The organism is Rhizobium sp. PL01 (assembly GCF_033447125.1).
Lineage (GTDB): Bacteria > Pseudomonadota > Alphaproteobacteria > Rhizobiales > Rhizobiaceae > Pararhizobium.
In genome coordinates, this window is the sequence record NZ_JAWQUM010000006.1 from 1 (window position 1) to 228,191 (window position 228,191).

The 228,191-nt window shown below is 59.5% G+C and carries 219 protein-coding genes, 2 tRNA genes, 3 pseudogenes and 1 riboswitch (1 of these 225 running past the window's edge); of the genes and pseudogenes, 114 read left to right on the forward strand and 110 right to left on the reverse strand.

The window, feature by feature from the left end; all coding sequences use genetic code 11:
- Positions 1–171 precede the first annotated feature (171 nt).
- The 12 genes and pseudogenes from R6X40_RS15330 to R6X40_RS15380 all read left to right on the forward strand — a co-directional run bounded on the left by R6X40_RS15330 (position 172) and on the right by R6X40_RS15380 (position 9,329).
- Positions 172–1,494: an alpha/beta hydrolase gene (locus R6X40_RS15330; RefSeq protein WP_318414666.1), complete on the forward strand. Its 1,323-nt coding sequence runs from the start codon at positions 172–174 to the stop codon at positions 1,492–1,494.
- Positions 1,495–1,621: 127 nt separating this feature from the next.
- Positions 1,622–2,056, forward strand: coding sequence for a DUF2721 domain-containing protein (locus R6X40_RS15335; protein ID WP_318414667.1), 435 nt, complete (start codon positions 1,622–1,624; stop codon positions 2,054–2,056).
- Between the two features lie 216 nt (positions 2,057–2,272).
- Positions 2,273–3,514, forward strand: coding sequence for a tyrosine-type recombinase/integrase (locus tag R6X40_RS15340; protein WP_318414668.1), 1,242 nt, complete (start codon positions 2,273–2,275; stop codon positions 3,512–3,514).
- Positions 3,511–3,990 (forward strand): hypothetical protein, encoded by a 480-nt coding sequence (locus R6X40_RS15345; RefSeq protein WP_318414669.1) that lies wholly within the window; start codon positions 3,511–3,513, stop codon positions 3,988–3,990. The genes R6X40_RS15340 and R6X40_RS15345 overlap by 4 nt, the downstream gene beginning before the upstream one ends.
- Positions 3,991–4,158: 168 nt before the next feature.
- Positions 4,159–4,392 carry a hypothetical protein gene (locus R6X40_RS15350; RefSeq protein WP_318414670.1) on the forward strand — a complete coding sequence of 78 codons (234 nt, stop codon included), beginning with the start codon at positions 4,159–4,161 and terminating at the stop codon, positions 4,390–4,392.
- Positions 4,389–5,006 carry a hypothetical protein gene (locus R6X40_RS15355; protein WP_318414671.1) on the forward strand — a complete coding sequence of 206 codons (618 nt, stop codon included), beginning with the start codon at positions 4,389–4,391 and terminating at the stop codon, positions 5,004–5,006. The genes R6X40_RS15350 and R6X40_RS15355 overlap by 4 nt, the downstream gene beginning before the upstream one ends.
- Positions 5,007–5,028: 22 nt before the next feature.
- A complete protein-coding gene (locus R6X40_RS15360; protein ID WP_318414672.1) occupies positions 5,029–5,307 on the forward strand; it encodes a hypothetical protein in 279 nt (92 codons plus the stop codon).
- Positions 5,308–5,347: 40 nt separating this feature from the next.
- On the forward strand, positions 5,348–7,723 hold the full coding sequence (locus R6X40_RS15365) for an AAA family ATPase (protein WP_318414673.1): 2,376 nt from the start codon (positions 5,348–5,350) through the stop codon (positions 7,721–7,723).
- Between the two features lie 471 nt (positions 7,724–8,194).
- Positions 8,195–8,299 (forward strand): annotated as a pseudogene (locus R6X40_RS31605) (hypothetical protein); the annotation flags it as partial.
- A gap of 69 nt (positions 8,300–8,368) precedes the next feature.
- Positions 8,369–8,674: a hypothetical protein gene (locus tag R6X40_RS15370; protein WP_318414674.1), complete on the forward strand. Its 306-nt coding sequence runs from the start codon at positions 8,369–8,371 to the stop codon at positions 8,672–8,674.
- Complete coding sequence (locus tag R6X40_RS15375; RefSeq protein ID WP_318414675.1) at positions 8,674–9,036, forward strand: hypothetical protein; 363 nt, start codon at positions 8,674–8,676, stop codon at positions 9,034–9,036. Before R6X40_RS15370 ends, R6X40_RS15375 begins: the two co-directional genes overlap by 1 nt.
- Before the next feature lie 41 nt (positions 9,037–9,077).
- A complete protein-coding gene (locus R6X40_RS15380) occupies positions 9,078–9,329 on the forward strand; it encodes a hypothetical protein (protein WP_318414676.1) in 252 nt (83 codons plus the stop codon).
- Positions 9,330–9,344: 15 nt separating this feature from the next.
- Here the strand turns inward: R6X40_RS15380 and R6X40_RS15385 are convergent, their stop codons facing one another.
- Both R6X40_RS15385 and R6X40_RS15390 read right to left on the reverse strand, forming a co-directional pair.
- Positions 9,345–9,653 (reverse strand): hypothetical protein, encoded by a 309-nt coding sequence (locus R6X40_RS15385; RefSeq protein WP_318414677.1) that lies wholly within the window; start codon positions 9,651–9,653, stop codon positions 9,345–9,347.
- Positions 9,650–9,943 (reverse strand): helix-turn-helix domain-containing protein, encoded by a 294-nt coding sequence (locus R6X40_RS15390; protein ID WP_318414678.1) that lies wholly within the window; start codon positions 9,941–9,943, stop codon positions 9,650–9,652. Before R6X40_RS15390 ends, R6X40_RS15385 begins: the two co-directional genes overlap by 4 nt.
- A gap of 382 nt (positions 9,944–10,325) precedes the next feature.
- On the opposite strand from R6X40_RS15390, the gene R6X40_RS15395 reads away from it, so the two are divergent.
- A complete protein-coding gene (locus tag R6X40_RS15395; protein ID WP_318414679.1) occupies positions 10,326–10,655 on the forward strand; it encodes a hypothetical protein in 330 nt (109 codons plus the stop codon).
- A 47-nt stretch (positions 10,656–10,702) separates the two neighbouring features.
- On the opposite strand, the gene R6X40_RS15400 is transcribed toward R6X40_RS15395, so the two are convergent.
- Positions 10,703–11,317: a recombinase family protein gene (locus R6X40_RS15400; RefSeq protein WP_318414680.1), complete on the reverse strand. Its 615-nt coding sequence runs from the start codon at positions 11,315–11,317 to the stop codon at positions 10,703–10,705.
- 187 nt (positions 11,318–11,504) lie between these two features.
- Between R6X40_RS15400 and R6X40_RS15405 the strand changes: the two genes are divergently transcribed.
- The 3 genes from R6X40_RS15405 (at position 11,505) to R6X40_RS15415 (ending at position 15,299) form a co-directional block, all read left to right on the forward strand.
- Positions 11,505–11,756, forward strand: a complete 252-nt coding sequence (locus R6X40_RS15405) for a hypothetical protein (RefSeq protein ID WP_318414681.1) — start codon at positions 11,505–11,507, stop codon at positions 11,754–11,756.
- Between the two features lie 415 nt (positions 11,757–12,171).
- A complete protein-coding gene (locus R6X40_RS15410; protein ID WP_318414682.1) occupies positions 12,172–14,292 on the forward strand; it encodes a tail fiber domain-containing protein in 2,121 nt (706 codons plus the stop codon).
- 674 nt (positions 14,293–14,966) lie between these two features.
- Entirely contained in the window at positions 14,967–15,299 is a 333-nt protein-coding gene (locus tag R6X40_RS15415; protein WP_318414683.1) for a hypothetical protein, read from the forward strand.
- Between the two features lie 59 nt (positions 15,300–15,358).
- On the opposite strand, the gene R6X40_RS15420 is transcribed toward R6X40_RS15415, so the two are convergent.
- The 6 genes from R6X40_RS15420 to R6X40_RS15445 all read right to left on the reverse strand — a co-directional run bounded on the left by R6X40_RS15420 (position 15,359) and on the right by R6X40_RS15445 (position 20,201).
- Complete coding sequence (locus R6X40_RS15420) at positions 15,359–15,862, reverse strand: hypothetical protein (protein ID WP_318414684.1); 504 nt, start codon at positions 15,860–15,862, stop codon at positions 15,359–15,361.
- Between the two features lie 71 nt (positions 15,863–15,933).
- Entirely contained in the window at positions 15,934–17,076 is a 1,143-nt protein-coding gene (locus tag R6X40_RS15425; protein ID WP_318414685.1) for a hypothetical protein, read from the reverse strand.
- Positions 17,077–17,212: 136 nt separating this feature from the next.
- Positions 17,213–18,046, reverse strand: a complete 834-nt coding sequence (locus R6X40_RS15430) for a DUF2971 domain-containing protein (RefSeq protein WP_318414686.1) — start codon at positions 18,044–18,046, stop codon at positions 17,213–17,215.
- Positions 18,047–18,174: 128 nt separating this feature from the next.
- Positions 18,175–18,675 (reverse strand): type II toxin-antitoxin system VapC family toxin, encoded by a 501-nt coding sequence (locus R6X40_RS15435; RefSeq protein ID WP_318414687.1) that lies wholly within the window; start codon positions 18,673–18,675, stop codon positions 18,175–18,177.
- Entirely contained in the window at positions 18,672–19,394 is a 723-nt protein-coding gene (locus R6X40_RS15440; protein WP_318414688.1) for a hypothetical protein, read from the reverse strand. The genes R6X40_RS15435 and R6X40_RS15440 overlap by 4 nt, the downstream gene beginning before the upstream one ends.
- Before the next feature lie 462 nt (positions 19,395–19,856).
- Entirely contained in the window at positions 19,857–20,201 is a 345-nt protein-coding gene (locus R6X40_RS15445) for a hypothetical protein (RefSeq protein ID WP_318414689.1), read from the reverse strand.
- 144 nt (positions 20,202–20,345) lie between these two features.
- Between R6X40_RS15445 and R6X40_RS15450 the strand changes: the two genes are divergently transcribed.
- Complete coding sequence (locus tag R6X40_RS15450) at positions 20,346–22,667, forward strand: hypothetical protein (RefSeq protein ID WP_318414690.1); 2,322 nt, start codon at positions 20,346–20,348, stop codon at positions 22,665–22,667.
- A 29-nt stretch (positions 22,668–22,696) separates the two neighbouring features.
- Positions 22,697–23,053, forward strand: coding sequence for a hypothetical protein (locus R6X40_RS15455; protein WP_318414691.1), 357 nt, complete (start codon positions 22,697–22,699; stop codon positions 23,051–23,053).
- Between the two features lie 132 nt (positions 23,054–23,185).
- Here R6X40_RS15455 and R6X40_RS15460 read toward each other — a convergent pair.
- Positions 23,186–23,260, reverse strand: a tRNA-Gly gene (locus R6X40_RS15460).
- Positions 23,261–23,514: 254 nt separating this feature from the next.
- On the opposite strand from R6X40_RS15460, the gene R6X40_RS15465 reads away from it, so the two are divergent.
- The 4 genes from R6X40_RS15465 to R6X40_RS15480 all read left to right on the forward strand — a co-directional run bounded on the left by R6X40_RS15465 (position 23,515) and on the right by R6X40_RS15480 (position 26,087).
- Complete coding sequence (locus R6X40_RS15465) at positions 23,515–24,024, forward strand: prolyl-tRNA synthetase associated domain-containing protein (protein WP_318414692.1); 510 nt, start codon at positions 23,515–23,517, stop codon at positions 24,022–24,024.
- A gap of 58 nt (positions 24,025–24,082) precedes the next feature.
- Positions 24,083–25,072 (forward strand): thioredoxin, encoded by a 990-nt coding sequence (gene trxA, locus R6X40_RS15470; protein WP_318414693.1) that lies wholly within the window; start codon positions 24,083–24,085, stop codon positions 25,070–25,072.
- A gap of 133 nt (positions 25,073–25,205) precedes the next feature.
- Entirely contained in the window at positions 25,206–25,889 is a 684-nt protein-coding gene (locus R6X40_RS15475) for an LON peptidase substrate-binding domain-containing protein (RefSeq protein WP_318414694.1), read from the forward strand.
- Between the two features lie 9 nt (positions 25,890–25,898).
- Positions 25,899–26,087, forward strand: coding sequence for a Trm112 family protein (locus R6X40_RS15480; protein WP_318414971.1), 189 nt, complete (start codon positions 25,899–25,901; stop codon positions 26,085–26,087).
- A 209-nt stretch (positions 26,088–26,296) separates the two neighbouring features.
- Here the strand turns inward: R6X40_RS15480 and R6X40_RS15485 are convergent, their stop codons facing one another.
- Positions 26,297–27,511 (reverse strand): ubiquinone biosynthesis hydroxylase, encoded by a 1,215-nt coding sequence (locus R6X40_RS15485; RefSeq protein WP_318414695.1) that lies wholly within the window; start codon positions 27,509–27,511, stop codon positions 26,297–26,299.
- 102 nt (positions 27,512–27,613) lie between these two features.
- Here R6X40_RS15485 and tesB point away from each other — a divergent pair, with 102 nt between their 5' ends.
- The 5 genes from tesB (at position 27,614) to R6X40_RS15510 (ending at position 34,240) form a co-directional block, all read left to right on the forward strand.
- Positions 27,614–28,498, forward strand: a complete 885-nt coding sequence (gene tesB, locus R6X40_RS15490; protein ID WP_318414696.1) for an acyl-CoA thioesterase II — start codon at positions 27,614–27,616, stop codon at positions 28,496–28,498.
- 223 nt (positions 28,499–28,721) lie between these two features.
- Complete coding sequence (locus tag R6X40_RS15495; RefSeq protein ID WP_318414697.1) at positions 28,722–29,072, forward strand: P-II family nitrogen regulator; 351 nt, start codon at positions 28,722–28,724, stop codon at positions 29,070–29,072.
- A gap of 29 nt (positions 29,073–29,101) precedes the next feature.
- Positions 29,102–30,466: an ammonium transporter gene (locus R6X40_RS15500; RefSeq protein WP_318414698.1), complete on the forward strand. Its 1,365-nt coding sequence runs from the start codon at positions 29,102–29,104 to the stop codon at positions 30,464–30,466.
- A gap of 274 nt (positions 30,467–30,740) precedes the next feature.
- Positions 30,741–33,422, forward strand: coding sequence for a DNA translocase FtsK (locus R6X40_RS15505; RefSeq protein WP_318414699.1), 2,682 nt, complete (start codon positions 30,741–30,743; stop codon positions 33,420–33,422).
- 149 nt (positions 33,423–33,571) lie between these two features.
- Complete coding sequence (locus R6X40_RS15510) at positions 33,572–34,240, forward strand: outer membrane lipoprotein carrier protein LolA (RefSeq protein WP_318414700.1); 669 nt, start codon at positions 33,572–33,574, stop codon at positions 34,238–34,240.
- A 12-nt stretch (positions 34,241–34,252) separates the two neighbouring features.
- Here R6X40_RS15510 and R6X40_RS15515 read toward each other — a convergent pair whose 3' ends face one another.
- Complete coding sequence (locus R6X40_RS15515; protein WP_318414701.1) at positions 34,253–34,759, reverse strand: GNAT family N-acetyltransferase; 507 nt, start codon at positions 34,757–34,759, stop codon at positions 34,253–34,255.
- A gap of 181 nt (positions 34,760–34,940) precedes the next feature.
- Here R6X40_RS15515 and R6X40_RS15520 point away from each other — a divergent pair, with 181 nt between their 5' ends.
- On the forward strand, positions 34,941–35,747 hold the full coding sequence (locus R6X40_RS15520; RefSeq protein WP_318414702.1) for an exodeoxyribonuclease III: 807 nt from the start codon (positions 34,941–34,943) through the stop codon (positions 35,745–35,747).
- A 15-nt stretch (positions 35,748–35,762) separates the two neighbouring features.
- Here the strand turns inward: R6X40_RS15520 and R6X40_RS15525 are convergent, their stop codons facing one another.
- The 4 genes from R6X40_RS15525 to R6X40_RS15540 form a co-directional block, all read right to left on the reverse strand.
- Positions 35,763–36,785 (reverse strand): LLM class flavin-dependent oxidoreductase, encoded by a 1,023-nt coding sequence (locus R6X40_RS15525; RefSeq protein ID WP_318414703.1) that lies wholly within the window; start codon positions 36,783–36,785, stop codon positions 35,763–35,765.
- A 169-nt stretch (positions 36,786–36,954) separates the two neighbouring features.
- Positions 36,955–37,524 (reverse strand): histidine phosphatase family protein, encoded by a 570-nt coding sequence (locus R6X40_RS15530; RefSeq protein ID WP_318414704.1) that lies wholly within the window; start codon positions 37,522–37,524, stop codon positions 36,955–36,957.
- A gap of 38 nt (positions 37,525–37,562) precedes the next feature.
- On the reverse strand, positions 37,563–38,018 hold the full coding sequence (locus R6X40_RS15535; protein WP_318414705.1) for a cyclic nucleotide-binding domain-containing protein: 456 nt from the start codon (positions 38,016–38,018) through the stop codon (positions 37,563–37,565).
- A gap of 51 nt (positions 38,019–38,069) precedes the next feature.
- On the reverse strand, positions 38,070–38,753 hold the full coding sequence (locus R6X40_RS15540; protein ID WP_318414706.1) for a response regulator transcription factor: 684 nt from the start codon (positions 38,751–38,753) through the stop codon (positions 38,070–38,072).
- Positions 38,754–38,896: 143 nt separating this feature from the next.
- Between R6X40_RS15540 and R6X40_RS15545 the strand changes: the two genes are divergently transcribed.
- On the forward strand, positions 38,897–39,445 hold the full coding sequence (locus tag R6X40_RS15545) for a L,D-transpeptidase family protein (RefSeq protein WP_318414707.1): 549 nt from the start codon (positions 38,897–38,899) through the stop codon (positions 39,443–39,445).
- A gap of 16 nt (positions 39,446–39,461) precedes the next feature.
- Here the strand turns inward: R6X40_RS15545 and R6X40_RS15550 are convergent, their stop codons facing one another.
- The 7 genes from R6X40_RS15550 to rplS all read right to left on the reverse strand — a co-directional run bounded on the left by R6X40_RS15550 (position 39,462) and on the right by rplS (position 46,035).
- A complete protein-coding gene (locus tag R6X40_RS15550; RefSeq protein WP_318414708.1) occupies positions 39,462–39,998 on the reverse strand; it encodes a histidine phosphatase family protein in 537 nt (178 codons plus the stop codon).
- 95 nt (positions 39,999–40,093) lie between these two features.
- Positions 40,094–40,906, reverse strand: coding sequence for a class I SAM-dependent methyltransferase (locus R6X40_RS15555; RefSeq protein ID WP_318414709.1), 813 nt, complete (start codon positions 40,904–40,906; stop codon positions 40,094–40,096).
- 142 nt (positions 40,907–41,048) lie between these two features.
- Positions 41,049–42,458, reverse strand: a complete 1,410-nt coding sequence (gene leuC / locus R6X40_RS15560) for a 3-isopropylmalate dehydratase large subunit (protein WP_318414710.1) — start codon at positions 42,456–42,458, stop codon at positions 41,049–41,051.
- Positions 42,459–42,777: 319 nt separating this feature from the next.
- A complete protein-coding gene (locus R6X40_RS15565) occupies positions 42,778–43,593 on the reverse strand; it encodes an amino acid ABC transporter permease (RefSeq protein ID WP_318414711.1) in 816 nt (271 codons plus the stop codon).
- Between the two features lie 10 nt (positions 43,594–43,603).
- Positions 43,604–44,401 (reverse strand): transporter substrate-binding domain-containing protein, encoded by a 798-nt coding sequence (locus tag R6X40_RS15570; RefSeq protein WP_318414712.1) that lies wholly within the window; start codon positions 44,399–44,401, stop codon positions 43,604–43,606.
- Between the two features lie 155 nt (positions 44,402–44,556).
- Complete coding sequence (locus tag R6X40_RS15575) at positions 44,557–45,384, reverse strand: class I SAM-dependent methyltransferase (protein WP_318414713.1); 828 nt, start codon at positions 45,382–45,384, stop codon at positions 44,557–44,559.
- Positions 45,385–45,471: 87 nt separating this feature from the next.
- On the reverse strand, positions 45,472–46,035 hold the full coding sequence (gene rplS, locus R6X40_RS15580) for a 50S ribosomal protein L19 (protein WP_318414714.1): 564 nt from the start codon (positions 46,033–46,035) through the stop codon (positions 45,472–45,474).
- 305 nt (positions 46,036–46,340) lie between these two features.
- On the opposite strand from rplS, the gene R6X40_RS15585 reads away from it, so the two are divergent.
- The gene (locus tag R6X40_RS15585) at positions 46,341–47,087 is read left to right on the forward strand and encodes a sulfite exporter TauE/SafE family protein (protein ID WP_318414715.1); all 747 of its coding nucleotides are present in this window, start codon (positions 46,341–46,343) and stop codon (positions 47,085–47,087) included.
- A 17-nt stretch (positions 47,088–47,104) separates the two neighbouring features.
- Here the strand turns inward: R6X40_RS15585 and R6X40_RS15590 are convergent, their stop codons facing one another.
- Positions 47,105–47,692, reverse strand: a complete 588-nt coding sequence (locus R6X40_RS15590) for a TetR/AcrR family transcriptional regulator (RefSeq protein WP_318414972.1) — start codon at positions 47,690–47,692, stop codon at positions 47,105–47,107.
- 150 nt (positions 47,693–47,842) lie between these two features.
- On the opposite strand from R6X40_RS15590, the gene R6X40_RS15595 reads away from it, so the two are divergent.
- Positions 47,843–49,066 carry an MFS transporter gene (locus tag R6X40_RS15595; protein WP_318414716.1) on the forward strand — a complete coding sequence of 408 codons (1,224 nt, stop codon included), beginning with the start codon at positions 47,843–47,845 and terminating at the stop codon, positions 49,064–49,066.
- Positions 49,067–49,166: 100 nt separating this feature from the next.
- Here the strand turns inward: R6X40_RS15595 and R6X40_RS15600 are convergent, their stop codons facing one another.
- From R6X40_RS15600 to ffh, 6 genes are all read right to left on the reverse strand, one after another.
- Positions 49,167–51,068 (reverse strand): diguanylate cyclase, encoded by a 1,902-nt coding sequence (locus R6X40_RS15600; protein WP_318414717.1) that lies wholly within the window; start codon positions 51,066–51,068, stop codon positions 49,167–49,169.
- A gap of 140 nt (positions 51,069–51,208) precedes the next feature.
- The gene (gene trmD / locus R6X40_RS15605) at positions 51,209–51,889 is read right to left on the reverse strand and encodes a tRNA (guanosine(37)-N1)-methyltransferase TrmD (RefSeq protein WP_318414718.1); all 681 of its coding nucleotides are present in this window, start codon (positions 51,887–51,889) and stop codon (positions 51,209–51,211) included.
- 4 nt (positions 51,890–51,893) lie between these two features.
- Entirely contained in the window at positions 51,894–52,457 is a 564-nt protein-coding gene (gene rimM, locus R6X40_RS15610; protein WP_318414719.1) for a ribosome maturation factor RimM, read from the reverse strand.
- A gap of 92 nt (positions 52,458–52,549) precedes the next feature.
- Positions 52,550–52,912 carry a 30S ribosomal protein S16 gene (gene rpsP / locus R6X40_RS15615; protein WP_113315988.1) on the reverse strand — a complete coding sequence of 121 codons (363 nt, stop codon included), beginning with the start codon at positions 52,910–52,912 and terminating at the stop codon, positions 52,550–52,552.
- A gap of 63 nt (positions 52,913–52,975) precedes the next feature.
- A complete protein-coding gene (locus R6X40_RS15620) occupies positions 52,976–53,278 on the reverse strand; it encodes a chorismate mutase (protein ID WP_318414720.1) in 303 nt (100 codons plus the stop codon).
- A 13-nt stretch (positions 53,279–53,291) separates the two neighbouring features.
- A complete protein-coding gene (gene ffh / locus R6X40_RS15625; RefSeq protein ID WP_318414721.1) occupies positions 53,292–54,851 on the reverse strand; it encodes a signal recognition particle protein in 1,560 nt (519 codons plus the stop codon).
- Positions 54,852–55,166: 315 nt separating this feature from the next.
- Here ffh and R6X40_RS15630 point away from each other — a divergent pair.
- Both R6X40_RS15630 and R6X40_RS15635 read left to right on the forward strand, forming a co-directional pair.
- Positions 55,167–56,185 (forward strand): annotated as a pseudogene (locus R6X40_RS15630) (MBL fold metallo-hydrolase).
- Between the two features lie 24 nt (positions 56,186–56,209).
- On the forward strand, positions 56,210–56,746 hold the full coding sequence (locus R6X40_RS15635) for a hypothetical protein (RefSeq protein ID WP_318414722.1): 537 nt from the start codon (positions 56,210–56,212) through the stop codon (positions 56,744–56,746).
- Here R6X40_RS15635 and R6X40_RS15640 read toward each other — a convergent pair.
- Positions 56,703–57,119: a GFA family protein gene (locus tag R6X40_RS15640; protein ID WP_318414723.1), complete on the reverse strand. Its 417-nt coding sequence runs from the start codon at positions 57,117–57,119 to the stop codon at positions 56,703–56,705. The two genes, R6X40_RS15635 and R6X40_RS15640, sit on opposite strands and share 44 nt — an antisense overlap.
- A gap of 666 nt (positions 57,120–57,785) precedes the next feature.
- Here R6X40_RS15640 and dapF point away from each other — a divergent pair.
- The 5 genes from dapF to R6X40_RS15665 all read left to right on the forward strand — a co-directional run bounded on the left by dapF (position 57,786) and on the right by R6X40_RS15665 (position 63,133).
- Positions 57,786–58,691 carry a diaminopimelate epimerase gene (gene dapF / locus R6X40_RS15645; protein ID WP_318414724.1) on the forward strand — a complete coding sequence of 302 codons (906 nt, stop codon included), beginning with the start codon at positions 57,786–57,788 and terminating at the stop codon, positions 58,689–58,691.
- Positions 58,688–59,962 carry a tRNA (N(6)-L-threonylcarbamoyladenosine(37)-C(2))-methylthiotransferase MtaB gene (gene mtaB, locus R6X40_RS15650; RefSeq protein ID WP_318414725.1) on the forward strand — a complete coding sequence of 425 codons (1,275 nt, stop codon included), beginning with the start codon at positions 58,688–58,690 and terminating at the stop codon, positions 59,960–59,962. The genes dapF and mtaB overlap by 4 nt, the downstream gene beginning before the upstream one ends.
- A 15-nt stretch (positions 59,963–59,977) precedes the next feature.
- Positions 59,978–61,657, forward strand: coding sequence for a signal recognition particle-docking protein FtsY (gene ftsY / locus R6X40_RS15655; RefSeq protein ID WP_318414726.1), 1,680 nt, complete (start codon positions 59,978–59,980; stop codon positions 61,655–61,657).
- Positions 61,658–61,910: 253 nt separating this feature from the next.
- On the forward strand, positions 61,911–62,543 hold the full coding sequence (locus R6X40_RS15660) for a septation protein A (RefSeq protein ID WP_318414727.1): 633 nt from the start codon (positions 61,911–61,913) through the stop codon (positions 62,541–62,543).
- Complete coding sequence (locus R6X40_RS15665; RefSeq protein WP_412178391.1) at positions 62,540–63,133, forward strand: DUF2585 domain-containing protein; 594 nt, start codon at positions 62,540–62,542, stop codon at positions 63,131–63,133. The genes R6X40_RS15660 and R6X40_RS15665 overlap by 4 nt, the downstream gene beginning before the upstream one ends.
- A 205-nt stretch (positions 63,134–63,338) precedes the next feature.
- On the opposite strand, the gene R6X40_RS15670 is transcribed toward R6X40_RS15665, so the two are convergent.
- From R6X40_RS15670 to ccmA, 5 genes are all read right to left on the reverse strand, one after another.
- Positions 63,339–63,947: a DsbE family thiol:disulfide interchange protein gene (locus R6X40_RS15670; RefSeq protein WP_318414728.1), complete on the reverse strand. Its 609-nt coding sequence runs from the start codon at positions 63,945–63,947 to the stop codon at positions 63,339–63,341.
- On the reverse strand, positions 63,944–64,114 hold the full coding sequence (gene ccmD, locus R6X40_RS15675) for a heme exporter protein CcmD (RefSeq protein ID WP_318414729.1): 171 nt from the start codon (positions 64,112–64,114) through the stop codon (positions 63,944–63,946). The genes R6X40_RS15670 and ccmD overlap by 4 nt, the downstream gene beginning before the upstream one ends.
- 4 nt (positions 64,115–64,118) lie before the next feature.
- A complete protein-coding gene (locus R6X40_RS15680; protein WP_318414730.1) occupies positions 64,119–64,880 on the reverse strand; it encodes a heme ABC transporter permease in 762 nt (253 codons plus the stop codon).
- 161 nt (positions 64,881–65,041) lie between these two features.
- Positions 65,042–65,701, reverse strand: coding sequence for a heme exporter protein CcmB (gene ccmB / locus R6X40_RS15685; protein WP_318414731.1), 660 nt, complete (start codon positions 65,699–65,701; stop codon positions 65,042–65,044).
- Between the two features lie 202 nt (positions 65,702–65,903).
- Positions 65,904–66,533 (reverse strand): heme ABC exporter ATP-binding protein CcmA, encoded by a 630-nt coding sequence (gene ccmA, locus R6X40_RS15690; RefSeq protein WP_318414974.1) that lies wholly within the window; start codon positions 66,531–66,533, stop codon positions 65,904–65,906.
- Positions 66,534–66,801: 268 nt separating this feature from the next.
- On the opposite strand from ccmA, the gene acnA reads away from it, so the two are divergent.
- The 3 genes from acnA (at position 66,802) to R6X40_RS15705 (ending at position 71,242) form a co-directional block, all read left to right on the forward strand.
- Positions 66,802–69,492 (forward strand): aconitate hydratase AcnA, encoded by a 2,691-nt coding sequence (gene acnA, locus R6X40_RS15695; RefSeq protein ID WP_318414975.1) that lies wholly within the window; start codon positions 66,802–66,804, stop codon positions 69,490–69,492.
- 192 nt (positions 69,493–69,684) lie between these two features.
- Positions 69,685–70,443, forward strand: coding sequence for a DUF1223 domain-containing protein (locus tag R6X40_RS15700; protein WP_412178392.1), 759 nt, complete (start codon positions 69,685–69,687; stop codon positions 70,441–70,443).
- Between the two features lie 391 nt (positions 70,444–70,834).
- Positions 70,835–71,242 carry a DUF2794 domain-containing protein gene (locus R6X40_RS15705; RefSeq protein WP_318414732.1) on the forward strand — a complete coding sequence of 136 codons (408 nt, stop codon included), beginning with the start codon at positions 70,835–70,837 and terminating at the stop codon, positions 71,240–71,242.
- 1 nt (position 71,243) lies between these two features.
- Here R6X40_RS15705 and R6X40_RS15710 read toward each other — a convergent pair whose 3' ends face one another.
- From R6X40_RS15710 to R6X40_RS15725, 4 genes are all read right to left on the reverse strand, one after another.
- Complete coding sequence (locus R6X40_RS15710) at positions 71,244–71,801, reverse strand: GNAT family N-acetyltransferase (RefSeq protein ID WP_318414977.1); 558 nt, start codon at positions 71,799–71,801, stop codon at positions 71,244–71,246.
- 134 nt (positions 71,802–71,935) lie between these two features.
- Positions 71,936–72,679 (reverse strand): Bax inhibitor-1/YccA family protein, encoded by a 744-nt coding sequence (locus R6X40_RS15715; RefSeq protein WP_113316009.1) that lies wholly within the window; start codon positions 72,677–72,679, stop codon positions 71,936–71,938.
- Between the two features lie 224 nt (positions 72,680–72,903).
- Positions 72,904–75,456: an ABC transporter permease gene (locus R6X40_RS15720; protein WP_318414733.1), complete on the reverse strand. Its 2,553-nt coding sequence runs from the start codon at positions 75,454–75,456 to the stop codon at positions 72,904–72,906.
- Complete coding sequence (locus tag R6X40_RS15725) at positions 75,453–76,178, reverse strand: ABC transporter ATP-binding protein (protein WP_318414734.1); 726 nt, start codon at positions 76,176–76,178, stop codon at positions 75,453–75,455. Before R6X40_RS15725 ends, R6X40_RS15720 begins: the two co-directional genes overlap by 4 nt.
- 72 nt (positions 76,179–76,250) lie before the next feature.
- On the opposite strand from R6X40_RS15725, the gene R6X40_RS15730 reads away from it, so the two are divergent.
- Both R6X40_RS15730 and thpR read left to right on the forward strand, forming a co-directional pair.
- Positions 76,251–76,892 (forward strand): arylesterase, encoded by a 642-nt coding sequence (locus R6X40_RS15730; protein ID WP_412178397.1) that lies wholly within the window; start codon positions 76,251–76,253, stop codon positions 76,890–76,892.
- A 140-nt stretch (positions 76,893–77,032) separates the two neighbouring features.
- The gene (gene thpR / locus R6X40_RS15735; RefSeq protein ID WP_318414736.1) at positions 77,033–77,620 is read left to right on the forward strand and encodes an RNA 2',3'-cyclic phosphodiesterase; all 588 of its coding nucleotides are present in this window, start codon (positions 77,033–77,035) and stop codon (positions 77,618–77,620) included.
- On the opposite strand, the gene R6X40_RS15740 is transcribed toward thpR, so the two are convergent.
- On the reverse strand, positions 77,560–78,021 hold the full coding sequence (locus R6X40_RS15740) for a low molecular weight protein-tyrosine-phosphatase (protein WP_318414737.1): 462 nt from the start codon (positions 78,019–78,021) through the stop codon (positions 77,560–77,562). The two genes, thpR and R6X40_RS15740, sit on opposite strands and share 61 nt — an antisense overlap.
- Before the next feature lie 103 nt (positions 78,022–78,124).
- Here R6X40_RS15740 and R6X40_RS15745 point away from each other — a divergent pair, with 103 nt between their 5' ends.
- Positions 78,125–78,442 carry a 4a-hydroxytetrahydrobiopterin dehydratase gene (locus R6X40_RS15745; RefSeq protein WP_318414738.1) on the forward strand — a complete coding sequence of 106 codons (318 nt, stop codon included), beginning with the start codon at positions 78,125–78,127 and terminating at the stop codon, positions 78,440–78,442.
- Positions 78,443–78,504: 62 nt separating this feature from the next.
- Positions 78,505–78,882: a YkvA family protein gene (locus R6X40_RS15750; RefSeq protein ID WP_318414739.1), complete on the forward strand. Its 378-nt coding sequence runs from the start codon at positions 78,505–78,507 to the stop codon at positions 78,880–78,882.
- A 14-nt stretch (positions 78,883–78,896) separates the two neighbouring features.
- Here the strand turns inward: R6X40_RS15750 and R6X40_RS15755 are convergent, their stop codons facing one another.
- Entirely contained in the window at positions 78,897–79,469 is a 573-nt protein-coding gene (locus R6X40_RS15755; RefSeq protein WP_318414978.1) for a sigma-70 family RNA polymerase sigma factor, read from the reverse strand.
- Between the two features lie 434 nt (positions 79,470–79,903).
- Between R6X40_RS15755 and R6X40_RS15760 the strand changes: the two genes are divergently transcribed.
- The 5 genes from R6X40_RS15760 to R6X40_RS15780 all read left to right on the forward strand — a co-directional run bounded on the left by R6X40_RS15760 (position 79,904) and on the right by R6X40_RS15780 (position 84,775).
- Positions 79,904–80,407 carry an invasion associated locus B family protein gene (locus R6X40_RS15760; RefSeq protein ID WP_113316042.1) on the forward strand — a complete coding sequence of 168 codons (504 nt, stop codon included), beginning with the start codon at positions 79,904–79,906 and terminating at the stop codon, positions 80,405–80,407.
- A 329-nt stretch (positions 80,408–80,736) separates the two neighbouring features.
- On the forward strand, positions 80,737–81,909 hold the full coding sequence (gene rlmN, locus R6X40_RS15765) for a 23S rRNA (adenine(2503)-C(2))-methyltransferase RlmN (protein WP_318414979.1): 1,173 nt from the start codon (positions 80,737–80,739) through the stop codon (positions 81,907–81,909).
- A 93-nt stretch (positions 81,910–82,002) separates the two neighbouring features.
- Positions 82,003–82,956 (forward strand): ABC transporter substrate-binding protein, encoded by a 954-nt coding sequence (locus tag R6X40_RS15770; RefSeq protein ID WP_318414740.1) that lies wholly within the window; start codon positions 82,003–82,005, stop codon positions 82,954–82,956.
- Positions 82,957–83,105: 149 nt separating this feature from the next.
- Positions 83,106–83,984, forward strand: a complete 879-nt coding sequence (locus tag R6X40_RS15775) for an ABC transporter permease (protein WP_318414741.1) — start codon at positions 83,106–83,108, stop codon at positions 83,982–83,984.
- Entirely contained in the window at positions 83,981–84,775 is a 795-nt protein-coding gene (locus tag R6X40_RS15780; protein ID WP_318414742.1) for an ABC transporter ATP-binding protein, read from the forward strand. The genes R6X40_RS15775 and R6X40_RS15780 overlap by 4 nt, the downstream gene beginning before the upstream one ends.
- Positions 84,776–84,782: 7 nt before the next feature.
- On the opposite strand, the gene R6X40_RS15785 is transcribed toward R6X40_RS15780, so the two are convergent.
- Positions 84,783–85,424 carry a LysE family translocator gene (locus tag R6X40_RS15785; RefSeq protein ID WP_318414743.1) on the reverse strand — a complete coding sequence of 214 codons (642 nt, stop codon included), beginning with the start codon at positions 85,422–85,424 and terminating at the stop codon, positions 84,783–84,785.
- A gap of 209 nt (positions 85,425–85,633) precedes the next feature.
- On the opposite strand from R6X40_RS15785, the gene R6X40_RS15790 reads away from it, so the two are divergent.
- Positions 85,634–86,083 carry a BA14K family protein gene (locus tag R6X40_RS15790; protein WP_318414744.1) on the forward strand — a complete coding sequence of 150 codons (450 nt, stop codon included), beginning with the start codon at positions 85,634–85,636 and terminating at the stop codon, positions 86,081–86,083.
- Positions 86,084–86,352: 269 nt separating this feature from the next.
- A complete protein-coding gene (locus tag R6X40_RS15795) occupies positions 86,353–87,570 on the forward strand; it encodes an argininosuccinate synthase (protein ID WP_318414745.1) in 1,218 nt (405 codons plus the stop codon).
- 259 nt (positions 87,571–87,829) lie between these two features.
- Here the strand turns inward: R6X40_RS15795 and R6X40_RS15800 are convergent, their stop codons facing one another.
- A complete protein-coding gene (locus tag R6X40_RS15800; RefSeq protein WP_318414746.1) occupies positions 87,830–89,026 on the reverse strand; it encodes a multidrug effflux MFS transporter in 1,197 nt (398 codons plus the stop codon).
- An 8-nt stretch (positions 89,027–89,034) separates the two neighbouring features.
- Entirely contained in the window at positions 89,035–89,514 is a 480-nt protein-coding gene (locus tag R6X40_RS15805) for a MarR family winged helix-turn-helix transcriptional regulator (protein WP_318414747.1), read from the reverse strand.
- A 243-nt stretch (positions 89,515–89,757) separates the two neighbouring features.
- On the opposite strand from R6X40_RS15805, the gene R6X40_RS15810 reads away from it, so the two are divergent.
- The 5 genes from R6X40_RS15810 to typA all read left to right on the forward strand — a co-directional run bounded on the left by R6X40_RS15810 (position 89,758) and on the right by typA (position 96,645).
- Positions 89,758–90,021: a hypothetical protein gene (locus R6X40_RS15810; protein ID WP_318414748.1), complete on the forward strand. Its 264-nt coding sequence runs from the start codon at positions 89,758–89,760 to the stop codon at positions 90,019–90,021.
- 118 nt (positions 90,022–90,139) lie between these two features.
- On the forward strand, positions 90,140–90,781 hold the full coding sequence (locus R6X40_RS15815) for a LysE family translocator (protein WP_318414749.1): 642 nt from the start codon (positions 90,140–90,142) through the stop codon (positions 90,779–90,781).
- Between the two features lie 114 nt (positions 90,782–90,895).
- Complete coding sequence (locus tag R6X40_RS15820) at positions 90,896–92,983, forward strand: M3 family metallopeptidase (RefSeq protein ID WP_318414750.1); 2,088 nt, start codon at positions 90,896–90,898, stop codon at positions 92,981–92,983.
- 132 nt (positions 92,984–93,115) lie between these two features.
- Positions 93,116–94,678, forward strand: coding sequence for an alkaline phosphatase D family protein (locus R6X40_RS15825; protein ID WP_318414751.1), 1,563 nt, complete (start codon positions 93,116–93,118; stop codon positions 94,676–94,678).
- 137 nt (positions 94,679–94,815) lie between these two features.
- Complete coding sequence (typA, locus tag R6X40_RS15830; RefSeq protein ID WP_318414752.1) at positions 94,816–96,645, forward strand: translational GTPase TypA; 1,830 nt, start codon at positions 94,816–94,818, stop codon at positions 96,643–96,645.
- Positions 96,646–96,728: 83 nt separating this feature from the next.
- Here typA and gfa read toward each other — a convergent pair whose 3' ends face one another.
- From gfa to R6X40_RS15865, 7 genes are all read right to left on the reverse strand, one after another.
- Entirely contained in the window at positions 96,729–97,304 is a 576-nt protein-coding gene (gene gfa, locus R6X40_RS15835; protein ID WP_318414753.1) for an S-(hydroxymethyl)glutathione synthase, read from the reverse strand.
- Positions 97,305–97,526: 222 nt separating this feature from the next.
- Positions 97,527–98,096 carry a CarD family transcriptional regulator gene (locus R6X40_RS15840; RefSeq protein WP_318414754.1) on the reverse strand — a complete coding sequence of 190 codons (570 nt, stop codon included), beginning with the start codon at positions 98,094–98,096 and terminating at the stop codon, positions 97,527–97,529.
- Between the two features lie 408 nt (positions 98,097–98,504).
- On the reverse strand, positions 98,505–98,843 hold the full coding sequence (fdxA, locus tag R6X40_RS15845; RefSeq protein WP_113241731.1) for a ferredoxin FdxA: 339 nt from the start codon (positions 98,841–98,843) through the stop codon (positions 98,505–98,507).
- 217 nt (positions 98,844–99,060) lie between these two features.
- A complete protein-coding gene (locus R6X40_RS15850) occupies positions 99,061–99,474 on the reverse strand; it encodes an RNA-binding S4 domain-containing protein (protein ID WP_318414755.1) in 414 nt (137 codons plus the stop codon).
- Between the two features lie 19 nt (positions 99,475–99,493).
- Positions 99,494–102,601: a helicase-related protein gene (locus R6X40_RS15855; RefSeq protein WP_318414980.1), complete on the reverse strand. Its 3,108-nt coding sequence runs from the start codon at positions 102,599–102,601 to the stop codon at positions 99,494–99,496.
- A 918-nt stretch (positions 102,602–103,519) separates the two neighbouring features.
- Complete coding sequence (gene phbB, locus R6X40_RS15860; protein WP_318414756.1) at positions 103,520–104,245, reverse strand: acetoacetyl-CoA reductase; 726 nt, start codon at positions 104,243–104,245, stop codon at positions 103,520–103,522.
- Positions 104,246–104,379: 134 nt separating this feature from the next.
- Positions 104,380–105,561, reverse strand: a complete 1,182-nt coding sequence (locus tag R6X40_RS15865; protein WP_318414757.1) for an acetyl-CoA C-acetyltransferase — start codon at positions 105,559–105,561, stop codon at positions 104,380–104,382.
- A 223-nt stretch (positions 105,562–105,784) separates the two neighbouring features.
- On the opposite strand from R6X40_RS15865, the gene phaR reads away from it, so the two are divergent.
- The gene (gene phaR / locus R6X40_RS15870; protein ID WP_318414758.1) at positions 105,785–106,366 is read left to right on the forward strand and encodes a polyhydroxyalkanoate synthesis repressor PhaR; all 582 of its coding nucleotides are present in this window, start codon (positions 105,785–105,787) and stop codon (positions 106,364–106,366) included.
- Between the two features lie 47 nt (positions 106,367–106,413).
- Here phaR and R6X40_RS15875 read toward each other — a convergent pair whose 3' ends face one another.
- From R6X40_RS15875 to mtgA, 5 genes are all read right to left on the reverse strand, one after another.
- A complete protein-coding gene (locus tag R6X40_RS15875) occupies positions 106,414–106,821 on the reverse strand; it encodes a hypothetical protein (protein WP_318414759.1) in 408 nt (135 codons plus the stop codon).
- A 233-nt stretch (positions 106,822–107,054) separates the two neighbouring features.
- A complete protein-coding gene (gene rpmF / locus R6X40_RS15880) occupies positions 107,055–107,240 on the reverse strand; it encodes a 50S ribosomal protein L32 (protein WP_037097119.1) in 186 nt (61 codons plus the stop codon).
- A gap of 159 nt (positions 107,241–107,399) precedes the next feature.
- The gene (locus R6X40_RS15885; protein ID WP_318414760.1) at positions 107,400–108,047 is read right to left on the reverse strand and encodes a glutathione S-transferase family protein; all 648 of its coding nucleotides are present in this window, start codon (positions 108,045–108,047) and stop codon (positions 107,400–107,402) included.
- The gene (locus R6X40_RS15890; RefSeq protein ID WP_318414761.1) at positions 108,044–108,781 is read right to left on the reverse strand and encodes a DUF1868 domain-containing protein; all 738 of its coding nucleotides are present in this window, start codon (positions 108,779–108,781) and stop codon (positions 108,044–108,046) included. Before R6X40_RS15890 ends, R6X40_RS15885 begins: the two co-directional genes overlap by 4 nt.
- 106 nt (positions 108,782–108,887) lie before the next feature.
- Positions 108,888–109,664, reverse strand: a complete 777-nt coding sequence (mtgA, locus tag R6X40_RS15895; RefSeq protein ID WP_318414762.1) for a monofunctional biosynthetic peptidoglycan transglycosylase — start codon at positions 109,662–109,664, stop codon at positions 108,888–108,890.
- A gap of 132 nt (positions 109,665–109,796) precedes the next feature.
- Here mtgA and R6X40_RS15900 point away from each other — a divergent pair, with 132 nt between their 5' ends.
- The 3 genes from R6X40_RS15900 (at position 109,797) to R6X40_RS15910 (ending at position 112,398) form a co-directional block, all read left to right on the forward strand.
- Complete coding sequence (locus tag R6X40_RS15900; protein ID WP_318414763.1) at positions 109,797–110,705, forward strand: farnesyl diphosphate synthase; 909 nt, start codon at positions 109,797–109,799, stop codon at positions 110,703–110,705.
- A 209-nt stretch (positions 110,706–110,914) separates the two neighbouring features.
- Positions 110,915–111,012, forward strand: a riboswitch (yybP-ykoY riboswitch).
- 79 nt (positions 111,013–111,091) lie between these two features.
- Positions 111,092–111,649, forward strand: a complete 558-nt coding sequence (locus tag R6X40_RS15905) for a manganese efflux pump MntP family protein (RefSeq protein WP_318414764.1) — start codon at positions 111,092–111,094, stop codon at positions 111,647–111,649.
- Between the two features lie 110 nt (positions 111,650–111,759).
- Entirely contained in the window at positions 111,760–112,398 is a 639-nt protein-coding gene (locus tag R6X40_RS15910) for a LysE family translocator (protein ID WP_318414765.1), read from the forward strand.
- Position 112,399: 1 nt separating this feature from the next.
- Here R6X40_RS15910 and ispG read toward each other — a convergent pair whose 3' ends face one another.
- From ispG to R6X40_RS15930, 4 genes are all read right to left on the reverse strand, one after another.
- A complete protein-coding gene (gene ispG / locus R6X40_RS15915) occupies positions 112,400–113,653 on the reverse strand; it encodes a flavodoxin-dependent (E)-4-hydroxy-3-methylbut-2-enyl-diphosphate synthase (protein ID WP_318414766.1) in 1,254 nt (417 codons plus the stop codon).
- A gap of 120 nt (positions 113,654–113,773) precedes the next feature.
- A complete protein-coding gene (locus R6X40_RS15920) occupies positions 113,774–114,967 on the reverse strand; it encodes an MFS transporter (protein WP_318414767.1) in 1,194 nt (397 codons plus the stop codon).
- A 30-nt stretch (positions 114,968–114,997) separates the two neighbouring features.
- On the reverse strand, positions 114,998–115,381 hold the full coding sequence (locus R6X40_RS15925) for a VOC family protein (protein ID WP_318414768.1): 384 nt from the start codon (positions 115,379–115,381) through the stop codon (positions 114,998–115,000).
- Complete coding sequence (locus R6X40_RS15930; protein WP_318414769.1) at positions 115,378–116,175, reverse strand: DeoR/GlpR family DNA-binding transcription regulator; 798 nt, start codon at positions 116,173–116,175, stop codon at positions 115,378–115,380. The genes R6X40_RS15925 and R6X40_RS15930 overlap by 4 nt, the downstream gene beginning before the upstream one ends.
- A 294-nt stretch (positions 116,176–116,469) precedes the next feature.
- On the opposite strand from R6X40_RS15930, the gene R6X40_RS15935 reads away from it, so the two are divergent.
- The 3 genes from R6X40_RS15935 to R6X40_RS15945 all read left to right on the forward strand — a co-directional run bounded on the left by R6X40_RS15935 (position 116,470) and on the right by R6X40_RS15945 (position 118,793).
- Positions 116,470–117,246, forward strand: a complete 777-nt coding sequence (locus R6X40_RS15935; RefSeq protein ID WP_318414770.1) for an amino acid ABC transporter substrate-binding protein — start codon at positions 116,470–116,472, stop codon at positions 117,244–117,246.
- Positions 117,247–117,354: 108 nt separating this feature from the next.
- Positions 117,355–118,035, forward strand: coding sequence for an amino acid ABC transporter permease (locus R6X40_RS15940; RefSeq protein ID WP_318414771.1), 681 nt, complete (start codon positions 117,355–117,357; stop codon positions 118,033–118,035).
- Positions 118,032–118,793 carry an amino acid ABC transporter ATP-binding protein gene (locus R6X40_RS15945; RefSeq protein ID WP_318414772.1) on the forward strand — a complete coding sequence of 254 codons (762 nt, stop codon included), beginning with the start codon at positions 118,032–118,034 and terminating at the stop codon, positions 118,791–118,793. Before R6X40_RS15940 ends, R6X40_RS15945 begins: the two co-directional genes overlap by 4 nt.
- A 145-nt stretch (positions 118,794–118,938) precedes the next feature.
- Here the strand turns inward: R6X40_RS15945 and pyc are convergent, their stop codons facing one another.
- Positions 118,939–122,397, reverse strand: coding sequence for a pyruvate carboxylase (gene pyc / locus R6X40_RS15950; protein WP_318414773.1), 3,459 nt, complete (start codon positions 122,395–122,397; stop codon positions 118,939–118,941).
- A gap of 114 nt (positions 122,398–122,511) precedes the next feature.
- The gene (locus R6X40_RS15955) at positions 122,512–123,252 is read right to left on the reverse strand and encodes a LuxR family transcriptional regulator (protein ID WP_318414774.1); all 741 of its coding nucleotides are present in this window, start codon (positions 123,250–123,252) and stop codon (positions 122,512–122,514) included.
- A 461-nt stretch (positions 123,253–123,713) separates the two neighbouring features.
- Here R6X40_RS15955 and R6X40_RS15960 point away from each other — a divergent pair, with 461 nt between their 5' ends.
- Positions 123,714–125,471 carry a glucan ABC transporter ATP-binding protein/ permease gene (locus R6X40_RS15960; protein ID WP_318414775.1) on the forward strand — a complete coding sequence of 586 codons (1,758 nt, stop codon included), beginning with the start codon at positions 123,714–123,716 and terminating at the stop codon, positions 125,469–125,471.
- Between the two features lie 49 nt (positions 125,472–125,520).
- On the opposite strand, the gene R6X40_RS15965 is transcribed toward R6X40_RS15960, so the two are convergent.
- The 3 genes from R6X40_RS15965 to R6X40_RS15975 form a co-directional block, all read right to left on the reverse strand.
- The gene (locus R6X40_RS15965) at positions 125,521–126,684 is read right to left on the reverse strand and encodes an OpgC family protein (protein WP_318414776.1); all 1,164 of its coding nucleotides are present in this window, start codon (positions 126,682–126,684) and stop codon (positions 125,521–125,523) included.
- Positions 126,685–126,814: 130 nt separating this feature from the next.
- Positions 126,815–135,304 (reverse strand): GH36-type glycosyl hydrolase domain-containing protein, encoded by an 8,490-nt coding sequence (locus R6X40_RS15970; protein WP_318414777.1) that lies wholly within the window; start codon positions 135,302–135,304, stop codon positions 126,815–126,817.
- A 476-nt stretch (positions 135,305–135,780) separates the two neighbouring features.
- Positions 135,781–136,671: a LysR family transcriptional regulator gene (locus R6X40_RS15975; RefSeq protein ID WP_318414778.1), complete on the reverse strand. Its 891-nt coding sequence runs from the start codon at positions 136,669–136,671 to the stop codon at positions 135,781–135,783.
- Between the two features lie 115 nt (positions 136,672–136,786).
- On the opposite strand from R6X40_RS15975, the gene R6X40_RS15980 reads away from it, so the two are divergent.
- The 7 genes from R6X40_RS15980 (at position 136,787) to R6X40_RS16010 (ending at position 145,704) form a co-directional block, all read left to right on the forward strand.
- On the forward strand, positions 136,787–138,187 hold the full coding sequence (locus tag R6X40_RS15980; protein WP_318414779.1) for a VOC family protein: 1,401 nt from the start codon (positions 136,787–136,789) through the stop codon (positions 138,185–138,187).
- Positions 138,188–138,197: 10 nt separating this feature from the next.
- A complete protein-coding gene (locus tag R6X40_RS15985; protein ID WP_318414780.1) occupies positions 138,198–139,619 on the forward strand; it encodes an FAD-binding oxidoreductase in 1,422 nt (473 codons plus the stop codon).
- 33 nt (positions 139,620–139,652) lie between these two features.
- Positions 139,653–141,185, forward strand: coding sequence for an aldehyde dehydrogenase family protein (locus R6X40_RS15990; protein WP_318414781.1), 1,533 nt, complete (start codon positions 139,653–139,655; stop codon positions 141,183–141,185).
- Between the two features lie 9 nt (positions 141,186–141,194).
- The gene (locus R6X40_RS15995; protein ID WP_318414782.1) at positions 141,195–142,427 is read left to right on the forward strand and encodes a pyridoxal phosphate-dependent aminotransferase; all 1,233 of its coding nucleotides are present in this window, start codon (positions 141,195–141,197) and stop codon (positions 142,425–142,427) included.
- A 147-nt stretch (positions 142,428–142,574) separates the two neighbouring features.
- Positions 142,575–143,126 (forward strand): fasciclin domain-containing protein, encoded by a 552-nt coding sequence (locus tag R6X40_RS16000; RefSeq protein ID WP_318414783.1) that lies wholly within the window; start codon positions 142,575–142,577, stop codon positions 143,124–143,126.
- 164 nt (positions 143,127–143,290) lie between these two features.
- Positions 143,291–144,709, forward strand: coding sequence for a cytochrome P450 (locus R6X40_RS16005; protein WP_318414784.1), 1,419 nt, complete (start codon positions 143,291–143,293; stop codon positions 144,707–144,709).
- A 5-nt stretch (positions 144,710–144,714) separates the two neighbouring features.
- On the forward strand, positions 144,715–145,704 hold the full coding sequence (locus R6X40_RS16010; RefSeq protein ID WP_318414785.1) for a lipid A biosynthesis lauroyl acyltransferase: 990 nt from the start codon (positions 144,715–144,717) through the stop codon (positions 145,702–145,704).
- Positions 145,705–145,721: 17 nt separating this feature from the next.
- On the opposite strand, the gene phnN is transcribed toward R6X40_RS16010, so the two are convergent.
- The 15 genes from phnN to phnG form a co-directional block, all read right to left on the reverse strand.
- On the reverse strand, positions 145,722–146,282 hold the full coding sequence (phnN, locus tag R6X40_RS16015; protein WP_318414981.1) for a phosphonate metabolism protein/1,5-bisphosphokinase (PRPP-forming) PhnN: 561 nt from the start codon (positions 146,280–146,282) through the stop codon (positions 145,722–145,724).
- Complete coding sequence (locus R6X40_RS16020) at positions 146,282–147,421, reverse strand: alpha-D-ribose 1-methylphosphonate 5-triphosphate diphosphatase (RefSeq protein ID WP_318414786.1); 1,140 nt, start codon at positions 147,419–147,421, stop codon at positions 146,282–146,284. Before R6X40_RS16020 ends, phnN begins: the two co-directional genes overlap by 1 nt.
- Position 147,422: 1 nt before the next feature.
- Positions 147,423–148,130: a DUF1045 domain-containing protein gene (locus tag R6X40_RS16025; RefSeq protein ID WP_318414787.1), complete on the reverse strand. Its 708-nt coding sequence runs from the start codon at positions 148,128–148,130 to the stop codon at positions 147,423–147,425.
- Between the two features lie 113 nt (positions 148,131–148,243).
- On the reverse strand, positions 148,244–149,755 hold the full coding sequence (gene phnE, locus R6X40_RS16030; protein ID WP_318414788.1) for a phosphonate ABC transporter, permease protein PhnE: 1,512 nt from the start codon (positions 149,753–149,755) through the stop codon (positions 148,244–148,246).
- A 9-nt stretch (positions 149,756–149,764) separates the two neighbouring features.
- Positions 149,765–150,727, reverse strand: a complete 963-nt coding sequence (gene phnE / locus R6X40_RS16035) for a phosphonate ABC transporter, permease protein PhnE (RefSeq protein WP_318414789.1) — start codon at positions 150,725–150,727, stop codon at positions 149,765–149,767.
- Between the two features lie 106 nt (positions 150,728–150,833).
- Positions 150,834–151,739 carry a phosphonate ABC transporter substrate-binding protein gene (gene phnD, locus R6X40_RS16040; RefSeq protein ID WP_318414790.1) on the reverse strand — a complete coding sequence of 302 codons (906 nt, stop codon included), beginning with the start codon at positions 151,737–151,739 and terminating at the stop codon, positions 150,834–150,836.
- A 92-nt stretch (positions 151,740–151,831) separates the two neighbouring features.
- The gene (phnC, locus tag R6X40_RS16045) at positions 151,832–152,668 is read right to left on the reverse strand and encodes a phosphonate ABC transporter ATP-binding protein (RefSeq protein WP_318414791.1); all 837 of its coding nucleotides are present in this window, start codon (positions 152,666–152,668) and stop codon (positions 151,832–151,834) included.
- Positions 152,669–152,810: 142 nt separating this feature from the next.
- Positions 152,811–153,428, reverse strand: coding sequence for a DapH/DapD/GlmU-related protein (locus R6X40_RS16050; RefSeq protein WP_318414792.1), 618 nt, complete (start codon positions 153,426–153,428; stop codon positions 152,811–152,813).
- Positions 153,425–154,132 (reverse strand): phosphonate C-P lyase system protein PhnL, encoded by a 708-nt coding sequence (gene phnL / locus R6X40_RS16055; RefSeq protein ID WP_318414793.1) that lies wholly within the window; start codon positions 154,130–154,132, stop codon positions 153,425–153,427. Before phnL ends, R6X40_RS16050 begins: the two co-directional genes overlap by 4 nt.
- A 64-nt stretch (positions 154,133–154,196) precedes the next feature.
- Positions 154,197–154,973, reverse strand: a complete 777-nt coding sequence (gene phnK, locus R6X40_RS16060) for a phosphonate C-P lyase system protein PhnK (RefSeq protein ID WP_113247060.1) — start codon at positions 154,971–154,973, stop codon at positions 154,197–154,199.
- Complete coding sequence (locus R6X40_RS16065) at positions 154,970–155,848, reverse strand: alpha-D-ribose 1-methylphosphonate 5-phosphate C-P-lyase PhnJ (RefSeq protein ID WP_318414794.1); 879 nt, start codon at positions 155,846–155,848, stop codon at positions 154,970–154,972. Before R6X40_RS16065 ends, phnK begins: the two co-directional genes overlap by 4 nt.
- A complete protein-coding gene (gene fosX, locus R6X40_RS16070) occupies positions 155,845–156,264 on the reverse strand; it encodes a FosX/FosE/FosI family fosfomycin resistance hydrolase (RefSeq protein ID WP_318414795.1) in 420 nt (139 codons plus the stop codon). Before fosX ends, R6X40_RS16065 begins: the two co-directional genes overlap by 4 nt.
- A complete protein-coding gene (locus tag R6X40_RS16075) occupies positions 156,261–157,373 on the reverse strand; it encodes a carbon-phosphorus lyase complex subunit PhnI (RefSeq protein ID WP_318414796.1) in 1,113 nt (370 codons plus the stop codon). The genes fosX and R6X40_RS16075 overlap by 4 nt, the downstream gene beginning before the upstream one ends.
- Before the next feature lie 3 nt (positions 157,374–157,376).
- The gene (phnH, locus tag R6X40_RS16080; RefSeq protein WP_318414797.1) at positions 157,377–157,997 is read right to left on the reverse strand and encodes a phosphonate C-P lyase system protein PhnH; all 621 of its coding nucleotides are present in this window, start codon (positions 157,995–157,997) and stop codon (positions 157,377–157,379) included.
- Positions 157,997–158,464 carry a phosphonate C-P lyase system protein PhnG gene (gene phnG, locus R6X40_RS16085; RefSeq protein WP_318414798.1) on the reverse strand — a complete coding sequence of 156 codons (468 nt, stop codon included), beginning with the start codon at positions 158,462–158,464 and terminating at the stop codon, positions 157,997–157,999. Before phnG ends, phnH begins: the two co-directional genes overlap by 1 nt.
- An 85-nt stretch (positions 158,465–158,549) precedes the next feature.
- Here phnG and phnF point away from each other — a divergent pair, with 85 nt between their 5' ends.
- Positions 158,550–159,287 (forward strand): phosphonate metabolism transcriptional regulator PhnF, encoded by a 738-nt coding sequence (phnF, locus tag R6X40_RS16090; protein WP_318414799.1) that lies wholly within the window; start codon positions 158,550–158,552, stop codon positions 159,285–159,287.
- Between the two features lie 64 nt (positions 159,288–159,351).
- Here phnF and R6X40_RS16095 read toward each other — a convergent pair whose 3' ends face one another.
- From R6X40_RS16095 to R6X40_RS16120, 6 genes are all read right to left on the reverse strand, one after another.
- A complete protein-coding gene (locus R6X40_RS16095; protein ID WP_318414800.1) occupies positions 159,352–159,513 on the reverse strand; it encodes a hypothetical protein in 162 nt (53 codons plus the stop codon).
- Between the two features lie 46 nt (positions 159,514–159,559).
- On the reverse strand, positions 159,560–160,399 hold the full coding sequence (locus R6X40_RS16100; protein ID WP_318414801.1) for a fumarylacetoacetate hydrolase family protein: 840 nt from the start codon (positions 160,397–160,399) through the stop codon (positions 159,560–159,562).
- A gap of 88 nt (positions 160,400–160,487) precedes the next feature.
- Positions 160,488–161,039 carry a gluconokinase gene (locus R6X40_RS16105; RefSeq protein WP_318414802.1) on the reverse strand — a complete coding sequence of 184 codons (552 nt, stop codon included), beginning with the start codon at positions 161,037–161,039 and terminating at the stop codon, positions 160,488–160,490.
- Positions 161,008–161,775: an SDR family oxidoreductase gene (locus R6X40_RS16110; RefSeq protein ID WP_318414803.1), complete on the reverse strand. Its 768-nt coding sequence runs from the start codon at positions 161,773–161,775 to the stop codon at positions 161,008–161,010. Before R6X40_RS16110 ends, R6X40_RS16105 begins: the two co-directional genes overlap by 32 nt.
- Positions 161,776–161,829: 54 nt before the next feature.
- Positions 161,830–162,876, reverse strand: a complete 1,047-nt coding sequence (fba, locus tag R6X40_RS16115) for a class II fructose-bisphosphate aldolase (protein ID WP_318414804.1) — start codon at positions 162,874–162,876, stop codon at positions 161,830–161,832.
- A 39-nt stretch (positions 162,877–162,915) separates the two neighbouring features.
- Positions 162,916–163,128 carry a hypothetical protein gene (locus R6X40_RS16120; RefSeq protein ID WP_318414805.1) on the reverse strand — a complete coding sequence of 71 codons (213 nt, stop codon included), beginning with the start codon at positions 163,126–163,128 and terminating at the stop codon, positions 162,916–162,918.
- Positions 163,129–163,521: 393 nt separating this feature from the next.
- On the opposite strand from R6X40_RS16120, the gene R6X40_RS16125 reads away from it, so the two are divergent.
- From R6X40_RS16125 to R6X40_RS16145, 5 genes are all read left to right on the forward strand, one after another.
- Positions 163,522–165,120: a peptide ABC transporter substrate-binding protein gene (locus R6X40_RS16125; protein WP_318414806.1), complete on the forward strand. Its 1,599-nt coding sequence runs from the start codon at positions 163,522–163,524 to the stop codon at positions 165,118–165,120.
- A gap of 57 nt (positions 165,121–165,177) precedes the next feature.
- On the forward strand, positions 165,178–166,101 hold the full coding sequence (gene oppB, locus R6X40_RS16130) for an oligopeptide ABC transporter permease OppB (RefSeq protein ID WP_318414807.1): 924 nt from the start codon (positions 165,178–165,180) through the stop codon (positions 166,099–166,101).
- The gene (locus R6X40_RS16135; protein ID WP_318414808.1) at positions 166,094–167,221 is read left to right on the forward strand and encodes an ABC transporter permease; all 1,128 of its coding nucleotides are present in this window, start codon (positions 166,094–166,096) and stop codon (positions 167,219–167,221) included. The genes oppB and R6X40_RS16135 overlap by 8 nt, the downstream gene beginning before the upstream one ends.
- Position 167,222: 1 nt before the next feature.
- Positions 167,223–168,824 (forward strand): ABC transporter ATP-binding protein, encoded by a 1,602-nt coding sequence (locus R6X40_RS16140; RefSeq protein ID WP_318414809.1) that lies wholly within the window; start codon positions 167,223–167,225, stop codon positions 168,822–168,824.
- Between the two features lie 170 nt (positions 168,825–168,994).
- Entirely contained in the window at positions 168,995–169,906 is a 912-nt protein-coding gene (locus R6X40_RS16145; protein ID WP_318414810.1) for an SMP-30/gluconolactonase/LRE family protein, read from the forward strand.
- On the opposite strand, the gene R6X40_RS16150 is transcribed toward R6X40_RS16145, so the two are convergent.
- Positions 169,903–170,820, reverse strand: a complete 918-nt coding sequence (locus tag R6X40_RS16150) for a DMT family transporter (RefSeq protein WP_318414811.1) — start codon at positions 170,818–170,820, stop codon at positions 169,903–169,905. The two genes, R6X40_RS16145 and R6X40_RS16150, sit on opposite strands and share 4 nt — an antisense overlap.
- A 269-nt stretch (positions 170,821–171,089) precedes the next feature.
- Here R6X40_RS16150 and R6X40_RS16155 point away from each other — a divergent pair, with 269 nt between their 5' ends.
- The 3 genes from R6X40_RS16155 (at position 171,090) to R6X40_RS16165 (ending at position 175,020) form a co-directional block, all read left to right on the forward strand.
- Positions 171,090–173,399: an FdhF/YdeP family oxidoreductase gene (locus R6X40_RS16155; protein ID WP_318414812.1), complete on the forward strand. Its 2,310-nt coding sequence runs from the start codon at positions 171,090–171,092 to the stop codon at positions 173,397–173,399.
- A complete protein-coding gene (locus R6X40_RS16160; protein WP_318414813.1) occupies positions 173,399–173,698 on the forward strand; it encodes a hypothetical protein in 300 nt (99 codons plus the stop codon). Before R6X40_RS16155 ends, R6X40_RS16160 begins: the two co-directional genes overlap by 1 nt.
- Before the next feature lie 257 nt (positions 173,699–173,955).
- Positions 173,956–175,020 carry a DUF475 domain-containing protein gene (locus tag R6X40_RS16165; protein WP_318414814.1) on the forward strand — a complete coding sequence of 355 codons (1,065 nt, stop codon included), beginning with the start codon at positions 173,956–173,958 and terminating at the stop codon, positions 175,018–175,020.
- Positions 175,021–175,345: 325 nt separating this feature from the next.
- On the opposite strand, the gene R6X40_RS16170 is transcribed toward R6X40_RS16165, so the two are convergent.
- From R6X40_RS16170 to R6X40_RS16190, 5 genes are all read right to left on the reverse strand, one after another.
- Positions 175,346–175,513 (reverse strand): hypothetical protein, encoded by a 168-nt coding sequence (locus R6X40_RS16170; RefSeq protein ID WP_318414815.1) that lies wholly within the window; start codon positions 175,511–175,513, stop codon positions 175,346–175,348.
- Positions 175,514–175,733: 220 nt separating this feature from the next.
- On the reverse strand, positions 175,734–177,251 hold the full coding sequence (locus R6X40_RS16175) for a tripartite tricarboxylate transporter permease (protein ID WP_318414816.1): 1,518 nt from the start codon (positions 177,249–177,251) through the stop codon (positions 175,734–175,736).
- Between the two features lie 9 nt (positions 177,252–177,260).
- Complete coding sequence (locus R6X40_RS16180; RefSeq protein WP_318414817.1) at positions 177,261–177,752, reverse strand: tripartite tricarboxylate transporter TctB family protein; 492 nt, start codon at positions 177,750–177,752, stop codon at positions 177,261–177,263.
- Positions 177,749–178,693 (reverse strand): tripartite tricarboxylate transporter substrate binding protein, encoded by a 945-nt coding sequence (locus R6X40_RS16185; protein ID WP_318414818.1) that lies wholly within the window; start codon positions 178,691–178,693, stop codon positions 177,749–177,751. The genes R6X40_RS16180 and R6X40_RS16185 overlap by 4 nt, the downstream gene beginning before the upstream one ends.
- Positions 178,694–178,955: 262 nt before the next feature.
- Complete coding sequence (locus tag R6X40_RS16190; protein WP_318414819.1) at positions 178,956–180,023, reverse strand: ABC transporter substrate-binding protein; 1,068 nt, start codon at positions 180,021–180,023, stop codon at positions 178,956–178,958.
- Positions 180,024–180,101: 78 nt separating this feature from the next.
- Between R6X40_RS16190 and R6X40_RS16195 the strand changes: the two genes are divergently transcribed.
- Together R6X40_RS16195 and R6X40_RS16200 are read left to right on the forward strand one after the other, a co-directional pair.
- Positions 180,102–180,776 (forward strand): response regulator transcription factor, encoded by a 675-nt coding sequence (locus tag R6X40_RS16195; protein ID WP_318414820.1) that lies wholly within the window; start codon positions 180,102–180,104, stop codon positions 180,774–180,776.
- Entirely contained in the window at positions 180,776–182,167 is a 1,392-nt protein-coding gene (locus R6X40_RS16200) for a sensor histidine kinase (RefSeq protein WP_318414821.1), read from the forward strand. The genes R6X40_RS16195 and R6X40_RS16200 overlap by 1 nt, the downstream gene beginning before the upstream one ends.
- On the opposite strand, the gene R6X40_RS16205 is transcribed toward R6X40_RS16200, so the two are convergent.
- Positions 182,164–182,286 carry a hypothetical protein gene (locus R6X40_RS16205; protein WP_318414822.1) on the reverse strand — a complete coding sequence of 41 codons (123 nt, stop codon included), beginning with the start codon at positions 182,284–182,286 and terminating at the stop codon, positions 182,164–182,166. The genes R6X40_RS16200 and R6X40_RS16205 overlap by 4 nt on opposite strands.
- A gap of 165 nt (positions 182,287–182,451) precedes the next feature.
- On the opposite strand from R6X40_RS16205, the gene R6X40_RS16210 reads away from it, so the two are divergent.
- Genes R6X40_RS16210 through R6X40_RS16220 form a run of 3 tightly spaced genes read left to right on the forward strand, consistent with a single transcriptional unit; the run spans position 182,452 to position 184,143 of the window.
- Positions 182,452–182,622, forward strand: coding sequence for a hypothetical protein (locus R6X40_RS16210; RefSeq protein WP_318414823.1), 171 nt, complete (start codon positions 182,452–182,454; stop codon positions 182,620–182,622).
- Between the two features lie 44 nt (positions 182,623–182,666).
- Positions 182,667–183,662, forward strand: a complete 996-nt coding sequence (locus tag R6X40_RS16215) for an MDR family oxidoreductase (protein ID WP_318414824.1) — start codon at positions 182,667–182,669, stop codon at positions 183,660–183,662.
- A 46-nt stretch (positions 183,663–183,708) separates the two neighbouring features.
- The gene (locus R6X40_RS16220; RefSeq protein ID WP_318414825.1) at positions 183,709–184,143 is read left to right on the forward strand and encodes a DUF1801 domain-containing protein; all 435 of its coding nucleotides are present in this window, start codon (positions 183,709–183,711) and stop codon (positions 184,141–184,143) included.
- 69 nt (positions 184,144–184,212) lie between these two features.
- Here the strand turns inward: R6X40_RS16220 and R6X40_RS16225 are convergent, their stop codons facing one another.
- Entirely contained in the window at positions 184,213–184,992 is a 780-nt protein-coding gene (locus tag R6X40_RS16225; protein ID WP_318414826.1) for an ABC transporter substrate-binding protein, read from the reverse strand.
- Positions 184,993–185,124: 132 nt separating this feature from the next.
- A complete protein-coding gene (locus R6X40_RS16230; RefSeq protein WP_318414827.1) occupies positions 185,125–185,952 on the reverse strand; it encodes a cupin domain-containing protein in 828 nt (275 codons plus the stop codon).
- 243 nt (positions 185,953–186,195) lie between these two features.
- Here R6X40_RS16230 and R6X40_RS16235 point away from each other — a divergent pair, with 243 nt between their 5' ends.
- Together R6X40_RS16235 and R6X40_RS16240 are read left to right on the forward strand one after the other, a co-directional pair.
- Positions 186,196–187,464, forward strand: coding sequence for a 4-aminobutyrate--2-oxoglutarate transaminase (locus tag R6X40_RS16235; protein WP_318414828.1), 1,269 nt, complete (start codon positions 186,196–186,198; stop codon positions 187,462–187,464).
- Between the two features lie 151 nt (positions 187,465–187,615).
- Positions 187,616–189,073, forward strand: a complete 1,458-nt coding sequence (locus R6X40_RS16240) for an NAD-dependent succinate-semialdehyde dehydrogenase (RefSeq protein WP_318414829.1) — start codon at positions 187,616–187,618, stop codon at positions 189,071–189,073.
- A gap of 9 nt (positions 189,074–189,082) precedes the next feature.
- Here the strand turns inward: R6X40_RS16240 and R6X40_RS16245 are convergent, their stop codons facing one another.
- Genes R6X40_RS16245 through R6X40_RS16260 form a run of 4 tightly spaced genes read right to left on the reverse strand, consistent with a single transcriptional unit; the run spans position 189,083 to position 192,087 of the window.
- Positions 189,083–189,457 carry a type II toxin-antitoxin system VapC family toxin gene (locus R6X40_RS16245; RefSeq protein ID WP_318414830.1) on the reverse strand — a complete coding sequence of 125 codons (375 nt, stop codon included), beginning with the start codon at positions 189,455–189,457 and terminating at the stop codon, positions 189,083–189,085.
- 6 nt (positions 189,458–189,463) lie between these two features.
- The gene (locus R6X40_RS16250; RefSeq protein ID WP_318414831.1) at positions 189,464–189,661 is read right to left on the reverse strand and encodes a type II toxin-antitoxin system VapB family antitoxin; all 198 of its coding nucleotides are present in this window, start codon (positions 189,659–189,661) and stop codon (positions 189,464–189,466) included.
- A 57-nt stretch (positions 189,662–189,718) separates the two neighbouring features.
- Entirely contained in the window at positions 189,719–190,891 is a 1,173-nt protein-coding gene (locus R6X40_RS16255; RefSeq protein WP_318414832.1) for a CaiB/BaiF CoA-transferase family protein, read from the reverse strand.
- Between the two features lie 8 nt (positions 190,892–190,899).
- On the reverse strand, positions 190,900–192,087 hold the full coding sequence (locus tag R6X40_RS16260) for an acyl-CoA dehydrogenase (RefSeq protein ID WP_318414833.1): 1,188 nt from the start codon (positions 192,085–192,087) through the stop codon (positions 190,900–190,902).
- A gap of 139 nt (positions 192,088–192,226) precedes the next feature.
- On the opposite strand from R6X40_RS16260, the gene R6X40_RS16265 reads away from it, so the two are divergent.
- The 3 genes from R6X40_RS16265 to R6X40_RS16275 all read left to right on the forward strand — a co-directional run bounded on the left by R6X40_RS16265 (position 192,227) and on the right by R6X40_RS16275 (position 195,664).
- Entirely contained in the window at positions 192,227–193,468 is a 1,242-nt protein-coding gene (locus R6X40_RS16265) for a Xaa-Pro peptidase family protein (protein ID WP_318414834.1), read from the forward strand.
- A 12-nt stretch (positions 193,469–193,480) separates the two neighbouring features.
- On the forward strand, positions 193,481–194,437 hold the full coding sequence (locus R6X40_RS16270) for a LysR family transcriptional regulator (protein ID WP_318414835.1): 957 nt from the start codon (positions 193,481–193,483) through the stop codon (positions 194,435–194,437).
- Between the two features lie 99 nt (positions 194,438–194,536).
- Complete coding sequence (locus R6X40_RS16275) at positions 194,537–195,664, forward strand: FAD-binding oxidoreductase (protein ID WP_318414836.1); 1,128 nt, start codon at positions 194,537–194,539, stop codon at positions 195,662–195,664.
- A 2-nt stretch (positions 195,665–195,666) separates the two neighbouring features.
- On the opposite strand, the gene R6X40_RS16280 is transcribed toward R6X40_RS16275, so the two are convergent.
- Both R6X40_RS16280 and R6X40_RS16285 read right to left on the reverse strand, forming a co-directional pair.
- Positions 195,667–197,175, reverse strand: a complete 1,509-nt coding sequence (locus R6X40_RS16280; protein WP_318414837.1) for a UdgX family uracil-DNA binding protein — start codon at positions 197,173–197,175, stop codon at positions 195,667–195,669.
- On the reverse strand, positions 197,175–198,407 hold the full coding sequence (locus R6X40_RS16285) for a putative DNA modification/repair radical SAM protein (protein WP_318414838.1): 1,233 nt from the start codon (positions 198,405–198,407) through the stop codon (positions 197,175–197,177). The genes R6X40_RS16280 and R6X40_RS16285 overlap by 1 nt, the downstream gene beginning before the upstream one ends.
- 126 nt (positions 198,408–198,533) lie before the next feature.
- Here R6X40_RS16285 and R6X40_RS16290 point away from each other — a divergent pair, with 126 nt between their 5' ends.
- Both R6X40_RS16290 and R6X40_RS16295 read left to right on the forward strand, forming a co-directional pair.
- The gene (locus tag R6X40_RS16290) at positions 198,534–199,094 is read left to right on the forward strand and encodes a type 1 glutamine amidotransferase domain-containing protein (protein ID WP_318414839.1); all 561 of its coding nucleotides are present in this window, start codon (positions 198,534–198,536) and stop codon (positions 199,092–199,094) included.
- A gap of 37 nt (positions 199,095–199,131) precedes the next feature.
- Positions 199,132–199,635, forward strand: coding sequence for a pyridoxamine 5'-phosphate oxidase family protein (locus R6X40_RS16295; RefSeq protein ID WP_318414840.1), 504 nt, complete (start codon positions 199,132–199,134; stop codon positions 199,633–199,635).
- Positions 199,636–199,711: 76 nt separating this feature from the next.
- Here the strand turns inward: R6X40_RS16295 and R6X40_RS16300 are convergent, their stop codons facing one another.
- Positions 199,712–200,308 (reverse strand): flavin reductase family protein, encoded by a 597-nt coding sequence (locus R6X40_RS16300; protein ID WP_318414841.1) that lies wholly within the window; start codon positions 200,306–200,308, stop codon positions 199,712–199,714.
- 251 nt (positions 200,309–200,559) lie between these two features.
- On the opposite strand from R6X40_RS16300, the gene R6X40_RS16305 reads away from it, so the two are divergent.
- Entirely contained in the window at positions 200,560–200,736 is a 177-nt protein-coding gene (locus R6X40_RS16305) for a hypothetical protein (RefSeq protein WP_318414842.1), read from the forward strand.
- A gap of 17 nt (positions 200,737–200,753) precedes the next feature.
- On the opposite strand, the gene R6X40_RS16310 is transcribed toward R6X40_RS16305, so the two are convergent.
- Positions 200,754–201,668, reverse strand: coding sequence for an AraC family transcriptional regulator (locus R6X40_RS16310; protein ID WP_318414843.1), 915 nt, complete (start codon positions 201,666–201,668; stop codon positions 200,754–200,756).
- A 191-nt stretch (positions 201,669–201,859) separates the two neighbouring features.
- Here R6X40_RS16310 and R6X40_RS16315 point away from each other — a divergent pair, with 191 nt between their 5' ends.
- The 7 genes from R6X40_RS16315 to R6X40_RS16345 all read left to right on the forward strand — a co-directional run bounded on the left by R6X40_RS16315 (position 201,860) and on the right by R6X40_RS16345 (position 211,735).
- Positions 201,860–203,332 (forward strand): alpha-glucosidase/alpha-galactosidase, encoded by a 1,473-nt coding sequence (locus R6X40_RS16315; RefSeq protein ID WP_318414844.1) that lies wholly within the window; start codon positions 201,860–201,862, stop codon positions 203,330–203,332.
- A gap of 175 nt (positions 203,333–203,507) precedes the next feature.
- Positions 203,508–205,595, forward strand: coding sequence for an ABC transporter substrate-binding protein (locus R6X40_RS16320; RefSeq protein WP_318414845.1), 2,088 nt, complete (start codon positions 203,508–203,510; stop codon positions 205,593–205,595).
- Between the two features lie 78 nt (positions 205,596–205,673).
- Positions 205,674–206,687 carry an ABC transporter permease gene (locus R6X40_RS16325; protein ID WP_318414982.1) on the forward strand — a complete coding sequence of 338 codons (1,014 nt, stop codon included), beginning with the start codon at positions 205,674–205,676 and terminating at the stop codon, positions 206,685–206,687.
- Complete coding sequence (locus R6X40_RS16330) at positions 206,684–207,805, forward strand: ABC transporter permease (protein ID WP_318414846.1); 1,122 nt, start codon at positions 206,684–206,686, stop codon at positions 207,803–207,805. The genes R6X40_RS16325 and R6X40_RS16330 overlap by 4 nt, the downstream gene beginning before the upstream one ends.
- Positions 207,806–207,815: 10 nt before the next feature.
- On the forward strand, positions 207,816–209,486 hold the full coding sequence (locus tag R6X40_RS16335) for an ABC transporter ATP-binding protein (RefSeq protein ID WP_318414847.1): 1,671 nt from the start codon (positions 207,816–207,818) through the stop codon (positions 209,484–209,486).
- Positions 209,487–209,502: 16 nt separating this feature from the next.
- A complete protein-coding gene (locus tag R6X40_RS16340) occupies positions 209,503–210,873 on the forward strand; it encodes an alpha-glucosidase/alpha-galactosidase (RefSeq protein ID WP_318414848.1) in 1,371 nt (456 codons plus the stop codon).
- 115 nt (positions 210,874–210,988) lie between these two features.
- On the forward strand, positions 210,989–211,735 hold the full coding sequence (locus R6X40_RS16345) for a hypothetical protein (RefSeq protein ID WP_318414849.1): 747 nt from the start codon (positions 210,989–210,991) through the stop codon (positions 211,733–211,735).
- Positions 211,736–211,818: 83 nt separating this feature from the next.
- Here R6X40_RS16345 and R6X40_RS16350 read toward each other — a convergent pair whose 3' ends face one another.
- The 5 genes from R6X40_RS16350 to R6X40_RS16370 all read right to left on the reverse strand — a co-directional run bounded on the left by R6X40_RS16350 (position 211,819) and on the right by R6X40_RS16370 (position 215,971).
- Positions 211,819–212,571, reverse strand: coding sequence for an ABC transporter permease (locus R6X40_RS16350; RefSeq protein ID WP_318414850.1), 753 nt, complete (start codon positions 212,569–212,571; stop codon positions 211,819–211,821).
- Complete coding sequence (locus R6X40_RS16355) at positions 212,568–213,506, reverse strand: ABC transporter ATP-binding protein (RefSeq protein WP_318414851.1); 939 nt, start codon at positions 213,504–213,506, stop codon at positions 212,568–212,570. Before R6X40_RS16355 ends, R6X40_RS16350 begins: the two co-directional genes overlap by 4 nt.
- Positions 213,503–214,720, reverse strand: coding sequence for an ABC transporter permease (locus R6X40_RS16360; RefSeq protein WP_318414852.1), 1,218 nt, complete (start codon positions 214,718–214,720; stop codon positions 213,503–213,505). Before R6X40_RS16360 ends, R6X40_RS16355 begins: the two co-directional genes overlap by 4 nt.
- Before the next feature lie 25 nt (positions 214,721–214,745).
- Entirely contained in the window at positions 214,746–215,657 is a 912-nt protein-coding gene (locus R6X40_RS16365) for an ABC transporter substrate-binding protein (RefSeq protein WP_318414853.1), read from the reverse strand.
- A gap of 224 nt (positions 215,658–215,881) precedes the next feature.
- Positions 215,882–215,971, reverse strand: a tRNA-Ser gene (locus R6X40_RS16370).
- Positions 215,972–216,259: 288 nt separating this feature from the next.
- Here R6X40_RS16370 and rplU point away from each other — a divergent pair.
- The 4 genes and pseudogenes from rplU to R6X40_RS16390 form a co-directional block, all read left to right on the forward strand.
- A pseudogene (gene rplU, locus R6X40_RS16375) lies at positions 216,260–216,568 on the forward strand (50S ribosomal protein L21); the annotation flags it as partial.
- Between the two features lie 102 nt (positions 216,569–216,670).
- A complete protein-coding gene (rpmA, locus tag R6X40_RS16380) occupies positions 216,671–216,940 on the forward strand; it encodes a 50S ribosomal protein L27 (protein WP_037096930.1) in 270 nt (89 codons plus the stop codon).
- A 128-nt stretch (positions 216,941–217,068) separates the two neighbouring features.
- Complete coding sequence (locus R6X40_RS16385) at positions 217,069–217,725, forward strand: GNAT family N-acetyltransferase (RefSeq protein ID WP_060502558.1); 657 nt, start codon at positions 217,069–217,071, stop codon at positions 217,723–217,725.
- On the forward strand, positions 217,722–218,303 hold the full coding sequence (locus R6X40_RS16390) for a GNAT family N-acetyltransferase (protein WP_318414854.1): 582 nt from the start codon (positions 217,722–217,724) through the stop codon (positions 218,301–218,303). The genes R6X40_RS16385 and R6X40_RS16390 overlap by 4 nt, the downstream gene beginning before the upstream one ends.
- 48 nt (positions 218,304–218,351) lie before the next feature.
- On the opposite strand, the gene R6X40_RS16395 is transcribed toward R6X40_RS16390, so the two are convergent.
- Entirely contained in the window at positions 218,352–219,212 is an 861-nt protein-coding gene (locus R6X40_RS16395; RefSeq protein ID WP_412178393.1) for an endonuclease/exonuclease/phosphatase family protein, read from the reverse strand.
- Between the two features lie 82 nt (positions 219,213–219,294).
- Here R6X40_RS16395 and obgE point away from each other — a divergent pair, with 82 nt between their 5' ends.
- The 9 genes from obgE to R6X40_RS16440 form a co-directional block, all read left to right on the forward strand.
- Entirely contained in the window at positions 219,295–220,305 is a 1,011-nt protein-coding gene (gene obgE / locus R6X40_RS16400; RefSeq protein ID WP_318414855.1) for a GTPase ObgE, read from the forward strand.
- A gap of 1 nt (position 220,306) precedes the next feature.
- Positions 220,307–221,476, forward strand: a complete 1,170-nt coding sequence (proB, locus tag R6X40_RS16405) for a glutamate 5-kinase (protein ID WP_318414856.1) — start codon at positions 220,307–220,309, stop codon at positions 221,474–221,476.
- Positions 221,469–222,749, forward strand: a complete 1,281-nt coding sequence (locus R6X40_RS16410; RefSeq protein ID WP_318414857.1) for a glutamate-5-semialdehyde dehydrogenase — start codon at positions 221,469–221,471, stop codon at positions 222,747–222,749. Before proB ends, R6X40_RS16410 begins: the two co-directional genes overlap by 8 nt.
- 37 nt (positions 222,750–222,786) lie before the next feature.
- Positions 222,787–223,368: a nicotinate-nucleotide adenylyltransferase gene (locus tag R6X40_RS16415; protein WP_318414984.1), complete on the forward strand. Its 582-nt coding sequence runs from the start codon at positions 222,787–222,789 to the stop codon at positions 223,366–223,368.
- Between the two features lie 106 nt (positions 223,369–223,474).
- Positions 223,475–223,921 carry a ribosome silencing factor gene (gene rsfS, locus R6X40_RS16420; RefSeq protein ID WP_318414858.1) on the forward strand — a complete coding sequence of 149 codons (447 nt, stop codon included), beginning with the start codon at positions 223,475–223,477 and terminating at the stop codon, positions 223,919–223,921.
- Positions 223,922–224,123: 202 nt separating this feature from the next.
- Positions 224,124–224,606: a 23S rRNA (pseudouridine(1915)-N(3))-methyltransferase RlmH gene (gene rlmH / locus R6X40_RS16425; protein WP_318414859.1), complete on the forward strand. Its 483-nt coding sequence runs from the start codon at positions 224,124–224,126 to the stop codon at positions 224,604–224,606.
- A 118-nt stretch (positions 224,607–224,724) separates the two neighbouring features.
- A complete protein-coding gene (locus R6X40_RS16430) occupies positions 224,725–226,164 on the forward strand; it encodes a murein hydrolase activator EnvC (RefSeq protein WP_318414860.1) in 1,440 nt (479 codons plus the stop codon).
- Positions 226,154–227,476: a S41 family peptidase gene (locus R6X40_RS16435; RefSeq protein ID WP_318414861.1), complete on the forward strand. Its 1,323-nt coding sequence runs from the start codon at positions 226,154–226,156 to the stop codon at positions 227,474–227,476. The genes R6X40_RS16430 and R6X40_RS16435 overlap by 11 nt, the downstream gene beginning before the upstream one ends.
- Positions 227,477–227,607: 131 nt before the next feature.
- Positions 227,608–228,191 carry the beginning of a divergent polysaccharide deacetylase family protein gene (locus R6X40_RS16440; RefSeq protein WP_318414862.1) on the forward strand. The gene runs 616 nt beyond the window's last position, so the window shows 584 of its 1,200 coding nt (coding positions 1–584); its start codon is at positions 227,608–227,610; the stop codon falls past the right edge of the window.

The window sequence follows — 228,191 nt, forward strand, 5'->3', positions numbered from 1 at the left end:
GCAAGCGCGCTTGATGCTGCATCCGACTGCCTTCAATTGCCGCAACACAACAAACCTTTTCGCCAATGCTCATGCCGACAAAGGATCCGCGGACACAAAATCAATTCGTGGACGCCCTCCTAGGTTGATTTAGGCACCGCAAATACATCCTGCGGGAATTTCGGGGAGTTGATGCGCTTGCAGTTCACAAAGCTCATGACAGCCTGCCTGATCGTACCATGCCTTCTGTTGCTTTCGGCCTGCACGACGGAGAGCATGCTGGGCGATGACATCGCGCGGCAAGCAAAGGCAGGGAACGCGGATCACGAAGCTGCGCTGCCGGAAGCGACCCGCAACCTGCTCTACGTCACCGACCGCGCACCAGTGGAAGCTGCCGATGGAACTGTATCATACGGCGCCCAACGGGCCCGCTCCGTCAGTTTCGGTACGGTGTTGCTTGCCGCCGAGAAGCAGTCGGGCCAAAAGGCCATCGCCGGTAATGATGTCCCTTTGCACGTGGTTTCGACCCGGCAAATCGGCAAGTTCCCGCCGTCTCCCTACTCGGTTGAGATCACGGCAAAAGGGCCACGGCGGACACCGGCCGTCGTGACAGCCCATGAACAGGCCGCCGCATCGCTCCAGGCCGAAATCTCGCGCCGCCTTGCCGTTGCCAAGCGCAAGGAAGTGGTCGTCTTCATTCACGGCTACAACAACACCTTCGATGACGCCGCCACTTCCACCGGCGATATCTGCCGGACGCTTTCATCGGAATTCGTCTGCATCGTTCTGACCTGGCCAGCGGGCGGATCCGGTGTTTTCGCCGGCTACAACATCGATCGCGAGTCCGGCGAGTTCGCGGTCGCCGACCTGAAGAGGGTCATCCGGATCATTTCGCAAACAAAGGGGCTGGAGCGCCTCCACCTCATTGCCCATAGCCGCGGCACCGATGTCCTCTTGTCTGCCGTCCAACAACTCGGCATCGAGGCCTATGCTAGCCGGTCGTCTCCGTCGCTCAGCTACAAGATCGCCAACGTCATCCTGTTTGCGCCGGATATCGATCTGGATGTTGCGGAGACGAAGCTTTTCGGCGTCGTTTCGGACCCCGATATGTCGTTTGGCGGAAAATCGGCCCCAGCCGCCGCCTTCCCTCCGCTCGGGGCGCTGCACCTGACGGTCTATTCCTCACCAAACGACAAGGCGATTGCCCTATCAAGCTGGCTGTTCGGCAGCGTCGTTCGCCTTGGCCGCCTGAGCAGCGACAGTCTCAAGGAAAAGAACGTCGGCGCAAATTCGCTTTGGGAAAATTCCGAGCTCTCCGGCATCGCTGACTTTATCGAATATGACGGAGGCGCCGGCTTTATCGGGCACAGCTACTTCCTCTCGGACCGGCTTGTTAATCGCGACATGGTCGCCTTGATCAGAGACCGTCTCAAAGCCGGAGATCCGGGCCGTCCGCTTGTGGAAGTCAAACGGCCGTTCTGGCGCGTTGCCGAGGCCGGGAAATTGACAAACTGACGGGGCGCGGAACCTTGCAAATCATCAAGCTCAATGACGCAGTCGCCTTTGGCGGCAGTTCCGAGGCATTCGGTGTTCGGGCCAGCGACCGCTCATCACGATCTCAGCTCTCCAGGAAATGCTTCCGTTGCTAGATTTCGTTCCAGATCTTCAGACCCTCACGTCAACCTTTTCTCAGGCGGCGGCCCCGACATTTTTTCTCGGCGCTGTTGCGGCGTTTGTCTCGCTTATGTCGACCCGCTTGTCTACCGTCGTCGAACGTATCAAGACCCTCAACTCTATCGCCGAGGATGATCCGGCCCGCGTCCATCTCAAGACGGATGTCGAACGGTTACGCCGGCGAGCGCGATATCTAAATAGCGGCATCTCTGCTGCTTTGCGGGCCGGCATGTGCGCAACCGCGCTTATTGCAATCCTGTTTGTCAGTCAGCTTGCAGGGCTAAAATACGCGTATGGCGCCGGCATGATCTTCATTGTGGCAACCGCGCTTCTCGGCTTCGCATTGTTCCGCTTCAGTCAGGAAGCCCGACTGGGCCTCGATGAGGCTGATGAATATCACTGATCACAATCTGGAAGAAAATGGAGCGGGTGAAGCGATTCGAACGCTCGACCCCAACCTTGGCAAGGTTGTGCCCACCACTTTACCGGACTATACGCACATATACAAGACTACGTTAATTTCCTGAAATCGTTTGATTTTATCTAAACTCAGGTATATGGAGCTATCTAGCCCATTACGAAAACCGTGCTACCCCCGGTGCTACCCGAGAGAAATCAAATGGTGTCTGCGAATAAGGTCAAGATCACTGACGCGGTCGTGAAACGCGCAACCCTTCCGCCAGATCAAGGTGAGATGATTTTGTGGGACACCGAAGTAACGGGCTTTGGGTTGCGGCTTCGCGGTTCGGCCAAGACCTATATAGTCTGCTATCGCCCCGCCGGCGCAGGCCGCTCCGCTAATACAAAGAAGCACACGCTCGGCGGCCATGACGTAATCAAGCCATCGTCTGAAGCCCGTAAACTCGCCCTCGCGGTTTTGGGAAAGGTCGCGGCGGGCGGCGATCCCGTCGCCGAGCGGGCCGAAAAGAAACGGGCACAAAAAGCCCGCGTCTCCGATCTTTTGAATGACTACGAAGACGACCTGAAGCGCCGGAAATACGTCGCCACCGACATTGTAATGAGCGTCTTGCGCCGCCGGCTGAAGACGCACGCGAGCAAAGATATACGCGAGCTCAAGGGGGCCGACTATGTCGCAATCATCAGTAAAATCGAGAAGGACGGGAAAGCTGGCGGCGCTGATGCGTTTCGCACGCGCTGCAGGACATTCCTCGGCTGGTGCAAATTCACCAAAAAGGTTTTGGACGCCAACCCGCTGGAGGGCTACCGCAAAGGGCGAAGCACCCGAGAAGAAAAGGTCGCCAAGGAACAGCATGGCCGGGCATTAAGCGATAAAGAGCTGGTCGCGGTATGGAATGCCGCCGACCCGGATACTGTTTTCGGGAGGTTGGTGCGGTTCCTTATCCTGACGGGTTGCCGCCGAAACGAAGGCGCAGGCCTGACCCGCGCCATGTTGAAACGGTATTCCTCGCGCGTCGATTTGCCAGCGAGCTTCACTAAGCAGGCCCGCGGCCACACGGTATTTATTTGGTCCGCATTAGAGGAAATTCTCGAGAAATGCGCGATCGACGCCCGATCCGATCTAGTTTTCCCATCGTCCCGTACCGGGAAGAAGATGAGCGGATGGTCGAAGATGCTCGCGGCCCTGGCAAAAAAGTGCGGCGTCAAATTCACGTTCCACGATCTTCGCCGGACGTTCAGGACAGGCCTTTCTCGCCTGGACGTCAATAAAGACCTGGCCGAATTGGCGCTCGGCCACGCCCGCGAAGAACTGGAGGCCACTTATAATCGCGACGACGCAGAAGAAAAACTGCGCCAGGTGTTCAAGCTGTGGGCGGATCACGTCAACGGCTTGGTCGCAAAGGCCGAGCTTGAAGCGAAGCTTCAGGGGGCGTTCGCATGACACCAAAATTGGAAGTTTCCGAATGGAGCGAAGATGCCAGTCTGGAAGGTGCTGCGTCGAAACGGCAACGAGACAGAGAAGCGTTTGCCGCAGTATTAAGCCCCATTTTGAAGAGACACCCGCAAAAACTGGCAATAATCGACGATATAGAAAACGGAAACTCTTCGGCTGCGATCTTCCTTCGGCAGCTACTGGACGGGCTGAAAATTCGACCAGCGCGCGGCCGGCCGGAAGACAAAATCCGCAATCGCCAGTTCTTCCTTTTCGTCGAGGCTCACCGGGTCCGGTCGAAGCAGCAACCCGGCGCAAAAAGAGGCCGCCCGAAAAAAGGTCAGTCGGAGAGTACGAAAAATTTGCAATCGATGATTGGATACGACGCGAGTTTGAAACGCGCGGCGAAGACATTAACGCGGCTCACGAAGCCGTTATTGATGCCGAACGCAAGAAATACGACAAGCTTTACCACAGGCTACTGAGACAAAAGTTTCCGCCCCTGGAAACAACGCCTACCCTTGAGGAAATATATAATATCGACCATTATCCGCCGACAAAAAAGACATAAATAATCGCCTTTTTGGGAGGCTTTTATGCCGATTTGGCTTCTGTATTGTGCACCATCAATGCCAGTATAGAAGGAGATCGACATGCGTGCACACGCCACCGCAGCGGCGGAAATTCCAGACCTCGATAAATTGCCGGCGGATGCTCTGCTGACGATAAAGCAGGTTTCGGCGCTTTCCAGCTTCACCGAACAAGCACTTTTAAAGTGGGCGAAAAACGGCAAAGGCCCGACTGTGACGCGCCTTGAAGGAAGACCCCGTTACCGGGCCGCCGATATCCGGTCTTGGTTCTCGGGGTCTATGGCGGGTGCGCAATGAGGGCCGAGAAGCGGTTGCCCGGCTTTGAGGATTTCTATCCGACGTCTGACGACATCGTCGAAGAAATGGGACGCGCAGGCTTCGAAACTTTCGCGCGATCAAAGGGCGATGATCCCAAAGCCATCGCGCAAGGGTTTCATTATCTGCAGGCCACGAACGCGAGACGGACCCGCGCGGAACAAATCGCCTATTCCGAGACCCTGACGGTCTTCCCTGAATTGGCGCGAGAACTGGCGGACTTTCTGCCAGAGAAGCACAGCAAGCGCTACAGCACGGCCGGACGGCCGAGCGAATTTTACAAGACCTTCCTTTACACCGCCGCCTACTATCACGCCTTGAACTCGGAAAAGCGCAAGGGCAAGGCCAGAAGCAAAGCGGCGAAAATGTTCGGTCTACGGCAGCCGGACGCGATCGAAAAGGCAGTGCAGCGATTTCTCAGAGACTTGGTGCAGATAAGGTATCGCGACCCGAAAACGGCGGATGCCATGCTTAACTTTTTTGCGGAGACTATCAGGCGGTTTGAAGCGCGAGAGCAAAAAAGCCGCCAAGAGAGCGAAGCCCGCAAAATTGCGCATCTTCAGGCTATTTCGGCGGCGAAATTTCCCAGACGGTAGTTTCTCAATTCGGAGAACGCCAATGAAACCGCAACGCAGAGAAGCTTACGTACCGTGGCGCGACCGCGCCTTTGTTTCGCTTGAAGAAGCGGCCGAGATTGTCGCCCGCTCGCCTGGCTGGGTACGCCGCCGCATTATAGACGGGCACCTGTCGGGGTTTCGACTATTTGGGGGCGGCGCGCTGCTGGTCTCGGTGCCGAGTTTGTGCGGCTACATTAAAGCCGCGAGCCCTGTCGCTCCCGCCGACGTGAAGGCCCCGCCGACGCGCCTGGCCCTGGTCGCTTCCAATCCCCTCAAGTGAATAAGGCGGCCCGCTGTAACGGTCCGCCTTGGAGATCAGTATGCACAACGCTTTTATACAGCATGACGGCCCATCGGCACAAGGCGATGCTTGCTTTGGTGACCTCGTGGCCCACGTTCCAGAGCGGTCGCCGGCAGCTCGCGAAGCAATCGCGGCCCTTCAGGCTGTAGACCCCGACGGCTGGCACAATCTTGTCGCAATCCGCGATGGCCGCGCACCGACAGGCCGCACATTCCCGCCTGATAGTTGGGATGAAATTGCCGAGTGGGTTGATGCGTACAACGGCAATGCAAATTGCTATTTTACCCTGAACGAGCCACGACCAGACGCTGCAGATAAGAAGCTTGAAAAAGCTTACATTGTGCGTATTCGAGGCGTGGGGGTCGATCTTGATCCGATAAAACGTGAAGACCGCCCGTTGACCGCTGCCGAGTTCGCGGATGCACGTGCAGAACTTCAGTCACGCCAGCTCAGCGACGACGGGCAATTCTCCCCATCGTTCACGATCGACACGGGTAATGGCCTGCAGCGTATCTGGCTGACTGCGGAATACCTTGACGCGAGCGTTGAACGCCAATGGGCGGAAGAGTGCGGCCAGGCGCTGGCGCATGCTTTGGGAGGCGATCCGATCCAGAACATCGACCGCCTCTTTCGTTTGCCCGGCACGGGGAACGTTTTGACTGCAAAAAAACTGTCGAAATATCCGCCAGGTTTTCGAACCGCCTCGATTGCGACGATCGACGCGTCGCGGCGTTATAGCCGTGAACAGATCACCCGTTTCGCGCCGTCATTCGAACACGTACCGCGCAATCTTGACCGACAATCCGATATCCAAGGCATTGAACATGATGACGCCTACATTGCACGGGCGTTGAACGAGATCGGTACTGCCCCCGGTGTCTGTGGAAGCTTTCGCGACCTGGACGCCGAACTGCAGGAAAAGCTGGCTCAAGTACGGCAGACGAAATCGCAGCTTCACCGACTGATCAACGGCGAGGTGGAAGGCTTGCTGCCGGTCGCTGAAGGCAAGGCACAAAGTACCAGTCGCTCAGAGTTTCTGTTTTCGGCAGGGGTCTATTTGTACGAAGCCGGATTTACGGCCGAAGAGTTCGCCAACGTTGTCTGTGCATGGGATCACGTTCAACCACACCTTGACGAGGCGGGCGACGTAGAGCGCGCCCTCTCACGAGTATGGGGCAAGGTGGTCCGCCGGCGCGATATCGAAATCAGCAAATTAGTCAAAAAGTGGTTCGATCCCAATCCCCCACCTGTCGATCGCCAGTCTTTCGACCGAGCGCCCACGGCCGCGGGCAAACACTTCCGGCTCCTGTCGATGCAGGACATTCTGGATATGCCAGCGCCGAAATTTATCATCGACGGGCATATTCCCGAAAATGGCCTCGGCTTTTTGTATGGCAAGCCGGGCACGAAAAAGTCCTTCATAGCTCTGGATTGGGCCTTGCACATCGCTTTCCAAAAGGCCGACTGGCACGGCTATGCAATTGATCCCAAAGCCAACGGCACCGTCGTCTACATCGCTGGTGAAGGTGCGAGCGGCATGCAGGCGCGTTGCCGGGCTTGGATGCAGCACCATTCCATTGCCAGCGAGGATCGGGCCACCAGCATGTTCCGTCTTATCGACAGGTCCGTGAATTTTGTAATCGGAGAAGACCAGAAAAATCTGATCGAAGATATCAAGTCCCAAATCGCCGGCCCCGTTAGCGCTGTCTTCATTGATACCGTGTCGCGCTCGGTCGCGGGCGCTGACGAAAATTCGCAAAAGGATATGTCGAAGTTCGTTGATGCCTGCGCAGCGGTCCAGCGTGAGTTCTCATGTTTCGTTGTGGGCGTCCACCACGCCACTAAGCAAACCGGCGAAATGCGCGGCTCCACGGTCTTGCTTGGTGCGGGCGATTTCGTCTTTCACGTCGAAGCCGGCAAAGCTTCATCCGCATCCGGCATCACGCCCGTGAAGCTGAAGTGCGAAAAGCAAAAGGACGCACCGGACGGTCGGTATGATGAATTTGCATTCGCTCATATCCAGGTCGATGCCGAGACATCGTCGCTGGTACCAGTCCGAATAACGACGCGAGAACGCCCGCGTATTGAGGCATCCAGCGATCTGAAGACCGAAATACTGCTGGCGATCCAGGCGGCTTGCGACGCAAAGGAACCGTGGGCGAAAGCGCCAAAGGTCAAATACGCCGAGCGCGGGGCTCGTCGGCGGCTTGCCCTGGATTTCCACATGGACGCCGATGCGGCTGGCGACCTATTGGCCGAGTTGGAACGGGACGGCTTCATTCAGCACGGGACGACAGACAGCCATTCTAAAGCGCAGGGCTACAAGGTTATCCGGTTTCCAGACGCCGAAGCAGCGGAAATAGAAGTCCACGACGGTGAAGGTGCCTTCGATTGATGCGGAAATGGTTGCGGAAATGAAAATGCGGAAACCGATGCGGAAATGTGCGGAAATGCGGAAACGCCGCTGTAAGTCATTGAAATAATATGCGGAAATACAAGATGTCTAGTTGCGGAAATGGTTGCGGAAGCGTGCGGAAACGCGGCCGTAACCCATTGATTTCATTGGATGCGGAAATGGGCTTTCCCTTATACTACGTATGGCGGCTATCGGCCCGCTCCGCTTGCCTGCGCTCGGCCTCGCCGCCAGCTGGTTCGTATCGAGGTTTGATATTTCCCATTCTACAAATTGTAGTTTTCAGAAGAGCGGCCCTCTCAGAAATACGGAGTTGGGAAATGCGTTTCGGCAATACCCTACACAACCCTGTTTTGGAGACCTCCCGTGAGTGGGCCTAAGGGCGCGCCGCAGCTAGACCGCTGGCGACGGTCGCCCGAGTTCCGCGAGATCGCCCGGCGGCAGTGCCAGGCAATGAACCGAAAGCACTGGGAAGGCCCACGGTGCGAGGCGGCCAAGAGGTCCGACGGACAGCCTTGTCAGAAACCGGCGATGACCAACGGTAGGTGCCATCTGCATGGCGGCCGTACACCTTCCGGCGATGGTTGGCATAAACCGCAATGGCCGAACCGAGGGGCCGTCGATGGAATGGGCAAGCTAGACCGGAAACTGAAAGACCAAGCGCGCGCTGCTCGTAAGCGAGCCCGTCGCATCGAAGCGATGACGCCGGAGGAACGCGAGCGCTTTGATGCCTGGCACAAAGCCCGCACGCCGGGTGCCGCTGCCGTCCGACAACGGTCTCGCGACGAACGCCGCCAAAACGCAGAATTCCGCAAACGATCAGCCACCGCACCGCGCGCGTCGTCACCTGAGCTTCAGGCGATCGACGACGAGCTTACGAACTTGCGGCAGCGTCTCGCCCAATTCCAAACCGACAAAGGAGTATTTTCGTGATGACAGCCGAGACGGAACAATACGATGACGACGAACACGATCAGCTGGCACGGGCGCGCTTGGTGCGCCGAATGCGGTCCGAAGGCGGCACAGTAGCCTATGAAACGTGCTTGGCGGCCTGCCGGGATGAGAAAGCCCCCTGGAACGCACGGACACAAGCGGCTCGCAGTATCTTGGACGCGGGTGGTTTTTTCAAAACAACCGCTCACGACGAACTGGAGGAAAAAAATCCCGCAGAGATGACCGCGGCCGAATTGGATCAAGCGGTGGCCCGCGCAAAGGCCAGCCTACAGGCCCCTAAGAAGCGTAGCGCCTCGACCCCGCCCCGGAACACGTTGAAAAGCGGCAACGCTTTCGATTAAGACACTTCCCGAAACGTCGGCGACAATCGAGAGGATTTGAGATGCTACCAGGACCGAAAGAAACCGGACCCTATCGCGATCGGGATATCGATTGCCAGGAGGCTCTACAGAGCGGGTTTCGCGCGGTGACGCGGCTTACTGCGCAAAACCTCGTCGAAGCAGCTGGCGGCAAGCTGTCGCCCGCTCTGATCAATCTGGCCAAGGATGCGGCCCGGGTCGGTTGGGGGTTGGAAGAAGCTGAGACCGCAATCAGTGAATTGGCGCAGAATTACCTGGATGATCTCGGGGAGTGATCCTCGCCACTGTCATCATTTTCCGCCGCGTTTTCGGGCCATTTCGCGGTGGATCATCATCACCCTTATGCGCATGCGATGCCTAACTTCCACGTCATGCCGCTTCTTTTCCAGATATTCCGGACTTCCAGGAACCTTTAACGCAGCCTTGGCCCTTTTTGCCTCGTCTCGCGCCGCTGCGAAATTCTCGACGTCATCGAATTCAAATAATAGTGGGCGACCTGGAATGTAGGAAATCCTGCGGGTTAGCCGCAGCCGTTTCAACTGCTCCCCGGAAATCCGCAATCGTTTCGCCGTTTCCGCTTCGGTCAGAAACTTGATCATCTTTTGCGCCCCGCCTTCAGGGCGGCCCGCGCCTTGTATTTTTCGAAAGCCGCTTTAGCGTTCTCTGCCGCTTCCGCCGATGCCGCGGCGCTAACTGCCGGATCGGCACCGTCAGCAGGCAGGGCGTGAACCTTTATGCCGTCGAGGTACGTTTTCAGGTCTGCCGATGAAATCAGCACCGGCCGGCCGCCGGCGTATGACAACTTTCCCGCAAGTCGTAGGCGCTTCACCTTGGACGTGGAACACCTAAGCAACTTTGCGACTTCGGGTTCTGTTAGGAATTCGGTCATAGACATATCTCACTGAAAACCAGACCGTAATTATGGTTTTAAGCATATGTCAACATAAAACATGTCTATCGTATGTCTGTTGTCTGTCTAAAAATACTATTTAGTAACAAATATTCTGATATTACTCATTTATTTTGTCTATTATGTAGGTTTTTCAAGTCAAAAATATATAGATTGACTCCGAATTGGCCAGATGTTTACGTTTATAGCGGAATTGTTAACTGATTTGCTTTATTTTCCATATCGCCGGGTTGATCTCCGGCAGGTCTGGAATCCCTGCGTCATGTCCAAGGCGAAAGCCTAAAAGCGCAGGGCCGCGGTCTCCCGGTTGTCAATTCCAGACCTCAATTGCCGTCGACAACGGCTAAACGGAGAACAAAAAATGACCAACCCAAATAACGAGAAATGCCCGCTGTACGAAATCGACGGGGAGCCCCTTGCCCGCGTCTGGCAGATCGTGGACTTCGATCAATCATACAGACTGGCGTGCATAGCGATGGAAATTGGCGCGCATGCGACTTGCGACAAAGGCGACGACGAGGACTACATCGTAAAGCGCTTCAACAAACGGTCCAAGCTTCACGCCCGGTTGCCCGGCGCCGCGCACGCAACGAAAGACGATTATGTCTTCTTGTCCGCCATGCCTTTAGATAACCTGGTTCGGTTCATCGAGATCCTGCAGGGGCCGTTCGATCACAGCATGGCCGCCTGATCAAGCAAGGCCCTCGCGCGCTGCGCGAGGGCCTTCGACAGCATAGGCTATGAGGCCTGACGCTTCGCCAATCGGCTCAATGTTGAACGCGAACACCCTGTCGCGTTCACAATGCTGCTCCAGCTTTGCTTGTTTGCCAGCATCTGAACGAGTGCAGCATTGCGCTGCGCGTCTTCCGGCCGCCCCTTGTAAACACCAGTTGCCTTGGCCTTCTCAATGCCCTGCGCTTGCCGGCGCCTGCGGTCCTCGTAGTCCTTGCGGGCAATCGCGGCGAGCATATCCAGCATCATTCCATTGATTGCGTCCAGCATGCGGCCGTGAATGTCGTCGCGGTCAGAAGTGGCCATCATCCATGACGTCGGGAGATCCAACGCGACGACACGGACCTGTCGGTCTTTGATCTCACGCTTCAGGCGCTCCCAATCGCCAGCATCAAGGCGGCTCAAACGGTCAACCTGCTCGACCAGAAAGATATCGCCCGGATGGCAGTCAGACAGCAACCGGAATAGCTCGGGCCGCTGCAGGGACGCACCGCTTTCATTCTCCGTATAGGTCGACGCGATCTTCAGGCCCCGGTCCGCCGCGAAGCGAAAGAGATCCTCCCGCGCCCGGCTCGCATCCTGGTCTTTTGTGCTTGCTCTGAGATAGGCGCGTACGTACATCGAAGTCACCGTCGGTTCGCTTAGGGTGGTTCGATTATGAACGGTTCGTTTAGAGTGTCAACATCGATTTATCGAACCGGCAAGATAAAGGTTCTCTTGAGGTATACCCAAATGAACACGTCTCGATGCCGGTTCACAAAGTCTGAACTCGGTGTTACTGCGCGCTGATCGTAATGGGGAGGGAAGAATGCGCGTCTATCGCCTTGAGCCAAAGAGCGGTCTTAAAAGGTATGCTGTCCAGGAAAACGGTTTCTACGTCCTTGGCAACTATGCGAAGTTCGGCAGCGAGCAGCATGAAGTTGCCAACCGCGTGCTGGTTCGCTCCGAGCAAGAGATGATAGATCTCATAATGCAGGGACATTACATCCGTGTTGAAGCTGAAGATCGTCCAACTCTCGTTCGCAAGAACCTGTTCATCGACGGCAAGAAGGTGACCTGAAGCACTGGAGAGCAACCAGAGAACGACGCGCCCCTTGATCGGCGCCACCTCGCTTCATACCCTGCCCTACCCCCTACCCGCCCCCTGGGCACTCCAAACCGCCGCAGCCGGCGCTCACCAGATGCCCCTACAAATTTTCTGCGATTTTGAAACTTTTCGACATTTTGTAGTCCATTGAAATGCTCATTGAATCTCGCCTATCCGCTTGCATTTGAGCATCTTTTTCGGTAGCCTTCCGGTGTCGGTAAACAGCAGAAGTCGGGCAACTGCATCCCTCGCGAAAGGCTCGCTCCAAATAGGAACGGTCGAACCCCAAGCGAACGTTGAAACGGTTCTTCATTCGATATTCTGGCGCCCACCGGGCGGCACGCGGTTTGACCCCGCGCGAATGATTTGTCCTGGGATGCTTCCGCATATGGCCAATCCTTCAAAGCCTGACATCGATTACAGCTATGCCGGCTTCCAGCAAGAAACTCAGGATTTCCCCTTTCCTGGTACGCAGCTCGACAACGATCTGGCCGAACTATCCACGTCAATTGATCAGACGATCGACGGATTGGCCGACATCCGGCGATCAGACGGAAAACTGCAGAACTCCATCGTTACCGCCGACAGTCTCGACGAAAGTCTGCTGATCGGGTTGAAAACCCCGACGGTGTGGGAGACGTCTACCCGATATATCGTGCTTGATTGCGTCTCGATTGCGGAAACTGGGTTGCAGGGCATTTACCGGTGTCTGGTTTCGCATGAAAGCGCCGATTTTTCGGATGATCTCGGTGCCGGGTATTGGGAGATGATTTTCTCAATGTCGCCAGCGGGCTTGGGATTGGCCGACGTCGCGGTTACGGGCGATTACGACGATTTGCTTAATTTACCCGCGTTGGGCGCGGCCGCATTTCTGAACGTTGGAACGACCGCCGGCACTGTCGCAGCGGGCAACGACACGCGCATCACCAACGCCGTGCAAACGTCGCGTACGCTGACTGCTGGCGCCGGCATGGCCGCGATCGGCAACCTATCTGCTGACCGGACGATCGCACTCAATTCCGCGTCGCTGGCATCGCTGGCATTGGCTGACAGTGCCGTGCAACGTATCGGTAACGAAACGAAAATCGGCGATTTGCGCGTGACCGACGGTTTGCTTAAAGTCTTCAAAGACCTGCAGACAATCCCGACTACTGCCGACAGCGCCGGGATGATCGTTTCCTGCAATCGTTCTAATGCAGACCGTGAAACGAACATTCGTAATATGTACGTGAACGGCACGGGTATGACCAAGGCTTTCGTCTGGTCTCAGATTACGACAGCGGGCAGCGCTGAAACTGACCTCCTGACGCTCTACCGCAACGGCCGTGCTGCGGTCGGTTCGATCGGCTGGTTGGAAGCAATTGCAGGCCAAGCTGAAACCGTCAGCATGTTCACCTCGCTTAGCAAGCCAGGCACCGCTCTCGCGTTAACAGGCGCATCCCGCACCTCAGACGCACTTGCCCCGGCTTACTTCAGTGGCATTGGCGTCTGGGGCTTTAGCCACAACAACCGGGCACGGACGGGCGACTTCAACACCACCTTCATGGGTTGGGGTGGCTATTTCGAAAACCGTCGTGATAACGGCTCCGGCCGCTCCCATGGCGTGGAAATCGGCTCGGTTAATCTCGGGGCTGCAGGGGTAGACCCCGAAGCCACGCTGATGACACCTTACGACTATGCACAGGCCAATTCGATAAATGGGCTGCTGCTAAGCGCTGGCCGTCCCGATGTAGGCGCAGGTCAGCACGACATCTCCAACGCGATAAACGTCATCGCCAATGGGGCCAAATACCGTACCGGCATCGTCTTCGGGAACGGCTCTGTGGCGGCTGACGGCCCTACAGTGCCGGCAATCCTTATGCCAACGCTTTACGGCTTCCGATGGCACACAGCTGAAGGGTTACGCGCATATTTTCACGCGGACCAGTCCGCAGGCTCGCAGACAATCGGGATGGTCGTACGCAATGACAGCGTTGATGTGGAATTCCAAGGCTCGACCACGATCCGTTTGAAAACCAATGAGATCCGCGCGCTTAACACAAATGGCGGCTTCGACGGGGGTGCCACATATATCGGCAACACCACCGCATCCCGTCAATTTCGGCTCGCCACGTTCGATGCGTCTTTTCCACACCTCTACCTTGAGATCAACACAAACACGACAGCATCCCCGACCTGGACAAACCGTGGTCAGTTCAACGCCGCGACCGGGGTATATTCGTCCGTCTCTGATGAGCGGCTCAAGAAAAACTTCCGCCCATTTGGCCGCAGCGCTCTCGACACAGTCTCCGGATTGGCGAGCGCATCAAGCCATTACAGCATGATTGGAGATGACCGCGAACACTTCGGCTACCTGGCCGGAAGGGTTTTGTCGGTGTTCCCAGAGGGCGTCGATGCCAAAGGGAAAAATCTGATGGTCAGCGATCGGCCAATTTCAGCCCTCCATAGTCTGGCTATAGACGAACTAAAACAAAGGGTTGAAATGCTAGAAAATACAAACCTTCTGTGATTTTGAAACTTTTTTAACATTTGTCGGCCGTGCTATTCACGAACCCCATGGCGTCGACAGAGAAATCTCGGCGTGGCACCTATTTCGGCGGAAGCCTCGGCAACGGCCGCCGCTGCGTCTGCTGATGATGCCGCAGGTCGATATCAAACAAATATGAGAATTGGAAAGCCGAGAATTGCCAGCGTGAGCGCAACACCCATAAAAATGCGTGCCATTCTAAAACGCCGGGTTCGCCGGCCGTCCCAATCGTAAGTCATTTAATCCCTCATAGGATTCCGAGAACCGGACGCGCCCGCATCCGGTTCTCGCAGGCCGTGCCATGGGCCGGCCTGTTGTATCGCTCATCGTAAGCGACGACCGGCAGATAGAGCCGACACAGATAGAATCAACCGTGACGCGTGAAAAAAGACGAGGCCTGATCCCGCCCAAGCAGACGTTGGCAGGCCTCTGACCGGCGTTTCGGGAGAGTGGTTCCGAAGACCGGCTGTGCAAGCAATCCGCACGGCTAATGCTTGTTCCCAGATCAAAGGACATCATCACGCCGATCCATTCAGCGGGGACCTGTGGCGCCACACTGCCGGCATGACCAATAGGGCCACAGAAGGCCACCTGCCCGACAGATCGACTTTACGTTGTGGATCTGTTCAATTGGTTGTCTTTGGGGAGGGCTGTAAGTGCTGAAGATCAAAATAGTGACCGTAAGCTTGTGCGGGTTCATCCTGACGTCATGCAGCCCGGCCAAAACAATCGCCAATTTGTTCTACGAAAACGATGCCGCACCCTGGGAAACCGTCGACGCCTTTTATTATCCGGACCGCGCGGATCTGACGATCAGCCAAAGTATGCCTGACGTCGACGGCGTCGCCGGCTGCAGAGAAATCGTGCGCTATATGTCGTCGGTGAACAACGATCCGCAGCTATTGCGGGGCGATTATGAATGCGGCGTCGGGCGCATCGATAAGGCGGAATATGCGGGTGTGAACGTCTACCGGCTCACGGTGCGTTGATCGTTCGTTCGAATATCCAGAACGAGGGTAGATAGAGACGTCCGCTGTTAATAGTGACCTTACGAAGCTAAAGGGGTTTTTCCAACAGCAGCTTCGATAATAGGCTGAGCGAGTTTCAGATTTCGGAACATATCAACCAATGCCACGCTAAGTGTATCAAGGTCTTGTTTTTTATGCATTAATTGGATATGTTTTTTCACCTCATTTATAGAGGACTGAAGGTTTCTAACAGGCATTTCCTTCTCCACCGGAAGGTTCACCGTAAACGCACCCACATTCGTATAGAGCCGAGCCAAACTCGAAGAAATATCCTTTTTCTTCTGGGGATCTATCACTCCACTGACAGAAATTTCCTCAGTGAACGAGTTGAGCATTTCGAGAAACTTCTTGTTTTCGGTCATCAGCTCATTGAATTCCGCAACCTTCATTTCTTCGACACGGTTGATCTGCGCTTCGTAAATTGACCAAAACACGCCAGCGCCGCCGGTGGCGCCAATGCTCACCGCAGCTAAAATCGCACCGAAAATGTGTTGCCGCAGGTAGTCGGCAATTGCTTGAATCATGAACCTCAACCTTCAGTCGGGCGTCCTGCAATCACTATATCACATAGTGTACGTCAAGCTGGATTTGAACTTCAGGGCTGGTGTATTTCTTTTTTTACGGTTACGTCGGTCTTAAGGCCAACCGTTTCCTTGGTTGCCTCTCGCCTCGGGCAGATATCTTTTTCCCACAAATGAATATTGGCGTACATTTCCATCGTTTCTCTAATATCTTTTTCCAACTCCATATCGCAGATGGAAACCTGGGCGTTTGCGGAGTTGACCACCTTGGTATCGATTGCCTCTAGCGCGGAGACGTTCGCGCCCGAGAGGGCGAGCATCGCAGATACGTATCCCGCGAGCATTGCGTCTTTCATCTTGCGGGAGAAAAAGCCGGGAGAGTGAACCTCAACACTGACGCCGCCAAAATAGGACTTATCGTAGTATCTATCGATCGCCTCGTTAAATTCCAGGGCCAAGAACTGCTCCAGTTCACCCTTTTTCAAAGCAAGATATTGCGACGCAAAGTAATTCGTTAAATCAACGGCTTTGTTTAGGTCGTTTAAGTCGATCTCATCTTTAGTAACCCGAATAAGGTTTCCTGATGATTCTTTCCAGACGTAGTCTCCGTATGCGATGCTATATATCTCTCGCCGATCTTCTTCCGCGCCAACTTGGATTATTGCCTGACGGTTTTGCATCAGACGGATAAGTCGTCGATTGAATTGGTTTTTTGCCAATGCTACCGGCAGCCACGTTACGCGGCGCGCAGGAACCTTCTCCTTCGGGTACCGCAGTGGTTCCACGGTGAACCCCGGATCGAATTCGCCGTTGAACTCGCCTACATAGACGGTAGAATTGTAACCCGCGCCGGGGACGAGAATGAGATCGCCTGGCTTCGCTTCGCCATAGACGTCGATAACTGTATGCACGAGTTTCGGCGGGGCGTTTGAAGCGTTTTTGACTGCATAGTCGGAAACCGCGCGGCTCGGTTTGTCATCATCTTTGGATCCGCTATTTCGCCAAGTCGATATGCGCCGAGCCATGCGCAACGATGCGCGTAGCTCCGGACTATCCGCGCGTGGTGGTTTATCGAAGCTTATTCCCGGAAGGTCCAAGAATACTGAATTTGTTTGCTGAAAATCATTATAGAAACGCTTGCTGCTACCAGGATGCAGTATGAAAATCTTATGATCGTCCGGCAAAATCCGAATTTCCGGATCGACAATTATCGTCATAACACCCTCAAAGAATCACATTTTTGCAACAATGCCGAGCCTGAACAGAATTCGCCGGTTTTGTCAGCACGAATAAATCGAGAACTCACAAGAAACTCGCGCAAAAGTTGGTTTGTTTATCATGTGAGTTCCCCGCTCACTGCCGGTAGGGAATTTTCGAGGGTTTTACTTCAATCCCTCCATACCCATCTTTTTCTAAAAAGAGTTCCACCCCTTTAATTGCCAAATCTTGGTTTTTGCCTGGTCCTACCGTGACATGCCTGACGGGAAGAAGGAGGCCACCCGTGTGAGCAATCAGGTATGGGATCAGAATGCCGTCCCCGGTTCTAAATTGCAGGTCTTTTGGATCGCCCTGGATAACCAATCTCCATTCATTCTCTTCAGCGAAGCCATCGTCCTTGAACCGCGGCACCAGTTGCGAGACCGCTTGAAACATTTTTTCCTTTTGCGCAGATGGGTCTTCAATGCCAAGCAAGTCTTCAAATTGCTGATACCCTTCCGTCTCTTTTACGTGCTGCTCGAACAACCTCTGGAAGCGGTTTGCCGCTCTGTCACGATCGTAAACCACGCTGACCAGCGTGCCGGAATTACTCGCTGCAAATACTCTGAGAGCATGCCCTCCAAACGTGATGCTTATTCCTTGTTGCCCCCCGCTATAACCCCGCCACTGGCTTAGAAGATCATCGTTTTTACAAAAGCAAGCAGCGTAGGTATTTGGAACCGCTCTAGTCTTTAGCTCTGAAATAACTTCTTTCAGCAAACGCCGCTTATCTTGTTCGAAAGCCGACGACTTTATCATTTTGCTAATGACCGTGCTCGCCACCCGAAGCCCGTGTATGAGTTCCAACTTGTCATTCATAAAAGACACATTGGAGAGCCATAACTCGCGCTTTGTTAGAATGCTCTGAAATCCGGCTATTGTCGTATAGTGGCTCAACTCGTTCGGAACGACCTCTGGGATCGGGGCCATGCTAATTTCATCTCCGATATGTGTGTGTGTGTGTGTTTTGGGTGAACCGGATAGCCCGACTTCCCGCCCCACTGAGCTAACCAACGATGAGCGGTTTGCAAATTTGTGGCCCGAGAACGAAGCGACCCCTATTCCCAGGGAAACTGTTGCTGCGGGTCTTCAGGCGGAAGTGGTAGCTCATCGATAAGTTTCGCGACGACTGAACTTCCCTCAAGGTATTGACCGAGGCCGGTATCGGTGGTGTAAACTTCGCTCGCCCCGCGAACGATCGCCGTGGACGCGATCATGGCATCATATTTCATGGCGACCTTCCAACCCGGCGCGCGATCGGCCGGCGGAATGCTGTCTTGCCAATGAGCAATACGCTCGCCAGTTTCGATCGCGATCACCTCGTCAAACGGCTGCACAGTGAAACCCTTCAGCCGTCTTACCGTTTCAACGATTTCCTCTATGCGCTCGGCACGACCTGCCACCAATTCAGCTATCGATGGCGCGGGTATCATTATGACGGTGTTTGTTTTGGCCAGCGCCCCGACGAAGTGCCGCACCCTGTCGGCGCGTCTATTGGTGTTTTGCGTACTGTCAGGGTCGATCATTAAGATCAGGAAATTAGTGTCTACGACGATCATGCGCTGCGCAACTCATCCACGGCTCGAATAATCTTTTCGCCCGCCCCCGACGGCAAAATCTCTTTTAGCCTGTTGAGGGTCTGCGTGAGTGGGACGTCATCGAGAGGTTCAAACGCCGTCGCTTTTAAGTTTTCGAGGAACCAACGGCCGTCGGTATCGCGGGTCCATTTACCTTCACCGCTCAAACGAACATGCTGATGGAAGCACTGGGCCAGTTCTCGCGCATAGCTAGCGTTGATGGAAATACGGGCTGTAAGATCACCGTCAATGTCGAGGCCGACCTTTACCTGATCGCCGACGCCCTCAATGCGCACCAACCTTCCTTGTACGGACGTATGCTGGTTCACTGTCCGTATCGCTTTCGACGTCTTCAGCCTGCCAGGAAACGATATGACTTCCCCGCCCTTCGGCAAAGGTAGTTCGGCCGTCCAGCCGTCTTCGGCGAGAAATTCGTTTAGCTTCCGCCACGGGCTGGATGCGTCGGCATCGTTATCATTTTGCGCCGCTTCGCGAATTCGCGGCGAGATAAGGGACACCTGTTCCGCATCGGCGACGGCAACAATACTGACGCTCTTGTCAAGAATTTCTTTGAAGTGGACGGCCTCTGGCGATCCCATAAGTTTCGCCAGTTCGGCCATGTAACAGGCCAGGCGGGCCATTGGGATGGTGTCAGGTTTCGGCCCTACGATACGGAAAGAATATTCAAGGAAATCGCTCATCCTATTCCTCCGTGGGTTCGCGCTTCAAATCTTATCGGTTCAACACATAACACATCATTAAGCTAGATTGATCCCAGGGCGGCCCGAATTTGTATCCCGGCGGCCGGAACGGTGGGCCGCCAACATAATGACGTTCCCGGCCGGCCGGCGGGCGCATTGGACATAGTCCGTTGGGCCTACGTCAACCTGATCGGATTCTGTCGCTTCCATCAGTTGAACGTTATCCCGCACGATCGATAACAGCGCCGCCACCTGTTCGGCGTCCCGGCCGTCATCGATCGCCCGAGCCAAGACCCGAGCGGAAGCGCTCCCCGTCACGCGAATGATATCGATGGGAAGCACGAAGCCACCTCCTAGTTTGCAGATAATGCAGAAATCGCGATGCCGCGTCTATTTCGGCGAAAAACGGCAGACTACCTTTCGCCATGTCAATTGCAACAGGATCGTTGAATGCCCTGCAAGCTAAACACCGACCAGATCACGGACGAGGCTGAACGTCTGATTTTTCAGTTTTGCAAGATAGCAAATGTCTTCGAAATCAGCCTCGCGTTCGAAATGAGCCTTGCACTGAATACGTTCCGGCGGGTGGTGTTGACGCATCAAATCGACGGGTACGTGGGCCGTCGGATGCTGGACGCGGTTATCCTCGCCCACGCAACCGCTGCCGCCCGGCTGCCGATCACCTTCGATCGTGAAATCTTGAATACCGGAATGCGAGCCGTTGCGGGTCTGGTTGTCGTTTGGACGGAAACCGAGACGCAACGCTCCGTGCGTTCGCCCGATGTGTGCCACGACATGCGCGACCATTTGCGAATTCTCTGCAACTGCATCGACAACGCCGATCTACAAGACCGTATCACTGAGCGAAAGAACGCCAGAATTCGACAGGCAGTCAATCAGCTCCAGCGCATCGCAGGCTGATGAAACCCGTGAGACAGAAGGATTGAGCCGATGGCGTGGACCCCGGAACAGCAGAAAGCGTTGGCTCTAGCCCAGGCGCGCAGACGGCGAAGCGATGCGGAAACGGCAATTGGTGGACAGGCGACCGGTGTCGCGCAGCCTGACGGCAAGCTACGGGCGCGGCTCTTTGACGGAACCATTTTGACGTTTCCCGCCGGCACCGCCCCCGAGGTCATTTCACGCGTTGCCAAGGAGCAGACCTTGGCCAAGCGTGATGCGATGAACGGCACCGCCCCGAATTCCGACCAGCCATCAGCAGCAAAGGATATGCTTTACAGTGGCGCATCGGGCGTAGTGCGCGGGGCCGCCGAACTGGCCATGCTGCCGGTTACGGGAAAGCGGTTGATCGAAGGCGGCATGGACTATCTCGTCGACAAGGGCGAGGCCGGCATTCGCTCGGCGTTCGGCATGGAACAGCGCCCGATCGGACGCGCCGCCGAGGCACGCGCCAATATGGCCAAGCTCGATCCGTTCGGGACAGCGGTCAACGCCGGTCAAGACGCGGCGCGCAACGTCATGGACGAAAACCTGTATGCGCCGAAGACGACGGCTGGCGAATACGCCGAGACTGTCGGTGAATTCGTCGCGCCTGGCGGTTTTCCGACCCGCGCGGCCCGCGCCATGCCGACGATCGGCCGAAAGATCGGCGAGAGCCTTTTCGACGTCACGCGCAACGCGGCCGTTCCGGGTATTGCGTCCGAAGCCGCAGGCCAGATAAGCGAAGGCACGGCTTTCGAGCCGGCGGCCCGTATTGCTGGCGCAGTGATGGGAAATGCAGGAGTAGCCGCCGCGCGGTCTGCCAGCATGCCGGAAAGCGTTGTCCGCCGTGCCGTCGGCGATCCCGACGCGATAGATTGGGAACGCGCGGTTCAGCTTCAGAACAACAGCCGAGGCGTGCGGCTGACCGGGCCAGAGGCAATCACGCAGGCGCAGAACGGTGCGACAGCACTTCCCAACCTTCAGCGCGTTGTTGAAGGCTCTGCGGACGGCCGTGCGAGAACCGCACCATTCTTCAGCGCGCGGCCTGGACAGGTCCACAATGCGGTTGACGAGGTCTTGAACCTGATCACGCGACAAAGCGATAATCCGTCATTGCTCGGGCCGCGCGCTTCGCAGGCCGCGACCGATGCGATCGGCGACGTCGAGCAAGCCCGAACGGCAGCGGTCGCCCCAACCTACCGTGCCGCCGATCTCGACACCGTACCCGTCGAAGGCGCGCAAGGCATTCTGGACGACATCGCGGCGATGACGGCCGCCGACACGACGGGCGTGCTGTCGGGTCCGCTGAACGATCTCCGGAACCGGCTGATCGCGGAACCTGCCCGCGCCGGGCAACCGGCCACACGCACGCCCGTCATGCGGCCGAACGGTCAGGTCACACGCTACACGCAAACGCCAGCGATTGATCCGGTCCCTGCCCGGCCGGCGAACGACATCGAGAACCTGGACCGCACGCGCAAGTATTTCCGCGACCGCATGGACTTGCCGCAGATCGGTGCGGATGCGATCACGAAAGAACAGAATGCCGCTGTTAGCGGGCTGCTGACGCGCCTCGACGATTTGATGACGCGCAGCAGCCCCAATTTCGCAGCGGGCAAGCAGCAATACGTCGACATCACGCGGAATACTGTTGACCCGGTGACGCTCGGGCCGCTCGGCCGGGTCGCCGCGGCAAACGATACCGCAAGCGCCGGCCATGCCGTTTTACCGGCCAACCCGCTGACGGGCTCCCGTGATGAGACAATCGATGCCATCACTCGGCTTATGGATCAAGACCCCGCCACGACAACCGGATTGATCCGGCAGAACCTCGCCGATCGTTTCCACCGCGCCGCAACAGATACGCAGGAAGGTGCCAATGAATTCGTTGGCGCTAAGTATCACAAGGACATTGCGGGCAACGAACCCCGTCGCCAGACCCTGGACGCGGCGCTATCTGCGCTGCCCGATCAGCGCGCGGCCACGACGATGCCCGAGCTGCTGGACGTCCTCCAGGCCACAGGCCGGCGCAAGCCGATCGGCAGCGCCACCGCGTTCAACAGCGCGTTGCAAAGTGAGTTGGGAACCGGTTCGCTGTTGGCAACGCCTTTCCGGACAGGGGCAAAGACGATTGCCAGTCTTGGCACAAACATCGGCAACGCCATGACGCAAGCAACACAGCGCAACAACATGGCCCAATTGGCCGATTTATTTACAGACCCCAATTCCGTAGAAATGATACGCTCCGCTATGACCCGGCGGCCCGGCCTGGCAATTGGCGAAACCCTGCGACGCAGCGGTGCGCAGACCGGCGCAGCGAGTTCCGATCGATAGCGCGAAAATGCGCGCTGAAGGAGAAGTCTATGGTGCGGATGGGAATAGCATTGGTCAGCGTCTTGGCGCTGTTCGGTAATGCAAAGGCTCAAGAGGCCGACACCCTTGGCTGGTTCATGAAGGGCGCGTATGCGGGCGAGTATCAAGCTTCAATGGTTTTCGCCAGCGGTGAAACCCTCGCTTCGCTCAACTCACTCCTGAAGGATCGTGGCGAAGCGCCGTTGTATTGCCCGCCGCCGGCCCTTCAACTGACTAGCGGCCAGTACGTCAGTATCCTCGCGAACTATCTGAAGTCTTCAAAGACAGCGTCAGCGACAGACGACTACAGGGCATTTCCGATCTACGTCAGGGAAGCATTGAGCGTGACTTTTCCCTGTAAGGTTTGATCCAAACGGCTAATTCGGGATGCACGAAGCTCTGGAAAACCGTGCTACCCGCGTGCAACCCAATGGCTTTGAACCCGCCGCCGCTCTGTGAGCTATACGTCTATTATCTGCTTGATTTTATTGAGAGAAAAATGGAGCGGGTGAAGCGATTCGAACGCTCGACCCCAACCTTGGCAAGGTTGTGCTCTACCCCTGAGCTACACCCGCTCATCAGCCTCGGTCCGGGGGTAGTCGGTGGACCGTGGCGCCGCTGCGTTTGTTGTTTGCTGCGACGACGGCTATATGGCCCAGACGATTTTTAAATGCAACAGGGAAATGACGGTTGAACCAATAATTTTTCGAAGAAATGTCGCAAGCCCCTGAAAACAAGGCGTTTTGCAGCATGCATTCTGTGGAAGATTGCGATTTTTTGCCTTTGGCCGTATGGGAAGGCCGTGATTTTCTAGCCAAGGGAAGCCGTCATGAGTGAAGTTTCGCCGAAAACGCAGGATGAATTGTTCCTGTTTCTCGATAGCCTCGGCATCAAGCACAAGACGAAGCGGCACGAGCCGGTTTTCACCGTCGCCGAATCGGTATCGCTGCGCGACGAAATCCCCGGTGGCCACACCAAGAACCTGTTCGTGAAGGACAAGAAGGACAATTTTTTCCTTCTGACCGTCGAGGAAAACGCCAGCGTCGATTTGAAGACCGTGCACACGATCATCGGCGGCGCCTCCAAAGTCTCCTTTGGCAAGCCGGAAAAGCTGATGGAATATCTCGGCGTCATTCCGGGTGCCGTCACGGCTTTCGGCGTGATCAACGACACCGGCCACAATGTGAAGATCATCATCGACGAGGACCTGATGAAGGACGAGATCATCAACTGCCATCCGCTGTCCAACGATGCGACGACATCGATCGCATCCAAGGACCTGCTGCGCTTTATCGAGGCGACGGGACACGAAGCCCTTGTCTTGAAAGTGACGTCCTGACATACGATCTTTGACGGGAAGACAGTCAGACGGACGAGGATGTCCGCGAGGAGACACGATGAGCGGCAACGACAATCCCTATGCAGCATCCTATGGCAACCAGATGACAGCGACGGCCAGCTATGGCGCTGCGCCAGCACAGGCTCCGGCGACCGCAGCCGTGCCAGCCGGCGAGTTGATCAAGGAAACCACGACCGCCAATTTTACCCGCGACGTTCTCGAAGCCTCGCGGCAGCAGCCGGTTCTCGTCGATTTCTGGGCACCCTGGTGCGGCCCCTGCAAGCAACTGACCCCGGTGATCGAAAAGGTCGTGACCGAGGCACAGGGCCGCGTCAGGCTGGTCAAGATGAATATCGACGATCATCCCTCGATCGCCGGACAGCTCGGCATCCAGTCCATTCCTGCCGTGATCGCCTTTATAGACGGCCGGCCGGCCGATGGTTTCATGGGTGCCGTGCCGGAGAGCCAGATCCGTGAATTCATCGACAAGATCGCTGGTCCGATGGTCGACGACCAGCAGGCCGGGATCGACGCCGCCCTCGCCGAGGCAAAAGCCTTCGTCGAGCAAGGCGATATCGAGAACGCGGCCGGTCTTTTCGGTGCCGTGCTGCAGGCTGATCCTGAAAATGCCACGGCCCTTGCTGGCCTTGCCAATTGCCTGATCACCGCCGGCGAGCTGGAGCAGGCGCGCGAAGTGCTGACCGATCTCCCCGAAGAGCTTGCCAAGGATGCCGGCATCGCCGCCGTTATCAAAAAGCTCGACCAGATCGAGGAAGCCCGCAAGCTCGGCGACCCCAATGCGCTCGAGCAAATTCTCGCTGCCGATCCGGACGATCACGGCGCCCGCATCAAGCTTGCCAAGATCCGCAATGTCGAGGGCGACCGGGAGGCTGCGGCCGATCACCTGCTCAAGGTGATGAAGCGCGACCGGACGTTCGACGACGACGGCGCGCGGCGCGAGCTTTTGCAGTTCTTCGAAGTCTGGGGCCCGATGGACCCGGCAACATTGTCGGCGCGGCGCAAACTGTCCTCAATCCTGTTTTCGTGATACCCTCTCGGAGGCGCCTTTGTGACAATCTCCCTTGAGATTTGACGCTGGCGCCCCATTTCTTGTCGATAAGCGGCGCGGCACCATTGAGGTCGCCACAAGAACGCCTGACAGCGACGGGGTGAAGTAAGACATGCAAGTTGGTAATGCACGTTATCTGAGGCCTCAGGACCTACCGGAGACGCTTCCGGTGTTCCCGCTGACGGGTGTGCTCCTGCTTCCGGGCGCGCAATTGCCGCTCAATATCTTCGAGCCGCGCTACCTTTCCATGTTCGATGATGCGCTGGCCGGAAAGCGCTTGATCGGCATGATCCAGCCCTCTTTTGGCGAGATTCGCGAAGAGGCGGGCCAGGCGCATGTGCAGGCGCTTTGCCAGGTCGGCTGTGTCGGCCGGATCACCTCGTTCGCCGAGATGGAGGATGGCCGTTATATTGTCTCTTTGACCGGCATCTGCCGGTTCCGGCTGTTCGATGAAGTTCCCTTGGCAAAAAAGGGTTACCGCTCCTTCAAGATCGCCCCTTTCGCCACAGACCTCACCGGGCCGGATGATGAAGCGCAGGTCGATCGCAAAGCCCTGCTGGCCGCCTTCAAGGCCTATCTCGACGCCAACAAACTGGAAGCCGATTGGGAAAGCGTCGAACGCGCCAGCAATGTCACGCTGGTCAATTCCATGGCGATGATGTCGCCTTACGGCCCGGCGGAAAAGCAGGCTCTGCTCGAGGCGCCGGATCTGAAGACCCGCGCCGAAACGCTGATTGCCATCACCGAGATCGTGCTTGCCCGTACATTCGGTGATATCGAAACCATGCTGCAATAGGCGGAAATGATGGAAGACAGAACCAGCCGTGTCGATCCCAAAATGCTAGAACTGCTGGTCTGTCCGCTCACTAAAGGCCGCCTCAGCTACCACGCCGCCGAGAACGAACTGATCTCCGAAAAGGCCCGCCTCGCCTACCCGATCCGCGACGGAATCCCGATCATGCTGATTTCCGAGGCGCGCAAGATCGAGGATTGAGGCTACGACGCCTTGGCCGATTGACCAACTTTCTCCATCATTCCTGTGCTCGTCACAGGAATCCAGTCACGCGACGTCCGTCGCGTGGAGTACCCTTCATCGAAGTTTATGGCCGGTTCTCCCACCGCGCAGACGCGCGGCAGCTTGATCGCTATGACACGCACAGGGATGACGGAGGTTATAGCTCGCCTGAGCGCGATAGCCCCCAATCAGATCGCCTGCCCCTCCAGCATTTTCGGCTCGTTCTGTCCGCCAAGCCCGGAAGCCTGCCGGATGAAGAACGATTTGACCGATGGCAGGCGATCGACAATGCCAAGGCCCAAATCGCGCAAAGCCCTGACCGGCGTGATATCATTGGAAAACAGCCGATTGAGCACATCGGTGGTCACGCCCATGCGGAACGTGTCGAAACGCCGCCAACTCTGATAGCGCTCGAGCACGGCAAGCGAGCCGATATCGAGACCCAGACGATCGGCATCGACGATGGTTTCGGCGAGCGCTGCCACGTCCTTGAAGCCGAGATTGAGCCCCTGTCCGGAAATCGGGTGAATACCGTGGGCGGCATCGCCGGCAAGCGCAAACCGTGGCGCGATGAAATCACGCGCCAGCGTCAACCCCAGCGGAAAGGCGCGGCGTCCGCCGACAACCTTCAGCGTACCGAGCTTGTGGCCGAAACGGCGCTCCAACTCTTCCTCGAACACCAGATCGTCGCTGGCAATCAGCCGGTCGGCATCACGCGTCCGCTCCGTCCAGACCAGCGAGGACCGGTTGTTCTTCAGTGGCAGCGTCGCGAACGGACCAGCGGGCAGGAAATGCTCTTCCGCCGTGCCGTCATGCGGCCGCTCGTGCTCGACTGTGGTCACGATGCCGGACTGGCCATAATCGAAATCGACGGTCTTGATGCCGGCGGCATCGCGCAGTTTCGAGCGCACGCCATCGCAGGCGACCAGCAATCGCGCCTCGATTGCCTCACCATTGGCCAAAGCGACGGAAACCGAATGATCGCCACTCTTGAAATCGGCTGCCGCCGTCGATTGCCGGATCTCGACACCCAGTTCGCCGGCCGCGTTGCGAAGCGCACCGACCAACGCAACATTCGGCACCATATGGGCAAACGGCCGGCCCTCGACCTTTTCATCCTCGAAGGTCAGGAACACCGGACGCACCGGATCGGAGGTCTTGGAATCGGTGATCACCATGCGCTTGATCGGTTCGGCTTCCGGCTCGATCTCGCTCCAGACGCCGAGCACGTCGAGCATCTGCGAGGCCGCAGCGATGATTGCCGAGGCGCGCTCGTCTTTTTTCCAGGCAGTCTCGGGAGCGCCATCAATCAGGCTCACCGACAGGTGCGGCGCGGCCTTCTTGATGGACACGGCCAGCGACAGCCCGACATAACCGCCGCCCGCAATCAGCACATCGATCATCTCTCATTCTCCCGTCGCTCTTGAGCATTGCTTGAGGCCTATATAGATCATTGATGCGCTCGTTCCTACCGCTTGAGCGTTCGACCTCTGGAGATTGCCGAAATGTCGCGCCCCGCTGAAAACCCCGCACCGATGGATGTCCTGTTGCAGACGCTGGATCTGGAGAAGCTGGAGGAGAACCTGTTTCGCGGCCGCTCGCCGCAGGTTGGCTGGCAACGCGTCTTCGGCGGACAGGTTATCGGACAGGCGCTGGTAGCAGCCCAGCGCACGGTCAGCGAAGGCCGCTACGTGCATTCATTGCACGCCTATTTCATGCGGCCGGGCGATCCGTCCGTGCCGATCATCTACGATGTTGACCGCATCCGGGACGGTGCAAGCTTTGCCACCCGCCGGGTCGTCGCCATCCAGCACGGCAAGGCAATCTTTTCGCTGTCTGCCTCCTTCCAGTTCGACGAGGAAGGGTTTGACCACCAGATCGCCATGCCGGATGTCGCAGCCCCCGAAACGCTGATGGGCGAGCAGGACATCAAGGAAAAATTCCTGGTCAATGCGCCCGAGGCGATCCGCCGCTACTGGGAGCGCCCCCGGCCGATTGAAATCCGCCCGGTTTCGCTCAAGCATTATTTTTCGCGCGACAAGCTGGAACCGTCGCAGGATGTCTGGGTCAAGGCCGTTGGCACAGTTCCCGATGAGCGCCACATCCAGGCAGCGGTGCTTGCCTATATCTCCGACATGACCCTGCTCGATACGGCGCTTTATGCGCATGGCACCTCCGTATTCGACCGCGACCTGCAGGTGGCAAGCCTCGATCATGCCATGTGGTTCCACCGCCCCTGCCGCATGGACGACTGGCTGCTCTACACCCAGGATAGCCCCAGCGCTTTCGGTGCACGCGGCATGACGCGTGGCAGCCTTTTTGATCGCTCCGGTACCCTCATCGCCTCCGTTGCCCAGGAAGGCTTGATCCGGAAAAAGGCATCTGAATAAAAAAGCGCCGCTTTTTTGATTATGCTTATTTTTTAATCGTTTAATTTAGCATTTTTTTGACATTCCGCCGAATGCCTTCGGAGGAATGTGGCATTTCCGTGTCTTTTCATAGACTTAACCATCCGCTCCCAAACTGGCACGCCCCTTGAATAGCTAAGGGCAGTCGTTGGGGGTTTGTGCTCGGCGGCAAGGCGATACGGCCCCGAGCCGAAGATGAACAAGGATGGGAAACCAGATGAAAATTGTAATGGCCATTATCAAGCCGTTCAAGCTCGATGAGGTTCGCGAAGCGCTCACTGCCGTTGGCATCCAAGGCCTGACCGTGACCGAAGTGAAGGGTTACGGACGTCAGAAGGGACATACGGAAATCTATCGCGGCACCGAATATGCCGTGAGCTTCCTGCCGAAACTGAAGATCGAAATCGCCGTTGCCACGGAGATCGTCGACAAGACCGTCGAAGCGATCGCCTCTGCCGCCAAGACCGGCCAGATCGGCGACGGCAAGATCTTCGTCTACTCGATTGACCATGCCGTGCGCATTCGTACCGGCGAAACCGACACAGAAGCGCTGTAAGTCACGGCCGTTCAGGGAGCTATATGTCAATGTCTACAATGAAACTTTCCACCTCTCTCGGACGCGTGAGTGCTGCAGCCGCAGCCGTCCTCGCCCCGGCCATCGCCTTTGCGCAGGAAACAGCGCCGGCCGCCGCCGAAGCGGCTGCCGCCGTCCCCGTGCCGGACAAGGGCGACACCGCCTTCATGTTCATCTGCACCATTCTCGTCCTGTTCATGCTGGTTCCGGGGCTAGCCTTGTTCTACGGCGGCCTCGTCCGTGCCAAGAACATGCTCTCCGTCCTGATGCAGTGCACAGTCATCGGCGCCGTCGTCATGCTGATCTGGGTCGTCTACGGCTATTCCTTCGCCTTCGGCGGCTCGGATAGCGCCTATTGGGGCGGCACTGCCAAGCTCTTCCTGTCCGGAGTGAGCAAGGATACGACCGCAACGACCTTCTCGGCCGGCGTCGTCATTCCGGAATACATCTTCGTGATGTTCCAGATGACATTCGCTGCCATCACTCCTGCCCTGATCGTCGGCGCCTTTGCCGAACGCATCAAGTTCTCGGCCGCCGTCCTGTTCTGCGCGCTCTGGGTTACCTTCGTTTACTTCCCGGTCGCACATATGGTCTGGGATGCAAACGGCCTGCTCTTCAAGATGGGCGCGCTTGACTTTGCCGGTGGCACCGTCGTGCACATCAATGCCGGTATCGCCGGTATCGTTGGCGCAATCATGGTCGGCAAGCGTACCGGCTTCGGCAAGGACATGATGGCTCCGCACTCCATGACACTGACCATGGTCGGCGCTTCGATGCTCTGGGTCGGATGGTTCGGCTTCAACGCCGGCTCCAACCTGGAAGCTTCGGGCGGCGCGATGCTCGCAACCGTCAACACCTTCATCGCAACGGCTGCTGCCATCGTTTCCTGGTCGCTGGTTGAAACCTTCACCCGCGGCAAGGCTTCCATGCTCGGCGGCGCATCCGGCATGGTCGCCGGCCTCGTTGCCGTCACGCCTGCAGCCGGCATCGTCGGCCCGATGGGCGCCATCGTTCTCGGCCTCATCGTCTCGCCGCTATGCTACTTCTTCGTCTCCGTGGTGAAGAACAAGTTCGGCTACGACGACACGGCTGACGTCTTCGGCGTCCACTGCGTCGGTGGTATCTTCGGCGCTCTGGCAACCGGCATCTTCGCCAGCGCCTCGCTCGGCGGTATCGGCTATGCCGAAGGCGTCACCATGGGCGGCCAACTCGCCACCCAGGCAACCGCTGTCATCATCACCATCCTGTGGTGCGGTATCGGCTCGGCGATCCTCTACAAGGTCGTCGACGTCATCGTCGGTCTGCGCGTGCCGGTCGAAGCAGAACGCGAAGGTCTCGATCTCTCCTCGCACGGCGAAGCCGCATACCACTCGTAAGGCATTTGCGGAGCCGGGAAACCGGCTTCGTATCCAGTCCCGTCGCGGTTTCGCCTTGTGCGCAACCGCATTTGACCCGGATCCGTCCGGGTCTTTTTTTGCCCTCTCACACCTCTTCGAGGGCCGTAAACACGGTTTCGGTGGGGAAAACTGCCTGCGCAGAGCCGTTTCGCGTAAACGAAGCGTCAAGGTTAATAGGGCTTTAACTCTCCTCTGTTTACCTTCGAAGCATGCGCGCATGGCGTTTTTCCGGAATAACAGGCAGCAGGTCATCATGAGCAGAAGCAATCAGGCGGTATACGACAACCGTTCCAACCGGTTTGTGCTTTCCACATTCGTCTGGAAGCAGATCGCCGCTTTGGCGGGCTTTGCGGTGTTCGTCGCTCTCGGTTTCGCGATAGCCGCATTGTCGAGCTGGAACGTCGCCGATCCAAGCTTTTCCTACGCGACCGCTGATGCCCCGACCAACCTGCTCGGCTACACGGGCGCCGCCTTCGCCGATATCTTCATGCAATTCTTCGGCATCGCCAGTGTCGTAGCCCTTCTTCCCGTGGTTGCCTGGGGCCTGGTGCTGATCATCGGCAAACCCTTCGATCATATCGTCAAACGCGCCGGCGCCTGGTTCTTGGGTTCGGTGCTGGCCTCGGCGGCGCTGAGCTGCATCCCCGCCCCCGTCACATGGCCGCTGCCCAACGGCCTTGGCGGCGTCTTCGGCGACATGATCCTGCGCTTTCCCGCTCTGTTCACCGGCACCTATCCGAGCGGCACATTCGGCACCGTGCTCGCCGTTTTGTTTTCGCTTCCCGCTGCCTATTTCCTGATCTACAGCGCTGGCCTCATCGGCGTATCGGATCCGGAGGACGATATCGACGAGCCGGCACCGGCGCCGAGCAAGGCACGCACTGTCAGCGACGAATCGGAAGACGACGAATCCGGAGGCATCGTCATGGTGATGGCTGGCGCGCTCACCCACATGCGCTTTACCGCGCAGGCCCGTATCCGCCGCCTGTTTGGCCTGAGCGGCCGCCGCAAGCCGGCATCGCGCGATTATGACGAACCCTACGATTTCAACGCCGATGAATTCGGCACCCTGAATGAACCGTCGCGTCCAAAGGCCGTTGCCCGCTCCGAGCGGGTCGAGCCATCGCTGGACCGCAGCGAACGTCGCACCGTGGCAGCACCACCAATGTCCATGGACGACGAGGACGACGACTTCCCCACCCTCGACAACCACCGTGCATCCACCGACATTCTGCCGGGTGACGACGAAGACGACGATATCGACCCTGCCGCCGACTGGGCACCGGTTCCAGCACCGCGCAAGCAGGCGATGCCATCGGCGACAGCACGTGTTGTCCCAGCAGCGCCACGTCCAAAGACCGGCCAGCGCATCGACCGCGAAGCGCAGTCATCGCTGGTTTCCGACGACGACGGTTTCACCCTGCCGCCGCTGCATTTTCTCGCCGAGCCGAAAAACGTCGCCCGCGACGCGACATTGTCAGCCGATGCACTCGAACAGAATGCCCGCATGCTGGAAGGCGTGCTGGAGGATTTTGGCGTCAAGGGCGAGATCATCCATGTCCGCCCCGGCCCGGTTGTCACCATGTACGAGCTTGAGCCGGCACCCGGCATCAAGTCGTCCCGCGTCATCGGCCTTGCCGACGATATTGCCCGCTCGATGTCGGCGATTGCCGCCCGTGTTGCCGTCGTTCCCGGCCGTAACGCCATCGGTATCGAACTGCCGAACCAGCGCCGCGAGACCGTCTATCTGCGCGAGCTGATCGGCTCGCGGGATTTCGAGACCAGCAAGACCCGTCTTGCCATGGCGCTCGGCAAGACGATCGGCGGCGAGCCCGTCATCGTCGATATCGCCAAGATGCCGCATCTGCTCGTCGCCGGCACCACCGGCTCGGGTAAATCGGTCGCCATCAACACCATGATCCTGTCGATCCTCTACCGGTTGAAGCCGGAGCAATGCCGCCTGATCATGATCGACCCGAAAATGCTCGAACTCTCTGTCTATGACGGCATTCCGCATCTGCTCTCACCGGTCGTCACCGATCCGAAAAAGGCCGTTGTCGCGCTGAAATGGACCGTGCGCGAGATGGAAGAGCGCTACAAGAAGATGTCGAAGATCGGCGTACGCAACATCGACGGCTTCAATTCGCGCGTCGAACAGGCGATGGCCAAGGGCGAACAGATCACCCGCACCGTCCAGACCGGTTTTGACCGCCAGACCGGCGAGGCCGTCTACGAGACGGAAGAGTTCGCCTTGCAGCCACTGCCTTATATCGTCGTCATCATCGACGAAATGGCCGACCTGATGATGGTTGCCGGCAAGGATATCGAAGGCGCCGTCCAGCGTCTGGCCCAGATGGCCCGTGCCGCCGGCATCCATGTGATCATGGCAACGCAGCGCCCGTCCGTCGATGTCATCACCGGCACGATCAAGGCCAACTTCCCCACTCGTATCTCCTTCCAGGTCACCTCGAAGATCGACAGCCGCACCATCCTGGGCGAACAGGGTGCCGAACAGCTGCTCGGCATGGGCGACATGCTCTACATGGCCGGTGGTGGCCGCATCCAGCGTGTGCACGGCCCGTTCGTCTCCGACACCGAGGTCGAAGATGTTGTCAAATATCTCAAGACCCAGGGCTCCCCGCAATATCTCGATGCCATCACCGAGGATGACGACGAGGACGACGAAGGCGGCAGCGGCCCAGCCGGCACCTCCAACCTTGCCGAATCCGACGATCCCTACGACCAGGCTGTCGCCATCGTGCTGCGTGACGGCAAGGCATCGACATCCTACGTCCAGCGCCGCCTCGGCATCGGTTACAACCGTGCCGCTTCACTGATCGAGCGGATGGAGCAGGAAGGTATTATCGGTGCCGCCAACCATGCCGGCAAGCGCGAGATTCTGGTGCCGACCGAAAGCGACATCACCGGCAGGTAACCCATTGAGAAAGCCGTTCGCGCACGCTCGGAAATCCTGGGCGAGAATATAGCCCGGACATCCTCACGGGGAATTGAAGACGAGCGAAAGACAGGCCTTGAAGGCGCCGCACTTGCGCTCCACATGAGACTGAAATGAAGGAGATAACGATGACAGACACCGCAACCGGCCATTTTGAACAGGATACGAAACTTCCGTCCCTGTCGCGCCGCGCCTTCGTCGGCGGTCTTGCTGTTTTCGCTGCCCTGACCTTTATCGGCCTGCCCTTGGAGCCCGCTCAGGCGCAGACAGCCGTCGCCCAGAAAATCGCCGACCATTTCGCGTCGGTCAAGACCATGAGCGGCGAGTTCGTGCAGTTCGGCCCACGCGGCGAGCAGACGGGTGGCAAATTCTTTATCAGCCGCCCCGGCAAGATCCGCTTCAACTATGAAGCCCCCTCGCCGATGCGGGTGATTTCCGACGGCAAGTCCGTCGTCATCGGCAACCAGAAAATGAAGACCTGGGATATCTACCCTCTGTCGAAAACGCCGCTCAAGCTGCTCCTGTCCGACAATATCGACCTGACCGGCAAGCTGGTTCGCAGCGTCAAGGAAGAGGCCGATCTGACCACCATCGTGCTCGGCGACCGCACCGTCTTCGGCGATGCCACGATCACCCTGATGTTCGACCCGAAGACCTACGATCTGCGCCAGTGGACGATTACCGACGCCCAGAAGAAAGACACGTCGGTGATGATCTTCAACGTCAAGAACGGCGGGCCGATGGACGACAAGGTCTTCTCGATTCCCTACGACGACATCAACAATCGCGGCAAATAAGACAGACCTGCATCAGCCGGCGGATGCGTCGTGATCGATACGGCGCATCATCAGGACGTCGTCGATCTCGCGGCCCTCGTGGATGATCCCGCCATCAACGCGGCCGACCTCCCGGAAGCCTTCCCGCAGGTAAAACCGCAGAGCAGCCGGGTTCTCTGCGCTCAGCGCCAGCTCCAGCAGCCGGACACCGGCCGAGCGGGCATGAGCGACAACAGCATCGAGAAGCGCCTTCGCATGACCCCCGCCGCGCCGGTCCTTGCGCACATAGACCATGATGACCGTGGCGCGGTGTGCCATCTTGCTGGCGCCTTGCCGCATCAGTCCCATCATCGCGACCGGTTTGCCCTCGTAAAAATCGACGAAAACCGCGTTTGCCGTCAATCGCCTTGTCCATTCGGCATCCGGTAAGGCCTCCCAGTCCGCAGCGCTGCTGGCGAACGCCGCAGGCTCGCTGCGCAGGGCCTCAAGCCGGATCTGGCGGAAAACCTGGATGTCCTCCGGGCCAAGCTGGCGGATCATGTGGCACTCCCTCAAAGCAAAGCAGATCGTGGCGATTGAAAACCTGAGCGGCAATAGATATCACCGTCTGCGGCTGTCAACATCGGCCTCTGGTCCAAATGTGAAGCCCGCACAAAGCCCCTATGACGAACGCGCAGGCAGCGTCCGTTTCCACGCAGCATTTTCACGAAAGAACCCTTGCATGGCATTGTCGATCGCGACCTGGAACATCAACTCGGTGCGCCTGCGCATGCCGCTGGTCGAACATCTGCTAAAGACCTGGGCGCCGGACGTCCTCTGCCTGCAGGAAACCAAGGTTGCCAACGACCTCTTCCCCTTTTCGCCGCTGAAGGCGCTGGGTTACGAGCACATCGCCATTCATGGCCAGAAGGGCTATCACGGCGTCGCCACCATTTCCCGCCTGCCGCTGCATGAACTGACAGACCGGCGCGACTATTGCGGCGTCGGCGATGCCCGCCATCTTTCCGTGATGTTTGAAAAATCCGGCAAGAAAATCCGCCTGCACAATTTCTACGTACCCGCCGGTGGTGATGAACCAGACAGGACGATCAACCAGAAATTCGGCCACAAGCTCGATTTCATCGACGAGATGAAAATGCTGCACGCCGAAAGCGACGCCGGAATTTCATCCGTCCTCGTCGGTGATCTCAACATCGCGCCACTGGAGCACGACGTCTGGTCGCACAAGCAGCTCCTGAAGATCGTCAGCCACACGCCGATCGAAACCGAGGGCCTGAACGCGGTGATGAGCGGCGGCGCCTGGGTCGATCTGATGCGCCAGCACACGCCATCGCCGGAAAAGCTCTACACCTGGTGGAGCTACCGCGCCAAGGATTGGGAAGGTGCCAACAAGGGCCGCCGTCTCGACCATGTCTGGTCATCCGCCGACCTCTCGCCGCACCTCACCCATGTCGAGATCCTCAAGGAAGCCCGTGGCTGGGAACGCCCATCCGACCACGTCCCCGTCATCGCCCATTTCGACCTTTAAGGGCGAAAGCCGCTCCTACCGCCAGCCGAGTGCCGGCGCGACATGCTTCAGGACCGCTTCGATCACATGGGCGTTGTATTCGACGCCCAGCTGGTTCGGGACGGTCAGCAGCAGGGTATCCGCCTCGGCAATCGCCTCATCGGCTGCAAGCTGCTTCACCAGAGCATCCGGCTCAGCGGCATAGGACCGGCCAAAGATCGCCCGTGTCTGGTCGTCGATATAGCCGATCGAGTCGCTTTCCTTGCTGCCACCGCCGAAATAGGCGCGATCACGATCATCGAGCAGCGCGAAGATGCTGCGGCTGACCGACACGCGCGGCGTGCGCGTATGGCCGGCCTCCTTCCAGGCCTCCCGGTAGGCGCGGATCTGTGCTGCCTGCTGGACATGGAATGGCTCGCCGGTTTCGTCGTTCTTCAGGGTTGAACTTTGCAGGTTCATGCCCAGCTTTGCCGCCCAGATGGCCGTGGCGTTCGAGCTGGCACCCCACCAGATGCGCTCGCGCAAGCCTTCGGAATGCGGCTCGAGCCGCAGCAGGCCCGGCGGATTGGGAAACATCGGACGCGGGTTCGGCTCGGCAAAGCCATTGCCCTTCAGCACCTCAAGCAGCACTTCCGTATGCTTGCGCGCCATATCCGCGTCCGTCGCGCCTTCCTGTGGTTCAAGTCCAAAATAGCGCCAGCCATCGATCACCTGTTCCGGCGAGCCACGGCTGATGCCGAGCTGCAGGCGCCCGTTCGAGATCAGATCGGCGCTACCGGCATCCTCGGCCATGTAGAGCGGATTCTCGTAACGCATATCGATCACAGCCGTGCCGATCTCGATCTTCTTCGTCCTGGCGCCAACGGCGGCAAGAAGCGGAAAAGGCGATGCGAGCTGGCGGGCAAAATGGTGGACGCGGAAATAGGCACCGTCGGCACCGAGCTCTTCGGCAGCAACCGCCAGATCGATCGATTGCAGAAGCGCATCTCCGGCAGAGCGGGTGCCCGATTGCGGCGAAGGTGTCCAATGTCCGAATGAAAGGAAGCCGATTTTCTTCATTGTTTTCTATCCCGATGATGGCGATGTGTTGCAGCATAGATGGGGAAGAAGCGCACCGCGCGAAAGAGCAAAGGTCAGTCGCAGACCCCCTGTGGGGGAAACACAGTGTCTCCTCTGGGGAAACATCGATCCGGCCCCCGCTGAGGCCTAGGGCTGTCTCCGGGCCAGCCTATTCGATCAGCGTCACCTGTCCATGCGCGAGGCGGTAGAATCCGTCCTGCGGCACCGGCAGTTCCAGCATCTCCTTTCGCGGCATGCCAAGATAGATACCCCGGATCAATCGCCCGGTCAGGCCATGTGAAACCGCGATCACCGGTGTCGATACTTCGGAGATCCAGCTCTCAACACGAGCGCACGCGCTGTCGAACGTCTCGCCATCCGGAGAGCGGAAATACCAGTCGAATGCATCTGCCCCTTCAAGCGCGCCAGGATATTCGGTATCGATCTCGTATAGCGTCATCCCATCCCACGAACCGGTGGTCACTTCCATCAGGCGGGCGTCCTCCCGCGTGGGGAAGGGAATGGTAAGCGCGACACGCGCCGCTGTCTCCAATGCCCGGCCGAGCGGGCTGACGTGAATGTCAAATGGAGTACTGCATCCGCTGATTTCCTGCGCAAGCAGCGCCGCCACCTGATCCGCCTGCAGAACGCCACGCGGCGTCAACGGCGAATCCTTCTGCCCCTGGAAACGGCCGAGCGTATTCCAGATGGTTTCCCCATGGCGGAGAAGGTAGATCATGTCGGCTTTCTTTCGCGATCCACGATCAAGCCCGAGGCCTATCCGAACTTCGGCGCCAGCTTCTGCATCGCGCTGATCATCGCCTGCAGGTTCGCCTTGATCCGGCCTTCGACCACGACGGCCACTTCCGGATATTCCTCCAGCATGCGGCGGAACAGCGGCCGGTTGATGCGGATGACTTCGCTGTCTTCTTCTGCGGTCGCGGTAAACTTGCGTTCGACGAAGGAGATCATCGCCAGTTCGGAGAGCAACGTGCCCGGCCCGACAGTATCCACCACCTCGACACGGCCATCGACGAGATTGCGCGTCAGCGTGACGGAACCGCTGGCAATGGCAAAGGCACAATCAGCGGGAGCACCTTCGCGAAACAGCTGTTGTCCCCTGTTGAGGCGGCGGCGCTCGGCACCAAACGCGATCAGCCGCAGTTTGTCGTCATCGATATCCGCAAACAGCGGCACGAGGGACAGAAGAGCGATATCGTCGTTCAGCGCCAAAGGGATACCTCTGAGCGGGCATGACACCGGATGGGATCATGCCCCATGTCGTTAGGGAACTATCTTGTAGCCGCCATTCTCTGTCACCAAAATCTCCGCATTGGAAGGGTCGCGTTCGATTTTCTGACGCAGGCGATAAACGTGGGTCTCGAGCGTATGGGTGGTGACGCCCGAATTATAGCCCCAGACCTCTTCCAGCAGCACGTCGCGGGTCACGACCTTCTGGTCGGCACGGTAGAGATAGCGGATGATCGCCGCTTCCTTTTCGGTCAGCCGGATCTTCTGGCCGTTTTCCAGCGTCAGCAGCTTCTGGCCCGGCTTGAACGTGTAGGGACCAACGGTGAAGGTGGCATCCTCGCTCTGCTCGTGCTGGCGCAACTGCGCCCGGATACGGGCGAGCAGCACCGCAAAACGGAACGGCTTGGTCACATAGTCGTTGGCGCCGGCCTCAAGGCCGAGGATCGTATCGCTGTCGGTGTCGTGGCCGGTCAGCATGATAATCGGCGGCTTGAAGCCGCCCTTGCGCAGAAGCTTGACCGCCTCGCGTCCGTCCATGTCCGGCAGGCCGACATCCATCACCAGAAGAGCGATCTGCTGGTTGCGGGCGGTGTTGATACCCTTGGCCGCCGTTGATTCCTGAAGGATGGTGAATTCCTCATAGAGGGCAAGTTGCTCCACCAGTGTTTCACGCAGGTCGTTGTCGTCATCGACGAGAAGAATGGTGCGGGCCGACATGGTATTCTCTCCTTGCTTGCGGTCTTAAACTAGCGCAATCGCTGCCTTAAACAAGCTACGCAGCCTTTCACCCGGTTGTTACATATTGTGTAGTGCTATTGTTATGTTTCAGATCACGCGCAACGCAAAAAACTGTGAGCAAAATGCGATTGAAACCCCGAAAGGTTGCCACTCCAGCCCGTACCATCACCGTCCGGGCAAAGCCCGGCAGCCGCACCCGCGCTCTGGTGAGCTTTGCCGGGCGCACCGAGGAAGCAGCCATCGGACGCAGCGGCATCACATCCCGTAAGCGCGAAGGCGATGGCGCCACCCCGATTGCCGCTATGCGCCTGATCGGCGGCTATGTCCGTCAGGACCGCATCACCCGGCCACCAACAGCTCTTCCGTTGCGCTTCACGCCGAAAGACCTGCTCTGGTGCGATGACCCCCGCCACGCACTTTACAACCGCCCCGTGGACGCGCCGTTCAAACCCAGCCATGAAAAAATGCGCCGTGACGACGATCTCTACGATGTCTGCCTGGTGATGGACTGGAACTTACGCTGCCGGAAACGATATGGCGGCTCCGCCATCTTCTTCCACCTCGCCAAGCCGGGCTACCCGCCAACGGAAGGCTGCGTGGCGGTCAGCCTGCCCGCGATGAAGCGGCTGCTCAGGTTCATGCGGCGCGGGACGGTGGTGCGGGTTCTTTAGGTGGCGGGATATCAAGTCAGCTAAGAAAGCGCGGCGTGACGAAGCGTTCGAGATAACCGGTTCTTGCTGCGACAGCGCCCCAGTCTTCCAGATCGAAATCGATCACGGCCAGACCAGCCGCGGGGAATTTGTCCTTCATGCGGTCGAGGGCCTCGACGTCACCTTTTCCGGTGAGCAGCGAGGCTAGATCCTCCATGCCGGGATTATGCCCGACCATCAGCAAGGTCTGGATACCGGGTGTAACCGCCTGGATCACAGAGAGAATATTTTCCGCTGGAACTTCGTAAATGCCCGGAGCTTCGCGCTCGAGGATCCCGCTCGGCAGGACATCCCGGACAATTGCCCATGTCTCCTGCGCCCGCTGGGCCGGAGACACCAGAGCAAGATCGGGTACAAGTTTTTCCCGCGCCATATAAGCACCAATCACCGGAGCGGTCTTACGTCCGCGATCGGAAAGAGGGCGCTCATGATCCGCAACACCTTCGGGCCAGGCTGATTTTGCATGGCGAAGGAGGAGCAGGCGGCGAGCCGAGTGGGAAGCCTTCTTGATCATTCCGTCCTCATGTCGATACTGCAGCGATTGGTGCTGCGCCCGTTCTGCAGATCTGGATTACCCCCCTTGCCTCACTCCAAAGGTTTCGCGACAGATCAGGGCGATGCCGTAATGATATGCGCCCGGATAGAACCTTCGATGGCGCCGTCGCCGAATTGCCGCCGCAGAGCGGCCGCAACAGTTTCGGTCACGTCCTGCAGTTTTCCCGGCGCACGCGCCTCGATCTCGGCTGCGAGCGGGTTGCCCTGACAATAGGCCGTCGCCGCCTCGAGGGCGGACTTGGCACGGCTGACTTCCACGATCGTCTCGGTTTGCACGGAGGAGAACCCAGCCGCTCGTGCATCTGCCGTGATCGCTGAAAGGTCATGGTATCCGTGCGGCGTCCGCTCCATGAAGCGCGGCGGATCGGCTGGAAACATCTCCGTCAGCGCCCGTGCGGCGGTCAGGACGAAGGCGTTGTTCTCGAGGCGATCCCAGACGTTGAAGAGATAGCGGCCGGTGGGCCTGAGAACGCGCCGGGCTTCGCGATAGCCGGCGATCTTGTCGGGGAAGAACATCACGCCGAACTGACAGGTGACGATATCGAAGACTTGGTCGCCGAACGGCAGTGCCAGGCCGTCGGCCTGCTTGAATGTGACGCGGGCATCCGCGCCCTGGCTGGCGATCGCTCTGTCGAGCATCGGCTGGTTGAGGTCCGTGGCAACAATCCGCGTTTCAGGACCGAGCCGCGATGCCATGGCGCGGGTCAGCACGCCGGTGCCAGCAGCAATCTCCAGCACGTCACGCGGCGCCGCCTTCGCGATACGCTCCGCCATTTCGCGGGCGTAAGGCTCAAAGATCATCGGCACGAAAAGTTTCTCGTAGATCGCCGGCATGCCACCGACAAAGGCTTTGTCCGCACCGGTCATGATGGATCTCCCACGCCGTAAGGCCGTCCACACACCATACACGTTCAAACAAAAAGGCGGAAGCACCGCTTCCGCCTTAGCTTGTTCTCAGATCAGCCCGCGGGGACACCGGGAGCCTCAACCACAAGGCGCCCGCTAGCGCTTACTTCCAGTCGCGGATATCGACAAAGTGACCGGAAACGGCGGCGGCCGCTGCCATGGCAGGCGACACCAGATGGGTGCGGCCCTTGAAGCCCTGACGGCCTTCGAAGTTGCGATTGGAGGTCGAGGCGCAGCGTTCGCCCGGCTTCAGCCGGTCATCGTTCATCGCCAGGCACATCGAGCAGCCCGGCTCGCGCCAGTCGAAACCGGCCGCCTTGAAGATCACATCAAGACCTTCGGCTTCCGCCTGTTCCTTGACGAGGCCGGAGCCCGGTACGATCATTGCCGACACGGTCGAGGCGACGGTACGGCCTTCGACGACCTTGGCAACCTCGCGCAAGTCCTCGATGCGGCCGTTGGTGCAGGAGCCGATGAAGACGCGATCGATATTGATATCGGTGATCTTCGTGCCCGGCTTCAGGCCCATATAGTCGAGCGCGCGCCACTTGGAGGTGCGCTTGTTCTCGTCGGTGATTTCATCCGGGTTCGGCACGATGCCCTGAACCGAGATGACGTCTTCCGGCGAGGAACCCCAGGAAACGATCGGCGGCAGCGACGCAGCATCGAGAACGACGACGCGGTCGTAATGTGCGCCTTCTTCGGTATTGAGCGTCTTCCAGTAGGCAATCGCCTGCTCCAGCTCTTCCCCCTTCGGAGCGCGCGGCTTGCCCTTGATATATTCGAAGGTCTTTTCGTCCGGCGCGATCAGGCCGGCGCGGGCGCCGCCTTCGATCGTCATGTTGCAGACGGTCATGCGGCCTTCCATCGACAACGCGCGGATGGCTTCGCCGGCGAACTCGATGACGTGGCCCGTGCCGCCGGCAGTGCCGATTTCACCGATGATCGCCAGGATGATGTCCTTGGCGGTGACGTGCTCCGGCAGAACGCCATCGACACGCACCAGCATGTTCTTGGCCTTCTTCTGGATCAGCGTCTGTGTGGCGAGCACGTGCTCGACCTCGGACGTGCCGATACCATGCGCCAGCGCACCAAAGGCGCCATGCGTCGAGGTGTGGCTGTCGCCGCAGACGATGGTCATGCCCGGCAGGGTAAAACCCTGTTCCGGCCCGACGATATGGACGATGCCCTGGCGGATATCGCTGGCCGAATAATATTCGACGCCGAAATCAGCCGCGTTCTGGGCAAGCGCCTCCACCTGGATGCGGCTTTCCTCGTTCTTGATGCCGAGATGGCGATCCGGCGAGGTCGGCACGTTGTGGTCGACGACAGCAAGGGTCTTTTGTGGAGCCCGCACCTGACGATTCGTCAAGCGAAGGCCTTCGAACGCCTGCGGGCTCGTCACTTCGTGAACGAGATGGCGATCGATATAGAGAAGACAGGTTCCGTCATCCTGTTGATCGACCAGATGGTCGTCCCAGATCTTGTCGTAGAGGGTACGCGGTGCGCTCATGGCTGTGCATCCATTGGTGAAGAAGAAGGTCAGGAAAAGTTCCGGCAAAAGGCGCCGGCAGCCGGCCGGGGATCAAACCCCGGCGGTCAGATAAGTCGGCCGCTGAGGGCACCGGAAATGCACGCAAAAAAACGCGCCGGCAGACGCTTGTGGTCCTGCAGCACAACAATTTTCTGCTCGTGACATCCGAATTTGGATTCCATGAGCGCGGATATAGCAGTTTTGTGAATAGGCAGCAATATCGCAGCGAGGTGAACAGGCAGAGATGACGAGTGGAGTTACCGCCTCGGAGATAGACAAAGCGGGCGCACCGAATCGATCACCCCTTCTGCCCCCGCCGCAGCCTTTGCTCGAGCCGCCGCAGCCCCAATGACAACCCGACAGTCAAAATCAGATAGATGTAAGCCACGATCGAGTAGGTCTCGAAGAACCGGAACGAGCCGGAGGCATAGATCTTGCCCGCCTGGGTGATATCGGCGACACCAAGCACGGAGACCAGGGACGAGTCCTTGACCATCGCCACGAAGTCATTGCCGAGCGGCGGCAGGATAACGCGGATCGCCTGCGGGAAAACCACCAGCCGGAAGCGCTGATAACGCGAGAGGCCGAGCGCCTTGGCCGCCTCGATTTGCCCCTTGTCGACCGAGAGGATGCCGGCCCGGAACACTTCGGCGATGAAGGCAGAATAGCCGATCGACAGCGCAATGATAGACCGCCATATCAGCGACAGGTCGCGCACCACCATCGGCTCCATGGCGCCCGCTGAAATCAACGGCGACAGGATAAAATTGATCATCACCACCAGCGCCGGAGCGCCGGCAAAGGCGATGTAGAACAACAGAACCAGGATCGGGATGCCGCGGATCACCTCGGTATAGAACCGGGCGATCTGGCGCAGCGCTGCCCGATCCGACAGCGCCATCAGCGCTATGCCGAGCCCCAGCGCCGTCGCCAAGAAAAAGCCGACCAGCGTGACGAAAATGGTGATGCCGATACCGGCCGAAACGATGCTGAAGACCTGGCGGTAGACACCGTTGGAGATGATGACCGCGGCCAGCCCCACGGCGATCACGGCAAGGGCGACCAGCCACCAGGGATAGTCGCCCTTCTGAGAATTGTCCTGCGCAGGCGTCATCGGGTGGCGATCATTCGCCCATCTTGTAATCGACGAACCATTTCTGATTCAGCTTGTCGAGCGTGCCGTCCGCCTTCAGCGCCGCGATGGCGGCGTTGACCGGGGCAACCAGATCCGAGCCCTTCTTGAAGATGAAGCCGAAATCTTCGGTGCCGAGCGGCCCGCCGACCACCTTCAGGCCGCCGTCCGAGGAATCGACATAGCCCTTGGCGGCGACACTGTCGGTCAGCACCGTATCGACATCGCCCGCCTTCAGCGCCTGCACTGTGGCGCCGAATGTTTCGAACAGTTTGACACGCGGGTTCTGTTCGTTGCCATCCAGCATTTCGTAGACCGCCGTGTAGAACGGCGAGGTTCCGGGCTGCGCGCCGACCAGACCGTCCGCAAACGCGCCAAACGTCTTGGCGTCGGTGAAGCGGGCCTCGTCACCACGCACCAGCATGAACTGCTGCGAACGCATATAGGGATCGGAGAAATCCACCTTGGCCTTGCGCTCGTCCTTGATGGTGATGCCGGTCATGCCGATATCGTACTGGCCGTCGGACACCGACTGGATCATCGCGTCCCAGGATGTGGTCTGGTTTTCAATCTTGAAGTTCAGCCGCTTGGCGATCTCTTCCATCGCATCATATTCCCAGCCGATCGCCTTGCCGCTCTTCGGATCGACGAACTGCAGCGGCGGATAGGCATTCTCGGTGGCCACGATGACGGAACGCCCACCCAGATCCGGCAGATCGGCGGCGGTTACGCTCAAAGGCGCAAGAACAACGGCGGTCAGGCCGGCGAGAATGGTGCGGCGGGAAAACATGGGTGGCTCCTGAATTGTGGCGACCGGAACCTGTCACAGAAGCCAACACGCTGGCAAGGGCCGCAGCTCGGCCCTTGATGGCAAAAATTGAAAAGGCTCAGCTCATCCGGCTGAATCCGCGAAAAATCCTACCCGATCCCTGGCGCGCCGCCGTTTTATCGAACCTTCGTCGCTCCAATCGAAAACGACAGCGGAAAACGCGGCAGGCCCGGCGCCTGTTCGAACTGGTCATCGCCGGTCTCGATCATGCCCGGATAGTGCCGCCAGACCAGGATTTCATGCTCATTGAGGAAATCGAGCGCCAAGCCGGCTTTCAGCAGCGCATTGACCGTATCGCTGACCGGATGCAGCCATTCGTACATGCGCTGATGGGTCAGCGGCCGTTCGTCGCCGGTATAAGTGTGAGTTTCCTCAAACATAAGCGGCGCATCAGCAGGCGTGCGCCAACCATAGGCGAGCGACAAACGGCCATGCTCTGCACCTTCGTACTGGTACATCTGCGGGTGACCGTCGAGCAGGTAGACCCGGCCGCCCGGACGCAACAGCCCGGCAACGATTTCGGCCCATTTAAAGATATCCGGCAGCCAGTGGATGGCTCCCCATGTGACGAAAACCATATCGTAGGTCTGGTTTTCAAGCACTGCTGGCGCATCATAGACCGAAGCTTCGACGAAGGTCGCCTCGGTCCCGGACTTCGCGGCAAAGTCCTGCGCGGCTGCGATTGCGACCGGCGAAAAATCGAGCCCGGTAACAGAGCGCGCACCCAGATGCTTGAGGCTCAGCGTATCCAAACCGATATGGCATTGCAGATGGATGATATCCTTACCCGTGATATCGCCAATCTCGCTGGCCTCCAGCGCGTGCAGCGACGAACCGCCTGCAAGAACCCGGTCGATCCGGTAGCTGCCTGTCGTATCCGTTGCATGCAAGCCCGCCCGGTCATCCCAGTTCAAGCGGTTGGTCTCGATATACGCGTTCATCATTTTCTCCCCCCATAAAAATTCTATGCCCCAAAAACCAAAAAAGGCGGCCCGAAGACCGCCTTTTCCAACAATCCGAAGGACTGAAACTTATTCTGCTGCCGGTTCAGCGGCTGCTGCTGCTGCGGCGGCGGCGTCTTCAGCGGCCTTGGCTGCTGCTGCTTCCGCTGCTGCGGCTTCTGCTGCTGCCTTTTCGGCGGCCAGTGCCTGTGCTGCTGCGACCTTTTCAGCTTCCAGACGTGCCTTTTCTTCAGCAACGGCGGCGCGCTCGGCGTCGTTCAGCTTGCGGGCGCGCGTACCGGTATCTTCAACGATACGAGCCGACTTACCGCGACGATCGCGCAGGTAGTAGAGCTTGGCGCGACGGACCTTACCGCGGCGAACGATTTCGACGCCTTCGACGAGCGGGGAGTAAACGGGGAATACGCGCTCGACGCCTTCGCCGTAGGAAATCTTGCGGACCGTGAAGCTTTCGTTGATGCCACCGCCGGAACGGGCAATGCAAACGCCTTCATAGGCCTGAATACGGGTACGGGTACCTTCCGTAACGCGAACGTTGACGCGGAGGGTGTCGCCTGCCGAAAATTCCGGAAGCGTGCGCTTGGCGGCAATCTTGGCGGCCTGTTCGGCTTCCAGCTGCTGGATGATGTTCATGGGTCTAACCTTCTCAAGTTCTTCTACAACAGCCAGAGCGCTCGATTGAACCTCTTGGACCGACCTCAGATGAGGCGCCTCAAGGTTTTGCTTCTCGTGAAGAGAAACAGGAGCGAATTCACCATTCTTTGTTTTCGGCTGCCGGGATTTTTCCCGAACCGGTCGGGCGAATACACCAAAGCACAGGGTTTGTCATCCCCGGACGGCAAAAATTCTCCTTGCCGCAAGCCTGCGGACGACGATTTCCGCGTCTTGCCGCCGGTGAACCTGCAGGCTATGTGGGATTCTACCGCTGGAGGAGCGTCATGTCCATATCAACTGCCATCCTGCTGTTTGTCGCAGGTTTCCTGTCGAGCGCCGTCAATGCGGTGGCCGGCGGCGGCACCTTTCTGACCTTCGGCGCCATGACGCTGGCGGGCCTGCCGCCGATCGTCGCCAATGCCACGTCCTCCATCGTCCAGTTCCCGGGTTATGTCACCTCGGCGCTCGCCTATCGCAAAGAGATCTGGGCTGATCGTCGCGAGGCCGTCATCCTCGGTGTACTTTCGCTGATTGGCGGATTGGCGGGTGCGCTGATTCTGTTGTCCCTCTCCAATCCATCTTTCCGGGCCATGGTCCCCTGGCTGCTGATCGCAGCGACGGCGATCTTTGCCGCAGGGCCGCTTCTGCGGCCAAAGTCGGCGGCGGACGATGCGCCCATTGGCCCGCTCGGCCTGCTCGGCCAGTTTGCTACCGCGATCTACGGCGGCTTCTTCGGCGCCGGCATGGGCATCATGATGCTGGCTGTGCTTGGCATTGCCAAGGGCGGTGATTACCACCGGCTGAACGCGTTGAAGAATTTCCTCGCCATGGTCATTGCCGCCGTCGCCATCGTCGTCTTTGCCGGCGGCAATGTTGTCGGCTGGCTGCAGGCCGCCGTGATGATCCCGGGCGGTGCGCTCGGCGGCTATGCCGGCGTCTGGCTCGCCCGCCGCGTGCCACAGGCGCTGATCCGCGGCCTGGTGGTCGCGGTCGGACTGCTTTTGGCTGTCTACTATTTCGTCACGGGGTAAAGCGCCCGCAGTCGCGTCTATTTCAGCCTCAGACCTTCGAGCAGGGTGCGAAAACCCTGCACTGCCCGTTTAGAGGTCTGCTGCGGGTTCTCGGAATTGGCGATCCACAGGGCGGCATTGCTGCTGGCGCCATTGATCAGGCGCGCCGTCACTTCCTCGTCGATGTCGATGATAACGCCGTCCTGCTTGAGCTCGCTGAGGCTCTGCTTGAGGGCTGCGACGCAGCCGTTGGTGGTCGGCCACTGCGAGATGTCACCCAGAACGGCTGGACCGTCGCGGAACATGATCCGCTGGATTTCCGGTTCCAGTGCCATCTCGATATAGGTCGCGCATTCATCGACGAACCCCTGCCAGCGTGTCGGGGCGCCGTCTGATACCTTGTGCAATCGCTCCGTCATCTCGGCATCGATTTCCCGGATGACCGCCTGCAGCAATCCTTTCTTGTCGCCGAAATGGTGATACAGCGCGCCACGCGTCAGGCCCGCCGCCGCTGTGAAATCGTCCATCGATGATTCTGCATATCCAACGGTGCCAAAGGCATGGCGTCCCGCAGCCAGCAGCTTGGCACGCGTTTCGGCGATCATTTCCGGGCGAGGCTTGATCATCCTGTTCATGAGAACTCCTGCTTCACATACGCGGCGTATTTATTTTAACATACGCATCGTATTTTAATTGACATACGAGGCGTACGCAACCACGTTAAGACATACGCCACGTATGTAGGCGCTTTATCCTGACGATTTTAGGAGCATTCCATGTCCAACCCTTACAAGGAAATATTCAGCGTGCCGGGGGCCGTGGGCTTTTCTGCCGCCGGTTTCTTTGCCCGCCTGCCCATTGCCATGGCGCCGATCGGTATTGTCGCCATGCTGTCGCAAACGCGCGGCGAGTACTGGATCGCCGGAGCAGTTTCGGCCACCTTTGCCCTTACCAACGCGCTGATAGCGCCACAGGTCTCGCGCCTTGTAGACCGGTTCGGGCAAAGTGCCGTCATTGTTCCAAGCACCATTGTCTCGGTGATTGCGTTTGCCTTCCTCATCCTCTCGGCCAACCGGGACTGGCCCGTATGGACATTGTTTGCCTCGGCTCTTTTTGCCGCCGCCATGCCCAGCATGCCGGCCATGCTGCGGGCGCGCTGGACGGAAATCTTTCGCGGCCGCCCAGAACTGAACACCGCCTTCGCCTTTGAATCCGCGGCCGACGAGCTGGTTTACATTGCAGGTGCCTCGCTCTCGGTCGGATTGGCAGTGTCGCTGTTTCCCGAAGCGGGCATGCTGATCTCAACGATTTTCCTGGCTGTTGGAACCGCCGCCTTTGCCCTGCAACGATCAACCGAACCGACGATACGTCCGAGTATAGCTGGGATGGTACGGACATCGGCCATTCGCCTGCGGTCCGTGCAGATCATCACGCTGGCGCTGATCTTCGTTGGCTCGATGTTTGCGACGGCCGAAGTCACCACCGTTGCCATGACCAAGGAACTCGGCCAACCGGGCGCCGCCAGCTTCGTCATCGGCGTCTATGCGATCGGTTCGTTCGTGCTTGGCCTCGTCCTCGGCGCTTTGAACCTGCGCACACCCTTGCAGAAGCAATTGCTGATCGCGGTCAGCGTCCTTGCCGTCACCGCCGTGCCTCTGCTGGTCGCCGATACCGTGCCGCTTCTGGCTCTTGCGGTCTTCGTCAGCGGCATCGCCATCTCGCCCACCTTCATCACCGCCTTTGGCCTGATCGAGCGGCGGGTGCCGGAATCGATGCTGACCGAAGGCATCACCTGGGTGACGACCGGCATCGGTATCGGCATGGCTCTGGGCGCGTTTCTGGCCGGATGGGTCGTCGACAATTTCGGTGCGCAGAACGGCTTCTGGCTCTCGGTCGCTGCCGGCGTCGCAGTGGTGATCACCATCGCACTGGGCCAGAAGACCCTTGCCGGCGGCAAGTCTGACGCAGCCAGCGATGCGTTGTTCCAGGCAGCCGAATAACCTCGGAGACAGGATGGCGCGCCTCACCGGCGCGCCATGCTGTTTACGAGCGCTGCGAGCCATAGCCCGAACAGACAATTACCCCAATCACAGGTGAACTTTAAGTCCGCTTCAGGCGTTCGGGACGGGCCTCGAAGGCAAGCGCCTCTACCCGATTTCGCCCCATTTTTTTAGCCTGATACAGCGCTTCATCGGCGCTCTCGATCAGCTCTTCGACCGTTAGGAGAGGGGTGTCTGCGTTAAAGGTCGAAACGCCGATGCTTGCAGTGACGACATCGAATTCACTACCGGCATGGGCAAGAGCCCGCCGCTGCAAAGAAGCGCGAAACGTCTCGGCAAGACTGAGCGCTGCCGCTCTGCCGGTTGCCGGCAAGACGATTGCAAACTCTTCCCCACCATAACGCGCAACGAGATCTCCGGGACGCTTGGCAATCGCCATCAGGCACTCGCTCACATCCTTCAGACAGGCGTCACCGGCCGGATGGCCATAGGTGTCGTTGTAGGATTTGAAGCGATCGACATCGATCATCAGGAGGCTGAGAGGTGCTGCCGTACGCAGCGCATTCGCGCATTCCGACGCCAGTGTTTCATCGAAAACGCGGCGATTGGCGAGCCCGGTCAGCCCGTCGGTCTCCGCCAGATCCCGCATCTGCTCGGCAAGCTGCCTCAGAGACAGTTCGGCATGTTTCATCGCCGTGATGTCCGACACGACCACCAATGCCGAGCCGTCCTGCGTAAGACGGGTCCGCAGACTGAGCCAACGATTGTCGGAGAGCGGGATTTCCGTATCGCGCGTCACGTGCAGATCCTTGGCCGCGTTCTGAATCCAGGCTTCGGTGACACCCATCGCGATATCCTTGCGCTCGCCGTTTCGGGCGGATGCGCGCACGATGTCGGCAATATGAGCCCCGGGCTGCCGTGCGTAAGCTGAGAGAGGGAACGCGGTCCGGTATCTCTCGTTGCAGAACAACAGGATGCCATGGCGGTCAAACATCGCCAGCCCATCCGACATCTCGGTCATCGCTTGGGACAGAAGGTTCCGGCTGTCCAGCAATTCGCTCTCAAGCCGTTTGCGCCGGGTGATGTCCCGTGTGACGCCAGCCAGCCCCACCGTATCGCCATGCCGGTTTCTCAAGACCACTTTCGTTGTCGAAAACCACCGGCGCTCGGCGGTCTCGTTGGCGAACGCATCTTCGAAATCGATCAGCGGCTCCCCTGATCGCATGATCTGCTGCTCGACATCGAACAATTCCTGAGCGCGAGCAGGAGGCCACAGATCAAAATCCGTCAGGCCGACCATATCCGACGGTTTCTGCCGGCCGCTGTAGCGGGCAACATTCAGGTTGGTAATGACGAACTGGCTATCGAGATTCTTGACATAGTGAAAATCCGGCGCCTGGGTCAGCGCAGCCCGCAAGATATCGCGTTCGAGCATTGACCTGTGAAAATACGCCATGACCGAACCGGCAATAGCCGCGGCCATCATGTTCAAGAAGGCAGTAATCAGGCTCATCTGATACATGACAGTGGGTGTATCAGGCTTTGAAAATGCGAAGATCAAGGCAATCGACGTCACCGGCAGAACCAGAACGGCCGCTGTAACCCCCCGTGGACCCGATGCGTATTTTCCCATGGCGAAATGCGCAATCAGGCAAACGACCGACACGACGGCGATCCCGATGACGCCGATGACTGCGCCGGCACCACCCATGACCAATCGAAATGCTACCGCCATCGGGGCAGTGATTGCGATCGCAAGGGGGCCGCCGAACATCGCAGAGATCGCCAGGAGCGAGTTTCTCAGGTCGAAATGGATGCCTTGTTCGAGCTCCACTGACAAAAGCATCGAGATGACGACGCCAAGGCCCATCATCGCCCCGAAGCCCAGCTTCAGCTGCGTCCTGGAGAGACGGTAGAATCGGGAATACAAGTGCATCCAGAGCGAAATCAGCAGTGCTACTGAAGCCAGATTGCCAACCAATACCTGCCAGGCTGATGTCATTTCATTCGGTGCCGTCTTAATTGAATGGACGACACCTATCATCAAGACGTTACACAAAGCTTATGCTGGGCAATTACCCAGATGCCGGGCAGACATCCAGCAATTCACGCGCAGATCAAGAATCATAACGCCACCGGCGGTTATTTCCGCAACAGATCCGGCCTGCGTTCCGCCGTCAGCCGCTTCGCTTCGGCCTCGCGCCACTTGCCGATATCGCCGTGATGGCCAGAGGTCAGAACTGCAGGAATTTCTTGACCCTCGAAGACCGGTGGGCGCGTATAATGCGGATGCTCAAGAAGCCCGCCTTCGAAACTTTCATGCACACCGGAGAGGTCGTTGCCCATCACGCCGGGTAGGATACGGACGATGGCATCCAGCAGGATCAGCGCCGCAGGTTCACCGCCTGACAAGATATAGTCGCCGATCGAGACCTCTTCGAGCTGGCGTCCATCGATCACCCTCTGGTCGACGCCTTCGAACCGTCCACAGACGATGATGGCGCCGGGGCCTGCGGCCAGTTCGCGCACCCGTTCCTGCGTCAACGGTTTGCCCCGGGGGCTCATCAGAAGCCGGGGGCGGTTGTTTCCATCCGAGGCATGATCGATGGCCTTGGCCAGAATATCGGCCCGCAGCACCATGCCAGCGCCGCCGCCCGCCGGCGTATCATCGACGGTGCGGTGCTTGTCCTCGGTAAAATCGCGGATCTGCAGCGTATCGATCGCCCATTGGCCGCGCTCCAGCGCCCTGCCGGACAGGGACTGGCCAAGATGGCCCGGAAACATGTCCGGATAGAGCGTCAAAATGGTGGCGCGGAAGGACAAGGGGTTACTTCGCCTTCGGCTTGAACTGGCTGGTCGGATCCTCATCCTTGTCGTCGGTGAGACCGGCGGCAAGCGGATCGACCAGCATCGTGCCGGCTTCCAGATCGATTTCAAGCACCGACCATTCGGTAAAGGGGATCAGCACCGGCCGCTTGCCCGCGCCTTTCAGCTCCAGCAGATCGCCCGCGCCAAAATCGAAAACGCCGGTGACCGTGCCATAGCTCTTGCCGTCGGCATCGAGCGCTTCGAGGCCCTCGAGATCGGCATAGAAGAATTCGTCCTCGTCGAGATCGTCATCCGGCAGGTTGTCGCGCTCGACATAGAGTTCCAGCCCGTTCAGCGCTTCGGCGGCATTGCGATCGTTGACGCCGCGAAACCGCACGACGACGACGTTCTTCATCTCGCGCACTTCCAGAACCTCGAACGTGCGTCCGTCCTCGGCATGCAGATGGCCATAATCACCGATCGCGGTCGGTTCTTCTGCAAAGGATTTGACGCGCACTTCGCCGCGCAGGCCCTGAGCGCCGCCGATCGTTCCCATATGGACAGGGTTTTTGAGTTTGCTCATTGCCGGGTCACTCTCCAGATCATGCCATTCGCATAAACGAAAACGGGCGGCATGAAAACGCCGCCCGCTTCAGAAATTGGCTATCGCCAGGCTTATTCGGCAGCAGCGGCGGCTGCGTCTTCAGCCTTCTGCTTGGCTTCAGCGATACGCTCGACAGCCTTCTTGCCCGGCAGACCCTTGGTCGGGTTGACGCGTGCTTCGCGGGTTGCGACGCCAGCTTCGTTGAGGAAGCGCAGGACGCGGTCGGTCGGCAGCGCGCCGTTCGACATCCAATACTGGATACGCTCGACGTTCAGTTCAACGCGCTTTGCGTCTTCCTTCTTCAGCATCGGGTTCCACGAACCGACCTTTTCCAGGAAACGGCCGTCGCGCGGCGAACGCACGTCAGCAATAACGATCTGGTAGAACGGGCGCTTCTTGGAACCACCGCGGGCGAGACGAATTTTCAGTGCCATGTTGTATACTCCTTGAGATATCGAACCGCCTGGGGCGGCCTTTTTGTGTCTTGTTAAAGCTGATCAATCCTTGAGATCGGCAGCGATGGCTTCATGATGCCGGATGACTTCGTGAATGATGAAGTTCAAGAACTTCTCCGCGAAATCCGGATCCAGATTGGCATCCTTCGCCAGATGGCGAAGGCGTTCGATCTGGTATTCCTCGCGCGCCGGGTCCGCCGGCGGCAAATTGTATTTGGCCTTCAAAACGCCCACTGCCTTGGTGCAGCGGAAACGTTCGGCCAGCATGTGCACGAGTGCCGCGTCGATATTGTCGATCGACTGACGATAGCCCGAGAGTTCCTGTTTGACTGCTGGATCAATCATACCGGTCCAGTCCTCACTTCTTCTTCGGCAGGCCGGGAAGCCCCGGGAACCCGCCACCAAGACCGGGCAGCTTCATACCGCCACCCAAACCGGGCAAACCACCGCCCATACCCTTGCCGAGGCCAGCGGCCTCCGCCTGCTTCTGCAATGCTTCGAGCTGCTTGGGGTCCATCTTCGACAGATCGGGCATTCCGCCCATTCCGCCGCCCATGCCACCAAGGCCCATCTTGCCGGCAAGACCGCCCATCATCTGCTTCATCATGCCGCCCTTGCCCTTGCCGCCCATCATTTTCATCATGTCGGCCATGGAACGGTGCATTTTCAGAAGCTTGTTGATTTCGGCCGCATCCGAGCCGGAACCGGCCGCGATGCGCTTCTTGCGGGAATGCTTGAGAATATCCGGGTTGGCGCGCTCGGCCTTGGTCATCGAGGAGATGATCGCCATCTGGCGGCCAAACATCTTGTCATCGAGACCAGCCGAAGCCATCTTGTCCTTCATGCCGGCCATGCCGGGCATCATGCCCATGATGCCGCCCATGCCGCCCATCTTCTGCATCTGGCCGAGCTGATCGGCGAGATCGTTCAGATCGAACTTGCCGGTCTTCATCTTGGCGGCCATGGCCGCCGCCTTCTCGGCATCGATGTTTTCAGCGGCCTTCTCGACCAGCGAGACAATGTCGCCCATGCCAAGAATACGGTCGGCGACGCGGCGCGGGTGGAATTCTTCCAGCTCCGACATCTTTTCGCCGACGCCGATCAGCTTGATCGGCTTGCCCGTGACGGCGCGCATCGAAAGGGCTGCACCACCGCGTCCATCGCCGTCCATACGGGTCAGAACGAGGCCGGTAATGCCGACGCGTTCATCGAAATTGCGCGCCAGATTGACGGCGTCCTGACCGGTCAGCGCATCGGCGACCAGAAGGATTTCATGCGGGTTCGAGCGGCGCTTGATCTCGGCCATCTCGAGCATCAGCGGCTCGTCGATATGGGTGCGGCCGGCGGTGTCGAGGATGACGATGTCATGACCGCCGAGCTTGGCAGCCTGCACGGCGCGTGCGGCAATATCGGTCGGCGACTGGCCGGCAATGATCGCCAGCGTATCGACGCCGGTCTGCACACCGAGCTGGCGCAACTGCTCTTGCGCTGCCGGACGGCGCGTGTCGAGCGACGCCATCAGGACCTTTTTCTTGTCCCGCGTCTTCAAACGAAGAGCGATCTTGCCCGTCGTCGTGGTTTTACCTGAACCCTGCAGACCGACCATCATGATGACGACTGGGGCAGCGGCATTCAGATCGATCGGCACGCCTTCGGAGCCGAGCATGTTGATCAGCTCGTCATGGACGAGCTTGACGACCATCTGGCCAGGCTTGATCGATTTCAGGATTTCAGCGCCAACAGCCTTTTCGCGCACCTTGTCAGTGAACGAGCGAACGACCTCGAGCGCGACGTCGGCTTCCAGAAGCGCACGGCGAACCTCGCGCAGGGCAGCCGAAACATCGGCTTCCGACAGCGCGCCACGGCCGGTCAATCCATTCAGAATGGATCCAAGGCGGTCCTGGAGACTTTCAAACATCGCTTCATCCTTGTCGTTTCATGGCTTTTGCTTCGCCCGAAACGTTGTGCTTTTCCGTGACGAAAACAAGACGCAAAGCCAAAAAGCACCCGAGGGCGCAGCGCGCTGTCGGGTGTTGACCTCCAGGATCTCCGCAATGGGTCCGGGTCGGTGGCTACAAGTCTTGTTCTTGTCGCAGATTGCGGGCGGTAAACACGATATGGGCAGGAAAGTCAAGGATAACGCCCGATTTTGCCGGATTGGCAGCCGGCGGCCCTTCCAAAACGCGCCGGATGATCCCAGATCACATGGACACATCCCACCGATCGGTTCCCCATGCCCCAGACGCCGCCTCCCCGGAAGCCACGGAATCCCTACTATACCGGCCCCGTCTCCGATCATTTCGACGGCACCTATTTCTTCAATCCCGGCGGCGAAGCGCCGCTCGGGTTTCGGGAACTGATGCGCTGGCAGTTCGGCGGCGGCCGGTCAGTCTGGCCAAAGATCGCGCCGAGCCCCTTCCCACCGGCAAAACCCGACGATCGCATCGATGGCGGCGGTCTGCGCGTCACCATGGTCGGCCATGCTACACTGCTTATTCAGGTCGCCGGGCTCAACATCCTCACCGATCCCGTCTGGTCGCCGCGCACCAGCCCGTTTTCCTTTGCGGGACCGAAGCGTGTGGTTGGGCCTGGTATCCGCTTCGAAGACCTGCCGCCGATCGATCTCGTCATTGTTACCCACAATCACTACGACCATCTCGATCTCGCGACACTGAAGCGGCTGCACACCGAGCGCCGTTCTCCCATCATTACCCCGCTGGGCAACGATACGATCATCCGACGGGCCATCCCTGATGCCCAAATTAACGTGATGGATTGGGGCGAGCAGATTTCCTTCTGGGACGGCATTAGCATTGATAGCGAACCCTGCCACCACTGGTCGGCACGCACCGCCCGCGACCGCCGTATGGCCCTCTGGGCCGCCTTCGTGATCTCGACACCATCGGGAAAAATCTACCATATCGGCATACCGGTTTTCACGATGGCATCAACTACGAAGCCGCAGCAGAAAAACACGGTGGCTTCCGGCTCGCCAACCTGCCGATCGGCGCCTACGAGCCACGCTGGTTCATGAAAGCCCAGCACCAGAACCCGCAAGAGGCCGTCGAGGGAATGCTGCTCTGCAGAACCACCTACGCGGCCGGGCACCATTTCGGGACGGTGCAATTGACCAACGAGGCTATCGAAGCGCCAGTGCGAGCGCTGGAAATTGCGCTGCAGGAACAGGGCGTCGCACCGGAGCGTTTTCGCGCGCTGAGGGCCGGTGAGGTTTTCGATGTACCGGAGGCTTAGCTGCTCCCTCAGGCGGAAGCCGAGTTGAAACGCATGGCCTTCAAGATGCGCCGCTTCCTGGAGCCGGTCTGGGTTCGCGGGCACGAGGCCTCTGCAAGGACCGACGGAGAAGCCATTGCGGACATCCCTTCACAGTTTACCTGCGGCAGAACGAGCCTGTTTGTTTGCCGGGTACTGCAACGCAAGGGCTATGACGCAGCATGGATCAACGGCGTCCCGCGCCGGGCCGTCGACGGCCCGGAGGAAGGCCTCTATGGTTTCCTGAACGCAGAGCAATGGGAAAGCCATGCGTGGGTGGAATGCGCCGGATGGATCATCGATATCACGGCGGATCAATTCGCAGCCCCCGCCGTCATCGTCGCCCCAGCGGATGATCCCCGCTATGGAAAGCAGCTTCGCGATACGGCGCTGCCCCGTTTCGTTGCAGCCAGGGAGCAGGCTGTCTCGGACATTTGGCCCGAATGGCTGTTATTCGAACGCACAGCAACATGCACATCCGGCACCGGCACCTCGCCCGCTACTCCCCCGGAAATTCGTAATATTGCGGCAGATCATCGGTGATCTCATACCACGGCGCCTTCGAGCCGGTGAAAATATGCGCTGCCGGCCGGATCGACGGGGCATCCACCAGCGTGCCCATCGGCACATGGGCATAGGCGCCGTCGCGCACCACGGAATAAACGAGCGACCCGCAAATGCCGCAATGGACATCATGAGCCTCGTCAAGACTGCCATAGATCAGCCTGTCATTTTCGCCCCGCACGAGCCGCAGCCGCTCGCTTTTGATCCCTGCAATCGGCTTGAAAGCCGACCCGGTGGTGCGCCGGCAATTGGAACAATGGCAGTTCATCGCATAGTCGAAGCTATCCTCGACTGCATACTCGATGGCACCGCACAGGCATTTTCCGGTGAGGGCGGTGGGTGTTCCGGGCATATTCTGTCTCCGCGATATCACGACCGTATGTTCATGACGAACCGTCAGGATGACGGGCGCCTGGCCGTTCACAATGCTGCGAAACACGGCATCATCCCAATCTTTCAAAAAAAAATCATCCCCGCAAATCCCCGCTCCCAAAACCTGTGCCATCATGTGAGCGTTCCGTCATCGGATACGCTGCCAGGCGTGGCAGTGAGGCGGAGCCGGTGCCGGGTGGTGGAGAGACGTAAGCCTTCATCCGGTGGGCGGTCAGAAAGTGGTTTCCCTCTCGTCTGCAAAATGGCGGGGCGTGCCTGTGAGGCACCCATGAGGACCGGCGACTGGCGTGTCGAAAGACAGGCCTTTCGTGGCGCGGCGGCGAAAGCCGTCAGTACCACCCCGCATCAAAAGGGCGCCGCCATCCCCGCAGAGAAACCGGAGTTGCCCGCCGACCCACACTGAACGGGGCGCCGGAAGGCGTCATATAAAATAACTTAGTCATCGGCACCTTCCGGCGCCCCGGCCAAGTGAACTGAAGCGAAGTGAACTGAACCAGCCAAAACCACGGCGGATTTTCCGGGCGTGGCTATCGGCCGTAGTTCACCTCCACCTTGAGGGGGAGGTACTGGTAATTTGCCGAGGTTTCCGCCATATACACCTCAACAAACGATGGAAGCAGACGGCATGGAAAACACGGTCGAATTCGCGAAGATGAACGGGCTTGGCAACAAGATCCTGGTCGTCGATATGCGTGGCCGCAAGGACAAGGTGACGCCGGAAGCGGCGATTGCGCTCAACGCCCATCCGCAGACCCAGTTCGACCAGATCATGGCCATCCACGATCCGAAGGCCGAGGGTACCGACGCCTTTATCGATATTCTCAATTCCGATGGTTCGAAGGCGCAGGCCTGCGGCAACGGCACGCGCTGTGTCGTGCAAGCGCTGGCAGCCGAAACCGGCAAGAAGGTCTTCACCTTCCAGACCGTCGCCGGAATTCTGAATGCGCAGGAACATGCCGACGGGACGATTTCCGTCGATATGGGCACGCCAGTGTTTGCGTGGGACAAGATCCCGTTGTCGGAGGAATTCTACGACACCAGCCGCATCGAGCTGCAGATCGGCCCGATCGACGATCCGATCCTGCATTCGCCGTCCGTCACGTCGATGGGCAATCCACATGCGATCTTCTGGGTCGACCGCGACGTGATGTCTTTCGATCTCGAACGCTTCGGCCCACTGCTCGAAAACCACCCGATGTTTCCCGAGCGTGCTAATATCACCCTTGCCCAGGTCACCTCACCATCTTCCGTCACCACCCGCACCTGGGAACGCGGCGCCGGGCTGACGCTGGCCTGCGGTTCCGCCGCCTGTGCCGCCGCCGTCTCGGCCGCCCGCACCGGCCGCACTGGCCGCAATGTCGCGATCAAGGTCGCCAGCGCCACCCCGCCTGGCATCCTCACCATCGAATGGCGCGAGCGCGACGATCATGTCGTCATGACCGGTCCTGCCGAATGGGAATGGTCCGGCACCGTCGATCCCGTCACCGGCCTGTGGTCGCGTGAGGAAGAGCCGGGAAGCGTCGCGCTTTGAGTGGCGTCGATGTCATAACCTTCGGCTGCCGTCTCAACACCTATGAATCCGAAGTGATGCGGGCGCAGGCCGAGAAGGCGGGACTGAACAACGCCATTCTCGTCAATACCTGCGCCGTCACCGGCGAGGCCGTGCGCCAGGCCCGCCAGGCGATTCGCCGGGCGCGGCGCGAAAACCCGCATGCCCGCATCATCGTTACCGGCTGCGCCGCCCAGACGGAAAAGCAGACCTTTGCCGAGATGCCCGAGGTCGATGCCGTTCTTGGCAACGAGGAAAAGCTGAAAAGCGCCTCATACCGGTCATTGCCGGATTTCGGTGTCTCGGCGGAAGAAAAGCTGCGCGTCAACGACATCATGAGCGTCCGCGAAACCGCGCCGCAGATGGTCAAGCTGATCGAAGGCCATGTGCGCGCCTTCATCCAGGTGCAGAACGGCTGCGACCACCGCTGCACTTTTTGCATCATTCCCTACGGCCGCGGCAATTCCCGCTCGGTGCCGATGGGCGCCGTCGTCGATCAGGCGCGAAAGCTGGCAGAGAGTGGCTATCGCGAAATCGTGCTCACCGGCGTCGATGCCACCAGCTACGGCGGCGATCTGCCGGGAATGCCGACGCTCGGCCTACTCGCTAAGACTTTGCTGAAACAGGTGCCGGAAATCCTGCGCCTGCGCCTCTCCTCCATCGACAGCATCGAGGCGGACAGCCACCTGATGGACCTCATTGCCGACGAGCCGCGCTTCATGCCGCACTTGCACCTGTCGCTGCAGCATGGCGACGACATGATCCTGAAACGGATGAAGCGGCGGCATAGCCGCGCGGATGCGCTGGCGTTCATTCAGGACGTGCGGCGGCTGCGCCCCGAAACAAGCTTCGGCGCCGACATGATCGCCGGCTTTCCGACTGAAACCGAGGAGATGTTCGGGAACGCGATGGGGCTCGCCGAAGAGGCTGGCATCGCCCATCTGCACGTCTTTCCTTATTCGCCGCGCGAGGGTACGCCCGCCGCCCGGATGCCGCAGCTCGACCGCGCTCTGGTGAAGGAACGCGCCGCCCGGCTGCGCGCCACTGGACTTCGGCTGCATCAGGCCCATCTTGACAGCATGGTCGGAACGCAGCAAAGCCTGCTCGTCGAGAACAATGGCTTGGCACACACGGAAAATTTCACGCTTGTCGCCGTCCCCGGGCTTCAGCCGCGCGCTATAGTCACGGCGATGATTACCGGCCAAAACGGCAAGCATCTCGACATGCAATTGATGGCCGTCAACGCGGCCTGAGTTTACGGAATTCACATGGCGCTCAGCTTTCTGAAAAAGGTCTTCACATTCGGCAAGGACAAGCCGACCGAAGGCGAGCCCGCCGCAGCGCCAGCAGCCGATGCGGTCATGGACCAGGCGGAATCGACGTTCAGCCCCGAGGAAACCCGGGCGATCAAAGCCGAACTCGAGCCGCATTCCCGAACCGAAGATCTGCCGGTCGCAGCCGATCCGGTTTTGCCGGAAGAAATGGACACCGCCGGCGGCCCGTCTGCCGATACCGTTGATGCGCCGGAGTTCGCGGCTGAAGAAGAAGAACACGCCCTTCTTCCACCGGCCGAACAGATCGGCGATATCGGCGTAATCCCGCTATCGCTGCTGGAAGCGGAAGCCGAGGCATCCGAGGTTGCGGAAACTGAAGTGCCCCCCTCTGTCCCTTCGGGACATCTCCCCCACGAGGGGGGAGATCAGACAGAGGCTGACGCACCATCCGCGCGACATGCTCCGTCAGATGATGCGCCGGAGGCAACCACGAGGCCAATCTCCCCCCTTGTGGGGGAGATGTCGGTGCAACCGACAGAGGGGGGTAAACCTTCCCTAACCTCCGAAGACGGCGGTATCAACGAAAGCGCTCCCCCTTCGATCTCCCCCCTTGAGGGGGAGATGCCCGACAGGGCAGAGGGGGGTGACGAACTCTCCGCGCGCTCGGAACCCGCAGAAGCCACAGTTCCTATCCTCCCCAAAGGCTTCGCCACCGGCCGTGCCTTCGAACCGGAGCCTGAAGCGCCGAAGCAGAAGCTCACATGGTTCCAGCGCCTGCGCCAGGGCATGGCCCGCACCTCGTCGCAGCTCACCGGCCAGATCACCGCGCTCTTCACCAAGCGTAAGCTGGACGACGAGACGCTGCAGGATCTGGAAGATCTGTTGATCCAGGCCGATCTCGGCGTCGAAACGGCGTTGCGCATCACCGATACGCTCGCCTCGGAACGTTATGGCAAGGACGTGACCGGAGAAGACGTTTCCCGCATCATGGCCACGGAGATCACCAAGGTGCTCGCCCCGGTCGCCAAGCCGCTACAGCTTGACCTCTCCCACAAGCCGCACGTTATCCTCGTCGTCGGCGTCAACGGCACCGGCAAGACCACCACCATCGGCAAGCTCGCCGCCAAGCTTTCGGGCGCTGGCCTCAAGGTCATGCTCGCCGCCGGCGATACGTTCCGCGCGGCCGCTATCGAACAGCTGAAGATCTGGGCCGAGCGCACCAACTCCGACATCGTCTCCTCGAAACTCGGCGCCGATGCCGCGGGCCTTGCTTACGAAGCTTTCGAGCAGGCGCGGTTGAAAAAGAGCGACGTCTTGATCATCGACACCGCCGGCCGCCTGCAGAACCGCACTGAACTGATGGCGGAACTGGAAAAGATCGTCCGGGTGCTCGGCAAGCTCGATCCCGATGCACCACATACGGTGTTGCAGACGCTCGACGCCACGACCGGCCAGAATGCGCTCAACCAGGTGGAGATTTTCCGCAATATCGCAGGCGTCAACGGCCTGATCATGACCAAGCTTGACGGCACCGCACGCGGCGGCATCCTCGTCGCCATCTCGGCCAAACACAAGCTGCCGGTCTATTTCATCGGTGTCGGCGAAGGTGTGGACGATCTGGAACCGTTCGAAGCGAAAGACTTTGCCGAGGCAATCGCCGGGATTCCCCATTGACCCGGATATCATTTTGCCTTTTTGCTGATGTTATAGGGTCGATAATGCACAATTTAGACGCGGGCTTTCACCTTCTCCGTCATGTTCGCCCTTGTGGCGGGCATCCAGCAGCGGCGCGTCGGCGCCGCTAGAGGCTCTTCACGCGATGGCATTGCGTGACTGGATTCCTGTGACGAGCACAGGAATGACGGTGTAGTTGAACCGCATTTGTATTTTTACCGCTCCATCGAGCAGGCACTTTAGGAAAGACACGATGTCATCGATCGAGACGGCCAAGCCGCGCAAGGAAATCAGCCCGCTCCTGAAAATGGTGCTGGAGCTTGGCCCGCTGGTGGTTTTCTTCTTCGCCAATTCGCGCGGCGAATGGCTGGCGCGGGAGTTTCCGGCGCTGACGGAGCTCGGCGGCCCGATCTTCATCGCCACCGGCCTGTTCATGGCCGCGACAGCGATCGCGCTGACCGCATCCTGGCTGCTCACCCGCACTTTGCCGATGATGCCGCTGATTTCCGGCGGCGTCGTCTTCATCTTCGGCGCACTGACGCTCTATTTGCAGAACGATACCTTCATCAAGATGAAGCCGACCATCGTCAACACGCTGTTTGGCGTCATCCTGCTCGGCGGGCTGCTGTTTGGAAAATCCCTGCTCGGCTATGTCTTCCATGCCGCCTTCAAGCTTGATGAAGCCGGCTGGCGCAAGCTGACCATCCGCTGGGGCGTGTTCTTCCTGTTCCTCGCCGTGCTGAACGAAGTTGTCTGGCGCAATTTCTCGACCGACTTCTGGGTCGCCTTCAAGGTCTGGGGCACGATGCCGATCACGGTGCTGTTCACCCTGTCGCAGATGCCGATCATCATGAAACATTCGCTGGATCAGGATACGCCGAAGTGACAACACTGGTACCGGCCGAAAGCCGTTCGCCGCGTGCCGCCACACTCTGGCTCGCCGCCTGCGCCGCAGTTCTCATCCTGCAGATCGTCATCGAATACTGGATGGGCCGCACGCCGATCTGCGAATGCGGCTACATCAAGCTGTTCGAGGCCACTGCCAAAGGCCCAGGCAATTCACAGCATCTGGCCGACTGGTACACCCCGTCGCACATCATCCACGGCTTCCTGTTCTACGGGCTTGCCCATCTGACATTGCGCGGCAAGCCGTTGGCAGCAAAGCTGCTTTTGGCGCTCGTCATCGAATCCGGCTGGGAAATCCTCGAGAACTCACCGATCATTATCGACCGCTACCGTACCGCCACCATCTCGCTCGACTATTACGGCGACAGCATCCTCAACTCGGCGATGGACACTGTGTTCATGGCGCTCGGCTTCTTCTTCGCCCGGCGCGCACCGGTGGCCGTCACGGTCGCGATTGCCATCGTCTTCGAGCTTTTCACCGGCTGGCTGATCCGCGATAACTTGACGCTCAATGTTCTGATGCTGGTCTATCCGCTGGATGCAGTGAAAGCGTGGCAGAGCGCGCTTTGACGCCCTCTGTGAGGCATGCTGCGGACGTCCTATTTCCCTCTCCGTCATCCCGGCTTTGTCCGGGATCCAGTGGCGCCCGCGTCTGCGGTGCTGCAAGAATGCCTCTCACGCGGTAGACGTCGCGGGGCTGAATCCCCGCCACATAGGCGATAAAGAGGGAGGAAAGTGATGACTCATAAAAACAGACGGGCCGGCCGGAAATAACCTACTTCCCCGCCGCAGCCTTTTCGATCGCCGGATAGAGCCCGTCCTTCAAGCTGCGCTCATCGAACGGCCCCACCCGCTTGTAGACGATCGTGCCCGACGCATCGACAAGGTAGGATTCCGGGATGCCGTAGACGCCCCAGTCGATTGCAGCCTTGCCGCGCGGATCGACACCGACGGCGGCGAAGGGGTTACCGAGTTCGCCGAGAAACCGCAGCGCATTGTCGGTCTGGTCCTTGTAGTTGATCCCGACCACCGTCAGGCGCGGGTCCTTGGCGAGTTCCAGAATGATCGGGTTTTCCTCACGGCAGGGAACGCACCACGACGCCCAGACATTGACGAGCGTCAGCTTGCCCTTGATCGCCGCATCGGTGAGCGGTGGCATCGCAGCACCCTTGAAGGTGGCGCCTTCCAGCGGCGGCATATCGAGCATCGGCGCCTTGGTGCCGAGCAGCGCAGACGGGATCTCGCTGATATCCCGGCCGGAATCGAGCTGGCTCCAGAAAATCGCGGCGAGCCCGGCAAAAACCAGAAGCGGCAGGAGCGCGAAGACAATGCGCATCTTACCGGGCCGGTTGGTTGCCGGCGTGGCGGGGGTCTCAATGCTCATTGTATGTCTCCAGCCTGCGCCGAACGGCGGCGGATGCCGGCGGCTTCCAGTGCCTGCAATTCGCGGCGCCGTGCCCGCCCGTCGGTCCAGACCCAGACAACGAGGGAGAGCACGGTGACAGCGGCGATACCGTAGCTGGCAAAAACATAGGCGGTGTGGGTCATCATCGGCTCAGACCTCCCGGCCAGTGCTGCGGGCGGCCTGACGGCGCATCGAGGTCACGCGGCGGCGCCAGATCTCGTTGCGCATGGCGGCGATATGCAGGGTGAAGAACAGCAGGGTGAAGGCAACCGCCATCACCAAAAGCGGCCGCAGAAACTCCGGATCGATCGCCGAACCGCCAAGCCTCAACACACTTGCCGGCTGGTGCAGCGTGTTCCACCATTCGACCGAGAACTTGATGATCGGGATATTGACGAAGCCGACGAGGATCAGAACAGCCGAAACCTTGGCCGCTTTGCCCGGCTCGTCCATGGCGCGATTGAGCGCAATCAGCCCGAGATACATCAGGAACAGCACGAAGACCGAGGTCAGCCGCGCATCCCAGACCCACCAAGTGCCCCACATCGGCTTACCCCAGAGCGAACCGGTGACCAGTGCCAGAAAGGTAAAACTCGCCCCGATCGGAGCGGCGGCGCGAGCCGCAACATCGGCCAGCGGATGGCGCCAGACCAGCGTGCCCAGCGCCGACAGTGCCATCACGCTGTAACACATCATCGACAGCCAAGCCGCAGGCACATGCACATACATGATACGGACCGTCTCGCCCTGCTGGTAATCGCCTTCGGTGGTGAAAGACAGATAGAGCCCGGCGGCAAACAGCAGCACCGTCAATCCGGCAAACCAAGGCAGGACGCGTGCCGCCAAAGCCAGAAACCGGGTGGGATTGGCAAGGTCGCTGAATTTTCGAATGGCCAGACTGTTTTCGCTCATGATGGTTCTTTAACGTGCAACGCGTTTCTCTTCAATAAAGCCGCTGCAATCACATTTGCGTCAGAGCGTCACGCGCTCAAAGAGCGCACAACGGTGATTTTAGCGTTCCGTTTGCGAGCGTCCATTCGCTTTCGGGTGGTTCAGCTTCAACACAGAAGGCCCTAATCCGACGCGGACCGCAGCGCCAAAGCCGCAGCCAGCGGGCCGATAACTGCAAAGAACAGCGTGATGGCAAGCAGAATCAGCAAGGGCGGCAGGAACGGCGCGGGGTCTTGAACGGCGGCATAAGCCGCACTGACGCCGAAGATCAGCACCGGGATCGCAAGCGGCAGAACAAGGATCGACACCAGCAATCCACCCCGCGGCAGGGTCACCGCGACGGCAGCGCCAGTCGCGCCGATAAAGGTAATGGCCGGTGTCCCGACCAGAAGCGTCAGCATCGTTGCGCCGATAGCAATCTCGCTCATGTTCATGAACAGCCCGAGCAACGGCGCGGCGATCACCAATGGCAGGCCGGTTGCCGTCCAGTGTGCCAGGCATTTGACCAGCACCGTCAGCACCAGCGGCACCTCCTGCATCAGCATCAGATCAAGCGACCCATCTTCCCGCTCCGCCTGAAACAGCCGGTCGAGACCAAGCAGCGAAGCGAGCAACGCTCCGATCCACAGGATTGCCGGGCCGATGCGGGACAACAGATTGAGATCGGGACCGACGGCAAACGGCACCACGGCAACGACGGTCATGAAGAACAGCACGCCGATCAGGGCGCCACCACCGGCGCGCATGGAGAGTTTGAGGTCCCGGAGGAAGAGGGAGATCATGCCGGCACCACCATATCGGGGGCAGTTTTACCCCCCTCTGTCGGCGACGCCGACATCTCCCCCACAAGGGGAGAGATTAACCACCAAACTTCTGCCTCCCAAAACAAAAACAATCGGTGGACAGGGGAAAAGGCTAATCTTCCTCCTTGTGGGGGAGATGTCACAAAGTGACAGAGGGGGGTGGGGGCGGCATGCACGGACATCAAGCGCCTACCCCCGCAAACCCTGTCATCCGCAATTCCTTCGCGGCCACCCCAAGCGGCTGATGCGTCGCCGCAACCACGATGCCTCCACCCGCAAGATGCCGCTCGACCAGTCCCGCAAACATCCGGTCCGCCGACGCGTCGAGTGCCGCCGTCGGCTCGTCGAGGATCCAGACCGGACGGTAGGCCACGAGCAGCTTAGCCATGGCCATCCTCCGCTGCTGCCCGGCCGAGAGATAGCCGAAGGGAAGATGCGAAATGCCGCCGAGCCCAAGCGCTTCCGTAGCCTCTTCGATGCCGATTCCGGAACCGCCAGCCGAATCACCCATGAAGGATTTCCAGAAGGAGAGATTTTCCGCGACGGTCAGTTCCTGCTTCATCGCATTGCGGTGGCCGAGATAGTGGCAGAGCTCGCGCGGATGGCCGATATCTGCAGTTGTATCGTCCAGCCGGACAGTACCGGATTCGGCGCTCAGAAGTCCCGCCAGAACGCGCAGCAATGTCGACTTGCCGGAGCCGTTCGGACCGGTGATGATCAAGGCCTCCCCGGCCGCAACAACGAACGAAATATCGTGGAAAATCAGGTCCTCACCGCGTTTCGCACTGAGACCCTCGACATGCAGGCGGATAGGCATTCACATTCCCTTTACGACGTTGGTCACCGCGCAAAAAATTGTCTCAAATTGAGGACGGATGGTCTGGCACGTTCCGGAGAAATTATCTATAACCGCCCTACCACGCCAGCGGTCGGCGTGAATTTCATCCTGGCGCCGAACTTGGAAAGATTTCCACGTACGGACAGCGGAAATGGCCGTACCCGCATCCCATATCGCGCTTAAAAAGCGTTCGGGCGTTCGTGCGTCACGTTTTGGCGATCTAACGGAACGGGGTATTCCAGTGTCCAAATCCCTAGACAGTTTCCAGTGTCGGTCGACGCTCTCGGTCAATGGCGTAGACTATGTCTATTACAGCCTGCCGAAAGCGGAAGAAAACGGCCTCGCCGGCGTTTCCAAGCTCCCCTATTCGATGAAGGTTCTGCTTGAAAACCTGCTGCGCTTCGAAGACGGCCGCTCGGTCACCAAGGAGAACATCCTTGCTGTTGCCGCATGGCTTGATAACAAAGGCCGCGAAGAAAACGAGATTGCCTACCGTCCGGCCCGCGTGCTGATGCAGGACTTCACCGGTGTTCCCGCCGTGGTCGATCTGGCTGCGATGCGCGACGCGATGGTGGCGCTCGGTGGCGACCCGGAAAAGATCAACCCGCTGGTTCCCGTCGACCTCGTCATCGACCACTCGGTCATCGTCGACGAATTCGGCACACCGACAGCTTTTGCCCGCAACGTCGAGCTCGAATACGAACGTAACGGCGAGCGCTACCGCTTCCTGAAGTGGGGCCAGCAGGCCTTCAAGAACTTTCGCGTTGTCCCGCCCGGTACCGGCATCTGTCACCAGGTCAACCTTGAATATCTTGGCCAGACGGTCTGGACCAAAGAAGAAGACGGCGAAATCATTGCCTATCCGGACACTTGCGTCGGCACCGACAGCCACACGACCATGATCAATGGCCTGGGCGTTCTCGGCTGGGGCGTCGGTGGTATCGAGGCGGAAGCTGCCATGCTTGGCCAGCCGGTCTCCATGCTCCTGCCTGAAGTCATCGGCTTCAAGCTGACCGGCAAGCTCAAGGAAGGCGTCACCGCGACTGACCTCGTCCTGATGGTCGTGCAGATGCTGCGCAAGAAGGGCGTCGTCTCGAAATTCGTCGAATTCTTCGGCTCCGGCCTCGACAACATGACGCTCGCCGACCGCGCGACGATCGGCAACATGGGCCCGGAATACGGCGCGACCTGCGGCTTCTTCCCGGTCGATTCGGAAACCATCAACTACCTCACCATGTCCGGCCGCGAAGAGCAGCGCATCGCGCTGGTTGAAGCCTATTCCAAGGCTCAAGGCATGTGGCGCGACAATGACGGCTCCGATCTGGTCTTCACCGACACGCTGGAGCTGGACCTCGGCCAGGTCGTTCCCGCCATGGCCGGCCCGAAGCGTCCGGAAGGCCGCATCCCGCTCGAAAACATCGCATCCGGTTTTGCTGGCTCGCTCGAGGGCGAATACAAGAAGCCGGGCCAGCTCGACATGCGATATGCCGTCGAAGGCGCGGATTACGATATAGGCCACGGCGATGTGGCGATTGCCGCCATCACCTCCTGCACCAACACGTCCAACCCTTCGGTTCTCATCGCTGCCGGCCTTCTCGCCCGCAATGCTGTCGCCAAGGGCCTGAAGTCAGCACCGTGGGTGAAGACCTCGCTGGCACCGGGAAGCCAGGTCGTCGCCGAGTATCTCGCCAAGTCCGGCCTGCAGACCTCGCTTGATGCGCTCGGCTTCAACCTCGTCGGCTTCGGCTGCACGACCTGCATCGGCAATTCCGGCCCACTGCCGGCGCCGATCTCGAAGACGATCAACGAGAAGGGCCTGATCATGTCCGGCGTTCTCTCGGGCAACCGTAACTTCGAAGGCCGTATCTCGCCGGACGTTCAGGCGAACTACCTCGCTTCGCCGCCGCTGGTCGTCGCCTATGCGCTGGCCGGTACGGTCCAGAAGGATCTGACCACCGAGCCACTCGGCATCGGCAGCGACGGAAAGCCGGTCTTCCTCAAGGACGTCTGGCCGACGTCGCAGGAAATCCAGGAATTCATCCTGAAATACGTCACCCGCGCACTCTACGCGTCGAAATATGCCGACGTGTTCAAGGGCGACGCCAACTGGCAGGCGGTTCAGGTTCCGGCTGGCCAGACCTATGCCTGGGACGACAACTCGACCTATGTCCAGAACCCGCCGTACTTCGTCGGCATGGGCAAGACCGGTTCGGGCATTTCCGACATCAAGGGCGCCCGCGTCCTTGGCCTGTTTGGCGACAAGATCACCACCGACCACATCTCCCCGGCCGGTTCGATCAAGGCTGCGTCTCCTGCCGGTGCCTACCTGATCAACCATGGCGTCGGCATTGCCGACTTCAACCAGTACGGCACGCGCCGCGGCAACCATGAAGTGATGATGCGCGGCACCTTTGCCAATATCCGCATCCGCAACCACATGATGGGACCGAACGGCAAGGAAGGCGGCTACACGATCCACTATCCTTCGAAGGAAGAGATGTCGATCTACGACGCCGCCATGCAATACAAAACAGAAGGCGTTCCGCTGGTCATCTTCGCGGGTGTCGAATACGGCAACGGCTCGTCGCGTGACTGGGCCGCCAAGGGCACCAACCTGCTCGGCGTCAAGGCCGTGATCGCTCAGTCCTTCGAGCGTATCCACCGCTCTAACCTCGTTGGCATGGGCATCGTGCCCTTCGTCTTCGAGGAAGGCACGACCTGGGAATCGCTCGGCCTGAAGGGCGACGAAAGCGTCACGATCGACGGCCTCGGCAATGTCCAGCCGCGTGAAAAGCGCATCGCCAAGATCACCTATGCCGATGGGACGGTGAAGGACGTTCCGCTGATCTGCCGCATCGATACGCTGGATGAGGTTACTTACATGAACAATGGCGGCATCCTGCAGACGGTGTTACGCGACCTCGCTGCCTGATGCATCCTTGATGCTGACATGAACGAAGCCGGGGCTTTCATGAGCCCCGGCTTTTTCGTGATCGGTGAAGCCGCGAACCTCACTCCAACGTGATTTTCTGTTGAAAGAGCAGCGGCGTATGAAGGATGCGGATAAACACTGTACACCCGTACAACACTGCTGAAATGCCGACCCCTTGAAATGGAAGTCACAATGTCTGGATCAAGCTCCGTTCGCCGCATCATGCTCGCCTGTGGCCTTGGCCTTGCGGCGATGCCGGCTATCGCCGGGGACGTGGCAAAACCGGCGGGCGTTGTTGAACTGTTCACCAGTCAGGGCTGCTCTTCCTGCCCGCCGGCAGACGCGGCATTGAAGACACTGATCGACGACGGCAAGGTTGTGGCGCTGTCCTATCACGTCGATTACTGGAACTATCTCGGCTGGACCGATACGTTGGCCTCGAAGGACAATACCGCCCGGCAATATGCCTACGCGAAAATGTTCGGCCGCAGCGGCGTCTATACGCCGCAGGCGGTGCTCAATGGCCGCGACCATATCAATGGTGCCGATATCGACGGGATCAACAATCGGCTTTCGGCGATGAAATCGTCAGGAAAGGGCCTCGCTGTTCCGGTCGATGCCAGCGTCCGCAAGGATGAGATCGATATCAAGATCGGCGCTGGCATGGGGAAAGCCAATGTCGTTGTCGTCTATTTCAATCGCCAGCAGCTTGTCGACGTCAAGAAAGGCGAAAACAGCGGCAGGAAGATTTCCTATTGGCATTCCGTCCGCGACATCCAGACGATCGGAATGTGGGACGGCAAGCCTGCCTCTTTCGTATTGCCCGCTTCCATCCTCAACGAGGGAGAGAACGGCGGCTGTGCCGTGTTGTTGCAGACCATGAAGGACAGTGAAACGCCGGGCGCTATCCTGGGCGCAACGACAGTCATGGCGGACAATACCGCCAACTGACGCATAATATGGTTCGGCCCGGCAGCATCGAGGGGCTGGGGCTGAGGGTTCGAAGATGCCGGACCGAACCGGCCACGTTTCGCAGCTGCAGAAAGCAACCACTCGACATGGCGTCTGGAGCAACCGCGCCCGAAGGGCGCTTTGGCTAGCCGCTCCATTGCTGCACCCGTTCAAGGCAGAAAAACCCCAAACAAACATGCAGGCCGGACACTCGGAAGGACTCCCTTGTGCCAGCGAGGGGGAGTTTCCTTGCGAATTGGGGCGTCTATTTGTTTGAAATGCGGCACAATGAAAAAAGTCTTCCACCGCAGCGACCCGCCTTGCGGCTTGCATTTCAGCCAAGGTCAGGCAAACTGTAACCGTCCTGTCACAATATAAGGCCGGAGTACCGATGACTGATCAGCCGGATTTGCCGCAAGGCGAGACCCGTTCCGAAAGGCAGAAATCGTCCGATGTGGTTGTTAATCTGCACGAATATCGCAGCGGCAATCAGGACCAGCTCCCCATCACCTTCCACCGCCGCGAACTGGATCTGATCCTTCGGGTCTATGGCCGCATGGTGGGCGACGGCGAGTGGCGCGACTATGCGATGGATCACTTGCGCGACAAGGCTATCTTCTCTGTTTTTAAGCGTTCCGGTGAAATGCCGCTGTTTCGGATTGAAAAGAACCCGAAACTTTCGGCCAAGCAGGGCGCCTTCAGCGTCGTCAATACACACGGCATGATCCTGAAACGCGGCCACGACCTGCAGCAGGTGCTGAAAGTCTTCGACAAGATGCTGAAGGTCATCAAGACCTGATTCAGCTGCGGTAGAGCGTATCGGGATAGAGGCCCGGTTCGGGATCGCTCGTCAGGCCCTCGCCAAGCGCCAGTTGCATGATGATGGTATCGAGCCAGCGGCCGTGCTTGAAACCCGTGCCCTTCATCAACCCGCCATGCTCGAAACCGGCCGCGCGATGCACTGCGACGGATGCAGGATGTGCGCCGCCGATGACAGCCACCATCTGGCGGAAGCCGAGGTCCGTGCAGCGCAGGATCAGCTCGGAGAGCAGGGCTTTGCCCACGCCGCGCCCGCGCGCTTCCGGCGCCAGATAGATCGAATCCTCGACCATGAATCGATAGGCCGTGCGGGTCCGGAATGCCGAGGCATAGGCGTAACCAAGCAGCACGCCATCGGTATCGATTGCGGCAATATAGGGATAGCCTTTGCCGGTGATGACAGAAAAGCGCGAGGCCATTTCAGCTTCGCCCGGCGGCGTCATTTCATAGGACGCGACACCGTTCAACACGGATTCCCGATAAATCCCGGTGATAACAGGAATGTCAGATAGGGTCGCATCGCGCAGGATAAAGGACATGGGCAGACCTGTCTGGAAGACTACTCCCTCGTCTGCCATATCGCGTTCACCCATTCAACCGAGCGGCGTTGCCAAAATGCGGCCAACAAAAAAGGCGGCCGAAGCCGCCTTTTTCAGAAGTATCCGGTTCCGGATTAGTTGCGGTTTCCGAGGAAGCGCAGCATGAACAGGAACAGGTTGATAAAGTCGAGGTACAGCGTCAGGGCGCCCATGATAGCCTTGCGGCCAGCGGCATCTTCACTGTCTGCTTCGAAGTACATTTCCTTGATCTTCTGGGTATCGTAGGCGGTGAGGCCTGCGAAGATCAGAACACCGATAGCCGAGATCGCAAAATTAAGCGCCGACGAGGCGAGGAAAATATTGACGATCGAGGCGATGATCAGGCCGAACAGGCCCATCATCAGGAACGAACCCATGCCCGACAGGCTACGCTTGGTGGTGTAGCCGTAGAGCGACAGAGCGCCGAACGAAGCGGCCGTGATGAAGAACGTCTGGGTAATGCTCTGGCCGGTATAGATCAGGAAGATCGACGACAGCGAGAGACCCATCAGACCGGCATAGACCCAGAAGGTCGCCCGCGCGGCGGATACGCTCATCGAATTGATGCGGAAGCTCATGTAGAACACCAGAGCCAGCGGTGCGAGCATGACAACCCACTTCAGCGGGCTCACATAGATCGCCTGCCCGAACGCTGTCAGTTGTCCGTCCGCAAAAGCGAACTGAAACGCAGCGTAGGCAGCGATACCGGTGATCGCCAGACCGAGGGCCATCAGGTTGTACACCTTGAGCATATAGGTGCGCAGACCTTCGTCGATTACGGCCCCCGCCTGTGCGCCGGCAGGCGACATTCGGGTTTGGTAGTTTCTAAGATCAGCCATTGTTTCCTCTTTAAAAGCCCCGGTTAAGTTTACGGTGTCGGGCGGTAAGGGCGCATCCTCAAGGGTGCAAGCCGCTTGACCCAGGCGCCGCTGCGGGGCTCCAGCATGCCTTTGGTGAATATGATGTCGAAATACGACTTACACAAGACCGGCAGCCCTGAGAATCAGACGAAAAGCGGATTCTCAGGGCTTTCAGAGGTTAGCGTTAACGGTTAACTGGCCGATCAGAGCTCGCGCAGGACGGGTGCAGCCTTCTGTCCGAGCACGCGCCATGTACCCGCCAAGCCGAAACCAACCGTGACGATCAGGGCGACAGCCATGGTGATCAGCGCCACATCCGGCAGGAAGGACGACGGCAAGCTCATGATTTTGCTGACCACGAACCACGCTGCAACGCCGCCGGCAAACAGCGCGAAGATCGCCGTTGACAGCCCAAGCATGGCATATTCGTAGCAGAACGCGCGGATCAACGTCGAACGTGTGGCCCCCAATGTCTTCAGCACGACGGCATCATGAGTGCGTGCCCGGTTGCCGGCAGCAAGCGCGCCGGCAAGCACCAGAATCGACGCCACCAGGGCTACGGCCGCAGCAGCACGGATGGCAGTCGCCAGTTGGCCGACCAGCACGTTGATGATGTCGAGCGCATCCTTGACCCGGACACTGGTGATCGTCGGGTAGGCGTTGGTGACGGCCTTGAGGGTGGCCGCCTCTTCCTCAGCCGTCGCCCCCGGATCAATCACGGTGGCAAGCCAGGCATGCGGTGCACCGGCAAAGGTGTTGGGTGAGAACACCATGACGAAATTGATCGACAGGGACTCCCACTCGACCTTACGGAAATTGGCGATCCGGGCCGTCAGGCTGCGGCCGAGTACGTTGACGGTAACGGTATCACCGATCTTCAGACCGAGTTCACCCGCCTCTTCAGACGAGAACGACACCAGCGGCTCGCCGGTATAGTCCGGTGCCCACCAGTCCCCCTCCGTCAGTGTCGAATTTTCGGGCTTGTTCTTGGCATAGGTGATGCCCCGATCGCCACGCAGGACCCATTGCCCGGCAGCCGGCACGTTCATCTTCGTCACGTCTTGCCCGTTGAAGGCAAGGATACGGCCGCGCAGCATCGGCACTTCGATGACCTTGCCTTCCGGCAGGCTCGTTTGCAACAAAGAGCGAAAACCCTCGACCTCGGCGCTCTGGATATCAACGAAGAAGAAATTCGGCGCCCGTTCCGGCAGATTGCCGGTCAGTTCGCGGCGCAGATTGCCGTCGATCAGCGCCAGCGTCACCAGAAGCGCCAGGCCAAGGCCGAGCGACAGGACAACCGAGGGCGTCAGCGCGCCCGGCCGATGGATATTGCCGATGGCAAGCCTGAGTGCCGGCGAGCTGACCCGTGGCGCCCGACGCGCAAGCGCCGCCACCAAAACGGCAACACCACGCAGAACGACGAACGAAAAGGCGATGGCGCCGAGGAAGGTCAGCGAGATCTTGCGGTCATAGGCCGTGAAGATCGCAAGGCCTGCAAGAGCCCCAAGGCAAAGGGCAGCGGCCAAAAGATACGGCCATGACGGCAGACGCGCCCGCTCGAAGCCCTGTTCGCGAAACAGCGCAGTTGCCGGCACTTCGCGGGCATGACCAAGCGGCAGAATGGCGAAGGCAAGCGACGTCAACAGACCGAACACGGCGGCCAAGCCAAGTGCGCCGGGATAAAGCTGGAACGCCGTCGAAACCGGCAGCACTCCCGCAAGGAATTGCGCCGCGATGAACGGAATGAGCGCGCCGAGTACGAGCCCGATAGCGATGCCGATAAAGGCAATCAGCAGGATCTGGATGAGATAGATGGTCGTGACCATCGAGGCCGGGGCACCGACGCATTTGAACGTGGCGATGACGCCGCGCTTGGAATCAAGATAGGAGCGCACCGCATTTGCGACGCCGACACCGCCGACGATCAGCGCCGTCAGCCCGACCAAGGTCAGGAACTGCGAAAAGCGGGTGATGTTGGCCGTCAGCGCCGGGGCGGCATTCTGGCTGGTGCGGACCGACCATCCTGCTTGCGGAAACTTTTCCTCTGCCTGCTTGCGCAAGGCCGGCACGCTGGTGCTATCTGCAACCTTCACCTTGTAGCTGTGCTCAACGAGGCTTCCCGTCTGCACAAGACCGGAAGCATCAAGCGCCTGCTTCGAGATCAGCAGTCGCGGCGCAAAACCAAAACCGTCCGACAGAGCATCCGGTTCACGCACGATGGTGCCGGCCACACGAATGCGGGCGGTCCCAAGCAGGATTTCATCACCTGTCTTGATCCCGAGACGCTCCAGCAGAAGCGGTGCGGCGAGTGCTTCGTAAACGCCATTGTTCTCTGAGATCAAGTCGGCAAGCGGCGCTGCCGGTTCGCTTTCGAACGTGCCGTAGAGCGGGTAGGCGCCATCGACGGCTTTCAGTTCAACCAGCGCCTGATTGGAGCCATCCGGTAGACGGGCCATCGAGCGCAGGCCGGACGAGACCGCGACCGTGCCGAGGCTGTCGATGAACGCCTTTTCCTCATCCGTCGCAACGCGGTTGTTGAGCTCGAAACGGATATCGCCCGCCAAAAGTTCGCGGCCCTGGCTGGCGATGGAGCCGGTGATCGACTGCGATAGGGAATTGACCCCGGCGATCGCTGCCGTTCCAAGCGCGACGCAGGCAAGGAAGATATAGAACCCCCTCAAACCGCCGCGCATTTCGCGCAGGGCAAGGCGGAAAGCCAGTCCAAGGCGGAAACCGCCGAAAGCAGCGGCCCTCATGCGGACGCGGCCTTCGACAGCGAAGCCGAAACCGGCTGTTCATGACCGGAGCCGGACACAATCTCACCGGAGCGGACGCGGACCTGGCGTGAGCAGCGCGCGGCAAGCGATGTGTCATGGGTGACCAGCACCAGCGTCATGTCACGCTCAGCCTGCTTGGAGAAGATCAGGTCGGCGACCTGACGGCCGGTTTCGGCATCGAGATTTCCAGTCGGCTCGTCGGCGATCAGAAGCTTCGGCGATGGCGCAAGCGCCCGGGCAATGGCGACGCGCTGCTGCTCACCGCCGGACAATTGCCCCGGATAATGCGACAGCCGCTCGCCAAGGCCGACCGAAATCAGCTCCTGCCGGGCGATCTCAAAGGCGTCGCGGACATTGGCCAGCTCAAGCGGCACGGCCACGTTTTCCAGCGCGGTCATGTTCGGGATCAGATGAAAGGACTGGAAGACGATGCCGATATTGCGGCCGCGAAACTCTGCCACCCGGTCTTCGCTCAAGCCATGCAAAGGCGTGCCGTCGATGGAGATTTCACCGCTATCGAGGCGCTCCAACCCGGCCAGAACCATCAAAAGCGTCGACTTGCCAGATCCGGACGGGCCGACGATCCCAACGGATTCGCCAGCATCGATCACGAGATCCATACCTTTGAGCACATGAACGGACGCAGCGGCCTGGCCGAGGGTCAGATCCGCATTTTTCAGTTCGATCATGGTTTTTGCCAAAGGAAACTGTCCTATATGTATAATATGAAGGTTGCCGGAACGGCTGACTTTTACCGATTTAAGGGCACGTTCATGCGATTAAAAGGTTTCTGTACATTTTTGTTGGCGATCACGGCGATTGTGATCATGCCGGCGGTGAGCCGCGCCGAGCCGGTCAGTCTCGTCGGCTTTGGCGATAGCCTGATGGCCGGCTACCAGTTGCCGGCCGAAGACGCCTTCCCGGCCCGGCTCGAAAAAGCCCTGCGTGCAAAGGGCCATGACGTGACAATCAGCAATGCCGGCGTCTCCGGTGACACGACTTCCGGCGGCCTGGCGCGGATCGACTGGTCGGTTCCAGATGGTACCAAGGGCGTCATTCTCGAACTCGGCGCCAACGATGCCTTGCGCGGCATCGCGCCTGAGGAAAGCCGCAAGAACCTTGTCGCCATGATCGAGAAACTGAAGTCGCGCGGCATTGCGGTGCTTCTGGTCGGGATGATGGCACCGCCAAACATGGGCGCCGACTATGCGGCCCGGTTCAATCCGATCTATCCGGAGCTTGCCAAGACCTACGGCCTTGAACTTTATCCTTTCTTCCTCGACGGCGTTGTTGAGGATGCCAAGCTGAAGATCGAGGACGGCATGCATCCGAACGGCGATGGCGTTGGCGTTATGGTCGAACGTCTCTTGCCATCGGCCGAACGTTTCCTTCAAACACTCTCGACGGGGGGCTGACGCTAACCAAACAACAACTATTTGCTTGTTCAGCTCCTGTTAATCGCGTTGGATAAATATTGCAGGTGCGAAATTATAATTGCTTCTAAGTGGCAAGCATGATTCGCTGGGTTATCTTCAAGAGATTCGGGGAGCTCGTTATGCCGAGACTTTTCACCGCCCTCGAGATACCGCGTAACGCCGCAATGAGCCTTTCATTGTTGCGTGGTGGTCTTCCCGGCGCCCGTTGGATCGATGTGGAGAACTACCACATCACTCTTCGCTTCATCGGTGACGTCGAAAACCGCACTGCCGACGAAATCGTCGACCGGCTGGATCGGGTCGAACGTCCGGAATTCCAGCTGCAACTGACCGGCACCGGTGCATTCGGATCCAAAAAACCGCATTCCGTCTGGGCGGGCGTCAGCAACCCGCCGGAACTTTATGCGCTTCAGGCCGAAATCGAACGCATCTGCCAGAGGCTCGGCCTGCCCGCCGATCCGCGCAAATTCACCCCGCATGTAACGCTTGGCCGGTTGCGGTCATCGCGGGTCGAGGATGTGGTCAGCTACCTCTCGGGCCGCGGCGGCTTCTACACCAACCCCTTCACGGTCTCACGCTTCGTGCTTCTCTCGTCGCGCGATTCAGTCGGTGGTGGCCCTTATGTCACCGAAGAAGTCTTCCCGCTCTACGAGCGCTCTTCGAGCCTGCCGGCCAGCGACGTGCATCCCTCCAAAAGCATGCTGTAGACAGTCTCGAAACCTTCCGGCCCCTCATAATAGGGGTCGGGCACATCACGGGTAGTCCCCAGCGTATAGTCGAGAAACAGATGCAGCTTGTGCTGCGCCTCCGGCGGCGCCAGCGCGCGCAGATGGGCAAGATTGCTGCTGTCCATCGCGAAAATCAGATCAAAGGCTTCAAAGTCACCGGAATGAACCTTCCGGCAGCGCTGATCCGCAATATCGATCCCATGGCGGCGCGCAACCGCGATCGAACGGCGATCCGGCGGATCGCCAATATGCCAGCCGCCCGTTCCGGCCGAATCGGCATCCACCAAACCATCATCTGCGACATGCTGCAAAATGCCCTCGGCCAAGGGTGAGCGGCAGATGTTGCCGAGACAGACGAAGAGAATTCTGACAGGTTTCATGCTATCCAACAGGCTGAGGAAAAGGTTGAACCTATCTCTGGCTGCCGCGTTGTGGAACCGGAATGTCAGTTGCCAATGTCAAAAAATGGGAGGGGAATGGACCATGAAACAGGAAAAGCTCGCCAAGGAGACTGTCACCGAAAATCTTTCGAAGATGGAGGGCTGGGTGCTTGCGGAGGACGGCCTTTCGATCTGGAAAGCCTTCCGTTTCAAGAGCTTCGTCGAAGCCTTCGGCTTCATGACCGAAAGTGCAATCTCGGCGGAAAAGCTCAATCACCACCCTGAATGGTTCAATGTCTACAACAAGGTCGACGTGACGCTGACCACACATGATTCGCAAGGGCTGACCGAACTGGACTTCAAGCTTGCCGCACGGATGGACCGGGCAGCTGCGGGCCGGATGCCGGATCATTTGAAATAACGCCATTTGAAATCCCGGCCCTGCTCACCATATGATTTTCCATGACGGATGGGACACACAAGATGGACGACATCAAGATCGGTGAGATTTTGTTGCCTGGCGAGGAAAGCGAGCAGGAAGCGAAAGCCCGCAAGGTGCAGCGACGCTTCTGGCCGACCCTGAAACGGGCGATGCGGCAGATCCCGTTCAGCCGTGACGTTGTTGCGGCCTATTACTGCGCCATGGATCCGACGACGCCGTTGCGTACACGCGGCATCCTGCTCGGCGCTCTCGCCTATTTCGTCATGCCGTTCGATCTGATCCCTGACGTTTTGGCCATGGTCGGTTTTTCCGACGATATCGCCGTGCTGACCGCCGCCTTTGCAGCCATCAGCGGCCAGATCAAAGAAAAGCACTATATCAAGGCGGACGAGACCTTGCAGGACAAGCTGCCCGACTGATCTGCGACATTGTCCTAATAGGCGCTGTCTACACCGCCCGCCTCAAGCAGGGTCCGCAACTTCCCGAATGCGAGCCGGATGCGAGACTTGACGGTTCCAAGCGGCAGTCCGGTGGCTGCAGAAATCTCCGAGTGCGACTGACCGAAGAAAAATGCCATCTGGATCAGGGTGACCTGCTCGACAGGCAACTGCGTCAGCGCGCTCCGCACGATCTGTTCGCGATCCTCGTTTTCAATCACATCATCCGGCGCCAGCGGTGCGACCGGCAAGAGCAGCGGCTCATATGCGTCGAGCGTTCCGTTACGCTGTCTGCGAGCTGCATCGATCCGGCGATTGCGGGCGATGCGAAACAACCAGGTCGATAACGAGGATTTTTGAGGGTCGTAGAGATGGGCCTTCTGCCACAGGATGACCATGACCTCCTGCACGACCTCTTCCGCTTCGGCGACGCCTGAATTCTGCCGCATCAGGAAAGATTTAAGCCGCGGCGCGAAAAAGTCGAAGAGTTCCGAGAAAGCGGCCTGGTCACGATTGCGTGCGACGGCCACGGCAAGGGCGGCGAAATGCTGTCTGACTTCAACATTCATTCCGCTTTTGATGGCCTCCCGCCCTAATTTTCTCAGTATTTCACAAGAGGTACAGCGCTTTTGCCAAAGGTCAAACTCTTGCCTGATTCTTTGTGACATAAAACGGCGTCGGGCACGTTCCGGCTGATCGGGCGGTGGCCCGGCAAGCCAAACGTGCAAGGCGGACGGAAATCGGCAGAATCTGCCGGCACCGCTCTCTGGTTCTCGCACGCGATGGACGGACAAGGCTTGTTTCGTAGGTGGCTTCACTGCCACCCTGAAACTTGAGCGATGTTTGCCTCGTACTCTGTTCCGTATTAAAGCGGAAAGGCGGTGAATTCGGGGAATGTTGACGGTTTGGTAACCTGAATTAAGTCAAAATCAATTAAATCATGACCATGCGTTGCCCGGCTGATGCTGATCGGGCTTTGGCAGCAAGAAACCGGCAGGACAAGATGTTTGTAAGAAAGCTTAACCTCGCAATCGCACTCGTGCTGGCATTCGCCGGCGTTGCTTCGGCCCAGTCGCCGACCCGCATTCAGCAGTTCAATGCCTGGGGCGCCTATTCCTATCAGGCTGGCGCCGGCAAGGTCTGCTATGTGCTCTCCGTCCCGAAGGACAAGAGCCCGGCCAATGTCGATCACGGCGATATCTTCTTCCTTGTGTCGCAGCGTCCCGGCCAGAACATCTCCTATGAACCGCAGGCGATGATGGGCTATCCGCTCCAGGAAAACTCCAAGGTCACCGTCACCATCGACGCCAAAAACTTCACGATGTTCACCAAGGGCAATTCTGCCTGGGTGGAGAACGCCGCTGAAGAGCCGGCACTCGTGGCCGCGATGAAGACCGGCAAGGCAATGTCCGTTGCCGCCAAGTCGCGCAAGGGAACACCGACGGCCTACTCCTATTCGTTGTCGGGCATTTCAGCCGCGCTGAAGCAGATCGAAAACTGCAAGTAAGCAGGGTTCATCGACTGCGATGCTTTGAAAGGCCGGTTCATCCGGCCTTTTGGCGTTATGGCCGTCGCGGTTTTGCAAATCTGCCCTGAAGCGCCAGAGGGTGACGCCGGGCGAAAACCGTGCTAAAGGCCCGTTCAACGATAGCTGCGTGGATCTTCGAGGATCCCGATGCGCGGCAAACGAACTCTGATCTCAGCATTTACGCGACCGGCTGCAGGCAAAAGCGCTTGAACGGACCTTGCGTATCGCAAACATGGGAAATGGCGAGAATGGCCGCGACTGAAGCACTCGATCTGGACCGTCCCGTCAAGGCAGCCGTCCGCCCAGCCATGATGATAGAAAAGCCGACATTGATCGGCCTTTCGCGCGAAGACATGGGCAAGGCGCTGGCCGAAGTCGGCGTTCCGGCAAAACAAGTCAAGATGCGGTCCAGCCAGCTCTGGAATTGGCTCTATGTGCGCGGCGTCTCCGATTTCGATCATATGACCAATGTGTCTAAGGACATGCGCGAGCTGCTGAAGAAGCATTTCACCATTGCCCGCCCCGAGATTGTCGAAGAACAGATCTCCACCGATGGCACGCGCAAATGGCTCCTGCGCTTTCCGCCGCGCGGCGCCGGCCGTCCCGTCGAGATCGAAACCGTCTACATTCCCGAAGAAGGCCGCGGCACGCTCTGCGTTTCCAGCCAGGTCGGCTGCACGCTCACCTGCTCCTTCTGTCATACCGGTACCCAGAAGCTGGTGCGCAACCTGACGGCCGAGGAAATCCTCTCGCAGCTGCTCTTGGCCCGCGACCGTCTCGGCGATTTTCCGGATCGCGAGACACCGGTCGGCACCGCCATGCCCAACGAAGGCCGCAAGGTCACCAATATGGTGATGATGGGCATGGGCGAGCCGCTCTACAATTTCGAGAACGTGAAGACAGCACTGCTGATCGCAACCGACGGTGACGGCCTGTCGCTGTCCAAGCGCCGCGTCACGCTGTCGACCTCCGGCATCGTTCCGGAAATCTTCCGCACCGGCGAGGAAATCGGCGTCATGCTGGCGATCTCGCTGCATGCTGTGAAGGACGACCTGCGCGACATGCTGGTGCCGATCAACAAAAAGTATCCGCTGAAGGACCTGCTCGACGCCTGCCGCAACTATCCCGGCGTATCAAATGCGCGCCGCATCACCTTCGAATACGTGATGCTGGAAGGCGTCAACGACACACTGGAAGATGCCAAGGAACTGGTGCGCCTGTTGAAGGGCATTCCGGCCAAGATCAACCTGATCCCGTTCAACCCCTGGCCGGGCACGAACTACCAGTGTTCGAAATGGGAACAGATCGAGAAATTCGCCGATTTCATCAATGCGGCCGGCTATGCATCGCCGATCCGCACACCGCGTGGCCGTGACATCCTCGCCGCCTGCGGCCAGTTGAAATCGGACTCCGAGCGCATGCGCAAGGTCGATCGCATGGCGTTTGAGGCGATGATGATTGCCAACCACGGCGAGGACTGATCAGTAAATTTGATGGATACTGGTCTGCAATTCGATTGATTTAAGTGTCGAGCCTTCCTAAGACTGCCCAAAAATCAGTCTTGGAGGACACCTATGCGCTCACTTCTCATTGCCTTGGCGGCAACCGTCGCCCTCACCCTGCCCGCCCGGGCGGAAGATGTCACGGTGGCGGTCACCGCGATCGTCGAACATCCGGCCCTTGATGCCGTGCGTGATGGCGTCAAGGAAGCCCTGGCCGCAGCCGGTTACAAGGAAGGCGAGAACCTCAAGTTCCTCTACGAATCCGCCCAGGGCAACCCGGCAACGGCAGCCCAGATTGCCCGTCAGTTCGCCGGCGAAGCACCGAACGTCATCGTCCCGATCTCAACACCATCTGCCCAGGCTGTCGTTTCCTCGACTCGCGATATTCCGGTGGTCTTCACTGCCGTTTCCGATCCGCTCGGCGCGCAGCTGATCAAGGACATGGACAAGCCGGGCGGCAACGTCACCGGTCTTTCCGACTTGTCGCCGGTTGCCGAACATGTGGCGCTGATCAAGGAAATCCTGCCGAACGTCAAATCGATCGGCTACCTCTACAATTCCGGTGAAGCAAACTCTGTATCCCTGCTTGCCGTTTTGAAGACGGAAGCCGAAAAGGCTGGACTGACGGTTGTTGAATCCGCCGCCACCAAGTCTGCTGAAGTGCAGGGTGCTGCCCGCGCGCTGATCGGCCGTGCCGACGTTATCTACGTGCCCACCGACAACACCATCATCTCGGCACTCGAAGGCGCTGTTGCCGTCGCTGTCGAAGCCAAGCTGCCGCTGTTCACCGCCGACACGGACTCCGTATCGCGTGGCGCCGTTGCCGCTCTCGGCTTCAACTATCACGACGTCGGCAAGCAGACCGGCGATATCGTCGTGCGCATCCTGAAGGGTGAAAACCCCGGCGATATCGCCGTCAAGGTTGCCGCCGGCACCGATCTGGTCATCAACAAGTCCGCCGCCACCAAGATGGGCGTGACCTTCCCGGAAAGCGTTACGAGCCGCGCCACCCGCGTCATCGAATAACGCCAAACCGCCTTACGTTCGCATAATCCGATTGATTTTGAGCCGCCCTCCTTCCATACGGGGGCGGTTCATTTGTAAAACAGGCTTCGTTTCGGCCGCTCTTGTGGCCATGGAAGCTTGGTGCCCTGAAAAGAAGAGGACCGATCGCGGTGAGCCAAATTGCCTTCTGGGGAGCAGTCGAGCTTGGGCTCGTCTATTCCTTTGTCGCCCTCGGCGTGTTCCTTGCCTTCCGCGTCCTCGATTTTCCGGACTTGACCGTCGACGGCTCGTTTCCGCTGGGTGCCGCCGTTGCCGCCGTATTGATCATTGCCGGCGTCAATCCCTGGATCGCGTCCGGCGTCGCCATGATCGCAGGCGCGGCTGCTGGTATCGTCACCGCCATTCTCAACGTCCGCTTCCGCATTCTCAATCTTCTGGCGTCGATCCTCACGATGATCGCGCTGTTCTCGGTCAATCTGCGCGTCATGGGCAAGCCCAACGTCGCGCTGATCAATGCCGATACGATGCTGTCACCGTTCTTCGGCCTCGGTCTCCGCGACTTTTACGTTCGTCCGCTCTTCATTGGGCTTCTGGTCGTCGTCGCCGTCATCGCCGTCTGGCGCTTCCTTGAAAGCGACGCCGGTCTTGCGATGCGGGCAACCGGCGCCAATGCGCGTATGGCCCGGGCGCAAGGGGTTGATACCAGCCGCCAGATCTATCTCGGCATGGCCTTGTCCAACGCGCTGGTGGCGCTGGGTGGCGCGCTGTTTGCCCAGACCAACGGCTTTGCCGACGTGACCTCAGGCGTCGGGACCATTGTCGTCGGCCTCGCTGCCGTCATCATCGGTGAAACTCTGCTCGGTGCGCGCGGCATCCTGATTGCGCTGATCGGCTGCGTGCTCGGCTCGATCCTCTACCGCATCGCCATCCAGCTGGCACTCTCGACCGACATGCTCGGCCTGCAGGCCTCCGACCTCAATCTGGTGACCGCAGCCCTCGTCACCTTCGCTCTCGTTCTTCCCCGCCTGCGCCGCGGAGGTGCCGCATGATCAAGCTCGACAATATCCAGGTGATCTTCGGCAAGGGAACGCCGCTGCAGAAGCAGGCGCTGAACGGCGTCAACCTGACCATCGAGGAAGGCACGTTCGTCACCGTCATCGGCTCAAACGGCGCTGGTAAATCAACCGTGCTCAGCGTGCTGGCAGGCGACGTCCTGCCAAGCGCGGGCAAGGTCACGATCGGCAATCAGGACGTCACCCGCAAGGGCACAGCTGCCCGCGCCGGCCTCGTTGCCCGCGTGTTTCAGGATCCGCTGGCCGGAAGCTGCGGCGCGCTGTCGATCGAAGAAAACCTAGCACTTGCCGCTCGGCGCGGTGAAACTCGCGGCCTGACGCCGGCGCTCGGCACCAAACGCCGCGAACATTTTCGCGAACGCATCGCCGAGCTGAACCTTGGCCTGGAAAACCGTATGAAGGACCGCATGGACCTGCTTTCGGGCGGTCAGCGGCAGGCGGTTTCGCTGGTCATGGCAACGCTGGCAGGTTCCGAAGTGCTGCTGCTCGACGAGCATACCGCAGCGCTCGATCCCGGCATGGCCGAGTTCATCATGAACCTCACCCAGAAGATCGTTTCCGAGCGCAAGCTGACGGCGCTGATGGTGACGCATTCGATGCGCCAGGCACTCGATTTCGGTCACCGCACCATCATGCTGCATGCAGGCGAAGTGGTGCTCGACGTTTCCGGCGACAGCCGCAAGACGCTGCAGGTGGAGGATCTCATCGCCATGTTCCGCAAAATTCGCGGCCAGACGCTGGATGACGATGCGCTGCTGATCGGTTAAACGCCGATCAGCGTGTCTGCGTGAACAAGATCTTCACCGCGAAGATCGAGAAGACGCCTGCAAACGTGTAGTCGATGCCGCGCATCACGCTTTTACGGCGCTGCAACCAACCGGACAGACCATCGGCGGTGAGAATGACCAGCACGCTGACCGGTATGGATGCGACGATAAAGAAAAAGCCGAGGAACAGAAGTTTCTGGGTCACGGCCGGATCATTGGCGGTGACGAACTGCGGCAGGAAGGTCATGAAGAAGATGATGACCTTCGGATTGAGCAGGTTGACTCCTAGTCCGGTGGAAATATTGGCCAGCGGCGAAGCGCCGGTATCGTCGACCTTCTTGACCGTCAGCGTCGATCCATAGCGGATCGCCTGTACCGCCAGCCAGAACAGATAGGCGGCACCGCCGGTCTTGAGGATCATGAAGGCTGTCGGAGAAGCGGTGATCAGCGCCGAGATGCCGAACGCGACCAGAAGCGTGTGTACGACGCAGCCAAGGCTTGTTCCGACAACGACGAAGAAGGCAGCGGCCTTACCCTGAGACAGCGCCCGGCTGATCGATAACGTCATATCAGGACCCGGCGTCGCCGCCAGCAGCAGCGTCGCTGCGGTAAAGGCCAGAAGTGTCGGCAGGCTTGGCAGGAAATCCATCTTTCAATCCTATGGGACGTGTGGAGCCGCGCATTCGGTCGATGCGCGCTTATTGAATGTCCCAAATGGCGGCTGAAAGCAATTCGGCATTTCTCCCGCCGCCGGGATGCGGAAACACACTGAATACACCCATCACCAAAGGGTGAAGGCACACAACCGGAACGAATGTTCGGTTGAGCCGTTTCCGTCATGACACAAGGAAAGAATTTATGAAAAAAATCGCCGTACTCTTCATTTCAGCCGTAACTGCACTGACCAGCTTTGCTCCCGCCCAGGCCTTTCCAGCGGCCACCCTGAAAACCCAGACAACACAATCGGATATTGTCCAAGTTGGCGACCATGCCGGGCGCACGATCATCCGCAGGAACCATAGGGGCAACGGTTGGGACCGTAACCGGAATGACAGATGGGATCGCAACCGCCACAACGATCGCCATGGCTATTACCGGAACGATTATCGCCGCGACAGGAACAACAATGCCGGCGCGATCATCGGTGGCCTGGCTGCCGGCGCCATCATCGGCGGCGCCCTCGCATCGCAACCCCGCTATGCCAATGGCAACTCTCACACTCAGTCCTGCTATGCGCGCTATCGCTCGTACCGGGCTTACGACAACACTTACCAGCCGAATTACGGACCGCGCCGCCAGTGCAACTAGGCGATAACGGTTCATCGACCCCGTGATGACAATTGCGCTGAAGCCCGCCGCCCGTAAAGGACGGCGGGCTTTCCGTTTTGTACTCGGACGAGGAGCGCACATTGCCTCAGCGTTAAACCTCATTGAGGGTGCCAGGCGCGCTATTCTCTGGCCCGAAGGGTTGCGCGACCCGGCAATCTCGCTAAAAGTGCCGCAGAATTTTTCTTGGGCGCGCTCCTGCGTTTTCTCGGACAAGCCCGCGTTTTCTCTGACAAGACGGACAGACAAACATGGCAAAGCAAGTGAAAAAGGTCGTTCTCGCCTATTCCGGCGGTCTCGATACGTCGATCATCCTGAAATGGCTGCAGACCGAACTCGGCGCTGAAGTCGTTACCTTCACCGCCGACCTCGGCCAGGGCGAAGAACTCGAGCCGGCCCGCAAGAAGGCCGAGATGATGGGCATCAAGGATATCTACATCCGCGATGTGCGCGAAGAGTTCGTCAAGGATTTCGTTTTCCCGATGTTCCGCGCCAATGCCGTCTATGAAGGCGTGTACCTGCTCGGCACGTCGATCGCCCGTCCGCTGATTTCCAAGCACCTGATCGACATCGCCCGCGAAACCGGCGCTGATGCCATCGCCCATGGCGCCACCGGCAAGGGCAACGACCAGGTTCGCTTCGAGCTTTCGGCCTATGCACTGAACCCCGACATCAAGATTATCGCGCCTTGGCGCGACTGGTCGTTCAAGAGCCGCACCGATCTGCTTGCCTTTGCCGAAGAGCACCAGATCCCGGTCGCCAAGGACAAGATGGGCGAAGCGCCGTTCTCGGTCGACGCCAACCTGCTGCACTCGTCCTCCGAGGGCAAGGTTCTCGAAGATCCGGCCATCGAAGCCCCGAACTACGTCTACATGCGGACCATCTCGCCGGAGGAAGCGCCAGATGTGGCAACCACCATCAAGGTCGGCTTCCGCAAGGGTGACGCCGTGTCGATCGACGGCAAGGAAATGAGCCCGGCCTCGATCCTGACCGCGCTCAACGCGCTTGGCCGCGACAACGGTATCGGCCGCCTCGATCTCGTCGAAAACCGCTTCGTCGGCATGAAGTCGCGCGGCGTCTATGAGACCCCCGGTGGCACGATCCTGCTTGCCGCCCACCGCGCCATCGAATCGATCACGCTCGACCGGGGTGCAGCGCACCTCAAGGACGACATCATGCCGCGCTACGCCGAGCTGATCTATTACGGCTTCTGGTTCTCGCCAGAGCGCGACATGCTGCAGGCGCTGATCGACAAGAGCCAGGAGCATGTCGAAGGTGAAGTGACGCTGAAGCTCTACAAGGGCAATGTCATGGTCACCGGCCGCGAGAGCAACAAGTCGCTCTATTCCGACAAGCTGGTCACCTTCGAAGACGACCAGGGCGCCTACGACCAGAAGGACGCTGCAGGCTTCATCAAGCTCAATGCGCTACGCCTGCGCACGCTGGCCGCCCGCAACCGCGACAAGTAAGAAACATCGATAGCGACAGGACGAGCCCGCTTCCGGATGGAGGCGGGCTTTTTCATTTCGTGCTTTCAAAAATCGTTTGGGAAATTGAGCGGCAACCCAAATCTCCGTCTTTCCTGTGCTCGTCACAGGAAACCAGCCAGCTCAAGTCTTTGAGCTGAAAGAGCCTTTTGACCCGACGGACGTCGGGTCACTGGATGCCCGCCACAAGGGCGAGCATGACGGAGGATGGGATACGCTCCATCGTTCGAACAGGCTTTCCCTATTCCCCGGCTGCGTTCATGACCATGCGGCGGGTCATGTAGCTGAACCAGACATAGCTGGCCACTGAGGCAAACAGCATCACCGGGATGATCATCCCGAAGGCGGTGAAGGGCGTGCCGAGAAGGGCCGCGGCAAGACCGCCGAGAAAGCCGCCAGCCATCTGGATGAACCCCATCATCGCCGAAGCCGAGCCAGCGATATGCGGGAAGGAATGCAGGGCCGCCGTCGTCATATGCGGTGTCAGGAAGGCCGTACCGAAGGCGGAAAAGGCAATCGGAAGCATGATCGACAGATAGTTCGGCTCGATGAAATGAACGGAGAGGGCGATCATCAACCCGCCAATGGCACAAAGGCCAAGCCCGACGCGAACCGATCCTTCGCCACCGAGTTTCGCTGCCGTCAGCTTGAGAAAGACCGAGCCTGCAAAATAACAACCGCTCTGCATCAGCATACCGATCCCGAAGGCCGTTGGGGTCATTCCAACCTTGTCGATCAGGATGAAGGACAGCATGGTCGACTGTGCATAAAGCGCGCCAACGGAGCCTCCAAGCACGATGGCTGCAGCGACGAAACGGGAATCGCGGATAAGTTCGCCATAGGCCGAGAGCAACGGGCCTGGCAGGGCACGGCGTGGGTCCGGTATGGTCGTTTCCCGCATGAAGACCACCACTGCGACAATGGCAATCAAGCCGAAACCCACCAGCAGGAAGAAGATCGCCTGCCAGCCGAAGGCAGCCAGCGCCAGACCACCGAGCGTCGGGGCCATGGCGGGGCCGATCGCCAGCATGATGCCGATCAGGTTCATGATGCGGGACGCTTCGCCGCCGGTAAACTGATCGCGCACGATGGCCCGAGCCACGGTGATGCCGACAGAGGCGCCGATGCCCTGGATCAGCCGGCCGGCAAGCAGCCACTCGACCGTAGGCGCAAAGGCGCAGATCAGGCTGCCAAGAAGATTGATGCCGACGAAGGCAAGCGTTGCCTTCTTGCGGCCAAAGGCGTCGGACATCGGACCGGCGATCAGCTGCGCCACCGAGAAGCCGCCGAAATAGACCGACAGAGTCAGCTTGATCATCGATTCTGTCGTCGCGAAGGCCTGAACCAGGTCGGGCATGGCCGGCGTGTAGATCGACATCGAGATCGGCCCGAGGGTCGCCAGCAATGCGCCGAGCATGCTGGTGCGCCGTTCGCTCATCCGGAGGCTCATTCGGCTATACTCTTCTTTTCGGGGGAGCCGCTGCGATCCAGCAGCTGCAGATTTTCGCGCAGACCCTTGAGGCTTTCCCGCAGTGCTTCGCGGCCCTCGGCATCGAGCCCTGCCGTCACCTGATCCATCAGGTCGCGGACTTCCTTGCGAATGTTCGTAAGCAGCGGATCTGCCTTCTCGGTCACCACCACGTTTTTTGCCCGACCGTCGCAGGGATCGGGTACGCGCTCGACAAGGCCAAGCCCCTGTAGACGGTCGAGATAGGTCGACAGCGTCATCGGCTCAATGCCCATTTTCACCGCGATATCCGCCTGCTTGATGCCTTCGGTTGCAGCCACCTGGATGAGTGCCCGCGCCTCCCCCGGCGTCACGCCCAGGCCCGATGCGCTGATGCAGCGGTCGAAGGCCCCGCGCAGCAATCGCGACACGTCTGTCAGCAGCATGCCGATCGTATCGGTTTCAAGTCTGACCGGCATAAGAACTCGCCCTTCGAGGATCGTAAGCTTTACTTACCAAGCCAGCAACGAACCGGCAAGTTCCGGGAAAAGTTTCGCTAAAACATGCGAAACCGGTAATATATCGATCACGAAAACATCAACTAAATGCACGCATTATGACGATGACGTGCATCGCGAATGCGTGAATTGAACGTGTTGACACCCCAGGTGCAGAGTTCGCTGCGGGGGCAATGACGCTCCCGGTTCACTGGGAGAGAGAATATGTTCAAGACAATTTTCACCGCCACAATCCTCGTTGCCAGCCTTTCGGCTCCGGCTTTTGCCGCTGGCATGATGGCTTGCGACGACGCGTCCATCATGAAGACGGAAGAAATGGCCAAGGGAATGACGGATCCGATGAAGAAAGATTCGATGATGATGGCCATGAAGGAAGTCGACAGCGCCAAGATGGCGATGAAAGATGGCAAGAAAGACGATTGCGCCATGCATCTCGACAACGCCATGAAGGCAACCGAAGCCAAGTAAGCTTCACCGCCTTTCGCGCGGCAGGGTCTCGCCTGATCCTGCCCGCATACCGCCCAACCGCATCTTGACGGAATCATCTGCGCAAGATCGAATGGATCTTCACGCGCGAGGAGATTCCATGACGCAGACCCTGCTTTTCGGCGCCTTTCTGGCTGCCCTGCTTTACGTCCTCATCCCTGGCCCCGCCTTTCTGGCACTTCTCGGTATTGGCGCCGGGCAGGGCCGCAAGGCTGGCGCGATGTTCATGGGCGGGCATCTGGCCGGTGACCTGCTCTGGTCGACATTGGCCCTTGTGGCGATTGTAGGCGCAAAGACGATCGGCAGCACTGTGTTCGACGTTCTCGGCCTTCTCTGCGGCTTCTATCTCGCCTGGATCGGCTGGAACGCGCTCAGAGCCAAACCACGCGGCGAAAACCAGCCGCTGATGTCAGTCGAGCGGCCCTATCGCCGTGGTCTGATCTTCGGCCTCACCAACCCCAAGGGCTATCCGGTGGCCCTCGCGACCTTCACGGCGCTGCTCGCTGGATCCTCGAATGCGCTGGACTTCCATGCGCTGCCAGCACTCCTTGCCGTGTCGTTCCTCGGCTTCCTCGTTGCCGACATCATCCTGATCGGCATCATCGGTGCCTCCGTAGTGCGGCGCTTCTACCGCCGCCATGAACTGGCGATCGTGCGCCTGTCCGGCGTGTTGTTCATGGGCTTTGCCGTGCAGGCCGTCTGGCATGCGGCGCCCGGACTTTTGGGAATGCGCAAGCCTTGACCCGCGAGCGCCAAACACCCACGTGACCATCTTGATACGTCCACAATTGCTGCCGACAACAGGACGCAGCACCCGCACTCTGCGGGACATACCGGAATGCGAAAGGACTGCCTTATGACGTCGAGCCCCGCGCTGAACCCCGCCATCACCGATTGGAACGGCCCGGACGGGCTGCCACGCTTCGAGGCGGTCAGCGACAGCGATTTTGCGGCGTCCTTCGAGGCGGCCCTTGCCGAACACGAAACCGAAATCGACGCCATCGCCGCCAATCCGGACGCACCGACCTTCGAAAATACGATCGTCGCCCTTGAGACCGCCGGTGACGCACTGTCGCGCGTCTCGTCGCTGTTCTGGAACCGTGCCGGGGCGCATACCAACGATACGATCCAGGCGTTGGAACGCGATATCTCGCCAAAGATGTCACGGCACTATTCGAAGATCGGCATGAACGCCGCACTCTTTGCGCGGATCGATCAACTCTGGGAAAAGCACGAAAGCCTTGGCCTGACACTTGAGCAGACGCGCGTGCTGGAGCGGCACTGGAAGGGTTTTGTGAAATCCGGTGCCAAGCTGCCGAAACCAGAGCAGGAGAAACTCGCCGGGATCAACGAGAAGCTCGCAGGGCTTAGCACCCAGTTCGGCCAGAACGTGCTGGCGGACGAGAAGGAATGGTCGCTCATTCTGTCCGAAGGGCCGGAACTTGAAGGCCTTCCCGATTTCCTGAAGGACGCGATGGCGTCGGCCGCCCGCGAACGGGGCGAGGACGGCAAATTTGCCGTTACCCTGTCACGCTCGATCATCGAGCCATTTCTGACCTTCTCCGAGCGCCGCGATCTGCGCGAACAGGCTTTTAAGGCCTGGGTCGCCCGAGGCGAAAACGCAGGAGCAACCGACAATCGCGGCGTCATCCGCGAAACGCTGGCGCTGCGCAGCGAAGTGGCCGGACTGCTCGGCTTCGGCAATTTTGCGGAGATGAAGCTCGACAACACCATGGCAAAGACACCAGCCGCGGTGGACGAATTGCTGCGCGCCGTCTGGGCGAAAGCCGTCAAGCGGGCGCATGAGGAAGAAGCCGATATCGCCGGGATGATTGCCGGCGATGGCAAGAACCATGACGTGATGCCGTGGGACTGGCGCTTCTATTCGGAACGCATCCGCGCCCAGAAATTCAATTTTTCCGAAGCCGAGCTGAAACCCTATCTGCAGCTCGAAAAGATCATCGAAGCCTGCTTCGATGTCGCCAACCGGCTGTTCGGCCTTCGCGCCATCGAGAAGAAAGGCGTCGCTGGCTATCATCCGGACGTGCGCGTCTTCGAAATCCGCGATGCCGAAAACAAGCTCGTCGCTCTTTTCCTCGGCGACTATTTTGCCCGGAGCTCGAAACGCTCCGGCGCCTGGATGAGCGCGTTCCAGTCGCAGCACAAGCTGCCACTGAAGAACGGCAAGACAGGCGAATTGCCGATCATCTACAATGTCTGCAACTTTGCAAAGCCCGCTGCCGGCAAGCCCGCGCTGCTGTCGCTCGACGATGCCCGCACGCTGTTCCACGAATTCGGCCACGCGCTGCACGGCATGCTCTCGGACGTCACCTACCCGTCCATATCGGGCACGGCGGTCTCGCGCGACTTCGTCGAACTGCCATCGCAGCTTTACGAACACTGGCTGACCGTTCCAGCGATCCTCAAGCAATATGCCGTGCATGTCGAAACCGGCGAGCCAATGCCACAAGCCCTGCTCGACAAGGTTCTGGCCGCCCGTACCTTCAATGCCGGTTTCAACACCGTCGAATTCACATCATCGGCGATCGTCGATATGGAGTTCCACACGCGCGGCCCGATCGACGATCCGATGGCCGTTCAGGCGGAAATTCTGGCCGAGCTTGGCATCCCGAAATCGCTGGTCATGCGTCACGCCTCGCCGCATTTCCAGCACATCTTCGCTGGCGGTTATTCGGCCGGATACTATTCCTACATGTGGTCGGAAGTGCTCGACGCCGACGCCTTTTCCGCGTTTGAGGAAACCGGAGATGCGTTCGATACTGAGATGGCCATAAAGCTGAAGGAACACATCTATTCCGTCGGTGGATCGGTCGACCCGGAAGACGCCTACAAGGCCTTCCGCGGCAAATTGCCAAGCCCTGATGCAATGCTGGCCAAGAAGGGACTGGCGGTCACGGAGGAGCTTGCGGGTTCGGACGCGTAGGCGGCTAACAGTCATCGAACTGTCGCCAAACCGTTGGAATAGATTCATCCAACTGTAAACGAACTGACATGGCTTTCGCCAAAGGTCCGGCTCGGGTTTCACGTGATTCCCGAGACGGTACCGGAGGCCCCTTTGGTCGATATTCAGGATACGCTGACCCGCCGTTCCTTTCTGCTGTCGGCAGGCGCTGCCGGGTTTGCGGCGACATCCGTTCTGGCCACCCCATTTTATTCCCGAAGCTACGGCAGGCCGGCCTTCACGCATGGCGTCCAGTCCGGCGATGTCGACACCAAATCCGGAATGATCTGGACACGGGCGGACCGGCCGTCGCGCATCGCAGTGGAATACTCGACGACCGAGAGCTTTTCCGCGGCCGTACGATTGCCGTCGATCGATGCGCTGCCCGGAACCGACTTCGCGGTGAAATGCGCGCTCGACCATCTGTTGCCGGACCAGGACATCTTCTACCGCTTCACCGCAACCGATCTCTATGACAGCAACAGCGTTTCCGAACCGATCACCGGCCGGTTTCGCACGGCCCCCCTGCGCCGCCGTTCGGTCCGCTTCGTCTGGTCTGGCGATACCGCTGGCCAAGGCTGGGGCATCGACGATATCGGCATGAAGACCTATTCGACCATGCAATTGCACGAGCCGGATTTCTTCATCCATTCCGGCGACACAATCTATGCCGACAATCCGATCCCTGACGAAATTCCTTTGAGAGATGGCACCATCTGGAAGAACCGCATCGTCACACCGGAAAAGCGCGACGTGGCACGCACGCTCGACGAATATCGCGGCCAGTGGAAATACAACCTTCTCGACGAACACGTCCGCGCCCTGAATGCCATATGCCCGACCTTCTACCAGTGGGACGATCATGAGGTTTTGAACAACTGGTCGCCATCGACCGATCTTCGCGACGATGCGCGCTACCCGGACAAGGACGTTTCCGTTTATGCTGCCCGTGCCATGCAGGCTTTCCAGGAAATGACGCCGATCCGTGCCATTCCCGCCCAGCCCGGCCGTATCTTCCGCAAGATACCCTATGGCCGGCTGCTCGACGTATTCTTCGTCGATCTGCGCTCCTATCGTGAAGCCAACCAGGGCGGCGGCAACGAACTGTTCGGCTGGCGGCAGGCGGACTGGCTGAAACGGGAGTTGGCAGCCTCAAAGGCCACCTGGAAGGTCATTGCCTGCGACATGCCGATCGGCCTTGTCGTCTGGGATGATTTTGCCAACCGGCGCGGCTCCGACGGGATCGCAAATGGCGACAATGGCCAACCCAGCGGCCGTGAAACGGAATTCGCCGAAATACTGACCTTCATCCGAGACAATGCCATCCAGAACACCGTCTGGTTGACGGCCGACGTGCACTATACCGCCGCCCACCACTACGACCCGGCCCGTGCCGCCTTCAAGGACTTCCTGCCGTTCTGGGAATTCGTCTCCGGGCCGCTGCATTCGGGCACCTATGGACCGAAGGAACTGGACATGACGTTCGGCCCCGATGTTCGCTTCATCAAGGCTTCGGGCACCGGGATCGACCAGAACCTGCCACCCTCCGCCGGCCTTCAGTTTTTCGGCCTCGTCGATATCAACGGCCAGACAGAGCAGATGACGGTCCGGCTGATGGACCGCGACGATCAAGAGTTGTGGCAGATCACGCTCGATCCCGCCGGAAATTCGGTATGAAATGGCAACTGGATTCACCGTCTGTCGAGACTTTGCGGCCGTCCCCCCTTTCGCAAATGCAAAAAAACCTGTAATAGCCGCGCAATTGAAGATGCGGCGTTCCTCACATACGCCCCGAAACCTCCGAGTATTCACACATGAAAATGCGCAACATCGCGATCATCGCACACGTTGACCATGGGAAAACCACTCTTGTCGACGAACTTCTGAAGCAGTCGGGTTCTTTCCGCGACAACCAGCGCACGACCGAGCGCATGATGGACTCGAACGACCTCGAAAAAGAGCGCGGCATCACCATTCTGGCGAAGGCTACCTCGATCGAGTGGAAGGGCGTCCGCATCAACATCGTCGACACCCCCGGCCACGCCGACTTCGGTGGCGAAGTCGAGCGTATCCTGTCGATGGTGGATGGCGCGATCGTTCTGGTCGACTCGTCTGAAGGCCCGATGCCGCAGACCAAGTTCGTGGTTTCGAAGGCCCTGAAGGTCGGCCTTCGCCCGATCGTCGCGATCAACAAGATCGACCGCCCGGACGGCCGCCACGAAGAAGTCATCAACGAAGTCTTCGACCTCTTCGCCAACCTTGACGCGACCGACGAGCAGCTTGACTTCCCGATCCTCTACGGTTCGGGCCGCAACGGCTGGATGAACCTCAACCCGGAAGGTCCGAAGGAAGATGGCCTCGGGCCGCTTCTCGACCTCGTTCTCAAGCACGTTCCAGAGCCAAGCGTCGGCGAAGAAGACGGCGCGTTCCGCATGATCGGCACGATCCTGGAAGCCAACCCCTTCCTCGGCCGCATCATCACCGGCCGCATCCATTCCGGCTCGATCAAGCCGAACCAGGCCGTCAAGGTTATCGGCCAGGACGGCAAGCTCATCGAGAACGGCCGTATCTCCAAGATCCTCGCCTTCCGTGGCATCGAGCGTACGCCGATCGACGAAGCCCATGCAGGCGACATCGTCGCGATTGCCGGCCTTTCCAAGGGCACAGTTGCCGACACATTCTGCGATCCGTCGGTCACCGAGGCGCTGCATGCACAGCCGATCGATCCGCCGACCGTCACCATGTCCTTCATCGTCAACGATAGCCCGCTTGCCGGCACCGAAGGCGACAAGGTCACGAGCCGCGTTATCCGTGACCGCCTCCTCAAGGAAGCGGAAGGCAACGTCGCGCTGAAGATTGAAGAAGCCGAAGGCAAGGATTCGTTCTACGTTTCCGGCCGTGGCGAATTGCAGCTCGCCGTTCTGATCGAAACCATGCGCCGCGAAGGCTTCGAGCTGGCCGTATCGCGTCCACGCGTCGTCATGCACAAGGACGAAGCAACCGGCGATATGCTCGAGCCTGTCGAAGAAGTCGTCATCGACGTCGATGAGGAATATTCCGGCGTTGTTGTTCAGAAGATGTCCGAGCGTAAAGCCGAAATGGCCGAGCTTCGTCCGTCCGGCGGCAACCGCGTTCGCCTGAAGTTCTTCGCACCGACCCGCGGCCTGATCGGCTACCAGTCGGAACTGATGACCGACACGCGCGGCACGGCGATCATGAACCGTCTGTTCCACGAATATCAGCCTTACAAGGGCGATATCGGTGGCCGCGTTCAGGGCGTTCTGCTCTCCAACGATGCGGGCGAATCGGTTGCCTACGCCATGTTCAACCTGGAAGACCGCGGCCCGATGATCATCGATGTCGGCGAGAAGGTCTATGCCGGTATGATCATCGGCATTCACACACGTGACAACGATCTCGAAGTCAACGTGTTGAAGGGCAAGAAGCTCACCAACATGCGCGCCTCCGGCAAGGACGAAGCTGTCAAGCTCACCCCGCCGATCCGCATGACGCTTGACCGCGCTCTCTCCTGGATCCAGGACGACGAACTGGTCGAAGTGACGCCGAAGAACATCCGCCTGCGCAAGATGTATCTCGACTCGAACGACCGCAAGCGTTTCGAAAAGTCGCGCGGCGCTGCATAAGCAGTCTTTGTCCGCAGAATAAAAAAGGGCGCGGCGATTTTAATCGCCGCGCCCTTTCTCGTTTTAAGATTATTGATATCGCTTCAGGACTTCAGCGCGCCGCTCTTCTTGGCCATCCAAGTGGCCATGTAGTCCATCAGAGCGTTGTTCAGGCAATCGGATGGGGTCAGGCCCAGTTCCGTCAATCGCGCACGGACAGCCGGCATATCGTCAGGCTCCGTGCCGGATTCGATGATCGAAGAGACAAAGGCGGCAAAGCCAGGTGGCGACCAGCCGGTCTCCTGAAACCGTTCCGGATGAATGAAATCCAGTCCCTGGAAGGGATGCACCCGCTCCACGGGGCCGTACATATGAACCCCGCAGCCCTTGCAGGCGTGACGCTGGATCAAGGCAGACTTATCGACGACCTCAAGCTTTTCGCCATTCTCAAGCACAGTGATCTTGTCGTGTGGAACGACCGCGACAATCGAAAACACCGCCCCGGCCGGTTTCCAGCATTTGGTGCAGCCACAGGCGTGGTTGTGAGCGACATCACCCTCGACTTTGACCCGTACGGGCTTGGTGGTACATTCACACACCAGAACACCGCCAGTGAAGCCGGACGCCCCTTTGGGCACGCCCTTGTCGAGCAATGGATGTAGAGAAACGGTAGCAGGCATTTCATCCTCCCGTGCCGGTTCGTATATTCCGCCTCCCGTGCCGGCAGATCGCGACAAGGCGCCTCGAGCGGCAGCATATCACGATGCCGAAAAGAGTCTCCTCGCAGTCGCCGGGCAGCACCGAGAGCTTATCCGATCGCCTGCCAACATCAGCATGAGGCACAAAAAAGCCCCGTCATTGCTGACAGGGCTTTTGAGATGGAAGCACTGCTGGAAGAATGCTTACGCAGCTTCTTCCTGCGCTTCGTCTTCTTCGATGGCCTTACCGCGCTTCGGACCCTTGTTGAGGTTCGTTTCGACAAGACGGACAGCTTCCGTTTCCGACATCTTGTTCACGGCTGCGATTTCGCGCGCCATGCGGTCAAGCGCAGCTTCATAAAGCTGACGTTCGGAATAGGACTGCTCTGGCTGGTTTTCAGCACGATACAGGTCACGCACGACTTCGGCGATCGAGATCAGGTCACCGGAATTGATCTTTGCATCATATTCCTGCGCACGGCGGGACCACATGGTCCGCTTGACGCGTGCCCTGCCCTGGACGACCTTCAATGCACGTTCGACGAAATCGGTCTCGGAGAGCTTGCGCATGCCAATGGTGACAGCCTTTGCTACCGGCACCTTGAGACGCATCTTGTCCTTTTCAAAATCGATCACAAACAGTTCGAGCGTCATGCCCGCAACCACCTGATCTTCAATTGAAACGATTTGTCCAACGCCATGGGCTGGATAAACGATCGATTCACCGGTCTTGAATCCATGGCGTGTTGAAGATTTTTTCTGCTGGGTCGTCATTCGTTTCAAAAACTCCCTGTTACGCTCCCGGCAACAAGCCGGGGGCCGGGTCAGTCAGGCCCGGGATGGACGGGGGCACCGTCGGGTGACTCCATACTGATCCGTTCCAACGGTCATCAAATCGATCTTCTGCAGGGCGATCACACACAAGCAACTGCTGTTGCGTATTTGGGGTCAGCCGCGCAATGGGATTGTTTTGCTTTCGTGATGGTTTTTCGGGCACACGCAAGTGCCACGATGTGGATCAGTTTTTAGACCCTATCATAAAAAACTGCAGAAATCAATAATTTGCTTTACAACGGCCATCAAGGCCAACCAGCCCGTCACGGACATGGTTAAGCCATGATTCCCCAAATTTCGCCATCTTTTGCAGCCGTGAATCAACCGGCCGCCGGAGGCTTGCCTGCGTCAGTCGCCTTGACCGGGCTTCGGCGAAAAGTATTTTTCGTACTTGCCTTCTTCGCCGTCCATTTCCTTGGCTTCGGGCATCTCATCACGCTTGACGGTGAGATTGGGCCATTGTGTGGCGAAGTCCGCATTGACCTTCAGCCACATATCGAGACCCGGTTCGGTATCCGGCTTGATGGCGCCGGCCGGACATTCCGGCTCGCAGACGCCACAGTCGATGCACTCATCCGGATGGATGACCAGAAAATTCTCGCCTTCATAGAAGCAGTCCACCGGGCACACTTCAACGCAATCGGTATATTTGCAGCGTATGCAATTGTCGGTCACGACATACGTCATGAGGTACTCCAGCGATTTCTCACGTTTGACGCCAGACAGGAACCAGAAGAAAGGTCTGCTTGTCCGCATCCGTTCGGGGATACCAGCCCGCCAACGTCTCTCGTGACGCAACAGGGCTGCTCATTTACCCCGTGAGGTAAAGGCTTTGCGGGGGCTTTGCAAGAATAATCCATGCGCCAAACGGGCGCCCGGCGGGACAGTTTTCTAATCCTGTTTTCTATTCCTCATGCCAGCCTGTTCGCAGCCTATCGCCGTCGCGGCGCTCCTTCTTGGTCGGCCGGCCGCTGCCACGCTCGCGCGTCGCCTGCTCGAAGGCATTCGGTTTTTCACCGGGAACAACTGCCGGCGTCAGATCCTCATACAGAAGGCGGGCCTCCTCATAGGGTCCACGCCGGGTACCGGGAAGCAGAACACGCACGGTGGTGTCACGCCGGTCGAGTGAAACAACGACCACATCGCCGGCTTTCAGCGCGTACGATGGCTGGGTAATCCGGGCGTCGTTGACCCGGATGTCGCCGGACTCGATCGCCTTCTGAGCGATCGAGCGGGACTTTTGCAGGCGCGTGAAAAACAGCCACTTGTCGAGACGCTGGCGGAGAACCGGCAGAGACTGAGGCTGCTTTTCACCCATATTGTTACCTTTTAGGGCCTTACTTCTTCATCTGCTCCTTGAGGGCAGCCAACTTGGCGAAAGGCGAATCCGGATCCATCGGCTTCTCCTTGCGCGGTGGACGCGCCTCGGACTTGGCTGCCTGCGGCTTTCCGCCGCGGTCGTTGCGATCCGGGCGATCCTGACGTTCGCCCTTCTCATGCCGCTGGCCACCCTGAGGCTTGCCACCATCCCTGCCGCGATTGCGGTCAGGTCTGCCGCCACCACCGGGCTTGCGATTGTCATCGCGACCTTCGCGACGGCCTTCACCCTCACGGCGCGGCTCGCCACCTTCGCGGCGGGCTTCACCCTGCGGTGCACGGTTGTTTGCGCCGCGGCGATCGCCCTGCGGGCGTCCACCCGAGCGCTGATTGTCATTGCGGCTACCCGGGCGCCACAGAAGAACCGGCTTAGCCTCGACCGGCTCAACAAGTTCGCCAACCTGCTCGGCGATCGCGGCCTGCTCAGCACCGTCAGCCTCGGCGGCAACCGGAACAGTCTCAGCAACCGGAACAGTCGCGGCGGCCTGTTCAGGCGCAGGTTCGGAAGCATGAACCTCTTCGCCTGATGCATCCGCGTCATCGTGGTCGGCCGTCTCAGCCGGTGCGTCGGAAACTGCAGCGTCCGTTACCGGTGCGGCAGATCCGGATTGTGAAGCGAGGAATGCCGCAGCATCCTCGACCTTAACAGCATCAGCCCGGTAACCGAGACCCTTGAGGATCTCTTCCATATCATCGGGCGTTGCCCCCAGGATCGAAAGCATGGCTGTCGTCGCGGTAAAGCGGCGACCATCATAGGCACCATCCGGACGCGCCGTCGTGCCCGGCTTCCACTGCAGCAGCGGGCGGATCAGATCAGCCAGGCGCTCGAGGATATCGATGCGGACGGCCCGCTTTCCGAGGAAACGGAAACCGGCCAGCTTGTAGAACGTGCGCTCGAACGTCGGATCGGTGACGACCGAGGTACGGCCAGCGGCCAGAACCGGGATCAGATCGCCGTAGCCCGGCTTGTCGAGACCGTCGTTCTTCAACGCCCAGAGCAGCGTGATCAGCTCCGCGGGAGCCGGCTTCAGCAATGCAGGCATGAAAATGTGGTAGGCGCCAAAACGGATGCCATGACGACGGATGGAAGCGCGTGCCTCCTGATCCAGCGACTTGACGTCATCGGCAACATCGCGGCGGAACATCACGCCAAGGTTTTCGACCAGCTGGAAAGCCAGACCCTTGGCGAGACCTTCGAGGTCTTCGGCGCGCGACAGATCGTCGAGCGGCTTCAATACCGTCGAGATGTGATGATTGACGAAGCGCTCGATGCGGGCGAGCACATGCTCGCGGGCATTGCCCTGCAGCTGCTCGTCGGCCAGCAACAGCACGCGCGGACGCATGATGTGATCGCTGGCTGTCAGCTTGGCCACGGGATCGCCGAGCCAGCGTACGAGACCATCAGACGACAAGGCCAGATCGGCATTGCCCGCCGCATGCAATCGTGCGGCCCGCGCTTCGAACTCGAGAGCCAACGCCTTTTGCGCTGCCCCTTGAGCGGCGCGCGCGTCAAGACTATCTGCCACTGTCGCCAGCGTGAAACGGAACCCGGCCAATTGTCCCACATGATGACCTTCAACGAAGACATCGCCATTTACACTGATTTCAGCTTCCAACATCGCATTCTCTCTCAGGCGCTTCATGAGCACAGATGTCCTGCGATCAACAAAGCGTTTCGTCAACCTTTCATGTAACGCGTCAGACAATCGATCCTCGATTTCCCGCGTCTTTTCTTGCCAGTGTGTCGGATCGGCAAGCCATCCCGGACGGTTGGACACATAGGTCCATGTCCTAATTTGTGCAATTCTCGCGGACAATGTGTCGATTTCACCATCCGTATGGTCCGCCCGGCGGACCTGTTCGGCCATGAAATCTTCATTCACTGTGCCACGCCGAACGAGATCGGCATAGATTGTCGAAATCAGATCGGCATGTTGCGCCGGCGTTATACGCCGGTAGTCGGGAAGCGCACAGGCCTCCCAGAGTTTTTCTACACGCTCCGGTGTCGTTGCGACACTGGTAACCTCCGGATAGCGCGAAAGATAGTCCAAAGCCTGCTGATCGACGGCAGGCAAGGCCCGTGTCAGCCCATGAACCGCCGGTGCGGCGTCCAAACTCTTCTTCAGAGCCTGTATCGACGCATAGTTCAGTGACTTCGATCGCCACTGCAGCACCTTTACCGGATCGAACTGATGTGATTCGATGCGGTGGACCAACTCATTATCGAACGGCTCGACCCGCGAGGTCACACCAAAAGTGCCGTCGCGCAGATGACGTCCGGCACGTCCGGCAATCTGCGCCAGTTCACCCGGGTTGAGATCGCGGAACTGGTAGCCATCATATTTCCGGTCCTGCGCAAAGGCGACGTGATCGACATCGAGATTGAGCCCCATGCCGATCGCATCGGTTGCAACCAGATATTCGACATCGCCGGCCTGATACAGCGCCACCTGCGCATTGCGCGTGCGGGGCGACAGGGCGCCGAGCACGACAGCTGCACCACCGCGTTGACGGCGGATCAGCTCGGCGATCGCATAAACCTCTTCAGCCGAGAACGCGACGATCGCAGTGCGCTGCGGCAGACGGGTAATTTTCTTCGAGCCGGCATAGAGAAGCTGAGACAACCGCGGACGCTCGACAACAGTGATGCCCGGCAGCAAATGTTCGAGGATCGGCCGCATGGTCGATGCGCCGAGAAACAGTGTCTCGACACGGCCGCGCAGATGCATCAGCCGGTCGGTGAAGATATGGCCGCGCTCAAGATCGCCGGCCAGCTGGACTTCATCGATGGCGACGAAGGCAGCCTTGGTCTCGCGCGGCATGGCTTCAACGGTGCAGACCGAGAAACGCGCCATATGCGGAGTGATCTTTTCTTCGCCGGTGATCAGCGCAACATTGTGGGCGCCGACCTTTTCAACGACGCGCGTATAGACCTCGCGCGCCAAAAGGCGCAGCGGCAGCCCGATGACGCCACTCTCGTGCGCAACCATGCGCTCGATCGCGTAATGCGTCTTGCCGGTATTGGTGGGGCCGAGCACCGCGATCACGCCGCGGCCACTCAAGATCATCGGTTGGTCAGGCACTTTATCGATCCAGAACACTTTCAGTCTGCGAAGGCCATTCTCGGCATTTTAAAGCCGTTTCAACCGGCGCAGAACACATGCCCACGCAAAGGCACAAACGCAAGGGGCGCGGGGTCATGAAACGTGCAAATGGGGTATTTGGCCGATATTTCCACCCTCGTTCCCCGTATTCTGGAACAGCGCCGGAACGAATCAACAACGAAATGCAGACTCCGCCAGATTCAGGGTTTGTTCACCGCTAAATGTTGGGTTATTAAGCCGGATTCGCACCAGATGCTGAATCCGTCCTTTCCATGCAAAATGTCTAGAAAAATGAACATTGCAAACGATGCCGCACGCGCGAAGAATCTGAGATTCAGAATCCAAATAGCTGAATTTTCGGGAAAAATTAACCATGCAGTCGTGCGGGGGAAAAACCCCTCAAATATTAGTAATTTTTAAAATAGAACCCAGAACAAAACAAATACGAGATACAATTTGGACGTTTCCGCCGCCTCTCTCACGCAAGATATGGTGGAAAAAGAAGCTTTTATCCGGGAGCACAAATTGTCCTTCGCTGGATTCCGATCAGGCTCAAAATCGAATGTCGACCGCCCGTGCTATCCCCCTTTCGGAGCCCCCCCCCCGGCGACTGAGAGGCGGCGCAAATCCGCCCCTCCAAGCAACATCACGCGCCGTCATTAACAACTCAACCAAAGCAAGAACGAACCGGAGACGAATCGCGGACGCAATCCATTTCCCGGTTTGTTCACCGCGATATATTGTGTAATATCAACTTGTGAACCATATGAAACGGTGGATAACCCGGCTTCAGAACCTCAACGGCACCCGGCGTGTTAACCTTTGCCGCCACGCAGAGCGGCGCCAGCGAAGGCGCCGCCAGCAATAAAACAAATGGCTTGGTCAGACGAAGAATTGGCCACCATTGGCCGAAATCGTCGATCCGGTGATGAAACCCGCATCATCCGAGGCCAGAAAAACAACACAGCGCGCAATTTCCTCGGGCTCGCCGAGGCGGCCGACCGGGATTTGCGGAATGATTCGCTCAGTCAGCACCTTCTCCGGAATGGCCCGCACCATCTCCGTGCCGATGTAGCCAGGGCAAATCGCGTTGACGGTAATGCCCTTGGCGGCACCCTCCTGCGCCAAGGCCTTGGTGAAACCGAGATCACCAGACTTGGCCGCCGAGTAATTGACCTGCCCCATCTGGCCCTTCTGGCCGTTGATCGAGGAAATATTGATCACCCGGCCGAAATTGCGGTCACGCATGCCGGTCCAGATCGGATGGGTCATGTTGAAGAGGCCGGTGAGGTTGGTGTCAATGACCGCCCCCCAACTCTCCGGCGTCATCTTGTGGAACATGGCGTCGCGGGTGATGCCGGCGTTGTTGATCAGCACCTCCACAGGCCCGAGTTCATCCACCACCCGCGCAATACCCTTGGTGCACTCAGAGTAGTCGGATACATCCCATTTGTAGGTCGGGATGCCCGTGACTTCGGTGAAAGCCTGTGCCTTCTCGTCATTGCCGGCATAATTTGCCGCAACTTTGTATCCAGCCGCCTTCAAAGCGATGGATATCGCGGCGCCAATACCGCGTGAACCACCGGTGACCAATGCTACTCTGCTCATCCGACTCACTCCCCTGTTATACGATTCTTGTCTCGATGCCGGCGCCCGCCGGGGGCGCGGAACAGCTCTTCCGGCTCTTGCCGTGAAGTTTGCTCCGACCTCAAAGGCCGGAGCGATCCCTTAGCTCCTGATTGTCACATGCGTTCAACGCACATAGCGACACCCATGCCGCCACCGATGCAAAGCGTTGCCAAACCCTTGGAGACGCCGCGGCGTTTCATCTCGAACAGAAGCGTATTCAGCACGCGGGCACCGGATGCGCCGATCGGATGACCGATGGCAATAGCACCGCCGTTGACGTTGACGATCGAGGTATCCCAGCCGAGGTCCTTGTTGACGGCGCAGGCTTGTGCTGCGAACGCCTCATTGGCCTCGACAAGCTCCAGGTCGGCAACCGACCAGCCGGCCTTTTCCAGGGCCTTGCGCGACGCCGGGATCGGGCCGGTGCCCATGATCTGCGGATCGACGCCGGCCGTTGCCCAGGAAACGATACGGGCCAGCGGCTGGATGCCCCGGCGACCGGCTTCCGCCTCGGTCATCAACAATGTTGCGGCGGCACCGTCATTCAGGCCGGAAGCGTTGGCAGCCGTAACGGTACCTTCCTTGTCGAAGGCCGGGCGTAGCTTCGTCATCGAGTCCAGCGTTGCGCCATGACGGATATATTCGTCCTGATCGACCGTCACATCACCTTTGCGGCCCTTGACGATGAACGGAATGATCTCGTTGGCAAAACGTCCGGCCTTCTGGGCCGCTTCCGCCTTGTTCTGAGAGCCCAGCGCAAACACGTCCTGGTCTTCGCGCGAAAGCTGCCACTTCTTGGCAACGTTTTCGGCCGTCGTCCCCATGTGATAGCCGTAGAAGGCATCGGTCAAACCATCCTTGATCATGGTATCGACCATCTTGAAATCGCCCATCTTGACGCCGCCGCGCAGGTGCGCGCAGTGCGGAGCCATCGACATCGACTCCATGCCGCCGGCGACGATGATCTTTGCATCGCCGGTTGCAATCTGCTGCATGCCGAGCGCAACAGCGCGCAGACCCGAGCCGCAGAGCTGGTTCATGCCCCAGGCGGTCGCCTCCTGCGGAATACCGGCCTTCATGGCAGCCTGGCGAGCCGGGTTCTGGCCTTCGCCGGCCGACAGGACCTGGCCAAGAATCACTTCGTCAACTTCGGCTGCCTCGACACCGGCGCGCTCAAGCACGCCCTTGATGACGGCTGCGCCGAGTTCATGGGCTGGCGTATTGGCGAAGGAACCATTGAAAGACCCGACGGCGGTACGACCGGCGCTGGCGATGACGATGGAGGGAGTGCTCATCAGATGTTTCCTCGTTCTTTTTCTCGCAATTGCTAAAGACTGGCAAAGGTCGCCGCGCAAGTCAAACGCCTTGATGCAGCGGCCGCCGTTTCGCTTGGCAAACGGAGCGCGAGGCAAAATTTCGCACCTGCGTCCACGCAACGCACAAAGAGATTGTCAGAAACCGTTTTTTGCGGGTACTCTGAAAAACACAATAAAGACGGGAGCATGGGAGGAGACCCAGATGGCTAAACACGACGGTCAGATCGTTATCAAAAAATATGCCAACCGGAGGCTCTACAATACCGGAACGAGCACCTATGTGACGCTCGACGATCTCGCAGTGATGGTGAAAAAGGGAGAGGAATTCACCGTTCAGGACGCGAAATCAGGCGACGACATCACCCATTCGGTACTGACGCAGATCATTTTCGAGCAGGAATCCAAGACCGGCAACACACTTTTGCCGATCTCGTTCCTGCGCCAGCTGATCTCGTTTTACGGCGACCAGATGCAGATGGTGGTGCCGAGCTACCTCGAACATTCGATGCAGGCCTTTACCGACCAGCAGGTGCAGATGCGCGAGCAGATCAACAAGGCCTTCGGCGATACGCCGCTCGGCAAGAACCTGTCTGTTCCACTGCAACTGGTGGAAGAGCAGGTCAAGCGCAACACCGACATGTTCCATCAGGCCATGCAGATGTTTTCGCCCTTCATGGCGGCAACGCCCGCTGCCAAGGAACCGCGTAAGGCGGAAGCCAAGGACATTGATGAGCTGAAAGAACAGCTACGCGCCTTGCAGACAAAGCTGGAAAATCTCGGCTGACAAGCCTTACGACGCGCGCAGTCTGGAACGGCGCGCGTCGAAGCTCATCAGAGACCGATGGAAACATCCCGCCCTGCCGTGCGCATTGACACGGAAAAGCCGGCAATGACGTCGATGAAGCTGATCGTCATCAGGATGAAGAAGACGTGGGTCGCGGCATTGGCGACCAGCAGAAATTCCACCAGAAACACGATGAACAGAACCATCGACAACAGATGATCCATCAGCGCCTTGGAGCTGATGCGGGTTGCCTTGAGGATTTCGACGAAGAGCAACACCAGCGCGATGACGATCATCAGATCGCCGACGCTCATCGTCCAGACGGCACCGGACAGCATGGTCATCGAGAAGACCGTGTTTTCAAAAACTGCGACACCACCACTTCCCAGGACGCCCATCATTCCAAGATTGTAGAGAATGAACGGCAGGATCAGCAATGGAATGGCGGCAATCATCAGCAATGGCTCCCAGTTTCTCGCGCCAGCCTCTCCGGCCGGGCGTTGATCGATATGTGCCTCACGACGCAACGAGCGTCAAGAAATGGCCGTGGAGCCAGATAGGGCAAGGATCTGGGAAGACTAGGAAAAACGGCCAATACGATACAGCGCAATTCTCCCGGTATGCAGGCAACAGAAAAAGGGCCGGCGAAAAGCCAGCCCCTTCAATAACAGCCTGACGGCACCGCTGATTAAGCGGAAGCCTTCGGGGTCAGAACCTGACGGCCGCGATACATGCCTGTCTTCAGGTCGATGTGGTGCGGGCGGCGCAGTTCGCCGGAGTTCTTGTCTTCGATGTAGGTCGGTGTCTTCAGCGCATCAGCGGAGCGGCGCATGCCACGCTTGGACGGGCTTGTTTTTCTTTTAGGTACAGCCATTTCATACTCCACTTATCGGGCAAAACTCTGTTTCACAGCCAGTCTGTTGGCCGGGAAAAACAGATGTCAATCTCGGAATTTGCCGGGCTTATACATGCCCCACAGGCATTTGACCAGTCCCTGCAGGCATTTTTTCGTAAGCCCTGGCCGGGAAAAGCATCAGGCCTCGTCTTCCGATACGATCCAGGTTTCCTTCAGCGCCGCCGCCTGCCACTTCTGGAAGGCCGGATGGGTCTTCACCGCATCCATGTATTCGAGCGAGACGGGATTACGCGTGAGGTCGTAGACCTCGAAACGATTGACCACCGGCGCAAACATCGCGTCAGCTGCGGTAAAGCGGCCGAACAGAAATGGACCGCCTGAGCGGGCGACGGCCTCGCGCCAGATCGTCTCGATCCGCTCGACATCCTCCAGGACGCCATCCGGCAAATCGATTGCCTGCTTCTCGCGGCGCATGTTCATCGGACACGCATTGCGCAACGCCCGAAAACCGGAGAGCATCTCCATCGAATAGCTGCGGGCAACAGCACGTTCGGCTGCTTCTTTCGGCCAAAGCCCGGCATCCGGAAAAAGCTCGGCGGCATATTCGATGATCGCCAACGATTCCCAGACACGCAGATCACCATGATGCAGGACGGGGACACGGCCGGTCGGAGAGATTTCCTTGAATTTCGGGTTTCCGGCCGGAAAATCGAACGGAATGAGGACATCGTCGAACGGAATGCCACAGGCTTCCAGCGCGAGCCATGGCCGCAGCGACCAGGACGAATAGTTCTTGTTGCCGACATAGAGCGTGAGCTTGGTCATGGCGCATTCCTTAGTGTCTTATATTGAGATTCGAAGACAACGAGTTCCTCGAAATGGTTCATGTCTTCAAACGAGCAAAAAGCCGGAGGATCGAGATCGACGACAGGCGACCGTTCCTTGAGATAGGCCAGTTGCTCCGCTAGCATCTCCTGCCAACGCGGCAGCGCCGGATCAGCAAGCCAGTCGATAATATACGCGAAAGTGATGTGGAACACGTAATCGTCATGATCCGGATGGCGATAGCCAAAAACCCCCGCAAAGGTGTCACGCCATTCGCGCAAGCACTGCCGGTCATCCACACTATCCCCTTCAAGGGTCAGTCCAAGCGGCGTGACCTCGGTAATGCGTGCACGAAAAGGCGAGAGCGGCGCGAAATTCCTCAGCTTGTCGCGAAAGTGGGCCGTCATAACATCGATTGGCGCATCAAGAGCCATATCGGCTGGCCAGTAAGGCGGCTTGCGGCGATATTCGATGATGCCCTGGAAGATTGTCATGTGCAGACTGGAAGCATGCGTGAAGGCGAACTGATCGGCTTCTGGCATCGCCATCAATCGATGGCGCACGGCAAGGATGGCGGCATGGGAAGATGTCCCGGCACTGACATGGGAAACCACGGTGTTGCCGCGCTCTTGTAGGAAACAGCCATCGGCGGCGTAGCGAGTTCCGAAATGTCGCGGCGAGGCACTGTTGGCGCTCCGGGCAAAGGTGAGAAGAGACGGATCAATCGAGACCATAGGATAATCGAGCCTTTTCGAGGATAGCAACGAGGCCCGGATGCCCGAATTTCACAACGTCAGGATGACACCATCCCAAACCGCGCTCCAATGAAAAGGCTTGATCTCACTCATAAAGACATTTGATATATTCACCGGACCGGCTGGCGCGGCGCTCGATCAGCGAGGCGAGGCTGCGCAGACCACGGCCTGGCTTGCCAGCGTTGCGCTCATATGGATTGGGCAGGGATACAGCAAGAAGTGCTGCCTGGCGCTTGGTGAGCTTTGCAGCCGGAACGCCGAAATGATGTTTTGCCGCCGCTTCAGCACCATAGATGCCAGGCCCCCACTCGGCGACGTTGAGATAGAGCTCCATCATCCTCTGTTTGCTCCAGACAAAATCGGACGCCAGCGCCAAAGGCAGTTCCATGCCCTTGCGAATGAAAGAACGGCCATTCCACAAAAACAGGTTCTTTGCCGTCTGCATCGGGATTGTCGAGGCACCACGGGTGGATTCGCCCTCCAGCGCATCATTGACCACGCCGCGCATCTGTCTCCAATCGACGCCGTCGTGAAGACAGAACTGGCCATCCTCCGACATCATCACTGACTGCACGAGATTGGGCGAAATATCCTCGAACGAGACCCACTGGCGATCATAGCCACGCAGCAGCACGAGATCGCGCAGCATCAGCGTCGAAATCGGATGAATGAAGCTCGGCGCATAGAGGATGATCAGAACATAGGGCAATAGGACAATCGCAACGGCGATCAGCAGAATCTGGCGCCAGCGCCGACGCAGGGCCTGCCCCCATCCCCGCGAACGGCTGGACGGCACGTCTTCTTCCTCCCCCCGAGTTTCCGGTACGATGTCCACGCCTGAAACGCCCGCCTGATGATCCATCCAATTTTCATAGAACAACGGCGGATAAAATTGAACGGTTTTCTCGGTAACGCACAGCAAGCCACGCATGCGGTTACAGATATGGTAAAATCCCGTTGCCAGCGGGCGCGCAGTCATGCCAAACAGCGCCGCATGAGCGAGACATCCTTTGAAATCCGCCTGAAGACCAGCGCCGCAGAGATCGAGACCTGCCTGATCGGCATTCTTCACGAAAAACCACAGGCAGACGAGATCGCCCGGCCCGCACCGCTCGTCGCTGCAATGCGCCATGGATTGCTGAACGGAGGCAAGCGGCTGCGCCCATTCCTGGTAATGGAAAGCACGGCATTTCTTCGTGGCGACCGGCAGGCGGCCCTGCGCATCGGCGCAGCACTCGAATGCGTTCACAGCTATTCGCTTGTCCATGACGACCTGCCCGCCATGGACGATGACGATCTCCGCCGCGGTCAGCCGACCGTGCATATCGCCCATGGCGAGGCCAATGCGATCCTTGCTGGCGACAGCCTTTTGACCTTGGCCTTCGATATTATCGCCGCCCCGGAAACCAATCTTACCGACCGGCAGAAGACCGAACTGGTTCTGGCCCTCGCTCGCGCCTCTGGCATCGGCGGCATGGCCGGCGGGCAGGCGCTGGATCTGGCAGCAGAAACATCGGCACCGGACGAGGCGGCAATCGTCACGTTGCAGGCGATGAAGACCGGCGCGCTGATCCGCTTTGCCTGCGAGGCAGGCGCCATCATTGCAGGAAGCAGCGCTGACGAGCGGCGGCTGATGCGCACCTATGGCGAGACGATCGGCCTTGCCTTCCAGCTGGCCGACGACCTGCTTGACCTGACAGCAGACGCCCAGACGATGGGCAAGGCGACCGGCAAGGATGCGGCCCGTGGCAAGGGTACGCTTGTCTCTCTACGCGGTCAGGCCTGGGCGGAAACCCGGCTGGCAGCTCTCGTCGCAGATGCGGCCGTCCTGCTTGAGCCATTCGGCGCACGCGCGGATATTCTCAACGAGACTGCCCGCTTCATCGCCAACCGAAGCCACTGACCCCGACGGCCGGGGATCGGTCTTTCAACGCGAGATTCCACTCCAAACAGACGCTGAAATGCGCTGCACCTGCTTGTCCAGCAGGGAGCATAGTTGCACCTGATATTGCCTCCTCTGTCTTGGATTTATGCACTAATGCATATTCTAAGCTGCTGTAATAAAAGGAATTTTAACTTAGCCTTATTGACAGACAAACCAGCTTGAACTATCCCTCCCGCATCGGGGAGTAGCCACTGCATATCCCTGCAGGATCGTATCAACATGCTTGCGCCCATGCGCATGGTGCGATCGGCCGAGACACTCGGCCCGGCAAGACCGTGGCGTAGATGCCTTGCCGGACAGGCAACAACGCCCGGTTTCCAACGTCCGCTTCGAAAGCCAGTTTCATGTCGCCATTTACCATTGCCGTGCTGGCATTCAGCATGTCTGTCGATGCCTTTGCTGTTGCCGTTGGCCGGGGTGCGGCGATCGGCCGTCCGCAATTCCGCGAAACGATGCGCACCGGTCTCGTCTTCGGCATTATCGAAGCCATTACCCCGATCATCGGCTGGGCGGCCGGCGTTGCCGCCAGTCAGTTTGTCCAGGCGATCGACCACTGGATTGCATTCGGACTGCTTGGAATCGTCGGCATTCACATGATGTATGCCGCGACGCAAAAGAGCGAAGCTGCCGAATCTGCCCATTTGTCCCTGCCCCTTCTGATGGCGACAGCGGTTGGAACCAGCCTCGACGCCATGGCCGTCGGTGTTTCGCTGGCCTTTCTCGACGTCAATATCTTCGTGATTGCAGCCGCCATTGGCTTCGCGACCTTCCTGATGTCTTCTGGCGGCATGCTGGTTGGCCGCCTGATCGGCGAGCGTTTCGGGCGCATCGCCGAGGCTGTTGCAGGTTTTGCCCTGTGCGGCTTGGGGCTTTCCATTTTGATCGAGCATCTTTCGGTCTGAGCCGCATTCGCGAAAATTGTCACCGCAACAAGAATGCGCATTCTCTTTCCATCCGCGCTCAGCATGATAGCGCCCTGCCGCGCTGGAAAACGCGGCATCGGAGATTGCGCATGTCTTACGTTCTGCCCTACCTGCCGCAGCTGATGGTCGCCTGGGGCGCCTATATCATTGCCACCGCTTCGCCGGGGCCGGCGGTCGTCGCCATCATCTCAACCGCAATCAGCCGCGGCCGCAATGCCGGGCTGGCGCTTGCTTTCGGCGTTCTGACGGGTTCCTACACTTGGGCGATGCTGGCTGCCGCGGGGCTTTCGGCGCTGATCAGCACCTATGGCAACGCGCTCTTCGTCCTGAAGATTGCCGGCGGGCTCTATTTGCTCTGGCTGGCCTTCAAGGCCTTGAAGGCTGCGATGCGCAAGGAAACCGAAGCTGCGTTGCCGCTTGAGAAGCAGCCGCCCTCGCTGCGCCGCCTTTACTTCAAAGGTCTTGGCATCCACCTGACCAACCCCAAGGCGATCTTTTCCTGGCTGACATTGGTTTCGCTCGGCACGCCGCAGGACGCGCCGCATGTCATGCTCGTCCTGATTGGCGGCTGCATGGTGCTCGGCATCATCATTTTCATGGGCTTTGCGTTGCTGTTCTCAATCGAACCCGTGCACCGTGGCTACAAGAAGTCACGCCGCTGGATCGAGGGCGCCATGGCGGGCTTCTTTGCCTTCGCAGGCTTGAAGCTTCTGACGGTGAAGCTGTAGCCTATTCGGCTGCCGCCTGGCCCTGACCGAAGCGCTTCTCGATATAGTCTCCGACAAGCGTCTCGAAATCACCCGCAATATTGGTGCCGCGAATGGTCAGCGCCTTCTTGCCGTCGATATAGACCGGGGCTGCCGGAAGCTCGCCGGTGCCTGGCAGCGAGATGCCGATATCGGCATGCTTGCTTTCACCGGGGCCATTGACGATGCAGCCCATGACCGCGACCTTGAGGCCTTCGACACCCGGATACTTTTCGCGCCAGACCGGCATGTTGCGGCGGATGTCACCTTCGATCTTCTGGGCCAGCTCCTGGAAAACCGTAGACGTGGTGCGCCCGCAGCCCGGACAGGCAGCAACGACCGGAATGAATTGGCGGAAACCCATAACCTGCAGCAGCTCCTGCGCCACCTGCACCTCTCGGGTACGGTCGCCGCCCGGCTCCGGGGTCAGTGAAATACGGATCGTGTCACCGATGCCTTGCTGCATCAGAATGCCAAGCGATGCCGCGGAAGACACGATACCCTTCGACCCCATGCCGGCCTCGGTCAGGCCGAGATGCAGCGCATGATCGGAGCGGGAAGACAGCATTGCATAGCAGGCGATCAAATCCTGAACGTTCGAAACCTTGGCGGACAGGATGATGCGGTTGCGCGGCAGGCCGATTTCCTCGGCAAGCTCAGCCGAAATCAGCGCCGACTGGACGATGGTTTCGCGCATCACTTGGCTGGCCGTCAGCGGAAAGCCGTTGGCCTGGTTGTCGTCCATCATCTTGGTCAGGAGTTCCTGATCGAGCGAACCCCAGTTGACGCCGATGCGCACCGGTTTGTCAAACTGGATGGCCCGCTCGATGATCTCGGCGAACTGTTTGTCCTTCTTGGCCTTGAAACCAACGTTGCCCGGATTGATGCGGTATTTCGCCAGAGCCTCGGCGCAGGCCGGATGGTCGGCCAGCAGCTTGTGGCCGATATAATGGAAATCGCCGATCAGCGGCACGTCGAGACCGAGGCGCTCCAGCCGCTCGCGGATCTTCGGCACGGCGGCAGCACTTTCGTCGCGATCGACGGTGATGCGCACAAGCTCTGAGCCCGCGCGGTGGAGGGCAGCCACCTGAGCGACGGTCGCATCTATGTCGGCTGTGTCGGTATTGGTCATCGACTGCACGACCACAGGCGCAGAACCTCCGACAATCACCCCGCCAACATCGACGGCGACGGAGGCCCTGCGGGGTTGCGGTTCGTAATCGAAGGCGGAAGACATGAAAGCCCCTTGCACGTGCTGTTGCGGCGACTTTCCCTGAGGTGGATGAGGAAAGCCGCCTTGTCAACGGCAACATCATTCATTGACGGCGAATTGATGTCAGACCGCCGTCAATGATGATCAGTCGTGCCCCTTCGGATCGGCATGCACAGCGTGATGTGACAGCGCCAGAACGACGATGAACAGGATCGGCACGCAGGTGAAGATGATCGAGAAACCGGTATGCTCCGCGACAAAGCCGATCAGCGACGGTGCAAACAGCATGCCGGAATAGCCCATGAACGTTGCGACCGAAAGCCCGATGCCCGGCGCTAGGCCCGGCATGTTGCCAGCGGCGGAGAAAGCAATCGGCACCATGTTGGAAATGCCGACACCAGCAAGCGCAAAGCCGAGAATAGCCAACGGGGCATTCGGTGCCATGCCGGCAAGCACGAGGCCGACGAGGGCTGTCAGCGTGCACACGCGCAGGGTTTTAACCCCACCGAAGCGGTCGCGCACGTGGTCTCCGGCAAAGCGCATGATCGCCATCGTGGCAGAGAAAGCGGCAAAGCCGAAACCAGACATTGCGACGGATGCGCCGAGTTCGTTGCGCAGGTAGAGTGCACCCCAATCCAGTACCGTGCCTTCCGGTACCATCGAGAACAGGGCCACCAGGCCGATCAGCCAGGGCAGCGGATTGGATGGCAACCGCAGTTTCTGTTTGGCGACATCCGGATGCGGTTGATCGGCGAGGATCATCGGCCAGGCGACGGCGAGCACCGAAAGGCAGACAACAGTGACGAGAATGGCATGCACATAGACGCCGAAATGCGCCATGACCAGACCGCCGCTGGCAGCACCGATCAAGCCGCCAAGGCTCCAATAGGCATGGCAGGACGACATGATCGCCCGGCGCATCGATTTCTCGACTTCGACCGCATTGGCATTCATCGCAACGTCCATGGCGCCAACGAAACCGCCGAGCAGGAGCATGCCGATAACAGCCGTCCCGACATTGGGAAGAAGCGTCAAAAGCAGAAGCATCGGCGACAGCATGATCGCCGTCACCTTCACCACCTTCTGCGACCCCATGCGGGCAATAAAGCCGCCGGCAATTGGCATCAGCACCAGCGAACCGATACCGAAGGCGAGGATCAAAAGACCAAGCACGCTTTCGCTGATGCCAAGCCTGTCCTTGAATTCCGGGATTTTCGGCGCCCAGCTGCCAGTCACGAAGCCGTTCATCAGGAACAGCAGCGAGACGGCAAGCCGGCTCTTCGGCATATAGCCTTGCCGGACGGCGGCCTGTGGTCGGTTGATACTATGCTGATCCATGGTCTTTTCCTGTAGAATCCGGTGGTGGCGTCAGGCCGTGATTTCGATAGGGTTGCCGTCGGGGTCGCTGAGGACCGCCTCGTAGAAGCCGTCACCCGTCATGCGGGCTGGAGACAGAAGGATGCCCGATGCCGCCGCTTTTGTTGCCAAGGCATCGACAGCCTCGCGGCTGCCGAGCGACAAGGCAAGATGCGCATAACCTTGGCGCTCTTCCTGCCCGTCCTGCAGCGTCACCCAAGGCCCTTGCATGACCTCGACCGACGGTCCGTCCTTGAGATAAAGGAACCGCGAGGAGAACCCGGGCCGGCGGGCGCTTTCATAAAGGTCTCCGACGATCGCGCCAAAAGTCTCGGCCCAGAAGCGGCAGAGGCGATCGAGGTCTGTCGTCCAAAGGGCGATATGGGCAATCCTCATGGTCTGGTCTCTCCTGCATGAACAACGGCCACACCGGCCGTGCTGTAAATATCCGCAGTGTCGGCGGGTGCATCGTGCTCGACGATCAGCGTCGTGCATTCGCGCGTTGTGATGACCGCATGTGGCGCGGATGTGCCGAGCTTGTCATTGGTTACAGCAGCCAAAACAGCGGCGCTGTTGCGCGCCACGAGCCGTTTGAATTCCGCGTCTTCATATTCGAATACGGTCAGGCCGGCATTGATATCGACGCCGCAGGCACCGAGAATGCAGAGATCCGGCCGCAGCGCCTCGACATCGCGCTGCGCCTTCGCGCCGATCGCGGCACCGACCAGCCTGTCGATCTTTCCACCGATGAGAATGATATTAATGCCGGGCTTTTCCATCAGTGCCGCTGCGATCAGCGGGGTGTTGGTCGCTGCCGTCAGCTCAATCCCTGCAGGAAGCGCCTGGGCGATTGCCAGATTGGTGGAGCTGGCATCGAAAAACACGGTCATACCGGACTTGATGACACCAACAGCAGAGGCGGCAAGCGCCGCCTTGCGCTCGGTCGCCAGACCAACGCGCTGGGTGAGCGTGGTGCCACCGGGAGAGACCGGAAGAGCGCCGCCATAGACCCTCTCGCACAGGCCTGCGGCGGCAAGCTCGCGCAGGTCCCTGCGGATAGTGTCCTCGGAAACGTTGAATTCCTGAGCCAGATCGATCGCCAGCACACGGCCGGACAGCCGAAGGCGATCCTGAATGAGGCTCTGTCTCTGTTTTAGAAGCAGCTCAGTCTGCACGGAAAACCCAATCATGCATAAACAAGTATCAATCGGCACAAACGTGCATAAAGGCAATTCTGTGGAATTTCAATCGATTTATATGGTGTCGGAGAAAAATCAGCGGCCAAGCGCCACAAAAATCAGCATCTCGCCTTGAATTTGGGCTGTCTCGGCCAAATTTGCGTTGAAACGGCTTCAAAATGAGAAAAACCTTCCGCTATTGCAGCGCACAATTGAAGTTTTGTGCGCTGTCTTGCATCCAGCCATATGCGAATGTCCTCCCACGCCGGCACACAACAGGCCGGACCAGAAAGATGGAAAAAGACAATGAAATTGGTTCCCACACTTCTCGCTGCTGCTGCATTCGTTCAGCTGGTCTCGTTCAGCTCGGCCCATGCCGGTGAAAACCTTGAGGCAATCAAGTCGGCTGGCGCGCTGAAGATTGGCACGGAAGGCACCTACGCACCCTTCACCTATCACGACGAAAGCGGCAAGCTGGTCGGCTTCGACGTTGAAATCGGTGAAGCTGTTGCCAAGAAGCTGGGCGTCAAGGCCGAATTCCTCGAAGGCAAGTGGGATGGCCTGATCGCCGGTCTCGATGCAAACCGCTATGACGCCGTGATCAACCAGGTCGGCATCACCGAAGAACGCAAGAAGAAGTACGATTTCTCCGAGCCCTATATCGCTTCAAAGGCCGTGCTGATCGTCAAGTCAGATAATGCCGACATCAAGGATTTCCCGGACCTGAAGGGTAAGAACGCCGCTCAGTCGCTGTCCAGCAATTTCGGCAAGATCGCGCAGGCAGCCGGCGCCGAACTCGTCGGCACCGACGGTTTCGACCAGTCGATCCAACTGGTTCTCACTGGCCGCGCCGATGCAACGGTCAACGACAGCCTGTCCTTCCTCGATTTCAAGAAGAAGAAGCCGGATGCGCCGGTGAAGATCGCCGCCGAGCAAGCCAATGCCGACTTTTCCGGCATCATCGTCCGCAAGGGCGAGCCTGAGCTTCTGGAAGCCATCAACAAGGCACTGGTCGATATCAGGGCTGACGGCACCTATGACGCGATATCGCAGAAGTATTTCGGCGCAGACGTTTCAAAATAACCTTTGAAACGGGGCGGTCGAACAGGTTTCGCCGCAACCACGTCTGAACTATAAGTCATGATCCGTTCCGGCATCCGGGGCGGATCATGACGTTTGAAAGGCCCGCCCGTGCCCCCTTGGCTCCAACTGATGCTCGATTCGCTCTGGCCCCTCCTGCGAGCCGGGCTGATCTTCACGATTCCGCTCACGCTGCTCTCCTTCACATTCGGGCTGGCGCTTGGCTTGCTGACAGCGGTCGTGCGGCTATTCGGTCCGAGACCGCTGGTGGCCGTGGCGCGGTTTTATGTCTGGGTCATTCGCGGTACGCCGCTGCTGGTCCAGCTCTTCGTCATTTTCTATGGCCTGCCGAGCCTCGGTATCCTGCTCGACGCCTTCCCGGCTGCGCTCATCGGCTTCACGCTGAACATCGGCGCCTACACATCCGAAATCATCCGCGCCGTCATCTCCTCGGTGCCGCGCGGCCAATGGGAAGCCGCCTATTCGATCGGCATGAGCTGGAGCCAGGCAATGCGCCGCACCATCCTGCCACAGGCCGCCCGCGTTGCGGTGCCGCCCTTGTCGAACACGTTCATTTCGCTGGTGAAGGACACGTCGCTCGCCGCCGCCATCACGGTGCCGGAGCTGTTCCAGACGGCGCAGCGCATCGTCGCCACCACCTATGAACCGCTGATCCTCTATATCGAGGCGGCACTGCTCTATCTGGCGCTGAGTTCCGTTCTCTCCACACTGCAGGTCCGGCTGGAAAAACGCTTCGCCCGCTATGGCGGCTTCCTGGAGGCGCGCACATGATCGAGCTCACCCATCTTGAAAAGCGTTTTGGCGACAACGTCGTCCTGAAGGATATCAGCGTCACCATAGCTGAGGGCACCGTGACAGCACTGGTCGGCCCGTCCGGTGGCGGCAAGAGCACTCTGCTGCGCTGCGTCAACCTGCTGGAAACGCCCACGGCCGGCACCATCAGGATTGGCGCGGAACAGATCACGTTTGAGCCCAACAAGAAGACCGGCTGGGACGCTATCCAGCGCCTGCGCCGCCAGACCGGCATGGTCTTCCAGAATTTTCAGCTTTTCCCGCACCAGACCGCCATCGAAAACGTCATGGAAGGGCTGGTCACGGTTCTGAAATGGCCGAAGGAAAAGTCGAAGGCCAGGGCGTTGGAACTGCTCGAAAAGGTCGGCATGTCCCACAAGGCCGACGCCTGGCCGGCAACGCTTTCCGGCGGCCAGCAGCAGCGCGTGGCGATCGCCCGGGCGCTCGCCCCTTCACCGCGCGTCCTGCTCTGCGACGAGCCGACATCCGCGCTCGATCCGGAACTGGCGGAAGAAGTCGTTGAAGTGCTCAATCGCCTTGCCGCCGAAGGCACGACAATGATTATGGCCACCCATGACCTGCGCCTCGCCTCGAAGGTCGCGGATCAGGTCCTGTTCCTTGACGGCGGCCTGATCGTCGAAAGCGGCGCACCGAGAAACATCTTCCAGACGCCGGAACGGGAACGCACCAAGAAGTTCATCTCTTCGCTGAGTGCCGGGAATAGCTACGATATTTGAAAACGGATTACAGCATCTTCAAGAGATTGGCCGGGTCGTCCGGCCAATCCAAGCCCGCCGGTTATTCCGCGAACTTCAAGAGAACCGTCGCCGATGATGTGTGGCAACTGAGGAGGCCCGCAAGAGGCCTCCTCTCAACCGTTCATCAGGCGCCGTAGACGATCAACAAATCCTTGGTATCGATCTGGTCGCCGGTCTTGACGAGGACTTCGGCGATGGTGCCGTCCTTTTCCGCGTGCAGCGCTGTTTCCATCTTCATTGCTTCGATGGAGAGCAGAACGTCACCAGACTTCACTGTCTGGCCGGCCGTGACGGACACCGTCGAGATAACGCCCGGCATAGGCGCGCCGAGATGGGCGGCGTTGGTCAGATCAGCCTTGCGGCGAGCGGTGCTGGAGGCGGCGCGGTTACGATCCGGAACCTTGATCAGGCGCGGCTGACCGTTGATCTCGAAGAACACCTTGACCATCGCCTGCTCGTCCGGCTCGCTCATGGCCTGATGCTGGACGACCAGCGAGACCCCCTTCTCAAGCTCCGGCAGCAGTTCTTCGCCCGCCGAAAGCCCATAGAAATAGGCTGGCGTCGGCAGCACGCTGACCGGGCCGTAGGTGTCCGCCGCCAGTGCGTAGTCGGTGAAGACCTTTGGATACATCAGGTACGAGGCAAACTCGTAATCGCTGACGGTGCGCTCCAGCTTGGTTTCGATCGCCTTGCGCTCGGCATCAAGGTCGGCATCTGCAAGCAACGAACCCGGGCGCTCCGTATAGGCCTTTTCGCCCTTCAGCGCCTTTTCCTGCAGCGCCTTCGGCCATCCGCCCGGAGGCTGACCAAGATCACCCTTCAGCATCGACACGACCGATTCCGGAAAGGACACATCCTTGGCCGGGTTTTTCACATCGGCAACCGTCAGGTCCTGGGAGACCATCATCAATGCCATGTCGCCGACAACCTTGGAGGACGGCGTTACCTTGACGATATCGCCGAACATCTGGTTGGCATCGGCATAGGCCTGCGCAACCTGGTGCCAGCGGGTTTCGAGGCCGAGCGACCGGGCCTGTTCCTTGAGATTGGTGAACTGGCCACCTGGCATTTCATGCAGGTAGACCTCGGATGCAGGCCCTTTGAGGTCGCTTTCGAAGGCAGCATACTGGTTGCGCACGGCCTCCCAATAGAACGAAATGCGGCGAATCCATTCCGGATCGAGGCCCGGATCACGCTCGGAGCCGCGCAGAGCCTCGACGATCGAGCCGAGGCAAGGCTGCGAGGTATTGCCGGAAAAGGCATCCATCGCCGCATCGACGACATCGACACCAGCGTCCACGGCAGCAAGAACAGTCGCAGCAGAAATGCCCGATGTATCATGCGTGTGGAAATGGATCGGCAGATCGGTTGCCTCGCGCAGCGCCTTGAACAGCACCGTCGCAGCTGCCGGCTTCAGCAGCCCGGCCATATCCTTCAGCGCAATCATGTGGGCACCCGCCCGCTCAAGCTCGGTAGCAAGCGCTGTATAGTATTTCAGGTCGTATTTCGGGCGGGCCGAATTGAGGATATCGCCGGTATAGCAGATCGCCGCTTCGCAGATCTTGTTCTCTTCGGCGACCGCATCCATCGACACGCGCATGTTGTCGACCCAGTTCAAGCAATCGAACACGCGGAAGACATCGATGCCCCCCTTCGCCGCTTGGCGGACGAAGTATTTGACGACATTGTCGGGGTAGTTCTTGTAGCCAACGCCATTGGCGCCGCGCAGAAGCATCTGCAGAAGCAGGTTCGGCGCATCTTCGCGCACCTTTGCAAGACGCTCCCACGGATCTTCTGTCAGGAAGCGCATTGACACGTCGAAGGTGGCGCCGCCCCAGCATTCCAGCGAGAACAGGTTCGGCAGAGCGCGAGCGTAGGTGCCGGCAATGCGGGCGATATCATAGGTGCGCACGCGGGTCGCGAGCAGCGACTGATGACCGTCGCGCATGGTCGTATCGGTCAGAAGCACACGCTTTTCGGCGCGCACCCATTCGGCGAACTTCTTCGGTCCAAGCGCATCGAGCTTCTGCTTGGTTCCATCGACGATCGCACCCTGGATGCGGGGAATGACAGGCTTTGCGGCATCGGCACTCGGCTTCGGCCGGCCCTTGGCTTCCGGGTGGCCGTTGACGGTAACGTCGGCGAGATAGGTCAGCAGCTTGGTGGCGCGGTCCTGGCGCTTGACCTGCTGGAACAGTTCCGGCGTCGTATCAATGAACCGGGTGGTGTAGGTGTTATCCTTGAACTTCGGATGCGTGATGATCGCCTCGAGGAAGGTCAGGTTTGTCGCAACGCCGCGAATGCGGAATTCGCGCAACGCGCGATCCATGCGGGCGATGGTTTCCTGCGGGCTCGGCGACCATGCGGTCACTTTTACCAAGAGCGGATCGTAATAGCGTGTGATGACGGCACCCGGATAAGCCGTGCCCCCGTCCAGACGGATGCCGAAGCCAGACGCCGAACGGTAGCCGGTGATGCGGCCGTAATCCGGAATGAAGTTCTGCTCGGGATCTTCCGTGGTGATCCGGCACTGCAGGGCATGGCCGTTAAGCCGAATGTCTTCCTGTTTGGGCACGCCCGATTCCGGCGTGCCGATGGCAAAGCCATCGAGGATATGGATCTGCGCTTTGACGATATCGATGCCGGTGACGACTTCGGTGACCGTGTGCTCGACCTGAATGCGCGGATTGACTTCGATGAAGTAGAATTTGCCCGAGTCCATATCCATCAGATATTCGACCGTGCCAGCGCCGATATAGTTCGTTGCCTTGGCAATGCTGGTCGAATAGTTGGCCAGCTCCTGGCGCTGCTCATCCGTCAGATACGGAGCCGGTGCACGCTCGACGACCTTCTGGTTGCGGCGCTGAACCGAACAGTCGCGCTCGAACAGATGCACGACATTGCCATGGGTATCGCCGAGAACCTGGCTTTCGACGTGGCGTGCGCGTTCGACCAGCTTTTCGAGATAAACCTCGTCCTTGCCGAACGCTGCCATCGCCTCGCGCTTGGCTTCCGTCACTTCGCGGGCGAGATCTTTCGGATCGCGGATAGCGCGCATGCCGCGGCCACCGCCGCCCCACGAGGCTTTGAGCATGATGGGATAGCCTATTTCCTTGGCCATCTTTGCAACTGTTGCCATGTCATCAGGAAGCGGCTCGGTGGCAGGCACGACCGGCACGCCGATTTCGATGGCGAGATTGCGCGCGGCCACCTTGTTGCCGAGGCGGCGCATGGTGTCACCGGTCGGGCCGATGAAGATAATGCCTGCTGCCTTGCAGGCATCAACGAATTCGGGGCTCTCGGACAAGAGACCGTAGCCGGGGTGGATTGCATCGGCGCCTGACAGCTTGGCAACGCGAATGATTTCCTCGATCGACAGATAGCTTTCGATCGGCCCGAGATCACGGGCAAGATGCGGCCCGCGCCCGACCTGATAACTCTCGTCCGCCTTGAACCGGTGAAGCGCCAGCTTGTCCTCTTCCGCCCATATCGCAACCGTTTTTATTCCCAGTTCGTTTGCAGCGCGAAAGACGCGAATGGCAATTTCAGACCGGTTGGCGACAAGGATTTTTGAGATGGGCAAGTCGGACTCCTCAAGACTTGAAACACGGTAATGCTGCACCGCGAAAAGAATTATTAGCGTTTCATGACTTGAAGTTCAATTTCAGAGTGACGCCCGGGAAAGATTCATTTTCGATCAGGAAATCAGCCCCAGCCGGAACGACAGCGCCACGGCGTGATGGCGATTTTTCGCCTTCAACTTGTCCTGGATGCCGTTCATGTACCAGTCGACGGTGTGAGTGGAAATTTCAAGGATCTTGCTGATCTCGTTCGAGGTCATGCCGTCCGCCAGATAGTGCAGCGCTTCCATCTCACGCCGGGTCATCTGCACATCGACGTTTGACACCATGTCGGCAAGCACAGTCGGATCGGAAAGCTCCAATAGGCGCCAGAATATCTTTTTAGCAATACCGTCGAAAAGGCTCATTTCCACCGCGCTGAGATCGACGACACGACCGCCCAATGTCATATTGCCGAGCAACCCGCGGCGTCCGTGAACAGGAAAAATATATCCGTCGTGGAGGCCGTGACCACGCGCATCGACCATCATGCGCTCCATCCGCTTGCGGTGCGGATCGGAGCGGAACGCGACCAGCGTATCGCGCCAGCGGAAGCCGCGTTGCGCGTGACCGAGAAAACGGATGGTCGGATCAATGATGACGTATTTCTTCTTGATATAAATCTGCGGCCAGCCATCCGGCCAACGCCCTGCGAGCAACAAGCTTAGCGGATTTTCGTCGGGCTTCGGCTGGCGGACAATGCCGTAAAAGTCGAAACCGTAGCGGTCGAGAACCCGTTCAAATTCCTGAACGATCTCGTCCCTGCTGCGCATCTCGTCAATCAGTGCCAAAAATTGCACCAGCATAGTAATATTCATAAACACCCCTTTAAAAAATTGCTTTCAGTCTCCGACCGCATCCGTTGCGCCGCAACATGAATGTGCCGTTCAGCACCCATTCATGTTGCAATCGCGATAATCCCCTCATCAGTCATGCGACCACCTAACACCGCATCGTCAACGAACTGCAAGGCGCGAAAAATAGCAAGCTATGAATGATCGACTTGAGGTGTCTGGAATTTCCAATCACCTCGCCGTTTTATCATAATCAAGTTTGCGCGGCGAAGCTAAAAAATGACTTTCGGTGCCGGTGGACCGAGAGAATTACAAATGGAAGGAAGAAGACGTTCAGTTTCGGAATTTTCATTCCATCGACCAAGATGAGAGAATGAATACTTTTTCCAAGCAGTTCTTTTCTTCCCCAAGCCATTCCCCGCGATGCAAATGCACTGTTGCTTTTTCATTGCACCGCAAACCAACTGCCCAAGAGGGATAAGACAGTGTCATTGTTCCAGGTCTATTTAAGAGCGCTTCAGTATCTCGCCGTACACAAACTCCGCGTCTCGGCGATCGTCATCGCCAACGTGGTGCTGGCGGTTATCACGATCGCCGAGCCGATCCTGTTCGGCCGGATCATCGGCGCGATCTCTTCCAAGCAAACAGCTGCGCCTATGCTGATGATGTGGGCCGCTCTCGGCGTGTTCAATACGGTTGCCTTCGTGCTTGTCGCCCGTGAGGCAGACAGGCTGGCGCATACCCGCCGCTCGACCCTTATCACCGAAGCCTTCGGCCGGATCATTTCCATGCCGCTGTCGTGGCACACTCAGCGCGGAACCTCCAACGCACTGCATACCCTTCTGCGCGCCTGCGAAACGCTGTTCGGCCTCTGGCTTGAATTCATGCGCCAGCATCTTGCGACAGCCGTCGCGTTGACGCTTCTCATCCCGACCGCTTTTGCCATGGACGTCCGCCTGTCGCTCGTTCTCGTCGTGCTCGGCGTACTCTATGTCGTCGTCGGCAAGTTTGTCATGACCCGCACCAAGGAAGGTCAGGCTTCGGTTGAGGATCACTACCACACGGTTTTCTCGCATGTCTCCGACTCGATCAGCAACGTTTCGGTCGTTCATAGCTACAACCGCATCGAGGCTGAAACCCGCGAGCTGAAGAACTTCACCCAGAAGCTGATTTCCGCTCAGCTGCCGGTCCTCGACTGGTGGGCGCTTGCCAGCGCGTTGAACCGTATGGCTTCGACCATCTCGATGATGGCCATCCTCGTCATCGGCACGGTCCTTGTGCAGCGCGGCGAACTCGGTGTTGGTGAAGTCATTGCCTTTATCGGTTTCGCAAACCTGCTGATCGGCCGTCTCGACCAGATGAAGGCTTTCGTCACGCAGATCTTCGAAGCCCGTGCCAAGCTTGAGGACTTCTTTGTCCTGGAGGACTCGGTCCGCGAACGTGAAGAGCCTGCCGATGCTGGCGAGTTGAACAATGTTCGTGGTGAAGTCGAATTCCGCGACATCTCCTTCAACTTTGCCAATTCGAACGAAGGTCTGCGCAACGTGTCGTTCACCGCTAAGGCCGGCCAGACGATTGCCATCGTCGGTCCGACCGGTGCCGGCAAGACGACGCTGGTCAACCTTCTGCAGCGCGTTCATGAACCGACCGGCGGCCAAATCCTTGTCGATGGCGTCGATATCTCGACCGTTACCCGCAAGTCGCTGCGCCGCTCGATCGCCACCGTGTTCCAGGATGCGGGCCTGCTCAACCGGTCGATCTGCGAGAACATTCGCTTGGGCCGTGATGATGCATCGCTAGACGAAGTCATGGCAGCGGCCGAAGCCGCAGCCGCAGCCGACTTCATCGAAAGCCGCGAGGGCGGCTACGACACGCGCGTCGGCGAACGTGGCAACCGTCTGTCCGGTGGCGAACGCCAGCGTATCGCCATTGCCCGCGCCATTCTGAAGAATGCACCGATCCTGGTGCTCGACGAAGCGACCAGTGCGCTCGACGTCGAAACCGAGAACCGGGTGAAGGCTGCGATCGACAACCTGCGCAAGGATCGCACGACCTTCATCATCGCTCACCGCCTGTCGACGGTGCGCGAGGCTGATCTGGTGATCTTCATGGATCGCGGCCAGATCGTCGAGATGGGCGGCTTCAACGAGCTGAGCCAGAGCAACGGCCGGTTTGCCTCGCTCTTGAGAGCCAGCGGCATCCTGACGGACGAGGACGTCCGCATGAGCCACGCTGCAGCCTGATACAGGACCCAACACCAAACATTCAAAAGGCCCCAATATGGGGCCTTTTTTATGCCTTTACCGCTGCGGGGCGGGAAAGGCCACCGACCCAGTCGAGGTAGCGGGCGTAGGCAAAGTGCAGGCCGATACCGGCAAGCACGAACAGCGAGCCCCAGAGCGAGTCGCGGCCCGTGACAAACAGCAACACCTGGCCAACCATGGCAAGGATCGTTCCGAAGATAAATACAGGCAAGGAGTGACGGCCGATCATGACGAGCGGATGATCGATGCGCAGACGCGTTATCCGGCTGAACACCGGAAAGACCGCCAGCAGATAGCCGAGCGCCAGAACGTGCAGCAATCGCGTCAGGGAGAGGAATGTCTTGTCGAAGCCCGTCAGGACCGACGGCAGACCGTATGAAAAATCGAGGTTCCACCAGGACAAAAGCACCCAGAACAACGACAGCGCCACATAAGCCGCGGCTATCGCCACCAACGATGGATGTCGCTGTATTGGTTTACCGGCGCGCGACCGCATCATGCAGATCATCCCGATGACAAACAGAAACTGCCAGGACCATGGATTGAGAAACCAGTAACCTTCGTCGAGGAAGTTGATCGGGACGATCGTGAAGATCCCTGCCGCGAGCCAAAGGGCAGCCGATGCCATGAAAAGCAGGAAAGGGCTGCGCCCGTACAGCCAGAGCATACCCGGCAACAGCAGGAACACGACGGCATACATTGACAGGATGTTGTTGTAGCCCAGCTGATGCCCCAGCAGCACCATGGCGACGAAACCCTGCTCGGTATGATCCACCAGCGGGCGGATGTTGATTTCGCTGATCAGATCCTGGCGGCCGAAATAGAGCGCACCGCCGGCAAAGATCGCCAGCGTGATGATGCTGGTCATGATGTGTGCAATGTAGAGTGTGAATGCGCGGCGCCAGATTTTCAGGCTGAGCGCGAGGCGGTTGCCGATCGTGAACTTCCGGCCATAGGCGAGCCCGGCCGACAGCCCCGAGATCAGCACGAAGGCCTCGGCCGAGTCCGAGAAACCGAAGTTCTTGGTGGTCAGATATTCGAGATACTGTCCCGGCACATGATTGACGAAGATGGTCAGCAGGCAGAGCGCCCGAAAGACATCAAGGCGGGTATCCCGCTGGGAGGGGACAGTCTGGGTTTCTCCCACCTGTCCATCACCCCCGCAGGCCTGGATTTGCAGTTTTTGAAGCATTCAGAATGGTCTCGTCCGAGTTCAGTGCCCCTGCCCCCATTGACGCGATATCGATGCAGGCGATCAAAACAAAACCGGCTTTGCGCCTTCTGGTGCAAAGCCGGTTTCAATTTTGATCTAACGCCGGCAGCTACAACAAAACGCCTTCATGCGCGTTTTTTGTGACAGTATTATTCACGCTGACGATCGACTCGCCGTTTTCCGCATTTTTTGTCACCGAGATGACATGCGCCTTGCCGTCGATGGTCAGTGTCGCCGAGAATCCATCCCAGTCCTTCGGCAGGACAGGCTGGACGATCAGCTTGTTTCCCTGCCGGCGGATGCCGAGAATGCCCTCGACTGCGGCACGGTAGAGCCACGCCGCAGACCCGGTGTACCAGGTCCAGCCGCCGCGTCCCGTCAGGGTGCCGTCGCCATAGATGTCGGCAGCAACCACATAGGGTTCGACCCGGTAGTGATCGGCGCTTTCGCGGTCCTTCGAATGATTGACCGGATTGAGCATCTCGAACGCACGCCAGGCGTCTTCGGTACGGTTCTGCGCCGCCAGTGCCAGCACCACCCAGGTCGCCGCATGGGTATACTGTCCGCCGTTTTCGCGAACCCCTGGCGGATAGGCCTTGATGTAACCCGGATCCTGCTCGGTTCCGGAGAGTGGTGGCGTGAACAGACGGATGATCTGATGATCGCCGTCAGCCAGTTCGGCCAGCACCGCATCCATCGCCTGTGCCGACCGCTCTGTGTCGCCTTCGCCGGAGAGGACGCTCCAGGACTGGGCAATCGAATCGATCCGGCACTCGCTGCTTTCAGCAGAACCCAGCGGGGTGCCGTCGTCATAGTAGCCGCGACGATAGTGGGCACCATCCCAACCGGCCGTTTCCAACGCCTTCTTGAGGCTTTCCAGATGTGCGTCCCAAGCGGAAACCCGCTTCGTGTCGCCACGTTCACGGGCAATGACCAAGAACGACCGCAGTGTCGATGCGAGGAACCAGCCGAGCCAAACGCTGGTGCCGCGCCCTTCGATACCGACACGGTTCATGCCGTCGTTCCAATCACCGCCAAGGATCAGTGGCAGGCCGTTCTCGCCCTTGCGGGCAATGGCAAGATCAAGCGCCAGGGCGCAATGTTCGTAAAGGCTGGCACGCCGCTCCGACACGGCCGGCTGGTAGAAGCTGTCATGCTGGCCGGGTTCCAGAGCAGCGCCTTCGATGAAGGCGATCTGCTCGTCGAGAATGTCCTTGTTGCCGGTAACCGAACAATAGTGCTGCACCGCATGGCCGAGCCAGACCACATCGTCGGAAATCAGCGTGCGCACGCCGGCGCCTGTGTTCGGCAGCCACCAGTGAAGCACGTCGCCCTCGATGAACTGCCGCGCGGCGGCGTTGAGGATCTGTGCCCGGGCAAGCTCCGGCCTGTGGACGATAAAGGCAAGCGTATCCTGCAGCTGGTCACGGAAGCCGAAAGCGCCGCTGGCTTGGTAGAAGGCCGAGCGTGCAAGGATACGGCAACCAAGGCTCTGATAGGGGAGCCAGGCATTGACCATATTGTCGAACGCCTTGTCGGGCGTTTCAATCTGCAGCACACCGGTAAAGTCCTGCCAGTAGCCGTTGGATGCTTCGAGAACAGTTTCGAACGTGCTCCTGCGGGCCTCGGCGAGATTTTCAAGCGCCTGTCCGGCATTGTCGGAATCGCCGATATAGAACGTCAGTTCGCGGGTAGCACCCGCCTCCAGCGTCACATCGACAACGATCGCCGCACAGGGATCGCCATCGGCTTCGACGTCACCCGATAACTGACCGCCATCAATCACAGCCTGGGGGGCATAAATGCTGCCCCCTTGGCCCAGGAATTCGCGGCGGCTTGAGGTGAACCCTGACGGCCTGTCGCTCGCCGCGAGGAAGGCGGTGCGGCCGGAATAGTCGATGCTGTACGGATTGGTCGCCAGCACCGCACCACTCGCTTCATCCTGATGTGACAAGATGAACGGCGCGGTCTTTGTCCGGTTATTGCCCAGCACCCATTCCGCATAGCCGTAGATCTTGAGGCTACGGGCTTCGCCGGATGTGTTGTTCAACCGCAGCCGCAGATACTTGACCGGCGCGGTGCGATGAACAGTCTGGCCGACCTCGATCTCCAAACCGTCCTGGGTACTCTTGAACACGGAATAGCCAAGACCATGCCGCGTCTCGAATTGAACCGACTTGCGACGGGACAGCGCAGCGTAGGGCGACAGGACGGCACCGCTATCCATGTCGCGGATAAAAATGGCTTCGCCGGGACGGTTGATGACGGGATCATTGGTCCATGGCGTCAGCTGGTAGTCGCGCGAATTACGGCCCCAGGTAAACGCAGCCCCTTCGGCCGCAACATGGAAACCGAAAGCTTCATTGGAAATCACGTTGATCCACGGCTGCGGCGTCGCTTCACCACCGCGTAGACGGGTGACGTATTCGCGGCCATCAGCAGAGAAACCACCATAGCCGTTCCAGAAGTCCAGCCCATCGCCATTGATCTCGACGTTCTTAGCACCACTCTCTTCCGGGATAACTGCCAGCAACGGCGCAACGGCAACGTCATCCTTGGGCAACGGTTTCGCCAGAAGATTTTCAGCACGCGAAATCTGGTCGGAAATCTTGCCGTTGCGGGCATGGAACACGGCACGCGACGCGGACAGCAAGGCCGTCCAGGTCTCCGGCTCCATGATATCGCGGCGAACGGCAAAGATGTGCTGACGCGGACCATCTGACAAGCCGCGCAAGCGCAGGTTTTCCGCCATCGCATCCAGTGTGTGCTGCATGTCCTGCGCATAGGACGAGGCACGCTCGTTGATGATCACCAAGTCGGCGGTGACGCCACGCGAACGCAGATACTCCTGCGCCCTCAACGCTTCCCGCGCGATACCAAGATCGATGTCATCGTTGATGCGGACGGCAAAAATCGGGAAGTCACCCGACATCGACAGCGGCCAGAGCGCCGATTGCGGGGAAAGACCGGCCTGAACCGTGGCGGTATCAGCGCGCAACTGCATGTCTGGGTAAACAAGGTAGCGGCCGAGCATCTGGAAGCTTGCGGCTTCCTGCGAGGTCACGCCGACATGGCGCATCTGTACCTGCGAACGGGTCCAGGCGTGGATCAGTTCATGGTTGAAGCTGTCTGGGTGGCGATAGCGATCGACAGCCTTATCAATATCCTGACGGTTTGGTGCAGCAATGGTCCAGAAGATCACGCTGACCTTTTTGCCTGCCGGGACGCGCACGACCCGGCGCAGCGAGACGATGGGATCAAGCGTGTAACCGTCCGCACCCGAGAGCTTGGCATCTGTATCGAAGGCCTGCGCTTCGGCAAGCGTGCGGCCCACGCCGATGAAGCGGCGGCGATCCGTCTCTGCCTCGGTATGGCGGGTGCTTGCGGCGTTATCAACGATCAGATGCGCAACCTGCATATCCGGTTCGCTCGGGCTGCGCTTGTTACGCGTGACGCGGATGACGTCGCCCTTCGGATCGACTTCCGTCTTCAGGAACATCTTGGCAAACAGCGGATGGGCGCTGTCGGTATCATCCGTGGTCAGAACAGGTTCTGCATAGGATGTCACTTCGATGAAGCGATCCTCAGTTCCGGTGTTGAGCAGGATCACCCGACGGCCTTCGGCATCGTGCTCGGTGGCGACGATACATTCGACTTCGCTGGTCAGATCGCCGACTTTCTTGATGAACTCGGCCTTGTCGTCGCCGAAGCGGGTCGTCATCGTTTCGCCTTCGGCACGGCGCGGTTCGGCCGTCGCCGACCACCAGTCTCCAGTGGTCGTATCGCGCAGGAAGATGAACGTACCGGAGCGGTCCTCGGTCGGATCGGCCTTCCAGCGCGCAACGGTCTGGCCGTTCCAGCGGGAATAGCCGGAACCGGTTGCCGTCAGCATGACCGCATAGTGGCCGTTCGACAGGAACACCGTCTCGCGGTCCTTGACCAGCGGATTGGTGATGACTCGAACTTCGGGACGCAGCAGATCTTCCTGGCCCTTGCCGAGCGATTCCGGCTCCTTCTTGGTGTTGATGATCGGAATATCGCGCGGTGCCTTTTCCTGCAGCAGCAGTTCGGCAGCTTCGATGACCGGATCGGCGTGGAACCACTCGCGCAGGCGTCCGTTGAAGACGACGTTGGCGACGGCTGCAATCGACATGCCGTGATGGTGGGCATAGTAGTTGCGCACGACGGCGCAGGTCTTGCCTTCCGGTACGCGGGTGGGCGTGAAGTCGACAGCATCGTGGAAACCGTAGACGCCGAGCGCGCCAAGGCCACGCAGACGCTCCAGGTTGGCGATGGCCGCCTTCGGAGCGTACATGCTGGCGAGGATCGAGGCGTAGGGAGCGATGACGGCATTCTGGCCAAGACCGCGCTTCAGGCCGAGCGTCGGGACGCCGAAGTTGGTGTACTGATAGGTCAGTTCATGGTCGCGGGCGTTGAAGGCCGCTTCCGAAATGCCCCACGGCGTGCCGAGGCGGCGGCCGTGGTTCATCTGTTCCTGAACGATCAGGTTGTTGGTCTGGTTGAGAATACCACCCTGCCGCTCCTGCATGACCAGCGGCGGCATCAGGTATTCGAACATCGAGCCCGACCAGGAGATCAACGCACCGCGCGCACCGATCGGCACGATCGGCCGGCCAAGCTTGTACCAGTGCTCTGTCGGCAGGTCGCCCTTGGCGATGGCAAACAGGCTGGTGAGACGGGCTTCGGATGCCAGAAGATCGTAGCACGCTTCGTCGAGTTCGTTCGCATTGACGCGGTAACCGATCGACAACAGGCGCCGCTCCGGGCGGAACAGGAAGCTGAAATCCATCGTGAAGGCGATATCGCGGGCCCGGTCGCGCACGACGATCAGGCGCTGACGCAGCGCTTCGATGGCGCCGAGATCGAACACGCCGTCGGCAATATGCGCTTCGCAGGTATTGACGAGCATGGTCGCCCATTTCGTCACTTCGCCACTCTGGGCGTTCTTCACCTCATGGTCGAGATTGACCGTAAGCTTGTGAATATCACGCGCCAAGACCGCTAGATTGATCACCCGGATGGAGGCGAATTCATGCTCGCGCTTGACGGCGGCAAGCGCGTTCTGGAAGCCGGCAATCCGTTCTTCCATTAGACGGCGCAGCGGCCGCACGGTCTTGCGATCGTCCGGAAGCTCAGCGAGGATCTCCAGCAGAATGGAAGCGACGTCGCCGATACCATCGAGATTGCCCTGCACATGCGCCGATGGAGCTTCAGCCCACTCGCGGCACATCGAGGACACCGCGATCAGGTGGCCGGCAAGATTACCACTATCGACGGCGGAAACGTATTTCGGCTCCATCGTTTCCAGCGTGTCGGTCTTGTACCAGTTGAAAAGATGGCCGCGGTATTTCGGCATGCGGTCGACCGTGGCGACTGTTTCTTCCAGGCGGCGGATGGTCTCCTCGAAGCCGATCCAGCCGAAATCACGGGCGGACATGACGGAGAGAAGATAGACACCGATATTCGTCGGCGACGTGCGTTCGGCGAGGATCGGATGCGGAATTTCCTGGAAATTGTCCGGCGGCAGGAAATGCTGATCGGCAGTGACGAACTGCTCGAAATAAAGCCATGTCCGCCGCGCGATCTTGCGCAGCTCCTCGACGACTTCGTCCGGTACGACAAGCTGGTCTTCGGTCTCGGCCGACTGGCTGACGAACCATGCGATAGCTGGAGAGAGTGCCCAGAGCAACGCAAACGGAATACCGATAAAAGGAAGTCCGGTATCGGAAATCGCAGCCAATAACAGCGAGATGCCCGACAGGACCGGTGCGATCCACATCGTTCGATAATAATCGAGGATGCTGCCACCGGCCGAACTTTGCACCTGCGCGGCTGTGCGCCATTCCAGCATCAGCTTGCCGCTGACGAAGGTCCGGTAGATAGAACGCACGATTGCGTCCATCATCATCGCGGCCGAATGGGCGATGAAGACGATGCGCAATGCGACCTGCGCATTGGCGGCCTGGATTTCCGAGAGAACGGCATGAAGGTGGGCGCGCGCTACAATATCGTTGCGGCGGGGCATGATGCCTGAAATCAGCGACAAGGTGGGCGCGACGAACAGGCTGAAAATCAACACGAACTGCCAGACCAGTGCCTGCGTCGGCTCCATGTAATACCAGCCCATGACCGAGGCGATCAGCCAGGCACACGGGATCAGCGAGCGGCGCAGGTTGTCGTACATCTTCCAGCGGCCGAGCATGCTGACGCCGTTGGACAGATTGAACATATACGGCAGAAGCTGCCAGTCGCCGCGTGCCCAACGATGCTGGCGCGACATCTCGACCTCGTAGCGGATCGGGAAATCCTCGACCAACTCGACATCGCTGACTAACGCGCAATGCGCCAGAGAGCCTTCAAGCAGATCGTGGCTGAGAACCGAATTTTCCTCGATCTTGCCCTTCAGAGCAGCTTCGAAGGCATCGACGTGATAGAGGCCCTTGCCGGTAAACGTACCTTCGCCGGCGATGTCCTGATAAACGTCGGAGACGGTGAATACATAGGGGTCGATACCGCGGTTGACCGAGAAGATGCGCTGGAATGCCGACGCATCGCTGCCGGTGGTCAGCGAAGGGGTCACACGCGGCTGCAGGATACCGTAACCGGCCGTGACCCTCTGCGTGACTGGATCGACAACCGGGCGGTTGATCGGGTGATAGAGTTTGCCGACAAGCTTGGTGACCGCATCGCGCATCAAGCGCGTGTCGGAATCCAGCGTCATGACATACTGGACGTTTTCCGGCACGGTATTGGCACCGGCGAGGAAGCTGGTATCGCTGTCGCCGCGCAGAAGCAGGTTCAACTCGTGCAACTTGCCACGCTTGCGCTCCCAGCCCATCCAGGCGCCTTCCGCTTCGTTGTAGAGGCGGCGGCGATGCAGCAGGTAAAAACGAGTGCGTCCGTCGTGGGCATAGCGGGCGCTCAAGGTGTCGATCTCGGCCTTGGCATATTCCAGCACGTCGAGATCGGCGGCGGTTTCCTCCTCCGGACTATCGACCCAATCGCTGACCAGCGCGAAATAGATCTCGCCCTTCGGATTGGCAAGATAATGAACTTCCAGATTACGCACCAGTTCATCGACATGATCGCGCTTGGAGATCAGGCAGGGGACGACGACGAGGGTTCGTGCATCCTCCGGTATCCCGTCAAGGAACTCGTATCCGACCAGTCGTGACGGGGTGACGGAGAGCGTCACCAGCGTGTTGAAGAGGCCGGCCGCACCTTCGGAAGCTGGAAGGGCAAACAACAGCAGCATGATCAGCTTGGCACCCGTTGGAATTTCCATCGGGCTGACGAAAACATAGACAGCGATCATCGCAAGGATGGTCAACAGGATGTTCGGGCCGGCAATCGCAAACCAGTCCAGCTTCCGGCCAAGCCGGATGATGGTCTGGAGAACGGATGGCCGGTAGCCGATCTTTTCCTCCAGCAAGCGGCGCTGTTTGCCGACGAGGAAGCCGCCGACATTCGGCTCGTGCGGCATATCGATTGTGCTGGCATCAGCCTTGACCATGGCAAGCGCGATCTGCGTGACTTCCAGCTCGGAACTGCCGGAGCGGCGCGCCAGCCGCTCAATGGTGTTGCGGTACTTGTTGCGCGATCCGAAATCGAGGGCGGAATAATCCGAGCCCTCACGCAATGCCTCGTCCAGCTTGCTGACGCTTTCGAACCAGACGGCCCAATCATTGTCATCGATTTCGCGCAGGCTGCGGATGATGTTGCTCATCGTCGCATTGCCTGACGACAGCCGGTTCTGCTCGGCGACCAAAGCCTCCTCGACATCGCTGCCACGCTTTTCGAGCTGTTCTTCCAGCCAGGTGATGACGAAACCGGAAGTCTGCGAACCGTCCCGCAACCGGTAAAGCAGCTGGGCGACGAATGTATTGTCTGCACAGAGCGGCTCGGCTTCCGCCAGCACCGACCCGAATTTCTCAGGCGTGCCGAGACGGACGATCTGGTCGGCGACGTCGTTTGCCTTGTTACGCATGTTGCGCGACCGGTCGACCCGGATGGCGATGCGCCGCAGATTTTCGATCAATACGAACCGGACGATCGACGGCAGCGCCCACAATTCGCCGATCTTGAAGGTCTCGTGCTCCTGGAAGCCGGCAACCATGGCCGTCAGGCTTTCGCGCGAAACCGTGCTGTGGGTGTGGGCGATGTAGAGCCAGGCCAGCGCCATCGTCCGCGGGATCGTCGTGCCGGCAACCGCCAGAGTGGGCAGCTGACGATAAAACTTGCGCGGAAAATCGCGTCGCACTTCCTGGATCGATTCCTCGACCAGATAGTGATTGTCGAGCAGCCACTCGGCAGCAGGCGTGATCGAGGCGCCGGCTTCAACGTCGGTCGCCGTTACCTTGTAGACGCGGAAAATCTCGTCTTCATTTTCGCGGTGGCGCGGACGGAATTCGAACGGAAAGAACCCCGGAAGGGACGAAACGCCGTCACGGGCGAGCGCTGCACCGCATTTATGAAGCTCATCAATGGTGAAATAAGTCGAGCGGATCGAATCGTTGTAATCGATCGGCTTGATCTCGGCTTCGCGCGGAGGCGTGGACGGCGTGTTATGAAGGGGCATGGGTACGGGTTCTGGATCCAAGCGGTGTTGAAGGGTCCGGTGGTCGTGCCGGATGGGCTGGCGCCCTGATTTTTGGCTATGCGCTTCCACTATCCTAGCTGTCCGCTTGCGCTCTGCCGAAAGCCTTCAGGTCTCGCGCACGCGGGAAACCCAGGAATTTGGCATTGCCCGGACGGGCTTTGGAAGGTGTGAAAACGACAGTCGCTTCGCTAACAAGGCTGCGTGGTGCAAGAAATTGGCATTTTTTAGCCGCAGTGCCAATATGTTGCAAGAAGCGCGGCCGACGTTGGGGACGAATTCGCGCGCACCGCGCAAAAGAAAGCGCAGCATACACTTTTTTCGTCTCAACCAATGCCGGGAAATTGTTAGCGACCGTATCTTTGAGGCTATTCATCCAGACCGGAACGCACCCCGATTGGAAAGGTTCCATCCGTTATGATGCGCTGCAACTGAGCGCCTTCGTCGGCGCCTTGCCGTCAAACCTGCTTGACGATCCATTCCCGGAAAGCCTGGCTGACCGGATTTTCCAGCTTGCCCTCCGGCACCACCAGATAATAGCTGTTTTCCGTCTGCATCGGCCGATCGAAGACGACGCGCAATCGGTCGGTAGCCAACTCCTGCTCGATCAGGTAGCGCGGCACCAGGGCGAAGCCCAAGCCGGCGATAGCAGCCTCAATCACCATGGAAAACTGGTCAAACCGGTTGCCGCGATAGGCCGACTTCATCTCGCCACCATTGCTCTCGAACCACAGCGCCCACATCTTCGGCCGTGTGGCGAGATGCAGCAGCGGCTTGTGCTCCAACTCGCCCGGTTCCCGCATCGGGTTGAGCGCCAGGAGGGCCGGACTCGCCACCGGCACAATGACCTCGCTGCAGAGGTAGCTGCAGGTGGCATGCGCCCAGACCGGCTGGCCATAGTGAATAGCGAGGTCGAAATTCTGCTCCTCGAAATCGAAGGGCTGCGACCGCGAGGCGATATTGATCACCGTGCCGGGGTGCTGATTGAGAAAGTCCGGCAGGCGCGGCGTCAGCCAGCGGCTGCCGAAAGTCGGGAGCGACGCGATGGACAGGCTCGATTCCGAGCGCGCCGATGCCATGGCGCGAACCATCAATTCCTCCGACTGGGTCAGCAACCGGCGCACCTCGGGCAGGAACTTCTGCCCGGCATCGGAGAGAATGACCCGCTGGCGGACACGCTCGAACAGCAGCACGCCGATCTGGCTTTCGAGATCCTTGATCTGGCGGCTGACGGCGCTCTGGGTGAGGTTCAGTTCAGCGGCGGCCTGCGTGAAGCTGCCATGACGCGCGGCACATTCGAATGCCTGCAGCGTGGTGACGTCCGGGACCAGTCTTCTGCTCAACTTCATTCCAGCCTCGCATGATCATAGTCACAACTGTCGCAATCAATGCCCGTTCGCCCCATATATGATACGAATTGAGAATGATCACCGTTATCCCTTCCATACTGCGAGGCGCGTTGCCGTGAAAGAGAATAGTTTCATATCCGCCGACCTTATCCGCTCGGCCTTTTCCGCAGCGATGTCAGCCATGTACCGCACGGAAGTGCCGGCCTATGGCACGCTGATGGAATTGGTGGGCAAGGTGAACGCCGAAACGCTGGCCGCCGACCCGGATCTGCAGGCCCGGCTTGAGGACACGGATTCGCTGGAGCGCATCTCCGAAGAGCGCCATGGTGCCATTAGGCTTGGCTCGGCTGCCGAACTGTCGATGATGCGCCGCGTCTTTGCCGTCATGGGCATGCTGCCGGTTGGCTACTACGATCTATCGACCGCCGGCGTGCCGGTTCATTCAACGGCTTTTCGCCCGGTCGGCGATGCTGCCTTGAAGAAAAACCCGTTCCGCGTCTTCACCTCGCTGCTGCGGCTCGACCTGATCGCCGACAAAGCCTTACGCGATGAAGCCGAGCAAATCCTATCCAAGCGCCAGATCTTTACAGACGGCGCCATCGCGCTGACGGAAAAGGCGGAAAAGCAGGGCGGTCTCGACAAGGCCGATGCCGAGCTTTTCGTGGCTGAGGCGCTGGAAACTTTCCGCTGGCACGATCAGGCCAATGTCAGCCCCGATATGTATCACCGTCTGCATGATGCTCACCGGCTGATCGCTGACGTTGTTTCCTTCAAAGGCCCGCATATCAACCACCTGACGCCGCGCACGCTGGATATTGATGCTGTTCAGGCTCGCATGCCGGATTACGCTATTGCCCCGAAGGCGACGATCGAAGGTCCGCCGACCCGCAAATGCGCGATCCTTCTGCGTCAGACATCGTTCAAGGCGCTTGAGGAGCCGGTTTCGTTCCAGGCTACCGACGGCAGCTGGCATGAAGGCTCACACACTGCCCGCTTCGGCGAGATCGAGCAGCGCGGCATCGCGCTGACCCCGAAGGGCCGCACACTTTACGACGATCTGCTCAACGCCTCCCGCAAGATCGTTCGCCCGGCGGCGGACGGTTCGAATGCCGCGGAATACGAAAAGGCACTTTCGGACGCTTTCATTCCGTTCCCCGATACATGGGCCGGCATCCGCACCGAAGGTCTCGGCTATTTCGCCTATTCGCTGACCGCCAAGGGCCGCAAGGCAAAGGCCGAAGCGTCCAAGAGCATCGACAGCCTGATCGCTGACGGTCTCGTGCAGTTCGACCCGATCGTCTATGAAGACTTCCTGCCCGTCAGCGCTGCTGGTATCTTCCAGTCCAACCTTGGTGACGAGGCAACCCAGGAATTCGTCGCAAGCCCGAACCAGCAGCGTTTCGAACTCGATCTCGGTGCCAAGGTTCTTAACGAGTTCGATCACTATGCCGGTATCGAACAGGCTTCGATCGCCGATGTCAGACAGATGCTTTCGTCGGCGCAAGCGGCGGAGTAAAGCTGAAGCAATGATCGACCAGAACCACGTCGCAGCACTGAGCACACTTCTCGGGGACAAGGGTATTGTCGCCGAAGGCAGTGATGTGGCGTCTTATCAGACCGGCGCGCGCTACGATAAAGGCCGCGCCGCAATCGTCCTGCGCCCGCAGACCACCGAAGAGGTGTCGGAAACGGTTTCCTATTGTGTGAGGAACGGTATCGTTCTCGTTCCGCAGTCAGGCAATACCGGGCTCGTTTCCGGCTCGACACCGGATGCCACCGGCACGCAGGCGGTTCTCAGCCTCGACCGGATGACCCGGCGCTTCGATCTCGATCTCGACAACCGCTCGCTCAGTGTCGACGCCGGTTTCCGGCTGTCGGATGTCAACCAGAAACTCGAAAAACATGGGCTGTTCTTCCCCATCGACCTCGGCGCCGATCCACGCCTTGGCGGCATGCTGGCCACCAATACCGGCGGATCGCGTTTCCTGAAATATGGCGACGTGCGCCGCAACACGCTTGGCATCAAAGTCGTTCTCGCCGACGAGGAAGGTACGATCCTCGACCTGACCTCGGAGCTGCGCAAGAACAATACCGGCATCGACTGGAAGCACGTTTTCATCGGCACATCCGGTGCTTTCGGCATCATCACCGAATGTGTCGTCAACCTTGAGCCGCTGCCGAAGCAAGTTGCGACAGCCTATCTGGTTCCAGCCAGCGGCGCCCATGTCATGCCGCTGCTGCGCGCCATGGAAGACAGGCTCGGCGCGTACCTCTCGGCCTTCGAGGGCATCTCGAAGAATTCGGTCACGGCAGCGCTCGATCACGTGCCATCGCTGAAAAATCCCTTTCAGGGCGGAAACGTGCCCGACTACGTCATCCTCGCCGAAATTTCCCGCACCTGGGAACCGCGCGAGGGCGAGCAGTCGCTCGACGCAGTGCTGGAAGCAGTGCTGGCAGAAATCTGGGAGACGGAAGAAGCGCCGCTGGCCGATGCTTTCGTTGGTCCGGCCCATGAAATGTGGGCCTTACGCCATGCCCTATCGGAAGGCGTCAAGCACTCCGGAAAGTTGATCGCCTTCGATCTTTCCTTCCGCAGAGGTGATATCATGTCCTTCTGCGACCGCATGAAGGCCGATATGCCGCAAGCCTTTCCGGAGGTGACGATCTGCGATTTCGGCCATATCGGCGATGGCGGCGTGCATTTCAATCTCGTGGTGCCGAAGGACAGCAATTCGGCATCGGACACGGATTTCGAGCAGCGGCTGCGCGACTGGGTGTTTGCCATGGCCGTCCGGGATTTCAACGGCAGCTTCAGTGCCGAACATGCCATTGGCCGCAAAAACCAGGCCTATTACGACCTTTATACGCAACAGAAAATCAAGGACATGGCCCAGGGCCTCAAAGCCATCACCTCGCCGGGAAATCTCGGTGCGGTGCGCTTCGGATAGTCCTTCTACCAAGAAAACGGGAGTTTGCTCATCATGAACATTGCAACAAAGTCGGTGAATGTCGTTCAGGAAACGGCCGCCCTGCTGGAGAAGCTAGGCGTCTCCAAGGACCTCTACACCGGTGGCGACATGGCCTCCTTCTCGCCGGTCACCGGCGAACAGATCGCCAGCCTGAAGACGGTAACCGCTGCTGAAGCTGCCGCCAAGATCGAAAAGGCCGACGCGGCATTCCGCGCCTGGCGTCTGGTCCCGGCACCGAAGCGTGGCGAACTGATCCGCCTGCTCGGCGAAGAACTGCGTGCCAGCAAGGCCGATCTCGGCCGTCTGGTCTCGATCGAAGCCGGCAAGATCACTTCGGAAGGTCTCGGCGAAGTCCAGGAAATGATCGACATCTGCGATTTCGCAGTCGGTCTCTCCCGCCAGCTCTACGGTCTGACGATCGCTACCGAGCGTCCCGGCCACCGCATGATGGAAACCTGGCATCCGCTCGGCGTCATCGGCGTCATCTCCGCCTTCAACTTCCCGGTCGCCGTCTGGGCCTGGAACTCGGCGCTTGCACTGGTCTGCGGCAACGCCGTTGTCTGGAAGCCGTCGGAAAAGACACCGCTCACGGCACTTGCATCGCAGGCTATCCTTGATCGCGCCATCGCCCGCTTCGGCGATGCACCGGAAGGCCTGACGCAGGTTCTGATCGGCGACCGCACCATCGGCGAAGTGATGGTCGATCATCCGAAGGTGCCGCTGGTTTCGGCCACCGGTTCCACCCGCATGGGCCGCGATGTCGGTCCGCGCCTTGCCAAGCGTTTTGCCCGCGCCATCCTCGAACTCGGCGGCAACAATGGCGGCATCGTCTGCCCGTCGGCCGATCTCGACATGGCTCTGCGCGCGATTGCTTTTGGAGCGATGGGCACCGCTGGCCAGCGCTGCACGACGCTGCGCCGCCTGTTCGTTCATGAAAGCGTTTACGATCAGCTCGTTCCGCGTCTGAAGAAGGCCTATACGAGCGTTTCCGTCGGCAACCCGCTGGAATCCGCCGCGCTCGTCGGCCCGCTGGTCGATAAGCCGGCCTTCGACAATATGCAGAAGGCACTGTCCGAGGCGAAAGCCCATGGCGGCTCGATCACCGGTGGCGAACGCGTCGATCTCGGCCACGCCAACAGCTATTACGTCAAGCCGGCTCTGGTCGAAATGCCGAAGCAGGATGGTCCGGTGACCGAAGAAACCTTCGCACCGATCCTCTACGTCATGAAGTACAGCGACTTCGACGCTGCCGTTGCCGATCACAATGCTGTGGGCGCCGGCCTCTCCTCGTCGATCTTCACGCTCGACCTTCAGGAAGCCGAACGCTTCCTGTCGCCTGACGGTTCCGACTGCGGCATCGCCAATGTCAACATCGGCACCTCCGGCGCTGAAATCGGCGGCGCATTCGGCGGCGAAAAGGAAACCGGCGGCGGCCGTGAATCAGGCTCCGATGCTTGGCGCGCTTACATGCGCCGCGCCACCAACACGATCAACTATTCGAAGGCCCTGCCATTGGCACAGGGCGTCTCCTTTGACATCGAATAAGGATAGGTCATGACCATCAACACCAAGGTTGAGGAGGCGGGCTTTGCGCCCGCCTCGCGGATTTCCACCATCGGCGTTTCGCAGATCCTCAAGATCGGCGCCCGGGCACAGGCGATGAAGCGCGACGGCAAGCCGGTAATCATTCTCGGCGCCGGCGAACCGGATTTCGATACACCCGATCACATCAAGCAGGCAGCCTGCGATGCGATCCAGAGTGGCAAGACAAAATACACCGCACTCGACGGTACGCCGGAGCTGAAGCAGGCGATCCGGGACAAGTTTTCCCGCGAAAATGGCGTTTCCTACGCGCTTGACGAAATCACCGTGGCAACCGGCGCCAAGCAAATCCTCTTCAACGCCATGATGGCGACGCTGAACCCCGGCGACGAAGTGATCATCCCGACGCCATACTGGACCTCCTATTCGGATATCGTCGAGATCGCCGAGGGCAGACCTGTGCTGATCGCCTGCGACGCAGAGGCCGGTTTCCGGCTGAAAGCCCACCAGCTCGAAGCGGCGATCACGCCGAAGACGCGCTGGGTGATGCTGAACTCGCCATCCAACCCATCGGGCGCAGCCTATAGCGCCGAAGACTACCGCCCGCTGCTCGACGTCCTCTTGAAGCACCCGCATGTCTGGCTGCTGGTCGACGACATGTACGAGCACATCGTCTATGACGGCTTCAAGTTCGTCACCCCGGCAGCCCTTGAACCGGCACTGAAGAACCGGACGCTGACCGTCAATGGCGTCTCCAAGGCCTATGCCATGACCGGTTGGCGCATTGGCTATGCCGGTGGTCCACGCGAGCTGATCAAGGCGATGGCCGTGGTCCAGAGCCAGGCAACGTCCTGCCCCTCCTCGGTCAGCCAGGCTGCCTCAGTCGCCGCGCTGAACGGCCCACAGGACTTCCTCAAGGACCGCACGGCGAGCTTCCAGCACCGCCGCGATCTGGTCGTCGCAGCGCTCAATGCTATCGACGGTCTCGACTGCCGAACAACCGAAGGCGCGTTTTACACCTTCTCCGGATGCGCCGGCATGCTCGGCAAGACGACGCCCGGCGGCAAGCTGATCGAGACGGACGCGGATTTCTGCGCCTACCTGCTCGACGACGCCCACGTCGCCGTTGTGCCAGGTTCGGCCTTTGGCCTGTCGCCGTTCTTCCGCATCTCCTATGCGACCTCGGAAGCAGAACTGCGTGAAGCACTGGCGCAGATTGCAAACGCCTGTGCAGCCTTGCGTTAAAACCCTTGAGCCTGCCGGTGCATACAGCATCGGCGGGCTCCATTCGAGCCTTCTGAAATAAAATGAACGCCGCGAAACTTATCCGGAAACGGCCCCGTTGCTTGAATATCTGCAAAGACAGATGAACCAGAACCGGGAGAGAATTTCATGTGGTCTTCATTCGCCAGGACAGCATCGCTGACACTGCTTGCCGCCGGCATTGCCGGTAGCGTTTTCGCCAACCCCATGGTTGGTGGCGCTCCGATGTATGAAAACAAGAACATCGTCGAGAATGCCGTCAATTCCAAAGACCACACCACTCTGGTGGCCGCGGTCAAGGCAGCTGGTCTTGTCGATACGCTTCAGGGCAAAGGCCCCTTTACCGTTTTCGCACCCGTCAATGCCGCCTTCGACAAGCTGCCTGCCGGCACGGTCGATACATTGCTGAAGCCTGAAAACAAGGCGATGCTAACCAAGATTCTGACAGAACACGTGGTCGCCGGAAAGCTCTCTACTGCCACGCTGATGAAGCGCATCAAGGCCAACGGCGGCAAGTACAACATGGTTGCCGTCAGCGGTGACGCGCTCACCGCTGTCATGCGCGGCAAGAGCATCTATATCCTGGACGAAAAGGGCGGCGCCTCGAAGATCACGGTTGCCGACGTCAACCAGTCGAATGGTGTGATCCAGGTCGTCAACAGGGTGATGCTGCCGAAGTAATCACCAGCCGCCATTGCGGGAGAAACATCAACCCTGCCGTTTCCAGACGGCAGGGTTTTGCACGTCGAAAGAGTTTTGCAGCGCCCGAAATTGCTGCTATCCGGTAACTGCAACCATCAGAATTCACAGTGCCGTCACCGGACACAGACAGGGGCAGCCGGAGCATGTTCTCCAGTTTACGGCAATCGACGGATATCATTGAAAACCTCCGGAACAATTCGTTCGAGCCCGCCCATGCCGACTATTACAAGGGCAAGCCCGGCCGCCCGCTCAATCTCATTCTCAAGGCTCGCCAAGACTTTCTTTCGGTCTGGCGCCAAGGCGATTATACCGACCGTGTCGCCGTAACCAAAATCTTCGGCCGTCAGATCGTCGTCGTCAATTCGCCGGACGCGATCCGCTATGTCGTCGCCAAGCGTCACGAGAATTTCGAGCGCAAAACGCCACAGATGCGGCGCGCCCTGGAATTTCTACTGGGCGACGGGCTGTTCATTTCCGACGGCGAAACCTGGAAGCAGCGCCGGCCGCTGGTCAACGATATCGTCCATAAGAACCGTGTGCCGGCTTTCGGCAAGATCATGGAAAACACCACAAGCGAACTGGTGCATCGTTGGGAATCCCTTCCCGATGGCGCGCCGGTCAACGCGCTGTTCGAAATGGCTGGTCTGACGGCGGAAATCATTTCCCGGGCCGTGTTCGGCAATGACCTCGGCGAAGACGGCGCCAAAGCCGTCAGCGAAGGTTTCGAGAGCTACCAGTCGTTGATCGATTCCGTGAATATCGGCTACTTCCTCGGTTTCGACGAAGGTCTGCCGGTGCTGCGGACGCCAAAACTGCGCCGGTCCGTGTCTCGCATTCATCAGATCATCGACAAGGTGGTCGAGGATCATCTGGCCGGGCGCGGCGACGACAATTCGATGGTCGAGCTTCTGGTGCGGCGGCAGAAGCGCAATCCGGAGTTGAAGCTCGACGTGGTGGCGCTCCGCAACGAGGCAGCCACCATCTTCATGGCCGGCCACGAAACCACGGCAGCGACGCTGACCTGGGCATGGTACCTGCTGTCGCGGGCGCAATGGGTCGAAAAATCGCTGCATGAGGAAATCGCCCGCGTCTGCGGCAACCGCGTCCCGACGCTTGACGACATTCCGCAACTGGACTGGTGCCGCGCCATAATCGAGGAGACGCTGCGTCTCTATCCGCCGGTGCCGATCCTTGCCCGTCAGGCGAAAGAGGCCGACCGGATCGGCGATATCGACGTCAAGCCGGCCTCACTGATCTTGATCGTGCCCTGGCTGCTGCACCGGACGGAAGCATTCTTTAAAGACGCCCACCTCTTCAAGCCCGAGCGCTTCATGAACGGCGGCAAGGCCATACCCTACAGCTACATCCCATTCGCCAGCGGCCCGCGGGTTTGCCCCGGCCTGCAGTTCGGCCTGCAGGAATCGATCCTGTGCCTGGCAATCCTAGCCCAGCGCTTTCATGTGCGTGTGGCGGAAAACGCGAAAGTCGAGCCACAATGCCGCCTGACATTGCGGCCGCGCGGCGGCCTGCCGGTGACGCTGCATCGGCGTGAAAGGGGTTAGCCTCGATGGCGAAACCGACAAATGATGTAAAAAGCGGTCCTACGAAAAGAGCCGCCTGGGTCTACCGCGCTCCAGCGGCACCACCGCTGGCGGACCTGTTAAAGGATAGCGACCGGCGCAAGGCAGCCTTTCGCTACCACGTGACCGGCAATCTCAAGAACCTGCTCGACCTTGCCGTCCACTTCGGATTGAAAGCAGTCCCCGCCAGCATCTGCTCGGCGGCAGGCGCCAGGCTTGGAACGTTTGTCGTCCCGCGCTGGCACACATCATCCGTCAGGAAAACGCAGAACAACCTGAAGCGCCTTCTCCCGGGCGCGACCGAGGAAGAGCGCGATCAGGTTCTCAAGCGGAGTTGGCAAAACCAGGGCCGCATCATGACCGAGTTTTCGATCATCGGGCGCCTTATGCGCCGCGCGGTCTGGCACGATTTGCATCATTTTACAGACGCCTACGCGAAAGGCCCGGTGATCGTCGTCTGCATGCATCTCGGAAACTGGGAGATCTTTGCCCCCAAGCTGGTAGAACTGGGGCTGTCCCCGTCCGCGAACTACACGCCACCCGCCGGCCGGGCACGCGCATGGATCGCCAGACGCGTGCGGATGAAGATCGGATACGGATTACTGCCACCCGGCAAGGACGGCATACGCCCCGCGCTGAACATCCTGAAACAAGGAGGCGCGATCTCGGTTTTTTGCGACGAGGGCTTTGCCGGGAAAATTCGCGGCCCCTTCTTCGGCCGCCCACCGCATCTGGAAGGCAATCTGGCAGTCGTCGCCCGGCTCGCCCGTTTGACCGGGGCGACCATCTGCCCATGTTATGCAGTGCGGCGCGCTGGCACGTCATTTGAAGGTTTTGCGCTTGAGCCAATCATCCTGCCACCTGAACGCAAACCCGGCGAGCGCCTGATCGATGACGTTCTGTTGCTCAACTCGGTCATCGAGCCGATCATCCATGCCCATCTCGATCAATGGTATTTTCTCGACAACGCGCTCTGAGGTCAGCTCGTTGTTCTCTACAAATTCGCAACAAGCGCCGCAAATCGCGAGCCCGCGATCTCGAGCGGCCCGCTATTGTCTATCGTCGTCACATCGGGCTCGTCGAAAATATCCGGCACCTGACGCTTGAGCCGGTTGAGGATATCCTGCTCGCTTTCTCGGCCGCGTGCCACGAGACGGCTTGCCAGCACCTGCGGCGAGGCGGTGATATTGACGATCGCGACCCTTGGAAAGGTCTGCCGGAACTGACCGAGCACCGCCCGGCTGCCATTGGCGATCAGGATCCTGCCGGCCTGCACCTTCTCGAGCGCATCCTTGGGAATTCCGTATTTCAACCCATGCGCCTGCCAGGCAACGGCGAAATCGCCAGCCGACATGCGACTATCGAAGACCTCACCGGAGATGCTCTCGTGATCCTCGCCGCCAGCGTCGGACGGCCGGGTGATGACCCGGCGGACAAAGTCGATATCCGCGCGATCGGCAAAGTGCTGCGCCACGAAGCCGATGACGCTGTCCTTGCCGGCACCGCTGGGGCCGACCACGACGACGATCGCGCCCGTTTGGCCCTGTCCGCGCATCACGCGACCCGCCGGCCTTCGCGCCAGACCGAGCGCACGACCGGGATACCGTCGTTGCGCTGGACACGGACAATATCGGCGCGCAGACCGGTGGCGATCCGGCCTCGATCGTCAAGACCGACGGTCCTGGCGGGCGTCGCGGTGACCATGGCGAGCGCCTGCGGCAGGCTGATACTGTCCAGCTCATCCGCCAGAACGAATGGCGCATGAATCAGGCTGAACGGAACATAGTCCGACGACAACACGTCGAGGACGCCACGCTCGGCAAGGTCCTTGGCGGCGATATTGCCGGAATGCGACTTTCCACGAACGATGTTCGGCGCGCCCATCAGAACGCTGAGGCCAGCGGCATGCGAGGCTTCGGCCGCCTCGAAGCTGGTCGGGAATTCCGCAAGGCGAATACCGAAGCCAACTGATTCCTCGACATGGGCCAAGGTGGCGTCGTCATGGCTGGCAATGGCGATGCCGCGCTCGGCACATGCCTTGGCGATCTCGGTGCGATGTGGCCCGGCATACTTTGCCGACAACGCCTGTTGGCGGGCACAGAATGCCGCAAAAGCCTCGTCGGAAAGGCCACGCTTGTTCTTGTAGTACAGCGTGTACTGCTCCATCGTCTGGAACTGGCGCTGCCCAGGGGCATGGTCCATCAGCGAAACAAGGCCAACCTGCGGATCGTTTTCGAATTCCACGAAATGGGCGAGCACGTTGTCCGTTGAGACCTCGCAGCGCAGGTGGATGCGGTGGTCGGCGCGCAGACGATTTTCCTTTGCGGCCTGCGCCAGGGCGTTTGCCATGTCGCGCATCTCGCCTTGCTCGAAGCCGCCATCCTCGTCCGAGCCCATGCGCAGGCAGTCGAAGACGGTGGTGATGCCGGATGTGACGATTTGCGCATCATGCGCCTGGATCGCTGCCATCTTCAGCCAGCGAACGCCGGGACGTGGTGAATAGTGGGCTTCCAGATGGTCGGTGTGCAACTCGACCAGACCGGGGATCAGGTAGTCACCTTCGAAATCCTCGCCGGTGCGGCTGGCGCCTTCCGAAATATCGGCGATCTTGCCGTCACGGATCAGGACCGAACCGTTGAGAATCTGGTCCTCAAGGACAATGCGGGCGTTGGAGAGAACGGTTTCAACGGTCATATCATGCCATCTTTCGTTTGGACGTGCCGCCGAGCGGCAAAAGCGAGTGAACGGTAAAAGGCGCGCCGCGTTCAGGCTCGGTGAACAATGCAAGCGATGTCACCGGAAGCGGCTTGCCGATAAAGGATGCGAAGGCCTGCTCGAGCACGGCCCGCATCGCGGCCTGCCTCTCCACCGGCACGGCACCCGTCAGCGTCATGTGAAATCGGAAGCTCTCGAAGACGTAGGGATATCCCCATTCCAGAAGATTGCTTCGCATCACGGAGCCAAGCGTTTCGGGTTTGCGGCGGGCAATATCTGCGTCGGATAATGGCGCACGGAATGGCGAGAAGCGCCGCACCGTTTCATCGGCCAAGTCCTGCAATTCGGGACAATCGGCTGCCGGCACCAGTGCGAAGAACGGCCCCAGCTGCCCAAGGGTCATCTTCGGAATATCGAAGCAACTGCGCGTATCGGCAAAGTCATCGAACGCATCGAGAAGCTGCTGTTCGCCCACCCCGGGGGCAAGCGCGAACGGTGCCTTCAGCGTTCCGTGAAAGCCGTAGCGGCGCGGGTCCGCCGTCAGGGCGGTTAATTCCCCGACGCTGAAATCACCCGTGGGCTGAAGATCGCGGGTTTCACCGGTGAACGGGTTCGCTCCGAGCCACCGTTCCGCAGCCGCCGTCAGCGGATCGTTTTCATCGGGCGATATATAAAATGCGTAGCGCACTGGTCATTCCCTGCAGAGATGTCACAGGAGCGGTTGGGACAGCCGAACTGCCGCTGTCGCTACGCGCTCTTCGTGACATTATCGTGATCGCGACGGTGATCCGTCAGCATAGTTCAGTGTGTTTTCTGGCCCATCAGACGCGAGCGCAGAAAGTTGGAGACGCTGTCGAAAATGAAAACGACGATGAGGATCAGGATAACCATATAGCAGACGTTTTCCCAATCGGAATTCGTCCGCATTGCTTCCCAGAGTTTCAGACCGATACCGCCAGCGCCAACAGCGCCGATGATGGTGGCCGAACGCGTGTTGGATTCCCAGAAATACAGCGCCTGGCTGGCAAACACCGGCAGAACCTGCGGCAACACGCCAAAACGTTTCACGGCAAGCGGAGGGGCGCCGACCGATTTGACGCCTTCGCGCTGCTTGTCGTCGATGTTTTCCAGAGCTTCGGCATAGAGCTTTCCGAGCGTGCCGGTATCGGTGAAGAAGATCGCCGACATGCCGGCAAGCGGTCCGGGGCCAAAGGCGCGCGTGAAGAACAGTGCCCAGATCAACATATCGACGGATCGCAGGAAATCGAAGAACCGCTTGGTCACCTGATTGAGCACACCGTTGCGGGTGATGTTGCGCGCGGCAAGGAAGCACAGCGGGAAAGCAATGATCGAAGCAAACAGCGTACCGACGAAAGCCATGACAATGGTCTGCAACAGCTTGGTCCAGACATCGAGATGCTGCCATTCGGAATTGTAGAGGATGTTGTTCCAGGCGAGCGACAGGTTGGAGCGGCTCGGATCGAGCCGGTCACCGCTGACGATCAGGTTCGTGACCTCCCCGAACGACTTGTTGAAGAACGGCGAGTTGGTATCGAAGATGAAATTGGCCCAGCCGGGAAAGCGATTGTGGATGCTGATCTTTTCCTTGTCGACATCGGCCCAGCCGGTCATGCCGAAGGCAAGCGTGATCTTTTCGCCCGGGCGCTTCTGCGTTGCCCATTCCGGCAAGGTGCCTTCCGGCATAACGCCGTCGGAATTCTCAAGATCGATCAGCAGGGTTTCGCCGGCATGGGTGGCTGTGACCTTGCCGTCCGCCACGTCGATGCTGGTCGTGCTGTTGAAATTGACCGTGGCGCGACTGACGACTTCTTCGCTCCGGATTTCCGTGCGGGCGCCCGCTTCCGCACCGCTGTCACCAACGGCTGAATTGGGCGCCATGAAGCTGAAGCTCGAGCTCTTTTTCGGGGCGGCCTGCTGCGTCACGGCCGGAACCTCAATGGTGCGGTCAACCATCTTGGTCTCGATCGTGACCCATTCCGGCTTTGCATCGGGGCCGAGCGGCGAGTAACGCGGATAGACGACCTGCATCGTGCCGTCGTTGGCGATCTTGATATCGGGGCGCACTTCATAGGAAACCCAGTCGGCCAGATAGGTGCCGGCAATGCCCCAATTGGCGTTGACCAGAACTTGGCCGATCGAGAAGAACCACCAGCTATAGATCATGTAGAGCGCAATGCCGGCAAAGATCAGGGCAGAGCGGATACGCTTGCGCGAGGAGCCTTGGACCAGGTGCGGATACCGGGCGGCAATCGCGTCCATCTGGGCCGTATTCATCATCGTGTTGACGGTCATGATCCGCTCCTATTGTGCCAGCTGGAAGGCCTGGTCGCCGACAAGACGGCGGCGCAGCCATGCGGAAAACTGATCGACAGCAATGATCGTCGAGAACAACAGGAGGATGATCGCCAAAGTCTTGGCCTCATGGCCCTGGCTGATCGAAAGCCGCAACGGCTCGCCGATACCACCGCCACCGACTGCGCCGATGATGGTCGAGGCGCGCACATTGATTTCGAGGCGCAGCAGGAAATAGCTCATGAAGTTCGGCAGGACCTGCGGCACGATGCCGAACCAGACCCGCTCGAACCAGTTGCCACCGGCAGCCCGCAGGCCTTCATCCGGCTTCATGTCGGCATTTTCGACCACCTCGAAGAACAGCTTGCCAAGGGCGCCGACCGTATGGATCGAAACGGCGATCATCGCCGGGATCGGGCCTAGGGACAGGATCGCGAGGAAAAAGCCGGCGATCACCACTTCCGGAAAGGCCCTGAGGATTTCCATGACGCGCCGCGCCAATCCACGCACCCAGGGGTTCGGCATCAGGTTGCGGGCGGCGAAGAAGCAGAGAATGAAGCCGAAGAACATGCCGAAGATGGTGGAGAAAATGGCGATATTCAGCGTTTCCAGCATCTTGTAGAAATATTCGGGCACATAGATGCTGTCGGTCAGATACATCCGGCCTTCGGGATAATTGTATTTCAGGCTGCCATCGTCATAGGGCGAGGGCAGATCGAACAGCGCGCGGCCGATTTCGGCGCCGTCGCGCGGCACGAGATCGCCGACGAAATCGAAGAAATAGGGCAGCCGGTCGAAGAACTTGCCGGCATTGGTGGCATTGGCAAACCAGAGCGATCCGGACAAAGCCACGGCCAGCAGCGCGAGACCAAGGAAGGTGTAGGTGCGGCGGCGGAGATTAAGCTCCTGCCAGTGGCGTTCGACCACGGCGCCATTGTCGCTCAGGGTCGTGGGAAGCGCTGACGTGGCCATGAAGTCTCCGGCAAACACGAGGCCTCGACAGGCATCATGCCCCGAGACTGCTTAAACAAGGAAACGCTGGCCGGATGGCCGGCCAGCGCTTTGAATGTGGACGATATCAGCCGCCGATGGTCGATTTGCGAGCGTCGATGATCGGCTTGTAGAAATCGGAATTGACTTCGACGAAGCCCTTGAAGTCGCCGCCCATGACGCCGGCAAAGCAGGCTGCATCGGTCTTCGGCAGATCGAGCATGAACTGCTTGAATTTCGCCTTCATGTCATCGTTCATCGAGGTGCGAACGACGATCGGGCCGTTCGGGATCAGCGGCGAGCGCCACAGTTCGACCAGGTCGTTCATATCCAGAACGCCCTTTTCGACCATCTTGTGCAGGTTGCCGGACGTGTAGCCGTCCTTGAACTCGCCGATACCGGAACCGAAGGTCGTGCCGGCATCGAAGGTGCCCTTGAGCACTTCGAGAACGAGGTTTTCATGGCCGCCGCCGAAACCGGTTTCAGCGAAGAATTCCTTGACCGGCATGCCAATCGTTTCCGGCAGGGTAACGCTCGGGATCAGGTAGCCCGATGTCGAGTCCGGATCGGCAAAGCCGAGCTTCTTGCCCTTGAGGTCGGCAACGCTGGTGTAGCCCTTGTCCTTGCGGGCAACCATGATCGAATAGTAGCCGGTCGAACCGTCAGACTGCTCGGTCGTCAGGATCGGCTCGACAGCATCAGCCTTGGCGAGAAAGATCTTGGCATAACCGGACGCGCCAAGCTCGGCGTAATCGAGCGTGCCGCCAAGCAGGCCCTGGATAACGCCGTCATAGTCGGCAGCCGGGAAGAAGGAAACCTTCTCGACATTCAGCGCCGTCTTCAGATGATCGCCGAGGCACTGGTAGTTGCGCAGACGGTCGGCTTCGTTTTCGCCGCCGATGATGCCGACGCGGAATTCCTTGAGCTCTTCAGCCTGAACGTGGCCGACGAGAGCAAAGAGCGCAACGGCGCTCAGAAGTGCATTCTTCAACATAAGGGTCTTCTCCTGTTATCCCGGCGGCGCCGGTTCACATTCGGTTGCAAAGCTTCTGCCCTTGACGCGGGCCGTCGATCCCGAAGGCCGGTTTAAAGCCCGGCCAGTGCCAGCGGCTTGACGCCGGCGGATTTCGTATTGTCCTGCGCGGCAGGAATATTGATGCTTGTGGACGTCATCGATTCGTCGAGTTCGGCGCCAGAACCGTAGATCTCAGCGACGGCTGCGGCGGTCAGGTCCTGTGGCTGACCATCGAAGACGACCCGTCCATGTGCCATGCCGATGATCCGCTCGCAGTAATTGCGCGCCGTATCCAGCGTGTGCAGATTGGTGACGACCGTGATGCCGTCGCGCTCGTTGATATCGCGTAGTGCGTCCATGACGATTTTCGCGTTCAACGGATCAAGCGACGCGATCGGCTCGTCGGCAAGCAGCATTTTCGGCTGCTGCATCAGCGCGCGGGCAATGGCGACACGCTGCTGCTGGCCGCCCGAGAGTGTACCTGCCGGCTGCAGCGCCGTCTGCTCGATGCCCAGCCGTTCCAGCGCGCCGATCGCCATGATGCGCTCTTCGCGGGTGAACATATTGAGGATGCTCAGAACCGTGGAGCGGTGATTGAGGCGACCGAGCAGAACATTGGTAAGCACGTCGAGACGCGGCACCAGATTGAACTGCTGGAAGATCATCGCGCAATCGCGCTGCCAGTTGCGCAAGGCAGCACCGCGCAGCGACGATACTTCGAGATCGCCGAAATGGATGGAGCCGGACGACACGTCATTCAGGCGGTTGATCATCCGCAGAAGGGTCGACTTTCCCGCGCCTGACCGGCCGATAATGCCGACCATCTGGCCCTGCGGGATGTCGAAGGTAACCGAATCAACGGCAATCTTTTTGCCAAATTGACGTGTTACATTCTTCAGCTGAAACATAGGCATTCGTCCTTTTTGGGCGGCACCGGTCATTGGTACGCCCCTTGCCATAACGGCGCTTGATGAAGGGGCAATGTCAGTTTGATGTTGTTTTTGTTACAACCGCCAATCCCGTCAAAGGCAGGGATTGAAGTGCAAAAAGTCACACATTGTGACGGGCAAGGAATGCGTCGGCATCGAGCATTCTGAAGTCGTTCAGGGCATCGCGCAGCTTGCCATGATCCCAATCCCACCAGGCCAGTTTTTCGAAGCGGGCGGCAATCTCCTTGCCGAAACGCTCACGGATCAGCTTGGCCGGAACGCCACCAACAATCGTGTAAGGAGCAACATCCTTTGAGACGACCGCGCCCGAACCGACGACTGCGCCGTTTCCGATCGTGACGCCGGGAAGCACGGTCGCCCCGTGGCCGATCCAGACATCGTGACCGATGACGACGCGGTTTTCACGCCGCCAGGCAAAGAAGTCCTGTTCCATGTCAGCATCCGGCCAGTAATTCGAGGCGCGGTACGTGAAATGATGCAGGGTTGCCCGCCAGGTCGGATGGTTGGTGGCGTTGATGCGAACGGATGCCGCCAGATTGGCGAATTTTCCGATTGTCGCGCACCAGATCATTCCGTCGCGTTCGATATAGGAGTAGTCCCCGAATTCCACCTCGTCGAGGCGGCACCGATCGCCCACTTCCGTGTACCGCCCAAGGGTGGATTGATTGACAGTTGCGCTTGGATGAATTGTCGGCTCTTCGCTCAATTTCTGGCTCATGCGGCGGCCTTTCGCGGCGAAAATGAAGACACGTCGAGGATGCGGTCCGCGACGGCATCGCGGACTTCCTCGTCGTGGAAAATACCGAGCAAAGCCACGCCTTCAGCCTTCTTCGCTGCAATCATCTCGACCACCACGCGGCGGTTGGTAGCGTCCAGCGAAGCCGTCGGCTCGTCGAGCAGAAGGATCGTGTGATCGGTGATGAAGCCGCGGGCGATGTTGACGCGCTGCTGCTCGCCACCGGAAAAAGTCGCGGGCGGCAATTGCCAGAGTTCGCGGGGCAGGTTGAGCTTTGCCAGCAGCTCGGATGCTCTTTCACGCGCGGCGGCCTGATCGGCTCCACGAGCGAGTAGCGGCTCGGCAACGACATCGAGTGCCGACACGCGTGGAACAACACGCAGGAACTGGCTGACATAACCCAGCGTATCGCGCCGGACTTCTAGCACCGCGCGGGGTGCCGCCTGTGCGAGATCGACCATATGGCCCTGATGTTCGATCAGGATCTGGCCGGCATCGACGGCATAATTTCCGTAGAGCATCTTCAGGATTGAGCTTTTGCCGACACCGGACGGGCCGCCAAGCACGACGCATTCACCCTTCTTGACGGAAAAAGACACGCCGTTGACGACTGGCAACCGGATACCGTCACGCAGATGCATAGTGAAGCTTTTGGCGACTTCGGAAACAACAAGGGGAGTGGCCATGACTATTTGTCCTTTTGGATCATGGTTTTGTCCGAAAACCGGTTCCCACTTTTCGGAACCATGCTCAGACCTGCAGGATGGAGGAAACGAGAAGCTGGGTGTAGGGCTCGCGCGGATCGTCGAGCACCCGATCGGTCAGCCCCTGCTCGATCACCAGACCGTCCTTCATCACCATCATCCGGTGCGAGAGAAGCCGGGCGACGGCGAGATCGTGGGTGACGATGATGGCCGAGAGGCCAAGGTCATGGACAAGGCCACGCACCAGATCGAGCAGACGCGCCTGAACCGAAACATCGAGACCACCGGTCGGTTCGTCCATGAAAACAAGACGTGGGGAGGTCACCAGATTTCGGGCGATCTGCAGGCGCTGGCGCATGCCGCCGGAAAAGGCGCGTGGCTGGTCGTCAATGCGGTCTTCCTCGATCTCAACGCGGCGCAGCCAGTCGGCCGCTGTCGCACGGATATTGCCATAGTGCCGGTCGCCAACCGCCATCAGACGCTCGCCGACATTGGCACCGGCCGATACCGTCATGCGCAGGCCATCGGCCGGATTCTGGTGCACGAAGCCCCAATCGGTGCGCATCAGGAAGCGGCGCTCCGCCTCGCCCATCCGGGCAAGATCGCGGTACTGACCGTCACGCATATGGTACTCGACAATGCCGGAGCTCGGCATCAGCCGCGTGGAAAGACAGGACAACAACGTGGTCTTGCCGGAACCGGATTCACCAACGATGGCAAGCACTTCGCCAGGCCATAGCTCGAAGGAAACGTTGCGGCACCCGATGCGGCTGCCGTAGAATTTCGACACGTCGTTGACTTTGAGAAGCGGGACGGCGCTCATTCTGCGGCCTCCTGTTGGGCGAGAAGATGGCCGGCATGACCATGCTCGCGGCGATCCTCGCAATGGTCGGTATCCGAGCAGACGAACATCCGCCCACCCTTGTCGTCGAGAACGACTTCATCGAGATAGACATTCTCGGCTCCGCACAGCGCGCAGGGCTTGTCGAAATGCTGGATCTCGAACGGATGATCCTCGAAATCGAGGCTGACGACATCGGTATGGGGCGGAACGGCGTAGATGCGCTTTTCGCGGCCAGCACCGAACAGTTGCAAAGCTTCCGACATGTGCATTTTTGGATTGTCGAACTTCGGCGTCGGCGACGGGTCCATGACGTAGCGGCCTTCGACCTTGACCGGGTAGGCATAGGTCGTGGCAATATGGCCATTGCGGGCGATATCCTCGTAGAGCTTCACATGCATCAGGCCGTATTCTTCCAGCGCATGCATCTTGCGGGTCTCGGTCTCGCGCGGCTCGAGGAAGCGCAGAGGCTCGGGAATCGGCACCTGATAGACCAGCGTCTGCCCGGCCGTCAGCGCTTCCTCCGGAATGCGGTGGCGCGTCTGGATGATCGTCGCATCGCGGGTTTTCGTCGTTACCGCGACATTGGCGACCTTCTGGAAGAAGGCGCGGATGGAAACCGCATTGGTCGTATCATCGGCGCCCTGGTCGATGACCTTCAGCACATCCTTGGGTCCGAGAATGGCCGCCGTCACCTGAACGCCGCCGGTGCCCCAGCCATACGGCATCGGCATTTCGCGCGATGCGAACGGAACCTGATAGCCGGGTATCGAAATCGCCTTGAGGATCGCGCGGCGGATCATCCGCTTGGTCTGCTCGTCGAGATAAGCGAAGTTGTATGTGGCAAGGTCAGTCATTCGGCTGCCTCCTTCAAACGGGAATAGGTGTCCAGCCGCTCGGCCAGTGTGCCGGCGTGAAGCTCGAACAGGTGGTTGTCGGCATCGTGGAAATAGATCGACCGCCCCTCGCCTTCGACGCGCGGACGCGGCGGCATAAGATCAAGACCGAGCGAGCGAATGCGTTCAAGGTAAAGATCGACATCCTCATCGCGGATCTTGAAGGCGACGTGATTGTAAGTGCGTTCACTCAGGCTCTTGCCCTGCATGATCGCGATCCAGAGATCGCCGATCGTGAAGAACTTTTCCGGCGAATGGGAGAACGGCTTTTCGCCGCTGGCATAGACTTCCTTGGCATCGAAGACCGTTTCCAAGATGTCCGTCATCCGGTCGAGATCACTGACGGTGAAGGTGATGTGGGAGATGTCCTCGATCATTCGGCCGCGTCCCGAATGGGGTCGTTTTTCTCCACCCCGTTGCGTGCGTCGTATTCGGCGCGCATCCGGCGGACGAGATCAAGCTCAGCCTGGAAGTCGACATAATGCGGCAACTTCAGGTGTTCGACGAAGCCAGTCGCCTGGACGTTGTCGGAATGCGAGATGACGAACTCCTCGTCCTGCGCCGGGGCAACGATATCTTCGCCGAACTCCTCGGCACGAAGCGCCCGGTCGACCAGCGACATCGCCATCGCCTTGCGCTCGCTCTGGCCGAACACAAGACCGTAGCCGCGTGTGAACTGCGGTGGGTTCTTGGCCGATCCCTGGAACTGATTGACCATCTGGCATTCGGTCACCTGGACCGGGCCGAGCGACACGGCAAAACCAAGCTCGGGAATATCGAGTTCAACCTCGACTTCGCCGATGCGAACCTCGCCGACGAAAGGATGGGTTCGAGCGTAGCCGCGCTGGGTGGAATAGGCGAGCGCCAGCAAGAAGCCTTCGTCGCCGCGCGCCAATGCCTGCAGGCGCAGGTCGCGGTTCAGCGGAAACTCCAGCGGCTCGCGGGTCAGGTCGCCCGGCACATGATCTTCGGGCATCTGGCCGTCACCCTCGATCAGGCCTTCGCCTGCAAGGATGTCCGAAACCCGCATCATCGAGCTTTCATCCGCCGTCCGGCGCAGAGGCTCGGCAACCGGTTGATCGGTCAGCAGCGACGGGTCAAGCAGGCGGTGGGTATAGTCGAATGTCGGGCCGAGCAGCTGGCCGCCCGGCAGATCCTTATAGGTCGCCGAGATGCGGCGCTCGATCTTCATCTTCACGGTATCGACCGGAACCGACATGCCGAAACGCGGCAGGGTGGTGCGGTAGGCACGCAGGATGAAGATCGCCTCGATCATGTCGCCACGCGCCTGACGCACGGCAAGGGCTGCGAGTTCCCGGTCGTAGAGCGAGGCTTCCGCCATCACACGATCGACCGCGAGACCGAGCTGGGCAACGATCTGGTCGATCGAGATGGCCGGCAACGCCCGGTCACCACGGCGGCGGTCGGCGAGAAGCTGGTGTGCATTGGCGATAGCGGCTTCGCCACCTTTGACAGCAACATACATGGATCAGATCTCCCGGCGGCGAAGCTTGGTGGTGCGCGGCAGGCACAGGACATCCGTGCCGGCTACGAGGATCAGGTCGACGCCACGCGGAAACAGCCCCCGGTTTTCGCTCCAGAGCGTCAGAAAGATCTCCGGCAGGCCTTTCGGCGCGATGATGGCTTCACCCTTGATGCCCGGCCCCGCGGCAACAAATTCGGGTCCGCCGGTCAGCGAGGCGATCTCGATAACCAATGTGGACGAACGGTCAGGGTATTCCTGAGTACCGAGTGCGAACTGATCGAACCCCGGAACGATGCCGCCGACCTCGATGAAAACAAAACGGGCCTCCGGCTTGACGTTCGTGACCGGTGCACTGGTGTGGAAGGACAGCCAGGCAGGAACGGAAGACTGAACGAGGGCATTCGTCAGCCAGACCGGCGTGCCATCATCGCACAGCGTCAGCGCAATCGCCCCGGCCCCAGCACCAAGCGGTGCAGGCGGCGTCGCGGTAGCGCCGAGCGGCATGATGGTGCTGGGCCGGGCCATGGCATCCATCAGCGCCCGGAAGACGGACTGCGACTGGAAGACTGGATCAGTGAAGGCACCGGCATAGGCACTGGCGTGGATTTCGGTGTGAGCGCCCATCAGTTGTCTCCCCGGACCATGGTGAAGAAGTCGACCCGCGTCGCCGCTGTCTGCTCGGCATGTTTGCGGTCTTCGGCCTGGATGCGGCTTTCGACCGCGTCGATCAGCTGATCGACCAGCTGGCGATGCTCCGGCCGCTGATACAGCGCGTCGAAGATCGCAGCGAGGCGCGCCTTCTCCCGATCATTGCCGAGCAACTGCCCATGGCCGATTTCGCCGGAGGCGAGGCGGACTGTTGCGCGGCTTACCGTCGCCTCTCCAAGATTGAACGGATCGCCGCCGCCACCAATGCGGCCGCGCACCATCACCAGGCCGGTTTCCGGACCGCGCACAGGATGCACCTCCGGCTTAGGCTCGATTGCCTGCCAACCTGCTTGCAGCTCAGCCGTCGAAGCGCGTGCGAGCAGGCCCATTGCCCGCTTGCGCCCACTCGCCGCCGTGCCGGTATTTTGTTTGATCGTATCCATTGCTTCCGTCCGAAATGTCTATTAATATAGACAACCATACATCTGATGTTTTGCTTTTAGAACTTCCACATGACGGGCTTGTGACATGAATGCTAAAAAAGCGGTTGAGCGCCAAACCGGCGTCGCACTCTGGCGTCAGATCGCCGATCTTATCCGGCTCTCGATCAGCAATGGCGACTATGATCAAATGGGCATGGTGCCGCCGGAAACCGTACTGGCCGGACAATTCGGCGTCAACCGTCACACCGTGCGCAGCGCACTCGCGGCGCTGGCGGACGAAGGCCTGGTTCAGGCAATCCAGGGCCGGGGCACAATGATTCAGCGCAAGGAACGGCTGAGCTTCCCGATCTCACGGCGTACCCGCTTTTCACAAGGACTTGGCGATCAAGCCCGCGAAACCGAGGCGAAACTGCTGGCCAAGGCGATATTGCCGGCCGCAGGCGAGGTCGCAAAGGGATTGAAAATCGATCCGGGCGCGCCATGCATCCAGCTTGATCTGGTGAGCAGTGCCGATGGACGGCCTGTATCCTGTTCAACCAGCTTTTTCCCGGAAAGCCGTTTCCCGGCCATGGCCGAACAGTTCGAACAATTGCACTCGATCACCAAGGCTTTTGCCGCACAGGGCCTGGCGGATTACGTGCGAGCCTCGACGGAGCTCGTCGCGCGGCATGCTGATGCCTCAGAGCTGGCGCTGCTTCGCCTTTCTCCCGGCGCCATCGTCATCGAGGCAACCGCCATCAATGCCGATCCGGAGGGAGTGCCGGTACAGTTTTCCCGAACCCGCTTTGCCGCCGATCGCGTCAAGCTGAAGATCGAAACCTGAGCGCATGAAAAAGAGCGCGGTGTAAGGCCCCGCACCTCAGACCGCCGACAAGCGGTGAAAATGATCATCTGGCAAGAGCGGTACCAAACTCCCCGTCATCCTCGCCCTCGTGGCGGGGATCCAGCGACCCGACGTCTGTCGGGTCAAAGGTCTCTTTCAGCCCAAGGACTTGGGCTCGCTGGATTCCTGTGACAGGCACAGGAATGACGGAGGATTTGGCGGTCACATAATTTTCCCATGACCACAAGAACCCGTGTTCTCTACAGCAGCAATCAGACGTCGGCGACGAAAGTCTGCTTCTGCGTGCCAAGGCCTTCTATGCCGAGTTCGACGATGTCACCGGCCTTCAAATATTGCGGCGGCTTGAAGCCCATGCCGACGCCGGGCGGCGTGCCGGTCGAGATGATGTCGCCAGGATGCAGCGTCATGAACTGGCTGAGATAGCTGACCACATGCGCGACACCATAAACCATGGTCTTCGACGAGCCGTCCTGCTTGCTGACGCCATTGACCGTCAGCCACATCTTGAGGTTCTGCGGATCGGCAACCTCGTCCTTCGTTACCAGCCACGGGCCTGTCGGGCCAAACGTGTCGCAGGATTTCCCCTTGGTCCACTGTCCCGCACGCTTGGTCTGAAAATCGCGCTCCGAGACATCGTTGATGACGCAATAGCCAGCGACATGCGCGAGCGCATCCCCTTCTGAAACATATTTGGCTTTTTTGCCGATGATCACACCGAGCTCAACCTCCCAGTCGGTCGCCTCCGAACCGCGTGGAATGAGGACGTCATCGTTCGGGCCGACGATGGCCGAGGTCGCCTTCATGAAGATGACCGGTTCCGGCGGCACGGCAGCGCCGGTTTCGGCCGCGTGGTCGGCATAGTTCAGGCCGATGCAGATGAACTTGCCGGTCCCGGCAACGCAGGCGCCCAGACGCGGGCTACCGCCGACCACCGGCAGGCTGTCGATATCGAGGCCCTTTGCCCAGCTCATGTCGCTGATCGCCTCGCCGCCGATGTCGGCGATGATACCGCTGAGGTCACGAATCTGGCCGTCTCTATCGAGAACACCCGGCTTTTCAGAGCCGACCGGTCCATAGCGCAAAAGTTTCATGTTTTCTCTTCCCTGAATTTCAGACTGTCCTGCTGAGACAAACCAAAGGCAGCGGGGCTTGTAAAGCGCTTTCGGCCGGATAGCCGCTTCAGCGTACCGGCAAATCTTGCAGTCCGGCCAAAGCCTTATCAATGATCTCCGCCAGCGATTGATCGACATCAACGGTGATAACGCACGGCTCGCCTATCGGCGGCTCCAGTGTTGCAAACTGACTGTCGAGCAGGGACGGCGGCATGAAATGCCCGGCCCGGGCTTTCATCCGCCCCTCCAGAACTTCCCGCGAGCCGTCGAGAAAGACGAAGGCAAGCCGGCCGCCAGCCTCAGCCCGCAGCCGGTCGCGGTAGGCTTTCTTCAGCGCAGAACAGGAAACGACGATCATCTCGTTACGCTCGACGCTCTCACCGATCAGCTGACCGATGATATCCAGCCAGGGCCATCGATCTTCGTCCGTCAGGGGAATACCGGCCGACATCTTTTCGATATTGGCTGGCGGATGCAGGCTGTCGCCTTCGACGAACCGGCAGTTCAGTGCTGCCGCCAGCCCCTCGCCAACGGAGGTCTTGCCGCAGCCGCTGACGCCCATGACGATCACCGGCAAGACGGCGTTTTCAGAGAGAGGTGGTGATGCCGCCGTCGACATAGAGCGTGTGTCCATTCACGAATGAGGATGCATTGCTCGCCAGGAACACGGCCGAGCCGACCAGCTCGTCGACATTGCCCCAGCGCGCCGCGGGTGTACGCTTTTCCAGCCAGTCTGAAAACTCCGGACTGTCGACCAGCGCCTGATTAAGTGGTGTCCTGAAATAGCCGGGCGCGATCGCGTTGATCTGCAAACCATGTTTAGCCCAGTCGGCACACATGCCGCGCGTCAGGTTGCGCACGGCGCCCTTGGTCGCCGTGTAGGGCGCAATTCCCGGGCGGGCGAGTTCGCTCTGGACGGAGGCGATATTGACGATCTTGCCTCGGCCGCGGCCGATCATGAAGCGGGCAACGGCCTGACTGACATAAAACACGCTGGAAATGTTGGTGGCCAGCAATTGCTCCCATTTGTCGGCTGGAAACTCTTCCAGCGGCGAACGGAACTGCATTCCAGCATTGTTGATCAGGATGTCGATCGCGCCGATTTCGCTTTCAATGATGGCGACGGCTTCAGCAGCAGCATCCCTGCTGGTCACATCGAAAGCGGCTGCGTTGGCAACATGGCCACTGTCCCGGAGAGCAGAGACGGCTGCCTCGACCTTTTCAACGTCGCGGCCATTGACGACGATCTCGGCGCCATGGGCTGCGAGGCCTTCAGCCAAGGCAAAACCGATACCCTGGCTGGAGCCGGTGATCAGTGCGCGCCGGCCGGCCAGATCAAATAGCGGAAAGCTCATGCGATTGCCCTCGAAGCGGGGTGTGGCGGAAGAAACTCCCGCCACAATGCGTCCTCAGGCGACCTTTGAATAGGCCTTTGCCATGTCGGGCAGACGCTTGACGCGGATTTTCGACGCCTGGCCTGCTGTGTTGAACGCAATGAAGCGCTCCTTGCAGACTTCGACCATACGTGCCGTCGCTGGCTTCAGGTAATTGCGCGGGTCAAAATTGTCGGGGTTCTGCAGGTGATGCTTGCGGATTTCGCCGGTAAAGGCGAGACGCAGGTCGGTGTCGATATTGACCTTGCGGACACCGAGCGGAATGGCCTTCTGGATTTCGGCGAGCGGAACACCCCAGGTCTGCTTCATCTTTCCGCCGAATTCGTTGAACAGATCCTGCAGGTCCTGTGGAACTGTGGACGAACCGTGCATGACCATATGCGTGTTTGGCAGGCGCTTGTGAATCCTGGCGATGGTCTCGATCGACAGGATTTCGCCATCCGGCGCACGGGTGAACTTGTAGGCACCGTGGCTGGTGCCGATGGCAACCGCGAGCGCATCGACACCGGTCTTTTCTACGAAATCGAAAGCCTGTTCCGGGTCGGTCAGCAGCTCTTCGCGCGACAGCTTACCTTCAAAGCCGTGGCCGTCTTCCTTTTCACCGGCACCGGTTTCCAGGTTGCCGAGACAGCCAAGTTCACCTTCAACCGACACGCCGGCCGCATGGGCAATTTTCACCACTTCGGCAGTGACGCCGACATTGTATTCATAGCTGGCGATCGACTTGCCATCGGCCAGAAGCGATCCGTCCATCATCACCGAAGTGAAGCCGTTGGTGATCGCCGAGATGCAGGTCGATGGCTGGTCGCCGTGGTCGAGATGCAGGCAGACCGGAATGTGGGGATATTCTTCCGTGGCACCGAGGATCAAATGACGCAGGAACGCGTCGCCAGCATAGGAGCGTGCGCCACGGCTTGCCTGCAGGATGACCGGAGAATCCGTGGCATCGGCAGCGCGCATCACAGCCTGGATGTATTCCAGATTGTTCACATTGAAGGCGGGCAGCGCGTAATTGTTTTCAGCGGCGTGGTCCAAAAGCTGCCGCAAGGTGATCAATGCCATATTCAGAAGTCTCCCGTTGTCTCAGCGCATCATTCCTGATCATGACGCGCACACCTTATTCTCCGCGTGAGCAGAAGTGCTCCCCACAAAAGCCAACTGGTATCGCGACCAGGCCTCCTGGCGAATGTAGGGCGGATTTGCTGGCACCATAATTGATGAACCGGGTTTGGCAACCATCGCAGCAGCGGAAATACTTTCGCCGCGCGTACGGAAACGTTGCAGGTCGAGCGTTGCAAGCAAATTATCCTGCATTTTTTTATTCAATCAGAGAAAGCAACCCTTGATTGAAATTGCAATATCACACGCGGCTCATACGCGCGCATAACGTGACGGGCCATGGAAACCTCCAGGATAGCGCTACGCACGATCACTTTCGCAAATCGCCATCTCGCGCACGCATATTACGTAAACCGCCGGAAATAATGGACAAGTTTGCGCGGAGGCTACCGGACGCCCTCTGCACACCGCAGCGCAGGACCTAAATTGATTCGAAAACGGCGTAATTGAAATGCAACCGAGGCGCTATAGTTACCCGTCCGGCAGCGACATTGCGATGCCGGGGGCGACATAAAGAGCCTTGCCACTGGAAAAGATTTGGCATTCTATCGCCGCCTCACAACCTAAAAAAAGGGGATGGAAAACAAAATGACACTGGCAAAATTCAACTTCCGCACGGCAATGCTGCTTGGATCTATACTCATCGGCGCGAGCCCTGCGCTCGCTGAAACCGTCCTGCACCGCGGCAATGCCGGTGAACCGCAGACCCTCGACCAGGCGCATACGTCGATCAATATCGAAGAATTCATCCTGAAGGATCTTTATGAAGGCCTGACGATCTATGATGCCTCCGGCAAGATCGTTCCCGGCGCCGCTGAAGGCTGGGATCTGTCGGATGACGGCCTCGTTTACACCTTCAAGATTCGCGCCAACGCCAACTGGTCGGATGGCTCTCCGGTCACGGCTGGCGACTTCGTGTTCTCGCTGCAGCGCGTCGAAGACCCGAAGACTGCGGCCGGTTATGCCAACATCCTCTTCCCGATCAAGAATGCTGAAAAGATCAACAAAGGCGAATTGGCCCTCGATCAGCTCGGTGTGAAGGCCGTCGACGACAAGACGCTGGAAATCACCCTTGAGCGTCCGACCCCCTTCTTCCTTGAGCTTCTCGCCCACCAGACCGCCCTGCCGGTCTCCAAGGCCAGCGTCGAAAAGAACGGCGCCGATTTCGTCAAGCCGGGCGTCATGGTCTCCAACGGAGCCTACAAGCTCGTCGCCCATACGCCAAACGACAGCCTGACGACTGAAAAGAACCCATCCTACTGGGATGCGGCCAACGTCAAGATCGACAAGGTCATCTTCTACCCGATCGACGACCAGGCAGCCTCCGTGCGCCGCTTCGAAGCCAAGGAAATGGATCTGGCCTACAATTTCTCGGCCGACCAGCTGGAGCGCCTGCGCACCGCCCATGGCGATCAGGTCCACGTTTCGCCGACACTGGCGACCTACTACTACAACTTCGACACCCGCCAGGAGCCCTATAGCGACGTTCGCGTTCGCCGTGCGCTCTCCATGGCCGTCGATCGCGACTTCCTGGCCAAGGAAATCTACTCGGGCTCGCAGCTGCCGTCCTACTCGATGGTGCCTCCGGGCATGGCAAGCTACGGCGACCCTTCCAAGGCTGATTTCGCTGACAAGTCGCAGCTCGACCGCGAAGACGAAGCGCTCAAGCTGATGAAGGAAGCCGGTTACGGTGAAGGCGGCAAGCCGCTTGAAATCGAGATCCGCTACAACACCAACCCGAACCATGAACGCGTCGCAACTGCCGTTGCCGACATGTGGAAGAACACGTTCGGCGCCAAGGTGTCGCTGGTCAATCTCGACGTTTCCTCGCACTACGCCTACCTGCAGGAAGGCGGCAAGTTCAACGTCGCCCGTGCCGGTTGGGTTGCCGACTATGCCGACGCTGAAAACTTCCTGGCGCTGAGCGCCTCCTCCAACAAGACCTTCAACTACAGCCATTTCGAAAACCCAGAGTTCGATGCGCTGATGAAGAAGTCCTACGAAGAAACCGATCCGACGGCCCGTTCCAAGACCCTTCATGAAGCCGAAGCACTGCTCATGAAAGAACAGCCGATTGCACCGTTCCTGACCCAGGCAGACCTTTGGCTGGTGTCCGATCGGGTGAAGGGCTGGCAGGACAATGCTGCGAACCAGCATCTGAGCCGCTTCCTGAGCGTTTCCGAATAACGGATTCTGACGCGCGGCGGCTGATGCCGCCGCGCGTCACGGTCAGAGAGTAAAGCTATGATTTCCTTTGTCCTGCGCCGCCTTGCGAGCGCCGTGCCGACGCTGTTTATTGTCGTCACGATTTCCTTCTTCCTGATGCGGTTCGCCCCGGGCGGCCCCTTCAATCTCGAACGTCCGCTACCGCCGCAAACCATGGCGAACCTGATGGCGACGTATCATCTGGACCAGCCGCTCTGGAACCAGTACCTCGCCTACATCGGCAATGCCGTCACCGGCGACTTCGGACCCAGCTACGTCTACAAGGACAACAGCGTCGCCGAACTGATCGGCAAAGGCCTGCCCTACTCGATGGAACTCGGCTTTTATGCGCTGTTGCTCGCGCTTTTTGGCGGCGTTCTCGCCGGCACGATCGCGGCGCTTCGGCAAAATAGCGCACTCGACTTCCTGATCATGTCGGTCTCGACCATGGGCGTCACGATACCGAACTTCGTCGTTGGCCCAGTGCTGACGCTGATCTTTGCCATCACCCTCTCCTGGCTACCCGCCGGCAGCTGGGGCGACGGTTCGTTGCGCTTCCTCATCCTGCCGATGATCGCATTGGCCTTGCCGCAGCTTGCGGTGTTCGCCCGGTTGACGCGCGGCTCAATGATCGAGGCACTGCATACCGATCATATCCGCACGGCCCGCGCCTATGGCCTGCCAGCCCGCACGGTGGTCATTACCCACGCGATGCGCGCCGCCATGCTGCCGGTCGTTTCCTATCTGGCACCTGCCGCCGCGGCCCTTCTCACAGGCTCGGCCGTCGTCGAGACGATCTTCACCATCCCCGGTGTCGGACGCTACTTCGTCCTCGGCGCCATCAACCGCGATTACACGCTGGTGATGGGAACCGTGGTGCTGATCGCCATCTTCGTCATCGTTTTCAATCTTCTGGTCGATATTCTCTACGGCCTTCTCGATCCGAGGGTTCGCCATGACTGATATCGTCACCACCCCGCTACCGCCCGAAACAGCCAGCAGAAGCCTCTTCCAGCTTGCCACCATGCGCTTCCGCCGCAACCGCGCCGCCATGGCCGGCTGCGTGACGTTGCTGCTGATCACCCTGTTTTCCTTCCTCGGTCCCCATTTCATCAGCCATACCTACGATCAGGTCTTTCCGTCCTACGTGTCGGTTCCACCCAGCCTGGAGCCGCGGCCGGATGCGTCCAGCCTGCAGGACGTCATGGAAGGCGTCGCCGGGCGTGCCCGCGTCCAGCTGAAGGAATTTGCCGTCGAAGGACAGACCTTCACAGCGACCGTAACCTCCGACACGCAGATCGACCCACGCACCACGCGTTACTTCGACCGGGCCAACGAATTCGACAGCACGCAAGTCGTTGCCACCGAAGACGATGGCAAGACGCTGAAACTCACCGGCCAGGTTTCGCGCGAATATTTCCTGTTCGGCACGGATTCGAACGGCCGTGACCTGATGGCCCGCGTCATGCTCGGCGGTCAGATCTCGATCGCCGTCGGTCTGCTCGCCAGCCTCGTTTCGCTCAGCATCGGCGTGCTCTATGGCGCGACCTCGGGCTATATCGGCGGCCGCGTCGATAACGTCATGATGCGTTTCGTCGAAATCCTCTATTCGCTGCCCTTCGTCTTCCTCGTCGTCGTGCTCGTCGTGTTCTTCGGACGCTCGTTCATCCTGATCTTCCTCGTCATCGGCGCGGTGGAATGGCTGGACATGGCTCGTATCGTCCGCGGCCAGACCTTGGCCCTGAAGCGACGGGAATTCATCGGTGCCGCGCAAGCACTTGGGCTGACGGACTGGCAGATCATCCGTCGCCACATCATCCCGAACACGATTGGACCTGTGGTGGTTTTCGTCACTGTTGTCGTGCCGAAAGTCATTCTGCTCGAAAGCTTCCTCTCCTTCCTCGGCCTTGGCGTTCAGGCGCCTCTGACGAGCTGGGGCGCGCTGATTGCCGAAGGTGCCAACAACATCCAATCGGCACCGTGGCTTTTGATCTTCCCGGCGATCTTCTTCGTCCTCACCCTGTTCTCGCTCAATTTTGCCGGCGACGGCCTGCGCGATGCGCTCGATCCGAAGGACCGCTGACATGAATGATTCACGGGAAACAATTCTCGCCGTCCGCGACCTCAAGGTCACCTTCACGACTCCGGATGGCGACGTGCAGGCAGTCAAGGGCATCGATCTCGATATCAAGGCCGGCGAAACACTGGCCGTGGTGGGCGAATCCGGCTCCGGCAAGAGCCAGACAATGATGGGCATCATGGGCCTGTTGGCCGGTAACGGCCGGGTCACAGGCTCGGCAAAGTATCGCGGCCAGGAAATGGTCGGGCTACCGCTCAAAGCGCTGAACACGGTCCGCGGCGCCAAGATCACCATGATCTTCCAGGAACCGATGACCTCGCTCGATCCGCTCTATACGATTGGGCGGCAGATCGCCGAACCGATTGTCCATCACCGCGGCGGGACGTTCAAACAGGCTCGCGCCCGCGTGCTTGAACTGCTGGAACTCGTCGGCATTCCCGACGCCAAGCGCCGCATTGACAGCTATCCGCACGAAATGTCCGGCGGCCAGCGCCAGCGCGTCATGATCGCCATGGCGCTTGCCAACGACCCCGACATCCTGATCGCCGACGAGCCGACAACTGCACTTGACGTCACCATCCAGGCGCAGATCCTCGACCTGCTCAATTCATTGCAGGCGAAGTTCGGCATGGCGGTGGTGCTGATCACCCACGATCTCGGCATCGTCAAACACTTCGCCAACCGCGTCGCAGTCATGCGCCGCGGTGAAGTGGTCGAGACGGGAACGACGGCTGATATCTTCGAGCGTCCGCAGGCCGACTATACCAAGATGCTGCTCGCCGCCGAGCCGCATGGCCGCAAGGCATCGCCCGGCGACAAGGCACCGATCATTCTCGAAGGCAAGAATGTTGCCGTCGATTATGCAACCGGCGGCGGCCTTTTCGGCAGCTCGGCGGGCGTTTTCCGTGCCGTCGATGGCGTCAATATCCGGCTGAAGGAGGGCCAGACCATCGGCATCGTCGGCGAATCCGGATCCGGCAAATCCACACTCGGCCGCGCGCTTCTGCGGTTGGTGCCGAGCACCGGCCGCTATCAGTTCGGAACAACCAATATTTCTGACTTTGGCCGTTCCGCCATGCGGCCACTGCGCCGGCAATTGCAGCTGGTGTTCCAGGATCCCTACGGATCGCTCTCGCCGCGCCAGACTGTCGGGGAGATCATCACCGAGGGCCTCTATGTCCACGAGCCGCAGCTCAGCCGCGCCGAACGCGACAAGCGGGCCATCGAGGCGCTCAAGGAGGTCCGGCTCGACCCGGCCGCCCGCAACCGCTATCCGCATGAATTCTCAGGCGGCCAGCGCCAGCGCATCGCCATTGCCCGCGCCATCATCCTGAAGCCCAAGGTCGTCATTCTCGACGAACCGACCTCGGCACTCGATCGCTCGGTGCAGGGTCAAGTCATCGACCTCTTGCGCGATCTGCAAAAGACCCACGGGCTTTCCTATATCTTCATCAGTCACGATCTCTCGGTGATCAAGGCGATGTCGGACTATGTGGTGGTGATGAAAAACGGCAAGATCGTCGAAGAGGGCGAGACCGACGCGATCTTCGAAGCACCGCGCGAAAGCTACACCCAGACCCTGATGAGCGCTGCCTTCACGGCCTGATACCCTGCAGACGCCCGGCCTTTACCGGCCGGGCGTCTGCAGCCCTTGCCTCACGTTCTTGTGGTTTCGATCCTGACATCCTAGGCTGCCCGAAGGGAGCCTCCCGAAGCGATCCCTATCGCTGGCCGGGTGGATGAAAAACAACACCATCAGGAACACGGGGACGGACTATGCCCAGCCCATCGCTTTACGAAATCCACGATCCCCGCTTTCGCTCGCTGATCGTCGGCAGCGCTGGCCTCGAAGAGCTGCATTCCGGCTGCCGCTGGGCCGAAGGTCCGGTCTGGTTTGACGACGCGCAGCAACTTCTGTGGAGCGACATTCCCACCCAGCGCATGCTGCGATGGGTGCCGGATGGCGGTGTCTCAGTCTATCGCTACCCCTCGAATTTCGCCAACGGCCATACGCGCGACCGGCAGGGACGGCTGGTCTCCTGCGAACACGGCACCCGCCGGGTCACACGTACGGAAGCCAATGGTTCGATCACGGTGCTTGCCGACAGCTTTGAGGGCAAGCGGCTGAATTCGCCCAATGACGTCGTCGTGCGTTCCGACGGAAGCATCTGGTTCAGCGATCCGACCTACGGCATTCTGTCCGACTATGAGGGTTACAAGTCAGCGCCGGAGCAAGCCAGGCGCAGCATTTACCGGCTCGATCCAGTGACCGGCGAGCTGACGGCGGCCGCCAGCGATTTCCTCCAGCCGAACGGCCTTGCCTTCTCGCCTGATGAAACCAAGCTCTACATTGCCGACAGCGGTACCAATCCGGATGATACGGCGCCAGCCCATATCCGGGTTTACGATGTGGAGGGGACGCGGCTGACCAATCCCGGCGTCTTCTGCCGTCTCGACGAAGGCCGTCCGGACGGGTTTCGCTTCGATACCAACGGCAATCTCTGGACCAGCGGCGGCCATGCGGTGCATTGCTTCGCACCGGACGGCACGCTGCTCGGCAAGATCCGCATCCCGCAGGGCGTTTCCAACCTCACCTTCGGCGGCCCGCGCCGAAACCGGCTGTTCATCACAGCGACGCAATCGGTCTATTCGATCTACGTCACCGCGACGGGCGTACAGCAGCCTTAAGCCTGCGCCGGTGCACTCCGGCGCTTCAACTGCTGCTCGCGGAAGAAGATGAACAGGCCGGAGGCGATGATCAACGCCGCGCCGACAATCACCGTCCAGCGCGGCGTATCGCCGAAGAACATCCAGCCGAACACCACCGCCCAGAACAAAAGCGTATATTGCAGCGGCACCACAGTGGCGGCATCCGCCAGCTTCAACGAGCGGCTGACGAGGATATGCGCGAGCATGGCGACGATGCCGAGCAGACTGAGGCAGGCCACCGCCTCCAGGTCCAGCGGCGCCCAGCCGGCCGTATTGGCACCGACACCCACCAGCGAGAAGATCAACGCGCCGCTCAGCTGCCAGAAGATCAGCGTCGTATCCGGCGTCGAGCGCAACGTCCTCCCGAGAAGCAGGGCGAAGGCGAAGGCGGCGCTGCCGACCAGCGCAATCAGCGCTGGCAGGGAAAAGCTCTTGGAGGATGGCTCCAGCGCAACGATCACACCGGCAAAGCCGATCAGGATCGCAGTCCACCGGCGCCAACCAACCTTTTCGCCCAGAAGGAACGGCGAGGCCGCCGCGACATAGATCGGCGCTGCGAGCCAATAGGTCATTGCGTCGGCGAGCGGCATATAGGCGACGGCAAAATAGAAGGCGGACGCATCGACCGCGAACAGTAGCGAGCGCAGGGCATGCAGCCATGGGCGGTCGACCTGGATCAGGCTACGCCAGCCGCGCTTGATGAAGAACGGTGTCAGCACAATCAACGCTGCGACACTGCGGATCGTCATCAGCTGGGGAACGGAATAGGTCGAGACGAGCCATTTTCCCATCACGTCATTGAGCGAAAACATCAGCATGCCTAGCAGCATGATCAGCACGCCGTTGCGGACGTCGTTTGAAGAATGAGCAAGAGGGGCTGTTTCGGCAGTCATGGCATTGGTTCCGGCGGAGATGCGTGCCAGTCGCACATTCCCGCATGGCAATCCAGTCGCGAAAAAACATGGGTTCATCAACAATTGGAATGCCGCCCGGCACGCTATCGTCCGAAACCTCAGTCAACACGCCGGATCGATAGAGATTTCCTATCGACGCATGCGATACCGACCCTTGATTGAATAGCGAAATTCGATCAGAAGCGTCCATACACCGCATTTTTGATCGGGTTTCTTCTATCGGCTGCAAGCCAGGGATCGCTGCGTTCATGGGCAAGACTGTTTTCATCGGCAAAGCGTCCAAAGCCGCGGGCGGCTGGGGCGCGTTGAAAAGCTGTGGCAAGCGGCTTCTGGAAAGCGGCTCGCCGATTTCGGGTGCCCGCGCCCTGCTGAAGGCCAATCAACCCGACGGTTTCGATTGCCCCGGCTGCGCCTGGGGCGACCCCGCGCATGGTTCGTCGTTCGAATTCTGCGAGAACGGCGTCAAGGCCGTGGCTTGGGAAGCCACCGACAAGCGCACGCCACCCGATTTCTTCGCCGCCCATACCGTCACGGCGCTTCAGTCCTGGAGCGACTACGAGTTGGAGCAGCAAGGCCGCCTTACCCATCCGATGCGCTATGATACCGCAACGGATACCTATGTCCGCGTCAGCTGGGACGCCGCCTTTGCCGAGATCGGCGAAATCCTCAACAGCTTCGACACGCCGGACCGAGCGGAATTCTACACATCCGGCCGCGCATCCAACGAGGCTGCGTTCCTCTACCAACTGTTCGTCAGGCTCTACGGCACCAACAATTTCCCCGATTGCTCCAACATGTGCCATGAGGCCAGCGGCATCGCCATGAAACAGGCTGTTGGTGTCGGCAAGGGTACGGTGCTGCTGGAAGATTTTGAGAAGGCCGACGCCATCTTCGTCATCGGCCAGAACCCAGGCACCAACCATCCGCGCATGCTCGGCGACCTACGCCGTGCCGCTCAGCGTGGCGCGAAGATCGCTGTATTCAACCCTGTGCGCGAGCGCGGCCTGGAACGCTTCGCCGACCCACAGGACAAGCTGGAAATGCTGCGTGGTGGCTCGACCGAAATTGCCAGCGACTATTTCCAGCCACGTCTTGGCGGTGACATGGCGGCCGTACGCGGTATGGCCAAGGCCGTTTTCGCAGCCGATGACGCAGCGCTTGCCGGCGGCCTGCCCTCGGTTCTCGACCATGCGTTTCTGGATCAGCATACGGCCGACTTCAAATCCTATCGCACCGCCGTCGATGCAACCACGTGGGATGAAATCGAGGACCAGTCGGGCCTGACGCGCCTGGAGATCGAACGGGCGGCAGGCACCTACCTTAGTGCCGAGCGAGTGATCTGCACCTGGGCGATGGGCGTGACGCAGCACCGGCATTCCGTCATCACCATCCGAGAGATCGCCAGTTTCATGATGCTGCGCGGCAATATCGGCAAGCCGGGTGCCGGCCTCTGCCCGGTGCGCGGCCATTCCAACGTGCAGGGAGACCGCACGGTGGGTATCAACGAAAAGGCTCCAGCCGCCTTTCTCGATGCACTGGAAAAGGAATTCGATTTCAAGGCGCCGCGCAAGGAAGGCCACAATGTGCTCGCCGCCATCGGCGCCATGTTGGACGGATCGGCAAAAGCCTTCATCGGCCTTGGCGGCAATTTCGCTCGCGCCACGCCGGACAGCCCGATCATCGCCAAGGCGCTCTCGCGGCAGAAACTGACGGTCAATATCGCCACCAAGCTCAATCACTCACATCTGATGCCGGGAGACGTCAGCTTCATCCTGCCCTGCCTTGGCCGCACCGAGATCGACCGCAACTCGAAGGGTGTCAGCCAGATCGTCACCGTCGAGGATTCGATGAGCATGGTGCACGGCTCCGGCGGCATCAACAAACCGGCGTCACCGGAACTGCGCTCTGAAGTCGCCATCGTCGCCGGCATTGCAGCAGCGACCGTCGGCTCGGTCAAGATCGATTGGGCGGCACTCGCCGACGACTACGACCTGATCCGCGATCACATCGCCAATGTCATTCCGGGCTTTGAAAACTACAACGAGCGCGTCCGCAAGCCGCGCGGTTTTCACCTGCGCAATGCTGCAGCCCACCGGGAATGGGAGACGCCCAGCGGCCGCGCCACCTTCTGGACCGGGCCGCTACCGACCGCCGTCGAGCATCAGATCGCCCGCGGCCAGGACGGCGTCTTCGTGCTCCAGACCTTCCGCTCGCACGACCAGTATAACACGACGATCTACGGCATGGATGACCGCTATCGCGGCGTTTACGGCGAACGCAGCGTCGTCTTCATCAACCCGGCCGATCTGGCCGAACTGGGTGCTGCAGCTGGCGACCGGGTCGATGTCGTCGGCCGACATGACGACGGTGTTTCCCGCACCGCTCTCGATTTCCGGCTGGTGCCGTATGATATCCCGCGCGGCTGCGTTGCCGGTTATTATCCCGAACTGAATGTGCTGGTGCCGCTGTCGAGCGCCGGCGATCAGAGCGATACGCCGACATCGAAATCAATCCTGGTGTCATTCCTCACCAAAGCTGCAGCAGTACAAGCCGCCTGATGCCGGAACATCTTTCCGACGCGGACTTCCTTGCCTATGCCGATGCGATCCGGTCGCAAGACGCGGCACTTTCGCCCTTGATAGCCGGACTGGTTGTCGCGATATCGCAAGGCATCGCCGCCGATAGCCGCACCTTCGCAAAGCTGTTCGGCATCGAACATGCCCTCATTCTGCGCGAGATCAATCAACTCACCGGCCCGGACGTACCCATCGAAATCACTCGCCGGGATGGCCGCACACAGAGAACCTATCTCAGACTTACGGTAAAAGGTGAGGCACTTTGCCGCCTCATCCCTTGACGTCAGCCAAAGGCTTGCTAAGTAAACATCGACTCCGCGGTGCAGGGCACTTCAACACGCCTGCTGAGCAAACCTGATACCGGGCCCCTCTGGCGAGAATTTACGGCGCTCTCGCGATGTCGGTATCACCCCGCAAATAAGCCGGCGGATTGTAAGCAAATGACACTCCATATCATGCGTTCTTCGCGTGCCGTTTCGGGCATGCGGGATTTTTCCAGCTATTCGGCTCTTAGCCTTGCCGGATCGGAGGTGCGGCCATGACAACCGCTCCCCAGACATCGACGCTTAGCTACTTCAAATGGTCCTTCATCGTTACCGGCGTCGGCCTTGCGCTCGGCGCCTGGCTCGGCTGGACGACCACAGGAACGCTCGGCGGCATGGCCACGGTCTTTTTCATCTGTACCGTTCTTGCCGTGCTGGAAATCTCGCTGTCCTTCGACAACGCCATCGTCAACGCCAACAAGCTCAAGGAAATGACGCCGGTCTGGCAACAGCGGTTCCTGACCTGGGGCATTCTGATCGCCGTTTTCGGCATGCGTATCGTCTTCCCGTTGCTCATCGTCGTCATCGCGGCCCAGATTGGTCCGATCGATGCGCTGGTACTGGCCGCTGCGCGTCCGGAAGAATACGCCCGCATCATGAACGAGGCGCACCTGCCGATCGCCGCATTCGGCGGTACCTTCCTGATGATGGTCGGCCTGAAATTCTTCTTCGACCATGAGAAGGATGTTCACTGGATCGGGGTTCTGGAACGGAACCTGTCCCGATTTGCATCGATCAAAGGCGTTGAAATCGCCTTCGTTCTGACAGTGATCCTGGTCTTCTCGTCGCTGCTAGAAGGCGAAGAATCGACCACCTTCGTCTATTGCGCCATCTACGGCCTTCTGACCTTCCTCGCAGTCGAGGTTGTTGGCGGCCTGCTCGATGCGTCGCAGCAGACGATGAACGCGGCGGCAAAGGGCGGTCTCGGTGCCTTCATCTATCTCGAAGTGCTCGATGCCAGCTTCTCGTTCGATGGCGTGATCGGCGCCTTCGCGTTAACACAGAACCTCTTCGTCATCGCGATCGGCCTCGGCATCGGCGCCATGTACGTCCGCTCGATGACCATTATGCTCGTCGAAAAGGGCACGCTTGCTGAATACCGCTACCTGGAACATGGCGCCTTCTACGCGATCCTGATCCTGTCGGTGATCATGTACGTCCAGACGCTGTTTCATATCCCGGAAGTTATCACGGGTCTTGGTGGCGCAGCCCTGATCGGTATCTCGCTCTGGTCGTCGATCCGGCATAACCGGCGCGAGCAACTGAGCGGCGCGCACTAAATAGATACGCACGAAAAGAAAAAGCCGCCCGCGCCAAACGGGCGGCTTTTTCATGTCTGGATACCTGTTGCGGGACATATATTTAGAGACGGATGTACTCTGGGCTCGCGTTACGGCCTCATCTAGAGGAACCGCAACTCCCCTTCTGCCCGACAGATCACAATGATGATTGCTGGCCAGAGCCGCAGGCTCCGCCTCCCTCATCATCCGCTAGACACCGGCCGCGATACCCTCCCTGCATCCCGGCGCAACATCTGCAGCTCTGAAACGCAAAAAGCCCACCAATGACTGGTGGGCTTTCCGGAGTTCATTGCGATGGCTGAATTCAGCCGCGCTTGACGGAATGGAAGTTCGCCGGGTTGATGCCGAGCGTATAGAGGTCGCGGTCCAGCGGACGGCGGTTGCCTTCGACTGCTGCGGCAGCGGCCGTGGCCGCGCCAAAAATGGCGATGGCATTACCGAAAAAGCCTCGGGCAGATTTACGGGCACTCATCTCTTTGCTCACTTTCCTAAGTTGTGTTGCGTCTTGTTCGACAAGATGAATATGAGGTCTGCAACCTCCGTTCACAATGCACAGTATTTCATCCCAGCCATGCAAATAAGAAAGGCCCGGTTAACCCGTGAACTGATCTCCAATCGTTGGCGTCCAACTTTCGGAGATCAGGTCACTTGAGCTAACCGGGCCTTTGCTGTGACGACCTTGGGAGGAACCGTCAATCTTCGTTGGCAGCAAGCTGCGAGAGCACCTGGCCACGACCGCGAGCCCGCAAGATCAATGGTACGATCAGGGCGGCGGCCGCAATGACGAGCAGGACGGCGGCGACCGGTGACGTGAACAGCACCGTCACATCGCCCTGGCTGATTGCCAGTGCCCGGCGGAGCTGCTGTTCGGCCAGCGGTCCAAGGATCAAGCCGACGACAACAGGTGCGATCGGGTAGCCGAAGATACGCATGCCGTAGCCGAGAATACCGAAAGCCAGAAGCATGCCGAGCTCGAACACCGACGGATTGGCGCCGATGGTGCCAAGCGTCGCAAACAACAGGATGCCGGCGTAAAGCCAAGGCTTCGGGATCGTCAGAAGCTTCACCCAGAGGCCGACCAGCGGCAGGTTGAGCACCAGCAGCATGAAATTGGCGATCAACAGCGATGCAATCAGACCCCAGACGAGCTGCGGATTGGTTGCAAACAGCAGCGGACCAGGCTGCAGGCCGTACTGCTGGAAGCCGGCCAGCATAATCGCCGCAGTCGCGGTGGTTGGCAGGCCGAGCGTCAGCAGAGGCACAAGCGTACCAGCCGCCGAGGCGTTGTTGGCCGCTTCCGGTCCGGCAACACCTTCGATGGCGCCGTGGCCGAATTCTTCCGGATGCTTGGACAGCCGTTTTTCAGCAGCATAGGACAGGAACGTGCCGATTTCGGCACCACCGGCTGGCATCGCGCCGATCGGGAAGCCGATCAGCGTTCCGCGCAACCAGGCTTTCCACGAGCGAGCCCAGTCCTGACCGGTCATCCAGACGGAACCCTTGACCGCCTCGACCTTGTCGGGACCCTGATCACCCTGCGCGGCGATATAAAGCGATTCACCGATGGCAAACATGGCAACCGCCAGCGTCGTCACTTCGATCCCATCAAGAAGGTCGGGCACGCCGAAGCTCATGCGGGCCTGGCCGGTCAGCTGGTCGATGCCGATAATGGCAAGCGCAAAACCGATGAACAGCGATGTCAAACCACGCAGCGTCGAATCGCCGAAGGCGGAAGACACGGTGACGAAGGCGAGAACCATCAGAGCGAAATACTCGCGCGGACCAAAGACCAGCGCCAGCTTGACGACGAAAGGCGCGATAAAGGCGAGGCCGAGCGTCGCGATAAGGCCGGCGACGAAGGAACCGATCGCAGCCGTTGCCAGTGCTGGTCCGCCGCGCCCTTTCCGGGCCATCTTGTTGCCCTCGAGTGCGGTGACGATCGAGGCGCTTTCGCCGGGGGTGTTGAGAAGAATGGAGGTCGTCGAGCCGCCATACATGCCGCCGTAATAGATGCCAGCAAACATGATCAGCGAACCGCCCGGATCCAGCCGGTACGTCACGGGCAAAAGAAGCGCCACGGTCAGCGCCGGACCAATACCCGGCAACACACCGACGGCGGTACCAAGGGTCACGCCAATCAATGCGTAGAGGAGATTCATCGGCTGGGCAGCGACATACATGCCCTGCAACAGGAAATCGAATGTGGTCATGTCAGTGCCTTACCAAAACAGGTGTTCGAGCGGACCGGCAGGCAACGAGAGCTGCAGCAACCCGGCAAAAACCAGCCAGACGCCAAGACAGAGCACGACGCCGATCGGGATCGTGAACCACAACTTCCGCTTTCCGAACCCAGCTGCAGTCGCAGCAAACAGGAGGCCGGTGGCGATGGAGAAACCCAGTGGCTTCAGCGTCAGCATCTGTGCGGCGAGGCCGCCGATAATCCAGATTACCGGGCCGAATTCCTGACGCTCCCGTGCCGGAAACTCTCCGCGCACGGCCTCGAACACCGTCCAGGCAGCCAGGAGCAAGAGAACGCTGGCAATCACGAAGGGAATGGTCGCCGGGCCGATACCGGAATAGCTGGTGATCTTGGCAAGCCGCGACGTATCCCAGAAGATCAGGCCGGCGAGCGCTGCCAGAAAGACGGCGATGACAAGCGCCGCCCTATCAGGGCGGCGTGTCTGCGTCGAAGGGGTGTTACCCTTGCTCATTGAACCAGACCAATGTCCTTGAGGACAGTTTCGGTTGCCGATACGTCCTTGGCAAGCTGCGCCTTGAACGCGTCACCGGCGAGATACGTATCCGTCCAGCCCTTGGTCTTCAGTGTTTCCTGCCAGCTGGCCGACTTGGCGAGCTTTTCGATATCGGCAGAAACAGCGGCCTTCTGCTCATCAGTCAGGCCGGGAGCAGCAGCAATCATGCGCCAGTTCTCAACGACGACGTCGAGGCCACCTTCCTTGAGCGTCGGAGCATCGATACCAGCAATACGCTCGGCGCTCGACATGGCCAGCAGGCGAAGCGTGCCGGACTTGATCTGCGATTCGAATTCGCCGTAGCCGGAAATACCAGCCGTCACCTGGCTTCCGAGGATAGCTGCAAGAGCTTCGCCACCGCCGGAGAACGCGATGTAGTTGATCTTGGTCGGGTCAACGCCGGCTGCCTTGGCAATCAGGCCAACAGCGATATGGTCCGTACCGCCAGCCGAGCCGCCGCCCCAGGATACTGCGCCCGGATCTTTCTTCAGCGCTTCGACGAGATCACCCATCGACTTCAGCGGCGAATCCGCCGGAACGACGATCGCTTCATATTCGCCGGTCAGGCGCGCGATCGGGGTAACGTCGTTGAGCGATACCGGCGACTTGTTGGTGAGGATGGCGCCGACCATGACGTAACCGCCGACGATCAGGGCGTTTGCGTTGCCGGCCGACTGGCTGGCGAACTGTGCGAGGCCGATCGTGCCGCCGGCGCCAGGTACGTTCTGAACCTGAACGTTGCCGGAAATGCCTTCCTGCTGCATCACGGTCTGAATCGAGCGGGCCGTCTGGTCCCAGCCGCCGCCCGGATTGGCCGGTGCGATGATGGTGTAGTCAGCGGCAACTGCCGGCAGGGCAAGAGCGCCAGCGAGAATGGATGCCAGAAAAAACTGTTTCAAAGGGTAGTCCTCCGTCAGGCGCGCTCGTTCATATGGCGCGCACATTGTTCATCTTTGCGGACGGGGATGGCTCACGAGCGAATCAGCAGCGACGGCCTTTTAGGCTCGCCGTTACGCCGGGTCTGGTGAAACTCCTCCCATACGCCTCGATCATCCGCCTCCACGGATAATGAAGAACTGCAAGGCACCATATGAAGCTGTCATTTACCTGACATCGGGCGGAACCTTGCCGCGTTAATGTCCCTTAATTTTCGGTTTTCGTCTACTGGAGCCGTAAAACTTCATTCCAGCGGGCAATCAGCCGCGCCCGCTTGACTTGATCGAGATACACCATCAGGCCCGGGCTGACCGGAACCGGCTTTAACTGGCCACCGAGCATCTCGCGCATCGTGTTGGCGGTGTTCACCCCTGCCACATCCGGGCTGACGGCGGGGATTTGCAATTCGCGTGCCATGATCGTCTGGCCCTCCTTCGACATAAAGAATTCCAGGTACCGCCGGCCAAGATCCGGCGTTGCCGCCGCCTGCGGCACCAGACCGATGCGCGACATGACGACGGTGTAGTCCCGTGGCAGAACGATACCGACATCCGGATGCCGCGAGGCCCAATCGGCAGCATAGGAACCGAGAATGTTGTAACCGAGCACGAAGCGGCCGTCGGAGACGCGCTCAAGGATTGCCGAGCTGGTGGAATAAAGCTTGACCCCGGCAGCCCCCATGGCCTGGATCACCGACCAGATATCGCCGAACTGCTCCTGATCGCGGGCCATGAAGAGGAAGCCGACGCCGGAACGCTCGATATCGTAGGTGCCGATCTTGCCGAACACGGCGCTGCCCTGACGCTTCAGATAATCGACGAACTCCGCCCGCGTCGAAGGTGGTTTTTCCTTGGTGAAGCTCGGCTTGTGATAGACGAAAACCGCCGGCTCGAAGGTCAACGCATAGGCCGTGTTGCGCCAGTTGGCCCAAGCCGGCCAGCGGCCGCTCATTGGCATGTCGCTGCGCTGGGCGTAGCCATCATTGCTGAGCTTCACCTGCAGGTCCATCGCCGAGGAAAAGGCGAAATCCGCGGTCTTTAGACCGGCGTCGGTCTCCTTGACGATCCGGTCGTAGATCTCCCCGGTCAGCATGTCCTCATAGCGCACGGCCACGTCCGGATTGGCGGTCTGGAAGCCAATGATCATCGGCCGCGCCAGGGGTTCGTCGAGCGAGGAATAGACAATGACGGTCGGTGCCGCCGCATCGCCCGAACGCGCCGGAAACAGCGTTGGCTGGGCGGCGGCCGGCATCGAAAATCCACACAGAAGACAGAGTAGGGGGAGGAAACGCATAAAACGATATTGCCGCAGCCTCCGCCCGTTCACAAGCGCCAGCACGCCGGATACAGTGGCATCAGGGAGACAGCGGATTTGCGAATACTACTGGTCGAGGACAATACGGCGCTTTCGGAAGGACTTGTCGCGATCCTGCGCGGCAGCGGCTATGCCGTCGATGTGGTGCATGACGGCGCCTCGGCCGATGCCGTCACCGCCACAGAAACCTTCGATCTCGTCATTCTTGATCTCAACCTGCCGGAAATGGACGGCCTCGACGTGCTGCGCTCGATGCGGGCGCGGCAGAACAAGGCCGCGGTACTGATCCTGACGGCGCGCGGCACGCAAGAAGAAAAGATCAAGGGGCTTGATCTCGGCGCCGACGATTACATGATCAAGCCGTTCGACATCAGCGAATTCGAGGCGCGTGTCCGCGTCCTCCTGCGCCGTCAGGCGGGTTTGCGCTCATCACTCGTCAGCTACGGCAAAATCTCGTTCGACCTCAATTCGCGCACCTTTTCCGCCGATGGCATCACCGTCGATATTCCAGCGAGAGAACTCGGCCTGCTCGAAATCCTGTTCATGCGCGCCGGCAAGGTGGTCGCCAAGGAAGCGATCATCCAGTCCCTGACGGCCTTCGATGACGATCTCAGCGCCAATGCCATCGAGCAATATGTCAGCCGGTTGCGCAAGCGCTTAGCGCCGCACGGGCTGACAGTGCGTACCGCGCGCGGCATCGGCTACTATCTCGATAAGATGGCGGACGCCTGATGGCACGGCGTGCCTATTCCCTGCGCCGGGGATTGCTGGCCTGGCTGTTGATCTCGACCGTCGTCATCGGGGCGCTGGCGCTGATCGACACCTATCGTGAAGCGGTAAAAACGGCGAATATCGTCTCCGACCGGGTCCTTGCAGGCTCGGCGCTGGCCATTGCCGAACGTGTTGTGGTCGCCGAAGACGGTTCGCTTGAGGTCGACATCCCCTATGTGGCTTTGGAAATGCTGACCTCGGCAGCGCAGGACCGCGTTTTCTACCGGGTCGACGGCCCACCCGGCCAATTCATCACCGGCTACCAGAACCTGCCCTCGGTTGCCAATCTCAATGGCCAGTCGGCTGTCTATACCGATGCGCAGTTTCGTGGCGAACCGATCCGGGTCGCAGCCCTGGAGCGATCCGCATCGACCGGCATCAATTCGGTCCCTTTCGTCGTCACCGTTGCGGAAACGACGATTGCCCGGCGGCAATTGACGCAGGCGATCCTCTTGCGGTCGGCATTCCGGCTACTGATGATGATCCTTGGGGCGGCCGTCATTGTCTGGATCGCGGTGACCTTTTCATTGAGGCCGCTTTACCGGCTCGGCGATGCCATTGCCGAGCGCAGCCCCGACGATCTGCATCCGATCGATCAATCGGTGCCGAGCGAAGTCGAGGGGCTGGTCGAAACGGTCAATTCTTTCATGGTGCGGCTGCAATCGGCACTGGATGCGCTCAGACATTTTTCCGGCAATGCCAGCCATCAGCTGCGCACGCCGCTGGCGATCATTCGCACCCAGCTGGCCCTGTCGGCCCGCGCAACGACACTGGAGGAAGCACAGGCCGCGGCACGCAAGGGTGACGAGGCCGTCGCCCATGCCGAACGCATTCTGGCGCAACTGCTGTTGATGGCAAAGATCGACGCTGCCGGTTCGGCAGAGCCGAAACCGCTTGAGATCATCGACCTCGTTGCGCTGGCGCAGCAGATTACCGGCGACCGCGTACCCGGCGCCGGCGAGGCCGGTATTGATCTTGGCTTCGAGGGCGAAGGCAAAGCGCTGATCCGGGCGGAACCACTGTTGATCGGCGAGTTGCTGCGCAACCTGATCGAAAACGCTATTGCCTACGCCGGCAAGGGAGCAGAAGTCACCGTCCGGGTCGAAACGGAAACAAACGGAGTCCGACTCGACGTGGAAGACAACGGCCCGGGCATCCCGCCGGAGAACCGGCAGGTCGTGCGCCAGCGTTTTGCGCGCGGTGGACGCGGGCAAGCACCGGGGATGGGGTTAGGACTTCCGATCGTCGAAGAAATCGCCGGACTGTTTGGCGGACATCTTGCGCTGGGAGAAGGGCCGGAGGGCAAAGGGCTGAAAGCCTCTGTAACATTCCCGGCCGCGGTTTCTACCTAGCGGTTGCGACCTGTCATAAACGAGGTCGTTTCACGGGTCTGAACGAGAAGGATCGCGTTCCAGATCATCTGGACAAAACCGCGATCAGACGGGCTCGACAGCTTGCGCTGCGAAAACATGATAAGCTCCATAGGATTGTTGCGAGCCTCATGTAGCAGCTCGAAAGGTATTTCGCCAGAGGCAGAAAAGCAAATCTACCATGCGCGGCAAGCATGGCAGAAAATTACGGAATTTATCCATGCGAAATACGCAATATTATAAGTAAATCACGGCGATATACGGTTATGCTTATCTTCGATATTTTAAAGCACAATCAATGGCTTGTTTCTGATTTTCAAAACGACACCATCATCATTTTTCTTCGCGCAATTTTGAAGTCCCGAAAGAAGTATTTTCGCGTGCCGCCTGTGGACAGTAGCGTGCTTTTTCGCGCCTTTGGTCGAAATGGCTTTTGATTCTCCGCCATGCCATGCTGCACCAAAGCAGACGGGAGAGAACCATGACGGAACATTTCAGGGCACTTGTGATCGACGAGCGCGACGGCAAACCCGTGGCGGGCTTTCGCGATCTGACGCTTACCGATCTTCCGGATCATGATGTACTGGTCGAAGTGATGTTTTCGACGCTCAACTACAAGGATGGCCTTGCCGTTTCCGGCAAGGGCCGCATCGCCCGCCGCCTTCCGATGGTTGCCGGCGTCGATCTTTCCGGCATTGTCATCGATAGCCGCAATCCGGATTGGAAGCCGGGCGACAAGGTCGTCGTCAACGGCTGGGGCATGTCGGAAACCGAATGGGGCGGCTACACCCGGTTCCAGCGCCTGAAATCCGAATGGCTGACGCGGCTGCCCGACGCCTTCACGCTAGAAGAAAGCATGGCGATCGGCACCGCCGGATATACGGCGGCACTGGCGATCGAAGCGCTGGAGGCTTGGGGCAAGATCAAGACAGACAAGCGCGAAATCCTTGTCACCGGTGCCGCCGGCGGCGTCGGCTCGATGGCAATCGCGCTGCTTGCCAACCGCGGCTACAGAGTGACGGCATCGACGGGACGCCCGGAAACGCACGAATACCTGTCAGCGCTTGGGGCGAGAGGTTTTGTCGACCGGGCCGAACTGGCGGAAAAGGGCGGCGCGCTGCAAAAAGAGCGCTGGGCAGGTGCCATCGATTCCGTCGGCTCCACAACGCTTGCCAACGTTATGGCACAGACGGTCCAGAGCTGCGCTGTCGCCGCTTGCGGCTTGGCTGGCGGTGCAGACCTGCCGGCAACCGTGATGCCGCATATCCTGCGCGGAGTGGCACTGCTTGGCATCAATTCGGTCACAGCGCCGCATGCCGACCGCGACAGGGCTTGGACCATTCTGGCTGAAAGCCTTGATCGTCAGCGGCTGGCAGCAATGACAACGGTCGAGCCGCTGTCGAACCTTGCGCAACTGGCAGACGACATCGTCGCTGGAAAAATCCGCGGCCGCGTGGTCATCGACGTCGCGAAATAGGCTAATTCCATCCAGAGCTGGGTCCGCCGCCAATCAGGAGGGCATCATGACAAACCTGCCGGTACCCGCAGCGATCGCGGAAGCGCTTGGACGATATCCCGAGCCTGTCAGACTACAGTTGCTGGAGGTTCGGGATCTCGTCTTTGCTGTAGCAGCCGAAACCGAAGGCGTCGGCCCGCTGACTGAAACGCTCAAATGGGGCGAGCCGGCCTATCTGACCGAAACCAGCAAAAGCGGAACGACCATCCGGCTGGGCGTATCCAAGTCGGCACCTGATCAATGCGCAGTATTCGTCAACTGCCAGACCACGCTGATAGATACCTTCCGTACGCTTTTCGCCAATGATTTTACCTTTGAGGGCAACCGCGCGCTGATCATCCCCGCAACAGACGATTTTCCGCGGGAACCGCTGGCGCTCTGCCTGCGCGCGGCACTGACCTACCATCGGCAGAAGGCGGCGCAGAAAATTCGACTGGCATGACCGCTTTCGCCAACTACGTTGCAGTGCGCGATCATGCCGGTTGTCTCCCGCGAGCCCGGATACCGGGCCTTACTTCATCGTGTAGAGGTCGATGGTGAAATACTTGTCGTTGATGGTCTTATAGGTGCCGTCAGCACGAATGTCGGCAAGTGCCTTGTTGAGCTTTTCGCGCAGGTCGTTGTCGGCCTGGCGCACAGCGATGCCCACACCTTCACCGACGAATTTGGGATCGGTGATCGGGGTTCCGATCAGTTCGCAGCATTTGCCATCTTCGCTTTTGGTGACCCAATTGAGCATTGGCAGCATATCGCCAACCTGCATGTCGAGGCGGCCATTGGCCATATCCAGATTGGTTTCGTCCTGTGTGGGATAAAGCTTGATCTCGGCATCCGGATAGGTTGCCGCGATGAAGTCGGCCTGGGTGGTGCCGGATTGCGCGCCGATCACCTTGCCCTTCATCGCCTCGTTGGTGAATTCGGTGATGCCGGCCCCTTTCTTCGCCACGTGGGTCATGGCCGCGAGATAGTAGGGATCACTGAAGGATACTTCCTTTTTGCGCTCCGGCGTGATGAACATCGAGGCGATAATCATGTCGTATTTTTTGGCGATCAGCCCGGGAATGATCCCATCCCAATCCTGCGCCACGACTTCGCATTCGACCTGCATCTTGGCGCAGAGTGCAAGACCGATATCGACGTCAAAGCCGCCTATCTTGCCCGCGGTATCGATGAAGTTGAACGGCGGATAAGCGCCTTCCGTGCCGATCTTCAATTTCTCGGCGGCGTCTGCGGACGAAATGGAAAGGGCGGCAGCGCAGGCAAGCACCAGTGCAATGATCTGTTTTCTCATGCGTTAGTTCCCCTTGTTGTGCACCGTTTGCCGGTGCTTGACGGGAACTCTATGCCTGAAGCCGACATAAACGAAATAGATAGAGGCAATAGCCAGTATAAATTCGTTTGATCGCAATAAAGAGAAAAACCGTCAGAATGTCGGCGGCGTGTTGATCCACAAAAGCACCGTCTCGCCATCATGCCGGTTCGACCAGGCATGGCGTCGGCGGCTATCGAAATAGAGGGAATCACCGGGACTCAGATCGTGAAACTGCTCGGAATCCAGAATGAATTCCACCCGGCCGGAAAGCACATAGACGAACTCCTCGCCTTCATGCTTGTAGGCCCCTTCGCTTGAGGCCCCCGGTTCGAGCACGAAGCGATGGCAATCCATCTGGTTGCGGCCCTCGGCAAGCAACTGCACCGTAACCCCCGGCGTCGTGCGCGGCCATGCCCGCCATTCACCGGCCCGGACCAAGGCACGCACGTCCGGCTCGTCTTCCCCGGAAAGACTGGAGACCGTCGTTGCGAAATACTCGGCAAGATTATGCAGGACAGCGACCGAAACACCCTGCGAGGTTCGCTCCAGCGTCGAAAGAACCGATGCTGCGATACCGATATCGCCGGCCACTTGTTCCAGCGTCCTGCCGGCTGCATGACGCAGGCTCCTGAGCTTTCGCCCGACCTGCGACTGCGGCGCGGCGTCGCCGTAAGAAGGCTGGCCGGCATCGTCGACTTCGCCCGCCTCCAGTTCCAGCGCCTCGCGGATCGCTGCCGGATTGAGCCCGCGCTCGGCGCGAAACCACGAGATCCGCTTCAACTGTGCAACATCGCCTTCGCTATATTGGCGGTGACCCGTGACTGAGCGGTCCGGCACGACAAGACCTTGCGCTTCCCACAGACGTAAGGTCGATGCGGAAACACCGGCAAGCCGTGCGGCTTCCGCGACCTTATAGCGTATTTTCATGGCATCACTCATAAGCCGTCCTGTGACATCTTCAAGCCATCCATTGTCGCTGCTTCAGCCGTGCCGCGCAGCGTGTCCACGAGGACAACCGGCGCGGCGGTGAGAATCCACGCGAGAATGTGCCGCAGACAAGAAATCCATTCCCGGCGCTGCTTCTCAAATCACAAAATTTGATTTGCAAACCTACAGAAAAAATATAGGATTTCCGGAAAATCTGCAACCGAAAATGCTCCACGCAACATCAGGATGATACCCGTGACCAGTTTGACCGATCGCAAGAACGCAGCCATTTCCCGCGGTGTCGGCATGACCACGCAGATTTATGCGGATCGTGCCGAGAATTCCGAGATCTGGGACAAGGAAGGCAATCGTTATATCGATTTCGCCGCCGGTATCGCCGTCGTCAACACCGGCCACCGCCATCCGCGCGTCATCGAGGCCGTCAAGAAGCAGCTCGACCGCTTCACTCACACCTGCCATCAGGTCGTGCCTTATGAAAACTATGTCGAGCTTGCCGAACGGCTAAATGCCATTCTGCCGGGTGACTTCGCAAAGAAGACAATTTTCGTCACCACGGGCGCAGAAGCGGTCGAAAATGCCGTGAAGATCGCCCGCGCCGCGACCGGCCGCCAGGCAATCGTTGCCTTCGGCGGCAGCTTCCACGGCCGCACCTTCATGGGCATGGCACTGACCGGCAAGGTCGTGCCTTACAAGGTCGGTTTCGGCGCCATGCCGGCCGACGTCTTCCACGTGCCGTTCCCAGTCGAGCTGCAGGGCGTTTCCGCCGACCAGTCGCTGGCTGCTCTGAAGCGCCTATTTGCCGCCGACGTCGATCCGAACCGCGTTGCCGCCATCATCATCGAACCCGTGCAGGGCGAAGGCGGCTTCTATCCGGTACCGACCTCTTTCATCAAAGCGATCCGCGACATCTGCGACCAGCACGGCATCCTCTTGATCGCCGACGAAGTGCAGACCGGCTTTGCCCGTACCGGCAAGCTCTTTGCCATGGAACATCACGGCGTTGCCGCAGACCTCGTGACGATGGCCAAGGGTCTTGGCGGTGGCTTCCCGATCGCAGCCGTGACCGGTCGCGCCGAGATCATGGATGCTCCAGGCCCCGGGGGCCTCGGCGGCACTTATGCCGGCAACCCGATTGGCGTTGCCGCCGCCCATGCCGTTCTGGACATCATCGAAGACGAGAAGCTGTGCGAACGTGCTGAACAGCTGGGCGGCCGCTTGAAACAGCGCCTCGCCGCCATCGCCGAACAGGTACCTGAAATCGTCGATATCCGCGGCCCGGGCTTCATGAACGCGGTTGAGTTCAACGACGTGAAGACCAACCTGCCGAGCGCCGATTTCGCCAACAAGGTGCGTCTGATCGCACTAGAAAAGGGCCTGATCCTGCTCACTTGCGGCGTGCACGGCAACGTCATCCGCTTCCTCGCCCCGATCACGATCCAGGACAACGTCTTCGCCGAAGCGATGGACATTCTGGAAGCTTCGATCCTCGAAGCGCGCGCCTGATTTCAGGCGCCCGCATTCTGAAATAACCATCGGGCAGCAGCACTTTGTTGGCCGATGGACCCAGCCGCCCTAATCGGCTATCGGCATTGTCCCCGCGACGAAAATATGCCGCCTCGCGCCGCCTGCGCGCGACCGCCAGAAAGGATCTCCGATGATCTTTACCGAGACGCTGCTTGCCCATGTCAAGGATCCGCATCTGCTCGGGCTGGTGAATACGCCGGGCGCACCATCGGCAAAGACCTTCGACGTCCATAATCCGTCGAACGGCGCGCTGCTCGCTACCCTGCCGGATATGGGGGTCGTGGAAACCCGCACCGCGATCGACGATGCCTATGCGGCGCAATTTCCGTGGGCTGAACGTCCGGCCGGCGATCGCAGCACGATCCTGCGCCGCTGGCACGATCTGGTCATTGCCCATATCGACGATCTCGCTGCAATCCTGACTGCGGAAATGGGCAAGCCGCTTAACGAAGCCCGCTCCGAAGTGCAGCATGCGGCCGCTTACATCGAGTGGTATGCCGAGGAAGCAAAGCGCGTCTACGGCGAGACCATCCCGGCCCCTTCGACGGACCGTCGCATGATGGTGATCAAGCAGCCGGTCGGGGTCGTCGGCACGATCACCCCCTGGAACTTCCCGGCATCGATGGTGGCGCGAAAAATTGCGCCGGCTTTGGCAGTCGGCTGCACCATTATTCTGAAACCAGCTGAACAGACGCCGCTGGTGGCTTTGGCCATGCACGCGCTGGCCATTCGGGCAGGCTTTCCCAAGGGTGTCTTCAATCTCGTTCTGGCGTCAGAAGGCGACGCCATCGGCCGCGAGCTCTGCACCAATTCCAGAGTCCGGAAAATCAGCTTCACCGGCTCCACCGAAGTCGGCCGCATCCTGATGCGCCAATGCTCCGATCAGATCAAAAAGGTCAGCCTCGAACTCGGCGGTAGCGCGCCGTTCATCGTCTTTGACGATGCCGATATCGACGCCGCCGTCGATGGCGCCATCCAGGCAAAATTCCGTAATGCCGGCCAGACCTGTACCTCGGCCAACCGCATCTATGTCCAGAATCATGTTCACGACGAATTCGCCGCGAAACTGGCTGCAGAAGTGGCAAAACTCACGGTGGGAGACGGTTTTTCCCCCGGCGTGACCATAGGCCCGCTGATCGATAGCCGGGCAATCGAGAAGGTCGAAACCCACGTCAACGACGCGATCGAAAAGGGTGCGATGCTCCTTTGCGGCGGCAAGCGTGTGTCCAGCGCCTTCTTTGAGCCGACCGTGCTGTCGAATGTTAGCAAGGGTATGCTGGTCGCCTGTGACGAGACCTTCGGCCCGGTCGCCCCGATCATCCGCTTCGAGACGATGGAAGACGTGATCTTGCAGGCCAATGATACGATCTACGGCCTTGCCGCCTATTTCTACGCAACCGAACTGAAAAAGGTCTGGCGCGTCGCCGAAGCGCTGGAATACGGCATGATCGGCATCAACACCGGCCGCATGTCCTCCGAAGCCGCCCCCTTCGGCGGCCTCAAACAATCCGGCATCGGCCGCGAAGGCTCCCGCCACGGCGCCGAGGATTATCTGGAGATGAAATATCTCTGCATGGGGAATATCTGAGAAGACGAATTAGTGGCTGGGTTGCTGAAACGCATGCCCCATGACTTCAGCGATGGCATGCAATCTTTTATCCCGGGTCCAAATTAATGTGCCGGGCATGAGAGAAATCGATGCCAGAAGGTGAGCATCGACATAACCGATGCCACGCCCAAAAAGACCACGGCCCTCAATCAAGCGCAGCACTTCATCATCCATTGCAACGACGCTTTGCGGCATGTCACGCAGCTGCTCGATAAAGGTTGCGCGATTCTTCAAATTTCCAACTACCAGTTCGCCAACAACGAACGGATGAACCAGAATTTGCTCAGCAATTAAAAGCCTCGATAACTCCGGTTCGCCAAAGCGGACGTGGTTTATCCAAACAGACGTATCGGCAAGGATCACGCGGGATTACTCAATCGTAGACCGGCGGCGCGGCACGTCCTCAAGGTCTGGCTGAGAGCCCCCCAACAGCGCAAGCCGCCTCGCAGCTTCCCTTTGAACCAAAGCTTTCAAAGCCTCTCGCACAATCGCTGATTTTTCAGTCAGTCCCGTATAAGCTTCGGCCTTGGCCATCAATTCATCATCAAGAACGATCGTCGTGCGCATCACTTAACTCCCGATATGCGCATCAAATATATCATCGATTGATGCTCTTATCAATGCCTACGACTTCATCCCGATCTCTGCCAGCACCTCATGCGTATGCTCGCCAAGTCTCGGCGCACCGCGCTCAACGGCCAGTTCAGCATCGGAAAACTGAATGGGCGTACGTACGCCCGGCGCTGTTCCAGACGCCGATCCCGTATGGGGCGTATCGACCCGCATGCCACGGTGAATGATCTGCGGATCTGCGAACACATCGGCGACCGTGTTTATCGGCCCGCCCGGCACGCCGGCTGCTTCCAGCATTGCAAGCAGCGTATCCCGGTCGAAATTCACTGTCCGTGCCGTCAGTTCCGGCGTCAGCGTGTCACGGTGTTTCACCCGACCCGCATTGCTCAGATAACGGGGATCGGTCGCCAGAGTGTCGAGGCCAAGCAGTGTGCAGAACTTGACGAACTGGCGGTCATTACCGACGGCAACGATCAGATGGCCATCGGAGACCGGAAACACCTGATAAGGCGCGATATTCGGATGCGCATTGCCGAGGCGGCGCGGTGACTTGCCCGACACAAGGAAATTCAGCGCCTGATTGGCAAGTACCCCGGTCATGCTGTCGAACAAAGCCATATCAACCTGCTGGCCGACGCCGGTGCGTTCGCGCATGTGCAGCGCGGCCTGAATGGCGATAACGCCGTAAAGTCCGGTGAAAATATCGGCGAAGGCAACACCGATCTTCTGCGGCTCGCCTGCCGGATCGCCCGTCAGGTCCATGATGCCGCTCATACCCTGGATGATATAGTCGTAGCCGGCGCGATGGGCATAAGGCCCGTCCTGACCAAAGCCAGTAACCGAACAATAGATCAGCCGTGGATTGATCTTCCTCAGGCTCTCGTAATCGAGCCCGTATTTCGCCAACCCGCCAACCTTGAAGTTTTCCAGAAGCACGTCCGACTGCGCCGCCAGACGGCGCACTGCTTCCTGGCCTTCTTCGGTGGTGAAATCGAGAATGACGGAGCGTTTTCCCCGGTTGCAGGCGTGGAAATAGGCGGCGTCCAAATGGCCGCCGGTCTCGCTCTCGATAAACGGAGGACCCCAGGTGCGGGTATCGTCGCCCGCCGGACTTTCCACCTTGATCACATCGGCGCCAAGATCGGCCAAGGTCTGGCCGATCCATGGGCCTGCAAGGATGCGGGCGAGCTCGAGAACCTTCAGCCCCTTCAGCGGCGTTTCCATCCCGGCGCTCAGAAGAAGGCCTGCAGCCCGGTCTGGGCGCGGCCGAGGATCAGGGCGTGCACGTCATGGGTACCTTCATAAGTGTTGACCGTTTCCAGGTTCACCATATGACGCATCACCTGATAATCCTCGGAAATGCCATTGCCGCCATGCATGTCGCGGGCGGCGCGGGCGATATCCAGCGCCTTGCCGCAATTGTTGCGCTTGACGATCGATATCATCTCCGGCGCCATCCGGCCGGCATCCATCAACTGGCCGACACGCAGAGACGCCTGCAGTCCGAGCGTGATTTCCGTCTGCATGTCGGCGAGCTTCTTCTGGAAGAGCTGTGTCTGCGCCAGCGGTTTGCCGAACTGCTTGCGGTCGAGACCGTATTGCCGGGCCGCATGCCAGCAGAATTCCGCCGAGCCAAGCACGCCCCAGGAAATGCCGTAACGGGCGCGGTTAAGGCAACCGAACGGACCCTTCAGGCCCTCGACATTCGGCAGCAAAGCATCTTCGCCGACTTCGACATTGTCGAGCACGATTTCACCGGTGATCGAAGCGCGCAGCGACAGCTTGCCGCCAATCTTTGGTGCAGAAAGACCCTTCATGCCCTTTTCCAAGACGAAGCCGCGGATGGCATTGCCATGCGCTTCGGATTTCGCCCAGACGACGAAGACATCGGCGATCGGCGCGTTCGAAATCCACATCTTCGAGCCACTCAACCGGTAGCCGCCATCGGTCTTCACAGCGCGAGTCTTCATCCCACCCGGATCAGAGCCGGCATCCGGCTCGGTCAAGCCGAAGCAACCGATCCATTCACCGCTGATCAGCTTCGGCAGATATTTCTGGCGCTGTTCCTCCGAACCATAGGCATGGATCGGGTAGATGACGAGGGAGGACTGCACGCTCATCATAGAACGATAGCCGCTATCGACACGCTCGACTTCGCGGGCAACCAGACCATAGGCAACATAGGACGCGCCGACACCGCCATAGGTATCCGGCACGGTGACGCCGAGTAGGCCAAGCTCGCCCATTTCGCGGAAAATCGAAGGATCGGTGGTCTCGTTGCGGTAGGCATCGATAACACGCGGCTGCAGCTTATCCTGCGCATAGGCGCGGGCCGTATCGCGGATCATCCGCTCATCCTCGGAGAGCTGATCCTCCAGCAGAAATGCGTCGTCCCACTGAAATTCCTGTCTTGCAGCCATGTCGTCCTCCCGTCACTTTCCTTATTCTATCCGTTATGGCAAGCCGGGCAGAGCGACACAAACGAAAATGCGGCACTGCCTCATGCGCTGCGGGAATGGCAGAACGCGACGCGCTGCAGATACAGGACTGGAAAACGGCATGGCTCACCTCGACAGGACACGCGCGGCGCAACTGATGGAAGCCGCCGGGATCGATGTGCTGCTGCTGCTTTCGCCGGAGAGCTTTACCTATGCCACGGGTGCACCTGCCGGTGTTGCGACAATGTGGCGGCGCGCCGGTGCTGTAGCGGCCATCGTTCCCGCCGATGCGGCACTTCCAGAAGCAGCCGTCGTCACCGACCTGTTCCAAGCAGCCTTCCGCGCCTCCAGCGTCATTACCGATATCCGCATCAATCCGATCTGGGTCGAGACCGGCGATATCCGGGGCATGGAAGCACAGCCGCCAGAAGACCTGATAAAAGCCGCCTGGGCAAAACAGGGGCGTTCACACGACTTCCAGCGCCCTGAGACTTTTGACGCCAGCATGGGTTTCGGGTTGGCCGCAGCGCTTCTTGCCGAGAAGGGCCTGAGCGACGGCCGGATCGGCATCGAGTTCGATGGTCTTTCCGTTACCGATTTCCGGCTTTTGTCTATGGCGTTGCCGCAGGTCGAGCTCGTCGATGCCTCCGATCTCGTCCGTCGACTGAAAATGATAAAATCGCCCACCGAGATTGGATACCTGCGCACCGCCGTTGAACTGGCCGAAGCCGGAATCGTCACGTTGCGCGAAACCGTCGATATCGGCGTCAGCCGCGATGCACTCGCGGGGGCCTGGGAAAAAGGCGCACGCGCGGAAGCGGCGCGGCGTAACATCGACAACCTCACCGGGGTCTGGGAATACGTTTCCGTCGGACAGAATCCGTGGACCAAGGGCGGCGTGGTCGAGCGCGGCGATCTGATCAAGGTCGATGTCGGCTGTTTGATTGCCGGCTATACATCCGATACCGGCCGCACCTTCGTCTGCGGCACGCCATCTTCGCTGCAGGCAAGCCTGTTCGATGCTTTGCAGATTGCTTACGATGCAGGCCTACCCCTATTGAAGCCCGGAACTCCCATGAGCGAGGTGCACCGCGTCACCACCGAAGCGATGGCAAGGGCAGGTTTCCCCGGCTATACGCGCGGTCATTTCGGCCACGGGTTGGGCGCCGGCCTTGGCAGCGAGGAATGGCCGTTCCTGTCGGGTCAATCCGATGTGGTCATCGAGACGGGCATGGTGCTCGCGTTCGAAACACCATGGTATGTCGATGGCGTCGGCGGCATGATCATCGAGAACCAACTGCTGATCACGGCGGATGGCCACGAGATCATGAACCGGCTACCTTCCGGTCTCGTCTCCCTCTGATCGCGGGTTACCATGCCTGACAATCGCCTCGAACGTTTCGCCCATAATCTCGACTGGAACCTGTTGCGTACCTGCGTCGTCGTGGTCGAGGAAGGCAGCATCACAGCGGCGGCCAACCGGCTGCTGTTGCAGCAACCCGCCGTCAGCATGGCGCTCAAGCGGCTGGAGCAGACCGTCGGCCAGAAGCTGATCGACCGCCGCCCCGGCCGCTTCGATTTGACGGAAGCCGGTGAAAAGCTGCACCGCCAATGCCGCGATATCTTCGCAGCGGTCGTGCGTCTGCCGAATGCGCTGGAAACCGCAGGTGACGACGTCACCGGCCATGTCAGTATTCACTCGGTCAGCCATGCGCATAATCCAGCCTGGGACCGTAAGCTCGAAAGCTTCTTTCGCCTGCATCCGAAGGTAACGCTCAGCATCACAGTGGAAACCACTGTCAGCGTCATCAGCGCGGTCGAGCGCAATATCGCCACCATCGGCCTCTGCGACGGCAATATCCCAGACGCGTTGATCAAAGCTTTCCATATCCGAGAGCAATACGGGCTCTATTGCGGCCGGGGTCACCGGTTGTTCGGTGCGAAGAATGCTGCCCTCAATGACCTGCGCGGTGATCCCTATATCGCCTTCATCGCCGATGTTCTCGGTGGTCAGCACATGAATGCTATTACTGCCGTGCGCGCCATCGGCTCCTTCGGCCAGCAGGTGCGGGCAGTCTCCTGCAATGTTGAGGAAGTGCTGCGGCTGATATCAGCCAATATCGGCATCGGCATGGTACCGGATCATCTGGCGGCACCGGGCCTTGCAGCAGGTGACCTCTGGCAGTTGCCGCCCTATGATCTCTTACCGACCACCGATGTCTTCCGCATCTCCAATCCCAACGCTATCCTTAATCCAGCGGAAGACGCCTTTCTCCGCCATGTCACGGATACCAAACCGCTGGACCATAGTACAGAGCATCAATCTGGCTGATAGTCCGGTTCGAGGCTATAAATTGGAACATTCCGCAGGCGGCCTCTAGGGTCCGGTTAAGCGATGGCAGATCGCAAGACGGCAAAGGGCAGAACTGACATGCAGACATTCGACGTGGCGATCATTGGCGGCGGCATCGCCGGTCTGTCGCTCGCCTATTTCCTTACGCCACATCGCTCTGTCGTCGTGCTCGAACGGGAAACGGCGCTCGGCTACCACAGCACCGGCCGGTCCGCCGCCGAGTTTGTGCTGCGTTACAACACACCTGAAGTCTGCGCGCTTGCCGCCATCGCCAAGGAATTTTTCGACAGGCCGCCCGAAGGATTCTCGGATGTTCCTCTCCTGAAACAGCGCGGCGGCGTGATGATCGCCAACGCCGAGAAAGCTGACCGCCTGCAGGACGTTTTTCGCGCCGAATTGTCCTTTACGCCGGAACTCGAAACGCTGGACGAGGCGCAATTGCTGGCTCGCGTGCCGATCCTGAAACCGGGTTATACCGCGGCTGCCTTCTACGATCCCAATTTTTGGGACATCGAGGTCGAAAGCCTGCTGCAGGGCTATGTCAAAGGCGCCCGCCGCAATGGCGCTGATATCCGCGAGCGCCACGCTGTTCTGTCTGCCAACCATGATGGCCAAGCCTGGACAATCGAAACATCAACTGGTTCCGTCCGGGCCAGGACCGTGGTCAATGCCGCCGGCGGCTGGGCTGATCCAACGGCAGAAATTTTCGGCGTCAAACCGCTTGGTGTCGTCCCGCATCGCCGCACCGCCATCACAGTTGATCTTCCCGAAGGAATCGATATTTCCGATATGCCGGAGATCAACGAGATCGACGAGGATTTCTACATGAAGCCCGACGCGGGACGCCTGTTTGCCAGCCCGGCGGATGCCACGCCCTGCGAACCCGGCGACGTCCAGCCGGAAGAACTCGATGTCGCCTGGGCGGCGCATTATGTCGAGGAGGCAACCACAATCCCGGTCCGCCGCGTTGCCAAGAGCTGGGCAGGCATGCGCAGCTTCTCGCCCGACAAGCTGCCCGTTATCGGCACAGCACCCGGCCATCCGGACTTCTTCTGGCTTGCCGGACAGGGCGGCTTCGGCATCCTGACCTCGCCGGCACTTGGCGCTTTAGCAGCAAGCCTATTAACCGGCCAACCTCAGCCGGAAGGGTTTGGTGCGCAGGTGTTCGATCCAAGACCGTTCAGCCCGCTTCGGTTCGCGGTTTGATATCACCCGCTACGGACAGTCCGCTGCTCCCTCGAGATATCGACCGGTGTCTTTCGTCCGAAATCGGCGGCACGGGCCATGTCCGACCGGAATCGCGCCATTTCCTCATGTCTGCGCGCCTCATCCTGGATGCGCAGGAGATAAGCGGGGTGCACGGTGACAAGCAGCGACTGTCCGCCGCCGAGTTGCAGCATCTGACCGCGCAGGTCGGCCAGCCGCTGCCGGCTGTCAGTGAGTGCCATCAGTGCCGTTGATCCCATCGCCACCACCAGCTTCGGCTTGATCAGCGCCAGCTCCCGCGTCAGCCACCATTTGCAGTGCTGTACCTCACCGATGTTCGGCTTTTGATGGATGCGCCGCTTGCCGCGCGGCTCGTACTTGAAATGCTTGACGGCATTGGTGACATACGTGCTCTGGCGTTCCAGCCCGGCTTCCTGAGAGACCGCGTTAAACACCGCACCCGCTGGGCCAACAAAGGGCCTGCCGGCAAGATCTTCCTGATCGCCCGGCTGTTCGCCGACGATCATGATGCTGGCGTCCTGAGGTCCCTCGCCGAAGACAGTTTGGGTTGCGCTGCAATGAAGGGCGCAGCGGGTACAGTGCCGGGCCTCCTCGCGAAGCTCCTCAAGTGTTCCGGCCGGCGGCCGGGCAATCTCCGGTTCAGCCTGGGCGGCGGCCTGCAATCGCTGGTGAAACAGCGGCGCTTCGCTGGCGGCTCGTTCGGCCATGGCCACCACGCTTGCTTCCGCACCGGCAATCAGACCTGGAATGAGCGCTGCCTCCGGCAGGTTTTTCCAGTATTTCTTCGGCATCTCCGTCATCATCATCTTCACCTTCAGCCGGGCCGGATTGAAGATGTTGGAAAAATAGGTGCGCCAGAGCGCGTCCGTGGCGTCGGTCAGCATCGGATTTTCTGCCGGCTCCGCTGAAACCGTCAAAGCGCCGCCGTCCCATGCTGCCGTTCCCTTGGGGGTGGCGATGATCCAGTCCATGTCGGTAAAACGGCGCTGGAAAAACGGCGCCGTGCGCGCAACGATATGATGGTCAGGCTCGAACCAGGCCAAAAAACGCCGGCGCGCATGCCCCCGCTCAGTATCGATCTCCTTGAACCGAACGAAGGCCGTCATCTTGTGACAGTCGCGCCGCACGGATTTTTCCATCGCGTGCAGCTGAGCCACATCCGCATCAGAAAGCACCTCCAACAACGTGCGTTCCGCCTGCAGCCGGAAGAGGACCCGATAGAGAAGCTGGAAACGCGCGGGATCTCTATGACAGATCACAGCTTGCGCCAATGACAGGAAAACCTTCGGCACCGCGAACGTTGGCGCTGCCCCAGCACCGGCAATAGGTCCTTCCAGCGCTTCAACGGCAGGTTCGAACAGATCGCCCGCCGATTCGTTTCTGCAACGCCAATCGACCGTCTGCGGCGTCGTGTGGGCAAGCAGCAGAGACCGGGCAGCTTCCCGCCACTCGGTCAAATCCCCCCGGCCCTCCAGCACCACCGTCACCATCACAACAGCGCCAGCTGCTGCGGTTTTGGCTCGAACATGGCCCGCAGATCAGAGCGATCGATCAGCCGATGCGGCGTCCAGCCCTCGGTCAAAACGAACGATTGGACTTTCTTGATCGAAACGTGCAGCCGTGCCAGGTCCTCCAGTCGCAAACGGCGGTGGCGGCGCGCTGAGAGGATGCCGTTGACCGCCTTGGTTCCCAGCCCCGGCACACGCAACAGCATCTCACGTTCCGCCGTGTTGATATTCACCGGAAAGCGATGACGGTTGACCAGTGCCCAGGCAAGTTTCGGATCAAGCTTCAGGTCCAGCATGCCATCCGGCTGGTTCTCGGTAATTTCCTCGATGCCAAAACCGTAGAAGCGATAAAGCCAGTCGGCTTGATACAGCCGGTGCTCGCGCATCAAGGGCGGCTTGATCAAGGGCAGGTTCTTCGACGCATCAGGAATGGGGCTGAACGCGGAGTAATACACCCGGCGCAGGCCGTAGCTGCCATAGAGCCGGGCGCTGGTGCCGAGGATGACCTTGTCATTGGCTTGATCGGCGCCGACGATCATCTGCGTGCTTTGGCCGGCCGGTACGAAACGCTTGCGCCGCTTGGTCTGCAGCGTCGGATCATTGGCGGCCTCGATCTTCAGCCTGAGCTCGCCCATCGACTTGCGAATATTGGCCGGCCGCTTTTCCGGCGCCAGCCGGATCAATCCTGTATCGGTCGGCAGCTCGATATTGATCGATAGACGATCGGCATAAAGCCCGGCCTGCTCGATCAACAGCGGCGAGGCCTCCGGAATGGATTTCAGATGGATATAGCCACCGAAATTGTGGGTGACGCGTAATTCCCGTGCAATGCGGACCATTTCCTCCATCGTGTAGTCCGACGAGCGGATAATTCCGGATGAGAGGAACAGACCCTCGATATAATTGCGCCGGTAGAATTCCAGCGTCAGCCAGACAACCTCCTCGACGCTGAACCGCGCCCGCTCGACATTGCTGGAGGACCGGTTGATGCAATAAGCGCAGTCGTAGATGCAGAAATTCGTCATGAGGATTTTCAGCAGCGAAATGCAGCGGCCATCTGGCGCATAGGCGTGGCAAATGCCGGATCCTTCCGTCGAACCCAATCCACCGGACTTCGACGAATCCCTCTTCACCGTTCCGCTCGATGCACAGGAAGCATCGTATTTGGCAGCATCGGAAAGGATGGCCAATCGTTCGTTCAGCGATTTCTTCATAACTGTTCATGATATGTTCTTATGCGTTTTCAGTCAATGTGCGAAAAACGCGACATGTCGGAACGATTGCCTGAGGCGCCCGTTGTAAGCGCGAACCCTCCCAAAGCTTTCAAAAGGAGATGCGCGATGCCGTTCATCGACAAATCGAAAATCCTCATCCTTGCCACCCATGGCTACGAGCGCTCGGAACTGCGCGTGCCATTGGACGAGCTGAAAAAGCGCGGTGCCGACGTCAAGATCGCCGCGATCGACAAGGATCCGATAAAGAGCTGGGACAAGAAGGACTGGGGCGACACAGTGAACGTCGATCTTCTCGCCAAGGATGTCAAAATCGATGATTTCGACGCGCTGGTCCTGCCGGGCGGTCAAATGAACCCGGATATCCTGCGCCAGGACGAACAGGCCATGCGTGTTGTCAAAGAATTCGTCGCCTCCGGCAAGATTGTCGCAGCGATCTGCCATGCGCCGTGGTTGCTAATCGAAGCTGATGCCGTTCGCGGCTTGAAAGTGACCTCCTATGTCTCGATCAAGACCGACATGAAGAACGCCGGTGCCATCTGGTCGGACGAGCCCGTCGTCGCCGACAAGGGTATCGTAACCTCCCGTAATCCGGGCGATCTCGACGCTTTTGTCAAAAAGACCGTCGAGGAAATCGAGGAAGGCCGCCACGAGCGCCGCGCCGCCTGACCGCGTGCCTCCCAATTGATCAAAAAGAGGAACAATAATGGCTGATATATCGAAGACGAAATCGGATCCGTTGCAACAGCTTTGGGATGTTCTTGGCGATGTTCATGCTGGCATGCTGGGCGTCGAGGACTCCGGGCAGCACATGCAACCGATGGCACCGTTCATCGAAAAGGAAACCAATTCGATCTGGTTCTTCACCCGCACGGACAGTGATCTGATTAACTCGGCGCGGACGGGCAACCGGGCGCATTTCTGTGTCATCAGCAAGGATCACGACTATCATGCTTGCCTTGCTGGCGCGATCGATGAGGTGAAGTCGCGCGAGCATATCGACAAATACTGGTCGGCTCCAGTGGCTGCCTGGTTTGAAGGCGGCAAGGACGACCCATCGTTAACGATGCTGCAGCTGAAGCTTGATGACGTGGCAATCTGGGCGTCGACCAACAGCACGCTGAAATTCGGCTGGGAAATTGCCAAGGCCAACCTGACGGGCAAGGAGCCGGATCTAGGCTACCACACGCAGATCTCACTGCCGCATTAACCCTCACCCGCATTGACCCCTCAATCGTGCGGATGGAATGCCCTGCCCGGGTCCCCTCGGGTCGGGCATTTTTCGTCTATAGAGAAACCCGGCCGTAGCGGCCATTGCTGTAGACAAGCGAGTGCCCATCCCCGGCGACGATGGAGACGACGCGGCCGAGAATGATCGCGTGGCTGTGGCGCTCGATCACCTCGTCGACTTCACAATCGATCCCGGCAAGCGCACCACGCAGCACGGAGGCGCCGCTTGCCAGCGTGAACCATTCGGCACCGTCATAGCGCTCGATGCCCTTCAGTCCGCCCTTGCCGGCAAACCGGTCGGCGACGTCCTGCTGATCAGCACTGAGGATGTTGACACAAAAATGGCCGTAGCGGCTGATAATCGGCCAGCTGGAGGAACTGCGGTTGATGTTGACGATCATCGTCGGCGGATCGACGGACAGGGCCGTGGCCGAAGTCACGGTCGCTCCGGTGCGCTCATCGCCGACCCCGGCGGTAATGACGGAAACACCTCCCGACATCCGCCGCATGGCCGATTTCAATGCATCCTCATCCGCCACATGCGCAAAGGACTGCTCCTGCCGCGGGGCGATCCGGTCGAGCGAATTTCTCAAAGCGACGTTCATGCGGGTCCACTCTTTTGCCGTCTCGTTCATGGTGACGGATTTACGCATGAAAGACGACACTGTCTCAAGCAAAGAATGCCCGCCGCCGCCAGCTAAGCTGGATCGATTTTTCAATCATCATAAAATTTATAGATTATATTATTTTCCGCAAGACAGCGGATTCTGCGACAGTTGCATCCTGCCGAAACGCGGCAACTAACAATAAGACATCATTTTAATAGACTATTGACAGGACGGCCAATTGTGTCAGGATTGTGTTAACGACCGTTAACCGATCCCAGCGAACAGCGGAGAACTGCATGTTTTATCACGGTGGAATGACCCTCGGTTACCTGACGCCTCCGGTGAAAAAGGAAAAAGCCATCCGTGTTGAAATGCCGGTTCGCCAAAGCCGCGAAGAACAGACCGAATTCGAACAGGAGCGCGATCAAGAGCTGAGCCGCGCGTTTTTGACACCCTGGCACCTTTTCTACTGATCGGCAGATAGGCTGATCTATTCCCCAGTTGCCGCCCCCTGGCCATGGGTGCCGATGCTGGAATACATGCCCGTCGTGCGAAACTCCGTCGGACTGGCGCCGAAATAGCGGCGGAACACCTTGGCAAAATAGTTCGGATCCTCGAAGCCGGACATCACAGCCACCTCCTTCACCGACAGATGCGCTGCCTTGGTCAGGAGCTTGGTTGCCCGTTGCAGCCGCTTGCGCAGCACGAACTCCGCCGGCGGCATGCCTTCGCTGGCGGCAAAGACCCGCGAAAAATGCGCCCGGCTGAGACCGGAAACATCCGCCAGTTTCTCGACCGGTAGCGAATGCTGCAAATTCGCCGTGATATGATCGATGACATGCTGCATCGTCCGGTACTCCTGGCTGAAAACCGGATGCGAACCGAAGACATCGTCGTAAAGTACCATCGCGGATTCGTAGGCGATGGCAGATGCGCTGCCCGGCGCATCGGCTCCCCCGGAAATCAGTCGCAGACTGCAATCGGCAAGGCGCTCGATCGTCTCGGGTTTCAGGTTGAGGATCGGCCCGGTGGTCGCGAGGATCGCCTTGTGAACGCGCAGCGCCTCCTCGCCGTTCATCGAAATCCAGAAAAACTCCCAGCGGCCGTTCTGCTCCAGCCAGTAGCGGTGATTGTGCGGCACCAGCACCAGCAAGGTCTCACCCTCGCGCACCCGGTAGGTGCGGTTTTCATAGCGCAGGTTTCCGGCACCGCCGATCGTGTGTTGAAGCACGGTAAACGGCGTCTGGCCGCGTTTTCGGCCGTCCCAGTCATAGGTCTGATCCGTGCGGATCTCGTAACCCGTACTGGTCGGCATGGTGTGCAGGCTGTGGCGTCCGCGCGGTAGCGAAACCGTCCGCATCACCGGTCCATTCTCGATGAGTCGTTTCAGCATAGAATTACCCATGAAAGCACAATACCTCTCTGGCGGCACCTTTCATTATACGCATAATGCCCCTCAACAAAGCAAGATGACCGGGTTGGAGCGGCATCGACAGGGAGAGCCCGGAGGCAATCGGCGTCAAGACGCTCTGTTCTCCACGCATTGATTTTACCCTGTCCGTTTTTCCCGGCCAAACGACCAGCGACGAGGACAGCATGACCAGCTTCAAGATAGCCATTATCGGCGCCGGCAGCGTCGGCTTCACCAAGAAACTCTTCACCGACATTCTCTGCGTGCCGGAGTTCCGCGATGTCGAGTTCGCGCTCACCGATATGAGCGAGCACAATCTCGGCATGATCAAGTCGATCCTCGACAAGATCGTCGCATCCAACAACCTGCCGGCTAAGGTCACCGCCTCGACCGACCGGCGCGAGGCGATATCAGGTGCCCGCTACATTATCAGCTGCGTGCGCGTCGGCGGTCTTGCTGCCTATGCCGACGATATCCGCATCCCCCTGAAATACGGCGTCGATCAGTGTGTCGGCGATACGATCTGCGCAGGCGGCATTCTCTATGGCCAGCGCAACATCCCGGTCATCCTGGATTTCTGCAAGGACATCCGGGAACTGGCCGAGCCGGGCGCGAAATTCCTCAACTATGCAAACCCGATGGCGATGAACACCTGGGCTGCGATCGAATATGGCAAGGTCGACACGATCGGGCTTTGCCACGGCGTCCAGCACGGCGCCGAGCAGATCGCCGAAATCCTCGGTGCCAAGGATGGCGAGCTGGACTACATCTGCTCCGGCATCAACCATCAGACCTGGTTCACCGATGTCCGCGTCAAGGGCCGCAAGATCGGCAAGGACGAACTGGTCGCGGCCTTTGAGGCACACCCTGTTTTCTCGCAGCAGGAAAAACTGCGCATCGACGTTTTGAAGCGTTTTGGCGTCTACTCCACCGAGAGCAACGGCCACCTGTCGGAATACCTGCCCTGGTACCGCAAGCGGCCAGAGGAAATTACCCGCTGGATCGATATGTCCGACTGGATCCACGGCGAAACCGGCGGTTATCTGCGCCACTCGACAGAGACCCGCAACTGGTTCGAAACCGAATATCCGCAGTTCCTCGAGGAGGCGAACAAGCCGATCGATCCGGCCCGCCGCTCCAACGAGCATGCGAGCCACATCCTGGAAGCACTGGAAACCGGGCGGGTCTACCGCGGTCATTTCAACGTCAAGAATAACGGTGTCATCACCAACCTGCCATCCGACGCCATCATTGAGTCGCCTGGATTTGTCGATCGCTTCGGCATCAACATGGTCGCCGATATCACGCTGCCGGAAGCCTGCGCCGCCACCTGCATTTCCTCGATCAATGTCCAGCGCATGTCGGTTCATGCGGCCATCTCCGGGGATATCGATCTCCTGAAGCTCGCCGTTCTTCACGATCCGCTGGTCGGCGCTATCTGCACGCCGGAAGAGGTCTGGCAGATGGTCGATGAAATGGTTGTCGCCCAGGCACAATGGTTGCCGCAATACGCCCATGCGATCCCGGCCGCCAAGGAACGGCTGAGCAAGGCAACGGTCAAGACCCGCGATTGGAACGGCGTTGCCCGCCGCGAAGTCCGCTCGATCGACGAACTTCGCGCCGAGAAAGAAGCAACGAAATTGAAGGCCGCCAGCTAACGACAAGCGGCAAATATGCGAGACCCGTTGTCCTGAGGAGGAGGCTGGTCTGGGAGTGGGCAATCCGTTGCCCACTCTATTCCGGCAGGTGGCAGGATGTCGCCACGCCGGGTGCTTTTAGGAGGAGAGCCGCCCATACCGGGCCGGTCTGAAGCATGAGGGAGAAACAACGACAATGAACAGCTTTCGCCATCTGAAAACGACCAGCGCGCTGCTTTTGGGCGTGTCGGCATTCACTGTCACGGCCATGGCTTCCGAGCCGACCGTGGTACCCGAGCAGCCAGCATTCCCGGCACAGGGCAAGATCACCTACGTGCCGCGCGATTCCATCCTCGAATACAAAGCACTACCGGAATATCACGAGCCGGATTGGGTCACCGAGAAATTCGTCAAGGCCGGCAAGCTGCCACCGGTTGCCGAGCGCCTGCCGAAGGAGCCTCTGGTCTTCAAGACCGGCAACATGCCGGATGGCCTCGGCGTTTATGGCGACACGATGCGTCACGTCATCGGCGGCCGGCCGGAAGGCTGGAACTATTCCGCCGGTCAGACGCAAGGCTGGGGCGGCATCGATATCGAGATGTCGGAATGCCTGACGCGCACGGCACCACTCTATCAGGTCGAAGCCAAGGACGTTGAGCCACTGCCTAACCTCGCCAAGAGCTGGGAATGGTCAGAAGACGGCCACAAGCTGACCATGCACCTGATCGAAGGCGCCAAATGGTCCGACGGCGTTCCTTTCTCCTCAGAAGACGTGATGTTTTACTGGGATGACAATGTCGTCGATCCCAATGTCTCACCGCTGAATGGCGCGACGCCGGAAACGTTTGGCGAAGGTACGACGCTGAAGGCGATCGATGCCAACACAGTCGAGTGGACCTTCAAGGACGCGTTCCCGCGCCAATACCTCTATTCCATGGCCTATGGCACGTTCTGCCCGGGTCCGGCGCATATCCTCAAGACCAAGCATCCGAAATACGCCAAGGGCTTTACCTACGACCAGTACAAGAATGGCTTCCCACCGGAATATATGAACATCCCAATCATGGGCGCCTGGGTTCCGGTCGAATACCGCCCGGACGATATCATCGTGATGCGCCGCAATCCCTATTACTGGAAGGTGGACGAAGCCGGCAACCAGCTGCCCTATCTCAACGAGCTGCACTACAAGCTCTCGACCTGGGCCGACCGCGACGTGCAAGCGATTGCCGGTTCCGGTGACTTCTCCAACCTCGAACAACCGGAAAACTTCGTCGAATCGCTCAAGCGCGCGGCACAGGATACGGCACCGGCACGACTTGCCTTCGGCGCCCGGCTGATCGGCTACAATCTCTATATGAACTTCTCCGGCAATGGCTGGGGCGAACCGGACGAACGCGGCCAGGCCGTGCGCGAACTCAACCGCAATGAAGATTTCCGCAAGGCAATCACCATGGCAGTCGATCGCAAGAAGATCGGCGAATCGCTGGTCAAGGGTCCGTTCACCGCGATCTATCCGGGCGGCCTCTCCTCCGGAACAAGCTTCTACGACCGCCAGTCGACCGTCTACTATCCGTTCGATCTGGAAGGCGCCAAGGCGCTGCTCGAAAAGGCCGGGCTGAAGGACACCGACGGCAACGGCTTCGTCAATTACCCGGCCGATAAGTTGGGCGGCAAGGATGTCGAGGTCGTGCTGCTGGTCACCTCCGACTACAATACCGACAAGAACCTCGCCGAAGGCGTCGTCGGCCAGATGGAGCAGCTCGGCATTCGCGTCGTGCTCAATTCGCTCGATGGCAAGCAGCGCGATGCGGCCAACTATGGCGGCCGGTGGGACTGGATGGTGCTGCGCAACGGCGCCGAACTGTCCTCCGTGGTGCAGAACACGCCGCAACTCGCAGCAACAGGTCCCCGCACCAGCTGGAACCACCGTGTGCCGGAAGGCGGGAAGCTTGACCTGATGCCGTTCGAGCAGGAGCTTGTCGATATCGTCAACAAGTTCATCGCCTCAAGCGATAATGACGAGCGCACGGACCTGATGAAACAGTACCAGAAGGTCGCGACCACCAACGTCAACTCGGTCGGCCTCACCGAGTATCCGGGTGCTCTGGTCGTCAACAAGCGCTTCTCGAACATTCCGGTCGGTGCCCCGATCTTCATGTTCAACTGGGCGGAAGACACCATCATCCGTGAACGGGTGTTCGTGGCCGCAGACAAGCAGGGTGACTATGAACTGTTCCCGCAACAGCTGCCCGGCAAGCCCGGCGAAAAAGGCCCGATGAACTGATCCGCAAGCGTTGCTCCTCAGGCCGCACCTTGCCGGCCTGAGGAAAACCCCTTGAACACACAAGAGAACCTAACAGCCATGTTCCGATTTCTACTTGTGCGCATCGCGTCAGCGATACCCGTCCTTTTGGTGCTCAGCGTCGTGACTTTCGCGATCATCCAGGCACCGCCGGGCGATTATAGCGACTATATCCGGTCGCAGATGATCAACCAGGGCGGCGCATCCTTCGAGGAAGCCGACGCCCAGGCGCAGGCCTACAAGGTCGCCAATGGGTTGGATAAGCCGATGGTCGTCCAGTACGTCAATTGGATCACCGGCATCGTGACGCGCGGCGATTTCGGCCATAGCCTGTTTTACAACAAGCCTGTCTCGGAAGTGGTGGGCGAACGCCTGCCCCGGACACTGGCGCTAGCCCTCGTCTGCCACATCCTGGCATCGATTATCGGCATCACCTTCGGCATCCTGGCGGCAACCCGCCAGTACACGTGGGTCGATACCTTGCTATCCGGTATCTCGTTCCTGGGCATGACGGTGCCGCGCTTTCTGATGGCGTTGATCATCGTCTATATCCTGGTGTTCCATTTCAACGTCACCGAGATCAACAGCTTCCACTCCGCCAAATATGGCGGGGCGCCCTGGTCGTGGGACAAGTTCGTCGATCTCCTGAAACACGTCTGGCCGGTTATCGCCATCGCGACGTTTGGCGGCCTCGCCTACAATATGCGCGTCATGCGCGGCAATCTGCTCGATACGCTGAACGCCCAATATGTCGAAACGGCGCGGGCCAAGGGCCTCTCCGAACGGGCCGTCATCATGCGTCATGCAGTGCCCAACGCGCTGCATCCGCTGGTCATGTATCAGGGCGTCGTCCTGCCCTACATGCTGACCGGTGAAATCGAGACCGCAATCATTTTCGCACTGCCGACGGTCGGTCCTGCCATTGTCGGCTCGATGTGGGTGGGCGACGTCTATGTCACTGCGACCTTCATGCTGGTCCTGTCCGCAACGCTGATCGTTGGCAACATCATCGCCGACATGCTTCTGGCGTTGCTCGATCCGCGAGTTCGTCTCGGCGGAGGAGCACGCGCATGAAAGCCGATGTCCAAAAAGCCATCACCGTGCCGGTCCCTGCGCCGCACCATCACAACGAAACCTATCTGGCCCTCGTCTGGCGCCGCCTGAAGCGCTCGTGGACCGGCATGGCGGGATTGATCCTCGTCTGCCTGCTGATGCTGATGACGATATTCGCGGAGTTCTTCTCTCCCGTCGATCCGAAGCTGACCGGCGTCGCCTTTGCACCACCGCAGACGATCAGTATCACCGACCAGGAGGGCAATCTCGTCTGGCCGCGAACCTATCAGATCGGCGAAGGTACAGAACTCGACCCGATTACCTTCCAACCAATCGTCGGACCGGACTATGCCAATCCGCAAACGCTTGGCTTCTTCGTCAAAGGCTTCAGCTACCGGCTCCTCGGCCTAATCCCCACCGACCGCCATTTCTTCGGCTCCACCAACGGCACGTCGGTAAATTTCCTCGGCACCGACAAGTTCGGCCGCGATGTGCTGTCGCGCATCTTCTATGGCTCCCGCGTCTCGCTGATGATCGCGTTGACCGTCGTCTTCATTGTCACCGTCGTCGGCACCACTGTCGGCATGGTCTCGGGCTATTTCGGCGGCCGCTTCGATACGTGGATGCAGCGCTTCGTCGAACTCGTCCTCGCCTTCCCGCAGCTACCACTCTATCTGGCGCTGACATCGCTAATCCCGGTGACGGCACCGACCAACGTCTTTCTCGCCTTCGTAATCTTCGTCATGTCGGCGCTCGGCTGGGCGCAGATGTCACGCGAAGTGCGCGGCAAGACGCTGGCGCTTGCCCGGATCGAATATGTGCGCGCCGCCATGGCGATCGGCGCCACCGACCGGCGCATCATCTTCCAGCACATTTTCCCCAATGTGATGAGCCACGTGATCGTTTCGGTGACGCTGGCGATCCCGAGCGTGGTTCTGCTGGAATCCTTCCTCGGCTTCCTCGGCTTTGCGGTCAAACCGCCGCTGATGTCCTGGGGACTGATGCTGCAGGACACCGCCACCTATTCCGTCATCGGATCCTATCCGTGGATCCTTTCCCCGGTGGCCTTCGTGCTGATCACCGTCTTTGCGTTCAATGCGCTCGGCGATGGCCTGCGCGACGCCGTCGACCCATACTGAGGAGACGACCATGGCACTCGTGGACATCACGACACTGGCTCCCGAACAGCGGCACGACCATGCCGCATCCGTCGGCGCACCGATCATCGACGCCCGGCACGTCGCCGTGACCTTCAAGGTCGAAGGCGGCTCAGTCGATGCAGTGAAGAACGTTTCCTTCCAGCTCTATCGCGGCGAAACCATCGCGGTCGTTGGTGAATCCGGCTCAGGAAAATCGGTAACCGCCCGCACCGTCATGGGCCTGCTAACCAAGCGCGCCAGCGTCTCCCAAAAATCCAGCATTACCTATGACGGCAAGAACGTGCTGACATTCTCCGATCGCCAGCGCCGGGCACTGCGCGGCAACCGCATCTCGATGATCTTCCAGGAGCCGATGAGTTCGCTCAACCCGGTCTATACGATCGGCGCCCAGATCATCGAGGCGATCCGCGTTCATCAGAAGATGAGCCGCAAACAGGCAACGGAGCGGACGCTGGAACTCCTGCGGCAGGTGCAGATCCCCGATCCGGAAGCGCGCCTCAACCAGTATCCGCACCAGCTCTCTGGCGGCCAACGCCAGCGCATCATGATTGCTATGGCGCTGGCCAACAATCCCGACGTGCTGATCGCCGACGAGCCGACGACGGCGCTCGACGTTACCGTACAGGCGCAAATCCTGAACCTGATCCGTGATCTGCAGAAGACGATCGGCATGGCGGTGATCCTGATTACCCACGATCTGACCGTCGTTCGCCAGTTCTCCGATTATGTCTACGTGATGCAGAACGGCGAGGTGAAGGAGCACAACACCACGCCGGCGCTGTTTGAGAACCCGCAACACCCCTATACCCGCCACCTGCTCAATTCAGAGCCGAAAGGCCGGGCCAATCCGATGCCGGTGGATTCCGCCGCCATACTCGAAGGCCGCAATGTCCGGGTTTCCTTCATGCTCAAGCATGGCGGCTTCTTCAAGCCGCAGTTGAAGGAGCTGGTCGCCGTCGACAGCCTCTCGATCAAGCTTCACCGGCACGAAACACTCGGCATTGTCGGCGAATCCGGCTCAGGAAAGACCACCTTCGGCCAGGCGCTGGTCAAACTGCTGACCACGGATGGCGGCGAAATCCTGTTCGACGGCCAGTCGATCGAGAAAAAGACCCGCGACGAAATGCGACCGCTACGATCACGCATGCAGATCGTTTTTCAGGACCCGTTCTCCTCGCTCAACCCGCGCATGTCGGTCGGCCAGATCATCGAGGAAGGCCTGATCGTCAACAAGCTCGGCGCGACCCGCAACGAACGGCTGGAACGGGTGAAGGAAGCATTGAACAGCGCGGGCCTGCCGAACAACATCCTGTCGCGCTTCCCGCACGAGTTTTCCGGCGGCCAGCGCCAGCGCATCGCCATCGCCCGGGCCGTGGCCCTCGAGCCCGAATTCATCCTGCTCGACGAGCCCACCTCGGCGCTCGATCTCTCGGTGCAGGCCCAGATCATCGAACTGCTGCGCAAGCTGCAGAACGAGAAAGGACTGAGCTATCTCTTCATCTCCCACGATCTGAAAGTCGTGCGCGCACTCTGCCACCGGGTGGTGGTGATGCAGCATGGCAAGATCGTTGAAGAAGGCCCGGTCGAAGACGTTCTCACCCATCCCAAGACCGCCTACACCGAACGGCTCGTTCGCGCCGCCTTCGACGTAGCCGCATAAGCAAAGAGGCCCATCCATGACGAGACAACCCAAAATCACCTTCATCGGCGCCGGCTCGACCGTCTTCATGAAAAACATCATCGGCGACGTGCTGCAGCGTCCAGCGCTGTCGGGCGCAAAGATCGCGCTGATGGACATCAACCCGCAGCGCCTGGAAGAAAGCGAAGTCGTCGTCAGCAAGCTGATCTCGACGCTCGGCGCCAAGGCCACCATCGAGCTGCATTCCAACCAGAGAAAGGCCCTCGACGGCGCCGATTTTGTCGTCGTCGCCTTCCAGATCGGTGGCTTTGAGCCCTGCACCGTCACCGATTTCGAAGTACCGAAGAAATACGGCCTGCGCCAGACCATCGCCGATACGCTCGGCGTCGGCGGCATCATGCGTGGCCTGCGCACCGTGCCGCATCTCTGGTCGATCTGCGAAGACATGATGCGGGTCTGCCCCGAGGCGATCCTGCTGCAATACGTCAACCCGATGGCGATCAACACCTGGGCAATTGCCGAGAAGTACCCGAAGATCAAGCAGGTCGGGCTTTGCCACTCGGTGCAGGGCACGGCGATGGAACTGGCGCACGATCTCGACATTCCCTACGAGGAAATTCGCTACCGCTCTGCCGGTATCAACCATATGGCCTTTTTCCTGAAGTTCGAGCATCGCCAGCCCGACGGCTCCTATCGCGATCTCTATCCAGATCTCGTCCGCGGCTACCGTGAAGGCCGGGCGCCGAAGCCGACGTGGAACCCGCGCTGCCCAAACAAGGTGCGCTATGAGATGCTGACCCGGCTCGGCTATTTCGTCACCGAAAGCTCGGAGCATTTCGCCGAGTACACGCCCTATTTCATCAAGGAAGGCCGTGAAGACCTGATCGAGAAATTCGGAATTCCGCTGGATGAATATCCGAAGCGCTGCATCGAGCAGGTGGAGCGCTGGAAGGGCCAGGCAGCCGCCTTCCGTTCTGCCGACAAGATCGAAGTCGCCCAATCGAAGGAATACGCCTCCTCGATCATGAATTCGGTCTGGACCGGCGAACCCTCGGTCATTTACGGCAACCTGCGCAACAATGGCTGCATCACCTCGCTGCCGGACAATTGCGCCGCCGAAGTGCCGTGCCTTGTCGATGAGAACGGCATCCAGCCGACCTATATCGGCGCCCTGCCGCCGCAGCTGACAGCCCTTATCCGCACCAACATCAACGTGCAGGAACTGACGGTGGCGGCGATGATGACCGAAAATCGCGAGCATCTCTATCACGCCGCGATGATGGACCCGCATACGGCGGCCGAACTCGATCTCGACCAGATCTGGTCGCTGACTGACGACCTGCTCGCCGCCCATGGCACATGGATCCCGGAATGGGCCCGCGTGTCGAAAAAAGTCCAAGCCGCGTAACGTCCCTCCCCGTTACGTGACAAGGAAACCCCGGAACAACAATTCCGGGGTTTTCCTTTTCTGCCGGGTGTGGTCGAAAGGAACGACGCACCGCCGATATCTGCAGGAGACAAAAATGCCCGCCACCCTCGCCCGCCAACTGTCAGACGCCGACAATCAGGGAATCCGGCTAACCTCCGCCTCGCTCTCCGAGCCTGCCACGCCAGCGGAAGCCTTCGCCGTGCAGCGCGAGACGCTGGCATTGAACGGTTGGCTGACCGGCGGCTACAAAGTCGCGATCCGGCCAGACGGCAGCTCCGTCTCCGCGCCGATGGCACATATCACCTATGCCAGCGAATCCGGCACTGCGGGTTTCGATCGCCCCGCCGTCGATGCGTTGGAAGTGGAAATCTGCTTCGTTCTCGGCAAGGACCTCGCCGCTCCCGGCAACACGCCCTACACCCGCGAAACGCTGCTCGATCACGTCGCATCCATCTATTCCGGCGTCGAGTTTCTGGGCCATCGCCTGGACGACGGCGGCAAATCGCCCGCCCTTCTGTTCCTCGCCGACCGTCTCGGCAATGCCGGCTATGTGCTGGGCGAAGAATTAACTGCGAACGTGATCGAACCCGGCCAGGCCTACCCGCTGACCATCACCATCAACGGCGATACCGTCTTTACCGGCCCCGGCAAGCACCCCAATGACGACCCCGTCGCCGCCTTCCTGCTTTTCGCCAACGCCCTGACAGAAACCGTCGCGAAGGGCCGCATCATCACCACCGGCAGCCTCTGCGGCGCCATCCCGACGCCCGCCCGCGCCGCCATTGCTATCAGCGGATTTACGACGCTGACGGTCACGGCGGCATCGACGCGCGAGGTTTGATAGGACCGGACCATTGTCCCATATCGACCACCGCGCGTCAGCGCGGTGAGAAACCCTTGTTTGAGCGGGCGCCACGGCCTGGCTCAGCCTCGCGCCGACAGACCTGCGCGCCGCGCCAAAATGCGTTCGATCGCCGAAAACCCGTCGTAAATCAACACCGCCAAGGCGCCAACGATCAACCCGCCCTGAAGGACAAAGGCGATGTTGTTGGACTGCAGTCCTGCAATAATGACTTCGCCGAGCGTCTTGGCAGCCACCGTCGAGCCGATCGTTGCGGTCGCAAGGCTGATCACCACCGATAACCGTATGCCAGCCAGGATCACCGGCATGGCCAACGGCAGCTCCACCTTGAAGAGACGCTGGCGGTCCGTCATGCCCGAACCGCGGGCCGCCTCCATCACCGAGGGTGGCAAGGTCGTCAATCCCGTCAGTGTATTTTCAAAGATGGGCAAAAGGCCGTACAGAAACAGCGCCACCAGCGTTGGCTTTTCGCCGAAACCGAGGATCGGGACAGCCAGCGCCAGGACGGCGACAGGCGGAAACGTCTGGCCGACATTCACCAGGCTGCGCGAGAGCGGCAGGAACTCCGCTCCGAAGGAGCGCGTCACGAGAATGGCCAGCGTCACCGCGACGAGGATGGCACCGGTCGTGGCGATGGCCACCGTGCGTAGATGCAGAAGCGTCAGCGTCAGCAGGCTACCCTGATTGTAGATCGCAGGCGCATTGTCCTGCACCAGCGGTTTCAACAGAGGATTGAACCAGCCGGGCGAGACCAGGAAAGCGATCAGGACAACCAGCAGCGCTGCGCGCAGGAGAGGCGGGATCCATGCCCTCATTGCGGTTTGGCCGCACGTCTGGTCAGCCCCTCCAGGGTGACCCTGCCAAGGATCGTTCCATCAGCGGCTGCGACCGGCAATGCGGCACGGCCGGTCCACAGGAGTTCCGAGAGCGCATCGCGTTGGCTGAGCGTTGCCGCCACAGGTTTTCCATCCGCCGGCCCCGGCTCGACGGCATCCCCCGCAGTTTCGATCGACAGCAGGCGGAATGGCCGCTCGCTGGTTCCGATCAGCGTCTGGACGAACTCCGTCGCCGGATTTTTCACCAGTTCGGAGGGTTTGCCGTACTGGACAAGGGCTCCCTTATCCATAACAGCAATCTTGTGAGCAAGGTGAAACGCCTCGTCCATGTCATGCGTCACCAGCACGATCGTCGTGCCCAGCAATCTTTGGATGGCCAGCAGATCGGCCTGCGCCTTTGCCCTGATGATTGGATCGAGCGCGCCAAAAGGCTCGTCCATCAATAGGACGTTCGGCTCGGCCGCCAAAGCGCGTGCCACACCGACACGCTGCTGCTGGCCACCGGAAAGCTCGTGCGGAAACCGGGCTGCGAAGGCGGCGGGGTCAAGCTGAAACAGCGTCAGCAGTTCCGTTACCTTGGCATCGATCCGCGCCTTGTCCCAGCCGAGCAATACCGGCACCGTGGCAATGTTCTGCGCGACGGTGCGATGCGGAAACAGCCCATGCCCCTGAATGGCGTAACCGATCCGGCGGCGCAGTTCGAAACCCGGTATCGAGCGATTGTCCTCACCATCCAGGCGGATGGCGCCGGATGTCGGTTCGACCAGCCGGTTGATCATCCGCAAAAGTGTCGTCTTGCCCGAGCCGGAGGTTCCGACAATGACCGTTACGGTACGCGGCTCGATCGTCATCGACACAGTGTTGACGACGGTATTGCCGTCATAGCGTTTGGTGATCCCGTCGATTTCGATCATGCGGCCCTGCTTCGTTCTCGCTGAGGAGCGTTCATTTCAATAAGCGCATCGAGCACGATCGCCGCTGAGAAGGCCAGCAACACGGTCGGAACCGCCCCGAGCAGCACCAGGTCCATCGCCGTCTGACCGATGCCCTGGAACACGAACACGCCAAAACCGCCGCCACCGATCAGAGCGGCAATCGTCGCAAGGCCGATGTTTTGAACCAGCACGATTCGGATGCCGGTGAGAATGACCGGCATTGCCAGCGGAAACTCGATACCGAACAGCCGCTGCCAATCCGTCATGCCGATACCGCGGGCAGCCTCGTTTGCCTCGCGCGGCACGCCTGCAAGGCCAACGACGGTGTTGGCGACCACCGGCAGCAGCGAGTAGAGAAACAGGGCGACGAACGCGGGGGCGGCACCGATTCCGCGAATGCCGATCGCGGCGGCCCCCGGCACGTTGACGGCGATCCAGCCGAGCGGCGCGATGAGAATCCCGAACAGCGCAATCGACGGTATCGTCTGGATCAGGTTCAGCGTGTTGAGCACGCCTGCCCGCAAAGGCGCAACCCGGTGACAGAGAATCCCGAGCGGCAGCCCGACGAGGACAGAGGCAACCAGCGATCCAAGGGCCAGCGTCACATGCCTCCCGGCCTCGAGCCAGAACACATCGGCACGGCCCGAATATTCCTTGAGGATCGACAAGCCATCCCACAAACCGGACATCAGGATCGCCGCCGCTCCACCGAGCGTGATCGCCAGAAGCAGTACCCTGACCAGCGGCAGTGGCCGCAGCCGTGTGATCGAATCGGCAGCAAGCAGGGCGAAGGAAAACAACAGGATCCAGAAGCCGGAAGCCGGAGAAACCCGGGCGTAGGTATTGGATGGCGGCGTCAGAAAAGTCGCGGCTGTCCCGATGAACACGGCAATCGCAGTGAGCCCTGCCGCTGCGGCAAACAGCCGAAGGCGCGTCGGCATCTTTAAAAGAACGAGGACCAAGGCGCAGACCATCAGTCCGAGAAGCGCCATGCCTGCTCCAGCGGGCAAAGCCTCGAGCATGCCTTTCGCATCGCCCGGCACGATGCGGTTGGCGCGAAAAGTGGCAAATGGTGCGACGAGCGCGCCGTAGGCGATCAACAGCGCAATGACCACACCGAGCTTGTCGAAGCGAATGCTCAAACTGCCATCCCCATCCCAGTCAAGGCCGGCTCCCTTTTGAGAACCGGCCATTTCACGGCAGCCTATTTCAAATGGCTTACTTCAGAAAACCGTTCTTCTTCAAAAAGTCTTCTGCGACCGCCTTGGCAGGTTCGCCGCCAACCTGAACGCGACCGTTGAGGTCCTGCAAGGTCACCAGATCAAGCTTCTCGAACACCGGCTTCAGCAGGGTCTCGATTTCCGGATGATCCTTCAGCACCGCCTCACGAATGATCGGTGCCGGCTGGTAGACGGGTTGCACCGCCTTGTCGTCTTCCAGGACAACGAGACCAGACGGCGCAATGCCACCGTCTGTGCCATAGACCATCGCGGCATTGGCACCGTTGGTCTGATTGGCCGCGGCCGCGATTGTTGCTGCCGTATCGCCGCCGGACAACGTGATCAACTGGTCCGATTTCAGCGTGAAGCCATAGGTCGTCTGGAATGCCGGCAGGGCCGCCGCCGAGTTGACGAATTCCGAAGAGGCCGCCAGCACCACCGTGCCACCGCCGGCAACATATTTGCCAAAATCGCTGAAGGTCTTGATGCTGCTGGCATCGGCCAGATCCTTGCGCACCGCCACAGCCCAGGTGTTGTTGGCGGGCGACGGCGTCAGCCAGACGATCTTGTTGGCGTCGTAGTCCAGCTTCTTGGCTTCGGCATAGCCCTTGGCAGCATCCTTCCAGACCGGGTCATCAGCCTTCTCGAAGAAGAAGGCGGCATTGCCGGTATATTCCGGATAGATATCGATCTCGCCAGCAACGATCGCCTTGCGCACGACGGGTGTCGCGCCAAGCTGGACCCGGTCGGTCGTCTCGATATTGTTGGCCTTGAGCACGGCCAGGATGATATTTCCGAGCACGCCGCCCTCGGTGTCGATCTTCGAGGATACGACCACCTGGGCACTGGCCGCAGCCGTGGAAACGAGCACGGCCAGAGCGGCCCCGATCAATGTTGTTTTCAGACGCACGATGTTCTCCCTTGAAACTGTTCGCAATTTCTCCCACGCCCGCCCGCATTCGTCGGGGCATAAACTGCCATATGTGGCGTGGTTCGGAGAAAAATAGAGCGCCGGGGAGGGAATTTGTGCAGCGGGCGAACTAACGGATTGCGCGGATGCGTCGGCTGCAATTCGACACGCAATACCGACCATTAAGCCCGGCCACGGATTTAGGCATATCGACTAGGAAAGAATGGCGGAGAGGGTGGGATTTGAACCCACGATACCCTTGCAGGTATGCCGCATTTCGAGTGCGGTGCGTTCGACCACTCTGCCACCTCTCCGGATATGCTGGTCGGCGCGTTCAGCGCGAGGCGGTTCATAGCGGCAGTTTTTGGCGATGGCAAGGGGGCTGATGAAGGAATATCAAGCCTATGCGCGCCTTTTTTCTTGACAGTTTTCCCCGCTTCACGTAATTCGCGAACTCGAAGTGGTGTGGCACGTCCTCACCGCGCCGGGTGTCTTTTGCGCCCGTTCACCGGCAAGGCCATAAGGTCTTGTCATTTCCGACTGAAGAAAAAGACGGCCTCGCCTTCGTGTGAAGAGCCGGAACGAACATGAAAGGATAAACAATGTTCGCAGTCATCAAGACCGGCGGTAAACAGTACCGCGTGGCAGCCAACGACGTTCTGACGATTGAAAAATTGGAAGGCGCCGCAGGCGACAAGATTGAATTCACCGAGATCCTGATGGTCGGCGTCGGCGCCGATGCAACCATCGGTGCTCCGTTTGTCGAAGGTGCCGTAGTCAGCGCCGAAGTTGTGGAACACGGTCGCGCCAAGAAGGTCATCGCCTTCAAGAAGCGCCGCCGCCAGAACTCGAAGCGTACCCGCGGTCACCGCCAGCACAACACGACTGTCCGCATTCTGGACATCGCTGCTGTTGCCGGCGCGAAGGCGAAGAAGGCTTCCAAGAAGTCTGAAGACGCCGCCGCTGAAGCCGCAAACTGAGACAACGGATCCAAGGTTTAAAGGAGAACACCCATGGCACATAAAAAAGCTGGCGGTTCCTCGCGCAACGGTCGCGATTCACAGTCCAAGCGCCTCGGCGTGAAGAAGTTCGGTGGCGAAGTCGTCATTCCGGGCAACATCATTCTGCGTCAGCGCGGAACCCAGTGGCATCCGGGCGCCAATGTTGGCCTCGGCAAGGACCACACCATTTTTGCACTTACGGCCGGTAACGTGAACTACCGTACGAAGGCCAATGGCCGCGTGTACGTGTCTGTAATGCCGAAAGCCGAAGCAGCGGAATAAGCCGGTAGCGCTCTTAAAACAGCCGGCGTCTCATCGACCCGGCTGGCGCTTATCCGTTCAGGCCAAGACCAAAAGGGGAGATGGGGCAATGCCCGATCTCCCCTTTTTCACGTCTTGGAGGACTGAACATGCAAAGCGAACTGTTGAGGGAGAGCCAATCACGGTCTCCCCGGGAAGATTCCCTGGAATCTTCTCAGGAACGGCTGCGGCCCCAACGGTCAAGGACCGATTGCCCGATATTGTTATCGCCCAGGCTCGTTTTGCGCGCCCCTCACGAAGACGATATCGACGCCCTTGCCCATCTTGCCAACAACGCCAATATCGCCACCATGGTTTCGCGCATGCCGCACCCGTATACGGTGGCCGATGCCGCGGATTTCGTACGCCGTACGAAAACGGGCACGATTGGCAAGTGCGTCTATGCGATTACCAAAGCGGATAATGGCGCATTTCTCGGTTGCTGCGGTATCGAACCGCATCCTGATGGCAAGACGGCGGAACTCGGCTACTGGCTGGGCGAACCGCACTGGAACAAAGGCTATGCCACCGAGGCTGCCCAGGCGCTGACCGACATGGCCTTCCGCACCCGTGACATCGATCAGATCGATGCGCGCTGCCGGGTCATGAACGTCGCCTCGCGGCGGGTCATCCAGAAATGCGGCTTCCAGTTCCAGGGCTCCGGCATGGTCGACAGTCTGGCGCTTGGCGGCATGATGTCGGTCGAATGGTACAGGCTCGATCGCAAGACCTGGATGTCGTTACGCAGCTGGGGAGGTCTGAGATGACCGCTCATTTGCGTGAACGGCCGAAGGTTGCCGTTCGGCCCGATCCCGGCCCCTGCCCGGTCATCGAAACCGGGCGGCTGGTCCTGCGTCCGCACCGGCTGTCCGATGCCGATGCGATTGCCCAGTCGCTCGGCGATTATCAGGTCTCGCGCATGCTGGCGCGGGTCTCGGCGCCGTATCACCGGCAGGATGCGCTGGATTGGCTTGCCCGCCAGAGCTCCGGACTGATTGCCGGCTGGACGCTGGCAATCACGACCGGTGACGATGTTCATATTGGCTGCGTCGGCATCGAACTGATGCACGGCCAATGGCATCTTGGCTACTGGCTGAACCGGTTCTATTGGAACCGCGGCTATGCCAGCGAGGCGGCCCATGCGTCGGTCGAGCGGTTCTTCCGGCGCATGCCAGCGACGGTCCTGCATTCCGGCGTCTTTGCCGATAATGCCGGATCGCTGAAGCTGCAGAAAAAGCTCGGCTTCGAGATCACCGGCTGCAGCCAGGTCTATACGCTGGCGCGCAACTGCATGGTCAGCCATATCGAGACCAGCATCACGGCGGACGCTCTGCGCGCGCCTTGAAACAAACAAAGGCCCGCGGAAGATAAACTCCGCGGGCCTCTTTCGTCTTTAATCCAGCTCGAAACCGACCGGCAAATGATCGGAACCTTCGGCTTTCGTATCGATCCAGGCATTCCTCAATCGCGGCGTGAGCCCGGCACTCAGGAAACAATAGTCGAGATGCATGCGCTTGTTATGATCGGAGGGATCGATCCAGCTATAGCTTTCGGACGAAAGCCGGCCGAGATGGGCCAGCGCGTCGACCGGGTTTTCCAGCCGCAGCGAGCGGCCATAAAACGCGTCCGTGGTCCCGGTCATGGCGATGTATTCCGGCCCTTCCGGCTGCATGTTGAAATCGCCCATCAAGACGAAGTCATCGGGATGCGGCAGCTCTGGGAAGCCGAAATCCTTGCCGCCGGTCATGGCGCCGCCTTCTCTGGAATAGGACAGCACTTTCTCTTTCAAATAGGTGATCTGAGCGATGCGTTCGGCGGGGTAGGCGTGGTCGAGATGCACGGAATACACGCGCAACGGACCCGACGGTGTCTCGATCAGCGCTTCGGTGGCGCCCCGCTGCAAGTTCATCGGCGAAAACGTCCGGGTACGCGGCAGGCCAATGAGGCGAGTGGAAAGGATCGGGAAGCGCGACAGGATCATGTTACCGAACTGGAAGCGGCGCTCGACGGCTCGGCCATTCTCGATTGCCGAACCGGCATCAATCTCGCAGGCAGGCCAGAAGGTGGAAAAGTATTGCGGCATCAGCGCGCGAAAAACGGCCACAAGATCAGCGTGATCGTTGCGATGAAAATTCCGCGTCACTTCCTGCAGCGCGATCACGTCGGCACCTTCAAGACTTGCAGCGATACGTTCGGGATCAAAACGGCCGTCGAGACCGACGCCATACTGGATGTTATAGCTCAAAAACTTCACGATATTCTTTGACCTCCGGGGTAAGCGCCTATATCGATGGCGACAATTGCGGCGGCAAATACACCAAACAGATGGCAGTGCGATGAAATTTCTTGATGAAGCAAAAGTCTATATTCGCTCCGGCGACGGCGGCGCAGGGGCTGTCTCGTTTCGCCGGGAAAAATTCATCGAGTTCGGCGGTCCGGATGGTGGTGATGGCGGCCGTGGCGGCGACGTCTGGATTGAGGCCGTCAACGGCCTGAATACGCTGATCGACTTCCGCTTCCAGCAGCATTTCAAGAGCGGCACTGGCATCCATGGCATGGGCCGCAACCGCACAGGCGCCGGTGGGGCCGACGTGACGCTGAAGGTCCCGGTCGGCACCCAGATCTTCGAAGAAGACTCCGAGACGATGATCGTCGACATGATCACCGAAGGCCAGCGTTTTCGCCTGGCCGCCGGCGGCAATGGCGGCTTCGGCAATACCCATTTCAAATCCTCGACCAACCAGGCACCCAACTGGGCCAACCCCGGTCTTGAAGGCGAAGAAAAGACCATCTGGCTGCGGCTGAAGCTGATTGCCGATGCCGGTCTGGTCGGCCTGCCCAATGCCGGTAAATCGACGTTCCTGGCAACGGTTACCCGTGCGCGCCCGAAGATCGCCAACTATCCCTTCACGACGCTGCATCCGAACCTTGGCGTTGCGACCATCGACGGCCGCGAATTCATTCTCGCCGACATTCCCGGCCTGATCGAAGGCGCCCATGACGGCGTCGGCCTGGGCGACCGCTTCCTCGGCCATGTCGAACGCACCCGCGTGCTTCTTCATCTCGTCTCTTCGCAGGAAGAGGATGTCGCCAAGGCCTATAAGACGGTGAAGCACGAACTCGAAGCCTATGGTGGCGAGCTGCTCGACAAGCCGGAGATCGTGGCCCTGTCGCAGATCGACGTGCTTGATCCGACAGAATTGAAAAAGAAGCAGAAGGCACTGGCCAAGGCCTGCGGCCAGACGCCCCTCCTCCTGTCAGCCGTCGTCGGCACCGGCATGACCGAAACGCTGCGTGCGCTGCGCGATATCATCGTCGCTGCGCAGACCCCGGTGGACGAAGACTGACATGACGCCGCAACGCAAACCGCTGGAAAAATACCGCCGGATTGTGATCAAGATCGGCTCAGCCCTGCTTGTGGACCGCAAGACAGGCTTGAAAAAGCAGTGGCTGAACGCCATGTGCGCCGATATCGCGGCACTCAGAGCCAAGGGCGTCGAGGTTCTCGTCGTCTCCTCCGGGGCCATAGCGCTCGGACGTTCGGTGCTGGATTTTGCCCCCGGCGCCCTAAAGCTTGAAGAAAGCCAGGCAGCCGCAGCCGTTGGCCAGATCGCACTTGCCCGCGCCTGGTCGGAAAGCCTGTCGGCCGACGAGATCGTTGCAGGCCAGATCCTTCTGACATTGGGCGACACTGAAGAGCGCCGCCGTTACCTCAATGCCCGCGCCACCATCAGCCAGCTTTTGAAGATGGGCGCAGTGCCGATCATCAACGAGAACGATACCGTCGCCACCACCGAAATCCGTTATGGCGACAATGATCGTCTGGCGGCCCGCGTCGCCACCATGACCGGTGCTGATCTGCTCGTGCTGCTTTCCGATATCGATGGACTCTACACGGCTCCGCCGCATCTCGATCCGCAAGCGCGTTTCCTCGAAACCATTGCGGAGATCACACCCGAGATCGAGGCAATGGCGGGGGGCGCCGCATCCGAACTGTCACGCGGCGGCATGCGTACCAAGATTGATGCGGGCAAGATTGCCACCGGCGCCGGCTGCGCCATGATCATTGCGTCCGGCAAGGTCGATCATCCGCTGTCGGCGATCGGCGAGGGGGCACGCTCCTCGTGGTTCGCGCCATCCGGTTCGCCGGTCACCGCGCGGAAAACCTGGATTGCGGGACAGCTTTTGCCGGCCGGCAGCCTTGCCATCGACGCCGGCGCCGAAACAGCGCTTCGCTCAGGCAAGAGCCTGCTTCCGGCCGGTGTTCGCCAGGTGACAGGATCATTCAGCCGTGGCGATACGATTGCCATTATCGACGTCGAGGGCCGGGAGATTGCCCGCGGGTTGGCCGGTTACGACGCTGACGAGGCCCGGCAGATTACCGGTAAGAAGTCGGCGGACATTGCCATCATTCTCGGTTATGCCGGGCGCGCCGCCATGGTGCATCGGGACGATATGGTGATGACGGCATCTGCCAAGCGGGAGACGGCTGCAGTGGGGAGCGACGCTCATGCTTGACGATGCGCGAAAGAAAGAAATCCAGGAATTGATGGCCGTGATCGGCCGCCAGGCCCGCGCTGCCAGCCGGCCACTTGCTACGGCATCGGCCGAGCGCAAGCATGCAGCCCTTATCAGCATGGCCAGCAATATCGTCGCCCACAAGGACGATATCCTCGCCGCTAATGCGCTCGACCTCGAAAATGCCCGCGAAACCGGCGTCGCGGCGTCCTTTCTTGACCGGTTGACCCTGTCGGAAAACCGCGTCCTCGATATGGCCAATGCCATTCGGGCGATCGCCGAACTTCCCGATCCCGTCGGCGATATCATTGCCGAGTGGGATCGCCCCAACGGCCTGCATATCGAGCGCGTACGCACGCCGCTCGGCGTTATCGGCGTCATCTATGAAAGCCGCCCGAACGTCACGGCTGACGCAGGCGCGCTGTGCCTCAAGGCCGGCAATACCGTTATCCTGCGCGGCGGATCGGACAGTCTGCATTCATCGCAGGCGATCCATACTTGCATGGTTCAAGGTCTGAAAGATGCCGGACTTCCAGTGCATGCGATCCAGATGGTCCCGGTCGCCGACCGTTCAGCCGTTGGTGCCATGCTGACGGGCCTTGGCGGCTCGATCGACGTTATCGTTCCGCGCGGCGGCAAGAGCCTGGTCGCCCGCGTGCAGAACGAAGCCCGCGTACCGGTCTTTGCCCATCTGGAAGGCCTTTGCCACGTCTATGTCGATGCCTCCGCCGATCTGAAAATGGCGAAAAAGATTGTCGTCAACGCCAAGATGCGCCGCACCGGCATTTGCGGTTCGGCCGAGACGCTGCTGATCGACCGCAAGGCAAAGGACAAGTTTGTCGTGCCGCTGATTTCAGCCCTTCGCGATGCCGGCTGCGAGGTCCGCGCCAGCGAGGACATTCGCTCCATCGTGCCGGGGCTGATTGCTGCTACCGAAGAAGACTGGGCAACGGAATATCTCGATGCGATCATCTCGGTGACGCTGGTCGATGGCATCGAGGGCGCAGTCGATCATATCTCGTCCTGGTCCTCTGCCCATACGGAAGCCGTCATTGCCGAGGATCCGGCAGTGGTCGAGCGCTTCTTCGCAGAGGTCGATTCAGCCATTCTCCTGCACAATGCCTCGACCCAGTTTGCCGACGGCGGCGAATTCGGGATGGGCGGCGAAATCGGCATCGCCACCGGCAAGATGCACGCGCGCGGGCCGGTCGGCGTCGAACAGCTGACTTCCTTCAAATACAGGGTGCGCGGTACCGGTCAGGTCCGGCCGTAAGGTGCAGCCAGGCGACGTCGATCCGTTTTATCTGAAGATGCCCCATGTCGAGAATGGCATGACCGTCGGATTGTTCGGCGGCTCGTTCAATCCACCGCATGATGGCCACGTGCTCGTTGCCGATATCGCGCTGCGCCGGCTTGGCCTCGACCAGCTCTGGTGGATGGTGACGCCCGGCAATCCGCTGAAAAGCCGCAATCATCTGGCCCCGCTCAGCGAGCGGATCGCGCTCAGCGAGAAAATCATCCATGATCCGCGCATCAAGGTGACGGCCTTCGAGCAGTCGCTCGGCCAGAGCTACACGGCACGCACGCTAGAAAAAATTCGCGAACGCAATCGCGGCATCCGTTTCGTCTGGATCATGGGCGCCGACAATCTGAAGAATTTCCATCTCTGGCAGGACTGGCAGAAAATCGCCTGCACCTTCCCCGTCGCCGTCATCGACCGCCCCGGCGACACGTTGTCCTATCTGTCCTCAAAGATGGCGAAAACCTTTGACTATGCCCGCGTTGACGAGGCCCATGCGGCGAGCCTTGCATGGCGCAAGGCCCCTGCCTGGACGTTCATTCACGGGCCGCGTTCGCCGCTGAGTTCCACGGCGCTGCGGGCGAAAACTTGAGTGCATATAAGCAATCATTAACCGTCATTTACTTCTCGTGTCTTGAAACCTTAAGGCATTGGTGCCTACATTTAGGGTGCGGCTCGACCGACATTCGAATCGCATCATGCCTGTTCTGTTCACCTGGAAAGGAAAACCTCTGACAACAGTACACGCGAAGGGAAATGTCACTCGCATTTTCCCGCCAAGCACGGAACGCAGCGACGAAGCCGCTGCCCGTGCTCTTCAGCTGGTTCTCGACAGTCTCGAGGACTCGAAGGCAGAAGATATTGTCACCATCAACATTGCCGGAAAATCGGCGCTGGGAGACTACATGGTCGTAGTCTCTGGGCGGTCGAGCAGGCATGTCATGGCGATCGCCGATCACCTGATGACCGACCTCAAGGACGGTGGCCAGGGCAATGCCCGCGTTGAAGGTCTGGAGACCGGTGACTGGGTGCTGATCGACGGCGGCGATATCATCGTCCACGTATTCCGCCCGGAAATCCGCGAGTTCTACAACATCGAAAAGATGTGGGCCGCGCCGGACATGGAAGACGGCACCTTGCACTGAGCCTTTAGCACCTTTACCCGGTGCTTGAGCGGCAGTGACACATTTGGATCCTGCAATGGTCGTGCAGGATAGGTTATCCGATTGCGGCCATTTGCAGAATGAAGTTCGGCACCAGCGCTCCGCTGGACGTGGAAGAATGTGCCTGTCGTCGCTGACAGAGCGACGATGCTCTCACTGGCGTGATGAAAATTAAGGAAATGACATGCGGGTTGGCCTCTTTGCCGTCGGGCGTCTCAAGGCTGGCCCGGAAAAAGATCTTGCGGCCCGTTATCTTGACCGCTTCGCCAAGGCTGGTCCCGCAATCGGCCTTGAGCTTTCGCGTGTCGCAGAAGTCCCCGAAAGCCGCGGATCGAGCAGCGATACGCGCAAGCGCGAGGAGGCAGCCCTGCTCGAAAAGTCTTTGCCGGACGCCAGCCTTCTCATCCTACTCGACGAACGCGGCAAGGCGCTGGATTCCGAAGGTTTCGCAGCGCTCATAGGCTCCTTCCGCGACAGCGGCAAACGCGACCTGACGATTGCCATCGGCGGGGCCGACGGTCTCGATCCCGCCCTTCACGCCAAGGCAGATGCCGTCATTTGTCTTGGCAAGATGACCTGGCCGCATCAATTGGTGCGGATCCTGATCGCAGAACAGCTTTACCGTGCCGTCACCATCCTTTCAGGCCATCCCTATCATCGCGTCTAAAGATTCACCGGTGTGCGGCCATCCGGATGCCGCAATTGCCGCGAATGGCTGTTGGCTGAATTAGCCAAATCAGCGTAGGGTTTTTTGCTTAATTAGACGGCTGACAGCGAATGGCGGAATGACGACAGGTGCGGCAAAGCAGGCACGGAAAGAGCAACCGGTAAACACCGGATGGCTCTGTTTCCGTGCGAGCCTTTTGGCCACCGCACTTCTGTTCAGCACCGGTGCGGCTGCACAGACTGCGGAAATTCCGGAGGAGAATCCGCAAGCGGCCACCGAACAGGCACAGACGCCACCGGATCCAGCAGCCGAACTTGCCGTGAAGCGCGACAGCACCCGCGGCGAACTGGATGCCCTGTCGAAAACCATCACGCTGTCGAACGACCGGGCGGCAGAATTGCAGGCCGGCATCGCCGAGATCGAAAAAACCAACGAGTCGCTACGGACAGCATTGGTCGATTCCGCCAACAAGCGCAAAGCGCTGGAACAGCAGATTGTCGATGGCGAAGACAAGTTGAATACGCTGCGCACCAAGGAAGATGCCGTGCACGCGTCGCTGCGAGCCCGGCGCGGCGTGCTGGCCGAAGTCTTGGCGGCATTGCAGCGTATGGGGCGCAATCCCCCCCCGGCACTGCTGGTCACGCCAGAAGATGCGCTGGCATCCGTACGCAGCGCCATTCTTTTGGGTGCTGTCGTCCCAGGTATTCGGCACGAGACGGAAAATCTTGCCGCGGATCTCAAGGCCCTTGCCGGCGTCCGAAAGGACATCGTCGCGCAACGGCAGGCGCTGGGCGACGACATGACGGCACGGCTTGAGGAAGAGCGGCGCATGAACATGCTGATTGCCGAAAAAGAGAAACTCAAGCAGCGCAGCGCCACCGAACTTGCCTCCGAACGACGCAAGGCCGAGCAGCTTGCCGCGCAGGCAACCAGCCTTGAGGGTCTGATCGGCTCGATCGAAAATGAAATCGCCTCGGCGCGCGACGCAGCCGCCGCTGCCAAGGCCGAGGAGGAAAACCGGCGGCTCATGTCGGAGGCCCAGCGCGCCGAAGCCCGCGAACTGGCGAACAGCACAACGCCCGACAAAAACCGCATTGCGCCTGCATATGCATTTTCGGACCTGCAGAAAAAGCTTGCGCTTCCGGTTGCCGGATCGATCCTGCGAAAGTTCGGCGACGCCGATGGCACGGGGCATTCGCTCCAGGGCATGATGCTTGAGACAAATGCGGGGGCTTTGGTGACAGCGCCATCGGATGGCTGGATCGTTTTTGCCGGTACATTCCGCAGTTACGGCCAGATGATCATTCTCAATCCCGGTGACGGCTATCATGTCGTTCTGTCGGGTCTGGAGGGCGTGACAGTACAACAGGGCCAATTCGTCGTCGCCGGTGAGCCACTCGGCACGATGGGTAACAAAAGAGTGGCCAGCGCCACTGCATTGGCGCTGGAAACCGAACGTCCGACGCTTTACATTGAATTCAGAAAAGACGGAAAACCGGTTGATTCCCGACCATGGTGGACCGCAGCAGACACCGGAAAGGCACGCAATGATTCGTAGAACGTCACTTGTTCTGGTCGGGGCACTCATGGGTGCAGCGGCCACGGGCGTTGTATATTCCTCCATCGTCCCGGCTGTCGCGGCCAACCCGTCGACCTATCGCGAACTGTCGATTTTCGGCGACGTGTTCGAGCGCGTGCGTGCGCAGTACGTGACGCCGCCGCAGGACGACAAGCTGATTGAGAATGCCATCAACGGCATGCTCTCGTCGCTGGATCCCCATTCGAGCTACATGAACTCGACTGATGCGGAAGACATGCGCACCCAGACAAAGGGTGAGTTCGGCGGTCTCGGCATCGAAGTCACCATGGAAGACGATCTCGTCAAGGTAACGAGCCCGATCGACGATACACCGGCTGCCAAGGCTGGCGTTCTCGCCGGCGACTTCATTTCGAAGATCGACGGCGTTGATGTCCGCGGCCTCAAGCTTGAGGAAGCCGTCGACAAGATGCGTGGTGCGGTCGGCAAACCGATCAAGCTGACCCTGCTGCGCAAGGGTGCTGAAAAGCCGATTGAACTGACAATCATTCGCGACATCATCGCTGTGCGCGCCGTCAAGTTCCGCACGGAAGATGATGTCGGTTATGTCCGCGTCATTTCCTTCACGGAAAAGACCTATGACGACCTGAAGAACGCGATCGAAAAGATCAAGGCCCAGGTTCCGGCTGACAAGCTGAAGGGCTATGTGCTCGACCTGCGCCTCAATCCGGGCGGTCTGCTCGACCAGGCCATCAATGTCTCCGATGCCTTCCTGGAGCGTGGCGAAGTGGTTTCCACTCGCGGCCGCAATCCTGACGAAACGCGCCGTTTCAATGCGACACCGGGCGATCTGACCGACGGCAAGCCGGTGATCGTGCTGGTCAACGGTGGTTCGGCTTCAGCTTCGGAAATCGTTGCTGGCGCTCTGCAGGACCTGAAGCGCGCCACCGTTCTCGGCACACGTTCGTTTGGCAAGGGTTCAGTTCAGACGATCATTCCGCTCGGCGAAGCCGGTGCGCTGCGTCTGACCACTGCGCTCTATTACACGCCATCGGGCAAGTCGATCCAGGGCACTGGCATCTCGCCGGACATCAAGGTCGATCAGCCGCTGCCGCCGGAATTGCTCGGCAAGGTCGAAACGACGAGCGAATCCAGCCTGCGTGGCCATATCAAGGGCCAGAACGAAAATGACGAAGGCTCGGGCTCGGTTGCTTACGTTCCACCGGAAACCAAGGACGACCTGCAGCTAAACTATGCACTTGACCTTTTGCGCGGCAAGAAGACCGACCCGGCCTTCCCAGCCAATCCGGAAAAGGCCGAACTGAAGCCATAACATTCGCTGAAAATGCGGATCGCCTGATACTCTTCGCCGCCTGGCTCCGGCCGGGCGGCGGTTTCGATTCTTGAAGGGACGCCTTAACCTCAAGGCTTCTTCCATCGCAACTCAGATTGACAGAGGCCCTTTTGGGAACAGATCTCAACGCTCCTCTTGGTCAAAACCGCAAGACGCGCGCCTCCAAAACTGAAAAGTCGGGCCTGACATTCGGCCGCCTGTCCCTTGGCATTTGCGCCCTGGCATTGATCGGCATTTCCGTCTGGACCGTTCTGAAGCCCACCGGTCTGATCGCTCCTCCGGAAACGGTAGCTGATGCCACGCAGCCCGGCGACAAAGCCGCGGTAGATTTGAACGCCAACACGACCAAGCCGAAGCAGCAGAAGACAAGCGGCGCGCTATCCGGCGCTCATGTCGAGGAGACGCTGACCGACAACGGCTCCATCGTCACCAAATTCTCACCCAAGCAGCGCGATGGAGATGGCCCCGCCTTCATCGAAGTCGGCCGGACGAAGGGTCAGGACCCACGCCTGGCGACTTTCCCCAACGACGACCTGTTGGAAGACAGCCCGCAGGGACGCCTTCCGATCACCGGCCCTGAGGGCCTGCGGCCCATGGATCAATATGCGCGCCCATGGTCCGGCGCACGCGGAATCCGCATCGCGCTGGTGGTTGGAGGCCTAGGGCTTAGCCAGACGGGCACGCAGAATGCTCT

Coding starts and splice junctions, on each gene's coding strand:
- R6X40_RS15330 (WP_318414666.1), top strand. CDS start 172: ATGCGCTTGCAGTTCACAAAGCTCATGACAGCCTGCCTGATCGTACCA.
- R6X40_RS15340 (WP_318414668.1), top strand. CDS start 2,273: ATGGTGTCTGCGAATAAGGTCAAGATCACTGACGCGGTCGTGAAACGC.
- R6X40_RS15345 (WP_318414669.1), top strand. CDS start 3,511: ATGACACCAAAATTGGAAGTTTCCGAATGGAGCGAAGATGCCAGTCTG.
- R6X40_RS15350 (WP_318414670.1), top strand. CDS start 4,159: ATGCGTGCACACGCCACCGCAGCGGCGGAAATTCCAGACCTCGATAAA.
- R6X40_RS15355 (WP_318414671.1), top strand. CDS start 4,389: ATGAGGGCCGAGAAGCGGTTGCCCGGCTTTGAGGATTTCTATCCGACG.
- R6X40_RS15360 (WP_318414672.1), top strand. CDS start 5,029: ATGAAACCGCAACGCAGAGAAGCTTACGTACCGTGGCGCGACCGCGCC.
- R6X40_RS15365 (WP_318414673.1), top strand. CDS start 5,348: ATGCACAACGCTTTTATACAGCATGACGGCCCATCGGCACAAGGCGAT.
- R6X40_RS15370 (WP_318414674.1), top strand. CDS start 8,369: ATGGGCAAGCTAGACCGGAAACTGAAAGACCAAGCGCGCGCTGCTCGT.
- R6X40_RS15375 (WP_318414675.1), top strand. CDS start 8,674: ATGACAGCCGAGACGGAACAATACGATGACGACGAACACGATCAGCTG.
- R6X40_RS15380 (WP_318414676.1), top strand. CDS start 9,078: ATGCTACCAGGACCGAAAGAAACCGGACCCTATCGCGATCGGGATATC.
- R6X40_RS15385 (WP_318414677.1), bottom strand. CDS start 9,653: ATGATCAAGTTTCTGACCGAAGCGGAAACGGCGAAACGATTGCGGATT.
- R6X40_RS15390 (WP_318414678.1), bottom strand. CDS start 9,943: ATGACCGAATTCCTAACAGAACCCGAAGTCGCAAAGTTGCTTAGGTGT.
- R6X40_RS15395 (WP_318414679.1), top strand. CDS start 10,326: ATGACCAACCCAAATAACGAGAAATGCCCGCTGTACGAAATCGACGGG.
- R6X40_RS15400 (WP_318414680.1), bottom strand. CDS start 11,317: ATGTACGTACGCGCCTATCTCAGAGCAAGCACAAAAGACCAGGATGCG.
- R6X40_RS15405 (WP_318414681.1), top strand. CDS start 11,505: ATGCGCGTCTATCGCCTTGAGCCAAAGAGCGGTCTTAAAAGGTATGCT.
- R6X40_RS15410 (WP_318414682.1), top strand. CDS start 12,172: ATGGCCAATCCTTCAAAGCCTGACATCGATTACAGCTATGCCGGCTTC.
- R6X40_RS15420 (WP_318414684.1), bottom strand. CDS start 15,862: ATGATTCAAGCAATTGCCGACTACCTGCGGCAACACATTTTCGGTGCG.
- R6X40_RS15425 (WP_318414685.1), bottom strand. CDS start 17,076: ATGACGATAATTGTCGATCCGGAAATTCGGATTTTGCCGGACGATCAT.
- R6X40_RS15430 (WP_318414686.1), bottom strand. CDS start 18,046: ATGGCCCCGATCCCAGAGGTCGTTCCGAACGAGTTGAGCCACTATACG.
- R6X40_RS15435 (WP_318414687.1), bottom strand. CDS start 18,675: ATGATCGTCGTAGACACTAATTTCCTGATCTTAATGATCGACCCTGAC.
- R6X40_RS15440 (WP_318414688.1), bottom strand. CDS start 19,394: ATGAGCGATTTCCTTGAATATTCTTTCCGTATCGTAGGGCCGAAACCT.
- R6X40_RS15445 (WP_318414689.1), bottom strand. CDS start 20,201: ATGGTCGCGCATGTCGTGGCACACATCGGGCGAACGCACGGAGCGTTG.
- R6X40_RS15450 (WP_318414690.1), top strand. CDS start 20,346: ATGGCGTGGACCCCGGAACAGCAGAAAGCGTTGGCTCTAGCCCAGGCG.
- R6X40_RS15455 (WP_318414691.1), top strand. CDS start 22,697: ATGGTGCGGATGGGAATAGCATTGGTCAGCGTCTTGGCGCTGTTCGGT.
- R6X40_RS15465 (WP_318414692.1), top strand. CDS start 23,515: ATGAGTGAAGTTTCGCCGAAAACGCAGGATGAATTGTTCCTGTTTCTC.
- trxA (WP_318414693.1), top strand. CDS start 24,083: ATGAGCGGCAACGACAATCCCTATGCAGCATCCTATGGCAACCAGATG.
- R6X40_RS15475 (WP_318414694.1), top strand. CDS start 25,206: ATGCAAGTTGGTAATGCACGTTATCTGAGGCCTCAGGACCTACCGGAG.
- R6X40_RS15480 (WP_318414971.1), top strand. CDS start 25,899: ATGGAAGACAGAACCAGCCGTGTCGATCCCAAAATGCTAGAACTGCTG.
- R6X40_RS15485 (WP_318414695.1), bottom strand. CDS start 27,511: ATGATCGATGTGCTGATTGCGGGCGGCGGTTATGTCGGGCTGTCGCTG.
- tesB (WP_318414696.1), top strand. CDS start 27,614: ATGTCGCGCCCCGCTGAAAACCCCGCACCGATGGATGTCCTGTTGCAG.
- R6X40_RS15495 (WP_318414697.1), top strand. CDS start 28,722: ATGGGAAACCAGATGAAAATTGTAATGGCCATTATCAAGCCGTTCAAG.
- R6X40_RS15500 (WP_318414698.1), top strand. CDS start 29,102: ATGTCTACAATGAAACTTTCCACCTCTCTCGGACGCGTGAGTGCTGCA.
- R6X40_RS15505 (WP_318414699.1), top strand. CDS start 30,741: ATGAGCAGAAGCAATCAGGCGGTATACGACAACCGTTCCAACCGGTTT.
- R6X40_RS15510 (WP_318414700.1), top strand. CDS start 33,572: ATGACAGACACCGCAACCGGCCATTTTGAACAGGATACGAAACTTCCG.
- R6X40_RS15515 (WP_318414701.1), bottom strand. CDS start 34,759: ATGATCCGCCAGCTTGGCCCGGAGGACATCCAGGTTTTCCGCCAGATC.
- R6X40_RS15520 (WP_318414702.1), top strand. CDS start 34,941: ATGGCATTGTCGATCGCGACCTGGAACATCAACTCGGTGCGCCTGCGC.
- R6X40_RS15525 (WP_318414703.1), bottom strand. CDS start 36,785: ATGAAGAAAATCGGCTTCCTTTCATTCGGACATTGGACACCTTCGCCG.
- R6X40_RS15530 (WP_318414704.1), bottom strand. CDS start 37,524: ATGATCTACCTTCTCCGCCATGGGGAAACCATCTGGAATACGCTCGGC.
- R6X40_RS15540 (WP_318414706.1), bottom strand. CDS start 38,753: ATGTCGGCCCGCACCATTCTTCTCGTCGATGACGACAACGACCTGCGT.
- R6X40_RS15545 (WP_318414707.1), top strand. CDS start 38,897: ATGCGATTGAAACCCCGAAAGGTTGCCACTCCAGCCCGTACCATCACC.
- R6X40_RS15550 (WP_318414708.1), bottom strand. CDS start 39,998: ATGATCAAGAAGGCTTCCCACTCGGCTCGCCGCCTGCTCCTCCTTCGC.
- R6X40_RS15555 (WP_318414709.1), bottom strand. CDS start 40,906: ATGACCGGTGCGGACAAAGCCTTTGTCGGTGGCATGCCGGCGATCTAC.
- leuC (WP_318414710.1), bottom strand. CDS start 42,458: ATGAGCGCACCGCGTACCCTCTACGACAAGATCTGGGACGACCATCTG.
- R6X40_RS15565 (WP_318414711.1), bottom strand. CDS start 43,593: ATGACGCCTGCGCAGGACAATTCTCAGAAGGGCGACTATCCCTGGTGG.
- R6X40_RS15570 (WP_318414712.1), bottom strand. CDS start 44,401: ATGTTTTCCCGCCGCACCATTCTCGCCGGCCTGACCGCCGTTGTTCTT.
- R6X40_RS15575 (WP_318414713.1), bottom strand. CDS start 45,384: ATGATGAACGCGTATATCGAGACCAACCGCTTGAACTGGGATGACCGG.
- rplS (WP_318414714.1), bottom strand. CDS start 46,035: ATGAACATCATCCAGCAGCTGGAAGCCGAACAGGCCGCCAAGATTGCC.
- R6X40_RS15585 (WP_318414715.1), top strand. CDS start 46,341: ATGTCCATATCAACTGCCATCCTGCTGTTTGTCGCAGGTTTCCTGTCG.
- R6X40_RS15590 (WP_318414972.1), bottom strand. CDS start 47,692: ATGATCAAGCCTCGCCCGGAAATGATCGCCGAAACGCGTGCCAAGCTG.
- R6X40_RS15595 (WP_318414716.1), top strand. CDS start 47,843: ATGTCCAACCCTTACAAGGAAATATTCAGCGTGCCGGGGGCCGTGGGC.
- R6X40_RS15600 (WP_318414717.1), bottom strand. CDS start 51,068: ATGACATCAGCCTGGCAGGTATTGGTTGGCAATCTGGCTTCAGTAGCA.
- rimM (WP_318414719.1), bottom strand. CDS start 52,457: ATGAGCAAACTCAAAAACCCTGTCCATATGGGAACGATCGGCGGCGCT.
- rpsP (WP_113315988.1), bottom strand. CDS start 52,912: ATGGCACTGAAAATTCGTCTCGCCCGCGGTGGTTCCAAGAAGCGCCCG.
- R6X40_RS15620 (WP_318414720.1), bottom strand. CDS start 53,278: ATGATTGATCCAGCAGTCAAACAGGAACTCTCGGGCTATCGTCAGTCG.
- ffh (WP_318414721.1), bottom strand. CDS start 54,851: ATGTTTGAAAGTCTCCAGGACCGCCTTGGATCCATTCTGAATGGATTG.
- R6X40_RS15640 (WP_318414723.1), bottom strand. CDS start 57,119: ATGCCCGGAACACCCACCGCCCTCACCGGAAAATGCCTGTGCGGTGCC.
- dapF (WP_318414724.1), top strand. CDS start 57,786: ATGGAAAACACGGTCGAATTCGCGAAGATGAACGGGCTTGGCAACAAG.
- ftsY (WP_318414726.1), top strand. CDS start 59,978: ATGGCGCTCAGCTTTCTGAAAAAGGTCTTCACATTCGGCAAGGACAAG.
- R6X40_RS15660 (WP_318414727.1), top strand. CDS start 61,911: ATGTCATCGATCGAGACGGCCAAGCCGCGCAAGGAAATCAGCCCGCTC.
- R6X40_RS15670 (WP_318414728.1), bottom strand. CDS start 63,947: ATGAGCATTGAGACCCCCGCCACGCCGGCAACCAACCGGCCCGGTAAG.
- ccmD (WP_318414729.1), bottom strand. CDS start 64,114: ATGATGACCCACACCGCCTATGTTTTTGCCAGCTACGGTATCGCCGCT.
- R6X40_RS15680 (WP_318414730.1), bottom strand. CDS start 64,880: ATGAGCGAAAACAGTCTGGCCATTCGAAAATTCAGCGACCTTGCCAAT.
- ccmB (WP_318414731.1), bottom strand. CDS start 65,701: ATGATCTCCCTCTTCCTCCGGGACCTCAAACTCTCCATGCGCGCCGGT.
- R6X40_RS15700 (WP_412178392.1), top strand. CDS start 69,685: ATGTCTGGATCAAGCTCCGTTCGCCGCATCATGCTCGCCTGTGGCCTT.
- R6X40_RS15705 (WP_318414732.1), top strand. CDS start 70,835: ATGACTGATCAGCCGGATTTGCCGCAAGGCGAGACCCGTTCCGAAAGG.
- R6X40_RS15710 (WP_318414977.1), bottom strand. CDS start 71,801: ATGTCCTTTATCCTGCGCGATGCGACCCTATCTGACATTCCTGTTATC.
- R6X40_RS15715 (WP_113316009.1), bottom strand. CDS start 72,679: ATGGCTGATCTTAGAAACTACCAAACCCGAATGTCGCCTGCCGGCGCA.
- R6X40_RS15720 (WP_318414733.1), bottom strand. CDS start 75,456: ATGAGGGCCGCTGCTTTCGGCGGTTTCCGCCTTGGACTGGCTTTCCGC.
- R6X40_RS15730 (WP_412178397.1), top strand. CDS start 76,251: ATGCGATTAAAAGGTTTCTGTACATTTTTGTTGGCGATCACGGCGATT.
- thpR (WP_318414736.1), top strand. CDS start 77,033: ATGCCGAGACTTTTCACCGCCCTCGAGATACCGCGTAACGCCGCAATG.
- R6X40_RS15740 (WP_318414737.1), bottom strand. CDS start 78,021: ATGAAACCTGTCAGAATTCTCTTCGTCTGTCTCGGCAACATCTGCCGC.
- R6X40_RS15745 (WP_318414738.1), top strand. CDS start 78,125: ATGAAACAGGAAAAGCTCGCCAAGGAGACTGTCACCGAAAATCTTTCG.
- R6X40_RS15750 (WP_318414739.1), top strand. CDS start 78,505: ATGGACGACATCAAGATCGGTGAGATTTTGTTGCCTGGCGAGGAAAGC.
- R6X40_RS15755 (WP_318414978.1), bottom strand. CDS start 79,469: ATGAATGTTGAAGTCAGACAGCATTTCGCCGCCCTTGCCGTGGCCGTC.
- R6X40_RS15760 (WP_113316042.1), top strand. CDS start 79,904: ATGTTTGTAAGAAAGCTTAACCTCGCAATCGCACTCGTGCTGGCATTC.
- rlmN (WP_318414979.1), top strand. CDS start 80,737: ATGATGATAGAAAAGCCGACATTGATCGGCCTTTCGCGCGAAGACATG.
- R6X40_RS15770 (WP_318414740.1), top strand. CDS start 82,003: ATGCGCTCACTTCTCATTGCCTTGGCGGCAACCGTCGCCCTCACCCTG.
- R6X40_RS15780 (WP_318414742.1), top strand. CDS start 83,981: ATGATCAAGCTCGACAATATCCAGGTGATCTTCGGCAAGGGAACGCCG.
- R6X40_RS15785 (WP_318414743.1), bottom strand. CDS start 85,424: ATGGATTTCCTGCCAAGCCTGCCGACACTTCTGGCCTTTACCGCAGCG.
- R6X40_RS15790 (WP_318414744.1), top strand. CDS start 85,634: ATGAAAAAAATCGCCGTACTCTTCATTTCAGCCGTAACTGCACTGACC.
- R6X40_RS15795 (WP_318414745.1), top strand. CDS start 86,353: ATGGCAAAGCAAGTGAAAAAGGTCGTTCTCGCCTATTCCGGCGGTCTC.
- R6X40_RS15800 (WP_318414746.1), bottom strand. CDS start 89,026: ATGAGCGAACGGCGCACCAGCATGCTCGGCGCATTGCTGGCGACCCTC.
- R6X40_RS15805 (WP_318414747.1), bottom strand. CDS start 89,514: ATGCCGGTCAGACTTGAAACCGATACGATCGGCATGCTGCTGACAGAC.
- R6X40_RS15810 (WP_318414748.1), top strand. CDS start 89,758: ATGTTCAAGACAATTTTCACCGCCACAATCCTCGTTGCCAGCCTTTCG.
- R6X40_RS15815 (WP_318414749.1), top strand. CDS start 90,140: ATGACGCAGACCCTGCTTTTCGGCGCCTTTCTGGCTGCCCTGCTTTAC.
- R6X40_RS15820 (WP_318414750.1), top strand. CDS start 90,896: ATGACGTCGAGCCCCGCGCTGAACCCCGCCATCACCGATTGGAACGGC.
- typA (WP_318414752.1), top strand. CDS start 94,816: ATGAAAATGCGCAACATCGCGATCATCGCACACGTTGACCATGGGAAA.
- gfa (WP_318414753.1), bottom strand. CDS start 97,304: ATGCCTGCTACCGTTTCTCTACATCCATTGCTCGACAAGGGCGTGCCC.
- R6X40_RS15840 (WP_318414754.1), bottom strand. CDS start 98,096: ATGACGACCCAGCAGAAAAAATCTTCAACACGCCATGGATTCAAGACC.
- fdxA (WP_113241731.1), bottom strand. CDS start 98,843: ATGACGTATGTCGTGACCGACAATTGCATACGCTGCAAATATACCGAT.
- R6X40_RS15850 (WP_318414755.1), bottom strand. CDS start 99,474: ATGGGTGAAAAGCAGCCTCAGTCTCTGCCGGTTCTCCGCCAGCGTCTC.
- R6X40_RS15855 (WP_318414980.1), bottom strand. CDS start 102,601: ATGATCTTGAGTGGCCGCGGCGTGATCGCGGTGCTCGGCCCCACCAAT.
- phbB (WP_318414756.1), bottom strand. CDS start 104,245: ATGAGCAGAGTAGCATTGGTCACCGGTGGTTCACGCGGTATTGGCGCC.
- R6X40_RS15865 (WP_318414757.1), bottom strand. CDS start 105,561: ATGAGCACTCCCTCCATCGTCATCGCCAGCGCCGGTCGTACCGCCGTC.
- phaR (WP_318414758.1), top strand. CDS start 105,785: ATGGCTAAACACGACGGTCAGATCGTTATCAAAAAATATGCCAACCGG.
- R6X40_RS15875 (WP_318414759.1), bottom strand. CDS start 106,821: ATGATTGCCGCCATTCCATTGCTGATCCTGCCGTTCATTCTCTACAAT.
- rpmF (WP_037097119.1), bottom strand. CDS start 107,240: ATGGCTGTACCTAAAAGAAAAACAAGCCCGTCCAAGCGTGGCATGCGC.
- R6X40_RS15885 (WP_318414760.1), bottom strand. CDS start 108,047: ATGACCAAGCTCACGCTCTATGTCGGCAACAAGAACTATTCGTCCTGG.
- R6X40_RS15890 (WP_318414761.1), bottom strand. CDS start 108,781: ATGGTCTCGATTGATCCGTCTCTTCTCACCTTTGCCCGGAGCGCCAAC.
- mtgA (WP_318414762.1), bottom strand. CDS start 109,664: ATGGATCATCAGGCGGGCGTTTCAGGCGTGGACATCGTACCGGAAACT.
- R6X40_RS15900 (WP_318414763.1), top strand. CDS start 109,797: ATGAGCGAGACATCCTTTGAAATCCGCCTGAAGACCAGCGCCGCAGAG.
- R6X40_RS15905 (WP_318414764.1), top strand. CDS start 111,092: ATGTCGCCATTTACCATTGCCGTGCTGGCATTCAGCATGTCTGTCGAT.
- R6X40_RS15910 (WP_318414765.1), top strand. CDS start 111,760: ATGTCTTACGTTCTGCCCTACCTGCCGCAGCTGATGGTCGCCTGGGGC.
- ispG (WP_318414766.1), bottom strand. CDS start 113,653: ATGTCTTCCGCCTTCGATTACGAACCGCAACCCCGCAGGGCCTCCGTC.
- R6X40_RS15920 (WP_318414767.1), bottom strand. CDS start 114,967: ATGGATCAGCATAGTATCAACCGACCACAGGCCGCCGTCCGGCAAGGC.
- R6X40_RS15925 (WP_318414768.1), bottom strand. CDS start 115,381: ATGAGGATTGCCCATATCGCCCTTTGGACGACAGACCTCGATCGCCTC.
- R6X40_RS15930 (WP_318414769.1), bottom strand. CDS start 116,175: ATGATTGGGTTTTCCGTGCAGACTGAGCTGCTTCTAAAACAGAGACAG.
- R6X40_RS15935 (WP_318414770.1), top strand. CDS start 116,470: ATGAAATTGGTTCCCACACTTCTCGCTGCTGCTGCATTCGTTCAGCTG.
- R6X40_RS15945 (WP_318414772.1), top strand. CDS start 118,032: ATGATCGAGCTCACCCATCTTGAAAAGCGTTTTGGCGACAACGTCGTC.
- R6X40_RS15955 (WP_318414774.1), bottom strand. CDS start 123,252: ATGAATATTACTATGCTGGTGCAATTTTTGGCACTGATTGACGAGATG.
- R6X40_RS15965 (WP_318414776.1), bottom strand. CDS start 126,684: ATGCTTCAAAAACTGCAAATCCAGGCCTGCGGGGGTGATGGACAGGTG.
- R6X40_RS15970 (WP_318414777.1), bottom strand. CDS start 135,304: ATGCCCCTTCATAACACGCCGTCCACGCCTCCGCGCGAAGCCGAGATC.
- R6X40_RS15975 (WP_318414778.1), bottom strand. CDS start 136,671: ATGAAGTTGAGCAGAAGACTGGTCCCGGACGTCACCACGCTGCAGGCA.
- R6X40_RS15985 (WP_318414780.1), top strand. CDS start 138,198: ATGATCGACCAGAACCACGTCGCAGCACTGAGCACACTTCTCGGGGAC.
- R6X40_RS15990 (WP_318414781.1), top strand. CDS start 139,653: ATGAACATTGCAACAAAGTCGGTGAATGTCGTTCAGGAAACGGCCGCC.
- R6X40_RS15995 (WP_318414782.1), top strand. CDS start 141,195: ATGACCATCAACACCAAGGTTGAGGAGGCGGGCTTTGCGCCCGCCTCG.
- R6X40_RS16000 (WP_318414783.1), top strand. CDS start 142,575: ATGTGGTCTTCATTCGCCAGGACAGCATCGCTGACACTGCTTGCCGCC.
- R6X40_RS16005 (WP_318414784.1), top strand. CDS start 143,291: ATGTTCTCCAGTTTACGGCAATCGACGGATATCATTGAAAACCTCCGG.
- R6X40_RS16010 (WP_318414785.1), top strand. CDS start 144,715: ATGGCGAAACCGACAAATGATGTAAAAAGCGGTCCTACGAAAAGAGCC.
- phnN (WP_318414981.1), bottom strand. CDS start 146,282: ATGCGCGGACAGGGCCAAACGGGCGCGATCGTCGTCGTGGTCGGCCCC.
- R6X40_RS16020 (WP_318414786.1), bottom strand. CDS start 147,421: ATGACCGTTGAAACCGTTCTCTCCAACGCCCGCATTGTCCTTGAGGAC.
- phnE (WP_318414788.1), bottom strand. CDS start 149,755: ATGACCGTCAACACGATGATGAATACGGCCCAGATGGACGCGATTGCC.
- phnE (WP_318414789.1), bottom strand. CDS start 150,727: ATGGCCACGTCAGCGCTTCCCACGACCCTGAGCGACAATGGCGCCGTG.
- phnD (WP_318414790.1), bottom strand. CDS start 151,739: ATGTTGAAGAATGCACTTCTGAGCGCCGTTGCGCTCTTTGCTCTCGTC.
- phnC (WP_318414791.1), bottom strand. CDS start 152,668: ATGTTTCAGCTGAAGAATGTAACACGTCAATTTGGCAAAAAGATTGCC.
- R6X40_RS16050 (WP_318414792.1), bottom strand. CDS start 153,428: ATGAGCCAGAAATTGAGCGAAGAGCCGACAATTCATCCAAGCGCAACT.
- phnL (WP_318414793.1), bottom strand. CDS start 154,132: ATGGCCACTCCCCTTGTTGTTTCCGAAGTCGCCAAAAGCTTCACTATG.
- phnK (WP_113247060.1), bottom strand. CDS start 154,973: ATGAGCGCCGTCCCGCTTCTCAAAGTCAACGACGTGTCGAAATTCTAC.
- R6X40_RS16065 (WP_318414794.1), bottom strand. CDS start 155,848: ATGACTGACCTTGCCACATACAACTTCGCTTATCTCGACGAGCAGACC.
- fosX (WP_318414795.1), bottom strand. CDS start 156,264: ATGATCGAGGACATCTCCCACATCACCTTCACCGTCAGTGATCTCGAC.
- R6X40_RS16075 (WP_318414796.1), bottom strand. CDS start 157,373: ATGTATGTTGCTGTCAAAGGTGGCGAAGCCGCTATCGCCAATGCACAC.
- phnH (WP_318414797.1), bottom strand. CDS start 157,997: ATGGGCGCTCACACCGAAATCCACGCCAGTGCCTATGCCGGTGCCTTC.
- phnG (WP_318414798.1), bottom strand. CDS start 158,464: ATGGATACGATCAAACAAAATACCGGCACGGCGGCGAGTGGGCGCAAG.
- phnF (WP_318414799.1), top strand. CDS start 158,550: ATGAATGCTAAAAAAGCGGTTGAGCGCCAAACCGGCGTCGCACTCTGG.
- R6X40_RS16100 (WP_318414801.1), bottom strand. CDS start 160,399: ATGAAACTTTTGCGCTATGGACCGGTCGGCTCTGAAAAGCCGGGTGTT.
- R6X40_RS16105 (WP_318414802.1), bottom strand. CDS start 161,039: ATGTCGACGGCGGCATCACCACCTCTCTCTGAAAACGCCGTCTTGCCG.
- R6X40_RS16110 (WP_318414803.1), bottom strand. CDS start 161,775: ATGAGCTTTCCGCTATTTGATCTGGCCGGCCGGCGCGCACTGATCACC.
- fba (WP_318414804.1), bottom strand. CDS start 162,876: ATGGCATTGATCACCTTGCGGCAGCTTTTGGACCACGCCGCTGAAAAC.
- R6X40_RS16120 (WP_318414805.1), bottom strand. CDS start 163,128: ATGCAGGATAATTTGCTTGCAACGCTCGACCTGCAACGTTTCCGTACG.
- R6X40_RS16125 (WP_318414806.1), top strand. CDS start 163,522: ATGACACTGGCAAAATTCAACTTCCGCACGGCAATGCTGCTTGGATCT.
- oppB (WP_318414807.1), top strand. CDS start 165,178: ATGATTTCCTTTGTCCTGCGCCGCCTTGCGAGCGCCGTGCCGACGCTG.
- R6X40_RS16135 (WP_318414808.1), top strand. CDS start 166,094: ATGACTGATATCGTCACCACCCCGCTACCGCCCGAAACAGCCAGCAGA.
- R6X40_RS16140 (WP_318414809.1), top strand. CDS start 167,223: ATGAATGATTCACGGGAAACAATTCTCGCCGTCCGCGACCTCAAGGTC.
- R6X40_RS16145 (WP_318414810.1), top strand. CDS start 168,995: ATGCCCAGCCCATCGCTTTACGAAATCCACGATCCCCGCTTTCGCTCG.
- R6X40_RS16150 (WP_318414811.1), bottom strand. CDS start 170,820: ATGACTGCCGAAACAGCCCCTCTTGCTCATTCTTCAAACGACGTCCGC.
- R6X40_RS16155 (WP_318414812.1), top strand. CDS start 171,090: ATGGGCAAGACTGTTTTCATCGGCAAAGCGTCCAAAGCCGCGGGCGGC.
- R6X40_RS16160 (WP_318414813.1), top strand. CDS start 173,399: ATGCCGGAACATCTTTCCGACGCGGACTTCCTTGCCTATGCCGATGCG.
- R6X40_RS16165 (WP_318414814.1), top strand. CDS start 173,956: ATGACAACCGCTCCCCAGACATCGACGCTTAGCTACTTCAAATGGTCC.
- R6X40_RS16170 (WP_318414815.1), bottom strand. CDS start 175,513: ATGAGTGCCCGTAAATCTGCCCGAGGCTTTTTCGGTAATGCCATCGCC.
- R6X40_RS16175 (WP_318414816.1), bottom strand. CDS start 177,251: ATGACCACATTCGATTTCCTGTTGCAGGGCATGTATGTCGCTGCCCAG.
- R6X40_RS16180 (WP_318414817.1), bottom strand. CDS start 177,752: ATGAGCAAGGGTAACACCCCTTCGACGCAGACACGCCGCCCTGATAGG.
- R6X40_RS16190 (WP_318414819.1), bottom strand. CDS start 180,023: ATGCGTTTCCTCCCCCTACTCTGTCTTCTGTGTGGATTTTCGATGCCG.
- R6X40_RS16200 (WP_318414821.1), top strand. CDS start 180,776: ATGGCACGGCGTGCCTATTCCCTGCGCCGGGGATTGCTGGCCTGGCTG.
- R6X40_RS16205 (WP_318414822.1), bottom strand. CDS start 182,286: ATGTTTTCGCAGCGCAAGCTGTCGAGCCCGTCTGATCGCGGTTTTGTC.
- R6X40_RS16210 (WP_318414823.1), top strand. CDS start 182,452: ATGCTTATCTTCGATATTTTAAAGCACAATCAATGGCTTGTTTCTGAT.
- R6X40_RS16215 (WP_318414824.1), top strand. CDS start 182,667: ATGACGGAACATTTCAGGGCACTTGTGATCGACGAGCGCGACGGCAAA.
- R6X40_RS16220 (WP_318414825.1), top strand. CDS start 183,709: ATGACAAACCTGCCGGTACCCGCAGCGATCGCGGAAGCGCTTGGACGA.
- R6X40_RS16225 (WP_318414826.1), bottom strand. CDS start 184,992: ATGAGAAAACAGATCATTGCACTGGTGCTTGCCTGCGCTGCCGCCCTT.
- R6X40_RS16230 (WP_318414827.1), bottom strand. CDS start 185,952: ATGAGTGATGCCATGAAAATACGCTATAAGGTCGCGGAAGCCGCACGG.
- R6X40_RS16240 (WP_318414829.1), top strand. CDS start 187,616: ATGATCTTTACCGAGACGCTGCTTGCCCATGTCAAGGATCCGCATCTG.
- R6X40_RS16250 (WP_318414831.1), bottom strand. CDS start 189,661: ATGCGCACGACGATCGTTCTTGATGATGAATTGATGGCCAAGGCCGAA.
- R6X40_RS16255 (WP_318414832.1), bottom strand. CDS start 190,891: ATGGAAACGCCGCTGAAGGGGCTGAAGGTTCTCGAGCTCGCCCGCATC.
- R6X40_RS16260 (WP_318414833.1), bottom strand. CDS start 192,087: ATGGCTGCAAGACAGGAATTTCAGTGGGACGACGCATTTCTGCTGGAG.
- R6X40_RS16265 (WP_318414834.1), top strand. CDS start 192,227: ATGGCTCACCTCGACAGGACACGCGCGGCGCAACTGATGGAAGCCGCC.
- R6X40_RS16270 (WP_318414835.1), top strand. CDS start 193,481: ATGCCTGACAATCGCCTCGAACGTTTCGCCCATAATCTCGACTGGAAC.
- R6X40_RS16275 (WP_318414836.1), top strand. CDS start 194,537: ATGCAGACATTCGACGTGGCGATCATTGGCGGCGGCATCGCCGGTCTG.
- R6X40_RS16280 (WP_318414837.1), bottom strand. CDS start 197,175: ATGGTGACGGTGGTGCTGGAGGGCCGGGGGGATTTGACCGAGTGGCGG.
- R6X40_RS16285 (WP_318414838.1), bottom strand. CDS start 198,407: ATGAAGAAATCGCTGAACGAACGATTGGCCATCCTTTCCGATGCTGCC.
- R6X40_RS16290 (WP_318414839.1), top strand. CDS start 198,534: ATGCCGTTCATCGACAAATCGAAAATCCTCATCCTTGCCACCCATGGC.
- R6X40_RS16295 (WP_318414840.1), top strand. CDS start 199,132: ATGGCTGATATATCGAAGACGAAATCGGATCCGTTGCAACAGCTTTGG.
- R6X40_RS16300 (WP_318414841.1), bottom strand. CDS start 200,308: ATGCGTAAATCCGTCACCATGAACGAGACGGCAAAAGAGTGGACCCGC.
- R6X40_RS16305 (WP_318414842.1), top strand. CDS start 200,560: ATGTTTTATCACGGTGGAATGACCCTCGGTTACCTGACGCCTCCGGTG.
- R6X40_RS16310 (WP_318414843.1), bottom strand. CDS start 201,668: ATGGGTAATTCTATGCTGAAACGACTCATCGAGAATGGACCGGTGATG.
- R6X40_RS16315 (WP_318414844.1), top strand. CDS start 201,860: ATGACCAGCTTCAAGATAGCCATTATCGGCGCCGGCAGCGTCGGCTTC.
- R6X40_RS16320 (WP_318414845.1), top strand. CDS start 203,508: ATGAACAGCTTTCGCCATCTGAAAACGACCAGCGCGCTGCTTTTGGGC.
- R6X40_RS16325 (WP_318414982.1), top strand. CDS start 205,674: ATGTTCCGATTTCTACTTGTGCGCATCGCGTCAGCGATACCCGTCCTT.
- R6X40_RS16330 (WP_318414846.1), top strand. CDS start 206,684: ATGAAAGCCGATGTCCAAAAAGCCATCACCGTGCCGGTCCCTGCGCCG.
- R6X40_RS16335 (WP_318414847.1), top strand. CDS start 207,816: ATGGCACTCGTGGACATCACGACACTGGCTCCCGAACAGCGGCACGAC.
- R6X40_RS16340 (WP_318414848.1), top strand. CDS start 209,503: ATGACGAGACAACCCAAAATCACCTTCATCGGCGCCGGCTCGACCGTC.
- R6X40_RS16345 (WP_318414849.1), top strand. CDS start 210,989: ATGCCCGCCACCCTCGCCCGCCAACTGTCAGACGCCGACAATCAGGGA.
- R6X40_RS16350 (WP_318414850.1), bottom strand. CDS start 212,571: ATGAGGGCATGGATCCCGCCTCTCCTGCGCGCAGCGCTGCTGGTTGTC.
- R6X40_RS16355 (WP_318414851.1), bottom strand. CDS start 213,506: ATGATCGAAATCGACGGGATCACCAAACGCTATGACGGCAATACCGTC.
- R6X40_RS16360 (WP_318414852.1), bottom strand. CDS start 214,720: ATGGCCGGTTCTCAAAAGGGAGCCGGCCTTGACTGGGATGGGGATGGC.
- rpmA (WP_037096930.1), top strand. CDS start 216,671: ATGGCACATAAAAAAGCTGGCGGTTCCTCGCGCAACGGTCGCGATTCA.
- R6X40_RS16385 (WP_060502558.1), top strand. CDS start 217,069: ATGCAAAGCGAACTGTTGAGGGAGAGCCAATCACGGTCTCCCCGGGAA.
- R6X40_RS16390 (WP_318414854.1), top strand. CDS start 217,722: ATGACCGCTCATTTGCGTGAACGGCCGAAGGTTGCCGTTCGGCCCGAT.
- obgE (WP_318414855.1), top strand. CDS start 219,295: ATGAAATTTCTTGATGAAGCAAAAGTCTATATTCGCTCCGGCGACGGC.
- proB (WP_318414856.1), top strand. CDS start 220,307: ATGACGCCGCAACGCAAACCGCTGGAAAAATACCGCCGGATTGTGATC.
- R6X40_RS16410 (WP_318414857.1), top strand. CDS start 221,469: ATGCTTGACGATGCGCGAAAGAAAGAAATCCAGGAATTGATGGCCGTG.
- R6X40_RS16415 (WP_318414984.1), top strand. CDS start 222,787: ATGCCCCATGTCGAGAATGGCATGACCGTCGGATTGTTCGGCGGCTCG.
- rsfS (WP_318414858.1), top strand. CDS start 223,475: ATGCCTGTTCTGTTCACCTGGAAAGGAAAACCTCTGACAACAGTACAC.
- rlmH (WP_318414859.1), top strand. CDS start 224,124: ATGCGGGTTGGCCTCTTTGCCGTCGGGCGTCTCAAGGCTGGCCCGGAA.
- R6X40_RS16430 (WP_318414860.1), top strand. CDS start 224,725: ATGACGACAGGTGCGGCAAAGCAGGCACGGAAAGAGCAACCGGTAAAC.
- R6X40_RS16435 (WP_318414861.1), top strand. CDS start 226,154: ATGATTCGTAGAACGTCACTTGTTCTGGTCGGGGCACTCATGGGTGCA.